This is a genomic window from Undibacterium sp. TC9W, assembly GCF_049339865.1.
Taxonomy (GTDB): Bacteria; Pseudomonadota; Gammaproteobacteria; order Burkholderiales; family Burkholderiaceae_D; genus Undibacterium.
Window position 1 is genome coordinate 1 of record NZ_JBMPPJ010000011.1, and the last position, 209,443, is coordinate 209,443.

The 209,443-nt window shown below is 50.9% G+C and carries 189 protein-coding genes, 1 other RNA gene and 2 pseudogenes; 132 read left to right on the forward strand and 60 right to left on the reverse strand.

The window, feature by feature from the left end; all coding sequences use genetic code 11:
• Window positions 1-592: 592 nt before the first annotated feature.
• The 7 genes and pseudogenes from ACO0LN_RS16485 to ACO0LN_RS16515 form a co-directional block, all read left to right on the forward strand.
• Window positions 593-1,828 (forward strand): RtcB family protein, encoded by a 1,236-nt coding sequence (locus ACO0LN_RS16485; RefSeq protein WP_422975637.1) that lies wholly within the window; start codon window positions 593-595, stop codon window positions 1,826-1,828.
• 70 nt (window positions 1,829-1,898) lie between these two features.
• Window positions 1,899-2,930 (forward strand): RNA 3'-terminal phosphate cyclase, encoded by a 1,032-nt coding sequence (rtcA, locus tag ACO0LN_RS16490; RefSeq protein WP_422975639.1) that lies wholly within the window; start codon window positions 1,899-1,901, stop codon window positions 2,928-2,930.
• A 14-nt stretch (window positions 2,931-2,944) separates the two neighbouring features.
• Window positions 2,945-3,397: a DIP1984 family protein gene (locus ACO0LN_RS16495; protein ID WP_422975641.1), complete on the forward strand. Its 453-nt coding sequence runs from the start codon at window positions 2,945-2,947 to the stop codon at window positions 3,395-3,397.
• A 259-nt stretch (window positions 3,398-3,656) separates the two neighbouring features.
• A complete protein-coding gene (locus ACO0LN_RS16500; RefSeq protein WP_422975643.1) occupies window positions 3,657-4,061 on the forward strand; it encodes a hypothetical protein in 405 nt (134 codons plus the stop codon).
• Window positions 4,062-4,607: 546 nt separating this feature from the next.
• A complete protein-coding gene (locus tag ACO0LN_RS16505; protein WP_422975645.1) occupies window positions 4,608-5,816 on the forward strand; it encodes an RtcB family protein in 1,209 nt (402 codons plus the stop codon).
• 10 nt (window positions 5,817-5,826) lie between these two features.
• The gene (locus ACO0LN_RS16510; RefSeq protein WP_422949585.1) at window positions 5,827-5,994 is read left to right on the forward strand and encodes a hypothetical protein; all 168 of its coding nucleotides are present in this window, start codon (window positions 5,827-5,829) and stop codon (window positions 5,992-5,994) included.
• A gap of 235 nt (window positions 5,995-6,229) precedes the next feature.
• Window positions 6,230-6,748, forward strand: a pseudogene (locus ACO0LN_RS16515) (DUF1624 domain-containing protein); the annotation flags it as partial.
• 548 nt (window positions 6,749-7,296) lie between these two features.
• On the opposite strand, the gene ACO0LN_RS16520 reads toward ACO0LN_RS16515, so the two are convergent.
• Window positions 7,297-8,484, reverse strand: a complete 1,188-nt coding sequence (locus ACO0LN_RS16520) for an MFS transporter (protein WP_422975647.1) — start codon at window positions 8,482-8,484, stop codon at window positions 7,297-7,299.
• 129 nt (window positions 8,485-8,613) lie between these two features.
• Window positions 8,614-10,311, reverse strand: a complete 1,698-nt coding sequence (locus tag ACO0LN_RS16525; protein ID WP_422975649.1) for a thiamine pyrophosphate-binding protein — start codon at window positions 10,309-10,311, stop codon at window positions 8,614-8,616.
• Window positions 10,312-10,433: 122 nt separating this feature from the next.
• On the opposite strand from ACO0LN_RS16525, the gene rnpB reads away from it, so the two are divergent.
• The 18 genes from rnpB (at window position 10,434) to ACO0LN_RS16615 (ending at window position 32,827) form a co-directional block, all read left to right on the forward strand.
• Window positions 10,434-10,784: RNase P RNA component class A (gene rnpB / locus ACO0LN_RS16530), an RNA gene on the forward strand.
• Window positions 10,785-10,975: 191 nt separating this feature from the next.
• Window positions 10,976-14,143, forward strand: a complete 3,168-nt coding sequence (locus tag ACO0LN_RS16535; protein ID WP_422975651.1) for a bifunctional diguanylate cyclase/phosphodiesterase — start codon at window positions 10,976-10,978, stop codon at window positions 14,141-14,143.
• 537 nt (window positions 14,144-14,680) lie between these two features.
• The gene (gene mraZ, locus ACO0LN_RS16540; protein WP_162039857.1) at window positions 14,681-15,109 is read left to right on the forward strand and encodes a division/cell wall cluster transcriptional repressor MraZ; all 429 of its coding nucleotides are present in this window, start codon (window positions 14,681-14,683) and stop codon (window positions 15,107-15,109) included.
• Between the two features lie 9 nt (window positions 15,110-15,118).
• Window positions 15,119-16,078, forward strand: a complete 960-nt coding sequence (rsmH, locus tag ACO0LN_RS16545) for a 16S rRNA (cytosine(1402)-N(4))-methyltransferase RsmH (RefSeq protein ID WP_422975653.1) — start codon at window positions 15,119-15,121, stop codon at window positions 16,076-16,078.
• Window positions 16,075-16,350, forward strand: a complete 276-nt coding sequence (gene ftsL, locus ACO0LN_RS16550) for a cell division protein FtsL (protein ID WP_422975655.1) — start codon at window positions 16,075-16,077, stop codon at window positions 16,348-16,350. Before rsmH ends, ftsL begins: the two co-directional genes overlap by 4 nt.
• Window positions 16,347-18,110, forward strand: coding sequence for a peptidoglycan D,D-transpeptidase FtsI family protein (locus tag ACO0LN_RS16555; protein ID WP_422975657.1), 1,764 nt, complete (start codon window positions 16,347-16,349; stop codon window positions 18,108-18,110). The genes ftsL and ACO0LN_RS16555 overlap by 4 nt, the downstream gene beginning before the upstream one ends.
• A 17-nt stretch (window positions 18,111-18,127) precedes the next feature.
• Window positions 18,128-19,654 (forward strand): UDP-N-acetylmuramoyl-L-alanyl-D-glutamate--2,6-diaminopimelate ligase, encoded by a 1,527-nt coding sequence (locus ACO0LN_RS16560; protein ID WP_422975659.1) that lies wholly within the window; start codon window positions 18,128-18,130, stop codon window positions 19,652-19,654.
• On the forward strand, window positions 19,654-21,072 hold the full coding sequence (locus ACO0LN_RS16565; RefSeq protein WP_422975661.1) for a UDP-N-acetylmuramoyl-tripeptide--D-alanyl-D-alanine ligase: 1,419 nt from the start codon (window positions 19,654-19,656) through the stop codon (window positions 21,070-21,072). The genes ACO0LN_RS16560 and ACO0LN_RS16565 overlap by 1 nt, the downstream gene beginning before the upstream one ends.
• A gap of 1 nt (window position 21,073) precedes the next feature.
• A complete protein-coding gene (gene mraY / locus ACO0LN_RS16570) occupies window positions 21,074-22,243 on the forward strand; it encodes a phospho-N-acetylmuramoyl-pentapeptide-transferase (RefSeq protein WP_422949576.1) in 1,170 nt (389 codons plus the stop codon).
• A gap of 33 nt (window positions 22,244-22,276) precedes the next feature.
• Window positions 22,277-23,782 (forward strand): UDP-N-acetylmuramoyl-L-alanine--D-glutamate ligase, encoded by a 1,506-nt coding sequence (gene murD, locus ACO0LN_RS16575; protein ID WP_422975663.1) that lies wholly within the window; start codon window positions 22,277-22,279, stop codon window positions 23,780-23,782.
• Window positions 23,782-24,999 carry a putative lipid II flippase FtsW gene (gene ftsW / locus ACO0LN_RS16580; RefSeq protein WP_422975665.1) on the forward strand — a complete coding sequence of 406 codons (1,218 nt, stop codon included), beginning with the start codon at window positions 23,782-23,784 and terminating at the stop codon, window positions 24,997-24,999. Before murD ends, ftsW begins: the two co-directional genes overlap by 1 nt.
• Entirely contained in the window at window positions 24,996-26,087 is a 1,092-nt protein-coding gene (murG, locus tag ACO0LN_RS16585) for an undecaprenyldiphospho-muramoylpentapeptide beta-N-acetylglucosaminyltransferase (RefSeq protein ID WP_422975667.1), read from the forward strand. The genes ftsW and murG overlap by 4 nt, the downstream gene beginning before the upstream one ends.
• Window positions 26,084-27,469 (forward strand): UDP-N-acetylmuramate--L-alanine ligase, encoded by a 1,386-nt coding sequence (gene murC, locus ACO0LN_RS16590; protein ID WP_422975669.1) that lies wholly within the window; start codon window positions 26,084-26,086, stop codon window positions 27,467-27,469. The genes murG and murC overlap by 4 nt, the downstream gene beginning before the upstream one ends.
• A 27-nt stretch (window positions 27,470-27,496) precedes the next feature.
• Window positions 27,497-28,459 carry a D-alanine--D-alanine ligase gene (locus ACO0LN_RS16595; protein WP_422975671.1) on the forward strand — a complete coding sequence of 321 codons (963 nt, stop codon included), beginning with the start codon at window positions 27,497-27,499 and terminating at the stop codon, window positions 28,457-28,459.
• Window positions 28,460-28,476: 17 nt separating this feature from the next.
• On the forward strand, window positions 28,477-29,268 hold the full coding sequence (locus ACO0LN_RS16600) for a cell division protein FtsQ/DivIB (protein ID WP_422975673.1): 792 nt from the start codon (window positions 28,477-28,479) through the stop codon (window positions 29,266-29,268).
• Complete coding sequence (gene ftsA, locus ACO0LN_RS16605; protein ID WP_110255262.1) at window positions 29,265-30,497, forward strand: cell division protein FtsA; 1,233 nt, start codon at window positions 29,265-29,267, stop codon at window positions 30,495-30,497. The genes ACO0LN_RS16600 and ftsA overlap by 4 nt, the downstream gene beginning before the upstream one ends.
• Before the next feature lie 124 nt (window positions 30,498-30,621).
• Entirely contained in the window at window positions 30,622-31,821 is a 1,200-nt protein-coding gene (gene ftsZ / locus ACO0LN_RS16610) for a cell division protein FtsZ (protein WP_422975675.1), read from the forward strand.
• Window positions 31,822-32,320: 499 nt separating this feature from the next.
• Complete coding sequence (locus ACO0LN_RS16615; RefSeq protein ID WP_110255260.1) at window positions 32,321-32,827, forward strand: peroxiredoxin; 507 nt, start codon at window positions 32,321-32,323, stop codon at window positions 32,825-32,827.
• 74 nt (window positions 32,828-32,901) lie between these two features.
• On the opposite strand, the gene ACO0LN_RS16620 is transcribed toward ACO0LN_RS16615, so the two are convergent.
• Window positions 32,902-33,393, reverse strand: a complete 492-nt coding sequence (locus ACO0LN_RS16620) for a GNAT family N-acetyltransferase (protein ID WP_422975677.1) — start codon at window positions 33,391-33,393, stop codon at window positions 32,902-32,904.
• 70 nt (window positions 33,394-33,463) lie between these two features.
• On the opposite strand from ACO0LN_RS16620, the gene lpxC reads away from it, so the two are divergent.
• Window positions 33,464-34,399 (forward strand): UDP-3-O-acyl-N-acetylglucosamine deacetylase, encoded by a 936-nt coding sequence (gene lpxC / locus ACO0LN_RS16625; RefSeq protein WP_422975679.1) that lies wholly within the window; start codon window positions 33,464-33,466, stop codon window positions 34,397-34,399.
• A 35-nt stretch (window positions 34,400-34,434) separates the two neighbouring features.
• On the opposite strand, the gene ACO0LN_RS16630 is transcribed toward lpxC, so the two are convergent.
• A complete protein-coding gene (locus tag ACO0LN_RS16630; protein ID WP_422975681.1) occupies window positions 34,435-34,938 on the reverse strand; it encodes a DciA family protein in 504 nt (167 codons plus the stop codon).
• Window positions 34,939-35,020: 82 nt separating this feature from the next.
• Between ACO0LN_RS16630 and ACO0LN_RS16635 the strand changes: the two genes are divergently transcribed.
• From ACO0LN_RS16635 to ACO0LN_RS16660, 6 genes are all read left to right on the forward strand, one after another.
• Window positions 35,021-35,971 (forward strand): M23 family metallopeptidase, encoded by a 951-nt coding sequence (locus ACO0LN_RS16635; protein WP_422975683.1) that lies wholly within the window; start codon window positions 35,021-35,023, stop codon window positions 35,969-35,971.
• A 232-nt stretch (window positions 35,972-36,203) separates the two neighbouring features.
• On the forward strand, window positions 36,204-38,963 hold the full coding sequence (gene secA, locus ACO0LN_RS16640; RefSeq protein ID WP_422975685.1) for a preprotein translocase subunit SecA: 2,760 nt from the start codon (window positions 36,204-36,206) through the stop codon (window positions 38,961-38,963).
• A gap of 197 nt (window positions 38,964-39,160) precedes the next feature.
• Window positions 39,161-40,342: an acyl-CoA dehydrogenase family protein gene (locus ACO0LN_RS16645; RefSeq protein WP_422975687.1), complete on the forward strand. Its 1,182-nt coding sequence runs from the start codon at window positions 39,161-39,163 to the stop codon at window positions 40,340-40,342.
• Window positions 40,343-40,468: 126 nt separating this feature from the next.
• Complete coding sequence (gene argJ, locus ACO0LN_RS16650) at window positions 40,469-41,707, forward strand: bifunctional glutamate N-acetyltransferase/amino-acid acetyltransferase ArgJ (RefSeq protein ID WP_162057688.1); 1,239 nt, start codon at window positions 40,469-40,471, stop codon at window positions 41,705-41,707.
• Between the two features lie 12 nt (window positions 41,708-41,719).
• Window positions 41,720-42,589 (forward strand): ATP-binding protein, encoded by an 870-nt coding sequence (locus ACO0LN_RS16655; protein ID WP_422975690.1) that lies wholly within the window; start codon window positions 41,720-41,722, stop codon window positions 42,587-42,589.
• A gap of 1 nt (window position 42,590) precedes the next feature.
• Window positions 42,591-43,007 carry an NUDIX domain-containing protein gene (locus ACO0LN_RS16660; protein ID WP_422975692.1) on the forward strand — a complete coding sequence of 139 codons (417 nt, stop codon included), beginning with the start codon at window positions 42,591-42,593 and terminating at the stop codon, window positions 43,005-43,007.
• Between the two features lie 21 nt (window positions 43,008-43,028).
• On the opposite strand, the gene ACO0LN_RS16665 is transcribed toward ACO0LN_RS16660, so the two are convergent.
• Genes ACO0LN_RS16665 through ACO0LN_RS16680 form a run of 4 tightly spaced genes read right to left on the reverse strand, consistent with a single transcriptional unit; the run spans window position 43,029 to window position 47,621 of the window.
• Window positions 43,029-43,655, reverse strand: a complete 627-nt coding sequence (locus ACO0LN_RS16665) for a hypothetical protein (protein WP_422975694.1) — start codon at window positions 43,653-43,655, stop codon at window positions 43,029-43,031.
• Window positions 43,655-45,247: a substrate-binding domain-containing protein gene (locus ACO0LN_RS16670; RefSeq protein ID WP_422975696.1), complete on the reverse strand. Its 1,593-nt coding sequence runs from the start codon at window positions 45,245-45,247 to the stop codon at window positions 43,655-43,657. The genes ACO0LN_RS16665 and ACO0LN_RS16670 overlap by 1 nt, the downstream gene beginning before the upstream one ends.
• Window positions 45,248-45,265: 18 nt before the next feature.
• Window positions 45,266-46,474, reverse strand: a complete 1,209-nt coding sequence (locus ACO0LN_RS16675; protein ID WP_422975698.1) for a toxic anion resistance protein — start codon at window positions 46,472-46,474, stop codon at window positions 45,266-45,268.
• Window positions 46,475-46,511: 37 nt separating this feature from the next.
• Entirely contained in the window at window positions 46,512-47,621 is a 1,110-nt protein-coding gene (locus tag ACO0LN_RS16680) for a hypothetical protein (RefSeq protein WP_422975700.1), read from the reverse strand.
• Between the two features lie 439 nt (window positions 47,622-48,060).
• Here ACO0LN_RS16680 and alr point away from each other — a divergent pair, with 439 nt between their 5' ends.
• From alr to ACO0LN_RS16700, 4 genes are all read left to right on the forward strand, one after another.
• Window positions 48,061-49,164 (forward strand): alanine racemase, encoded by a 1,104-nt coding sequence (alr, locus tag ACO0LN_RS16685; RefSeq protein WP_422975702.1) that lies wholly within the window; start codon window positions 48,061-48,063, stop codon window positions 49,162-49,164.
• A 71-nt stretch (window positions 49,165-49,235) separates the two neighbouring features.
• Window positions 49,236-50,528: a D-amino acid dehydrogenase gene (locus ACO0LN_RS16690; RefSeq protein ID WP_422975704.1), complete on the forward strand. Its 1,293-nt coding sequence runs from the start codon at window positions 49,236-49,238 to the stop codon at window positions 50,526-50,528.
• Window positions 50,525-51,088, forward strand: coding sequence for a hypothetical protein (locus tag ACO0LN_RS16695; RefSeq protein WP_422975706.1), 564 nt, complete (start codon window positions 50,525-50,527; stop codon window positions 51,086-51,088). The genes ACO0LN_RS16690 and ACO0LN_RS16695 overlap by 4 nt, the downstream gene beginning before the upstream one ends.
• A gap of 55 nt (window positions 51,089-51,143) precedes the next feature.
• Entirely contained in the window at window positions 51,144-52,700 is a 1,557-nt protein-coding gene (locus ACO0LN_RS16700; RefSeq protein WP_422975707.1) for a sigma-54-dependent transcriptional regulator, read from the forward strand.
• Between the two features lie 177 nt (window positions 52,701-52,877).
• Here ACO0LN_RS16700 and ACO0LN_RS16705 read toward each other — a convergent pair whose 3' ends face one another.
• The 7 genes from ACO0LN_RS16705 to ispB form a co-directional block, all read right to left on the reverse strand.
• A complete protein-coding gene (locus ACO0LN_RS16705; RefSeq protein ID WP_162039882.1) occupies window positions 52,878-53,057 on the reverse strand; it encodes a DNA gyrase inhibitor YacG in 180 nt (59 codons plus the stop codon).
• 2 nt (window positions 53,058-53,059) lie between these two features.
• On the reverse strand, window positions 53,060-53,815 hold the full coding sequence (gene zapD, locus ACO0LN_RS16710; RefSeq protein WP_422975709.1) for a cell division protein ZapD: 756 nt from the start codon (window positions 53,813-53,815) through the stop codon (window positions 53,060-53,062).
• A gap of 167 nt (window positions 53,816-53,982) precedes the next feature.
• Complete coding sequence (gene coaE, locus ACO0LN_RS16715; RefSeq protein WP_422975711.1) at window positions 53,983-54,615, reverse strand: dephospho-CoA kinase; 633 nt, start codon at window positions 54,613-54,615, stop codon at window positions 53,983-53,985.
• Window positions 54,615-55,439: a prepilin peptidase gene (locus ACO0LN_RS16720; protein ID WP_422975713.1), complete on the reverse strand. Its 825-nt coding sequence runs from the start codon at window positions 55,437-55,439 to the stop codon at window positions 54,615-54,617. The genes coaE and ACO0LN_RS16720 overlap by 1 nt, the downstream gene beginning before the upstream one ends.
• Window positions 55,440-55,474: 35 nt before the next feature.
• A complete protein-coding gene (locus tag ACO0LN_RS16725) occupies window positions 55,475-56,710 on the reverse strand; it encodes a type II secretion system F family protein (RefSeq protein ID WP_422949548.1) in 1,236 nt (411 codons plus the stop codon).
• A gap of 15 nt (window positions 56,711-56,725) precedes the next feature.
• The gene (gene pilB / locus ACO0LN_RS16730; protein WP_422975715.1) at window positions 56,726-58,456 is read right to left on the reverse strand and encodes a type IV-A pilus assembly ATPase PilB; all 1,731 of its coding nucleotides are present in this window, start codon (window positions 58,454-58,456) and stop codon (window positions 56,726-56,728) included.
• Window positions 58,457-58,780: 324 nt separating this feature from the next.
• Window positions 58,781-59,761 (reverse strand): octaprenyl diphosphate synthase, encoded by a 981-nt coding sequence (gene ispB, locus ACO0LN_RS16735; protein ID WP_422975717.1) that lies wholly within the window; start codon window positions 59,759-59,761, stop codon window positions 58,781-58,783.
• Window positions 59,762-60,024: 263 nt separating this feature from the next.
• On the opposite strand from ispB, the gene rplU reads away from it, so the two are divergent.
• The 4 genes from rplU (at window position 60,025) to proB (ending at window position 63,472) form a co-directional block, all read left to right on the forward strand.
• Window positions 60,025-60,336: a 50S ribosomal protein L21 gene (rplU, locus tag ACO0LN_RS16740; RefSeq protein WP_110255243.1), complete on the forward strand. Its 312-nt coding sequence runs from the start codon at window positions 60,025-60,027 to the stop codon at window positions 60,334-60,336.
• 46 nt (window positions 60,337-60,382) lie between these two features.
• Window positions 60,383-60,649 carry a 50S ribosomal protein L27 gene (gene rpmA / locus ACO0LN_RS16745; RefSeq protein ID WP_422949546.1) on the forward strand — a complete coding sequence of 89 codons (267 nt, stop codon included), beginning with the start codon at window positions 60,383-60,385 and terminating at the stop codon, window positions 60,647-60,649.
• A gap of 286 nt (window positions 60,650-60,935) precedes the next feature.
• Window positions 60,936-62,048 (forward strand): GTPase ObgE, encoded by a 1,113-nt coding sequence (gene obgE / locus ACO0LN_RS16750; RefSeq protein WP_110255241.1) that lies wholly within the window; start codon window positions 60,936-60,938, stop codon window positions 62,046-62,048.
• A gap of 305 nt (window positions 62,049-62,353) precedes the next feature.
• Window positions 62,354-63,472 carry a glutamate 5-kinase gene (gene proB / locus ACO0LN_RS16755; RefSeq protein ID WP_422949545.1) on the forward strand — a complete coding sequence of 373 codons (1,119 nt, stop codon included), beginning with the start codon at window positions 62,354-62,356 and terminating at the stop codon, window positions 63,470-63,472.
• 84 nt (window positions 63,473-63,556) lie between these two features.
• On the opposite strand, the gene ACO0LN_RS16760 is transcribed toward proB, so the two are convergent.
• Together ACO0LN_RS16760 and ACO0LN_RS16765 are read right to left on the reverse strand one after the other, a co-directional pair.
• Entirely contained in the window at window positions 63,557-64,072 is a 516-nt protein-coding gene (locus ACO0LN_RS16760) for a CNP1-like family protein (RefSeq protein WP_422975719.1), read from the reverse strand.
• A 3-nt stretch (window positions 64,073-64,075) separates the two neighbouring features.
• Window positions 64,076-64,666, reverse strand: a complete 591-nt coding sequence (locus ACO0LN_RS16765) for an RNA pyrophosphohydrolase (RefSeq protein ID WP_422975721.1) — start codon at window positions 64,664-64,666, stop codon at window positions 64,076-64,078.
• A gap of 224 nt (window positions 64,667-64,890) precedes the next feature.
• Here ACO0LN_RS16765 and ACO0LN_RS16770 point away from each other — a divergent pair, with 224 nt between their 5' ends.
• From ACO0LN_RS16770 to ACO0LN_RS16785, 4 genes are all read left to right on the forward strand, one after another.
• Window positions 64,891-66,627 carry a proline--tRNA ligase gene (locus tag ACO0LN_RS16770; protein ID WP_422975723.1) on the forward strand — a complete coding sequence of 579 codons (1,737 nt, stop codon included), beginning with the start codon at window positions 64,891-64,893 and terminating at the stop codon, window positions 66,625-66,627.
• 203 nt (window positions 66,628-66,830) lie between these two features.
• Entirely contained in the window at window positions 66,831-67,349 is a 519-nt protein-coding gene (locus ACO0LN_RS16775; protein ID WP_162061754.1) for a lytic transglycosylase domain-containing protein, read from the forward strand.
• Between the two features lie 152 nt (window positions 67,350-67,501).
• The gene (locus ACO0LN_RS16780) at window positions 67,502-68,197 is read left to right on the forward strand and encodes a hypothetical protein (protein WP_422975726.1); all 696 of its coding nucleotides are present in this window, start codon (window positions 67,502-67,504) and stop codon (window positions 68,195-68,197) included.
• Window positions 68,198-68,212: 15 nt separating this feature from the next.
• Window positions 68,213-68,881 (forward strand): hypothetical protein, encoded by a 669-nt coding sequence (locus ACO0LN_RS16785; protein WP_422975728.1) that lies wholly within the window; start codon window positions 68,213-68,215, stop codon window positions 68,879-68,881.
• Between the two features lie 113 nt (window positions 68,882-68,994).
• On the opposite strand, the gene ACO0LN_RS16790 is transcribed toward ACO0LN_RS16785, so the two are convergent.
• The 3 genes from ACO0LN_RS16790 to ffh all read right to left on the reverse strand — a co-directional run bounded on the left by ACO0LN_RS16790 (window position 68,995) and on the right by ffh (window position 72,220).
• Complete coding sequence (locus ACO0LN_RS16790) at window positions 68,995-69,786, reverse strand: PDZ domain-containing protein (protein ID WP_422975730.1); 792 nt, start codon at window positions 69,784-69,786, stop codon at window positions 68,995-68,997.
• Between the two features lie 390 nt (window positions 69,787-70,176).
• Window positions 70,177-70,593: an SWIB/MDM2 domain-containing protein gene (locus ACO0LN_RS16795; protein ID WP_422975732.1), complete on the reverse strand. Its 417-nt coding sequence runs from the start codon at window positions 70,591-70,593 to the stop codon at window positions 70,177-70,179.
• A 259-nt stretch (window positions 70,594-70,852) separates the two neighbouring features.
• Entirely contained in the window at window positions 70,853-72,220 is a 1,368-nt protein-coding gene (gene ffh / locus ACO0LN_RS16800; protein WP_162057706.1) for a signal recognition particle protein, read from the reverse strand.
• A gap of 425 nt (window positions 72,221-72,645) precedes the next feature.
• Between ffh and ACO0LN_RS16805 the strand changes: the two genes are divergently transcribed.
• From ACO0LN_RS16805 to ACO0LN_RS16865, 13 genes are all read left to right on the forward strand, one after another.
• On the forward strand, window positions 72,646-73,794 hold the full coding sequence (locus ACO0LN_RS16805) for an ABC transporter substrate-binding protein (protein WP_422975734.1): 1,149 nt from the start codon (window positions 72,646-72,648) through the stop codon (window positions 73,792-73,794).
• A gap of 184 nt (window positions 73,795-73,978) precedes the next feature.
• Window positions 73,979-74,950, forward strand: a complete 972-nt coding sequence (locus ACO0LN_RS16810; RefSeq protein WP_422975736.1) for an ABC transporter substrate-binding protein — start codon at window positions 73,979-73,981, stop codon at window positions 74,948-74,950.
• A 78-nt stretch (window positions 74,951-75,028) separates the two neighbouring features.
• On the forward strand, window positions 75,029-75,847 hold the full coding sequence (locus tag ACO0LN_RS16815; protein ID WP_422975738.1) for an ABC transporter permease: 819 nt from the start codon (window positions 75,029-75,031) through the stop codon (window positions 75,845-75,847).
• 1 nt (window position 75,848) lies between these two features.
• A complete protein-coding gene (locus ACO0LN_RS16820; RefSeq protein ID WP_422975740.1) occupies window positions 75,849-76,646 on the forward strand; it encodes an ABC transporter ATP-binding protein in 798 nt (265 codons plus the stop codon).
• Window positions 76,647-76,704: 58 nt separating this feature from the next.
• Window positions 76,705-77,163 carry a cache domain-containing protein gene (locus ACO0LN_RS16825; RefSeq protein WP_422975742.1) on the forward strand — a complete coding sequence of 153 codons (459 nt, stop codon included), beginning with the start codon at window positions 76,705-76,707 and terminating at the stop codon, window positions 77,161-77,163.
• Between the two features lie 6 nt (window positions 77,164-77,169).
• Complete coding sequence (locus ACO0LN_RS16830; protein WP_422975743.1) at window positions 77,170-78,999, forward strand: sensor histidine kinase; 1,830 nt, start codon at window positions 77,170-77,172, stop codon at window positions 78,997-78,999.
• Window positions 79,000-79,044: 45 nt separating this feature from the next.
• The gene (locus tag ACO0LN_RS16835; protein ID WP_422975745.1) at window positions 79,045-80,403 is read left to right on the forward strand and encodes a sigma-54-dependent transcriptional regulator; all 1,359 of its coding nucleotides are present in this window, start codon (window positions 79,045-79,047) and stop codon (window positions 80,401-80,403) included.
• Window positions 80,404-80,472: 69 nt separating this feature from the next.
• Window positions 80,473-81,282 carry a cytochrome C assembly family protein gene (locus ACO0LN_RS16840; RefSeq protein ID WP_422975747.1) on the forward strand — a complete coding sequence of 270 codons (810 nt, stop codon included), beginning with the start codon at window positions 80,473-80,475 and terminating at the stop codon, window positions 81,280-81,282.
• Window positions 81,279-81,530: a PP0621 family protein gene (locus tag ACO0LN_RS16845; RefSeq protein ID WP_422975749.1), complete on the forward strand. Its 252-nt coding sequence runs from the start codon at window positions 81,279-81,281 to the stop codon at window positions 81,528-81,530. Before ACO0LN_RS16840 ends, ACO0LN_RS16845 begins: the two co-directional genes overlap by 4 nt.
• Window positions 81,527-83,317, forward strand: coding sequence for a sensor histidine kinase (locus tag ACO0LN_RS16850; protein WP_422975751.1), 1,791 nt, complete (start codon window positions 81,527-81,529; stop codon window positions 83,315-83,317). Before ACO0LN_RS16845 ends, ACO0LN_RS16850 begins: the two co-directional genes overlap by 4 nt.
• Window positions 83,314-84,768 carry a sigma-54-dependent transcriptional regulator gene (locus tag ACO0LN_RS16855; RefSeq protein ID WP_422975753.1) on the forward strand — a complete coding sequence of 485 codons (1,455 nt, stop codon included), beginning with the start codon at window positions 83,314-83,316 and terminating at the stop codon, window positions 84,766-84,768. The genes ACO0LN_RS16850 and ACO0LN_RS16855 overlap by 4 nt, the downstream gene beginning before the upstream one ends.
• Window positions 84,769-85,435: 667 nt before the next feature.
• Window positions 85,436-88,291 carry a ribonucleoside-diphosphate reductase subunit alpha gene (locus ACO0LN_RS16860; protein ID WP_422975932.1) on the forward strand — a complete coding sequence of 952 codons (2,856 nt, stop codon included), beginning with the start codon at window positions 85,436-85,438 and terminating at the stop codon, window positions 88,289-88,291.
• A 90-nt stretch (window positions 88,292-88,381) separates the two neighbouring features.
• Window positions 88,382-89,551, forward strand: a complete 1,170-nt coding sequence (locus ACO0LN_RS16865; RefSeq protein WP_422975755.1) for a ribonucleotide-diphosphate reductase subunit beta — start codon at window positions 88,382-88,384, stop codon at window positions 89,549-89,551.
• A gap of 533 nt (window positions 89,552-90,084) precedes the next feature.
• On the opposite strand, the gene ACO0LN_RS16870 is transcribed toward ACO0LN_RS16865, so the two are convergent.
• On the reverse strand, window positions 90,085-90,882 hold the full coding sequence (locus ACO0LN_RS16870; RefSeq protein WP_422975757.1) for a hypothetical protein: 798 nt from the start codon (window positions 90,880-90,882) through the stop codon (window positions 90,085-90,087).
• A gap of 294 nt (window positions 90,883-91,176) precedes the next feature.
• On the opposite strand from ACO0LN_RS16870, the gene ACO0LN_RS16875 reads away from it, so the two are divergent.
• Window positions 91,177-91,701: a YggT family protein gene (locus tag ACO0LN_RS16875; protein ID WP_422949523.1), complete on the forward strand. Its 525-nt coding sequence runs from the start codon at window positions 91,177-91,179 to the stop codon at window positions 91,699-91,701.
• 158 nt (window positions 91,702-91,859) lie between these two features.
• On the opposite strand, the gene ACO0LN_RS16880 is transcribed toward ACO0LN_RS16875, so the two are convergent.
• Entirely contained in the window at window positions 91,860-92,870 is a 1,011-nt protein-coding gene (locus tag ACO0LN_RS16880; protein WP_422975759.1) for a LacI family DNA-binding transcriptional regulator, read from the reverse strand.
• 124 nt (window positions 92,871-92,994) lie between these two features.
• On the opposite strand from ACO0LN_RS16880, the gene ACO0LN_RS16885 reads away from it, so the two are divergent.
• Window positions 92,995-94,272: an amidohydrolase family protein gene (locus tag ACO0LN_RS16885; protein ID WP_422975761.1), complete on the forward strand. Its 1,278-nt coding sequence runs from the start codon at window positions 92,995-92,997 to the stop codon at window positions 94,270-94,272.
• A 93-nt stretch (window positions 94,273-94,365) separates the two neighbouring features.
• Window positions 94,366-95,117, forward strand: a protein-coding gene (locus ACO0LN_RS16890) for an IS5 family transposase (RefSeq protein ID WP_422975763.1) whose coding sequence is annotated in 2 segments (ribosomal slippage) — window positions 94,366-94,696 and window positions 94,696-95,117 — 753 coding nt in all. Because the reading frame shifts where the segments join, the coding sequence is not laid out codon by codon here.
• Window positions 95,118-95,210: 93 nt separating this feature from the next.
• Here ACO0LN_RS16890 and hemL read toward each other — a convergent pair.
• Complete coding sequence (hemL, locus tag ACO0LN_RS16895) at window positions 95,211-96,491, reverse strand: glutamate-1-semialdehyde 2,1-aminomutase (protein WP_422975765.1); 1,281 nt, start codon at window positions 96,489-96,491, stop codon at window positions 95,211-95,213.
• A 126-nt stretch (window positions 96,492-96,617) separates the two neighbouring features.
• The gene (gene thiD / locus ACO0LN_RS16900) at window positions 96,618-97,451 is read right to left on the reverse strand and encodes a bifunctional hydroxymethylpyrimidine kinase/phosphomethylpyrimidine kinase (RefSeq protein WP_422975767.1); all 834 of its coding nucleotides are present in this window, start codon (window positions 97,449-97,451) and stop codon (window positions 96,618-96,620) included.
• Between the two features lie 168 nt (window positions 97,452-97,619).
• Here thiD and ACO0LN_RS16905 point away from each other — a divergent pair, with 168 nt between their 5' ends.
• From ACO0LN_RS16905 to ACO0LN_RS16930, 6 genes are all read left to right on the forward strand, one after another.
• Window positions 97,620-97,772: a rubredoxin gene (locus tag ACO0LN_RS16905; RefSeq protein WP_110255217.1), complete on the forward strand. Its 153-nt coding sequence runs from the start codon at window positions 97,620-97,622 to the stop codon at window positions 97,770-97,772.
• 116 nt (window positions 97,773-97,888) lie between these two features.
• Window positions 97,889-98,281 carry a response regulator gene (locus tag ACO0LN_RS16910; protein WP_422975769.1) on the forward strand — a complete coding sequence of 131 codons (393 nt, stop codon included), beginning with the start codon at window positions 97,889-97,891 and terminating at the stop codon, window positions 98,279-98,281.
• Window positions 98,282-98,320: 39 nt separating this feature from the next.
• A complete protein-coding gene (locus ACO0LN_RS16915) occupies window positions 98,321-98,686 on the forward strand; it encodes a response regulator transcription factor (RefSeq protein WP_162039914.1) in 366 nt (121 codons plus the stop codon).
• Between the two features lie 65 nt (window positions 98,687-98,751).
• Window positions 98,752-99,336, forward strand: coding sequence for a chemotaxis protein CheW (locus ACO0LN_RS16920; RefSeq protein ID WP_422949518.1), 585 nt, complete (start codon window positions 98,752-98,754; stop codon window positions 99,334-99,336).
• Window positions 99,337-99,394: 58 nt separating this feature from the next.
• On the forward strand, window positions 99,395-101,731 hold the full coding sequence (locus ACO0LN_RS16925) for a methyl-accepting chemotaxis protein (RefSeq protein ID WP_422975771.1): 2,337 nt from the start codon (window positions 99,395-99,397) through the stop codon (window positions 101,729-101,731).
• A gap of 261 nt (window positions 101,732-101,992) precedes the next feature.
• A complete protein-coding gene (locus ACO0LN_RS16930) occupies window positions 101,993-108,946 on the forward strand; it encodes an Hpt domain-containing protein (protein ID WP_422975773.1) in 6,954 nt (2,317 codons plus the stop codon).
• A 546-nt stretch (window positions 108,947-109,492) separates the two neighbouring features.
• Here the strand turns inward: ACO0LN_RS16930 and ACO0LN_RS16935 are convergent.
• Window positions 109,493-110,992 (reverse strand): cryptochrome/photolyase family protein, encoded by a 1,500-nt coding sequence (locus tag ACO0LN_RS16935; RefSeq protein WP_422975775.1) that lies wholly within the window; start codon window positions 110,990-110,992, stop codon window positions 109,493-109,495.
• Between the two features lie 147 nt (window positions 110,993-111,139).
• Between ACO0LN_RS16935 and ACO0LN_RS16940 the strand changes: the two genes are divergently transcribed.
• The 7 genes from ACO0LN_RS16940 (at window position 111,140) to ACO0LN_RS16970 (ending at window position 116,165) form a co-directional block, all read left to right on the forward strand.
• Window positions 111,140-111,757: a YqgE/AlgH family protein gene (locus ACO0LN_RS16940; RefSeq protein ID WP_422975934.1), complete on the forward strand. Its 618-nt coding sequence runs from the start codon at window positions 111,140-111,142 to the stop codon at window positions 111,755-111,757.
• Window positions 111,757-112,152: a Holliday junction resolvase RuvX gene (gene ruvX / locus ACO0LN_RS16945; RefSeq protein ID WP_162057723.1), complete on the forward strand. Its 396-nt coding sequence runs from the start codon at window positions 111,757-111,759 to the stop codon at window positions 112,150-112,152. The genes ACO0LN_RS16940 and ruvX overlap by 1 nt, the downstream gene beginning before the upstream one ends.
• Window positions 112,149-112,670 carry a bifunctional pyr operon transcriptional regulator/uracil phosphoribosyltransferase PyrR gene (pyrR, locus tag ACO0LN_RS16950; RefSeq protein WP_422975777.1) on the forward strand — a complete coding sequence of 174 codons (522 nt, stop codon included), beginning with the start codon at window positions 112,149-112,151 and terminating at the stop codon, window positions 112,668-112,670. Before ruvX ends, pyrR begins: the two co-directional genes overlap by 4 nt.
• Window positions 112,663-113,634: an aspartate carbamoyltransferase catalytic subunit gene (locus tag ACO0LN_RS16955; protein WP_422949513.1), complete on the forward strand. Its 972-nt coding sequence runs from the start codon at window positions 112,663-112,665 to the stop codon at window positions 113,632-113,634. The genes pyrR and ACO0LN_RS16955 overlap by 8 nt, the downstream gene beginning before the upstream one ends.
• A 7-nt stretch (window positions 113,635-113,641) precedes the next feature.
• Window positions 113,642-114,928 (forward strand): dihydroorotase, encoded by a 1,287-nt coding sequence (locus ACO0LN_RS16960; RefSeq protein ID WP_422975779.1) that lies wholly within the window; start codon window positions 113,642-113,644, stop codon window positions 114,926-114,928.
• Between the two features lie 8 nt (window positions 114,929-114,936).
• Complete coding sequence (locus tag ACO0LN_RS16965; RefSeq protein ID WP_422975781.1) at window positions 114,937-115,257, forward strand: 1-deoxy-D-xylulose-5-phosphate synthase; 321 nt, start codon at window positions 114,937-114,939, stop codon at window positions 115,255-115,257.
• A gap of 167 nt (window positions 115,258-115,424) precedes the next feature.
• Window positions 115,425-116,165, forward strand: coding sequence for a lysophospholipid acyltransferase family protein (locus ACO0LN_RS16970; RefSeq protein ID WP_422975783.1), 741 nt, complete (start codon window positions 115,425-115,427; stop codon window positions 116,163-116,165).
• A gap of 381 nt (window positions 116,166-116,546) precedes the next feature.
• On the opposite strand, the gene ACO0LN_RS16975 is transcribed toward ACO0LN_RS16970, so the two are convergent.
• The 4 genes from ACO0LN_RS16975 to ACO0LN_RS16990 form a co-directional block, all read right to left on the reverse strand.
• Window positions 116,547-117,371 (reverse strand): symmetrical bis(5'-nucleosyl)-tetraphosphatase, encoded by an 825-nt coding sequence (locus ACO0LN_RS16975; RefSeq protein WP_422975785.1) that lies wholly within the window; start codon window positions 117,369-117,371, stop codon window positions 116,547-116,549.
• A 7-nt stretch (window positions 117,372-117,378) separates the two neighbouring features.
• On the reverse strand, window positions 117,379-118,485 hold the full coding sequence (hemH, locus tag ACO0LN_RS16980) for a ferrochelatase (protein ID WP_422975787.1): 1,107 nt from the start codon (window positions 118,483-118,485) through the stop codon (window positions 117,379-117,381).
• Window positions 118,486-118,499: 14 nt separating this feature from the next.
• Window positions 118,500-120,146 carry a DNA repair protein RecN gene (gene recN, locus ACO0LN_RS16985; RefSeq protein WP_422975789.1) on the reverse strand — a complete coding sequence of 549 codons (1,647 nt, stop codon included), beginning with the start codon at window positions 120,144-120,146 and terminating at the stop codon, window positions 118,500-118,502.
• Window positions 120,147-120,267: 121 nt separating this feature from the next.
• Window positions 120,268-121,161: an NAD kinase gene (locus ACO0LN_RS16990; RefSeq protein WP_422975791.1), complete on the reverse strand. Its 894-nt coding sequence runs from the start codon at window positions 121,159-121,161 to the stop codon at window positions 120,268-120,270.
• A gap of 75 nt (window positions 121,162-121,236) precedes the next feature.
• Here ACO0LN_RS16990 and ACO0LN_RS16995 point away from each other — a divergent pair, with 75 nt between their 5' ends.
• From ACO0LN_RS16995 to ACO0LN_RS17005, 3 genes are read left to right on the forward strand one after another with little or no spacing between them, the layout of a single operon-like run.
• Window positions 121,237-121,923, forward strand: a complete 687-nt coding sequence (locus tag ACO0LN_RS16995; protein WP_422975793.1) for an HAD family hydrolase — start codon at window positions 121,237-121,239, stop codon at window positions 121,921-121,923.
• 44 nt (window positions 121,924-121,967) lie between these two features.
• The gene (hrcA, locus tag ACO0LN_RS17000) at window positions 121,968-122,999 is read left to right on the forward strand and encodes a heat-inducible transcriptional repressor HrcA (RefSeq protein ID WP_422975795.1); all 1,032 of its coding nucleotides are present in this window, start codon (window positions 121,968-121,970) and stop codon (window positions 122,997-122,999) included.
• Between the two features lie 57 nt (window positions 123,000-123,056).
• Complete coding sequence (locus tag ACO0LN_RS17005; protein ID WP_422975797.1) at window positions 123,057-123,440, forward strand: response regulator; 384 nt, start codon at window positions 123,057-123,059, stop codon at window positions 123,438-123,440.
• Window positions 123,441-123,507: 67 nt separating this feature from the next.
• Here ACO0LN_RS17005 and fur read toward each other — a convergent pair whose 3' ends face one another.
• Window positions 123,508-123,936 carry a ferric iron uptake transcriptional regulator gene (gene fur / locus ACO0LN_RS17010; protein WP_422975799.1) on the reverse strand — a complete coding sequence of 143 codons (429 nt, stop codon included), beginning with the start codon at window positions 123,934-123,936 and terminating at the stop codon, window positions 123,508-123,510.
• Between the two features lie 111 nt (window positions 123,937-124,047).
• Here fur and ACO0LN_RS17015 point away from each other — a divergent pair, with 111 nt between their 5' ends.
• The 16 genes from ACO0LN_RS17015 to ACO0LN_RS17090 all read left to right on the forward strand — a co-directional run bounded on the left by ACO0LN_RS17015 (window position 124,048) and on the right by ACO0LN_RS17090 (window position 142,041).
• Complete coding sequence (locus tag ACO0LN_RS17015; RefSeq protein ID WP_174244980.1) at window positions 124,048-124,578, forward strand: outer membrane protein assembly factor BamE; 531 nt, start codon at window positions 124,048-124,050, stop codon at window positions 124,576-124,578.
• Between the two features lie 6 nt (window positions 124,579-124,584).
• Window positions 124,585-125,391: a 4-hydroxy-tetrahydrodipicolinate reductase gene (gene dapB / locus ACO0LN_RS17020; RefSeq protein WP_422975802.1), complete on the forward strand. Its 807-nt coding sequence runs from the start codon at window positions 124,585-124,587 to the stop codon at window positions 125,389-125,391.
• 30 nt (window positions 125,392-125,421) lie between these two features.
• On the forward strand, window positions 125,422-126,078 hold the full coding sequence (locus ACO0LN_RS17025; protein WP_422975804.1) for a MotA/TolQ/ExbB proton channel family protein: 657 nt from the start codon (window positions 125,422-125,424) through the stop codon (window positions 126,076-126,078).
• Window positions 126,079-126,113: 35 nt separating this feature from the next.
• Window positions 126,114-126,557 (forward strand): ExbD/TolR family protein, encoded by a 444-nt coding sequence (locus ACO0LN_RS17030; RefSeq protein ID WP_422975806.1) that lies wholly within the window; start codon window positions 126,114-126,116, stop codon window positions 126,555-126,557.
• 148 nt (window positions 126,558-126,705) lie between these two features.
• Window positions 126,706-129,333: a leucine--tRNA ligase gene (gene leuS, locus ACO0LN_RS17035; RefSeq protein WP_422975808.1), complete on the forward strand. Its 2,628-nt coding sequence runs from the start codon at window positions 126,706-126,708 to the stop codon at window positions 129,331-129,333.
• Between the two features lie 36 nt (window positions 129,334-129,369).
• Window positions 129,370-129,879 (forward strand): LPS assembly lipoprotein LptE, encoded by a 510-nt coding sequence (lptE, locus tag ACO0LN_RS17040; protein WP_162039934.1) that lies wholly within the window; start codon window positions 129,370-129,372, stop codon window positions 129,877-129,879.
• 1 nt (window position 129,880) lies between these two features.
• Window positions 129,881-130,900, forward strand: a complete 1,020-nt coding sequence (holA, locus tag ACO0LN_RS17045) for a DNA polymerase III subunit delta (RefSeq protein ID WP_422975810.1) — start codon at window positions 129,881-129,883, stop codon at window positions 130,898-130,900.
• 129 nt (window positions 130,901-131,029) lie between these two features.
• On the forward strand, window positions 131,030-132,295 hold the full coding sequence (locus ACO0LN_RS17050; protein ID WP_422975936.1) for a glutamate-5-semialdehyde dehydrogenase: 1,266 nt from the start codon (window positions 131,030-131,032) through the stop codon (window positions 132,293-132,295).
• Window positions 132,296-132,308: 13 nt separating this feature from the next.
• Entirely contained in the window at window positions 132,309-132,740 is a 432-nt protein-coding gene (locus ACO0LN_RS17055) for a CopD family protein (RefSeq protein ID WP_422975812.1), read from the forward strand.
• 107 nt (window positions 132,741-132,847) lie between these two features.
• Window positions 132,848-134,062 carry a THUMP domain-containing class I SAM-dependent RNA methyltransferase gene (locus tag ACO0LN_RS17060; protein WP_232063234.1) on the forward strand — a complete coding sequence of 405 codons (1,215 nt, stop codon included), beginning with the start codon at window positions 132,848-132,850 and terminating at the stop codon, window positions 134,060-134,062.
• A gap of 111 nt (window positions 134,063-134,173) precedes the next feature.
• Entirely contained in the window at window positions 134,174-135,655 is a 1,482-nt protein-coding gene (locus tag ACO0LN_RS17065) for an NAD-dependent succinate-semialdehyde dehydrogenase (protein WP_422975814.1), read from the forward strand.
• Between the two features lie 133 nt (window positions 135,656-135,788).
• On the forward strand, window positions 135,789-137,024 hold the full coding sequence (locus tag ACO0LN_RS17070; protein WP_422975816.1) for a multidrug effflux MFS transporter: 1,236 nt from the start codon (window positions 135,789-135,791) through the stop codon (window positions 137,022-137,024).
• A gap of 422 nt (window positions 137,025-137,446) precedes the next feature.
• On the forward strand, window positions 137,447-138,523 hold the full coding sequence (locus ACO0LN_RS17075) for a porin (protein ID WP_422949490.1): 1,077 nt from the start codon (window positions 137,447-137,449) through the stop codon (window positions 138,521-138,523).
• A gap of 1,225 nt (window positions 138,524-139,748) precedes the next feature.
• Entirely contained in the window at window positions 139,749-140,189 is a 441-nt protein-coding gene (locus tag ACO0LN_RS17080; protein ID WP_422975818.1) for a hypothetical protein, read from the forward strand.
• 110 nt (window positions 140,190-140,299) lie between these two features.
• Window positions 140,300-141,265 carry a homoserine kinase gene (locus ACO0LN_RS17085; protein ID WP_422975820.1) on the forward strand — a complete coding sequence of 322 codons (966 nt, stop codon included), beginning with the start codon at window positions 140,300-140,302 and terminating at the stop codon, window positions 141,263-141,265.
• Window positions 141,262-142,041 carry a BPSS1780 family membrane protein gene (locus ACO0LN_RS17090; protein WP_422975822.1) on the forward strand — a complete coding sequence of 260 codons (780 nt, stop codon included), beginning with the start codon at window positions 141,262-141,264 and terminating at the stop codon, window positions 142,039-142,041. The genes ACO0LN_RS17085 and ACO0LN_RS17090 overlap by 4 nt, the downstream gene beginning before the upstream one ends.
• On the opposite strand, the gene ACO0LN_RS17095 is transcribed toward ACO0LN_RS17090, so the two are convergent.
• A complete protein-coding gene (locus tag ACO0LN_RS17095; protein WP_422975824.1) occupies window positions 142,026-142,481 on the reverse strand; it encodes an OsmC family protein in 456 nt (151 codons plus the stop codon). The two genes, ACO0LN_RS17090 and ACO0LN_RS17095, sit on opposite strands and share 16 nt — an antisense overlap.
• Before the next feature lie 441 nt (window positions 142,482-142,922).
• On the opposite strand from ACO0LN_RS17095, the gene rplM reads away from it, so the two are divergent.
• The 11 genes from rplM (at window position 142,923) to ACO0LN_RS17150 (ending at window position 151,848) form a co-directional block, all read left to right on the forward strand.
• Window positions 142,923-143,351, forward strand: a complete 429-nt coding sequence (rplM, locus tag ACO0LN_RS17100; RefSeq protein WP_110255178.1) for a 50S ribosomal protein L13 — start codon at window positions 142,923-142,925, stop codon at window positions 143,349-143,351.
• A 9-nt stretch (window positions 143,352-143,360) separates the two neighbouring features.
• A complete protein-coding gene (gene rpsI, locus ACO0LN_RS17105; RefSeq protein ID WP_110255177.1) occupies window positions 143,361-143,753 on the forward strand; it encodes a 30S ribosomal protein S9 in 393 nt (130 codons plus the stop codon).
• 168 nt (window positions 143,754-143,921) lie between these two features.
• Window positions 143,922-144,959 (forward strand): N-acetyl-gamma-glutamyl-phosphate reductase, encoded by a 1,038-nt coding sequence (gene argC, locus ACO0LN_RS17110; protein ID WP_422975826.1) that lies wholly within the window; start codon window positions 143,922-143,924, stop codon window positions 144,957-144,959.
• A 10-nt stretch (window positions 144,960-144,969) separates the two neighbouring features.
• Complete coding sequence (locus ACO0LN_RS17115; RefSeq protein WP_422975828.1) at window positions 144,970-145,695, forward strand: DUF6776 family protein; 726 nt, start codon at window positions 144,970-144,972, stop codon at window positions 145,693-145,695.
• A gap of 99 nt (window positions 145,696-145,794) precedes the next feature.
• Window positions 145,795-146,184 (forward strand): bactofilin family protein, encoded by a 390-nt coding sequence (locus ACO0LN_RS17120; protein ID WP_422975830.1) that lies wholly within the window; start codon window positions 145,795-145,797, stop codon window positions 146,182-146,184.
• A gap of 48 nt (window positions 146,185-146,232) precedes the next feature.
• Window positions 146,233-146,583, forward strand: coding sequence for an iron-sulfur cluster insertion protein ErpA (gene erpA, locus ACO0LN_RS17125; protein ID WP_110255173.1), 351 nt, complete (start codon window positions 146,233-146,235; stop codon window positions 146,581-146,583).
• 181 nt (window positions 146,584-146,764) lie between these two features.
• Window positions 146,765-147,253 (forward strand): ankyrin repeat domain-containing protein, encoded by a 489-nt coding sequence (locus tag ACO0LN_RS17130; RefSeq protein WP_422975832.1) that lies wholly within the window; start codon window positions 146,765-146,767, stop codon window positions 147,251-147,253.
• A gap of 179 nt (window positions 147,254-147,432) precedes the next feature.
• Complete coding sequence (locus tag ACO0LN_RS17135) at window positions 147,433-148,911, forward strand: FAD-linked oxidase C-terminal domain-containing protein (protein WP_422975834.1); 1,479 nt, start codon at window positions 147,433-147,435, stop codon at window positions 148,909-148,911.
• A gap of 31 nt (window positions 148,912-148,942) precedes the next feature.
• Window positions 148,943-150,007: a glycolate oxidase subunit GlcE gene (glcE, locus tag ACO0LN_RS17140; RefSeq protein WP_422975836.1), complete on the forward strand. Its 1,065-nt coding sequence runs from the start codon at window positions 148,943-148,945 to the stop codon at window positions 150,005-150,007.
• Between the two features lie 2 nt (window positions 150,008-150,009).
• A complete protein-coding gene (glcF, locus tag ACO0LN_RS17145; protein WP_422975838.1) occupies window positions 150,010-151,308 on the forward strand; it encodes a glycolate oxidase subunit GlcF in 1,299 nt (432 codons plus the stop codon).
• A gap of 3 nt (window positions 151,309-151,311) precedes the next feature.
• The gene (locus tag ACO0LN_RS17150) at window positions 151,312-151,848 is read left to right on the forward strand and encodes a DUF2867 domain-containing protein (RefSeq protein ID WP_422975840.1); all 537 of its coding nucleotides are present in this window, start codon (window positions 151,312-151,314) and stop codon (window positions 151,846-151,848) included.
• Window positions 151,849-151,876: 28 nt separating this feature from the next.
• Here the strand turns inward: ACO0LN_RS17150 and ACO0LN_RS17155 are convergent, their stop codons facing one another.
• Genes ACO0LN_RS17155 through ACO0LN_RS17165 form a run of 3 tightly spaced genes read right to left on the reverse strand, consistent with a single transcriptional unit; the run spans window position 151,877 to window position 154,555 of the window.
• Window positions 151,877-152,359, reverse strand: coding sequence for a glutathione peroxidase (locus tag ACO0LN_RS17155; protein WP_162039951.1), 483 nt, complete (start codon window positions 152,357-152,359; stop codon window positions 151,877-151,879).
• On the reverse strand, window positions 152,356-153,492 hold the full coding sequence (locus ACO0LN_RS17160; RefSeq protein WP_422975842.1) for a PilT/PilU family type 4a pilus ATPase: 1,137 nt from the start codon (window positions 153,490-153,492) through the stop codon (window positions 152,356-152,358). The genes ACO0LN_RS17155 and ACO0LN_RS17160 overlap by 4 nt, the downstream gene beginning before the upstream one ends.
• A 19-nt stretch (window positions 153,493-153,511) precedes the next feature.
• Window positions 153,512-154,555, reverse strand: coding sequence for a type IV pilus twitching motility protein PilT (locus tag ACO0LN_RS17165; protein WP_422975844.1), 1,044 nt, complete (start codon window positions 154,553-154,555; stop codon window positions 153,512-153,514).
• A 133-nt stretch (window positions 154,556-154,688) separates the two neighbouring features.
• Here ACO0LN_RS17165 and ACO0LN_RS17170 point away from each other — a divergent pair, with 133 nt between their 5' ends.
• Both ACO0LN_RS17170 and proC read left to right on the forward strand, forming a co-directional pair.
• Entirely contained in the window at window positions 154,689-155,393 is a 705-nt protein-coding gene (locus ACO0LN_RS17170) for a YggS family pyridoxal phosphate-dependent enzyme (RefSeq protein WP_422975846.1), read from the forward strand.
• 1 nt (window position 155,394) lies between these two features.
• Window positions 155,395-156,207 (forward strand): pyrroline-5-carboxylate reductase, encoded by an 813-nt coding sequence (gene proC / locus ACO0LN_RS17175; RefSeq protein ID WP_422975848.1) that lies wholly within the window; start codon window positions 155,395-155,397, stop codon window positions 156,205-156,207.
• Between the two features lie 25 nt (window positions 156,208-156,232).
• On the opposite strand, the gene ACO0LN_RS17180 is transcribed toward proC, so the two are convergent.
• The 4 genes from ACO0LN_RS17180 to ubiA form a co-directional block, all read right to left on the reverse strand.
• On the reverse strand, window positions 156,233-156,565 hold the full coding sequence (locus ACO0LN_RS17180; protein WP_422975850.1) for a YqjK family protein: 333 nt from the start codon (window positions 156,563-156,565) through the stop codon (window positions 156,233-156,235).
• A gap of 3 nt (window positions 156,566-156,568) precedes the next feature.
• Window positions 156,569-156,958 (reverse strand): phage holin family protein, encoded by a 390-nt coding sequence (locus ACO0LN_RS17185; protein ID WP_422975852.1) that lies wholly within the window; start codon window positions 156,956-156,958, stop codon window positions 156,569-156,571.
• Between the two features lie 15 nt (window positions 156,959-156,973).
• Window positions 156,974-157,285 carry a DUF883 family protein gene (locus ACO0LN_RS17190; RefSeq protein ID WP_162039958.1) on the reverse strand — a complete coding sequence of 104 codons (312 nt, stop codon included), beginning with the start codon at window positions 157,283-157,285 and terminating at the stop codon, window positions 156,974-156,976.
• Between the two features lie 129 nt (window positions 157,286-157,414).
• On the reverse strand, window positions 157,415-158,269 hold the full coding sequence (gene ubiA / locus ACO0LN_RS17195; protein WP_422975937.1) for a 4-hydroxybenzoate octaprenyltransferase: 855 nt from the start codon (window positions 158,267-158,269) through the stop codon (window positions 157,415-157,417).
• A gap of 212 nt (window positions 158,270-158,481) precedes the next feature.
• Here ubiA and ugpB point away from each other — a divergent pair, with 212 nt between their 5' ends.
• The 4 genes from ugpB (at window position 158,482) to ACO0LN_RS17215 (ending at window position 162,858) form a co-directional block, all read left to right on the forward strand.
• The gene (gene ugpB, locus ACO0LN_RS17200) at window positions 158,482-159,795 is read left to right on the forward strand and encodes a sn-glycerol-3-phosphate ABC transporter substrate-binding protein UgpB (protein WP_422975854.1); all 1,314 of its coding nucleotides are present in this window, start codon (window positions 158,482-158,484) and stop codon (window positions 159,793-159,795) included.
• A gap of 249 nt (window positions 159,796-160,044) precedes the next feature.
• Complete coding sequence (gene ugpA / locus ACO0LN_RS17205) at window positions 160,045-160,926, forward strand: sn-glycerol-3-phosphate ABC transporter permease UgpA (RefSeq protein WP_422975856.1); 882 nt, start codon at window positions 160,045-160,047, stop codon at window positions 160,924-160,926.
• A gap of 2 nt (window positions 160,927-160,928) precedes the next feature.
• Window positions 160,929-161,780, forward strand: coding sequence for a sn-glycerol-3-phosphate ABC transporter permease UgpE (gene ugpE, locus ACO0LN_RS17210; protein WP_422975858.1), 852 nt, complete (start codon window positions 160,929-160,931; stop codon window positions 161,778-161,780).
• 1 nt (window position 161,781) lies between these two features.
• Window positions 161,782-162,858 carry a sn-glycerol-3-phosphate import ATP-binding protein UgpC gene (locus tag ACO0LN_RS17215; protein ID WP_422975860.1) on the forward strand — a complete coding sequence of 359 codons (1,077 nt, stop codon included), beginning with the start codon at window positions 161,782-161,784 and terminating at the stop codon, window positions 162,856-162,858.
• A 45-nt stretch (window positions 162,859-162,903) separates the two neighbouring features.
• Here ACO0LN_RS17215 and ACO0LN_RS17220 read toward each other — a convergent pair whose 3' ends face one another.
• Window positions 162,904-163,128: a hypothetical protein gene (locus ACO0LN_RS17220; protein ID WP_422975862.1), complete on the reverse strand. Its 225-nt coding sequence runs from the start codon at window positions 163,126-163,128 to the stop codon at window positions 162,904-162,906.
• 240 nt (window positions 163,129-163,368) lie between these two features.
• Here ACO0LN_RS17220 and ACO0LN_RS17225 point away from each other — a divergent pair, with 240 nt between their 5' ends.
• On the forward strand, window positions 163,369-164,166 hold the full coding sequence (locus ACO0LN_RS17225; RefSeq protein ID WP_422975864.1) for a helix-turn-helix domain-containing protein: 798 nt from the start codon (window positions 163,369-163,371) through the stop codon (window positions 164,164-164,166).
• Here the strand turns inward: ACO0LN_RS17225 and ACO0LN_RS17230 are convergent.
• The 7 genes from ACO0LN_RS17230 to recG form a co-directional block, all read right to left on the reverse strand.
• Entirely contained in the window at window positions 164,139-166,394 is a 2,256-nt protein-coding gene (locus ACO0LN_RS17230; RefSeq protein ID WP_422975866.1) for a patatin-like phospholipase family protein, read from the reverse strand. The two genes, ACO0LN_RS17225 and ACO0LN_RS17230, sit on opposite strands and share 28 nt — an antisense overlap.
• A 179-nt stretch (window positions 166,395-166,573) precedes the next feature.
• A complete protein-coding gene (gene rimJ / locus ACO0LN_RS17235) occupies window positions 166,574-167,122 on the reverse strand; it encodes a ribosomal protein S5-alanine N-acetyltransferase (RefSeq protein WP_422975868.1) in 549 nt (182 codons plus the stop codon).
• 15 nt (window positions 167,123-167,137) lie between these two features.
• Window positions 167,138-168,082 (reverse strand): hydrogen peroxide-inducible genes activator, encoded by a 945-nt coding sequence (locus ACO0LN_RS17240; RefSeq protein WP_422949460.1) that lies wholly within the window; start codon window positions 168,080-168,082, stop codon window positions 167,138-167,140.
• A 378-nt stretch (window positions 168,083-168,460) separates the two neighbouring features.
• Window positions 168,461-169,372 (reverse strand): SDR family NAD(P)-dependent oxidoreductase, encoded by a 912-nt coding sequence (locus ACO0LN_RS17245; protein WP_422975869.1) that lies wholly within the window; start codon window positions 169,370-169,372, stop codon window positions 168,461-168,463.
• A gap of 65 nt (window positions 169,373-169,437) precedes the next feature.
• The gene (locus ACO0LN_RS17250; RefSeq protein ID WP_422975871.1) at window positions 169,438-169,926 is read right to left on the reverse strand and encodes a GNAT family N-acetyltransferase; all 489 of its coding nucleotides are present in this window, start codon (window positions 169,924-169,926) and stop codon (window positions 169,438-169,440) included.
• 6 nt (window positions 169,927-169,932) lie between these two features.
• Window positions 169,933-170,415 carry a GNAT family N-acetyltransferase gene (locus tag ACO0LN_RS17255; RefSeq protein ID WP_422975873.1) on the reverse strand — a complete coding sequence of 161 codons (483 nt, stop codon included), beginning with the start codon at window positions 170,413-170,415 and terminating at the stop codon, window positions 169,933-169,935.
• Between the two features lie 6 nt (window positions 170,416-170,421).
• On the reverse strand, window positions 170,422-172,578 hold the full coding sequence (gene recG, locus ACO0LN_RS17260) for an ATP-dependent DNA helicase RecG (RefSeq protein WP_422975875.1): 2,157 nt from the start codon (window positions 172,576-172,578) through the stop codon (window positions 170,422-170,424).
• A 195-nt stretch (window positions 172,579-172,773) separates the two neighbouring features.
• Between recG and queA the strand changes: the two genes are divergently transcribed.
• The 9 genes from queA to ACO0LN_RS17305 all read left to right on the forward strand — a co-directional run bounded on the left by queA (window position 172,774) and on the right by ACO0LN_RS17305 (window position 186,799).
• The gene (queA, locus tag ACO0LN_RS17265) at window positions 172,774-173,823 is read left to right on the forward strand and encodes a tRNA preQ1(34) S-adenosylmethionine ribosyltransferase-isomerase QueA (protein WP_422975877.1); all 1,050 of its coding nucleotides are present in this window, start codon (window positions 172,774-172,776) and stop codon (window positions 173,821-173,823) included.
• Window positions 173,816-174,949 carry a tRNA guanosine(34) transglycosylase Tgt gene (gene tgt / locus ACO0LN_RS17270; protein WP_162039972.1) on the forward strand — a complete coding sequence of 378 codons (1,134 nt, stop codon included), beginning with the start codon at window positions 173,816-173,818 and terminating at the stop codon, window positions 174,947-174,949. The genes queA and tgt overlap by 8 nt, the downstream gene beginning before the upstream one ends.
• A gap of 318 nt (window positions 174,950-175,267) precedes the next feature.
• Window positions 175,268-176,791 (forward strand): flavin monoamine oxidase family protein, encoded by a 1,524-nt coding sequence (locus ACO0LN_RS17275; protein WP_422975879.1) that lies wholly within the window; start codon window positions 175,268-175,270, stop codon window positions 176,789-176,791.
• A gap of 219 nt (window positions 176,792-177,010) precedes the next feature.
• Window positions 177,011-178,486: a YdgA family protein gene (locus ACO0LN_RS17280; RefSeq protein WP_422975881.1), complete on the forward strand. Its 1,476-nt coding sequence runs from the start codon at window positions 177,011-177,013 to the stop codon at window positions 178,484-178,486.
• A gap of 276 nt (window positions 178,487-178,762) precedes the next feature.
• Window positions 178,763-179,089: a preprotein translocase subunit YajC gene (yajC, locus tag ACO0LN_RS17285; protein WP_422949452.1), complete on the forward strand. Its 327-nt coding sequence runs from the start codon at window positions 178,763-178,765 to the stop codon at window positions 179,087-179,089.
• A 79-nt stretch (window positions 179,090-179,168) separates the two neighbouring features.
• The gene (gene secD / locus ACO0LN_RS17290; RefSeq protein ID WP_422975883.1) at window positions 179,169-181,046 is read left to right on the forward strand and encodes a protein translocase subunit SecD; all 1,878 of its coding nucleotides are present in this window, start codon (window positions 179,169-179,171) and stop codon (window positions 181,044-181,046) included.
• Window positions 181,047-181,079: 33 nt separating this feature from the next.
• A complete protein-coding gene (gene secF / locus ACO0LN_RS17295) occupies window positions 181,080-182,102 on the forward strand; it encodes a protein translocase subunit SecF (RefSeq protein ID WP_422975885.1) in 1,023 nt (340 codons plus the stop codon).
• A gap of 252 nt (window positions 182,103-182,354) precedes the next feature.
• Entirely contained in the window at window positions 182,355-183,707 is a 1,353-nt protein-coding gene (locus tag ACO0LN_RS17300) for an efflux RND transporter periplasmic adaptor subunit (RefSeq protein ID WP_422975887.1), read from the forward strand.
• Window positions 183,704-186,799: an efflux RND transporter permease subunit gene (locus ACO0LN_RS17305; RefSeq protein WP_422975889.1), complete on the forward strand. Its 3,096-nt coding sequence runs from the start codon at window positions 183,704-183,706 to the stop codon at window positions 186,797-186,799. The genes ACO0LN_RS17300 and ACO0LN_RS17305 overlap by 4 nt, the downstream gene beginning before the upstream one ends.
• A gap of 73 nt (window positions 186,800-186,872) precedes the next feature.
• Here the strand turns inward: ACO0LN_RS17305 and ACO0LN_RS17310 are convergent, their stop codons facing one another.
• The 4 genes from ACO0LN_RS17310 to ACO0LN_RS17325 all read right to left on the reverse strand — a co-directional run bounded on the left by ACO0LN_RS17310 (window position 186,873) and on the right by ACO0LN_RS17325 (window position 189,166).
• Window positions 186,873-187,265, reverse strand: coding sequence for a MarR family winged helix-turn-helix transcriptional regulator (locus ACO0LN_RS17310; protein ID WP_422975891.1), 393 nt, complete (start codon window positions 187,263-187,265; stop codon window positions 186,873-186,875).
• 116 nt (window positions 187,266-187,381) lie between these two features.
• Window positions 187,382-187,948, reverse strand: a complete 567-nt coding sequence (locus ACO0LN_RS17315; protein ID WP_422975893.1) for a YceI family protein — start codon at window positions 187,946-187,948, stop codon at window positions 187,382-187,384.
• Between the two features lie 59 nt (window positions 187,949-188,007).
• On the reverse strand, window positions 188,008-188,574 hold the full coding sequence (locus tag ACO0LN_RS17320; protein ID WP_422975895.1) for a YceI family protein: 567 nt from the start codon (window positions 188,572-188,574) through the stop codon (window positions 188,008-188,010).
• 55 nt (window positions 188,575-188,629) lie between these two features.
• Complete coding sequence (locus tag ACO0LN_RS17325; RefSeq protein ID WP_162039983.1) at window positions 188,630-189,166, reverse strand: cytochrome b; 537 nt, start codon at window positions 189,164-189,166, stop codon at window positions 188,630-188,632.
• Window positions 189,167-189,419: 253 nt separating this feature from the next.
• Between ACO0LN_RS17325 and ACO0LN_RS17330 the strand changes: the two genes are divergently transcribed.
• Window positions 189,420-190,625 (forward strand): sterol desaturase family protein, encoded by a 1,206-nt coding sequence (locus ACO0LN_RS17330; protein WP_162057782.1) that lies wholly within the window; start codon window positions 189,420-189,422, stop codon window positions 190,623-190,625.
• 163 nt (window positions 190,626-190,788) lie between these two features.
• On the opposite strand, the gene purB is transcribed toward ACO0LN_RS17330, so the two are convergent.
• Complete coding sequence (gene purB / locus ACO0LN_RS17335) at window positions 190,789-192,156, reverse strand: adenylosuccinate lyase (protein WP_422975898.1); 1,368 nt, start codon at window positions 192,154-192,156, stop codon at window positions 190,789-190,791.
• Between the two features lie 264 nt (window positions 192,157-192,420).
• Here purB and ACO0LN_RS17340 point away from each other — a divergent pair, with 264 nt between their 5' ends.
• The gene (locus ACO0LN_RS17340; RefSeq protein WP_422975900.1) at window positions 192,421-193,029 is read left to right on the forward strand and encodes a glutathione S-transferase; all 609 of its coding nucleotides are present in this window, start codon (window positions 192,421-192,423) and stop codon (window positions 193,027-193,029) included.
• An 87-nt stretch (window positions 193,030-193,116) separates the two neighbouring features.
• Here ACO0LN_RS17340 and bfr read toward each other — a convergent pair whose 3' ends face one another.
• Window positions 193,117-193,593 carry a bacterioferritin gene (gene bfr, locus ACO0LN_RS17345; RefSeq protein WP_422949440.1) on the reverse strand — a complete coding sequence of 159 codons (477 nt, stop codon included), beginning with the start codon at window positions 193,591-193,593 and terminating at the stop codon, window positions 193,117-193,119.
• Between the two features lie 322 nt (window positions 193,594-193,915).
• On the opposite strand from bfr, the gene ACO0LN_RS17350 reads away from it, so the two are divergent.
• From ACO0LN_RS17350 to ACO0LN_RS17370, 5 genes are all read left to right on the forward strand, one after another.
• Window positions 193,916-194,155, forward strand: coding sequence for a hypothetical protein (locus ACO0LN_RS17350; RefSeq protein WP_422975902.1), 240 nt, complete (start codon window positions 193,916-193,918; stop codon window positions 194,153-194,155).
• A 68-nt stretch (window positions 194,156-194,223) separates the two neighbouring features.
• On the forward strand, window positions 194,224-194,565 hold the full coding sequence (locus ACO0LN_RS17355) for a DUF4124 domain-containing protein (RefSeq protein WP_422975904.1): 342 nt from the start codon (window positions 194,224-194,226) through the stop codon (window positions 194,563-194,565).
• A 261-nt stretch (window positions 194,566-194,826) separates the two neighbouring features.
• Window positions 194,827-195,543: a hypothetical protein gene (locus ACO0LN_RS17360; protein ID WP_422975906.1), complete on the forward strand. Its 717-nt coding sequence runs from the start codon at window positions 194,827-194,829 to the stop codon at window positions 195,541-195,543.
• A gap of 12 nt (window positions 195,544-195,555) precedes the next feature.
• A complete protein-coding gene (locus ACO0LN_RS17365) occupies window positions 195,556-196,797 on the forward strand; it encodes a hypothetical protein (protein WP_422975908.1) in 1,242 nt (413 codons plus the stop codon).
• A gap of 318 nt (window positions 196,798-197,115) precedes the next feature.
• Entirely contained in the window at window positions 197,116-197,628 is a 513-nt protein-coding gene (locus tag ACO0LN_RS17370) for a hypothetical protein (RefSeq protein ID WP_422975910.1), read from the forward strand.
• A gap of 402 nt (window positions 197,629-198,030) precedes the next feature.
• On the opposite strand, the gene ACO0LN_RS17375 is transcribed toward ACO0LN_RS17370, so the two are convergent.
• The 7 genes from ACO0LN_RS17375 to asd form a co-directional block, all read right to left on the reverse strand.
• On the reverse strand, window positions 198,031-198,741 hold the full coding sequence (locus ACO0LN_RS17375; protein WP_422975912.1) for an alpha/beta fold hydrolase: 711 nt from the start codon (window positions 198,739-198,741) through the stop codon (window positions 198,031-198,033).
• Window positions 198,742-198,946: 205 nt separating this feature from the next.
• A complete protein-coding gene (locus ACO0LN_RS17380; protein WP_422975914.1) occupies window positions 198,947-199,468 on the reverse strand; it encodes a hypothetical protein in 522 nt (173 codons plus the stop codon).
• Between the two features lie 412 nt (window positions 199,469-199,880).
• A complete protein-coding gene (locus tag ACO0LN_RS17385; RefSeq protein WP_422975916.1) occupies window positions 199,881-200,558 on the reverse strand; it encodes an energy transducer TonB in 678 nt (225 codons plus the stop codon).
• An 8-nt stretch (window positions 200,559-200,566) separates the two neighbouring features.
• Window positions 200,567-200,806 (reverse strand): (2Fe-2S)-binding protein, encoded by a 240-nt coding sequence (locus tag ACO0LN_RS17390; protein ID WP_422975918.1) that lies wholly within the window; start codon window positions 200,804-200,806, stop codon window positions 200,567-200,569.
• A gap of 4 nt (window positions 200,807-200,810) precedes the next feature.
• Complete coding sequence (locus ACO0LN_RS17395; RefSeq protein ID WP_422975920.1) at window positions 200,811-201,170, reverse strand: hypothetical protein; 360 nt, start codon at window positions 201,168-201,170, stop codon at window positions 200,811-200,813.
• Window positions 201,171-201,197: 27 nt separating this feature from the next.
• Window positions 201,198-201,407 carry a hemin uptake protein HemP gene (hemP, locus tag ACO0LN_RS17400; protein ID WP_422975922.1) on the reverse strand — a complete coding sequence of 70 codons (210 nt, stop codon included), beginning with the start codon at window positions 201,405-201,407 and terminating at the stop codon, window positions 201,198-201,200.
• Window positions 201,408-201,728: 321 nt separating this feature from the next.
• Complete coding sequence (asd, locus tag ACO0LN_RS17405; RefSeq protein WP_422975924.1) at window positions 201,729-202,580, reverse strand: archaetidylserine decarboxylase; 852 nt, start codon at window positions 202,578-202,580, stop codon at window positions 201,729-201,731.
• A 177-nt stretch (window positions 202,581-202,757) separates the two neighbouring features.
• Here asd and ACO0LN_RS17410 point away from each other — a divergent pair, with 177 nt between their 5' ends.
• The 4 genes from ACO0LN_RS17410 to ACO0LN_RS17425 all read left to right on the forward strand — a co-directional run bounded on the left by ACO0LN_RS17410 (window position 202,758) and on the right by ACO0LN_RS17425 (window position 207,338).
• Window positions 202,758-204,062 carry an HD-GYP domain-containing protein gene (locus ACO0LN_RS17410; protein ID WP_422975926.1) on the forward strand — a complete coding sequence of 435 codons (1,305 nt, stop codon included), beginning with the start codon at window positions 202,758-202,760 and terminating at the stop codon, window positions 204,060-204,062.
• Between the two features lie 20 nt (window positions 204,063-204,082).
• Complete coding sequence (locus ACO0LN_RS17415) at window positions 204,083-205,990, forward strand: PAS domain-containing sensor histidine kinase (RefSeq protein WP_422975928.1); 1,908 nt, start codon at window positions 204,083-204,085, stop codon at window positions 205,988-205,990.
• A gap of 196 nt (window positions 205,991-206,186) precedes the next feature.
• Window positions 206,187-206,735, forward strand: coding sequence for a peroxiredoxin (locus ACO0LN_RS17420; RefSeq protein WP_110255121.1), 549 nt, complete (start codon window positions 206,187-206,189; stop codon window positions 206,733-206,735).
• Window positions 206,736-206,813: 78 nt separating this feature from the next.
• Window positions 206,814-207,338, forward strand: coding sequence for a carboxymuconolactone decarboxylase family protein (locus ACO0LN_RS17425; RefSeq protein WP_422975930.1), 525 nt, complete (start codon window positions 206,814-206,816; stop codon window positions 207,336-207,338).
• 411 nt (window positions 207,339-207,749) lie between these two features.
• Here ACO0LN_RS17425 and ACO0LN_RS17430 read toward each other — a convergent pair whose 3' ends face one another.
• The gene (locus ACO0LN_RS17430) at window positions 207,750-208,391 is read right to left on the reverse strand and encodes a hypothetical protein (RefSeq protein ID WP_422975940.1); all 642 of its coding nucleotides are present in this window, start codon (window positions 208,389-208,391) and stop codon (window positions 207,750-207,752) included.
• Between ACO0LN_RS17430 and ACO0LN_RS17435 the strand changes: the two genes are divergently transcribed.
• Window positions 208,285-208,533, forward strand: a complete 249-nt coding sequence (locus ACO0LN_RS17435) for a PsiF family protein (RefSeq protein WP_422975939.1) — start codon at window positions 208,285-208,287, stop codon at window positions 208,531-208,533. The genes ACO0LN_RS17430 and ACO0LN_RS17435 overlap by 107 nt on opposite strands.
• 684 nt (window positions 208,534-209,217) lie before the next feature.
• Window positions 209,218-209,443: pseudogene (locus ACO0LN_RS17440) on the forward strand (hypothetical protein); the annotation flags it as partial.

The following is a 209,443-nucleotide window of genomic DNA, read 5'->3' on the forward strand; positions in this document are numbered from 1 at the left end:
GACCGATTACATTCAACCTTGAATTACGTCAGTCCAATGCAGTTTGAAAGAAATTGGCTAGCCAGTCAGTCCCGGCAGGCAGCATAATGTGCCCGGCTAAGGGATACGTTAGTTAGGGGCAAGCTCAGAGTCTCCCGGCCGTCGGTTTCACAAACCCTTGTCGCCGCAAGTAATAGGAAGTAATAGGAAATGAAAGAGTTTGTGCAGTAAGTAAAAGTTTAGGCGAATGCTGGTGAAATTACATCACTTTTAATGAGGCTGTCGCGGGTTCGAAGCCCGTCACGAAATCTCGGTTTCGTGTAGCTCAGTTGGTAGAGCACCTGTGGGTGACCACATAAATTTCACCGAATATTGTCGCCACCCCAAAATGGCAGCTTGTAAAGTAAGAGAAGCAAAGCAACGGTTAATTGTCGTTTAGCTGTTGCAGTAAAAAAGTTTAGGCGAATGCTGATGAAACTACATCGCTACGAACGAAGAGGTCGTGGGTTCGATTCCCGCCATGGCGTAATCTGGCGCCGTGTAGCTCAGTGGTAGAGCGCTTGTTTCATCACCCCCTTGTCGCCACCAAAGATTTAATAATAAAGAGAAAAATATGAAGCACGAAGATTATGATGTAATGCAGTACAAAGATGGTCGTCCTATCAAAATGTGGACCAAAGGTGTTCCTGTTGAAGAAGAAGCCAAGCAGCAATTGGCGAATACCTCCCGTTTGCCTTTCATCTACAAACATATTGCCGTGATGCCAGACGTGCATCTGGGTAAAGGTTCCACTATCGGTAGCGTGATACCTACCCTGGGTGCGGTGATCCCGGCGGCTGTAGGTGTGGATATCGGTTGCGGGATGATGGCCGCCAAGACCACCCTGTTCGCCCATGATCTGCCAGATAAACTGGGCCCTTTGCGCACTGCCATAGAAAAAGCCATACCACATGGTATGTCGCCTAAGACCCGTAGCTTCAAAGGCCGTGATAAGGGTTCATGGGAATCGCCACCAAGCGCTGTGGATAATGCCTGGGCAGAATTGAAAGATGGTTTTGATGAAATCTGTTTGAAAACCCCGCGTTTGAGAAACACCAATAACTATCGTCACCTGGGGACTTTGGGTAGCGGTAATCACTTTGTTGAAGTGTGCCTGGATGAAGCCAATGCCGTATGGTTCATGTTGCATTCTGGTTCACGTGGTGTAGGTAATGCGATTGGTAGCCATTTCATTGAACTGGCCAAGCAGGATATGCGTACCCATTTCATTAACTTGCCTGATCAGGATCTGGCTTATTTGCCAGAAGGTAACCAGCATTACAAGGACTACATTGAGGCAGTAGGTTGGGCGCAGAAATTTGCGCGTATGAACCGTGAAGTGATGATGTTGAACTTGATTGCTGCTGTGCGTACCGTGATCAGCAAACCGTTTGAGACGCATGTAGAAGCGGTAAACTGCCACCATAACTATGTGCAGAAAGAGCATCACTTTGGTAAAGATGTATTGGTTACCCGTAAAGGTGCAGTATCTGCACGTGCTGGTGAATTGGGGATTATCCCTGGTTCCATGGGAGCGAAAAGCTTCATCGTGCGTGGTAAAGGAAATGAAGAAAGCTTCAATAGCTGCAGCCACGGCGCAGGCCGTACCATGAGCCGTACCGCAGCCAAGAAACTATATACCGTTGCCGATCAGATCGCCGCAACCGAGGGTGTGGAATGCCGTAAAGATGCCAACGTGATTGATGAAATCCCTATGGCATATAAAGACATCGACGCCGTGATGCTTGCCCAAAGCGCTTTGGTCGATGTGGTGCATGTATTGAAGCAGGTTGTGTGCGTTAAGGGTTGATTTTTAAATTCAAGACCTCTCAACACAGAGGTCTTGAACTTCCCTTTGACTAGAATTGAAAATAAAAATAATGAATAAGAAAATGATAGAGCTGGATGGCTCTCTGGGTGAGGGGGGTGGGCAGATATTGCGTACGTCTTTGAGTCTGTCCATGATTACCGGGCAACCGTTTCGCATCATCAATATCCGCGCCGGTCGTGCCAAGCCGGGTTTGCTGCGCCAGCATCTGGTGGCAGTGCAATCAGCTGCGGCTGTCAGCGGTGCGCAGGTGACCGGCGCAGAACTCGGTTCAACCACGCTGGAATTCATTCCATCGGGTATCTATGGCGGTACTTACCAGTTCGCCATTGGCAGTGCCGGTAGTTGCACCCTGGTGTTGCAGACCTTGATACCCGCTTTGCTGTATGCCGATAAACCATCGACCATCAAAATCACTGGTGGTACACATAATGACATGGCACCACCTGCACAATTCTTGCAAAAGGCTTATGGCCGGGTATTGCAGCAAATGGGTGCAGATGTCAGCTTTGAATTGAAGCGTTATGGTTTTGTGCCTGCAGGTGGTGGCGAAATCATCGCCCAGGTACAGCCATGCAAGCAGTTGAAACAACTGGACTTGCTGGAACGTGGCGAAAGAATCAAAGGCTACGCCGAAAGCTTTGTTGCTGGTGTACCTGTCGATGTCGCCAAACGTGAGCTGGAATGCGTAGGTGCAGGCATGGGCTGGACTGCTGATCAGTTGCTGGTGCGCGGTCTCAGCAATGACCAGGGGCCAGGCAATGTACTGCTGATTACGCTGGAACATGAACAGATCACTGAAGTGTTTTGTGGTTTTGGTGAAAAAGCCGTCAAGGCAGAAAATGTCGCCAAGCGTACCGTGCAGGAATTGCGTGAGTATGTCGCATCGGGCGCTGCCTTGGGTGAGCATCTTGCAGACCAGGTTATGTTGCCCTTTGCACTGGCCGGTGGTGGCAGTTTTACGTGCAGTGTTGTATCGCAACATGCCAAAACCAATGCGGACGTGATTGCCAGGTTTTTGCCTGTCAGCACAGAATTCAAACCACAGGATAAAAGCTTTATCTGCACGATGAAGCACAATTAAAAAAGGAGAGCGAGATGAAACTTGCAGAAGCCTTGTTATTGCGAGGCGATTTACAGAAAAAGCTGGCATCCATGCGTGAACGCATAGTGCGTAATGGCTTGGTACAGGAAGGCAATACGCCGCAGGAAGATCCTGAAGCCTTATTGCTGGAAGCCTATGCCGTGACCACAGAACCGGAAAAACTGGTACTGGCGATTAATGCAGCGAACATGGGCAACAAACTGCCAGATGGCCGTAGCCTGACAGCCGCCATCGCCGAGCGTGATAGCTTGATACAACGCTATGCCTTGTTGCAGGCTGCCATAGGATCGACGCATAAAGAACCTGATCGCTATAGCGCGCGTGAAATTAAATGGGTGTCTGTATTCGATGTGAAGAAATTGCAGAAGCAGTCAGAAGACCTGGCCAAGAAATTGCGCGAATTGAATGCGAAGATTCAGGAAAGTAACTGGCAGGTAGTGTTGTAGCTGAGGTTGTAAAGTTTTCGGAACATAGGGTGAGCTTGGAACCCCGGCCCGATGACAGGGGGTGGAAAATATACTGGGATCGCTAACCGAGCGCGATGGGCAGCGCCAACAAATGACAACTCAGCCCATCATATCGCACTGTTGAAATTGCATACTGCAAACTTAACCACCACACGCTGGCTATGTTCCATTTTATTTTTTATATTTACGATGCCTTGAATCGAGCGTCAAAAATACTTGTACGTATATTTCTCTCAACATGAAAATAACTGTCGAACCAAAATCTGAATCGTATTCAGGAAAAGTGTTCACTGGCGTTAGTGAGTTATCGCTCGGCGCTACTGGTCTTCGTATTGTTGTTGCTGCTACTGATGAGACTAGTAAGAGGCGTACCTTGATAGAAATTCATTTTGAGGAGGCAAGAGGTTTTCGAGTTCTTGACGAAGGCGATCTTATTCCTTATTGGCAAAGTAAAGTATTTGAGCCCGGATACTGCCTGTTTGAAATCAAGTCTGGTGGTTGGCTAGAACAAGAACGGCAATTTCCAGGGATGTTGGCAATTACAGAAGCGGTAGGCGATTTCAGGGAATGGTTTATTTGCACTGAATACAATTGCGTTAATGTTCTAGCTGTGAATCTACCATTGATCAGAGAATTTGCTTGATGCGATGCACGTCTGATACTTATCCCTAATCCCTGATAGCCAAGCTTTTGCTGAACTGAGTGTCAATTTTTTTTGAATTCTATTGACACAGTAATTTAATCTCGTGCAGAATCGAGTCTCTTCGATATGCAGCAATTTAGAAATCCGCCGCAATTCGATTTTTCAGATTTTTTCATTAACACCCAATTCAAGAAAGGAACGGCCATGCCACGGAATACGGCTAACAAGAACAATAAACACTTTTAGCCCCGTGCACGACGCTCGGGGTTAAGGCAAATCGCCAACCCGAGCCGGTCGTTTTTTTGAAAACCCCGGTGAGGAAACTCGTCGGGGTTTTTTACTTTTCAAAACGCTGATTTTTTGTTGGAACGCCAGAACTTGCATTGCCTTGCGCGGTGCGAGCAGTGATGGTGTTCGCTCAAAAAAATACGCAGGCTTATTGACGAAGAAAAGCAGCCAGATATGTCTCATATCAGCAGCAGGATTTGCTGACTCGGTGTGAACAACTGGCTGAGAAAACACCGGCATCACAAGAAGGAAAATTGTATGCCTATAGCTAAGAGTTTGCACAAGGCCAGAGTGCCTGTGCATATATTTACCGACGATGTTGATCACACTGCGATACAGCAGTTGCTCAATATCGCTAATTTAAACATCGTCCATCCTCACGTAGCCGCCATGCCTGATGTGCATGCAGGTGTGGGTGCTACGGTAGGTAGTGTGATACCTACCCGCTCAGCCATCATCCCTGGTGCTGTGGGTGTGGACATAGGTTGTGGCATGAATGCCGTGCGCACGACTTTGACTGCCAGCCAGTTGCCTGACAATCTGGCTAAGCTGCGCAGTGCCCTGGAAGCCGAGATACCTGTCGGTTTTCGCCAGCATGCGTGGAACCGGATGCGCGGGTCTGCCCTGGTCAGGGTCGGCAAGCCTCTGAACGACAGGCTGGACAAGATCGTTGCCAAGCACAAGAGCATCATGCGCATGCTGCCCAAGTTTTATCAGACCTGGATATGCCAGTTGGGTACCCTGGGTGGTGGCAATCACTTCATTGAAGTGTGTATCGATGAGGAACAGCGCGTCTGGATCATGTTGCATTCCGGTTCACGCGGCGTGGGCAGTGTCATAGGCAAGCACTTTATCTGGGCCGCCAGAAAAGAAATGTGGCGGCACCAGATACATTTGCCGGACAAGGACTTGTCTTATTTTACTGAAGGCTCGGAATTGTTTGATGACTATGTCGAAGCGGTGCAGTGGGCGCAGGACTATGCGCTGGCTAATCGTAGCGAAATGATGCGCAGGGCACTGGCTGTACTGGAAAAAGAAGTGACCAGCTTCAGGCTTGATGGTGAAGCAATCAATTGCCATCACAATTATGTGTCGCAAGAAACCCATGGTAATGAAAACCTCTTCATTACCCGCAAGGGAGCAATTTCTGCCCGCATGGGTGAAATGGGGATTATTCCTGGCAGTATGGGGGCACGTAGTTATATCGTCAGGGGCAAGGGTAATCCTGAATCATTCTGCTCCTGCTCGCATGGGGCGGGGCGCAGGATGAGCCGGGGTGAGGCGAGGGAGACGTATGATGCTGATGATCTCGCAGCCCAGACTCAGGGTATAGAATGTCGCAAGGACAAGGGCGTCGTCGATGAAATTCCGGCAGCGTATAAGGACATCGATGCAGTCATGGCGCATCAGCATGATCTGGTTGAAGTTGTGCATACCTTGCGCCAGGTCGTTTGTATAAAAGGATAGAGGCTAAGAGATGAAAATCACGGTCAAATTACCCAAACCGCGTAACCCGTTGGCAGTGCTGGTCAAACAGCGCAATGCCGGTGTCCATGGCGCACTCAATCCCAAGCGCACTGAACGCCGGCAAGAGAAGCAGCGTTTGCAGCAACTCAAGGGCGGGCGATTGAAGGACGAAGAGTAAGCACTTTAGTTGTTTTAACTGGTTTGATTTATTTAAATCAGGGCGCTCATTTGGCAACAAATGGGCGCTTTTTTTATTTCTCTGGCTTGAAATACTTTGCTGCCAGCAGCGAGTGCTGGATAGAATTGCTGCATTAAAATAAAAACTGCGCCTGGTCGCAGACGGGGGATACGTCATGATGCGGCAAAACCGGCTACAAGCCATAGACCTTTTGCGTGGCCTGGTCATCGTGCTGATGGCACTTGATCATACCCGCGACTTTTTTGCGGTTACTCCCTTTGACCCGCTGGATTTGGAAAGAGGTTCTGCGGGCTGGTTCTGGACGCGCTGGATTACGCATTTATGCGCGCCCATCTTTGTGACCTTGGCAGGCATGTCGGCCTTCTTGCGGGCGCAGCAGCGTGATAAAAAAGATATGACGCGCTATCTGCTAAGCCGTGGTGCCTTGCTGGTTTTGCTGGAATGCACCTGGGTCAGCTTCAGTTGGCAATTTGATTTCAATGTGTTCATCTTGCAGGTAATCTGGGCGATAGGCGTGGGGATGATGGCGCTGAGTTTGCTGATCTGGTTGCCACGCTGGGCGATTGCCCTGGTTGCTGCGGTATTGATATTGCCGCATAACCTGCTCGACGGCATGCATGCCAAAGGCAGCCACGTTTTGTTCATGGCCTGGCACCAGGGTGGCTTTTATCCCCTGACTGATAAACTGGGTATCGTCTTTGCCTACCCGCTCATGCCCTGGATAGGTTTAATGGCTGCCGGTTATGCGTTGGGACCGGTGATGTCGTGGGAGGCTGACAAGCGCCAGCGTTTCCTGTTCGCAGCGGCGGCAATGCTGTTAGTGAGTTTCTTGATCTTGCGCAGTGGTAATTATTATGGCGACCCTGACTTCTGGTCTGCACAAGGCAAGGGCTGGTTTTATGACTTCATGTCTTTCATGAAGGTACATAAATATCCACCTTCCCTGCTTTACCTGTGCATCACCCTTAGCATTGGCCTGGGCACCTTGGCCTTGATGGATAAATACGTGCAAAAACCTTTGCCACTGTTGATGTTGTTTGGCAAGACACCCATGTTTTTTTATCTGGTGCACATCGCACTCATCCATGCGCTGGGCTGGATTTATATGCAGCTACGATATGGGCAGATAGTGGATTTTCGCAAGCCTGAGGCGACACCGGAATATGAAGCATCGCTGCTGGTCTGTTATCTGGCGTGGTTGTTTGCCTTGGCCCTTATGTGGGGGCTGACCAAATTATGGTTGGCGCGCAAATCGAGGGTAGAACCTAAGTCGAGCCTTATCTAAGGGGTCACTTTTTGTTCACGAGTCGCTGTATGCAACATGAGTCCAAGTAGGCTGATAAAGGCAAAAATGGCACCGGCATAAAAGGTAAAAGCAGATCCAAATTCCTGCCACAGCAAACCTGCGACAACACTGGCCAGCAGCAGGCTGACACCACTGGCCAGATTGAAAAAACCAAAAGCAGTGCCGCGTAAATCAGCCGGGGCACTGGCGGCCACCATGCTGGACAATAAGCCCTGGGTCATGCCCATGTGTATGCCCCATAAGGCGATACCTGTTGCCAGCCCATACCAGTGCTGGCTATAGCCGAGTACTACATCCGACGCCACCAGCACCAGCAAGCCCCAGGCCAGCAATTGAGGGTGAGACACCCGGTCAGACAGTTTGCCAAAAGGATAGGCTGTTGCCGCATACACCAGGTTCATGGCGACCATGATGAGGGGTACATAAGCCACGGGTATCTGCATTTGCTGGGCGCGCAGTATCAAAAACGCTTCGCTGAAGCGGGCCAGGGTAAATATGCTGCCCAGTGCCACCACCCACCAGTAAGCAGCGCCCATACGTCGCAGATTGTGCATGCTGACGGGGTTGCCTGGTCTCTGTGCAATTTTGTTGTCCGGTTCTTTTACGCCGACGAAAAGCAAGGCCATTGCAGCCAGTCCGGGAATGACGGCCAGCCAGAATATGCGCCGGTAGTCATTCATCCATAGCAGCATCAGTGCAGTCGCCAGCAAGGGGCCGACCACGGCACCTATGGTATCGAGCGATTGTCGCAAACCGAAAGCCGCACCGCGTATTTCTGCCGGGGTGATGTCGGTGATCAGGGCGTCACGCGGTGCGCCGCGTATGCCTTTACCTATCCTGTCCATCATGCGGGCTGTCAGCAGCATGCCCATGCCCTGGGCAATGGCAAACAGGGGTTTTGTAAAGGCACTCATACCATAGCCAAACACGGCCAGGGCCTTGCGCTTACCCAGGCGGTCACTCAGTGCACCTGAAAACACCTTGACGATAAGAGTGGTTGATTCGGCGATGCCATCGATCAGGCCAACGGCAAACACGCTGATGCCCAGCGTGCCGACCATGAACATGGGTAGCAGGCTATGTATCATTTCAGAGGAAATGTCCATGAGCATGCTGACAAAGCCGAGTACCCAGATACTTTTAGGCAGTGAAGGTTTGCTCATGTAGGCAGCTTCCCGTAGAGGTAATAATGGGAGTGTGCCTTAATTTGTGGATAGTGGGAATGCTGTCTTGATTGTTGCAGCGCAAACCGGCTTCGGGAAAGCCGAAGCCGGTTTAATGAAGCTCAAGCCTTATTTACCTGCATCCTGTGCTGCCTTGCGCAGGGTTTCCAGCGTTGCACCTGGCGTGATCAGGTTGCCGTCATAACGCAGTTCTATCAGGGCTGGCAGATTATGCTGGAGGCTGTGTGCCAATGCTCTTTCCAGTGCGGGGGCAAATTCTGCCGTAGTGTTGACAACTTCACCACTGCCACCAAAGGCGCGGGCCAGTGCAGCAAAATCAGGATTGTGTAATTCTGTGCCAGAGACGCGCGCCGGGAATTCTCTTTCCTGATGCATGCGTATCGTGCCATACATGCCATTATTGAAGACGATGATGACCACGCCTGCCTTGTATTGCACCGCAGTTGCCAGTTCCTGGCCATTCATCAGGTATTCACCATCGCCGGCAAAGGTGATGACAGTGCGTTGCGGGTCTATGATCTTGGCAGCAATGCCAGACGGTACGCTATAGCCCATGGCACCAGAGGTCGGCGCCAGTTGCGTGCGCATGCCACCGTAAGGGAAGTAGCGGTGTGCCCAGGTCGCGTAATTGCCTGCGCCATTGGTGATGATAGTGTCTTTGGGAGCCAGGCGTTTGATGTCCTGCACTACTTGCCATAGGTTCAGTGGAGCGTTTTCTTTGGCAAAAATCGCTGGTTCGGTTTGCCAGGCCAGCAAGTCGGCCTTTGCTTCGTTGACTGTTGCCTTCCATTTGGTGGCGGCATCCAGGCCTTCCATCTCGGCCAGTGCTTCGGCAATTTCCTTCATGCCGCTATTGATCATCAGGTCAGCCTGATAGACGCGGCCCAGTTCCAGTGCGTCGCTGTGGATGTGTACCAATTTTTGTTTTGGCACGGGTGCTTCCAGCACGCTATAACTACTGGTGGTCATTTCACCCAGGCGCGGGCCTATCGCGATGATCAGGTCGGCATCTTTGAGTCTTTGCGCCAGCTTGGGGTTGATGCCTATGCCCACATCGCCTATATAGTTCGGATGGGCATTGTCCATCAAGTCCTGGAAGCGGAAGGCGCAAGCCACCGGCAGGTGGTTACTGGTGGCGAATTCGCTGATGTGCTGGCAGGCTGCCTGGTCCCAGCCGCTGCCACCCAGCAACAGCACAGGGCGTTGCGATACAGTTAGCATATTACGTAGTTGCGCCAGTTGCTGTGGTGAGGCGGATGCCTGCACTGGTGTGTAATGGCGGGTATCGGCGACTTCCGCCACCTGGGCCAGCATGTCTTCTGGCAATGCCAGCACGACCGGGCCGGGGCGGCCACTGGTGGCGACCTGGAAGGCGCGGGCGATGTACTCAGGCACACGGTCAGCGCGGTCTATCTGGGCTACCCATTTCGCCATTTGTCCAAACATGCGGCGGTAATCTATCTCCTGGAAAGCTTCACGCTCGACAAAATCATTGCCTACCTGGCCTATGAACAAGATCATCGGTGTTGAATCCTGGTAAGCCGTATGTACACCGATGGAGGCGTTGGTCGCACCCGGCCCGCGGGTGACAAAGCAAATACCGGGTTTGCCGGTCATCTTGCCATAGGCGTCCGCCATGAAGGCCGCGCCGCCTTCCTGGCGGTTGATAATGAAGCGAATGGGGCTGTCATGCAGGGCGTCCAGTACCGGCAAATAACTTTCGCCAGGTACACCAAAGATGGTATCGACACCGTGGACTTGCAGGGCATCCACAATCAACTGGCCGCCAGAACGTGATTTCAGCATGATAGACAATGATAAAAAGTAAAAGCAGTACGCTACCAGAAAGCCTGCTTAATTTGCATCGTATTTGAGCCTTGTGCACGGAATTATCATTGAGCGGGGTGAGATAAGGTAGAATAGCGGCCGAAGCAGGCCAGACAATCGCTGGTTGCCTTGAGCAATCGAGGTGACGGGAGGAAGGTCCGGACTCCATAGAGCAGGGTGACGGCTAACGGCCGTACGTTGAAAGCCAGGGCGCAAGTTTTGGTATAAGACGAGGAATAGGGCCACAGAGACGAGCGTATTAAGTTACGGTGAAACGCGGTAACCTCCACCCGGAGCAATTTCAAATAGGCACGCGTTGATGTGGCTCGCGGAGCGTGCGGGTAGAAAGCTTGAGCGGCGGAGCAATCCGTCGCCTAGAGGAATGATTGTCATAGCAGATGGTAGCAATGCCTATGCCGTAACAAAATCCGGCCTATCGGCCTGCTTCAATTTATTGTTTATCTTGTATTTCCCAGCGGGCAGGTATCTCGCCACCGCACAACACGCCGCAGTCTGTTCAAGATTGTCGCCATCAAGCATCATTCCTTGCAAGCAAGTCCTTGTTCTCAAAATAGCAGTGGTACACTGGTGCAATAAGTTCTACTAGTTCTACTGACGCTGTATCTACAAAATTGCAAAACGCATGGAGACTGGCGGTCTAAAGAAAGAACGCGATGTGCCCATACTGGCATTCGCCATTTGCATCTGCCTGATTGCCGTCGCAATCATGGGGCAGAGCTGGTGGTCTATAGCCCAGGATAAGGCGCTGACCATCAATGCTGCACAGGAACATAATTTCCTTGCAGTGCGCATGCTTGAAGAGCATGTCAGCGAAGTCATGCGGGGTGCTGTTAGAGTGACGACGGTCGCCAGTGAAGAAATCCTCTCAGAAACCAGGGTATCGATAAACGAATCCCGGCAGCTACAGCAGATCCTGGCCATGCAGAGGCAGGAATCTGAATCCATCCATGCACTTTCCGTATTTGATGCACAGGGAATATGGCTGGCGTCCAGCCAGATGGGGGCTGCTGCACCGGAAAAAGTCGAAGAGCAGCGCCATATAAAATTTTTGCTTGAGCATCCCGAAGAGAGCAAGGTAGTACTGGGCGACGCTTATCAGTTGCCGCAGAGCGGTCAGTGGATTCTGCCTCTTATTAAGAACTTCTTTGACAAGAGCGGCAAGCGCGCCGGTTTGATACAGGCTGACATTCAGTTGCGCTATCTCTATGATTTTTATGAACGCATCGCCCTGGGCAGTGGTGCCAGCATTGTTCTCTACGATGAGTCTGGCAGAAAACTGGCCGCCGCCGGACTCAAAGACCGTGATTACTCCAGGCCGGCGCTGAAGAATTTTATCCGCGACAAGTCGTCAGAAGGCGCCTTGCGGGATGTTGATGAAGAAGGCAAGGCCTGGCTCATCAGTTATAGAAAGATCAGCGATCTTCCTTTGATACTGGTGTATGCGCGCGAAAGCAGCGTCATCCTGACTGACTGGAATGCCAGAGTTACACAAAAGATCATGGTAACAGCGGTGACGGCGGGTTTCATTTTTCTGCTGGCATTGCTGCTGCTGTGGCAGATACGCCATTTGCGCGACTCCAGAAACCGTCTGGAGGCTAGTGAGAGCCGTTATCGGTTGATTTATCAGGGCGCACAGGATGCCATCCTGCTCATCAGCCGTGACTATATCTATGTTGATTGCAATCCGGCTGCCGTTGCCTTCTTTGGCGTCAATACCGAGGAAGAGGTCATAGGGCGCAAGGTTGGCAGTTTTTCACCCAGCGTCCAGTCCGTTGCCGGGTATGCGACTCAGGATAAGGATGTGCTGGTCGCCACTCTGATAGACCAGGCTTTTAAAGGCGAGCCGCAGCGCTTTGAGTGGGTGACCGTCAGGAATGATCAGATACAGCACACAGAAATTTCCTTGAGCCGGGTTGAAGTTGATGGCGAAATGCTCTTGTTTTGCGTGGAGCGCGATATCAATGCGCGCAAATACAGCGAGTTATTGATCGCCGGACAAAACCGCCTGCTGAAACTCATTGGCGGCGAAGAAGAGCTGACGTCGATACTCGAAGCAGTCAGCCAGTTTGTTGAAAAACTCTGTCCTCACTGGCGTTGCGGCATACAATTGCTGTCTGACGACAGACGTAGCTTTGCCCATGCGACCGGCAGCCGGTTTCCTGAAGTATTGCTGGCACAGATACCTGGCATGACACTAAGCCATGGCAGCGGTATCTGGTCTGAAAGCGTATTGACCAGCGAAGCTGTCTGGCTGCGTGAGTTTTTGCAGGCACCTGCCATGCAGTTCGTCAATGCTGTGGAAACCCTGGTTGAATTTTCTTCTTGTGCTGCCTGGCCCATCTTTGGCAAGAATGGTCAGCTGCTCGGCAGTTTCAGCCTGTTCTCATATAGCCGTGAACCCCTGAGTGAAAAAGACCTGGGCCTGGTGAGGGTGACAGTGGATATTGCCGGTATTGCCATAGAAGGCCGCCGTTCAGAAAAGAAAATCATGCAGCTCGCCCATTATGATGAGCTGACGGGTTTGCCTAACCGCTTCCTGTACAATCAGCACTTGGCCCGTTCACTGGCGATTGCCGAGCGTAACCGCAGCCAACTGGCAGTCTTATTCCTTGACCTGGACCGTTTTAAAAACATCAATGACACTTTTGGTCATGATGAAGGTGACAATGTATTGCGTACCATCGCGCACAGCTTCCGGCAATGCCTGCGTGAATCCGACATCATTGCCCGCATAGGCGGGGATGAATTCATTCTCCTGATCGATCAGTTCAGCGAGGCGCGTGACCTTGGTGATGTGGCTGACAAGCTCTTGTATGCTGCTGCCCAGCCTTTCGAGATAGATGGGCAGGAATGCCAGCTCAGCGCCAGCATAGGCATAGCGACCTTCCCAACTGACGGCAGGGATGCCCAGACCCTGCTCAAAAATGCCGACATTGCCATGTACAAGGCAAAAAACAAGGGCAAGGACAATTACCAGTTCTATGCCTCAGAAATGAATACCCATACCGTGGAGAGGCTGGCCTTTGAGGCGCGCTTGCGCAAGGCGCTGGAAAGGCGTGAGTTTGTCGTCTATTACCAGCCCAAGCTCGATGTTAAGACCGAGCGCATCGTCGGTGCCGAAGCACTGGTGCGCTGGAACCATCCAGAGCGTGGAGTATTGTCTCCCGTCGAGTTCATCAGCCTGGCGGAAGAGGCTGGCCTGATCTCCCGTCTTGGCATGCTGGTACTGGATATTGCCTGCCGCGATATTTTAAGTTTCCGCAACGTAGATAAGGATTTTGGCCGGGTAGCCATCAACCTGTCTGGCGCACAGTTCAACGATGCCCACATGCTGGAAGAAGTCAAAAGCGTGGTCGATTTCTGGCGCGTGCCTTCCAACTCCATTGAGTTTGAAATTACAGAAAGCATGGTCATGCATAACCGTGAGCAGGCCATCCTGCTCATGGATGGCCTCAAGGACGCCGGTTTTACATTGTCCATAGACGATTTTGGCACGGGTTACTCGTCCCTTGCTTACCTCAAACGCTTCCCGGTTGATAGCGTCAAGGTCGATCGCTCCTTCATCAAGGACATCCCTGATGACCCGAACGACACCGCCATCGTGCTGGCCATCGTCGCCATGGCCCATACCCTGGGCATCAAGGTCATCGCCGAGGGCGTAGATTCAGCCATACAGCTGGAAACCTTGCGTGACTGCAAATGTGATGAATTCCAGGGTTTCTATTTCAGCAAGGCCGTGCCGGACAAGGAATTTTTGCAATTATTGCAGCGTCAAAGAAGGGAAACTTAATAGCTATATATCGTCATGCCACCAACCCCGCATGCAGGGCAGAATTAACTCACTAATTCACCTGCTTTTTGCTTGAAAACCTGCCCATGCAGGGTAGTTTTCAGAGATAATCTGCCCCCTTGTATATCTTCCCCGGTTCATCAACGTTTATAAATTGTCACTTCAGCGGCTAAAAAGCGGCGATCTCCTCTTTCCTGCAGGCATTTTCCTTTAGTCTTCCATCCCAAAACGCAACAGTCAGGGATAAACACATGGTTATATGTAAGGCGCTACTTTCACTATGCAGTGTAAGTACCTAATTTATCAGGATAAATTGTAAAGACTCGTCTGGGCTTCACCTCAACTGTTGACGCTAAGTCATTGACTTCATTAGAAATTTTCCCAATTTACCCCTCAAATCCGCTTGACCACGCTCATGTCATCCTCTAAAGTGGGCAATAGTGTGAAAAAGTGTAATTTTGTGGCATAGAATTCCTAATTTCGCTTACATTCCATGCGTGGCCAGACATACAGATTTTCAGGAAAAAGGTAGATAGCGTGTTTCAGGGGGCGTCCTCACTCAATCTCGATGCAAAAGGCAGGATGTCTATCCCCGCCCGGCACCGTGACGCGCTCAATGTTCAATGCGAAGGCCGGATTACCCTGACCCGTCACCCGGATGGTTGTCTCCTGCTCTTCCCGCGTCCTACCTGGGAATCTCACCGTGAACAAATCGCTGCCTGGCCCATACAAGCACGCGACTGGAAACGTATTTTTCTTGGCAATGCCTTTGATGTCGATATGGATGGTGCTGGCCGCATCCTGGTTGCTCCTGAGCTGCGTAGTGCCGTAGGCATGCAGCGCGATGTCATGCTGCTCGGCATGGGCAGCCATTTTGAGATCTGGGATGCTGCCAAGCTGGCAGAAAACGAAGCGAAAGCCATTGCTGGCGGCGCTCCTGATGTATTAAACAATTTTTCTTTCTGATCGCGGGCAATGAGTATTCAGCAAGCGGCAGATTTTACGCACCAGACAGTGCTGTTGCATGAGGCTGTAGATGCGCTCGGCATCGCAGGCGAACGTACCAGTGGGATTTATGTCGATGGCACCTTTGGCCGAGGCGGGCATAGCCGCCTGCTCTTGTCGCAACTGGGCAGCAATGGCCGCCTGATTGCTTTTGACAAAGATACCCAGGCGATTGCCAGTGCAAAAGAAATTCAGGACCCACGTTTCCATATCGTGCATGACAGTTTTGCAGCCATTGCTGAAGCCTTGCCGGAGCTTGGCGTCAGCAAGGTCGATGGCATTCTGATGGACTTGGGCATCTCATCGCCGCAAGTAGATGATGCCAGCCGGGGTTTCAGCTTCAGGTCAGATGGTCCGCTTGACATGCGTATGGATACCACACGTGGCATTTCCGCAGCCGAATGGCTGGCGACTGCCGAAGAGCAACAAATTACGGAGGTTATAAAAAATTATGGGGAAGAACGGTTTGCTTTTCAGATTGCAAAGGCGATTGTTGCTCGCAGGAAGACAGACGCCATTCGTGGAACACGACAGCTCGCAGAAATCGTCGCACACGCCGTCAAAACTCGCGAGAAGGGTAAAGACCCGGCAACTCGCACCTTTCAGGCTATACGGATTTTCATCAATAAGGAGCTTGAAGATCTCGAAATAGGCCTGGCTGCAGCGTATGAGGCATTGGCGCCGTATGGCCGCATGTCGGTGATCAGTTTTCACTCCCTCGAAGACCGTATCGTGAAGCAGTTTTTTGCTTCCAAGGTCAAGGTAGAGCAGCCTGACCGTCGCCTGCCCATACGCCATATCGATTTGCCAAAACCGCAAATGCGCCTGTTGAACCGTATCAAGCCTTCCGAAGCTGAGGTCAGCGCCAATCCACGTGCGCGTTCGGCAATTTTGCGGGTGGCGGAGCGTTTGCCTGAGGGGGATGCATGAGCACCCGCCTCAATATTGTGCTGGCAGCGGCCTTGATTGCCTGCGCCTTGTCGCTGATTAACTCCCAGTACCAGGCACGCCGGCTGTTTATCGAGCTGGAGCGCGAACAAAGTTTAAGCAAGCAATATGAATTGCAATGGACGCAACTGAAACTTGATCAATCCACTTTTGGCAAACACGCCCGCATAGAAACAACTGCGGTCCGTGAGTTGGATATGGTGGCGGTCACACCTGAACGCACGCAGTACCTTAAAGCAGTGGAGGCAAAATGAGCAGACCAGCAAGTACAGCACGTACCGCCGCTGCACGCGGCGTCGCTTTTTCTTCCAGTCCTGTGCTGGATGTGAAGCTCCCTGCCTGGCGCTCACGTTTTGTGCTATTCCTGTTGTTCGCTGCTTTTATTGCACTGGTGGCCAAAGCCCTGTATCTGCAAGGGTTTACCAATGATTTCCTGAAGCAGCAAGGTGCCAATCGCTACGCCCGCACACTGGAACTACCGGCGACCCGCGGCAAAATCACTGACCGCAACGGGCAAGTACTGGCTTCGTCCGTACCTGTCAAAGCCATCTGGGCTATTCCTGATGATGTGCTGGAAGCTCCTAAAGAAAAAATACAGCAACTGGCCAAATTGCTCGACATGACTGAAGCAGAATTGCGCAAGAAGCTCGATTCTGACCGTCAGTTTGTTTATCTGAAGCGCCAGGTCGAGCCTGCCATCTCAGACAAGATAGTGGCTCTGGCCATACCCGGCATAGAAACCCGCAAAGAATACAAACGCTTTTATCCAGAAGGCGAAGTCATGGCCCATGTGGTTGGCTTCACCAATGTTGAGGATATAGGACAAGAAGGTATAGAGCTGGCATCGGAAAAGAACCTGGCGGGCAAGACCGGGAGTCGCCGTGTCATCAAAGACAGACTGGGCCATATCGTTGAAGACATACAAGCCGTGCGCGAACCGCATGATGGCAAGGATTTGACGCTGTCCATCGACAGCAAGATTCAATACATTGCGTTTACGCATTTGAAAGAAGCACTGGAAAAACACAAGGCCAAGGCCGGCGGTGCGGTAGTGCTTGATGTACAAACCGGCGAAGTGCTGGCACTGGTGAACTTGCCTACTTACAACCCGAATGATCGTTCTGCGCTGACTGGTGCGCAATTACGCAACCGTGTCATGACCGATACTTTTGAGCCAGGTTCGACCATGAAGCCTGTGACCGTCGCCCTGGCGCTGGAAACTGGCCGGGTCACGCCAGATACCGTATTTCAGACGGCACCTGGTGTCATGGCTATCGGCCCTGCACTGATACACGATGCGCATAAACAGGGCTCTCTCACAGTTGCGCAAGTCATACAAAAATCTTCGAATATAGGCACGGCGAAAATGGCCTTGCAAATGCGGCCGCAAGAGATGTGGGAAATGTTCACTACCCTGGGCTTTGGCCAGCAACCCAAATTCGGTTTCCCAGGTGCAGTTGCCGGGCGTTTGCGTAATTACAAAAACTGGCGTCCTATTGAGCAAGCCACCATGAGCTATGGCCATGGTATTTCGGTATCGCTGATACAGATGGCACGTTCCTATATGATTTTTGCCAGGGATGGCGACATGATCCCGCTGACTTTCCAAAAGTCGGATGAAATGCCGCATGGTTCACGCGTGATTTCTGAAAAAACGTCAAAACAAGTACGCCAGATGATGGAAACGGTGACCGAGCCTGGTGGTACTGCTCCACAAGCGCGTATTGCTGGTTACCGTGTCGCAGGCAAAACAGGTACTGCCCACAAGCTTGAGGGTGGCCGTTACGTGAATAAATATCTGCTTGATTTCATTGGTTTTGCGCCCGTTTCAAATCCGCGTGTGATTGTTGCGGTAATGGTAGATGAACCAACTGCTGGCGGGCACTTTGCGGGCCCTGTCGCCGCACCGGTGTTTGCAGCGATTATGTCGAATGTCTTGCGTTCACTGAATGTGCAGCCAGACTCTTCCGTCACCAGCATTATTCCTGAAGAAGGTGTGCAGGAAAGCATGTAATGACACAGAAAAATACAATGATAATAGCAATACTGGACTGGCTGAAGCAGCATGCGCCAAATGCGCAACTGCATTCAGATTCCCGCTCCATACAATCAGGAGATGTCTTCTTCGCCTTGCGCACCCATCTTACTGATGGACGTGCGCATATTGCCCATGCAATTGCCAATGGCGCAGTTGCAGTGGTGTATGAAGCAAATGAATTTAGCTGGGATGATGCTCTCAATGCTTCCAATGCACTCAAAGTCCCGCATCTGTCGGTAGATAACTTGCAGGACGTAGCTGGTCATGTCGCCCATGCCTGGTATGGCCAGCCAGATAATGGCTGGTTCAATGTCGCTGTCACTGGCACCAATGGCAAGACTTCATGTACACAATGGATAGCCAAAGCGCTTTCACTGAGCGGTACACCTGCGGCTGTTATCGGCACCTTGGGTATTGGTCAATACCGCAATGGCATGCTGGGGCCACTGGCAGAAACTGGTTACACCACACCTGACGCCATAAGTTTGCAGCAAAAACTTGCAGACTTGCAGCGCGATGGTGCGCAGGCACTTGCTATAGAAGCTTCTTCCATAGGCCTTGACCAGGGTCGTTTGAACGGCCTGCATTTTGATGTCGCCGTGCTGACCAATCTGACGCGTGATCATCTTGATTATCATGGTGATATGCAAGGCTATGCCGCTGCAAAAACAAAGCTGTTTGACTGGCAAGGCCTGGGTAGCGCTGTCATCAACCTGGATGATGCTTATGGCCTGGAACTGGTCAAGCATCTGCAAGCCAATCAGCCGGGTACCAAACTGCTCGGCTATAGCCTGGAAAAAGAACTCGCGCCAGGCATAGATGCCCTGGTCGCCAGCAATCTGAAAACCAGCCATGCAGGCACGAGCTTCCATCTTGAATCTCCGTTTGGTGCAGCACAGGTCAAGACCCAGCTCATCGGCAAATTCAATGTCAGCAATATCCTGGCGGTACTCGCCGTGTTGCTGAGCAAGGGCATCGCCCTGAACAAGGCCGTGGGCATCATAGAAAAACTGACACCTGTTCCTGGCCGCATGCAATTGCTGGGCACGGCTGGGCATGTCATGGTCGTCATTGATTATGCGCACACGCCGGATGCACTCGAAAAAACCCTGGAAGCCTTGCAGCAGGTTGCGCAAGAAAGAGCCGGGGCTTTGTGGTGTGTGTTTGGTTGCGGCGGTGACCGTGATCCGGGCAAGCGGCCGCAGATGGGCAAGATTGCTGAGCTGGCGCAACATGTTGTCGTCACCAGTGACAATCCGCGCAGTGAAAATCCATCGCAGATCATAGAAGACATCCTCAAAGGCATGACCGGTACGCCGCAAGTCATCGAAGACCGCGCCAATGCGATTCTGTATGCGATCAAGCATGCAGATCATCATGATGTGGTTTTGCTGGCGGGCAAAGGACATGAAACTTATCAGGACATCAATGGCAAGAAATGGCCATTCTCCGATGAAGAGCATGCCGCACTCTCACTTGCTACTGTCGCAACCAGCGGTAATACGAAGAGGGGAAGCTGATGGAATTCACTCTTCAGGAATTACAGGCTGCCATGCCTGCGGCGAAACTGACTGGTGATGCCGGTGTCGTCACCCGCATCACCGGCCTGACTACTGACAGCCGCAAAGTTGGCGCTGGCGATTTGTTCGTCGCCTTGCGTGGTGAAAACTTTGATGCCCATGATTTTTTGCCGCAAGTTGCGGCTGCCGGCGCAGCAGCAGTGATTGCCGAACGTCTGCCAACAGATTTCGGTCTGCCAGCCTTGCAGGTAGCAGACAGCAAACTCGCCCTGGTAAAAGTAGGGCGCTTCTGGCGTCAAAAATTTGAGCTGCCCGTCATTGGCGTGACAGGCAGCAACGGCAAGACTACCGTCAAGGAAATGATTTCTTCTATCCTGGCGGCAGCCTTTGGTGCAGATGGCCGTCTGGCGACTGCAGGTAATTTGAATAATGAAATTGGCGTGCCCCTGACCATCATGCAATTGCATGCGGGGCATAAGGCAGCCGTCATAGAAATGGGCATGAACCATCCTGGTGAAATCGTCTTGCTCGCATCTGCCGCCATGCCCACCGTGGCACTGGTCAACAATGCCCAGCGCGAACACCAGGAATTCATGCAAAACGTAGAAGCAGTAGCGCGGGAAAACGGTGTGGCGATACAGTGCCTGCCAGATGATGGCGTGGCCGTATTTCCTGCCAATGATACTTATACGAGCTTATGGCAATCCTTTGCGTCTGAACGCGGTCAACGTAAAACCCTGACTTTTGGTTTGACAGTAGATGCTGATGTGCACGCCACTTATCTGCCCAGCGTGTTTGGCAGCGACCTGCAAATCAACCTGGCTGACCAGATATTGTCAGTACGCCTGAATGCAGCTGGCCAACACAATGTCTTGAATGCGCTTGCCGCAGCGGCTTGCTGCCATGCGGCTGGCGTCAGCAAAGAAGCCATCGTTGCTGGTCTCGAAAATTTCTCACCAGTCAATGGCCGCCTGCAACGCAAGCAAGCACATTGCGGTGCAACCGTGATTGATGACAGCTATAACGCCAACCCTGATTCTGTACGTGCTGCGATCGATGTGCTGGCACAAATCGGTGGTGACACTGCGCTGGTACTCGGTGATATGGGCGAGGTTGGTGAAAACGGCGCGCAATTCCATCATGAAATTGGTGAGTATGCGCAGCAGCGTGGCATCAAAAAACTGTTCTTGCTGGGTGAACTGGTTGCCCATGCAGCACAGGGCTATGGTGCGGGTGCCCAGCATTTTGCCAGCGTAGAAAACCTGTGCCAGAACCTTGATGCGCAAACTGAGGCTGACACGATAGTGCTGGTCAAGGGCTCCCGTTTCATGAAAATGGAAAGAGTCGTCGCCTATTTGCTGGCAGCAGACGATAAAGAAAAAAATACATTACAACAAAAAATAATAGGGAATCACTAGTATGTTGCTCTGGTTGGCTGAATTATTAAAGCAGGATATAGGCTGGCTGCGCGTCTTTGGGTTTATTACCTTCCGCGCAGTTTTTGCCACGATGACGGCCATCTCCATCGGTATTTTTGCTGGTCCAGCGGTTATCCGTATGCTGACCAGGCTCAAGGTAGGCCAGGCCGTGCGCAGCTATGGCATGGAAACACATCTCGTTAAATCTGGCACACCGACCATGGGTGGTGTACTGGTTTTGATCTCCATTGGTATTTCCACTTTGTTGTGGGGTGATTTGAGTAACCGTTTTATCTGGGTGGTGATGATCGTCACTCTTGGGTATGGCGCAGTCGGCTGGGTTGATGATTACCGCAAGGTGGTGCATAAAGACCCTGAAGGCATGCGATCGAGGGAAAAGTATTTCTGGCAATCGCTGATTGGTTTGATCGCTGCTTTTTATCTGGCATTTTCGGTATCGGCACCAAGCAACTCCAAAGTACTGGAATTGTTTATCGCCTGGGTACAGTCCGGTTTTAATATGGATTTACCACCGAAAGCAGATTTGATCGTGCCTTTCTTTAAGACTGTCAGCTATCCCCTGGGCGTCTGGGGTTTTATTGCGTTAACCTACTGCGTTATCGTTGGTACCAGCAATGCCGTGAATTTTACTGACGGTCTCGATGGCCTGGCTATCATGCCTACCATCATGGTTGGTTCAGCCCTGGGCTTGTTTGCTTACCTGACGGGTAATGTGGGTTACTCCAAATATCTGTTGATACCGCATATACCTGGCGCTGGTGAATTACTGATTTTCTGTGGTGCGATGGCCGGGGCTGGCCTGGCTTTTCTCTGGTTCAATGCCCACCCTGCTCAAGTCTTCATGGGTGACGTCGGTGCACTCGCTTTGGGTGGTGCGCTGGGTACGGTGGCTGTCATCGTCAGGCAAGAAATTGTGTTGTTCATCATGGGCGGTATTTTTGTAGCAGAGACTTTGTCCGTCATGCTGCAAGTCAGTTACTTCAAATACACCAAAAGAAAATATGGCGAAGGTCGCCGCCTGTTGTTGATGGCACCTCTGCATCACCATTTTGAGAAAAAAGGCTGGAAAGAAACCCAGGTTGTCGTGCGTTTCTGGATCATCACCATGTTGCTGGTGCTGATAGGTTTGTCTTCACTGAAGTTACGTTAAATAAGTTACGTTAAAAAGATAGATATAGAGTTTATGGATTTTTCAGGTAAACATGTACTGGTTCTGGGCCTGGGTGAAACCGGGCTGGCGATGGCGCAATGGCTGTTGCGCGCCGGTGCACGCCTGCGTGTTGCCGATACACGTGAAGTACCGGACAGGTTGCCGCAATTGCAGGCACTGTCAGATCAGGTGGAATTTATTGGCGGTGCTTTCACCCCAGCCTTGCTGGATGATGTTGAGTTGATGGCAGTCAGTCCTGGCTTGTCGCCTCTGCGTGAATTGCAGGAATTGTTACCAGTAGCTGCCGAAAAAAATATCCCTGTCTGGGGCGAGATAGAATTATTTGCACAAGCTCTGCTAGCTTTGAATGCTGAGCGCGAATATCAACCCAAAGTCATCGCCATCACTGGTACGAACGGGAAAACCACGGTCACCAGCCTGGTTGGTTTGCTGGTAGAACGCGCCGGTTTGACAGTTAAAGTTGCAGGCAATATCAGCCCGGCTGTACTTGATGTGCTGCGTGAATGTCTGGAGCAAGACAGCCTGCCTCAAGTCTGGGTGCTGGAATTGTCCAGCTTCCAATTGCATACCACGCATAGCCTGCAAGCAGATGTGGCAACGGTCTTGAATATCACCCAGGATCATCTGGACTGGCATGGCAGTCTGCAGGCTTATTGCGCTGACAAGGCAAAGATTTTTGGCGAACAGACTTTGCAGGTTTTGAACCGTGATGATGCACTTGTCATGTCCATGGCCAAGCCGCATGGCAATGCGGTCAGCTTTGGTGTCGATGCACCCAAACACCTGGCGGACATGGGTTTGCTTAATGAGCATGGCATGGGCTGGCTGGCGGTAGCAAATCCGGCAGAAGACGCACCTGTTGTCACGAATAGCCGCCGCAAGAAAAAAGAAGTGGAAGAAATGCCTGTCATCGTCAGCCGTCTGATGCCGACAGATGCCCTGCAAATCCGTGGTCAGCATAATGCTGCAAATGCCCTGGCCGCCCTGGCTTTGTGTCGTGGCATAGGTTTGTCATTTGCACCCCTGCTGCATGGTTTGCGTGATTACAAAGGTGAGCCGCACAGGGTAGAGCAGGTTGCCAGTATAGCGGGTGTCGACTATATCGATGACAGCAAAGGCACCAATGTAGGTGCCACAGTCGCAGCATTGAAGGGACTGGGCCAACAATCTGACGCATTGCACAAGCGGATTATTTTGATTGCTGGTGGCGAAGGCAAGGGGCAGGATTTCTCTCCGTTGGCTGATCCGGTGGAACGTTATACCAAAGCCGTCATCCTGATAGGCAAAGCCAAAGAAGAATTGCAGCAGGCACTGGCAGTGACGGCTGTGCCGCTGCACGATGTGGCCACATTGGAAATGGCAGTGCAGGCCGCTGCTGAACTGGCTGCAGATGGCGATATCGTTTTACTGTCACCAGCCTGCGCCAGCCTCGATATGTTCCGCAATTATGCCCATCGCGCTGCAGTGTTTGTCGATGCGGTGCGTGAAATCGCACTGGCGCGCGGGGAGGTCTGCTGATGCGTCAGCTTTTGCTCCCATTGCAAAGATGGTCCCCGTTTGGCGCAGCGCCAGCGAGTACCAATCTGGTCAGCAGGTCCAAGATGATGGACTATGACCAGCCTTTGGTGTGGGTGACAATTATCCTGATGCTGTTTGGCATGGTGATGGTGTATTCGGCGTCTATCTCTTTGCCTGATTCACCCAAGTATGCCAATTACAAGAATTCGCATTTCCTCGTACGTCAGGCGATCTTTGTCGTGGTGGCCTTGATTGCTGGTGCGTTGGTGTTTCGGGTACCGATTGTGGTTTGGCAAAAATATGCTCCTTACCTGTTTGTAGCAACCCTGGTTTTATTGGTGGCTGTGTTGATACCTGGCTTGGGTAAGGGCGTGAATGGTGCCAAGCGCTGGCTGTCTTTTAAAGTATTGAATTTGCAGCCATCCGAATTAATGAAATTGTTCATGGTCTTGTATGCCGCTGACTACACCGTGCGCAAACAGGAATACATGCACAAACTGACCAAGGGTTTTGTGCCCATGCTGGCGGCGGTTGGTATAGTGGGTTTGCTGTTATTGCTGGAACCTGATCTGGGTGCTTTTGGCGTCATCGTTTGTATCGCCATGGGCATCCTGTTTTTGGGTGGTATCAATGGCGTCTGGTTTGGTGGCATTGCTGCAACACTGATTGGTATCTTCACCTCGGTGATTTTGCTGTCGCCATGGCGGCGTGAACGTATTTTTGCCTACCTTAGCCCATTTGACGAAGATCATGCACTGGGCAAGGCCTACCAGCTGACACATTCGCTGATCGCTTTTGGCCGTGGTGAATTGTTTGGAGTAGGCCTCGGTGCCAGCGTACAAAAACTGCATTACCTGCCAGAAGCACACACAGATTTTTTGCTGGCTGTCATCGGAGAAGAGCTGGGATTCGTTGGTGTCATGGCGGTGGTGCTTTTATTTTACTGGTTGTTGAAACGCGCTTTTGAAATTGGCAGGCAAGCGATAGCGCTGGATCAAACCTTTGCCGGTTTGCTGGCCAAGGGCATAGGTATCTGGATAGGTGTGCAGGCGTTTATTAATATGGGGGTTAACCTGGGCTTGTTGCCTACCAAGGGTTTGACCCTGCCTTTGATGAGTTACGGTGGTTCTGGTGTCATGATTAATTGTGTAGGTCTGGCGATATTGTTGCGTGTCGATTATGAAAACCGCGTATTGATGCGTGGAGGCCGCGCATGAGTCAGGCCATACAAAAAATGCCAAAAAAATTGCTGATCATGGCAGCCGGCACAGGTGGGCATATCTTCCCTGGTCTGGCGATAGCCGACATCATGCGCGAACGCGGCTGGCAAGTCAGCTGGCTGGGCACGCAGATAGGCATGGAAGGGCAGATCGTACCCAAGCACAATATCGCCATGGACAATATTGATTTCTCTGGCTTGCGTGGCAAGGGTTTATCGCATACGGTCAGCGGTGCTTTCAAGCTGGTCAAGAGTTTCTTTAGCTGCTTCAGCATCATCGGTCGCCGTCAGCCAGATGTGGTCCTGGGAATGGGGGGTTATGTGACTGTGCCCGGTGGCATCATGGCTGCCTTGCGCGGCAAGCCTGTCGTGCTGATGAATGCTGACGCTGCCTTGCTGTTGTCGAACAAAGCCTTGCGTCCTTTCGCCAGTAAATTATTGTTTGGCCTGCCGTCGGCAACGGTGACTGCGGATAGCAAAACGACTGTCATCGGCAACCCGATACGCAAAGAAATTTGCGAATTACGAGCACCAGCGATACGTTATGCAAACCGGACCGGCCCTTTGCGCATACTGGTGGTGGGTGGCAGCCTGGGTGCCAAAGTATTGAATGATGCGGTGCCGCAGGCGGTGGCCTTGTTGCCAGAAGCCCAGCGCCCAATGATTACGCATCAGTCTGGCAAACAGCACATAGATGCCTTGCGCCAGAGTTATGCACAAGCAGGCGTGCAGGCTGAAGTGCTGGATTTTATTGACGACATGCCGCGCCGTTATGCCGAGGCTGATCTGGTGATTTGCCGTGCCGGTGCTATTACCGTGTCAGAACTGACTGCGGCAGGTGTGGCCAGCATACTCGTGCCTTTCATGGCGTCGAGTACTTCACACCAAAAAGAAAACGCCATCTGGATGGCAGGGCAAACAGCCGCCATCCATTTGCCACAAACTGAATTAAGTCCAGCCTTGCTGGCAGAGAAATTAAAAGTACTGGACAGAGCGCAATGCCTGGCGATGGCTGAAACAGCCTACGCCCTGGGGCAGCGTGAAGCCAGTGCCAACATCGCCCATATTCTGGAAGCATTAGCATGAAACACAAAGTCAAACACATTCATTTCGTCGGCATAGGCGGCTCGGGCATGAGCGGTATCGCCGAAGTCTTGTTGAATCTCGGCTACACCATTTCCGGTTCCGACCTCGGTAGCAATGCGGCATCAAAACGCCTGGCGCAACTCGGTGCCACTGTCATGCTGGGTCATGCAGCAGAAAATATTGTCGGCGCAGATGCCGTTGTGACATCGACCGCAGTCAAGGGTGATAACCCTGAAGTTATCGCCGCCCGCGCCAAACATATTCCCATCGTGCCACGCGCAATGATGCTGGCAGAACTCATGCGTTTGAAAAGTGGGATCGCTATTGCCGGTACCCATGGCAAGACTACCACCACCAGCCTGGTTGCCAGTGTATTGGCGCAAGGTGGTCTGGACCCGACTTTTGTGATCGGCGGCTTGCTCAATAGCGCCGGTGCCAATGCCAAACTGGGCAGTGGGGATTTCATCGTGGCAGAAGCAGATGAATCTGATGCTTCTTTCCTCAATCTTTTGCCAGTGATTGAAGTAATCACCAATATCGATGCCGACCATATGGAAACCTATGGACATGACTTCGCCCGCCTGAAACAGGCCTTCATCGAATTCACCCAGCGCCTGCCATTCTATGGTGTGGCAGTCTTGTGCCTGGATGATGCAAATGTACGTGAAATTATGCCTTTCGTCTCCAAACCCATCGTCACCTATGGTTTCCATGCAGATGCCGATGTACGTGCAGTCGATGCCACCGCCGCCAATGGCAAGATGCATTTCACGGTAGTGCAAGATGGCTATGAGAATATGCAGGTTAGCCTGAACCAGCCTGGCATGCACAATGTACAAAATGCTTGCGCCGCGATAGCGATTGCGCGTGAAGTCGGTGTCAGCGATGAGGCAACGCAAAAAGCTCTCTCCGAATTCAATGGTGTAGGCCGCCGCTTTACCCGCTATGGCGAAGTCGCCCTGGCCAATGGCGGCACTTTTGCTCTGGTGGATGACTATGGTCATCATCCAGTGGAAATGGCGGCGACTTTGGCGGCAGCTCGTGGGGCTTATCCAGGCCGCAGGCTGGTGCTGGCTTTCCAGCCGCATCGTTATACCCGTACCCGCGATCTGTTTGAAGATTTCGTCCGTGTGATTTCTGATGCTGACGCAGTGGTACTGGCAGAAGTCTATGCCGCTGGCGAAGCACCGATACTGGCGGCAGATGGCCGCTCCCTGTCGCGCGCCCTGCGCGTCATGGGCAAGGTAGAGCCGGTATTTGTAGAAGATATTTTGGAAATGCCCGACAGTATTTTGCGGGTATTGAAAGACGGCGATGTAGTCATCGTCATGGGGGCAGGTTCCATCAATGCTGTGCCGGCAAAACTGGCGCAGTCAGTGTAAATGTAGAAAACAAGTGATCAGATCATCATGAGCGAATTGAATTTGAAATCTCTGGGCAAAGTAGGCGTGCTGTTTGGCGGGCGTTCGGCTGAACGTGAAGTCTCCCTGATGTCCGGTACCGGCGTATTGCAAGCCTTGAAAAGCAAAGGCATAGATGCCCATGGCTTTGACACTGCAGAACGCAGCATCGCCGAACTGGTCGCAGAAAAATTTGACCGCGTTTTCATTGCCCTGCATGGCCGCTATGGTGAAGACGGCAGCCTGCAAGGTGTGCTGGAGCAATTGAATATTCCTTACACAGGCAGTGGCGTCATGGCATCGGCAATCGCCATGGACAAGATTTTTACCAAGCGCATCTGGCAAACCTATGGCCTGAGCACCCCTGCTTATGCGGTATTGACAGGCCAGACTGAATTGCGCCGTGTGCCGGATGAACTGGGTTTGCCACTCATCATCAAGCCGCCACATGAGGGTTCTACAATAGGTATTACCAAGGTCGTTGGTTATTCGGATATGCAGGAAGCTTATGCCCTGGCCGCTCAGTTTGATGAAGTCGTGCTGGCAGAAGAATTTGTCGAAGGCCGTGAACTGACAGTGGCGATACTCGGCAAGGGCGATCAGGCCTATGCCTTGCCGATTACTGAAATCGTGGCACCTGATGGTAACTACGATTACCAGAACAAGTATTTTACTGACGACACGCAATACATTTGCCCGGCAGTGCTGGAACAGGATTTGACGGATGCCATCCGCAAAATGGCTGTTGATGCCTACCGCGCACTTGATTGCGAAGGCTGGGCCAGGGTTGATGTCTTGTTACGCAAGTCAGATAACAAACCGTTCTTGCTGGAGATTAATACTTCTCCAGGCATGACCGGGCATTCGCTGGTACCCATGGCAGCCAAGGCAGTAGGCATCAGTTATGAAGACTTATGTGTGGAAATTTTGAAGACAGCGAGCTTGAAAATTAAATCTGAACAAAAAAAGTAAACGAGTAAGAGTAAAAAATGTGGCATGACAGCAAGCTGATGAACAATACCGCGAATGCCCTGTTTGGGCTGGTGCTGTTCATCCTGGTGTTGTCCGGTGTATGGTGGGTAATACAAAGGCCGTTTTTTACTTTGCGTGTAATCCGGGTCGAAGCCAGTAGCACAACAGACGGTATGGGTTTGCGACATGTGAACTCACTCACGATCAGGAATACAGCTTTACCCAAGATCAGGGGTAATTTTTTTACTGCAAATCTGGATGCGGTAAGAACAGCTTTTGAAGCAGTGCCCTGGGTGCGCAAGGCCAGCGTACAAAGAGAATGGCCGAACAAACTCATCGTCACACTGGAAGAACATGTGGCGCTGGGTACCTGGGGTGAAACCGGGCAATTGATTTCTGCCAAGGGCGATGTGTTCACCGCCAACCTGGCAGAGGCCGAGGATGATGCAGATCTGGTCGCCCTGAATGGACCGGATGGTAGTGAAAAAGAAGTGTTGGCGCAGTATGTGGAATTTAAAAACTGGTTTGCCAAGATCAGTCTGGCACCGGATGAAGTGAATTACTCCAGTCGTTATGCCTGGAGTCTGAAGTTGAATAATGGTATGCAGGTGCAGTTGGGCCGGGTGCAGGATGCAACAACGCTTAAGAGCAGGGTGGATAAACTGATGACAGTCTATCCGCAATTGCTGGCCAGTTTGCAGGACAGTATTGAAAGTGTGGACATGCGTTATCCGAATGGCCTGGCGCTCAAATCGAGTCACAGTAATCTCGGATCAAAAAAGCAAACAAAAGCAAGTGGAAAGACATGACAAAAGACGCTAAAAATCTGATCGTTGGTCTCGATATCGGCACCTCAAAAATTGTGGCGGTCGTGGCGGAAGTCATGCCTGACGGCAGGCATGAAGTCATAGGCTTGGGCCAGCATGAATCCAAGGGGCTGAAAAAAGGCGTTGTCGTCAATATTGAGGCGACCGTCGAATCCATACAGCGCGCTTTGGAAGAAGCCGAGTTGATGGCAGACTGCAAGATACGCAATGTATATACCGGTATTGCCGGCAGCCATATCCGCAGCTTTAATTCAAGCGGCATGGTGGCGATCAAGGATAAAGAAGTCACCGCAGCTGACGTTTCGCGCGTGATAGAAACTGCCAAGGCCGTCAATATTCCGACGGACCAGCAATTGCTGCATACCTTGCCGCAAGAATTTATCGTTGATAGCCAGGACGATGTGCGCGAACCGATAGGTATGAGCGGCATACGTCTCGAAGTCAAAGTGCATATCGTCACAGGTGCTGTGTCTGCCGTTCAGAACATCGTCAAGTGTGTGCGCCGTTGCGGCCTCGAAGTATCTGACCTGATCCTGCAACCCATGGCGTCGGCAGAAGCCGTGCTGACCAAGGATGAAAAAGAACTGGGCGTGGTACTCATTGATATCGGTGGTGGCACAACTGACGTTGCGGTATTCAGCGAAGGTGCAATACGCCATACCGCTGTGATACCGATAGCCGGCGACCAGATCACCAATGATATCGCGATGGCCTTGCGTACGCCGACCTCAGAAGCAGAAGAAATCAAGGTGCGTTTTGGTGTCGCAAAGCAGGTATTGGCTGACCCTTCAGATACGCTGGAAGTGCCTGGTCTGGGTGACCGTGGCCCGCGTTCTTTATCACGCCAGGCTTTGGCGGCAGTGATAGAGCCGCGCGTAGAAGAATTGTTTGCGCTGGTGCACCAGGTGGTGCGCGAATCCGGCTATGAAGATGTGCTGTCGTCCGGCATCGTTTTGACAGGCGGTTCTGCCGCCATGCCGGGCATGGTCGAGATGGCAGAAGACATCTTTTTGAAGCCGACCAGATTAGGTATGCCGGCGTACAGCGGGCAGTTGGCAGATGTCGTGCGCAGCCTGCGTTATGCCACAGTTTTGGGGTTGTTGTTGGAAGCGAAGAAGCAGTATTTGCGCGGTCATCTGGTCACTCGGCAAGAAGGTTCAGCCAAAGCGGTCTGGCAACGCATGAAAGAGTGGTTTTTAGGGAATTTTTAGCTTGTATTTTGTATCTAATTTAGTGTAGTCATTTTATAATAGTTCGATATACAGTTATTAGTCGCTAGTCGTCACATTCCGGTGATGCCTAGCGACTGATAACTGCCTACCTGGAGGAGTCATGATGGAGTTCGATATGGTTGATAACGCCACACAAGGCACCGTAATCAAGGTTGTCGGCGTAGGTGGCGCAGGCGGCAATGCGGTTCAGCACATGATCAACAAAGGCGTGTCCGGCGTTGAGTTCATAGCAGCAAACACAGATGCGCAAGCACTGTTGCAGTCTAAAGCAAACAATGTGATACAGATCGGCGAGACTGGTCTGGGCGCAGGCATGAAACCGGAAGTCGGCCGCAAGCTGGCAGAAGATTCCCGTGCCCGCATCGAAGACGCATTGCGCGGCGCGCACATGGTATTTATCGCTGCAGGTATGGGTGGCGGTACTGGTACTGGTGCTGCTCCCGTAGTTGCGCAAGTCGCCAAAGAACTGGGTGCACTGACCGTGGCCGTAGTATCGAAGCCATTTTCATACGAAGGTCAGAAATGCATGGACATCGCCGACGAAGGTCTGGAAGCCTTGTCCCAGCACGTCGATTCTCTGATCATCATTCTCAACGAAAAACTCGAAGAGATTTATGAAGACGACAGCATGATCGAATGGCTGCAACATGCAGATGATGTCTTGAACAATGCCGTCGCCGGTATTGCCGAGATCATCAATGTGCCTGGCCATATCAACGTCGATTTCAATGACGTGAAAACCATCATGGGCGAACAAGGCAAGGCCATGATGGGTACGGCAACAGCTTCTGGTGTTGATCGCGCACGCATCGCCGCTGAGCAGGCTGTGGCATCTCCACTGCTGGATGGCATTGATTTGTCCGGCGCCCGCGGTGTGTTGGTGAACGTTACAGCCAGCCGTGGTCTCAAAGGTAAAGAGATCAAAGAAGTCATGTCCACTGTGCGCGCTTTTGCTGCACCGGACGCATCGATTGCCCAGGGTATCGCTTACGACGACAACATGGGTGACGATATCCGTGTAACGGTAGTTGCAACTGGCCTGGGCCGTGGCAAGAAAAATATTCAGCTGGTGCAGACACCTATGCTGCGTACAGGTACGCACAATGAAACAGTGATGGCCAGTCCGGTCATGACATCTACCACTATCAGCACTGGTTCTGTAACAGGTTCCGCAGGTTTTGATGGTCTGAGCAAACCTGCAGTATGGCGCCGTGAGTCTGCGTCAGAAACAGTACGTGCCCTAGAAAAAAATGGCATGGAAACTTACGATATCCCAGCTTTCCTGCGCAAACAGGCTGACTGATTTATCTGGTTTTTCTACAGAACGCCAGCTTTGAAAGAGGCTGGCGTTTTTATTTGGTAGATCGAAAAGCCAGACCAAAAAGCTCACCACAAAGACACAGAGGGAGGAAAGTCTGCTTGCAAGCAGACTTCGTTCCGCAGGCGCGCGGCAAGCCGCACGAATTCCCTGCTACACCACAGAGAAAGACAATAGGAAAGCGTCATATTTTAGATTGCTTTCGATAGGAGTGCATCGTAACTCTTTCATAAAACTAATCAGTTAATAGTTACTGGACAATGCAAAGGAGTTTTTGAATTCTCCTGTTTTTCCTCTGTGTCTCTGTGCCCCCCGTGTTGAGAGGTCTTAAGCCTAACACTTTTAACTTCTGCAAGAAAATTTTAGCTCAGGCATACTTGCGTCCTTCACTGTCGGTGTTGATATGGCCCAAACTTCCTGCTTTTGGCGGAGGCGGCATGCAGCAAGGCAATGAATATCCGAATACTTATCTAGGGAGCATAAAATGACAATCAAGATTGGCGATACCCTGCCTGAAGGCAGCCTGGCAGAATTTATTGAAGTGGAATCAGAAGGATGTTCACTCGGACCAAATACCTTCAAAGTTGCAGACCTGACTAAAGGTAAAACCATTGCGATTTTTGGCTTGCCTGGCGCATATACGCCAACTTGCTCGGCCAAGCATGTGCCTGGCTATGTTGCACTGGCCGCAGATTTGAAAGCCAAGGGCGTTGATGAAATCTGGTGTATCTCCGTCAATGACGCATTCGTCATGGGCGCATGGGGTCGCGATCAAAAATCTACAGGCATCGTCCGCATGATGGCTGACGGCAATGCAGATTTCAGCAAAGCGCTGGGCCTGGATGCAGATTTCAGCAAATTTGGCATGGGCACACGCTCCCAGCGTTATTCTCTGCTGGCTGTCGATGGTGTCGTCAAGCAACTGAATATCGAAGAAGGCGGCAAGTTTGAAGTGTCGAACGCAGAAACACTGTTGGCACAATTAGGCTAATCAGGTTTTCTGACTCGCATAAAAAATGGCGCCCGGTTCAAAAACTGGGCGCCATTTTTTTCTATACGATATTTTTATTCAAGCGACTTGCTCATGATGTGTGACTGCACGCCATAACCCAGAGCTGCATAAAAATCCATGGCATTGCGGTTGAAGTCAAAGACTTCCAGCCTGATTTCTACTGCATCATGCTCGCGCGCCCAGCTAGTTGCGCCATCCATCAATAATTTCCCTATTCCCAGTTTCTCATGTGAGTCAGAAACCACTATCGTGCCTATGCGGCAGATGCGGCGACGGTACAAGAAGGGAATCGTGGTGTTTTCATGCCAGCTCATCGTGATGAAGCCCAGGACTTGTTCACCAGCACAGGCCAGTAGGGCACAACCGGTAGGGTTTTCAAACGTGCTATGCCAGAACTGACGGTCAAGTTCGCGATTTGTTTTTTGCACGAAAACCTTGGGGGCAGCGGCGTGGTGCTGAGCATTGATCTGGTCGCTGAGCTCGCACATGGCATCGAGATCCGTGGGCAAGGCACGACGAATTTGAATTGTTGTTTTTATATTCATTTTTAAGAAGAGTAGCGGGTAATTTCCGTGCGTCCGCATGGGAAATTGCCTGAAACGCTATAATAGCGCGATGTTAAAGCAAAGAACCATCAAACAAGTCGTGAAAACCGTTGGTGTCGGTCTGCATTCCGGTACCAAGGTTGAACTCGTCATGCGCCCGGCTCCAGTCGATACCGGCATTATTTTCACGCGCACAGATTTGAATCCACCAGTGGTCTTGCCTGCCCAGGCGCTGGCTGTTGGCGATACCCGCATGGCATCGACCTTATCGAATGAGCATGGTAAGGTGTCAACGGTGGAACATTTGCTGTCTGCCTGCGCTGGCCTGGGTATTGATAATCTGTACATCGATGTCAGCGCAGAAGAAATCCCCATCATGGATGGTTCGGCTTCATCTTTCGTCTATTTATTGCAGCAGGCTGGCATGCAGGAGCAAGACGCGGCCAAGAAATTTATCCGTGTTTTGAAACCAGTAGAAATCCGCGAAGGTACTGGCAAATCTGAAAAGTGGGCGAGGCTGGAACCTTACAATGGTTTCAAGCTGCATTTCTTTATTGAGTTCAATCACCCGGCAGTCGATGGCACGGTGCAAACTGCCGTCGTTGATTTTGCCAGTGCCACCTTTGTGCAGGATGTTGCCAGGGCACGGACTTTCGGTTTCATGCAGGATGTGGAAATGCTCAGGGGCATAGGCCTGGCACGCGGCGGCTCCATGGAAAACGCGATTGTCATGGACGAATACCGCATTCTGAATTCAGATGGCCTGCGCTTTGATGATGAATTTGTCCGTCATAAAATCCTCGATGCCATAGGTGATTTATACCTGATCGGCCATCCCTTCCTGGCCAGTTACACGGCGCACAAGTCTGGTCATGGCTTGAATAATCAGTTACTGCGCGCCTTGCTGGCGCAGCCTGATGCCTATGAAATCGTCAGTTTTGATGATCTGGGCACGGCACCTCCAACTTATGCCACACAAGTAGATAGGGAGTGGGCGCTCGCTTAAAGCTTCGGCTTTGAGTTCATTGGCAGCCGCTGTAATCAGCTTCCAGAGCGGTGACGCTGTATCAGGCGGCTCAGCGCTGCCCGCAAATCTGCATTTTGCGGCGTGTCTTCGAGCGCATGTTCCAACTGTCCAAATGCCTGTAAAGCCTTGCCTGAAAATGCTATTTGCTTAACAGCAACAGGTTTCTCGACGACGCGCCTGACTTGTACTTTGATCCGGATTGCGTTAATCTGCCATCCCCGTTCTTGCAAAAATGCTTGCAGTTTCGGACATTGCTGTTTCAATTTGGTCGCCAGTGCGGCATTCGGCGCTGATAGCGTCAACTGTCCTTCCGTTACTTGCATGACTTCACAAGAGGCAAATATCGGCGGCAGTATCAGTCCACAGTCTTTTTGCAGCTTCAGATTGCGCTGCACTGTGGGCAGTAGTTGTGAGATTTTCTCGTTGCTGCGCAAAAAGTCAGCGGCTTCGCTGGCACCAGGCACTTTGCGACCGCGTTTAATGTTAATCGGATAGGTAGGGCGTGAGAATGTTGACATGCGCACTACCTTACCACAAACAGGGCAGGCCAGCTCTCACAAGGAGCGCCAGGCCGCCTTTCGTTTTCAGAGGAGCATATTGATGCAAATCATTTTGATGCACTCCCGTTTTACCCAGGCAAAGTCAGTGACTTTGTCTTCCCGTCACGTCATCCTTGCTACTTTTGCATTTCTGTTGGTTATCACTTGTTGCGCTGCCCTGATGGCGGCCCTGACCTTGAAGCTGGCCAGTGCTGACTTGCCAGTCTTGCGCGACCTGGTTCCGGTCGCTGCTACAAGTGATACTGGCAATAAAGATAAGTTTATGAAAGAAAACCTCGCTGCGATGGCGGCCAAGCTCGGTGAAATGCAGGCGCAACTGATACGTCTCGATGCGCTCGGTGAGCGGGTGCAGGGTCTGGCTGGTGTCAAACCAGAAGAGTTTAATTTCAAGGAGCTGCCAGGTCGCGGTGGCCCTGAAGTCTCTACCCAACCTGCTCAGGAATTGAACCTGGCTGAATTTCAGGCAGCACTGGCAGCGATGTCAGTAGATATCGAGCACCGTTCAGATTATATGAATGTGGTGGAAACCAAGCTTATGGGCTTCAAGGTGCAATCCAAGCTCTTGCCCACCATACAACCCGTTAATGTTGCTTATAATGCATCTGGTTTTGGCTGGAGGCTTGACCCTTTTTCTGGCCGCAGCGCATTTCATGAGGGCATAGATTTTTCTGGCCCGACTGGCACCCACATCGTTGCAGCGGCCGGCGGCGTAGTGGTAGCGGCAGAATATCATCCACAATTTGGCAATATGGTGGAAATTGATCATGGTGGCGAGATCATGACCCGGTATGCCCATTCTTCCAAAATTCATGTCAAGTTGGGCGATATCGTCAAGCGTGGCCAACACATTGCGGACATTGGTTCAACTGGCCGCTCAACCGGTGCGCATTTGCATTTTGAGGTGCATGTCAAAGGCGTGCCACAAAATCCCCATAAATTCTTGTCTGCTGGGGCTAATCAGGCCAATCTTGCTGCCGTGAATCAGAAATAACTTGAGTTTGCCGATTCAGTCACCAATTGCAATCCCATGTCTGGGAATTGTTTGCCGGATGCGCGCCCAATAGTTGCTAAATAATCTATTTTGTTGCCTGAAAGGCAGTGAAATTGAGCAATTACTGGTGAATCGGGTGTCACATGGTAAAATCACAGGTTATCCTAATGTTGTTGTCAAATTAAGCACTATTTCAACAATTTTTTTAAGAATTTAACTTTCCGTTCATAGCATGTCATTCCTGACCAAGATATTCGGCAGCCGCAATCAGCGGCTTTTGAAGCAATACCAAAAGACGGTGCGTGAGATCAACGCATTGGAACCCAAGCTGGAAGCCTTGTCAGACGAGGCTTTGCAAGCCAAGACTGCGGAGTTCAAAGCACGTGTTGCGAACGGAGAGACACTTGATGCCATCCTCCCTGAAGCTTTCGCGGTCTGCCGCGAGGCCAGCAAACGCGTCCTGAAAATGCGTCATTTTGACGTGCAGATGATAGGCGGCATGGTTTTGCACTACGGCAAAATCGCTGAAATGGGCACGGGTGAGGGCAAAACCCTGATGGCGACTCTGCCAATCTACCTGAATGCCTTGTCAGGCAAGGGTGTGCACGTTGTGACCGTCAATGATTACCTGGCGCAGCGCGATGCCGAATGGATGGGGCAATTGTATGGCTGGCTGGGCCTGACTACCGGTATCAATCTGTCGCAGCTTGATCACGACGCCAAGCAGACAGCTTATGGCTCTGACATCACTTATGGCACAAATAACGAATATGGCTTCGATTACCTGCGCGATAACATGGTCTATGATGTAAAAGACCGTGTGCAGCGCAGCCTGAATTTTGCAGTCGTCGATGAAGTCGATTCCATCCTCATTGATGAAGCCCGTACGCCTTTGATCATTTCTGGTCAGGCTGAAAATCATACCGAGCTGTACTACAAGATCAATGAAGTACCCAAGCTGCTGACCCTGCAAGTCGGTGAAGAAACACCGGATGGCAAAGGCAAGATAGAAGTGCCAGGTGACTACACCAAGGACGAAAAAGCCCATCAGGTCTTGCTGACTGAAGCTGGTCATGACAAGGTAGAGCGCATCCTCACGCAAATGGGTTTGCTGCCTGAAGGCGCATCTGTATATGATGCTGCCAACATCACCCTGATCCACCATTTGTATGCCGCCTTGCGCGCACATGCCCTGTATTTCAAGGATCAGCACTATGTAGTGCAGAACGATGAAATCGTCATCGTCGATGAATTCACTGGCCGTATGATGACAGGCCGCCGCTGGTCTGATGGCTTGCACCAGGCAGTGGAAGCCAAAGAAGGTGTACGCATCCAGAACGAAAACCAGACACTGGCATCGATCACTTTCCAGAATTACTTCCGTATGTACACCAAACTGTCAGGCATGACAGGTACGGCAGATACAGAGGCTTATGAATTCCAGGAAATCTACGGTCTCGAAACCGTGGTTATTCCACCTAACCGTCCTTCGCAACGCAAGGACAGGCAAGACCAGGTCTATAAGTCTGCGCAAGAAAAATACAATGCCATGCTGGTCGATATCCAGGATTGCTATGAGCGTGGCCAACCAGTGCTGGTAGGTACGACTTCGATTGAAAATTCTGAACTTCTGTCTGGCATACTGGAAAAAGCAGGCTTGCCACACAATGTACTGAACGCCAAGCAGCATGCCCGTGAAGCGGAAATCATTGCTCAGGCCGGTCGTCCAAAAGCCATCACCATCGCTACCAATATGGCGGGCCGTGGTACGGATATCGTGCTCGGTGGTAATGTCGCCAAGCAAGTGCAAATGATAGAAGCGAATGCAACTTTGTCTGATGCAGACAAAGAGACGCAATCGCAAAAGCTGCGTGACGAATGGCAGTCCCTGCATGAGACTGTAGTCAATGCTGGCGGCTTGCACATCGTTGGTACTGAGCGTCATGAATCACGCCGCGTGGATAATCAATTGCGCGGCCGTTCTGGCCGTCAGGGCGATCCGGGTTCTTCCCGTTTCTATCTGTCGCTTGACGATACGCTGTTGCGTATTTTTGCCGGTGACCGCGTCCGTGCGATCATGGACAGGCTGAAAATGCCGGAAGGCGAGCCTATCGAAGCGGGTATCGTTTCCCGTTCCATAGAATCGGCGCAGCGCAAGGTTGAAGCACGTAACTTTGATATCCGCAAACAATTGCTGGAATACGATGACGTCGCCAATGATCAGCGTAAAGTCATTTACCAGCAGCGTAATGAGTTGTTGGAAGCGCAGGACATGGCAGAGCTGATTTCTTCGCTGCGTCATGGTATGTTTGAAGACATTGTACGTGAATTTGTACCGGCAGAATCAGTCGAAGAACAGTGGAATATCCCTGGCCTCGAAGCAGTCTTGCGTGATGAATGGGCACTTGATCTGCCGCTGTCGCAAATGCTCAAGGACGATGCCAATATCACGGATGAAGATATTCTGGAGCGCGTGCAAAAAGCTGCCAATGATGTCTATGAAGCCAAGATATCCATCGTCGGCAAAGAATCTTTTGCTGGTTTCGAGCGCAATGTCATGCTGCAAAGCATAGATACGCACTGGCGTGAACATCTGGCTGCACTCGATCATTTGCGTCAGGGTATCCATCTGCGCGGCTATGCACAGAAAAATCCTAAACAGGAATACAAGCGTGAAGCTTTTGAACTGTTTGGACAGATGCTGGAAGCCATCAAAAACGAAGTGGTCAGGACCGTGGTCACTGTACGCATACAATCCCGTGAAGAGATTGATGCTGCAGAAGAAAGACTGGCACAGTCACAGATCGAAAACGTCCATTACCAGCACGCTGATTTTGATGCAGATGCAACGCCTGAAGAAATGCTGGCCCCGGTTGCTGATTTTGGTACGGACCAGCCAGAAATCAATTACGCCCTGAAAGTAGGCCGTAACGACCCTTGCCCTTGCGGCAGCGGTAAGAAGTTCAAGCAGTGTCATGGCAAGCTTGCCTGATCATTGAGTAGTACAAAAACAAAAGGCGACCACTGGTCGCCTTTTGTTTTTTCGTCGTCCAGTGTCAATTTAGCGAATCCTGATGCCCTCACTTGACGCAAGCAAATCCCGGAGTTAAAGTGAACGAGCGTGCTTATTTGAGCATTCATTCTATATTCTGGCATCTCAACTTGTGATGACCAGACCTGAGGGGGCTTATGGACTTGAACTTTAACGATGCAGAGCTAGGTTTTCGTCAACTGGTCCGTCATTTCCTGCAAACTTCATTACCTCAGGCCATCAGCCATAAAGTGCATCATGGCATAGCACTCGAAAAAAGCGATTACCAGCACTGGCAGAAGATATTGCACGCCCAGGGCTGGGGCGCCTCATCCTGGCCTGCTGCTCATGGCGGCACGGGCTGGTCTGCCGTGCAGCGCTATATATTTGAAGAAGAATGCGCCGCTGCCGGTGCGCCACGGCTGCCGCCATTTGGCATCAAGATGGTGGCACCCGTCATCATGGAATTTGGCTCACCCGAGCAACAGCAGAGATTTCTGCCGAAGATTCTCTCCGCCGATGAATGGTGGTGCCAAGGCTATTCAGAGCCGGGCTCCGGCTCAGACCTCGCTTCCGTCAAGGCCACGGCTGATCGCAGGCGTGATCGCGAAGGCGAATACTATGTCGTCAATGGTCAAAAGACCTGGACCACGCTGGCGCACTATGCCGACTGGATATTTTGCCTGGTCCGTACAGACCGCGAAGCCAAGGCCCAGCGCGGTATTTCATTTTTGCTCATCGACATGAAATCCCCTGGCGTCACTGTCAGGCCCATCATCACTATGGACGGCGCACATGAAGTCAATGAAGTCTGGTTTGATGATGTCAAAGTACCAGCCGCTAACCTGGTGGGTGAAGAAAACAAGGGCTGGACTTATGCCAAGTTTTTGCTGGGGCATGAGCGTACCAATATCGCGGGTATAGGCATTGCCAAACGCGAGCTTGCCAGGCTGAAAAGAGTAGCCGCACGTGAATTCAAGAATGGTAAGCCGCTCATGGAAGATGCTGCCTTTGCTACACGCGTAGCGCAGGTAGAGATAGATTTGATGGCGCTGGAAATGACCAATCTGCGCGTCCTGTCAGCAGAAGAGCAAAGCCATGCGCCAGGGCCGGAAGCATCGATACTGAAAATCAAAGGCACAGAAATCCAGCAGGCAATCACAGAATTGCTGGTGCAGGCAGTAGGTGAGCAGGCCTTGCCCTTGCGTGATCGCCAGGACACCAGCGAGCTGGCCAGCCCACTCGCCATCAATTACCTGAATATGCGCAAGCTCTCCATCTATGGTGGTTCAAATGAAATACAAAAAAATATCATTGCACAAATGATCATGGGGCTTTGACCGCAGTCCGTGACATTAATGTGACGGACTTGGCTGTAGCGCGTGAAATTTCCTCAGCGCAAACATGCTTCGCAGTGCAACAAAATGCCCTACAATGTCGGCTTGATTTCAACGCAAGGAAAAACCATGGCCGTTAATTCCCCCATCCCTGTGGCTGCAGATTTGAAACCAGTAGCCGGCATACGCCTGGGTTATGCCGAGGCTGGCATACGCAAGCCCAATCGCAAAGACGTACTTGTCATGGAACTGGCCCCTACGGCGACCGTCTCCGGCGTATTTACGACCAACCGCTTTTGTGCGGCACCTGTGCAAGTCTGCAAAGCCCATCTGGAAGGCCTGCACATGGCATCCAGTCCTATCCGCGCGCTGGTAGTAAACACTGGCAATGCCAATGCTGGTACCGGTGATGCTGGTCTGGCAGCGGCGAATGCGACTTGCTCTGCCCTGGCAGAATTGCTGGGTTGTGAGGCTTCTCAAATCCTGCCATTTTCTACTGGCGTGATCCTTGAGCAATTGCCGGTCGATAGGCTGGTCGCCGGTTTACCTGCAGCCATAGCAAACCTGACAGCGGATAACTGGTTCAATGCCGCTACCGCCATCATGACTACCGATACCCAGCCCAAGGCGGCATCGGCAACTGTGGAAATCAACGGTAAAACCGTGACCATGACAGGCATCAGCAAAGGCGCGGGCATGATCAAGCCAAATATGGCGACCATGCTGGGCTATCTGGCGATAGATGCCAAGGTTGCCCAAAATGTGCTTGATCACATGGTCAAGCAGGCTGCTGACAAGTCGTTCAATTGCATCACCATCGATGGCGACACTTCCACCAATGATTCCTTCATGCTCATCGCTACCGGTGCTGGTGAAGTAGAAGTCAATGATGTAGAGACACCAGAATATGTAGCACTTGCAGAAGCCGTGACTGCGCTGTCGCAAAAACTTGCCCACATGATTATCCGTGATGGCGAAGGCGCGACCAAGTTCATGACGATTGCAGTCGAAGAAGGCCGTGATGTAGAAGAATGCCGCAAGATCGCTTACTCCATCGCCCATTCTCCATTGGTCAAAACCGCTTTCTTTGCCTCTGACCCTAACCTGGGCCGTATCCTGGCAGCCATCGGTTATGCCGGTGTGAACGACCTGGATGTAGGCAAGCTGAACCTGTACCTCGATGATGTCTGGGTCGCCAAGAATGGTGGTCGTAATCCTGAGTACCGTGAAGAAGATGGACAGCGCATCATGAAGCAGAGCGAAATCACCATACGCGTCAAACTCGCGCGTGGCGATGCGGCAGCGACAGTCTGGACTTGCGACTTGTCGCATGACTATGTCTCTATCAACGCTGACTATCGCTCCTGATCTGGACAGACAATGACGCAGCTTGATCAATTTCTCTTGCGTGCTGAGCATTTGCTGAGCAGGCTGGAAAACATATTGCCAGCCAGCACACCAGCACCTGACTGGGATCTGGGCTTTGCCTATCGTTGGCGCAAACGCGGCGGCCAGGGTTATTTACAAGTCGTGCGTCATGCCTCGACCATAGCGCTGGATGACTTGCGCAACGTCGCGGCACAAAAAGCCCAGATAGAACAAAACACCAGGCAATTTGTTCACGGCAAACCAGCCAATAATGTCTTGCTGACCGGTGCTCGCGGCACGGGTAAATCATCCTTGATCAAGGCATGCCTGAATCAGTTCTCTGGCCAGGGTTTGCGCCTCATTGAAGTCGATAAGGCTGACCTGGCTGACCTGCCGGATATCGTTGATCTGATCGCTGAGCGCCCAGAGCGTTTCATCGTCTTTTGTGATGACCTGTCCTTTGAAGAAGGCGAGGCTGGTTACAAGGCCTTGAAGGTGGCGCTGGATGGCAGTATTTCTGCCCAGTCTGATAATGTGCTGATCTACGCTACTTCAAACCGCCGCCATCTCTTGCCTGAGAAAATGTCAGACAATGCCAGCTATAAATATAGCGACGATGGTGACTTGCATCCGGGTGAAACGGTAGAAGAAAAAATCTCCTTGTCCGAACGCTTTGGCCTCTGGGTATCTTTCTATCCTTTCAAACAGGATGATTACCTCGATATTGTCGCCTATTGGCTGGGCAGCATGGGCTGTACCTCTACTCAGATAGAAGAAGCACGTGGCGATGCCCTGCGCTGGGCTTTGCAACGCGGTTCGCGTTCTGGCCGCGTGGCCTGGCAATTTGCCCGCGACTATGCGGGCAAGCTGGCGGAGTCTTGAGATGACAGCAAAACCTGTGGATGTCGCTGTCGGCATCCTGATGAAAGCCAATGGAGATGTCTTGTTGGGGCAACGTCCCGCTGGCAAGCCGTATGAAGGCTATTGGGAGTTCCCGGGTGGTAAGGTTGAGCCCGATGAATCCATACTCGATGCACTCAAGCGCGAATTTGTCGAAGAGCTGGGCATACAAGTGTTGACTGCTGAACCCTGGTGCGGCGTTGAGCATATCTACCCACATGCCCATGTCAGGCTGCATTTCTATATCAGCCGTGAATGGCAGGGCGAGCCGCAAAGCCTCGAAGGGCAAGCCTTTGCCTGGCAGGGCAGCGTAGGGCTCTCGCCTTTATTGCCTGCCACCATACCCCTGCTGGAATGGCTGGATGCCTTGCGGCACGAAGAACAGAGCCTGGCAGGCTGATCTAGCCATATGCGGTGAACTTCATTGTATGAAGCTCACCGTATGAAATTTTTCTTTTAAAAACTCCCCATTGATGACCAGGGAATCAGCATCGTTCTTATAGATATCGGTGGCGATTTTGCCGAGCTGGGTTTCTAGCAGATGCAATTGTTCCAGCAGCAGCTGTTTGCAGGTCTTGCCGTTTTCTATGACGTGCATGGTGGCAAAGGCGGTCGGCAGGTGCAGGTAATTCTTGATGGTTTGTGGCAGATCGCGGTTGACTGCGTTGATCAGCAGGCTCACATAATTCATCGCCACTTCACCGGAAAAAATCTTGGGTGCCAGGTCTTGCAAGATACTCTGTATCCTGTGCAGACCATCGACGGCCTCATGCGGCAGGCGTGATTTTGATTCGCGTATCAGCGCATCGACGCTGTCTGTCAGGCTGCTTTGCGAGCTTTCGCTCTGCAGTTGCAATTCCAGTTCCTTGTCTGCCGGTATGGCTAGCCAGGCAACGGCATACAGGGCTGCGACGATGGGGAACCACCAGTCTGCGATGATGCCGGTAAAAAACATGCCCAACCCTAGCAGGGCCAGGCAGCAGCCAAGTAGATTCTGTGTACTGTACAGGAACAACAGCGCGCGCATTTTGAACGTCAAGGGCTGCATTATTGGTATCCGCGGATTTCTTTGAAGATGGATTGCAAACTCGCCTTGCGGCTGTCAAACATCCTGCCGCCAGACAAGTCCGAGAGTTTTTTCAATTCATCTGGCGCTGCTTCACCAAATAGCACGGTGAAAATCTTGATGCCTTTTTGATTGTCCGGCAGGGCCTTATACCAGCCTTCAAACTCATTGTAGTTGATGCCATTATTGTTGATGCCATCCGTCATGACGATGATGGAGTAAAAACGTGCAGGGTCGGCACGCTTGCGCTCCACCGCCTTGGCATAAGCTTCTCTCGTCGCAGAAAAAATGGCGGTACCGCCATTGGCGCGCAGGCCTTGCACATGTGAAGACAGGGCGGACAGTGTCGCCTGATTATCTTTTTCTGCATTACCCATCTCGAACAATTCTGCATTGCCTACCTCATTGCTGAAAGGCAGTATCAGTATGCGTTCACGGTTGCGGAAGCGGGCAAAGCGGCCGCTGATGCTGGCGTCTGCACCCGAGAGACCCTGCATGGCAGTTTTCAAATCCGTGATGCGTGCGCCCTGCATGGAGCCGCTGGTATCGAGCACAAAGGTACTGTCAGTTGGCAGGCGCAGGTGATTGTCGAACGCACTCAATATCGCATCGACGACGTTTAATTTGGCCGGGAAAGAAAGTTCAACCAGAGCCTGTTTGGGAAGATCATTGACCACCACATCGGGGTTGACTGGCCGCCGCAGGGTGGCGCTGTACATGGCTTGCTGAAATTCTTGGCCACGCAGGTAAGCGACCACCTTGTCATAGGCTTCGCGTTTGGCAGGGTTGATCAGCATGATGGGATAATCTGCCGTAACGATGCCATCCTGGGGATAAACCAGCACCAGCTTTTCTTTCAGCGCCGCATTGCGGTTCATGCTCTGTAATGTCGAAGCATAATTGATGATGCCATCGACCTTGTCCTGTTCGCGTACATAGGCCTCTGCCAGCCAGCCCGAGCTGCCTGCAGTCAAGCGCTGTGCCTGGAAAAAAGCCGTCAGGCTTTTGGCATTGATGTCCTTTTCTTCAAGTGCGTCACCCTGACCAGACAAGGCTGCTGCCAGGCCCAGCAAGCCTGAGAAACCGGTATTCGATGAGGAAGGGCTGGTCATGCCAAACGTGAACTTGCCTTTTTTTGCCGCTTCGGCAATGTCCTTCCAGGTGACGGCGGGGTTGTCTTTCCAGCCCAGGGCGGTGGCCTTGCTGTCTTTTAAACCCAGTACGACCGGCGTCAGCATGGTTCTTTCCGACGCCAATATGCGTGACTTGGCAGCGGGCAAGAGCATCGCGTACTTGTTGCTGGCCAGCCAGGCCAGATCCACCTGCTCACCTGACTGCAATTTCTCAACTGCTTCCAGAGTACCGGCATATTGCAGGCGCAAGCTGATACCTGTTGCCTTGGTGATGGCGGGCAGCAGCGGCTCTATGTCCTTGAGTTCGGACCCTGCCATCACGGTCAGGCTGCTGGCGGGGGGGCTGTCTGCCGGTGCCGACGCCGCTTTATTACTCTTGCCGTCTTTGCAGGCTGCCAGGCCCAGCGTCACGGCCAGCAACAGGCTGATGAGTTTATACATGGATTTCATCGCTGATCTCTAGAGTTTGACAGGGCCATCTGGTGCTGCCAATGCTGCGGACGCCATGGCGCTACGCGCCTGCTCCGCGCGGGTTCTGTCCATGTACTGTTCAGTGCGGCCGATCTGCTCTTTGAGCATGGTGTTATTCTTGCCCATGCTGTCTATTGCCTGCGAACGGAAATTATCCATCGCATCCATGGCCTTGAAGGTGTTGTCGAACATCTCCTGGATTTTCTGTATGCCTATCAGAGGATTGGCGGCAAATTCGCCGGTCTTTTCCACATGCCTGCCCAACTGTCTTGAGGTCTCGGTGACCAGATCGCCTATGGTGTCGCTGACGCCGGTCAGCATTTCCATGACCTGCATCTGGTTGCCGGTGGCGCGTGCTACCGTCTGTGCTGTTGCCATGGCGGACATGCCAGTTGTGGCAACGCGGTTGCAGCCGTTGACCATCTCGCGTGCTGTTTTCTTCAGCAAATCCATGGACAGGTAGCCGTTGACGTTGACCGCCATCTGCGTTTGCATATCCTGCAGGTTCTGGCGCGCGTAAAACAGCACTTCCTGTTCCAGAGCCTTTGCCCGCAGGGGATCACTCGCCTTGATTGTCTCTACATGGTTGGCGACGTGTTTGTCGAGCTGTTCGGCAAAATAGATTGCGCCCTTGAGTTTTTGCATGGCTTCCCAGAGCTTGGTTTTGACGAGTTCAATTTCCGTGGCATCACGCTGCATGTCATCACGCGCGGCATAGATCTGCGTCATCAGGGTTTGCAATTGTGACCCGGCGGTCTGGAACTTGCGGAAGTAAGCTTGCAGCTTGTTACCGAAGGGGATGATGCCGAGTATCTTGTTTTGCGTCAGCAAATCGCCTTGCTTGCCAGGATTTAAGTCATCGAGCATGACGCGCATGTCTTGCAGGGATTTGAAGGCGGCAGAATCTTCTATGCCAACAAAATTGCGGTCCATGAAGCGGCCTGTCATCAGTGCCGATGCATTCGAAATTTCTTCCCTGCCCAGGCGGAATGCAGAATCCAGTTTGCCTTGAAAGCCGCTGCTTTGTACGTCTTCTTTCAGGATGCTGTCTATATAGGCATTCACCTGCACATCGATTTTCTCTTGTACTTCGGCCTTCAGCGGCACCATGTCCGGTGCTTTTTTTTCTGCCACCGGTGTCAATACTTCTGGCGGTGTGAGGATCAGGGTAGTTTCTTGTGTGGTGGTATCAGTCATTTGAATGTCCTGTTTAATGTAGCTTGCCAAGAGAGGCTCATTGCTGAAATTTCTTTTCTATGTTCTGGATCATGCGCTCCAGGATTTCGAAGCTGGGCGGATCAATGACATCCACCAGCGAGTTCGGTGCCTGCAGGTTTTTACTCTTCAGGAACGCGGCAAAATGCTCGGGCGTGGCGGTGCGATAGCCGTATTCAGCTGCCAGTTTCTGTAATTCAGGATCGGTGGCCAGGACTTCACCAAGGCGGCGGCCATTTTCATTGAAGGGCACGACGATGTGCTTGGTATAGATAGTGGGCTGAGGGTAGAGCAAGACCATGTCGGCATTCGGTTTTGGCCGCTTGGACTGGTACTCAAGGAACTGGCTTTCATAAATCATTACCAGTGGCGCCTTGCCCATGCCCATGGTGGTGTAATCCTCAAAGGGCCCGGCGCTGCTGGCTTCCTGCAAGCCCTGGCGCAGGAACAACGATGATACGAAGGGCAGGACTTTATTGAGCTGTTCATTGTCATCAACGACGTTATTGTCATTGCTGACATAGCTTGCCAGCGATAGATACATGGCGGCGGAATTGGATTTCCTGACGTCGGTGGAACTGATCAAAATGCTTTTGCCAGTGGCATAGGCGGTATTGTCCTTGAGCTCGCGCCAGCGTGTGCCTTTCTCGCTCAGGCTCAGCAGTTTTTTCATATCAACGATGTAGTAGGCATCATTGATCTTCTTGACTATGCCTTCTTTCTCCAGCGTCGGTAGCAATTGCACCCAGGAGGCGATTGCCATCGGTGTAAAGAAGGTGGGGTAAACCTGTTTGGCCTTGGCCTTGTTTTGCAGGGCCAGGGCGGCGGGTGCGCCGGCAGGGAAGGCAAAATCATAGGTATTGAAGTCACGGGAGATGATTTCGCGCGAGCCCGTCTTTTCGACTTTGACGCGCAAGCCTTTGCTGGCGAGAACAGCAATGACCCGGGGGTCAGAAAAATACGATTCCTTTTCTGAACCTATCATGCCCTTGACTTCAACGACCGCTGCCGAAACCTGTCTGGCAGCTTCGAGTGCATGATTTTTCTGGTAAGACGTGTATGTTGCAGCACCTATTCCTATTAATAAAACCACCGCAAGGGCAGGACCAAGTATTCGTTTAATTTCCATTGGGCAATATTCCCGGCATGTTAATTCATGACACGAATGATTATGCGCATGCATTTATGACAGTTTCGTGACAGTCATATGACATCATAGGAAAAGCAATAAGCTTATTTTTGAATTTCAACTGTTTTCTTTTGCGTAGTTTCCACAATTGCCTACCGATCTGGAGGCGGGAATCATGCGTTTCTATTTCTTAAATGATTTAGTGTATTTAATTCCTTACAGTGTATTCAAATCAATACAATGTGTCGTTTTATGTACATTACCGAGGCTGACCTCTACACTGATTGATGACAGAAATTCATTGTGTATTGAATTCAATACAGTTTTGAATATATTTACCGATTGCCGTTTGTAAGTTGTTGAATTTATTCAATAAATTTTTTTGGCACAAGGATTGCTTCTACAAATCACGTTAGCTTACGTGATGGAGTGGTGAAATATGATGCAAGTAGCTGGAAAAGCAGGCGCAGTACTTCGTATTGATCTGAGGGCAGTACGGGATAACTATCGCCTTTTGCAAGGCATGCTGGGGTCAGGGCAGTGTGGGGCTGCGGTGAAAGCCGATGCCTATGGTCTGGGTGTGGTACCCGTTGCCAGAGCCTTGCTGCAAGAATCTTGCAGGCATTTCTTTGTGGCACATCTGGAAGAGGCAATTTTCTTGCGGCCACACCTGCCGGCAGAGGCAGAAATCTATGTCATGCATGGTTCGCCGGTAGGCTATGAAGCAGAATTCCTCGAAAATAATTGCATACCAGTATTAAATAGTGTCAGTCAGATAATATCCTGGCAGCAACTTGCGGCGAAAATACAACGTACTCTGCCAGCCATCGTGCAATTTGATACCGGTATGGCACGCATGGGGCTGTCCGAGGCTGAAGTAAATCAATTGTTTGCAAAGCCTGAGTTGCTTGACGGCATACAGGTGCAATATCTGATGAGCCACCTGGCCAGCGCCGAAGACCAGTCCAATCCCGCCAATCAGCAGCAACTGGCTGCTTTCAATGCGCTGCGGGCGCGTATGCCAGGTTGCAAGGCCAGCCTGGCCAATTCTTCAGGCATTTTTTTAGGAAAGGACTTTCATTTTGACCTGGCCCGCCCGGGTGCTGCCTTGTATGGCGTGGCACCTGTTGCAGGTCAGGCTAATCCCCTTAAGCCGGTCGCTTATTTGCAGGGCCGGATTATTCAGACACGTGAAATACCCGCCGGTACTGGTGTTGGTTATGGTGCCACCTGGCGCAGCAAGGAAACCAGTCGTATCGCCACTGTGGCGGTCGGTTATGCCGATGGCTGGTTGCGTAGCCTCAGTAACCGCGGGATTGCCCATATCGCCGGATACGCCGTCCCCATGGTTGGCAATGTGTCCATGGACACCATTACTCTGGATGTGACTGCGGTACCTGCAGAGCATTTGCAGCCCGGTGCTCTGGTAGATCTTATTTCTGCTCAGAACACAGTAGATCAGGTCGCTGCCAGGGCGGGTTCCATAGGCTATGAGGTGCTGACCAGCCTGGGCGCGCGCTATGAGCGCAGTTACAGCGACTGAAGCAGACCTGAAGCGCAGCGGCACGGACCAACGGAATAAATCGACAATTAAAGTATAAGCGGGAGAAAAAAATGAAAGTAGTGATCTTGGGTGCGGGTGTTATCGGTACAGCGTCAGCCTATTATCTGGCCAAAGCAGGTCATGAGGTGACTGTCATAGAACGTCAGCCATCAGCAGGCCTGGAAACCAGTTATGCCAATGCAGGCGAAGTTTCTCCAGGTTATTCAGCGCCATGGGCAGGCCCTGGCGTTCCTTTGAAAGCGATCAAATGGCTGATGATGCAGCATAGCCCGCTGGCGATACGCCCCAGCTTTGACCCGACCATGTGGCGCTGGGTTACGCAGATGCTGATGAACTGCACCAGCAAACGCTATGAAATCAATAAAGGCCGCATGTTGCGCATGGCTGAATACAGCCGAGATGTCTTGCAACAATTGCGCAGCGATACAGGTATCAGCTATGACGAACGTACCCAGGGTACGCTGCAACTGTTCCGCAACCAGCAACAACTGGACGGTGCAGAGGCCGATATCGCCATCCTCAAACGTTACGATGTGCCTTACGAAAAACTGGACAAGGCCGGTTGCCTGAAAGTGGAACCCGCACTGGTCAATGTGCAGGATAAATTTGTCGGTGCCTTGCGCCTGCCAGGTGATGAAACCGGAGACTGCTTCAAGTTTACCCAGAGCCTGTCCACATTCGCGCAAGAACTGGGTGTCCAGTTCAAGTACGGCGTCAGCATACAAAGACTGGTCAAGAGCGGCGATACGATCACTTCTGTCATCACCTCGGAAGGTGAGATCAAGGCAGACTGTTTCGTATTGGCACTTGGCAGTTATTCCCCGATTCTCTTGAAAGAATTGGGCATCAAGATTCCTGTTTACCCTATCAAGGGCTATTCAATTACCGTTCCGATTACCGACGCACAAAAAGCGCCGGAATCGACGGTCATGGATGAGACCTATAAAGTCGCAATTACCCGCCTGGGCGACCGCATACGTGTCGGTGGTACTGCCGAAATCACCGGCTATAACCTCGACCTGCGTGCAGACCGCCGTGCCACCCTGGAGCATTCAGTGACTGATCTGTTCCCTGGTGGTGGCGACGTCAGCAAAGCTGAATTCTGGACTGGCCTGCGTCCCATGACGCCGGACGGCACCCCTGTCATTGGTCCTACGCCTTACCGCAACCTGTACCTGAACACCGGTCATGGCACGCTGGGCTGGACCATGGCTTGCGGTTCTGGTCAGTTCATTGCTGACGTGGTTTCTGGCAAGCGCCCGGCTATTTCTACTGAAGGTTTATTCATGGACCGTTACGGCAGCGTCAACAGTCCAATTTTTATACACAAGGAGTTGGCATGAATGCAATTGAAGAATTACTGTCATCAACCCAGGTCTTTTCTGATGCCAATCTGAATGCGCGGTTTTTTACCGCCATAGAGTTGCTGGCACAAATCATGATGGTCATGCCGCGCACCGCGAATATCACTGCGCTGGCACAGGCAACAGGCAAGACCCCGCGCCTGATACGCTCGATACTCGCAGTGCTGAGCAAAGATGCCCTGGTCAGCCGTGACAGCAAGGAAAAGGATGCCTGGCATTGTCGTGACTGCAATGGCATCATCACCCTGGCAGATGTTTACCGCAGCTTCGTCAATGCAGAAGAACGCGCTGCCTCCAAGGCAATTGAAAAAGCCGTTCATGAAGAAGAGGCAGAAGTGCCACAGGAAAGACGCACTACCCGTACTTCCAGCCAGCAAAGTGTCGATCTGCTGATGATGCAAGTTAAAATGACGCTCAATCGTGCAGTCTTGCAGCAACTGGAGCAATTTGACCTGGGCCGTTTGCGTGGCCTGGCATCGAATAGCGCTTTCCGCCGCCAGCATGCCCGTCCACGTGGTTATATCCCGGAACCGTATTAATCCGCACATTAATCATACTTGATCAGACTTTCATCGTTTCATCATAAAGCAACGCATGCGCATCAATATCCAGTTCAAGGACAGAGTAGGTATTGCCCACGAAATACTGGCGGTATTGGCGCGTCGCGGGCTCAATGTGGTGGCGGTTGAAGTTGATCCACCAAACATCTATATCGATAGCCCTGAACTGCTGGAATTCATGCTCCCCTCATTGCAGGCTGATTGCCAGTCTGTGCGTGGGGTAGGTGAAATCAAGGTGCTGGATGTCTTGCCAGGCATACGCAGGCGTCTCAATCTCGACACAATGATGGCCGTCATGGAAGACCCGGTGCTGGCGATTGATGCCAGCGGCCATATCGTGATTGCGAATGTCGCTGCTGCCACGGCAACCCGCATGAGTGAAGCCAGCCTGTGCCAGCGCAGCCTGAACCAGGTGCTTGACGATGCCGGCATACAGGAAGAACTGGTCAATTGCGGCTTCCGCCTGCCCAGCCGTGAAGTCAGCCTGAATGGCGAGCCTTATTTCATGGATGTGACACCGGTATCCGAGCCACAGGGCGTCGATATTACCCATGGACGCTCTGTAGGTGCCGTGCTGACCTTTCACGCACCTACCCGCATAGGTGGTCGCCTGCATGCCCTGCAGCATTCTGAAGGCAGTGGCTTTCATTTCATCATTGGTGAATCTGAACAGATAAGCAGCCTGAAAACCAAGGCAGCACGGGTAGCGGTGGTTGATGCCCCTTTACTGATCACGGGCGAAACCGGTACCGGCAAAGAATTGCTGGCCCAGGCTTGCCACGGTGTCAGTGGCCGCAGCAATGCGGCTTTCCTGGAATTGAACTGCGCAGCCTTGCCAGAAAGCCTGGCAGAGAGCGAGTTGTTTGGCTATATGTCCGGCGCCTTCACCGGTGCCCAGCGTGGCGGCAAACCTGGCCTGTTTGAAATGGCTGACGGTGGCACGGTCTTTCTCGATGAGATAGGCGAGATGTCGCTGTACCTGCAGGCCAAGCTGCTGCGTTTTCTGAATGATGGCAAATTCCGCCGCATAGGCAGTGATAAAGAGGTCAAGGTGAATGTGCGCATCATCAGCGCCACTCACAGGAACTTGCGCAAGATGGTGCAGGAAGGCAGTTTCCGTGAAGACCTGTTTTACCGACTGAATGTCTTGCACCTGGAAATGCCAGCCCTGCGCGAGCGCCCTGACGATATCCTGCCATTGGCCAGGCATTTCATAGAACGTGCCTGCACTCAGGCGCAAAAACCGGTATGCCGTTTGAATTCATCAGCCTGTGCAGCCCTGGTGTCGAATCATTGGCCAGGCAATGTCAGGCAATTGCAGAATGTCGTGTTCCGCGCGATTACCATGTCAGACCAGAGGGTACTGGAGGCTGCTGATCTTGATTGGGCCGAAGGCAGTATCACGGCAGAAGTGGTGAAGAGCGATGCTACCGAGAGCTGGGAGTTGTCGGTGAATGCCTTTGAGCGCAGTTTGCTGGAAAACCTGTATCCGCAATATCCATCCAGCCGCAAGCTGGCGACACGCCTGGAGACTTCACATTCCATGATTGCTACCAAGCTGCGTAAATACGGTATCCCGCAAAAACGCTAAGCACATGTTTATGATCTTAAGCGCTAACGCAACTGGAGTTAATGCGGGGCCTCATGCGCTGCTCAAAATGCTCATGTACTGGACTACATTCCGCTTTTTGCGCTGCGTTTTAATATTACCCTGACCCCGCTGACGCTCGCTACAGATCGTAAACACGTTCTAAGTCAGTGACTTGGCTTATTCAGCCAGTTCTTCCGGGTCTTCAGGTAAATTGACTGCAGGTATCGTGTATTTCTCTTCAGCCCAGGCACCCAGGTCTATTTGCTTGCAGCGTTCAGAGCAAAAAGGACGCCAGCGGTTCGCTTCTTTCCATTCCACCTTGGTTTTGCAGGTGGGACAATCAACAAAAGTAGCCATGTTCAGAAATTACAGAGAGTCAGGTCAAACGGAATATCGTTTTCATAAGCCTTGGGCTTCATGTCGCCATCCTGGGACATAAAACGTATCCACAACATATATTTATTCGCAGAGATTTCAGGTATGGCACCAAGTTCCTGCAGGACATTGACGCGCAATAACTGATAAACCTTGCCTTGCAGCATCTGTTGGTAGCTGCCAGCCTGGGCGATGACTTTGGATGTAGAGCCAGATTCGCGCAACAGGCGCAAGACCACATTGATGGCATCAAACAGCGGGGCGATAGGGGCAAACCAGGCACTGATGTCGGCAAAGCGTTTTTCTGCCGTATTTTTTTGCCAGGCATGGTAGCTGGGCAAGTCAAATTCACAGGCGCCGCCAGGGATGATGGTGCGGCCACGTATGCTCATCAGCCATTCATTGTCGCGTATGTTCTGGCCGGTCTTGCCTGTACTGGCAACCAGGGCACTGCTGGCGCGATCGACGTCATCCAAAACTTTGTCCAGCATTTCCGCCTGTACATTGGGATTGGATTTGAAACTGATGAGTGTGTGTCTTTGTCTTTCGAGTTCTTGCAAGAGATCGGATTTGAGGTCGGCGCGACCAGCGACTTCCAACATTTCAAAAATGGTGGCAAGGGCAACGTGATGCTGCATGGGGTCAGACTGATGCAAGAAAAACGTGAATTTTTCGTATAAGTCTTCCAGCCGCAATAACGTGCGAATACGCTCGTTAAAAGGGTATTCGTAAACAATCAAAATAGTTTCCCTGTCAAAATTTGGTGCTCATCAAAGCTGCACATGATTCTGAACCATACTGTGTGAAATTACAAACATCGCGTGCAGATTTCCGTTATTTTTTTTGTAGGAAAATGTTGCATGTGCTTTCAATATCCTCTCGCTGATACTGGCGTTTGCGTGCAGGCTTAGTCTCTAATGCTTTTTTTTGCCAGTCTTAGATACAGCTCATGCAAGTGCAAAACTTCTTCGCTTATATTTTTAAGGTCGCCATTGTTGACGATGACATCATCAGCGGCAGCTAGCCTGGCTTGCCTGCTGGCCTGGTTGCGCATGATGGCCTCTACCTGTTCACGACTTAACTGGTTGCGTGACATGACGCGTTTGATTTGTGTCTCTTCATCGCAATCAACGACCAGGATGCGATCTACGCGCTGTTTCCAGTTGCCTGACTCTACCAGCAGCGGTACGACGAAAATACGGTAGTCACCTGTGGCTTCGTTTGCTGCACGTTCTGTTTCTGTACGTATAAGCGGATGCAATATGGCTTCGAGCTTTAGTTTTTGCGCCGTATCGGCAAACACCAGTTGCCGTATGGCTGCCCGGTCCATCGCTCCATCTGCGGCGATAAATGCATCACCAAATTGTGTGCGTATGGCAGGAATGGCCAGACCACCCGGCACCGTCAACTGATGGGCGATCAGATCGGTATCGATCAGCGCTGCGCCCAGTTCACCCAGCATATTGGCAATTGTGGTTTTTCCGCTGCCTATACCGCCTGTCAGGCCTAATGAAAAAACAGGCGCATGATTGCCAGCCATCACAAGGTGCTCAGATAAAAATCGACAATTTGCCGGCCCCAGATCAGTGCTATCAGACCGGCACCAGTCAGGTAAGGGCCAAAGGGAATTTCTGTTTCCCAGCCAAATTTCTTGGAGATAATTTGTCCTATACCGATGACAGAGCCGACCAGGGTCGATAATAAAACAATAACTGGCAACATGCTCCAGCCCATCCAGGCACCAAAGGCTGCCAGTAGCTTGAGATCGCCGTAGCCAAAGCCGGGTCTGCCACGCAGTTTTTCATAAATCCAGTTGATTAACCATAGCGACATGTAGCCAATGGCGGCGCCCACTACTGCGTCTTTCAACGTAGCGAAACCGCCGTAGGCATTCAACAGCAGGCCTAGCCACATCAGGCTCAGGGTCAGGTCATCCAGCAGCAATTTATGGTCTATGTCGATGAAGGTCATGGCAATCAGAAACCAGACAAAGATCACCGCACTCATGCCCATCACACCGCTGCCAAAATGCCAGATCATGCCAGCAGTGAGCAGGCCCGTCAGTGCTTCTATCAGGGGATAGCGTATGGAAATTTTGGCTTTGCAGCCTGTGCATTTGCCACCAATGACGAGGTAGCTGATGATGGGTATATTTTCCAGTTCCGTGATCTTGTGCCCGCAATGCGGGCAGGCAGAGCGAGGCAGCATCAGGTCAAACCTGTCCTGGTGCGGCAATGGCTCCTGCCTTTGCTCTGCGACAAAATTATCCACTTCACGCAGATACATTTTAGGCAGGCGATAAATCACCACATTCAGGAAACTTCCTATCAGTAGTCCCAATAGCCCGAAGGCTATTGTGGACAATCCATGCTGCGGACCTGCAAATAAAAACGTCTCAATCATCCTGCGACCGAACCCATTTTGAAGATAGGCAAGTACATGGCAACCACCAGGCCACCAATGACCACACCCAGAATCACCATGATGATAGGTTCCATCAGGCTCGACAGGGCAGCAACGGCCTCATCGACTTCATCTTCATAAAAGTCGGCAACCTTGCCCAGCATCTGGTCCAACGCACCGGATTCCTCACCAATCGCCACCATTTGCGTGACCATGGGAGGGAAGACATTGGCATTCTGCATGGCGACAGTCAGGCTTGTACCAGTACTGACCTCAGTCTGGATTTTGATGGTTGCATCCAGATACACCGCATTACCGGCTGCACCGCCAACGGAATCCAGGGATTCAACCAAAGGCACACCAGCGGCAAACATGGTGGCCAGCGTGCGTGTCCAGCGAGCGATAGTTGCTTTTTTGATTACATCACCAAAAATCGGTGCCTGCAATAACGCTCTGTCCATGAATTGTTGCATCTTCAATGAGCGACGCCATGTCTGCATGAAGAAGTAAATGCCGCCAAACAAGCCACCAAAGATGATGTACCAATATTTGACGAAATTGTCCGAGATGTTCATGACGATCAGTGTCGGTGCTGGCAACTCGGCACCAAAGCTACTGAAGGCCTGTTTAAACGCCGGAACCACCCAGATCATGATAACTGCGGTCACGATAAAAGCGATACCCAGAATGGCGATAGGGTAAGTCAGCGCTGATTTGATCTTGCCCTTGATGGCCATGGTTTTTTCTTTGTACAACGCAAGGCGGGTCAGCAAGTCTTCCAGAATACCGGCTTGCTCACCTGCACCCACCAGATTGCAAAACAAGGGATCAAAATACAGGGGGAACTTGCGGAAAGCCGCGTTCAGACTGGTCCCGGTTTCTACGTCACCACGGATATCCTGCAATAATTTGGACACGGAGGGGTTGCTATGGCCTTTGGACACAATATCAAAGGACTGCAACAGCGGTACACCTGCCTTCATCATCGTTGCCAACTGGCGGGTAAACAGAGTAATGTCTTTATCAGTAATCGCCTTGCCGGAGGTATAACTCTTCTTTTTTAACTTGGTAACAAGGATGCCTTGCCTGCGCAGGGTGGCATTCACAATGGCTTCACCGCCAGCGCGCGTTTCACCCCTGACGACCTTGCCAAATTTGTCCTTGCCTTCCCAGGCGTACAACTGCTCCTTGGGTTGCCCTGCTTTTGCTGATTTTGCCAGATTGGTTGCCATATTAATTTTCTCTTATTATTCGTTGGTACATCCGAGGACTTCCTCGAGGCTGGTCAGTCCCTGTCTGACTTTCATCAATCCGGATTGCCGTAAATTTCTGATGCCTTCACGCTGCGCCTGCTCTTCAATATCCAGGGCACCAGCACTGGCAAGTATCAAGCGTTCTATTGGTTCGGAAATAGGCATCAACTGGTAGATACCGACCCGGCCTTTATAGCCGCCGCCATTGCAGCGTTCGCAGCCCACCGGACCATAAGGTTTCCAGGTGCCATCAAGATCATCATCCTTGAAGCCAGCTGCCAGCAAGACTTCATCGAGAATCTCAACTGGTTTCTTGCAAGTGCAAAGACGGCGTGCCAGCCTTTGTGCCGTGATTAGAATGACAGAGGATGCGATATTGAACGGCGCCACACCCATATTCATCAGGCGGGTCAGGGTGGCAGGTGCATCATTGGTATGCAGGGTAGAGAACACCATATGGCCCGTTTGTGCAGCCTTGATGGCGATATCAGCGGTTTCCAGGTCACGGATCTCACCCACCATGATGACGTCAGGATCCTGACGCAGGAAAGACTTCAGCGCCACCGCAAAAGTCAGGCCAGCTTTGTCGTTGACATTGACCTGATTTACGCCAGGCAAGTTAATCTCGGCCGGATCTTCGGCAGTCGAGATATTGATGCCAGGTTTGTTAATGACGTTAAGGCAGGTGTACAGAGATACGGTTTTACCAGAACCGGTAGGGCCGGTCACCAGCACCATGCCGTACGGGCGTTGTATCGCCTCCATCAGGATAGCTTTGTGGTCTGGGTCGTAACCCAGCGCATCAATACCCATTTGAGCTTGCGAACCGTCCAGGATACGCATTACGATCTTTTCGCCAAACAGGGTGGGCAATGTGCTCACACGGAAGTCGATCGCCTTGTTGGCGTTCAATTGCAATTTCATACGACCATCTTGCGGAACACGCTTTTCCGAGATGTCGAGTTTGGAGATAACCTTGATACGGGAAGACAACTTGTCTTTGATTGCCAGCGGCGGCTGGGCAATTTCCCTGAGCTCACCATCCACGCGGAAGCGTATGCGGTAGAACTTTTCGAAGGGTTCAAAATGCAAATCGGATGCACCTAGATTAATCGCATCAATCAGCATTTTTTGCAGAAATTTAACGACAGGCGCATCATCAATTTCAGTAGCCTGTGCTTCAGCCGCCGCACCTGCGCCGAGATCATCTTCCTTGAATTCCAGCTCAAATTCATCGCCTCCGATTTCATTGAGGCTCTGCTCTGAAGACTTGCCCAGCTTATCCAGCAATTTAACCAGGGCATCGTGCTGTACGATGATGATGTCTATACCCAGACCGGTCTGAAACTTGACCTGATCGAGGGCAGAGTTATTGGTTGGATCAGAGATCGCCAGGGATACTTTATTGCCTTTTTTGGCAATAGCAATCAGGCGCTGAGATTGCATGAGTTTTTGATCAACCAGCTTTTCCGGGATCTGCGACTCATTGATCAGTGATAAATCCAGCAAGGGATAGCCAAAGGCATCCGAACAGAAGGTCGCCAGGTCGCGTGCGCTAACGGTGCCGCTCTGCGTCAGGGCATCAATAAAGCCGGTTTTGTCTGTCTGTGCTTTTTTACTGACAGTTTCAACCTGGGCGGCAGTCAATAAATTGGCCTGCGTCAACGCTCTCGCCAAGCCAGAGCTTGGCATCTGGGATGCTGAATTTGGTAAGACTGCGGACATAGGATCTTTTGAGTAAAATTTGCCAATACAATCAGTTGCCTTAGGATAATGCAACTAAGCCTGTTATTTGTAAAGTCGTTCCCCAGTGTGCAGGCCGGGAAATGGGCAAAAAATGCAGCACTGTTACAACTGCATCGAGTTTTAAATCTATTTGCTAATGACGACAAAGATCTACAGCTTCTTTACTCTGTATAGAATGTTTTCCGGTAAATTGCCACGCTGAATTTACCAGTCTTTTGTTTCCGCGGTGCCGCATGGATTTTAAGCAGGGATGTGACCCTGCTTAATTTTGTAACAATCTGTTAAATCCACGAATTTGTCGATTTAATGATTCCTTCCGACGGCGAAGGCGCAAAGCTTGATCATGGCCTGTTTATATTGATTGTCTGGCCAGGCCGAAATGGCTTTTGCGGCACGCTCAGCAGCTTTCACAGCTTCATTTTGCGTATATGCGAGAGCACCTGATTGCGTAATGGCAGCCAGTATCGCATCAAATTTCGATTCGTCACCATTTTCTATGCAAGCGCGTACCAGTTCGCGCTCTTCTGATGTACCGTTTTTCATCAGGTAGATCAAAGGCAGAGTAGGCTTGCCTTCGCGCAAGTCATCACCAACGTTTTTGCCTATGTCCTCGGCATTGCCAGAATAATCAAGAACGTCATCAATCAGTTGGAAGGCGGTTCCCAAAGACCGTCCATATTCGCCTGCGGCTCCGATTTCCGTCTGATTGGCACCCGCAATGAGGGCACCAATTTCTGCTGCTGCCTCAAACAGTTTGGCAGTTTTTGAGCGTATCACCTGCAGGTAGCGTTCTTCAGTCACGTCTGGGTCATGCATATTAAGCAACTGCAGAACTTCGCCCTCGGCGATGACATTCGTCGCGTCAGCCAGGATTTGCATGATTTGCATGCTGTTGATGGACACCATCATCTGAAAGGCACGTGAATACAAAAAGTCACCTACCAATACCGAGGCAGCATTGCCAAACAGGGCATTGGCCGTCTTGCGGCCACGGCGCATGGAGGACTCATCTACCACGTCATCATGCAACAGGGTGGCTGTGTGTATGAACTCAACAATGGCGGCCAGCTCATGATGATGCTTGCCTTGATATTGAAAGGCATTGGCCACCAGCAAGACCAGTACCGGGCGTATGCGTTTGCCACCGGCGCTGATAATGTATTCGGCGATCTGGTTGACCAGGGCAACTTCAGAATGCAATTTGTTGCGGATTACCTGATTCACTTCGTCCATATCGACGGCGATCAGTTCAGTGATGGGGTTTTGGTTATTTGTGGCAGACAAGGGAGAACCTGCTTAAGAATCCGGGATGACCGCGATTATACGATGCAGTGCTGGTATTTGCTTGAATTGCACCAGTTCTCTTGCACTTCATACAGGTATTGCAAGTCAATTGCCTGTTTACTATGAGTGTGCTGAAAAAATATGCAAATAGTCTTTGACGCGTTGAACAGGATTATGTACAATTTGGGGTTTTCCCGACTTCCCGGATGTATTTTTGTCTGGCGGGGGAGAAAATTCTTAATTTTTATTTGATGAGGTTTCACATGTACGCGGTCATAAAAACCGGTGGCAAACAATATAAAGTTGTCGCTGGTGAAAAACTTAAAGTAGAACAGATACCTGCAGACATTGGCTCCGAAATCACCATTGATCAAGTGCTCGCATTGGGCGCTGGCGAGACCATTAAATTTGGTGCTCCATTGGTCGCAGGTGCTACGGTGCTGGCTAAGGTTATAGATCACGGTCGTCACGACAAAGTGCGCATTTTCAAAATGCGTCGTCGTAAGCACTATCAGAAACGTCAAGGCCATCGCCAAAACTACACTGAATTGCAAATCGTTTCTATCAACGGCTAATCTGTAGATCAGCAATCAATCTACCTGTATAAGGAGCTAATTAAAAATGGCACACAAAAAAGGCGGCGGCACCACGCGCAACGGTCGTGACTCAGAATCAAAACGCCTTGGCGTTAAAGTTTACGGCGGCCAAACCATCAATGCTGGCGGCATCATCATTCGTCAACGCGGTACACGCGTGCACGCTGGTGAAAACGTTGGTATGGGCAAAGATCACACTTTGTTCGCTCTGGTCAACGGCAAAGTACAATTCGCAATCAAAGGTGCAGCACGTCACCAGTTCGCAATTGTTGTTGCAGACGCAGCAGCGTAATGCTTTGAAGTAATTCAAAGCAGGGCGCAAGCCAGTATGATAAAAAGGCTCTGCCATCGGTAGGGCCTTTTTAGTTGGATCAGTCTCCGGTCCAGCTCATTGCGGCAATCTCTTACCGCAAGTTCACCTCTCCGTAAGATCACGCTCGCGCTTAAGATCGAAAACAGGTTCTAAGCACTCTGCACAGGCAGTTTGAAGTTAGCCCTTTTAATTTGAAGAAATCCTGTATAAATTTATTGTTCCATCAGGTTACAAAAATTTATACAAGCTTTTTTAGGTGGTAAAAATGAAATTTATTGATGAAGCCCGTATCGAAGTAATCGCCGGCGATGGTGGCAATGGTGTGGCATCCTTTTGCCGAGAAAAATTCCGTCCATTTGGCGGTCCTGACGGTGGTGATGGTGGCCGTGGCGGCAGTATCTGGGCCGTAGCTGACCGTAATATCAACACCCTGGTTGATTATCGCTATTCCAAATTGCATAAAGCCAAAGACGGTGAAAATGGCCGTGGTGCAGACTGTTATGGCAAAGGCGCTGACGATATCCGCCTGCGCATGCCGGTTGGCACGCAAATTTGCGACAGAAATACCGATGAAGTCATCGCTGATCTGACTGAACATGGTCAGGAAGTTGAACTCGTCAAAGGCGGCGAGGGCGGCTGGGGTAATATCCACTTCAAGACTTCGACCAACCGTGCGCCACGTCAGCGCTCTGATGGTAAAGAAGGCGAACGTCGTGAATTGCGCCTGGAATTGAAAGTACTGGCTGACGTAGGTCTCCTGGGGTTGCCAAATGCCGGTAAATCGACTTTCATTACTGCGGTATCGAATGCGCGCCCGAAAATTGCTGATTATCCTTTCACGACCTTGCATCCTAACCTGGGTATGGTCCGTGTCAGCCATGAAAAAAGCTTCGTCATCGCCGACATTCCTGGCCTGATCGAAGGCGCTGCTGATGGCGCAGGTCTGGGCATCCAGTTCTTGAAGCATTTGCAACGCACTGGCTTGCTCTTGCATATTGTTGATCTGGCACCGTTTGATGAAGCCGTCGATCCTGTCAAAGAAGCCAAGGCCCTGATCAAGGAATTGCGTAAATACGACGAAAGCCTGTATGAGAAGCCACGCTGGCTGGTACTCAACAAGCTCGACGTGCTGACTGAAGATGAACGCAAGAAAAAGGTCAAAGACTTTATCAAGCGTTTCGCCTGGAAAGGTCCGGTCTTTGAAATCTCCGCCCTGAACCGCGAAGGTTGTGAAGAGCTGGTGACCGAGATTTATAAATATCTGGAAGAAAAGCGTACGCATGAACAGCGTTCGCAAGAAACCACGATGAAAGAAGAAGCGCAGGGTATCTTGTCCATTGACCCAGATGATCCGCGTTTTAAAGTAATCGAAGACTAAAAGAAAACCTGGTGAAAACCAGGTTTTTTTACGCCTGCCACCAACGACCCATTCCAACTACGCATTAATTGATCGTCAGTTGTTGTTCATCAAGCGCGCCATCTCTTCTGATGCATGGAAGATGAATGATTATTTTGATATTGAAATAATTTCTTTTTAATAATGAAAATCTCATAAAAAGTAGAATATTGCTTTTAAATATGAATTAAATTTAGATTGCATCGATAGTATCCATATAAAGTATAATTTTGATTTGTTTGCCGCTTTCGTGTGGCAACGTCGCCAAATCATATTCGTACTTATTTATGCAATCTGTCATTCAGCAAGCAAAGCGCCTGATCATCAAAGTAGGTTCGTCTCTGGTCACTAATGATGGCAAGGGCCTGGACAAGCAAGCCATCGCCAGATGGGCTGCCCAGATCGCTGGCCTGCGTGCCATGGGCAAGGAAGTGGTGCTGGTCAGTTCAGGTGCTATTGCCGAAGGGCGGCAACGCCTGGGTTTTGAAAAGCGGCCAACTGCCATTCATGAATTGCAGGCTTGTGCTGCGGTAGGCCAGATGGGCCTGGCGCAAATTTACGAAAGCAGTTTTCGTGAGCACCAGCTAGGCACCGCACAAATCTTATTGACGCATGCCGACCTGGCCGACCGTGAACGCTACCTGAATGCGCGTTCCACCCTGTTTACTTTGCTGCGTCTGGGCATAGTCCCCATCATCAATGAAAATGACACGGTGGTCACTGATGAAATCAAGTTTGGTGACAATGACACCCTGGGTGCGCTGGTTGCCAATTTGATTGAAGCTGATGCTTTGATCATCCTGACTGACCAAAAAGGCCTGTATACCGCTGACCCGCGCAAAGACCCGGATGCCACTTTCGTTCATGAAGCCAGGGCAGGTGACCTGGCGCTGGAAGCGATGGCGGGCGGTGCGGGTTCCAGCCTCGGCAGTGGCGGCATGCTGACCAAGATACTGGCAGCAAAGCGTGGTGCCCGCTCAGGTGCACATACTGTCATCGCCTGGGGGCGTGAAGACAATGTTTTACTGCGCCTGGCGCAAGGTGAAGCCATAGGGACACAACTGATTTCGCAAATGGCTCCGGTGGCCGCACGCAAGCAATGGATGATGGATCATTTGCAGACACTGGGCCAGGTTGTACTGGATGCCGGTGCAGTGCAAAAACTGACGCGTGAAGGCAAGTCCTTGTTGCCGATAGGGGTGCTGGATGTGCGCGGTGAATTCAGTCGTGGTGCAGTAGTTACCCTTTGCGATGAAGCGGGTACTTCAGTGGCCAGGGGCTTGATTAACTATTCAAGCGCGGATGCACGGCGCATCAAACGCCATGCCTCTTCTGAAATTGCATCCATACTTGGTTTTGTCGAGGAGTCCGAGCTGATACACCGTGACAACCTGGTTTTGTTGTAAATCGAATATAAAACGGGTAAAAAAATGGGGCTGGATCTGAATTGATCCAGCCCCATTTTTTGTATGTCTTGCTAAGGAATCAGCCTAGTAATACGAGGTTCTCTTGCCACGCAGCTTGTCCAGCAAGACACTGGCTTTGCCTGCGATGGTTTTACCTTCGCAAAAATATTCTGAGAACAAAGTGGCGTGCTGTTTGTTGGCACCGGTGTTCGTGATGGTGTCCCATTGATTGCGGCGGGAACGTGACCATGTGCCATCGGGGCGGCCAAACGCATACAGCTTGACTTCATACGTCTGGCAGCGCAGGCCTTCATAACTGATGTTTTTTGCGCCGCCAGAACTGGTGGCAACCAGGCTGTAGCGGATGGTGCCATCTGCTGCTACGGTCAGTGATTTGGTATCAATCGCGAAAGACTGGCTCGGGCTCTTGTAAAAATTCAAGAGATTTTCAGCTTTCGGTGCCTCTGGCAATTGCAGGGCGACTTCGCGCCACTCCTTGTCTTCTTCCTCTTCATCTGCAGCAAAAGCCTGGCTGACAGGCAGCAAGGCCAGACCGATGATGGCAAGATGGGGGAGGTAGCGTAGTTTGTTATTCAACATAAATTATTTAGACTCTTCCGGCTCGGTTTTCTTGCAATCCTGATTTTTTTCCGCCTGCTGCATTTGTTGCGACTGTTGCTGATTGCGCAAATAACGGTTGCGGTTGGAATTGGGGTGGTCGGTACGGTGCACATAGCGTGACAATTCCTGCAGGGCCAGTTGATACACGCCGCGCTTGAATTCAATCACCACATCCAGTGGTACCCAGTAGTCATGCCAGCGCCAGGCATCAAATTCAGGATGGGTGCTGGCCCGCAGATTGACATCGCAATCACGACCTATCATGCGCAACAAAAACCAGATCTGTTTTTGCCCGCGATAATGCCCGCGGATTTCACGCTTGATAAAATGATCCGGCACTTCATAGCGCAGCCAGTCACGGGTACGCCCTATGACTTTGACATGCTCAGGCAGCAAGCCGGTTTCTTCTTCGAGTTCCCGATACATTGCCTGTTCCGGGGACTCACCATATTTAATGCCACCCTGGGGGAATTGCCAGGAATGCTCGCGCACCCGTTTTCCCCACCAGACTTCATTGTTGGCGTTTAGCAAAATTATGCCAACGTTAGGGCGAAAGCCTTCACGATCCAGCATGTTCAACCTCAAAACTTTCTGTGGCTAAACGGCTTGCTCCTGCAATAGATAGTGTAGAGAGCGTTTGTTTCGTCGCAAAATACCGCGTTTTTCGACGGACAGCCCCCTGGGAGGCGAACAAATCGCAGTTTCCTTCATCAAATGTGCAAAGAGTGGGCGCATTAGCCAGCTAATCCTTTAAAATTGAGTTGATTATAACCCTCCATTTAAAAAGAATCACTGTCATGCGTGCTACACGATTTTTTATTTCCACACTGAAAGAAGCTCCTGCCGATGCCGAGATCGTCAGCCATAAACTGATGATGCGTGCGGGCATGATTAAACGCCTCGGTTCCGGCATCTATAACTACATGCCCATGGGCTTGCGCATTATCCGCAAAGTAGAGAATATTGTTCGTGAAGAAATGAATCGCGCCGGTGCGATCGAGATGCTGATGCCAGTAGTGCAACCTGCAGAACTTTGGCAAGAAACTGGCCGCTGGGACAAGATGGGCCCGGAACTCATGCGCGTCAAAGACCGCCATGGCCGAGATTACATCATCCAGCCGACTTCTGAAGAAGCGATCACTGACGTCATACGCACAGAAATCCGCTCTTACCGTCAATTGCCTGTGAACTTTTATCACATCCAGACCAAGTTCCGTGACGAGCGCCGCCCACGTTTCGGCCTCATGCGTGGCCGTGAATTCACCATGAAAGACGCCTATTCCTTTGACCGCGATGTCGAAGGCATGCAAAAGTCTTATGAAATCATGTACGACGCCTACACCCGTATTTTCCAGCGCTTTGGCCTGGAGTTCCGTGCGGTAGCTGCTGATAATGGTGCGATAGGTGGTTCTGGCTCTCATGAATTCCACGTCATTGCCGACACTGGTGAAGACGCGCTGGTGTATTGCCCGACATCTGACTACGCCGCCAATATGGAAGCGGCAGAAGCCTTGCCTACGCAAACCAGCCGCCCAGCCGCCGCTAGTGCGCTGACCAAGACTGCCACGCCTGGTAAAGCCAAGTGTGAAGATGTCGCGCAATTGCTCAATATTCCGCTGGAAGCTACGGTCAAGTCCATCGTGCTCGCAGTTGATGCTGAAAAAGACAGTGGCAAGCCAGCGCAAATCTGGTTGTTGCTGTTGCGTGGCGATCATGAACTCAATGAAGTCAAGGCAGGCAAGATCGCCGGCCTGGCGAATTACCGCTTTGCGACTGAGGCTGAAATTGTCGAGCATTTCGGCACCAAGCCAGGCTACCTCGGTCCTATCGGTACAAAAAAACCAGTCAATATTGTTGCTGACAGGACCGTCGCCAACATGGCCGACTTTGTCTGTGGCGCGAATGAAGCTGACTTCCATTTCACCGGTGCCAACTGGGGCCGTGATTTGCCTGAGCCAGCAGTTGCTGATTTGCGCAATGTCGTCGCTGGCGATCCATCACCGGATGGCAAGGGTGTACTCGCCATACAGCGCGGTATCGAAGTAGGCCACGTATTCCAGCTCGGCACCCGCTATTCCGACGACATGAAAGCCAGCTTTCTTGACGTGAATGGCAAGCCGCAATTGCTGCAAATGGGATGCTACGGCATAGGCATCACCCGCATCCTGGGTGCAGCCATAGAGCAGAATTTTGATGACAAGGGCATCATCTGGCCAACGGCGATTGCACCGTTTGAAGTCGTCATCTGCCCTATGGGCATGGACCGCAGTGAAGCCGTCAGGACTGAGGCTGAATCGCTGTACGAGGCTTTGATGGCGGCGGGTGTCGATGTGATACTGGATGACCGTGGCGAACGTCCTGGTGCCATGTTTGCTGACTGGGAACTGATAGGCGTGCCGCACCGCATCGTTATCGGTGACCGTGGTCTCAAAGAAGGCAAGCTTGAATATCTGGGCCGTCGCGATACTGAAGCCAGCAATGTGCCTGTGGCCGAGATGCTGACCTTCATCCAGGCCAAAATGGCAGATAAATAAGCCGCAGGATGAAGTATTTTTTCTTGCGCTTTTGCGTCTGGTGCAAAGGAAGAGTGAGCGGTAGCAGCAAGTTTGATCTGCAAGCCAAGCAAGTCACACGGGTCATATGTGAAGGATGGCGAAAATCAATCCTTCAGACGGCGATCTGCCTGTTGGTTGTTTCTGTTTTACCGGCGCAAGCCGGTAATCAAAAAGAAGAAGCCATGGCCGACTCTGTACGTCTTGCACTGGCCAAAGCTGTGTCTGACTCCACGCCACCTAAGCCCACGTTTGCCAATATCGAAGAACGTATCAAATACCTCAACTGGCAAGGCGAGATGGCTACCCGCCTGAAGCGCCGCATACCTGATTTGCAGACCCGCAAGGAATTGCTGGATGCCATCTGGTATGAATCAAAGCGTGCGGGTCTGGATGTTGCCATGGTCATGGGTTTGATACAGGTAGAATCCGCCTTCCGCAAGTATGCGACTTCCGTGGTTGGTGCGCGCGGCTATATGCAGGTCATGCCTTTCTGGTCGCGCGTGATTGGCGATGGAGATGCGAAAAAGCTGTTCCAGATGCAAACCAATCTGCGCTACGGCTGCTCGATTTTGCGCCTGTACATCGATATGGAAAAAGGTGATCTTTATCTCGCATTAGGTCGCTACAACGGCAGCCGTGGCCGTCCTGAATATCCCAAGGCAGTGCTATCCAACTGGAAGAACTGGGAATTCACCAGCTGATTCATTTGCTGAGTAAAATCAGCTTCGCTATTGAGGTAGCAATTAGCGCTACCTCTGGTCTTGTAAAATAGTCCTTTGCATAAATGACGGGTCAAGTATGATCGGGCATTCCAGAATGCCCGATCATATTCAGGATTACACCACGAACCGACATGCAGGCACTCTTTTATCATGAAGAATTTGGCAGTACAGACTGGCGCAAGTTATTGCGTTCTCGCTGGCAATTGCTGCTTGCTGTATTGTCGGTTCATCTCTTGTTAATCCTGTTGTGGCCCAGCATCATCAGGCATAAAAATGAAGTCAGTATGCCGCTGGCTTTTGTAGTGCGCATGCTGGAAGCACCTGTACAGCGCAAGCCAGAACAGACGGCGCCTGTGATCAAACCAGCGATATCACCCAGCCAATTGTCTGCGCCAAATAAACCTCGCACTCCGGTGGTGCCAGCCAACCCCGTTACTCCGGTTAATAATGATGTAGGTACAGGCATCACTGTCGCATCTGTCCCTGCAGCGAACACAGAAACCAGCACACCGACTTTCAGTGGCGATAGCCCCGTCGCCATCCAGCGCGATATCAGCAAAATCATCAAGCAGGTAGAGCGCGAAATGCCAAACCGCATCCTGACCGATATCAAGCCAGAAAAATCATCGATGGTACAATTTGGTATCAATGTCGCCGCAGCAGCCCGTCCGCGTGGTACCAGCTATCAGAACATCATCATGTCAGATGGCACCGCCATGACCAAGGTGACGACACCAGGTGGTACGTATTGTGTGATAGGCGCAAAACCAGGGACGGATATCACCAGGGCACCCGGCATACGGACTGTCAGTTGCGGTAGTTATTGAGAAGAGGCCAGGTCCATGCTGACAGTCCCTTATCATTCGTCTGCTCAACGCAGTGAGTGGCAGATACTGCTTGGCATAATTCTGCTGCATGCAGGCTTGTATCTGGTTTGGCCGCAGTTGAAAGCGCTGCATAAAGACCATCTAACGCCGGGAAATAGCGGCAGTCTGATTTTTTTGAAGCAGCCTGAGCAAGTGAAACTGCCAGATACTACACCAGCCAGGCAGGATGTGACCAAGTCATTCCGTCCGGGCAGGACCGTGACAAGCCCACGGCAAGATTATGCTGCCGATGACCGGACAAAGCCTGTCAGCGACCACCCGCTGTCGATCTCGCCAGTCGAAAAAGAGCTTGCAAGTCCTGAAGCTGACAGGTCTGTTGTTGGCAAGTCGCTTAACCGTGATACGCGGGAGATTATCAATGGTCTCAAAAAAGATTTTCAATACCGTGACCAGGTCAGTGCCAAACCTGCACCTGCAGCGATGGAGAAATTTGGTGCTGCGGTTAAGGCCTCTTCTACCGTCATGCGTGAAAGCTACAAGCATGAAGTACATATACTAGGTGACGGGCGACCAGTCTCGAAAGTGATTACGCCATTCGGGACTTATTGCATCTTGCACCGCAAACCAGGCGAAATCATTGGTAATGAGCTGCCTACCATACCTGTGACATGTGGAAATTTGTAAACCAGAGGCTGAGTAGCGAGGAGTAGTCTTCTATTTCTGGTGAGATGAAATGACCTCAGACGCCTGTGTACATCTGAGGTATGCATGCAATTTGTGAAGTGCTCCAGCAAGTACTAGGCTGCAATCAAATTGATGTCGATGAGGCGCTCAGTTCCATTTCGTATGATTTTCAGCGTGAACTTGCCTTGAGGTGGGGATGCTGCCTGCAAGAGTTCATAGGCATGTTTGCTGTTGATGACCGTGGCGCCATTGATTTCGATGATGACATCGCCAGGTAAAACATTCGCTATAAAAGCTGGCGATTCTTCGCGTACGATATCAATGATAGCCCCGGTGTTGCGTTCCAGGTTTTTTCTGAGTTCAGGTGTCAAATCCAGTGCGACCACGCCCACACGCGGTTTTCTTGTCGATTTGACGAAATAAACGGCGGCCTGGTTATAGCGTTGCTGCTCTGTCGTAAGAGGTACCACAGTCGTGCCATAAGTAGTGCTGGTACCCGAGTAATTGGCGCTGCCCCCGGTGCCATTGACCGTACCTGATGAATAGGTGGTTTTGTTATTGGGCAAGAAAAGCGGGGTCGTAATCGTTCTTGTACCGGCAAATTTGGACGAGAACAGCACCATGATCGCGCCATTTTGTTGCGCTTGTTGAACCATGCCGCGCTCAGATTCCCTTTCCCCGTTGAAGGAGGACTCACCAACCACGATGTAGCCTTTGGAGCGCGCTATTCTTACGTCTCTTGCCAAATCGTCTGATGCAAAAATCTTGGGGGTATCATTTGGTGACAGTGTTTGTACATCCGGCAGTGTTTTCGCGTCTGCATAAGGTTTATAGAATTTCTGGTAGCCGCTGGCACAGCCGGACAGAATTACAGCAAGGGTGAGAATGAGGATGCGACATTGCATAAGGAGCTCCATTATTATTGAGGACATCTGTCGCTACAACATGCGAGCCGGGTAATGAGCACAGCAGCCTGTAAGACCAGCTCAGGAGCTTGTCTGGTGTTTCAGACCGGAGGCGTTTATCTTTTTTTGTTCGCAAGATGCGCCGCAGAGTAAAAGATTTTATCAATTAACCTTTGAGCTGACCATATGGCATCAACGGATATATAGATGTGTGACTTCAAGGATCAGTCAAGGATCAGATGTAGATGCCACAGATTTCTCAGCCTTGGCATGTACCAGGAATCTGCAAAAACAAAAATGCCCGCGCTATGCGGGCATTTTTGTTTGGGATGGGACTAGCTGCTTCCCTTTAAGTTTCCCAAAGCAACTGCGGAAACCTGTTCCTGAAAATCAGGACAGATGACCGGAAATGAGTTTAGTCATTTCAAACATGGACACTTGTTTTTTGCCATCGAAAACGGCTTTCAACTTGTCATCCGCGTTGATGTTGCGTTTGTTTGCTTCATCTTGCAGTTTGTGTTTCTTGATGTATTCCCATACTTTTTTAGTGACTTCAGTACGAGGAATTGCTGCTGCACCGATGACTGCTGCCAGAACTGGGGAGATAGTCATAGGTTTCATGAACGCTGCATTTGGCTTGCGTGCTGCTGCTGGCTTGGCGGCTGCGGCTTTTTTAGGAGCTGCTGCTTTTGCTGCAGGTTTCGCTGCTGCCTTTGGAGCTGCTGCCTTTGCTGCCGGTTTGGCTGCTGGTTTAGCCGCTGGTTTGGCTGCCGGTTTTGCTGCTGGTTTTTTTGGTGCTGTTGCCATAAATAGCCTCCTTCACAAATTTCGTGGACGGAGCTTTGATCGTTTTGAAAAGCTCCTGCATTGCGTCACTTCACGCATCGCTAATAGTGGTGCGGTTTTTACAGGGATGCAAGTGTTTTTTGCGGGTTTTTAGTGAAAAAGTGCAGGAATTTGCCTGTCGTTGGATTTACGCATAAAAAAATGCCGGATTAGCGCCATTTTGGCTGCTATCCGGCATTTTTTCATAGAGGGAAATATGAACAGAAATACTGAGAAAAACTCAGCGTTTACCCGGCATCATTCCCTTCATGCCGCGCAACATCTTCATCATGCCGCCACCACGTAATTTCTTCATCATGGATTGCATTTGCTCAAACTGGGCCAGCATGCGGTTGACTTCCTGTATCTGTACGCCGGCACCTGCGGCGATACGGCGCTTGCGCGAAGCCTTGATCAATTCTGGCTTGGATCTTTCTTGCGGTGTCATGGAATTGATCATGCCTTCCATGCGGCGCACCTGCTTTTCCGCCTGATCCATATTTGCGCCACTGGCCGCCTGCTGCATTTGCGCTGGCAACTTGTCCATCAGGTTGGCCAGGCCGCCCATGTTCTTCATCTGCGAAATCTGCATCTTGAAGTCATTCATGTCGAACTTGCCGCCATCCTTTATCTTGTGCGCCAGGTCCTGTGCGGCTGCCACGTCCATGCCTTTTTGGGCCGATTCCACCAACGCCAGGATGTCACCCATGCCCAGGATACGGTTGGCCATGCGGGTGGCATCGAAAGATTCCAGGCCATCGAGTTTTTCAGCAACACCAACGAATTTGATTGGTTTACCAGTGATATGACGTACTGACAGCGCAGCACCGCCACGTGCGTCACCATCAAGCTTGGTCAGTACCACACCTGTCAAAGGCAGGGCGTCATTAAAGGCTTTGGCAGTATTGACGGCATCCTGACCCAGCATGGCATCGACCACGAACAGGGTTTCTATCGGTTTGACGGCAGCATGGACGGCAGCAATCTCCTGCATCATCGCTTCATCTATACCCAGGCGACCGGCAGTATCGATGATCAGCACATCGTGATAATGCTTCTTGGCGTAATCCAGTGCAGCCAGGGCGATATCCACTGGCTTGTCAGTAGGCAGGGAGGGGAAAAAGTCTGCGCCAACCTGCGCTGTCACCGTCTGCAACTGCCCTATCGCGGCAGGACGGTACACGTCGGCAGAAACGGTTAATACCTTTTTCTTTTTTTGCTCTTTCAGATATTTGGCCAGCTTACCGACCGTCGTGGTTTTACCGGCGCCCTGTAAACCTGCCATCAGGATGATTGCCGGTGGCTGGCAGTTAAAACTTAGTTGGGATGCTTCTTCACCCAGGTCGGCACCCATCAGGGCTGCCAGTTCTTTTTGTACCACGCCAACCAGGGCCTGACCTGGTGTCAGGGAAGAAATGACTTCTTCTCCCATGGCTTTTTCTTTGACGCGGGCGATCAGTTCACGTACTGCGGGCAGGGCAACGTCTGCCTCCAGCAAGGCCATGCGCACTTCACGCAACATGTCGGCGGTATTGGATTCAGTCAGACGGGCTTCGCCGCGCATGGTCTTGACGACTTTGGCTAGGCGCTGGGTAAGATTATCGAGCATGTTGGCTTAGGGGGATATTAAGAAAATTTCAATAGGGCGGTGCTCACTGCTGCCTGCAACAGGTGGTAGCAGCAGTTCAGTGGCAACAACAGCAGACATTTTACCTGAAGCCGTGACAGAGTCTGGCATTTCGCCTGTTTCAAGCTGATGTACAGAGGAGATGTGGTCAAAATTCCGAAAATCCAGAATTATTTCAAATGTCTGTGCGGATTTTCAGACGCATGAGGGATACTACTGATATATTTTACTCAAAAAATCAGTTAAAACCGGGGTGCGGGCTTTCATTCGTGCTTGGTATGAAGTCTGCTAATAAGAGTGCTATCCCAGAGCTTGTTACAAAATCAAGATGGCTGCACATTCCTTGCAATGTCAGCCATGTTTTGTCGCCAGTTCAAAAATAGACGCTCAATAATCTGGAGACAATCATGAGACGACTTCATCGTGCCTGGCGCCTGCCACGCATACTTACCCTGTGCACCCTGATTGCTTCGTCCGGCTACAGCCTGGCAGAGGAAGGTGTCACTGACAGTAGCATATTAATAGGACAAACCGTAGGCCTGACCGGACAGATTGCCGGGCCTGTCAAAGAAATGAATGCTGGTGCTGCCGCTTATTTCAACCAGATCAACAAGAATGGCGGCGTGCATGGCCGCAAGATAGAGCTGCACATTGTCGATGACAAGTTTGATCCCGTGATTGCCGCTGCCAATGCCGAGACACTGATCAAGAAAGACCATGTCTTTGCCTTGTTCCAGTCGCGCGGCACGCCGCATACCCAGGCTATCCTTCCTATACTGGCGTCCAGCAAGGTGCCGCTGGTGGCACCGAGTACCGGTGCGGCAGTGTTCCATAATCCGGTTAACCGCTATGTATTCAATGTCAGGGCCAGGTATCAGGATGAAGTAAAAAAGGCTGTTGAGCAGTTTTCTACCATAGGCCTCAAAGATATCGCCATCGTGCATGTCGATGATACTTTCGGTGGCGATGGGCTGATCGGTTTTACCAATGCGATGGACAGCTTCAAACTCAAGCCATCCCTGATCAGTAAATATGACAGGGCAAAACCTGACGTACCCAAGGCAATTGATGAAGTAACCAAGTCTACCGCCAAGGCAGTGATCATCGTCGGTTCTGCCACTACCGTGGCAGAACTGATCCGTGGTTTGCGTGCCAAAGGCAGCACCGTACAAATCATGACACTGTCAAATAATGCTTCGCAGTCCTTCATTGATTCCCTCGGGCCGGTGGCAACTGGCGTGATGGTGTCACAGATTATGCCTGCTCCCCATCTGGTATCTTCTACTCTGGGGCAAGAATTCAAGACCATTGCCAAAGACAATGGTGTGGCACCATCTTATGCAGCGATGGAAGGTTTCGTTTCTGCCAAATTGCTGGTGGAGGGCTTGAAGCGGGCAGGCAAGGGCCTGACGCGAGAAGGCCTGATACGCGCGCTGGAGTCCATGCACAAGGTCGATCTGGGCGGTGTCACCGTGACTTACAGTGATCGCGACCATAGCGGCAGTGAGTTTGTTGATCTGACGATGATAGGGCGGGATGGCAAGTTCTTGCGCTAATGTATACCTCAGTGCGAAAACACGGAATGCGTAGCAGTGATAATCCGGGTTTTCGCATCGCGTTTGCATAAACTCACATGAAAACTTGAATGAAATCAGTTGTTTACTAAAATTCTCGTGCTGGCACAATATCTGCTAATCAGTACGCGTAGGAAAAAATCAAATCAAAACCCAGGAGACAAAGATGTTCAAAAAGATTTTGCTTGCCAGCCTTATTACTTCCGGATTGTTTGCCAGTGTTGCCCAGGCTCAGGAGGTTGTCAGGCTGGGTAACCTCAAATTCGCTCATTACGGCGCAGTTTCCTATATCAAGGAAATCGCTCCCAAATGCGGCATCAAGGTAGAAGAGCGCGTATTCGCCAAAGGCCTTGATGCCATGCAGGCCGTGATTGCCGGCGAGCTGGATGTAGGAGCAGTCTCTTCAGAGGCAACCATATCAGCCCGTGCCAGTGGTGCACCGATATACCTGGTCGCCGGTTTTGCCAAAGGCGGCGCCCGCCTGGTAGGGCGTGCTGATCTGGGCATGAAGACCGTCAAGGATTTAAAAGGCAAGAAAGTTGGTGTGACCCGTGGTGGTATCCAGGATATCTTGCTGGCAGCCGAGCTGTCACAACACGGCCTGACTTATTCCGATCAACCAGGCAAGGATGTGCAAATCATTTACCTCGGTTTCCCTGACCTGAACCAGGCTCTGCTGGGTAAAAATATCGACGCGATCATGCAGTCCGAGCCTTATTCTTCCCAGGCTATCAACAAGGGTTTTGGCAATGAAATCATCAAGCCTTACGATACCCCGATAGGCGAACCAGTCCGTACCATGGTCATGACCGAGAAGTTCTATAAAGAGCGTCGCCCGGTTGCTGAAAAATTCATGCGCTGTTTTGTTGAGGCGACCAAGACCTTTATCGACAATAAAGAGCTGGCTGAAAAATATGTACGTGAAAACATGTTCAAAGGTCAAATCAGTCACGAAGACTTTGTCAATGCCATCGAAAACTCACCTTATTCGTATGACATAACACCAGAGCATATACAGATCACCACCGATCTGATGCAAAAATATGGCGTAGGCAGAATGGCCAAACCACCTGTTGCCAAGGATTGGGTGAAAACTGATCTGCTGGATCAGGCCAAAAAGTCTTTGAGTATCAAGTAAGTCCCTGCGACATCAGTGATCGTGGCAATGCCTGACAGCATCTGCCACGACACAATCAAATATTTCTAAGGAAGAGCAATGAAAAAGAATTGGCGTATATTTGGCGCAGGACTGATTGTGCCCATTGTATTAATACTTGTCTGGCATACCTTCACGGTCCGGGGCTGGGTCAACCCGCAGATGCTGCCAGCACCACTGGATGTATTAAAGAAGTGGATAGAGTATGGCAGCCCGAGAGAAGCATTTAACCCGGCAGTAGAGAGTTGGCTATCCTGGATATTTTCAGGCGAGATGGTACGCGATATCATGGGCAGTATGTATCGTGTGTTCGCTGGCTTTTTGATTGGCACGATGCTGGCCCTGCCATTAGGTTTGATCATGGGTACCAATCAACGGATTTTTGTCTTGTTGAATCCTTTGGTTCAATTGCATCGCCCCATTCCACCGATTGCGTTTACTCCTCTGGCTATTTTGTGGTTCGGTTTGGGTGACGCTCCTGCGATTTTCCTGATTTCGATAGGCGCATTTTTCCCTGTGCTCATGAATACCATCGCTGGCGTGCATCATGTCGATAGCATTTATATCCGCGCTGCGCGCAATCTAGGGGCAAATCAGTTCACCATGTTTTTGCGCGTCATTTTGCCTGCTGCCGTGCCTTACATTTTATCTGGCGTGAGAATTGGTATAGGTAGCGCCTTCATTTGCGTGATCATCGCTGAAATGCTCGCTGTGAATAATGGTATAGGTTTCCGGATTCAGGAAGCGCGTGAATACTTCTGGACCGATAAAATTATTGCAGGCATGTACACCATCGGTTTCCTGGGTCTGGCAATTGATATTGCAATGAATAAACTAAATAATTACTTGCTGCGTTGGCATCGTGGATTGGAGAGCTGAGATGAATAAGACACATATAAAAATCCAGGGCGTGAATAAGATTTTCAAGACTGTGGATAAAGAAGTTGTCGCACTCAAGAATATTGAGCTGGATATTCCGGAAGGACAATTCGTTTGTTTACTGGGACCTTCAGGCTGCGGGAAATCTACCCTGCTCAATGCTGTGGCTGGTTTTTCACTGCCAACTTCAGGCACGATTACCGCCAATAACATCGTCGTCAATGCCCCAGGTCCAGACCGTGGCATGGTGTTCCAGGAATATGCATTGTTCCCCTGGATGACGGTGGAGCAGAACATCGCCTTTGGCCTGGAAATCAAGGGCATGGCCAAGGCAGAAATTCAGCAGCGTGTTGCCAGCCTGCTGGCTATGCTGGGTCTGAGTGATTTCAAGGCACGCTTTCCCAAGGATTTGTCTGGCGGTATGCGTCAGCGCGTTGCAATTGCCCGTGTATTGGCGCTGGATTCGCCTATCATGTTAATGGATGAACCCTTCGGTGCGCTGGATGCCCTGACACGCCGTAACTTGCAGGATGAGTTGCTGCGCATCTGGTCAGAACTGAAGAAAACCATCATCTTTGTTACCCATAGTATAGAAGAGGCAATTTACCTGGCTGACCGTATCATCGTCATGACTTACCGGCCAGGTACGGTGAAAAAAGACCTGATCGTTGAGCTGCCACGTTCGCGCGACCCTTCTGATCCTGGCTTCAATGCCTTGAAGCGTGAACTTGGTCAACTGGTTATGGAAGAGCAGCAAAGACATCACAATGATGAATTGAAGATGGCGGCAGTGGATTGAGCAGTAAATAGAAACTAGTAGCCTGGACGCGCCCATAAAAATCATAAGGAGAGACATCATGCTGAAATTCGTACGAATGGTAGTAGCGGGATTGGTTTTCTTGTTGGGCGCGTCCAGTCATGCGCAAAATGCCCATGGCACGGCGCCTGAGGCAGTCGCCATGGTGCAAAAAGTCATTGCCAGTATCAAGGCGAACGGTAAGGAAAAGACTTTTGCTGACGTCAATAATTTGCAGGGGCCTTTCCGTGACCGCGACCTGTATGTCACCATCAATGATATGAATGGCAAGAATCTGGCGCACGGTGCAAATGCCAAGATGCAGGGCAAGGACTTGATGGATTTAAAAGATGCCGATGGCAAGCTGTTTGTACGCGAACGTATGGAGCTCGCCAAAACCAAGGGTAAGGGTTGGCAAGACTATAAGTTTGTCAATCCTGTCTCGAAACAGATAGAACAAAAATCCATGTACTTTGAAAAGTATGAAGACATCGTTATCAACTGTGGTATCTATAAGTAAGCGCTTGTGACAGCGTCGCCTGTTGACAGTGCCCGTCACCGGCGCCTGATCTTTATTTGCGTGGTGGTGGTATGCATTGCGCTGGTGGTCGCCAGTTATTTTGTGGCGGCCAGCATTGCCAGGGACAATAGTCGTCAGGCCGGTGACAGGCAGTTGCAGATCATTGCGCTGGATATAGAATCTGTACTTGAGCGTTACGAAACCCTGCCTTTTGCGATTTCATACCTGCCCATGACGGCAGAGGCTTTGTTGCACAAGGAAGATGGCAAGCTGACGCAGGCCCTGAACCTGAGTTTGCAAGAACTGGCAGAGCAAGCCAAAGTCGCTGCCATCTACCTCATGGATGTGCAGGGTAATACCATCGCCGCCAGTAACTGGAATACTGAACAAACCTATCTGGGCCAGAACTTTGCTTTCAGGCCCTATTTTTCTGAAGCCTTAAAACAGGTCAAGCCCGGACATTTTTATGCGATAGGCAATACCACCAATATCCCTGGCTATTTTATTTCCCAGCCCGTGTATCCACCCGGCAGCAAACGTGGCAGCCAGGCACCGATAGGCGTGATCGCCGTCAAGATTATCCTCAACGAATTTGAGCAAGCCTGGGGCAGTAGTGAAGAACCCATCGCACTCAGCGACAGACATGGCGTCGTGTTTTTAAGTAACCGCGCCTCCTGGAAATACCATAGCCTTCAAAACCTGTCGCCTGTTGTGCAGCAGGATTTAAAGGCGACTTTGCAATACGGTGGCAAGCACATAGAATCCATTGCCCAATTGCCGCTGAAAGACAAGAAAGGCTATGACGACTATCTGCAAAGACCGATAGGCCGTTTGAACTGGCAGTTGATGTTATTCCCTGATCAGGGGAAAGCGGTGCGGGCGGGTTTGCAATCTGCGCTGGTGGTGGCTTTGATACTAGGCATAGCGCTGGCCTTTGCTGCCGTGTTTGACCAGCGCCGCCGCAGGTTGGAAGAAGGCCGCCTGGCGCAACGTGCCCTGAAGAAGGCAGCAGATGAACTGGAACTGCATATCGCCGAGCGCACCCGGCAATTGACGCAGGCGAATGCAGAGCTTGAAAGCCGCTACCTGACACTCAAGCAGACTGAAAACCTGCTGCGCTCTACCCAGAATGAAATGGTGCAGGCTGGCAAACTGGCCATGCTGGGCCAGATGGCTACCGGCATCACCCATGAATTGAATCAGCCACTGACCGCCATACGCGCCTTTGCCGATAACGCCATCACCTTCATGAACCGTGGTAAGGCTGAGCAGGTTTTGGCAAATCTGGAGCATATCAGCCACGCCAGTGAGCGCATGGGCAGCATCATTGCCCAGCTCAAGGGTTTTGCCCGGAAGAGCCCTAACGCGATTGCCGAAGTCGATGTGCAGACAGCCATTCAGTCCGCGGTCAGTTTGTTGCGCAGCGAAACTGACAGGCGTGGCGTCAAATTAAGTGTGCATGTAGATGAGCCCGCCCGGGTGCTGGGTGATACCGTCAGGATAGAACAGGTTTTGATCAACCTGATACGCAATGCACTGGATGCGGTAGAAAACAGCCCAGTCAGGGAAGTAGATGTCAGGCTTAGTAGCGAACAGGGCATGGCCAGAATCACGATAGCAGACACAGGTACGGGCATACCCGAGCATGTGGCCGGCCATTTGTTTGAACCATTTTTTACGACAAAGGAAATTGGCCAGGGATTGGGCCTGGGGCTGGCGATTTCCTCTTCCATCGTGCAGGCCATGAATGGCAGCCTGGTAGCAGATAACCGCCCGGAAGGTGGCGCTGAATTTACAGTCTGTATCCCGCTGGCTGATCAGGCGAGTACAAGTTAGTACAGACTGATCGCGCATGACTGTATATATAGTTAAGGAAACAGTATGACTCAAATGCTCGCTATATTAATAGAGGATGAGCAGGCAGTGCGCCTGGCAACGACCCAGACGCTGGAGCTCGGTGGTTTTGAAGTGCAGGCCTGCGCCAGTGCAGAACTGGCCGATGCTTATATCAAGGCAGGCTATGCCGGCATTATCGTCACTGATGTACGCTTGCCGGGCAAGTCTGGCCTGGACGTATTGGAAAAAGTGCGCGGCATTGATGCCGAGCTGCCTGTCATTATTATTACTGGTCATGGCGACGTCAGCATGGCGGTAGAAGCCATGCGCCATGGTGCTTACGATTTTCTGGAAAAACCTTTCGCGGCTGAACGCCTGCTTGACGCCTGCCTGCGCGCCCAAGAAAAGCGGCGGCTGGTCATGGAAAACCGCAAGCTCAAATTATCCTGGCTCAATCATGCGGCCACACCAGACCTGATAGGCCAAAGTCCGCAGATAGAAAAAGTCAGGAAATTCATACAAAGCATAGGCCCGACACAGGTTGATGTCTTGATCAATGGTGCGACCGGTTCCGGCAAGGAAGTGGTGGCGCGGCAATTGCATCTGGCCAGTGGCTGCAAGGGCGAATTTGTCGCCATCAATTGCGGTGCCTTGCCAGAGTCTGTTTTCGAAAGCGAGATTTTCGGTCATGAAGCTGGGGCTTTCACCAGTGCGCAGAAACGCCGCATAGGCAAGCTGGAATATGCACAGGGTGGTACGGTATTTCTTGATGAAATTGAAAGTATGCCGCTGAACCTGCAAATCAAATTGCTCAGGGTTTTGCAAGAGCGCAGTCTCGAAAGACTGGGTGGCAATCAATTGATCGCGCTGGATTGCCGCATCATAGCCGCCACCAAAATGGATTTGCTCAAGCTCAGCGCACAAGGACAATTCCGCGAAGACTTGTACTACCGCCTCAGCGTCGTCACCATGCATTTGCCCAGGCTGAATGAAAGGCGCGAAGATATTCCTTTGCTGTTATCGTATTTTGTACAGCGGGCAGCGTTGCGTTATCAAAAGCAAGCGCCGCTGTTATCTCCTATTCACATGCAGCAATGGATGCAGGCAGACTGGCAGGGCAATGTACGTGAGTTGCGCAATTTCGCCGATCAACTGGTACTGGGAGTGGCTGAATTTGCGGATCTGCCCGCTCCTCATACCGGACAAGTCCAGGCGATGGCTGCTTACAGCCTGCCTGAAAAACTGGATGTGTATGAAGCCAGCCTGATACAGGTTGCACTGGAAAAGAGCGCCAATAATGTAGCAGCCGCTGCCGAAGCGCTGGGCATACCCAAGAAAACCCTGTACGACAAGATGAAAAAATATCAAAAAACCTTGTCATCAATCAATCCGCTGGCAAGTTAGGGCGCACTTGTGGAAACTGCTGAACATGCATAATCCGACTTTTCATGCGACATGGTGTAAACTTGTCCCATGCAAATCTATCTATCATTCCTTGCCGCTGCTTTATATATATCGAGCATAGTCTTGCCAGGACGCTGGCTGACGCTGTCAAATGCCGTCAGTGCCCTGGCCTGGCTGACACATGGCATGGCTTTGTGGCTGACAATCTTCCCTGATCACGCACTCAGGGTGGGCTTTGCTGTGATGTTATCTGCAGCTCTGTGGGTATCTGTGTTTGTCTGCTGGCTGGAAAACCGCAACTCTTCCCTCGATGGCCTGCGTCTGTTACTGATGCCTAATGCCGCCGTGATGGCAGTCTTGCCCAGTTTTTTTCCGGGCAGCTTGATTGCGCTGGCGGGCAAGACTGCCATGTTCCCCTGGCATGTGGTGGTTGCCATGCTGGCCTATAGCACACTGACGATCGCGGCTTTTCATGCTGTCGTCATGACAGTGCAAGACAAGCATCTGCATCAATTACGCAGGGTGAAAAAGGTGGAATGGCTCAATACTCTGATAGACAGGCTGCCTGCCTTGCTGACCATGGAAAAAATACTGTTCCGTTTTGTCCTGCTTGGTTTTGTTTTATTGACACTGACTGTCTTTTCAGGCGTGATATTTTCAGAGCAGGTGCTGGGTGTTGCTTTTAAATGGGATCACAAAACCTTGCTGTCTCTGCTGTCCTGGTTACTGTTCGCGATTTTGCTGACCGGGCGCTACTGGCGTGGCTGGCGCGGTAAAACAGTATTAAGTTTCACTCTTTCAGGATTCATCACCTTGTTGCTGGCTTATGTAGGCAGCCGTTTTGTGCTGGAAGTCTTGTTGCACAGGAGTCTGTCATGAGGTTGCTGTTCTGGCTGGGCTTGGTGATACTGGTTATCCTGGCTTTGAAGAAGAAAGCGCAGCCTCCAGCTACCAGGTCTGGTAATCCAGAGCGCCCCCTGAACCCGGAAAATGCCGGTTCACAGAATGCCGCATCTGCTGAAAACATGGTCTGCTGCGCACATTGCCAGATCTATTTGCCCGCATCAGAGGCAGTGCAGCGCGCCGGTCAGGTTTACTGCAGTCAAGAACATGCTGACCTTGCATGAGCCTGCCAGCCGCCAGGACATCCATGTCTGAAACCTACCAGGAAGTGTCTGAACCGTCACACTCATTCTGGCGCTCACTGCAAACGCTGAACGCCTCGCGTATCGTGGTGGCGGCGAGCTTGCTGATCTTGCTGAGTTTGCGCAGTGGTAAAGACATCTGGACCAGTGAACATTTGTTTGGACGTGATATTGGCCTGGCGTATTTGTCAGTGGCTATTGGCTTTGTGGTGCTCAAGCAATTGTACCCACGCCGTTTCATGTGGCAACTGACGACTCAGATACTGCTGGACATCATCATCATCTCCACCATGTATCTGGCGAGTGGTGGTAGCAAGAGCGGCCTGGGCATTTTATTTTTGTTCCCGCTGGCAGGTGCAGCGATACTGAGCCCGCTACTCTGGTCTTTCTTTTTTACGTCCATCGTCGTCCTGTTTTTATTGGGAGAGAGTGTTTATCATTATCTGCAACAGATAGATGGGGCTCCCTTTTCACAATCAGGTTTATATGGCGCCGCCTATTTTGCGGTGGTGTCTGTCGTCAACCGGTTAGCACACAATCTTATCAACCAGGAACAACTGGCAGTACAACGTGGTAACGCACTCGCCATACAACAGGCCATCAATCAACTGGTGATTGCCGACATGGGCGACGGCATCCTGGTGCTGGACCAGAATGGTTGCATGTTTGAGATCAATCCCGCAGCGGCGCGCATGCTGGGAGGCAATCTCAGCAAAGAAATGATAGGCACAGAATTGGGGAGCATAGCTGCTTTGCGCCCGATTGTTGAAGTATTGAGCAATATGCAGGCGCGCCCCAGCTTGCCTGACCGCCGCAAGGAAGAAGAAATTTCCTTCGTGTCGATACGCTGTTATCTCGACGACCCCAAACCTGAACTGGGTGAAATGGCAGCCGATACCGCCACCAGGGAACGCAATGAACGAGAACGCCCGCATTTCATCACGCACTTGAAATTGCGTTTTGTTTCTATCAAGGGTGTTAATGCTGGTGGCTTGAAAGAGCGCAATGGCAGCTATACCATCGTCTTCATGCAAGATGTGTCAGATATAGAAAATCAGGCGCAGCAACTCAAACTGGCATCCATGGGCCGCCTGACGGCCAGCATTGCCCACGAAGTGCGTAATCCGCTGTCGTCAATTTCTTATGCTGCCTCCTTATTGAATGAGGACATGTGTCACCCTGGCCAGGAAAATAAACAGGCACAACGCTTGCTGAAGATTGTTGATGACAATGTGTCACGCCTGAACCAGCTCATAGAAGATATCCTGAAGCTTTCTCGCAAGGCGCAATCGGATGTGGAACCTTATCTGGTGATGGACCAGATTGAAGAAATGGTCAGGGATTTTATAGAAACACGTAACTTGCCGGTTGATTTTATTGCAGTATTGAAAAATGAAAACTTCCTCGTCAACTTTGATCCCAGTCATTTGCGCGAAGTGGTGTTGAATCTTTTGTCGAATGCCATACGCTATGCCAGTGGGCAAACAGCCAGTATCAAACTGTTTGCCTATATTAATAGTAGCGGGCGGCAAGAGTTGCATATACAAGATGATGGACCAGCGATTCCGTATGAGGTCAGGTCGCATTTGTTTGAGCCGTTTTACACTACTTCACGTATGGGCACTGGCCTGGGCTTGTATATGGCAAGGGAGTTGTGTTTGAATAACCATGCCTTGCTCGATTATGAATACAGGGTTGAAGAAACCGAAGAAGGCAAGACCGAGCCCAGCGGGCGTTTTGTAATTAATTTCTCTGGATATAGTGCATGAGTATGATTGAAGCTGCGGCCTGTCCCCGCATCCTGGTAGTGGATGATGAGGCGCATCTGCGCGAACTGCTGGAGATTACCCTCATCAAAATGGGGCTGGATGTCGATAGCGCAGAAACCCTGGCACTGGCCCGCGCCCATCTGAGCAAGCGTAGCTATGCACTGGTACTGACCGATATGCGTCTGCCGGACGGCTCGGGTATGGAGCTGGTACAGGAAGTCAGTGCACTATATAAAAATACGCCTATCGCCGTGATTACCGCTTTTGGTAGCGCCGACAATGCCGTGGTTGCCTTGAAGGCCGGTGCTTTCGACTATGTCTCCAAGCCAGTGGCGCTTGACCAGTTGCGCAAACTGGTCAGGTCGGCCCTGCAAACCAATGAGGTTCAAAAAGTACAACTGGCGACGCCGGAAAAACTGAACGTTCCCGCCAGTTCTTTCATGATAGGCCAGTCACAAGGCATGCAAGAGGTCAGGGCACAGATCAGTCGTCTGGCACGAAGCATGGCACCGGTTATTATTACCGGCGAATCGGGTAGCGGCAAGGAGTTGGCGGCGCGCGAAATACACACTAGCAGTGCCAGGGCCGATAAACCTTTTATCGCCGTCAATTGCGGGGCAATCCCCGAGACCTTGATGGAAGCTGAATTCTTTGGTTACAGAAAAGGTGCATTTACCGGTGCGGCTGATGACAGGGAAGGTTTTTTTCAGGCTGCCAACGGCGGCACCCTGATGCTTGATGAAGTAGCCGACCTGCCTTTGCCCATGCAAGTCAAGTTGCTGCGTGCCATACAGGAACGACGGGTACGCAAGGTAGGTGCGACCGTGGAAGAGGCGGTCGATGTGCGCATCATCAGTGCGACCCATCAGAACCTGGCGATCTGTGTAGAAGAAGGGCGCTTCCGGCAAGACTTGTATTACCGCCTGAATGTCATTGAATTGCACTTGCCACCCCTGCGCGAAAGACTGGAGGATATTGTCGAGCTGTCGCGCAATATCCTCAAAAAACTGACCGGCAACGATGTTGATATGTCAGTAGAGGCAATTGATGCATTGATCAGTTATGACTTTCCCGGCAATGTGCGTGAGCTGGAAAACATACTGGAACGTGCAGTCGCTTTTGCCAATGATGGCTGCATAGAGGTCAGCGACCTGGCCTTGCGCGGAACCAGGAAGTTGCCTGAGCTGCCGGTAGTGCAACCGGTACCTACTGCCGTTATCAGTAATCAAGGTCAGGCTGTTATGGATACACCTCCTGTTATAGTGCAGGATGTATTCGCCGCCCCGGGCTTGCCTTGTTCGCTGCCTGACTATCTTGAAAGCGTGGAGCGCGAAATGATACGCCGTGCCCTGCACCAGACCCGCAACAACCGGACCCAGGCGGCAGAATTGCTGGGCGTCAGCTTCCGGCAACTGCGCTACCAGATACAAAAATTGAAGATACAGGAATAAATGATTTAGTTCCCTTTTTAACGACCCAGGCCGACAGTGTCTGGGTTTTTGCCTGCTTGCGGCCTGTCCGTCTTAGCCCCAAGACCACAATCATCCTCGCTTCATTGATCTCACTGCCGACACTTTCTTATTTCCTTTTTGGATGCGTTTGTCATGTAACTGCAAGACCTTGCGCCTAGCATGATTTGTCACGTTAGTGGCCGCTCTCGGCTGGACTTACGCATTTCTGTGCTTTGCGAAAGTCAACACCCCGTACACATATTTACAGAAAAAATAATTCAATTAATTAAATAAAAAGCGGTTGCATATCGCCTGTTGGGGCACTAGAATTAGGGCAAATAAAAATTAGCGTACTAGATGTAGTGGTTTTCAGAATTTGTTTGTTTTCTTGCCTTGCTTCAATTTCCCTCATGTTTTGCAATTGAATTTGTGTCTGATGTAAACAAAATAAACCGGATTTGGCGAATTTTCGCCGCATCCGGCTGTAAGCCTTGCTGCACCTTACTTGCTTAACTGCCTAGTCGCTTCACTGTTTAACCCCCATGCCCGGCAAAGTCGTCGCACCTCAACTTTGCTGGCAAAAAATAACACCGCATCCGGAGGATCAATGCACTCTTCTATTGAAACATCTACCACGTCCAAGCCAGAACTTGGGTCGGTTTTGAATATGGCAACAACACCTGTCACTAACAGCCACAGCAACTATAGCGAATACCGCATCATTCGCCGTAATGGTTCAGTGGTTGGTTTCGAACCGTCCAAAATCGCCATCGCCATGACCAAGGCGTTTCTGGCAGTGAATGGTGGACATGGTGCAGAATCTGCCCGGGTACGTGAACTGGTAGAGCAACTGACAGCCAGCGTGGTGGCAGCCTTGCTGCGCCGCCAGCCTGCCGGTGGTACTTTTCATATAGAAGATGTGCAAGACCAGGTTGAGTTGGCGCTGATGCGCTCAGGCGAACATGATGTCGCCCGTTCATATGTTTTGTACCGCGCCAAACGCATGGAAGAACGCCGCCGCGTCAATGATGCGCCTGGCCATGCAGAAGCCGCTGTGCCGCAATTGCACGTCATTGTTGACGGCCAGTCCCGTCCACTGGACGTGGCAGAAGTACGCAAGATGATTGCCGCTGCCTGCCTGGGTCTCGACAAGCTGGCTGATCCCGATGCGATTCTGGCAGAGACCTTGAAAAACCTGTACGACGGCGTACCGGTAGAAGAATTGTATAAATCCGCCATCCTGGCTGCCCGCGCGCTAATGGAAAAAGAGCCGGCCTACAGCCAGGTCACGGCTCGTTTGCTGCTGCATACAGTCCGCAAAGAGGTGTTTGGCAAAGAAGTGGCGCAACAGGATGCCGCAGCAGAATACCTTGATTATTTCCCTAGATTTATCAAGAAGGGCATAGAAGCCGATTTGCTGGATGCCAAACTGGGTCAGTTTGATTTGAAGAAACTGGCAAATGCCCTGGTTGCTGACCGCGATCTGCAATTTGGTTATATTGGTCTGCAAACTTTGTATGACCGTTACTTCCTGCATGTACGCGGTACCCGCATAGAAATGCCTCAGGCTTTCTACATGCGTGTAGCGATGGGCTTGTCCCTGAATGAAATCGACCGCGAAACCCGCGCCATAGAATTTTACAATCTGCTGTCCAGCTTTGACTTCATGAGCTCGACACCTACCTTGTTCAATTCCGGCACACAACGCTCACAACTGTCTTCCTGCTACCTGACCACAGTTGCCGATGACCTCGATGGCATCTACGAAGCCATCAAGGAAAATGCTTTGCTGGCAAAATACGCCGGTGGCCTGGGCAATGACTGGACACCAGTACGCTCACTCGGCGCGCATATTAAAGGCACCAATGGTAAATCTCAGGGTGTTGTGCCTTTCCTCAAAGTTGTCAATGACACGGCAGTCGCTGTTAACCAGGGCGGTAAGCGCAAAGGCGCGGTGTGCGCCTACCTGGAAACCTGGCACATGGACATCGAAGAATTCCTCGACCTGCGCAAAAACACAGGCGATGATCGCCGCCGTACGCATGACATGAATACCTCGAACTGGATTCCTGACCTGTTCATGAAGCGTGTCATGGAAAAAGGCGACTGGACTTTGTTCTCCCCATCCGATGTGCCTGACCTGCATGACAAATTTGGTAAGGCTTTCGAACAGGCTTATGTCGCTTATGAAGCAAAAGCAGCCAAGGGCGAACTGACTCTGTCCAAAAAAATCCCGGCGCTGGACTTGTGGCGCAAGATGCTGTCCATGCTGTTTGAAACTGGCCATCCATGGATCACTTTTAAAGATCCTTGCAATATCCGTTCGCCACAACAGCACGTCGGCGTGGTCCATAGCTCCAATTTGTGCACAGAAATCACCCTGAACACCAACGACAGTGAGATCGCGGTATGTAATCTGGGTTCGGTCAACATGCCTGCCCACATGAAAGACGGTAAGCTGGATCACATTAAATTACAAAAAACTGTGCGTACAGCGATGCGTATGCTGGATAACGTCATCGACATCAACTACTATGCAGTGAAGAAGGCGCGCGATTCCAATCTGCGTCACCGTCCTGTCGGTATGGGTATCATGGGTTTCCAGGATTGCCTGCACATGATGCGCATCCCTTATGCATCGATGGATGCTGTACAGTTCGCTGATACTTCCATGGAAGCCGTCTGCTATTACGCTTATTGGGCATCGACAGAACTGGCTGAAGAGCGTGGCCGTTACAGTTCTTACCCTGGCTCTTTGTGGGACCGTGGCATCCTGCCGCAAGATTCCCTGAAGATGCTGGCCGAAGAACGCGGCGGTTATCTGGAAGCTGACTTCTCGGAAACCATGGACTGGTACCCATTGCGTGACCGCATCAAGAAATTTGGCATGCGCAATTCCAATTGCGTGGCGATTGCGCCGACTGCAACAATTTCTAACATTATTGGTGTGGCCGCCTGTATCGAGCCGACTTACCAGAACCTGTATGTGAAGTCGAATCTGTCCGGTGAATTTACCGAGATCAATGAACACCTGGTGCGCGATCTGAAAGAGCGCGGCATGTGGGACGAAGTCATGATCTCTGACCTGAAATACTTTGACGGCAGTCTGGCCCGTATCGACCGCATCCCGGAAGATCTGCGTGCCCTTTATGCAACTGCATTTGAAATCAGCCCATCCTGGCTGGTCGAGGCAGCTGCGCGTCGTCAAAAATGGATAGATCAGGCGCAGTCCCTGAACATCTATATGGCAGGCGCATCAGGCAAGAAACTGGATGAGACTTACAAGCTGGCCTGGTTGCGTGGTTTGAAAACCACTTACTACCTGCGTACCATAGGTGCAACGCATACTGAAAAATCCACCAGCAAAACCGGTGCATTGAATGCGGTAGGTGTCGATGGTAATGGTGGTACTTATGGTGCAGCAGCAACTGGCAGCAGCGCAGCAGCTCAGGAAACTGATGGCCCGGCCTGCATGTTGCGTCCTGGTGACGCCGGTTTCGAAGAATGCGAAGCCTGCCAATAAGTGTCAAAAAGTAAGTGTCAAAAATTGCGGGAAGAAGCGTTGCTTCTTCCCTCTGAAGAATAAGCTGTTACAAAAGTAAGGAAATAAATAATGTTATCTTGGGATGATGAAGTCAAGCCGGCAGCTCCGGCACCACGTCAGGTCACTGGCCAGGATTTGCAGCCTCGCCTGCAGACTCAGGATATTGCCCTCAATCCTGCGCTGGTCAGCAAGCCAGTGCCAGTCGCCGCAGAAGATGTGGCCCGCCGCGTGAACGCTGCCGACAAGCGCATCATCAATGGTACTACCGACGTCAATCAACTGGTTCCCTTCAAATACAAATGGGCCTGGGATAAATATCTGGCAGGTTGCGCCAATCACTGGATGCCACAAGAGATCAATATGCAACGTGATATTGAACTCTGGAAAGACCCAAATGGTCTGACAGAAGATGAGCGCCGTTTAGTAAAACGTAATCTTGGTTTCTTTGTGACTGCCGATTCTCTGGCTGCCAACAATATCGTACTCGGCACCTACCGCCATATCACGGCACCGGAATGCCGCCAGTACTTGTTGCGTCAGGCATTTGAAGAAGCTATTCATACCCACGCTTATCAATACATCGTTGAATCGCTGGGTCTGGATGAGGCAGAAATTTTCAATGCCTATAATGAAGTTGATTCTATCCGCGACAAGGATCAGTTCCTGATTCCTTTCATCGACGTGTTAACCGATCCTGCATTCAAGACTGGCACCACCGAGGCAGATCAGACTTTGCTGAAGTCCCTGATCGTTTTTGCCTGCCTGATGGAAGGCCTGTTTTTCTATGTCGGCTTCACACAAATTCTGGCGCTTGGCCGTCAAAATAAAATGATGGGTGCGGCAGAACAATATCAATACATCTTGCGCGATGAATCGATGCACTGCAATTTTGGGATCGATTTAATCAATACAATTAAGATGGAAAATCCGCATTTGTGGACGCCAGCATTTCGCGATGAAATTAAATCGTTGTTTTTGCGTGCTGTGGAGTTGGAATATCGTTACGCAGAGGATACAATGCCGCGTGGAGTGCTCGGTTTGAATGCGCCAATGTTCAAAGGTTATTTACGGTTCATTGCAAATCGCCGCGCACAACAAATTGGTCTCGAAACGCTGTTCCCTCAGGAAGAAAATCCTTTCCCTTGGATGAGTGAAATGATAGACCTGAAAAAAGAGCGCAACTTTTTCGAGACACGTGTGATTGAGTATCAAACTGGTGGAGCCCTCAACTGGGAATAAGCGCTGAAGACAGCGACCACCAAAATCCGGATCAGGGATTTCTGATCAAGTAGTGCGAGCAGGTTGATTGAAGTTTTTAATGTGATGTTGAATTTGGGCTTGCAAGACCCCAGATAGAAAAGGCAGCCACAAGAATTCATCAAATCAGGAAACGCCGCAAGCTGTCAGTATCCCCCGGGATTGCTCATGATTTGCACAAGATGTAAAACGCGAGAGGCCTCACCAAACTGAATGGACAGTCATAGACAACATTGTTTTGAACTGTTAGTGCCGCAATACCTGGCTACACTGGGTATTGTGGCTATTGGTTTTTGTATTTCGCAAAAGAATACCGGCGTCTGCAATTAATGCAGGCGTTTTTGGGTTTGCCGCCAGGCGAGGAGCCGGCATTAAGCAGCATTAAGCAAACCAGGATGGCTGAAGTGCCCCATCAATAGAGGGGATGGAGCAGTTCGGCCGGTGCAGAATTCATTAGCGCAAACAGCGATCATGTTTGTGCCGATGAATAATCCGCTTGAATGGATCGAGCGGATTTAATTTTTATCTGATTTTTTCCATCTCAATCGAAGGAGAAACAAAATGGCAACAGCACCACAACCGTCCCCGGACGAACCAGCAGCAGCAAAGAAACCTGCTGCAAAAAAAGCCGCAGCTAAAACAGCAAAACCAGCTGCAAAAAAAGTAGCCGCCAAGCCAGCAGCTAAAGCTGCAGCAAAACCGGCAGCAAAGGCAGCAGCCAAGCCAGCAGCTAAAGCGACTAAGGCAGCAGCCAAGCCAGCAGCTAAAGCGACTAAGGCAGCAGCCAAGCCAGCAGCTAAAGCGACTAAGGCAGCAGCTAAGCCAGCAGCAAAAGCGACTAAGGCAGCAGCTAAGCCAGCCGCTAAAGCGACTAAGGCAGCAGCTAAACCAGCCGCTAAAGCGACTAAGGCAGCAGCTAAGCCAGCCGCTAAAGCGACTAAGGCAGCAGTTAAACCAGCAGCTAAAGCGACTAAGGCAGCAGCCAAGCCAGCCGCTAAAGCGACTAAGGCAGCAGCTAAACCAGCCGCTAAAGCGACTAAGGCAGCAGCCAAGCCAGCCGCTAAAGCGACTAAGGCAGCAGCTAAGCCAGCCGCTAAAGCGACTAAGGCAGCAGCTAAACCAGCAGCGAAAAAAGCAGCAGCTAAGCCAGCAGCAAAAGCCACTAAGGCAGCAGCTAAGCCAGTAGCGAAAAAAGCAGCAGCTAAGCCAGCAGCAAAAGCGACTAAGGCAGCAGCTAAACCAGCGGCTAAAGCAACTAAGGCAGCGGCTAAGCCAGCAGCAAAAGCTACCAAGGCAGCAGCCAAGCCAGCCAAGGCAGCGGCTAAACCAGCAGCAAAAGCTGCTGCCAAGCCAGCCAAAGCAGCGAAGCCAGCAGCAGCGAAGCCAGCAGCAAAAAAAGCGGCGGCTAAGCCAGCCGCTAAAAAGGCCGCTCCAGCAAAACCAGCGACACCTGATGCAAAAACAGTTGTAAGTCCAAATGCAGCATGGCCTTTCCCAACTGGTAATCGCCCAGCATAATCTTTGATATGCTTGGTGGCCTGGTTTTATTCAGGCACAATACCCACTGTCTGATTCGTCATGCAGTGGGTTTTTTTTAAGGGTGTGCCGTGTTACTGAATAATTTAATTTATGTCATCAAAGCCGTCACAGGGGTATTTGCCGGCTTTTTGTTACTGCGTTTCTGGATGCAGGCACAACGCATACGGCCGCCAGCATCAATGGCGCAAGCCATTTTTAAATTGACTGACTGGCTGGTACATCCTATCCGCCGTGTTATTCCCGGTTTTGCTGGTTATGACTGGGCGACACTGATAGGTGCCTTGCTGGTTGCCCTGGCGACAGCGGGTTTTATCGTCTGGCTGGTGCTGCCTGTATTCATGGTTGAGCAGGTTTTCATCATGGCAGGCATCATGATGGCGCAATGGATCATTTACGAGATCATGGCCTTGCTGCTGCTGGAGGTATTGTTTAGCTGGGTCAACCCAAGCGCGCCTTTCGCGCCTTTTGTGCGAGCCTTGAACGAGCCCTTTCTGAAACCAGTGAGGAAACTCATCCCTGCCATCGGCGGCCTGGATTTTTCCCCTATGATTATTTTGATCTTGTTGCAGGTCTTGATTAACTCTATCTCCTGAGTCTGGAAAAATAAATTCCAAGGATGAAGTTCTAAAAAACAGCTATCAGTAACCAGGTTTAAAAAACCTGGTTACTGAACCTTGATTTTAGGTACCTTGTTTAGACGCCTAATTTCAGACACTTATTTGGATACTTATTGGGATATTTATTTAGATACTCACTCAGCGCTGGATACGCTGGCAGTGGATTGCCGTATCACCAGTTGCGACTTCAGCATTTCCCGCCTTAATGGTGCCTCAGGATCAACAATGCGGTTGACCAGTATCTGTGCCGTTAGATTACCTATGGCCTGCTTGGGCTGGGCTATCGTCGTCAATGGCGGGGTACTGAACGAGGCCAGGGCAATATCATCGTAACCGATGACGGACAAGGCTTCCGGTATCTTGATGCCAGCCTCATTGGCTGCCCTGATGCCACCTATCGCCATCAAATCATTACTCGCAAAAATGGCTGTGGGCCGCTGTGGCAGCGCCAGCAATTGCTGGAAAGCGTTAAAGCCACCCTGACTGGTAAAGTCGGCATGCAGCAGATATGCGCTATTGAATTCCAGCCCTGCTTCCTGTAGGGCGCGGCGGTAGCCAGTGACGCGGTCACCACTGGGTAACAGGATGTCGGGTCCGGCAACGCAGGCAATACGCTTGTGACCAAGTCCTATCAGATAACGGGTTGCTTCATAGCCACCCTGTTCATGGTCAGCTTCGATAAAGTCAGCTACCACGCCCGACACTTCGCGATCTACCAGCACCTTGGGTATGCCTTCGTCGGCCAGCAATTGCGTCAGCTCTTCATCTGAACCGGAGGACACCAGGATCAGGCCATCGATACGTTTTTCCATCAGCACGCGGATATAGGCCGCCTGCTTCTTTGGATCATCGTAGGAATTGCACAGGATAATGTTATAGCCCAGCTTGAATGAAGCATCTTCTATCCCCTGTATGATTTCGGCAAAATAGGGATTGGAATTATTCGGTATCATCATACCCAGGGTGTGGGTGCGGTCGTTCTTGAGGCTGCGGGCAACAGCGCTGGGGATGTAGCGCAATTCCTGTATCACGGCCAGTACACGTTCGCGTGCATCTTCACTGACGACACGGGTATTATTGATGACGTGAGAAACCGTGGTCGTTGAAACCCGGGCTTTCTCTGCGACTTGCTTCATTGTTGCCATAAGATTCCTGCCTTTCTGTGCCAAGATTATGACGCAGGATGAGGCTCATGGCGCATATTTTCTGTAATAACTATGTACTAATCTATTTGCTAATCGATGTACTAATAATAGAGAGAGATTTCTGATGAACGATCTTGTCATACGCAATGCCAGTTTGCCAGATGGTCGCAAGGGTATCGATATTGCCATTCAGGACGGCCGTATCACAGCCGTTGATGTGGCTTTGCCTGTCAGTGCGGCAGAAAAAATCAATGCCAACGGTAACCTGGTGACACCGCCATTCGTCGATGCCCACTTCCATATGGATGCTGTGCTCAGCTACGGTTTGCCACGGGTTAACCAGTCCGGCACTTTGCTCGAAGGCATAGCCTTATGGGGTGAACTGAAACCCATGCTGACACAAGAAGCGCTGGTCGAGCGCGCCATGCGTTATTGCGACTGGGCGGTGGGGCGGGGTTTGCTGGCAGTGCGCTCGCATGTTGATATCTGCGATGACCGTTTGCTGGCAGTCGAAGCCTTGCTGGAAGTGAAACGCCGCGTTGCCCCTTATCTGGATTTGCAACTGGTGGCCTTTCCACAAGATGGTATCTTGCGTAGCGCAACCGCCATGGATAATCTCAAGCGTTCCATTGCCATGGGTGTCGATGTGGTCGGCGGCATACCGCATTTTGAACGTACCATGGCTGACGGTGCAGAGTCGGTACGACTGCTGTGTGAATTCGCCGCCGACAAAGGCCTGCGCGTGGATATGCATTGCGATGAGTCGGATGATCCTTTGTCGCGCCATATAGAAACCCTGGCTTATCACACGCACAGGCTGGGCATGCAGGGACGTGTAGCCGGTTCGCACCTAACCTCCATGCACTCCATGGACAATTACTATGTCAGCAAATTATTGCCATTGATACGCGAAGCCGGCGTGGCTGCCATCGCCAATCCTCTGATTAATATCACCTTGCAGGGCCGCCACGATACTTATCCCAAGCGCCGCGGCATGACTCGCGTGCCCGAGATGCTGGCGGCAGGCATAGAAGTCGCTTTCGGCCATGACTGCGTGATGGACCCCTGGTACAGCCTGGGTTCTGGTGACATGCTCGAAGTAGCGCAAATGGGCCTGCATGTGGCGCAGATGACAGGGCAGGATGCGATGCGCCAGTGCTTCCAGGCAGTGACCGCCGCGCCCGCACGCATATTGGGCCTGGAAGGATATGGTCTGGAAGTTGGCTGCAATGCCGATCTGGTAATACTCGATGCCAGCGACCCTGTAGAAGCAATACGCTTGCGCGCCACCCGCACCCATGTGCTGCGCCGCGGCAAAATCATTAGCCAGACGCCAGTGCCACATGCGAATTTGAATTTGCCAGGACGGCCAGGGCAGGTGGATTTCAGGTCGAAGAACTGAAGCTACTAGGGTGTGTTGACATATCTACTTTACATGAGGGCTGTTAACTTTTCCGAAAATGTGTTTACATCCTTGAATTTGGGCGAATCAAGGATGTCGAAAATGTTGTTGCGTGACGATCAATGGGCAAGAATAGAGAGGCTGTTGCCTGGACGAACAGGAGGCGGAGGCAGGTCTGGTGGAAATGACAGGCTGTTTATTGAAGCAGTGTTGTGGATAGCCCGCACAGGTAGTCCGTGGCGAGATTTGCCGGTTGAGTTTGGCTACTGGAACACGGTCTATACGCGCTTTGCGCGGTGGTCTGAGCGAGATAGTTGGCAAAGTATTTTTTCTGTGTTGCGAGAAGAAGCTGATTTTGAAGAGGTGTACCTTGATAGCACAGTGGTGAGAGCACACCAACACGCAGCGGGCGCTGCCAAAAAAAAGGAGAGCAAGCTCTTGGCCGTTCTCGATGGGGATTGACTACTAAAATTCATGTATGTGTGGAAGGCTTGGGGCAAGCAGCCCGTTTCCTGCTTACTCGGGGGCATTGTCATGATGTGACGCAAGCAGAGGCATTACTCAAAGACCTACAGCCAGGAGCAGTACTGGCAGACAAAGCTTATGATGCCAATGCTTTGATTGCGCGCATTCAAGAGAGAAATGCTAAGGTTGTGATCCCGTCAAAATCGAACCGGAAAGAGCCAAGAGAAATTGATGCATTTCAGTATCGCAACCGCAATGTAATCGAACGTTTTTTTGCGAGAATCAAACAATTCAGACGAATTGCAACACGCTATGACAAGTTGGCTTCTCGCTTCGCCTCATTCTTCGCTATTGTTGCTTCTTTTGAATGGCTAAAATGATATGTCAACACGCCCTAGTATAGAGCGCTAAAGCAAAGACATGAGCAGAGGTTAGGGCAGCGTGCCATGACACGCTGCTTCATTCTATATTGATCAGAGCTGTGCAAAAGCCTTTTCCGCTGCAGCAATTGTATCGGCAATGATGGCATCATCATGTTGCGCAGAAACAAAGCCCGCTTCAAAAGCAGATGGCGCCAGATAAACGCCCTGGTCCAGCATCAGGTGGAAGAAGTGGTTGAATCTTTCCTTGTCGCTGGCCATCATGGCGGCATAAGAACCTGGTACTTCATTTGCAAAATACAGGCCAAACATGCCACCAACGGCATCTGCGCAGAAGGTGACGCCAGCAGCTTTGGCAGCAGCACTCAGGCCATCCACCAGCTTGCGGGTTTGCGCTGTCAGGTTTTCATAGAAGCCTGCCTGCTGGATAATTTTCAGGGTAGTCATGCCCGCTGCCACCGCAACAGGGTTGCCTGACAAAGTGCCAGCCTGATACACGCCACCCAAAGGTGCCATGTGACCCATCAACTCAGCGCGGCCACCAAAGGCGGCGACCGGCAAACCACCACCGATTACCTTGCCCAGGCAAGTCAGGTCTGCCTGTACGCCATACAATGCCTGCGCACCATGCAGGCCTACACGGAAGCCGCACATCACTTCATCAAAAATCAAAACGCTGCCATGTGCAGTACACAGCTTGCGCATGGTGTCGATGAATTCTTGCGTGGCGCGTATCAGGTTCATGTTGCCGGCGACTGGTTCAACGATGATACATGCGATCTGGTCGCCGATGGACTTGAACACTTCTTCCAGTTGTTCGCAATTATTGTAGTCAAGCACCAGGGTATGTTTGCTGAAGTCTTCAGGCACACCAGCAGAAGTCGGGTTGCCAAATGTCAGCAAGCCACTGCCAGCCTTGACCAGTAAGGAGTCGGCATGACCGTGGTAGCAGCCTTCAAATTTGATGATCTTGTCGCGCTTGGTGGCGCCACGAGCCAGGCGCAGGGCGCTCATGGTGGCTTCGGTGCCGCTGGATACCAGACGCACTTGTTCTATGCTGGGCACGAGTTTGCAGATTTCTTCTGCCATCTCGACTTCACCTTCGGTCGGTGCACCAAAGCTCAGGCCGCGGGCGGCAGCTTCCTGTACTGCGCTGATGACTTCTGGATGGGCATGGCCAACGATGGCCGGGCCCCATGAACCTATGTAATCGATATAGCGCTTGTCTTCTGCATCCCAAAAATAAGGGCCGGCTGCGCGCGTGATAAAACGCGGCGTGCCGCCGACGGAACGAAAAGCCCGTACAGGGGAATTGACGCCACCAGGCGTGGTCTTTTGGGCGCGGGCAAACAGGATGTCGTTTTTGTCGGTCATGATGGAGCTTCAATAAGTAATGATGCAAAGAGGATGTCTGTAAATAAAGACGTATATATTAGTGAGTGCAGTATTGGCTGGCGAATATTGCTTGATGATGACTGGTCGATGATTTCCGGCTGAAGATCAGCTGGCTTCCCTGGCCCAGAAATAACGGTCTGGTATCAACCTGCCCATGCCCAGCCTTTGTGCATGGCTTAATGCAGCGTGGGTAAACTCCTGCGCTTCCAATACAGCTTCCGGGATTTCCAGTCCATTCGCCAGCAGGGCGGCAATCGCCGCAGACAATGTGGAACCTGCGCCTGCATGTGAGCCCGGCAAGCGCTGCCAGCTGTCGCGCCTGACGACGCCGGATTCATTATATAAAGTGTTAACCACCTCACCAGTTTCACCCGCTGTGCCCGTGACTAATATATACTCGCAGCCGGATTCGATCAGCGTCATGGTGTCGGCTGCCTGGTCTTCGGTTTCTGCCACAGCGTCGCCCTCGGTGTTTTCTTTCCAGGTTTCTGCCAGGCGCGATAACTCCACGGCAGAGATCATCAGCAGGCTGGCTTGTGGAATTAATAATTCACGGATTGCCAAAACCAGGTCTTCTGCCTCTGGCCCTTGTTCTGTCAGGGCAGCATTGAAGGGGTCAAGTACCAGCGGCAGTTCAGGATAGTCAGAAACGATCTCGGCGATGACGGTGACATTCTCGACGCTGCCTGCCTGACCGACTTTAAAAGCCAGTACGGGCATGTCTTCGAGCACGGTACGTGCCTGTTCATCGACTAAATCTCCATCAAGTGGATGTAAATCATCGATTTGCGATGTATCACCAGTTAAAATGGCGGTGATGACAGGCAGTCCATGGCAGCCCATGGCTGCAAACGATGCCAGATCGGCATGGATACCGGTGGCGGCAACAGGATCTGATGCGCCAAAGCTAAGTATTAGTGGAGAAATTTGGTTTTGCACGTTGGGTAGATTAATATAGCTGACTTCGTGAGGACTTATTTACTCGCGCAAATGCCATTAGTAACACATTGCAAACAGAATATTTGCAGCAGTTTCAATATTTTACTTGATTGAAGGGTTTTAGTCGTGACTGATACGGTAACGGAAAAGGGTGGTTTCAAGGCTTGGATGTGCTTGATTTGCGGTTGGGTATATGATGAAGAGCAAGGCTCCCCTGAAGACGGAATTCCGGCTGGTACCAAATGGGAAGACGTACCCATGAATTGGACCTGTCCCGAGTGCGGCGCGCGTAAAGAAGACTTCGAAATGGTGGCAATCTGATCGATTTGTCGATTTTGATGTTGCTTAATATGTTTATTCAAGGAAAAAAAGCGCAAATGTGCGATTTTTTGTTACAGTGATATGTAACCTTAATACTGCCGGGAAGAGATGATTTTATGTCAACGTTGACAGGCAACGAGAACTTGAAAATCATGGTGATTGACGATAGCAGCACCATACGCCGTTCGGCCGAGATTTTCCTTGGTCAGGCCGGATACAAAATAGTATTGGCAGAAGATGGCTTTGATGCACTTGCCAAGATTAACGATTCTCATCCAGACCTGATTTTTTGCGATATCCTCATGCCCAGGCTGGATGGATATCAAACTTGCGCTTTGATTAAAAAAAGCGCGAAATTCCGGGATACACCGGTAATCATGTTGTCTTCTAAGGACGGTTTATTTGACCGTGCCCGTGGCGCAATGGTCGGCTCTGATGAGTATCTGACCAAGCCTTTTACAAAGGACAGTCTGCTGAAAACGGTAAAGAATTACACTTCAGTGACATAGATTTATATAGTTAAGTTAGTTAATGTGAGGTAAAACAAGATGGCCATTCAAAAAATTCTGGTAGTAGATGATTCTCCAACAGAACGCTATTTCCTGACCGATGTATTGGTGAAAAATGGTTTTTCAGTATCAACAGCTGAAAACGGCGAAGAAGCCCTGACAAAAATCAAGGCAGACAAACCACAGCTGATCTTGATGGACGTGGTCATGCCTGGGCAAAATGGTTTCCAGATTACCCGTGCGATCGCCAAAGATCCTGATACGCAAGATGTTCCTGTGATTATTTGCACCAGCAAAAATCAGGAAACTGACCGTATCTGGGGCTTGCGTCAAGGTGCCCGTGATTACCTGGTGAAGCCTATTGACCCGGCAGAATTGCTGGCGAAAATTTCAGCCCTCGGTTAATCCGTATAGACAAGTATTAAAGTATTAATTCTTGCATCAACAATAAGATATCTTCGGATTGCCTCATGAATCAGACTGTGCGTGAAACTGCTGCAGCAAATCTGGACGTTGTCAAACCTGAAAAGGGCGTGCGACGTACCCGTTTGCGTGAATTTCAGGCGCAGCTGGTTGAACGCATGCAAGCTGCCCAGCGTGGCGGCTATACGAAACTCAGCCAGCTGGGCATTATGATAGGACAGCGACGTTATCTCCTGGATTTGCGAGAATCCGGAGAGATCGTCACTGCTGGCACCCTGACGCGGGTGCCTTTGACACGCGACTGGTATATAGGGCTATCCAATATCCGTGGTAATTTGACTGGCGTCGTCGATTTGCCGCGTTTTCAGGGCATGGATAATACCAAACTTGATACCCAGTGCCGGATTGTTGCCTTTGCTCCCGGCATGGCATTCAACAGCGGTTTGCTGGTATCCCAGGTTCTGGGTTTGCGTACGGTTTCAGAAATGGAAGAAATCCCTTTTGAAGACAATCAGTTTGAAAGCAAGGCCTGGTTGAGGAAAAAGTACAGGGATAAGGATGGCAACATCTGGTTTGAGCTTAGTCTGGCCACATTGGTACAAGACCAGGATTTTTTGCAAATAGGTATTTAAGTCGGTATGTGCACTGTAGCAATACCGACAGCTTTTCAATCGTTTAGGAGACTTAGTAATGGCATTTAATCTACCGTTCTTGTCCAAAGATAAAGAAAATCCGGAAATTGACGGAGCAGAAGTTGCGGCAAGGTCGTTCGGGAATGCTGATTCGATTGAAGTTGAAGAAGCAAGCAACGTCAAAATGCTGACTCCAGAGCAGGAGGCAGCCTCTGCCACGCCTGCGGTGGCAGAAACTGCTACTAAAGTAGAGTCGTATGGCGACGCCACCTTTATCGGTGACCCTCAGGAAAAAGGCAGTGGCATGCGTCTGCCTATTATCGGCGGCATGTCAGTTCGTCGTCAGACCAACTTCTTGCTCTACACCATGGGATTCTTCCTGTTGGTGGGCGGTGTTTCGGTATATCTGAACTCTGAGCAATCAACGCTGCTCTCCACACAGGCACAGATCGCCGGTGAGGCGCTGATGCATTCGCAGCGTATTGGTAAAGCGGCACCAAATGCGATTCAGGGTAACGTCGAGGCGTTTAAACAGCTCAAAGACAGCCGTGGCGAATTGAATGCCGATCTGAGCGTTCTGCTGAGTGGTGGTCCATACCAGGGCCGTTCAGTCAAACGTGCTGACTCTTCGCTGGAACCTGTTGTCAAAGAAGCGCAAAAAGCCTGGAATAACTCCAACAAGGCTGCGGAAACGATATTGAACCGTCAAAAAGAATTGACGGGTTTCGGTCAGACTCTGCAAAAAATGAATGCCCTGTCCCCAATCCTGCTGGAATTGACGGAACAAATCTCTACCCTGAAAGTACAGGGCGGTGGTTCAGCGCGTGAAATTAATGCTGCCGGTCAGCTGGTCATGTTGACCCAGCGTCTGGGTCGTAGTGCGAATGAATTTCTGACTTCCGAGGGTGTTAATCCTGAAACGGCGTTCTTGCTGGGTAAGGATACCAATACTTTCCGTGATCTGGTCGATGGCTTCCTCAAAGGTAGTGATGTATTGCGCCTGACAGCTACCAAGGATGCAGATACACGCGACAAACTCACTGAACTGCAAAAAACCTTCTCTGAATACCAGGTATGGGTTTCCAGCATTCTGGGTAATCTGCAAAACTTTATCGCTGCAAAACAATCTGAACAGCTGGTGTTTAACGAGAACGAAGATCTCAAAAACAAACTGTCCAAATTGCAGAAAACTTACACGGCTGAGCAGGATGGTACCAGTATTTACTTCTATGCCATGCTGGGTTCCGCCTTCTTCGCGTTGCTGGCTGCGGTAGGCGTGGGTTTCGTTCAGTTGCAGGAAAGCCGTAACCGCGCTAAAGAAGCGAATGATCGTCGTCTTGAAGCTGCGGCACAAATGATGCAAGCGCAGAAACAGGAAGAAGAAGCGAAAGCAGCGAACGATCAGAATCAGGCTGCGATTTTGCGACTGATGAATGAATTGCAAGAGGTTGCGGATGGTGACTTGACTGTGCAAGCGACGGTTTCTGAAGATATCACGGGCGCGATTGCCGACTCGGTTAACTACACGGTGGAAGAGTTGCGCGGTCTGGTAGGTCGTGTTACGGCAACTGCAGAACAGGTTACTTCAGCATCAACACAAGCGCAGAATATTTCCAGCGATTTGTTGACAGCGTCTGAACAACAGTCCCGCGAGATTTCTGATGCTGGTCAGGTGGTTCTGACGATGGCGGCTGAGATTACTGACGTTTCCCGCTCTGCGAATGAATCAGCACTGGTTGCGCGTCAGTCGGTTGCTGCGGCGGAGCAAGGTGCCCATGCGGTGGAAAACGCCATCAAGGGTATGAACGAGATTCGCGAACAAATCCAGGAAACTTCCAAACGTATTAAACGTCTGGGTGAATCTTCACAAGAGATTGGTGAGATCACTGAACTGATTTCCGACATTACCGAACAAACCAACGTACTGGCGCTGAATGCGGCGATTCAGGCGGCGTCAGCCGGTGAAGCAGGTCGAGGCTTCTCGGTGGTTGCGGAAGAGGTTCAGCGTCTGGCGGAACGTTCAGCTGAAGCGACCAAGCAGATTGGTGCGCTGGTTCGTACGATTCAAACGGATACCCATGACGCGGTTGCCGCGATGGAAAAATCCACTCAGGGTGTGGTTGAGGGAGCGAAACTGTCAGATGCGGCCGGTACGGCGCTGTCTGAAATCCGTAGCGTTTCGAACCGTCTCGCGGAACTGATTCAAGGTATCTCGCTGGCGACGGAACAACAAGCTACCTCAGCTAACGGCGTTGCACAAAATATTCAACACATTTTGACCATCACCGAGCAAACGCAGCATGGTACGCAGCAAACTGCGGTTTCCATTAAGGAATTGTCCATGCTTGCGGAAGAACTCAAGAACTCTGTGTCACGGTTCCGGGTTGCTGCCTGATTTTCACGCCCCGGTTGTGAGAGTGGACCTTAAAAGTGAAAAACGAAGTGTCTGCCAATTGCGCGCCGACCAGGGTGGCGTTGCACATACTCGCGGTAGCCAGGCTATCGCTGAGTATGGTTGGAAGTCTGGCCTGACCCTGGTTTGCCGGGCGCCTATCCTTCACTCGAGTTTTCACTGTTACAGTCCACTAGCTGCAACCCTATCATATTTGCACGGCGATGGACCGCGGTCCATTGCCCTTGAGTTTGCGGAGTACGCATGACATCCGATTTTTCAAAATCGCCAGATCTTCCACAGGAGCAGTTCGACATCGGGCCGCTATCCTGGGTGATGGGAGAAGTGCGGGAAGCAATCACGAATGCTGGCAAGATGCTGACGGAAGCACTTGGCCAGGACACTGAAACCCGCCCTACCTCCTTATTGCATGCAAAAAGCTATCTGCACCAGGCCCATGGTGCCTTGCAGATAGTTGATATCGATGGTGTATCCATCGTTACAGAAACCATAGAAGAATTACTCGAACGCCTGCAAGGCGGCCAGCTTGAGATGACTCAGGCAAATGTTGAAGTCATCGTCGATGCCTTCCATGCGGTCTTGCGCTATCTGGAAGATTTGCTGTCTGGTTCACTGCACCAGCCTGTTCGCCTGTTCCCGTACTACCGCGCCCTGCTCGAACTCAAGGGTGCCGAGAGAATACATCCGGCTGACTTGTTTTTCCCATCCCTGTCCGCCAAAGAACAGATACCTGAACTGGCTGTCAGCAGCAAGGCTGTGGCGATCAGTTATACCGGCTTGCGCCAGCGTTTTGAAAAGCTTTTGCTGACCGTATTGACTAGTAAAGACAAGGAACAACAACGCGCTGCCACGCAATCCATGCATGACATGATTGCGGAAATCGAAAATGGCCAGACCAACTCGCAAGCCAAGGCTTTCTGGGTCGTCATGCGCGCTTTTGTTGAAGCTGTAGGTCATGGTGCTATCGACAACCAGCAATATGTCAAACAGATATTTGGCCGCATCAATCTGCAAATCCGTCGCCTGGTAGAAGGTGTCAGCACCATCCCTGAGCGCCTGTTGCGCGATGCCCTGTTTTTCCTGGCCCAGGTTGAAAACCCTTCTCCTTTTGTCACCCGGGTACGCAAGGCTTACCAGCTTGATGACAAAGTGCCAGTCGATTACGACAAAAAGAATTATGGTCAGATCACGGCAGGTGCACTGACAGCGGCAAAAGAACAATTGTCAGCAGTCAAAAACCTGTGGGGCAGGATAGCCAATGGCGAAACTGGCCTGGCAGAAAAATTCTCCCAAAAAATGACCGACCTGGCCGATACTGGTGCAGGTCTGAATGCGCCAGCACTGGCAAAACTCTTGCGTGAACTGAACGGCATTGCCCGCAGTGTCGCGCATTCGCCAGATGGCAGCAAGCTTGGCATAGAACTGGCCACCAGCCTGCTGTTTGTTGAACATGCACTTGATCACGTCACACGCCTGCCAGCCAATTTTGCTGAGCGCGCTGAAGAAATCACGACCCGTTTGCTGTCTGTAGTTTCCGGTGAAACACCACAAACCCAGGCCAGCTGGATGGGGGAGATTTCCCGCGAAGCGCAACAACGTCAGACCATGGGTGTGCTGGTTGCTGAAATGCAGTCCAGCCTGCGTCATATAGAAAAAGTGCTGGATGAGTATTTCCGCAATCCTGCTGACAAAGAAACGCTGAAACCCATTGACGGCAATCTGCACCAGATCGGTGGCGCTCTGGCCATGCTGGATCAGGACGACGCTATGGCTGCAGTTGAGCATACACGTCAGATGATCAGCAGCTTCAAAGAAGAAGATGCGATTGATCCGGTTGCGCAAGCTGCCGCCCATGAAAATGTGGCGCAAAACATAGGTGCATTGTCTTTCTTTATTGAAACTTTGCATTCTCAGCCTGAAACCGCGAAAAAGAAATTCAGCTTCGACAAAGAAGCCGGCCTGTTCCGTTCCAATTTGCTGGAAGCCCAGGCAAGCAAGGAATTGCTGCCTAGCGCAGACATCCATTTGCCTGGCGATGAAGCGCATGGCCAGGAACCTAAAGTCGCCATCTTGCAAACAGCCGAGCAGGAGCTGGCACAGCAGCAACAAGAATCTGCCCGTCTGGCAGCATCTCTGGCAGCTGCGCCAGAAGACGCACGCCTTCAGGCACAACTGAAGAGTTCGCTGGAGTCCGAGCGTTCCGTGGCTATCTTGCTGGACGATACTGCGGCTTCAGAACGTGCGAAGTCGGCCATTGCCCTGCTGGCCGCAACCGATGCCACAAGTGGCTCGGGTGCCTTGCAGGAAATAGTGACAACACCGCCAGTTGAAACCGCCGTTGCTGCCGCACCGGCTCAGGATATTCCTGAAGGTGATGATGCGATTGATGCTGAATTGCTGGAAATCTTCCTCATGGAAGCCGATGAGGTGCTGGAGTATGTCCAGACTACCTTGCCGCTGTCGAGAAAAGATACCAACAACCAGGAATACCTGACCAGCTTGCGCCGTTCCTTCCATACCCTCAAAGGCAGTGGCCGCATGGTTGGCCTGATGGTATTTGGCGAAGCAGCGTGGAGCATAGAACAGGTCATGAACCTGTGGCTGTCTGACTCACGTAGTGGCGATGACAACCTATACGCCCTGCTGGACCGCACTGCGCGTGAAATGGTTGAGTGGGTGGGTGAACTGAAACAAAACGGTGTCTCTGCACGCACCGGTAAAGCTATTATCGCTGCCGCTGAACGTGTCAAGGCAGGCGAGGATTATCAGGATATTCCTGAGGTGGTCGCCGCACCGGTTGCTGAGCCAGAACCAGTCGTCGCTACTCCAGTTGTTGAAGAAATTCAGCCTGCTGCGCTGCCTGAAGTTACCGAAATTACCGAAATTACCGAAGCTGCCGAGATCGCAGAAACTGAATTCGCGGCTTCACCTGCCGTGGAAGAAGTGGCCGCTGCGCCAGCAACCCAGCCTTCAACTTTCGAGCTTGATGCATTTGAATTCACGCCGGTAGAACTGGTCGATGCTGAACCGACTGCGGCAGAAGTGCCATCGGTGCCTTCAGTACCAGAGTTCACTGTAGCAACTGAACATGCTGAGCATCCAGCTCTTGTCGAGATTAATGCGACAGAGACTCCAGCATTCACCAGCTCGCCTGAACTGACGCTGGATACACCTGTACAAGTTCAGGAAGCAGGTTTGCCAGAAGATATACTGCCTCTCGACCGTGCACTGGAAGTGGCAGTCGCGGCAGAAGATATGCCGGTTCCAGATGTTGAAGAACTGGTGGCAGAATTGCCACTGGAAGCTGTACCGGAAGAAATTCTGGTGGCCGAGGTAGCAGAGCCGGCTGCGGAACATGTAGGGGAGCACATAAGCGATCACGTAATTGATCACGTAACGCCGGCAGAAGACACTCCTCTTGAATTGTTGTCTGAAACCGTGGCAGATGTGCCTTCACTGGAATTGTCAGAAGCCATAGCAATAGCAGCGAGCGACTTGCCAGTTGCAGCTATGTCTGTGCCAGAACCAGAACTCCTGGAGCTGGCAGATTCTGTCACCGCATCTGCTGAGAGCCTTTTGCCTGAACTGAGCATTGCCAGCGATGAGCCTGAAGCAGAAGCCATCAAAGAACCTGAAGTTGCCCCTGTCGCCCAGGTCGCTGAAATTGCTACGGCAAAAATCATCGACTTCCCTGATCTGTCTGTGCCCGCGCCTAGTGTGGATGACAATATCAAGCGCATTGGCGATATAGAAATCAGCCTGCCATTGTATTCCATCTACATGGCAGAGACAGATGAAATCGTCCGTTTCCTGGTGCAAGACTTTGCTGAGTGGAGACATGAGCCGCATCGTCATGTTTCTACACATGCGATCCATGCAAGCCATTCTCTGGCAGGCAGCTCCGCAACCGTCGGTCTCAAACCTTTGCAAGAACTGGCGCATAGCCTGGAATTTGTCTTGCAAAGACTGGAACGTCATCCTGTCGTATTGCTGGAATCAGAATACGACGTGCTGGACCGTTCGCTGGACTCTGCCAAACGTATGCTGCAAAAGTTTGCCTTGTCAGAAATGGCAGCATCCGCACCAGAAGAAATACGTCAGCTTGAACATTTGTTGCAAGTCGTCATCGAGCGTTCCAACGCAGGTGCAGATGAAGAATTCATCACTTCCACCAATGAAAAACTCGATCCTATATCTCTGTCAGAAGAGTTGCCATCGGTTGATCTGGCTGCTACAGAATTGTTGACGACAGAGGCGCCTGATACGCTTGATGCGCCTGAAGAAATTACCGCAGACATACCAGTCGTTACCGAAACACTGGCTGAGCCAGAGTTCAACCTGGATCAAGCAGAAGTGCTGGAAGCCTTGCCTGTCCTTGACGAAGAATTGTCAGAGGAGTTGACTGCAGAAGAGCTGGCTGTTGAAACTCCGCTGGAAGCAGAAATTGTCATCGCCGCGGCCTTGCCAGAGCCAGAAGCACCGGCAGAAACCATTACTGACCGCATTGGCTCTATCATGCTTGACGCCATGGATGACATCCATCCGGTGGAAACGCATGCAGAGCTTGCTCCTGTCATTGAGCCCGATTCTGTCGTTGAACCTGCTGTCGTTGAGCTTGCACCTGTAGCAGTGCCTGAGCCTGTTGCCGAGCCAGAAGTAGTCGAAGCAGTAGCTATCCCGGCAGCATCGCCAACACTGGCAACACCGGCAAGCTTTACGCCGGCTGTTCAGGCTGCGCCTGAATATGTTGCTCCGGCCAGTGACGGTACTGTACAGATCCGTGACGATCTGGATATGGACTTGTTGCCTGTCTTCATAGAAGAGGGTAATGACTTGCTGCCTATGGTTGGTCAGTTGCTGCGCACCTGGCAAGAAAAGCCGGACGACATGGCAGCCCCACAAGCCATCGCCCGTATCATGCATACCATCAAAGGTAGTGCACGTATGGCGGGTGCCATGGGCCTGGGTCAGCACATCCATGACATGGAATCACGCATCGAGACACTGATGCATGGTGGTAGTGCTGTGCGCGTCTCCCTGCTGGATGATTTGCTGGCACGTCATGACCACAGCATGCACATGTTTGACCGTCTGTTGCATCCGGAAGCACATGCAACACCAGTACAAACTGATGCACCTCTGACTGCCGCTCAGGAACTGGATCAGTTCCAGGAGCAAATGGCCGCGACCAATACTGATGCGCCAGTAGTCATCAATGAACTGGTCAACCTGACGCCTGTCGTGCCGCTCATGACCCGCGCCATACCGGCCAGGGAAGCGACAGCACCGGTTGCCGTGGCAGCCAATACGCCAGCGACACTGGTGCGTGTGCGTGCCGATATTCTTGACCGTCTGGTTAACCAGGCCGGTGAAGTTTCCATCTCGCGTTCACGTCTGGAAAATGAAGTCAGCACCTTGCGCTCGTCCCTCAGCGAGTTGACAGAGAACGTCAACCGTCTGCGTGACCAGTTGCGTGAAGTTGAAATCCAGGCAGAAACCCAGATCACTTCACGCATGGCACTCTCTGGTGACCGTGAATTTGATCCGCTTGAGTTTGACCGCTTCACCCGCTTGCAAGAACTGACACGCATGATGGCCGAAAGCGTCAGCGACGTGGCCACAGTACAAACCAACTTGACCCGTACCATCGACGGCGCATCGAATGACTTGCTGGTACAGGCGCGTTTGACACGTGACCTGCAACAGGATTTGATGCGCGTGCGTATGATTCCTTTCGCCAGTATTTCCGAGCGTCTGTATCGCGTGACCCGTCAGACTTCCAAAGAAGTCGATAAACGCGTCAATCTGGATATCCGCGGTGCAACGGTAGAGATGGATAGGGGCGTTCTGGAAAAAATGGCCGGTCCTTTCGAGCACTTGCTGCGTAATGCGATTGTCCACGGTATCGAAAGCCGCGAACAAAGGCGTAACAATGGCAAAGAAGAAACCGGTGAATTGCTGATTGAAATCCGTCAGGAAGGTAATGAAGTTGTGATCCGCTTCAGCGATGACGGCCAGGGCCTGAACCTGACCCGCATCCGCGAAAAAGCGCTGTCCGTTGGTCTGATTACCAATGAAGATAATCCTGGCGAGCTCGAAACAGCCAACATGATTTTCGAACCCGGTTTCTCGACAGCGACAGAAATCACTGAACTTGCCGGTCGTGGCGTTGGTATGGACGTGGTCCGTTCCGAAGCTGCATCGTTGGGTGGTCGTGTTGAAGTAACTACCAATGAAGGCAAAGGCGCTGAATTCACGATTCGCCTGCCGTTGACACTGGCTGTGACGCAGGTAGTATTGCTGAGTTCTGGTGGCCGTACCTTCGCCGTACCTTCCGTTCTGGTCGAGCAAGTGCAGCAACTGAAATCGAATGCCCTGGCCAATGCCTATAACGATGGCGCAGTCATGTGGCAAGGTCAGCGCGTGACCTTGTACTACCTGTCCTCCATGCTGGGTCAGGACGATGCTACACCGATGACACAGCAATACAGCCCGCTGCTGATCATGAAGAGCGGTGGCGAGCGTGTTGCGATTCACGTCGATGACGTTCTGGGTAACCGCGAGGTGGTTGTTAAAAACATCGGCCCGCAACTGGCACGTATGACAGGTATCGCCGGCGCGACTGTACTCGGTTCCGGTGAAATCGTTCTGATCCTGAACCCGGTACCGCTGGCACAACGCATGGAGCATGAACATGCACGTCTGCAACAACTGGGTACAGAAGCCACACCTGAAATGGGCGCGGTTGCCAACCTGCATACAGCAACCGAAGTGGCAGTCGCCAAGGCCGAACCTGTACAGGGCTTGCGGACCCAGCATACCGTCATGGTCGTTGATGATTCCCTGACCGTACGCCGCGTGACCCAGCGTTTGCTGACACGTGAGGGTTATCAGGTCATCCTGGCAAAAGACGGTATTGATGCGCTGGAGCAGTTGCAGTCAGTCACACCAGACGTGATGCTGGTTGATATCGAAATGCCACGCATGGATGGTTTCGATCTGACACGCAACGTCCGCAGCGATTCACGTACCAGCCATATCCCTATCATCATGATTACTTCGCGTACTGCGGATAAACATCGTAACTATGCAAAAGAACTCGGTGTGAATGAGTACTTTGGTAAGCCGTATCGTGAGGATGATTTATTGGGGGCGATTATGGGCTTCCTGGGTAAAGATGCTGCGGTGATAGTGTAATTAGGCTGTAGATTTCAGATAGTCAAAAAAGCAGAGAGTGATCTCTGTTTTTTTGTTTTTGGTATTGGTTTTTTGCCGTTGTCATTTATGGCGATTGAATTGCCGTGCACTAAAAGTCGTCATTCCACCGGGCTGGCGCTCCAGCGACGTTCATTGCACACTGTACGGGATTTTCTGCCACAGATTTTTAATGCAGACATGTATTGAATTACGATTGCAGGCCGGTGGTAGACCGGCAGCTACTTACCTTTTTGCTTCGCCAAAAAGGTAAGCCAAAAAAGCGACCCAGGCGTAGCCGCCCCCTAAAGGGGGTTCCCATTTATGCAGTACAAAAAATGGGAAGATCCGAAACTCGCTACGCTCAGACAGCGGCTCTTCTCAATCCATTTTCTGTACAGCACAAATGGCGTCTACACATGGGAACTGCAAAAGTCAAAAGCAACTTCAAAATCAACAACAACAGCAACGTCAAAACCAACGTCAAAACCAACGTCAAAACCACATCAACACATTGCTATCAGCGCCGGTTAATCAAGCCTTCAAGCGTCACTCATCCTCACCATGCGTAGCCACCTTCTTCACCACCGCATACCGCGTCAAAGTCTGCTTGCGCGCGACATCATGTTCAACCAGCGGAAACGGATAATCCTTGCCTATCTTGACCCCAGCCTGCTCCAGTAACAGCGGTGCAGCCTTCCACGGCGCGTGGATGCTGCGCTTGTCCAGTTTCGCCAGTTGCGGCAGGTAGCGTTTGATGAACTTGCCTTCAGCGTCGAATTTTTCTGACTGGGTGATGGGATTGAAGATGCGGAAGTAAGGTTGGGCGTCGCAGCCGGAGGAGGATGCCCATTGCCAGCCGCCGTTGTTGGCGGAGAGGTCGAAGTCGTTCAGGTGTTCGGCGAAATAGGCTTCGCCGCGGCGCCAGTCTATGCCTAGGTCTTTGATGAGGAAGCAGGCGGTGACCATGCGCAGGCGGTTGTGCATGTAGCCGGTCTGGTTTAGTTGCAGCATGGCGGCATCGACCAGGGGGTAGCCGGTGCGGCCTTCACACCAGGCGGCGAAGTTGGCGTCCGCTTGTGGGCCGGTTTCCCATTGTATTGCGTCATAGTCTGGTTTGAAGGAGCGGCTTGCCACATGCGGGTGGTGATGCAAGATCATGAAATAAAAGTCGCGCCAGACCAGTTCAGACAACCAGATTTCTGCACCGCGATTGGCAGAGATGCGCATTTGCCGTACGGCTTCCTGCACCAGTTGACGTATCGATATCGTGCCAAAGCGCAAATGGACTGACAGATAAGACGGCCCCTTGATTGCCGGAAAATCACGCGACTGGTCATATAGCTTCATACGGCCCACAAAATCTTCCAGCAAAGCCTTTGCACCCGACATGCCTGCGGCAACAGGCATGCGGCGCTCAGCTGCCAATGCAAAGCCCATTTCGGCCAGCGTCGGTATGGTTTGCGCTGAGATGCTGCTTAGCTTGTGCGCATATTTTTCTATAGGGTAAGAGCGCGAATAAAAGTCGCTTCCTTCTGCATGGAATTTTTTCAGCCAGGCATTTTTGTAGGGAGTGAAAACAGAGAAGGACGCATTCGCCAGCGACAAGACTTCGGCCTTTTCAAAAATAACCTGATCTTTAAAACTCAGAAATGCACAATTTCGTTTTGATAATTTTTGCCTGACAGACTCATCACGGGTCGCAGCCTGTGGTTCGTAATCATGATTGGCGAACACGGCATCCACACCAAGCTCGGCCACCAGTTGAGGTATAGCTGTTTCTGCATGGGCATAACGCACCAGCAAGCCACTGCCCATCTGCTGTAATTCTTGATCCAGTTCAAGAATACTTTCATGAATAAAGGCAACGCGCCTGTCATTTTCTGGCAAATTGTCTAATATTGTTTTATCGAAGATAAAAGCGCAGCAGACCTCATCACTTTGCCGCAGGGCATGGTAGAGGGCAGCATGGTCAAAATTACGCAGGTCGCGGCGGAACCAGACCAGCGAACGAGGGTAATGGGCTTTATGGGCTTTGTTTTCTTGCATGATCTGTCGGATAGTGTGGTCAAAACGCAGTGTGGCACCTTAGCACACATCGAAAATGCACGCTAAAAATGCTAAAATGTGACTATGGCGAAGCAAACAAAATCACTACATACCAATCTGCACGACGATGCAACACAGTCGGCCCCGATGACTTCCAGACATAAATTTCATGTGAAAAGCGAAGACGATAACAATTTGGAATTGAATCTAACCAATCATTTCCTGATTGCAATGCCATCCATGATGGACCCCGTCTTTGGAGGCACGGTGATTTATCTATGCGAGCACAGCCCGCGCGGTGCCATGGGCATGGTCATCAACCGCCCCATAGAACTGACCGTGGCTGGCCTGTTTGATCGCATAGACCTGAAGCTGGAAATCATCCCCGACTCCCACCCCATAGGCAAACGCCCTGTCATCTTTGGCGGGCCGGTACAAGATGACCGTGGCTTTGTCTTGCATACACCGGTCGGTGCTTATTCATCTTCATTAAAAGTAACTGATGAGATAGCCTTCACTACCTCACGCGATGTGCTGGAAGCCGTGGCAGCCGGTGACGGGCCTGAACAAGTCCTGATCAGCGTTGGTTATGCAGGATGGGGGGCTGGCCAGCTGGAGCAGGAGATACTGGCCAATGGCTGGCTGACAGTCGCTGCTGATGCACGCATCCTGTTCGATTTACCGCTGGAAGAACGTTTTGCCGCCGCCATTAAATTGCTGGGGATAGACCCATTGATGCTGGCAGCCGAAGCGGGGCATGCCTGATGGCTGCAAGCGAAGGTACGGTACTCGCCTTTGATTTTGGTTTAAAGCGCATAGGCGTTGCCGTTGGCAATACCTTTTTACGCCAGGCTGAAGCACTCAGCATCATCCACGCTCCTACCAATGACGGCAAATTTGCCGACATCACCAAGCTCATAGAAAAATGGCAGCCTGTGCTGTGCGTGGTAGGTTTGCCCATGCACCCCGATGGTGCCGATAACGAAATGACACAGCGCTGCAAGCGCTTTGCGAATCAGCTTAATGGCCGCTTCAACCTGCCTGCCGTGCTGGTCGATGAACGCTATTCTTCTGCCGTACTCTCAGGCTCGCGTGGCGAGTTCATCGACGACGATGCGGCTGCCCTTATTCTGCAACAATATTTTGATGAAACGCCATGACTACCACGACGATTAATGCTGCCCAGCTTGATGCAGAAACCCTGTATCAGCAGCTACTGGAGCAAATCAGGCCACATGCGCTGGCACAAGACAAATTGGCCATCGTTGGCATTTACTCCGGCGGTGCCTGGATAGCCGAGCGCCTGGTGCAAGACCTGGGCTTAACGAATAAAGCAGGTCGTATTGATGTATCTTTTTACCGCGACGACTATGCCGCCAAAGGCCTGCATGCCGAAGTCAAACCTACGCAAATTCCTTTCGATGTCGATGGTGCACAAATCATCCTGGTAGATGATGTCTTGTACACAGGCCGCACCACCCGCGCCGCCATCAATGAATTGTTTGATTATGGCCGTCCGGCCCGCATCATGCTGGCTACCCTGGTAGATCGCGGTGGCCGCGAATTGCCGGTGGCTGCTGATTTTGTAGCCCATACCGCCTCATTTGAACCCGCCATCTCTGTCAATCTGCAACGTGCAGATGATGGCACTTTCAGCATCTCTGTCGATCATGCATAATCCCCAGCTCAATAAACACGGTGAACTCCAGCATTTGCTGACGATAGACGGCTTGCCGAAAGCCATCGTCAACCATATTCTCGATACCGCATCTTCCTTCGTCAGCGTCAGCGACAGGGAAGTTAAAAAAGTGCCGCTGATGCGTGGCAAAAGTGTCTTCAATCTGTTCTTTGAAAACTCTACCCGCACGCGTACCACCTTTGAGATTGCCTCCAAGCGCTTGTCGGCAGATGTCATCAATCTCAATATCGCCGCTTCCAGTACCAGCAAGGGTGAATCCCTGCTCGACACCATCGACAATCTGGCAGCCATGCATGCCGACATGTTTGTCGTGCGTCATGCCACTTCAGGCGCACCTTTCCTGATCGCCAAGCATCTGAACGACACCAAACAACATCATGTGCATGTGGTAAATGCCGGTGATGGTCGCCATGCTCACCCCACCCAGGGTTTGCTGGACATGTACACCATACGCCACTACAAAAAAGACTTCACCAACCTGACAGTCGCCATTGTCGGTGACGTCTTGCACAGCCGCGTCGCCCGTTCCGATATCCATGCATTGACCATGCTGGGTGTGCCGGAAGTACGCGTGATAGGCCCACGTACTCTGCTGCCAGGTGGCCTGGAGCAAATGGGTGTAAGGGTATTCAACAACATGGATGAAGGTCTCAAAGGCGTCGATGTCATCATCATGTTGCGCTTGCAAAATGAACGCATGAGCGGTGCCTTGCTGCCTTCAGCGCAAGAATATTTCAAGAGTTATGGACTGACGCCGGAACGTCTGGCGCTGGCAAAACCAGACGCCATCGTCATGCATCCTGGCCCCATGAATCGTGGTGTGGAAATTGATTCTGCCGTGGCCGATGGCCCGCAGGCAGTGATACTGCCACAAGTGACTTTTGGTATCGCCGTGCGCATGGCGGTCATGAGCATCGTTGCAGGCAACAGCGGCGGGGTGTGAGGAGAATATGAAGATACATATCAAAAATGGCCGCGTGATTGATCCGGCAAGTGCTACCGATGCAGTACAGGACGTGTTTATCGCTGCAGGCAAGATCGTCGCTATAGGTCAGGCACCTGCCGACTTCGTTGCCAATAAAACTGTTGATGCAACAGGTTTGATCGTTGCCCCTGGTCTGGTCGATCTGAGTGCCCGCCTGCGTGAGCCTGGTTTTGAATACAAGGCCACGCTGGAATCTGAATTACAAGCTGCCATGCGTGGTGGCGTCACCAGCCTGGTGTGCCCGCCAGATACTGACCCTGTGCTTGATGAATCTGGCCTGGTAGAAATGCTCAAGCAAAGAGCGCGCATGCAAAACAAGGCCCACGTTTATCCGCTGGGTGCATTGACCGTCGGTTTGAAAGGTGAATCTTTGACCGAGATGGCTGAGCTGACTCAGGCTGGCTGCATAGGTTTTTCACAGGCAGAAGAAACCATTGCCAATACCAATACCCTGCAAAGAGCTTTGGATTACGCCGCCACCTTTGGCTTTACCGTCTGGTTGCGTCCGCAAGATGCCTACATTGGCAAAGGTGGTGTCGCCCACAGCGGCCCATTGGCTTCACGTCTGGGTTTGTCTGGCGTACCTGTCATGGCAGAGACGATTGCCTTGCATACCCTGTTTGAACTCATGCGTGCTACTGGTGCGAAAGTACATCTGTGTCGCATCTCTTCTGCCGCTGGTCTTGAGTTGATACGCAAGGCCAAGAAAGAGGGCTTGCCGCTGACCTGTGACGTTGGTGCTCACCATGTGCATCTGACGGACGCCGATATCGGTTTCTTTGATTCCAACGCCCGCCTGACCCCGCCTTTACGCAGCCAGCGTGACCGCGATGCCATTTCTGCGGCATTGAAAGACGGCACCATCGATGCGATATGCTCAGACCATACACCGGTCGATGATGATGAAAAATTGCTGCCCTTTGCTGAGGCCTCACCCGGTGCCACCGGCCTGGAATTATTGTTGTCACTGGCACTGAAATGGGCAGAAGACAGCCGTGGTGACGTTAGCCTGACTTTGGCCCTGTCCAAGATTAGTCAGCATGCAGCAAAAGTGGCAGGTGTGCCAGCCGGGCACATCGCCGTAGGCCAGACAGCCGACATCTGCATCTTTGATCCTGTCACACGCTGGAAGGTAGAAGCCAAAGCCCTCGCCAGTCAGGGCAAGCACACGCCTTTCCTGGGTTATGAATTGCCAGGCGTGGTCAAGGCCACGATAGTGTCAGGGCATATTGCCTTTGATACCTTGCATTAACATCGCAGATGAAAAGTAATCAACTTACCCGTGGCGAACAAAGACGCGTCATGTATGTGGAAAATAAAAACGGCTTGATCAATGGCGTTGCTGCGCGCATAGGGTGGGTTGAGTTTTCCAAAACAGGGCGAACAGTTTACTACCGTGGAAAATCCTTGCAGGCATGTACCGGAGGTGGAGTATCCGGTAATTTTTTTGACGCCGATACCCATGAAGAGTATTGGATTTCAGGTGTCAAAAAACGCGGCTCCAATGTGCATTATGCAGAGTCAGTGAGTGTCTTGATTGATGAAGATGCCAAAGAGGAAGTGGCAAGACTGCGTGCCTGAAGCAGGCTGAGGTCGTGATCCAAACTGCTCAGTGTGAAATTCGTTTGATTGAGTGGGAAGAGTGGGATGAGTGGGAGTACAGGCAGGTATAGCCTTACTCCAGCTTTTGTTTATTCAGCTTGGCTATTTTTAATTGTTACTCTACGTGAGTATTTTTGTGAGTCAGTATGATCGTTTGGCATTTTTTCCGGATATTTCTCCATCTCACGGCAGGTCTGCTGACTTGTGCCGTGATCTTTCCGTTTTCTTCTGATGCCAGGCGAGATGAGCTGGTTCGTCACTGGTCGGTCAAATTGCTGGCCATCTGTACTGTGGATGTTGCTTTTAAGGATAAAAGCGAGGGGGCTGTGAATCCGTCTGCGATGATAGTCTCCAACCATGTGTCATGGCTGGATATTTTTGTCATCAATACCCTGCATCCTTGCCACTTTGTCGCCAAGTCAGACATCCGCAACTGGCCTTTGCTGGGCTGGTTATGTGAAAAGGCCGGTACAATTTTTCTGGTACGCGGCAGGCAGCGCGATGTGCGCCGTATCTATGAGGGCCTGGTACATCAGATAGAAGCAGGCAAGCGCATTGCGTTTTTCCCTGAGGGTACAACAGCAGCGCAAGGCAATTTGCTGTCTTTTCACGCCAACCTGTTTGAAGCGGCAATAGAAGCACATGTACCTGTGCAACCCTTTGTTGTGCGCTATCTTGATGCGCAGGGGCAGCTTCACCCTGCCGCTGATTTTATTGGTGACATGACTTTTGCAGAAAGCATGCGCATCATCCTGCTGGCACCGCGCATGACGGCAGAACTGGTACGCTTGCCTGCGATTCCTACCGAAGGTGCGCACCGCAGGGAAGTGGCGCAAGTGGCGCGTGCAGCGGTGATGAAAGAATTAGGGCTGAGTGACGAAATTTGATTTACTTTAATTTGGATCGATAGCCTTACTCATCCGTATTCTTGAAGCGTATCATTACCAAAACATACAAGGGTATAGCGATCAGCGATAAGGATTGAGCCCAGAAATTTTTGTCGTCCTTTTCTACGCATAGAATAGAAATATTTGAACACAGAAATGTAAAAGAAAATACTCCGGCAACTGCGAGAATAAAAGCCAATAAAATGGAAGTTAACCCGAAAAAAAATACAAGACCGTAGCCGCTACCATCTTTGGTCGCACGGCCAATAAATATTGAAATTACCAATCCCAATAAGATCAATATACCTTCGTACCAAAATATGCTCATATTAAATTTAATCAGGTCGAGCTAACTATTTAAAAAAAGCACCTATGGTACTTTTATCCCGGCTTTTGCTGCTGCGGACAATCTATCTGTACGACTTGCCTGTCTTCCAGCGCAACGGCAGTCAGTTTACCACCCCAGACGCAGCCGGTATCAAGGCTGATCAGATTGTCACGCAAGATCAGGCCCAGGGTGGACCAGTGACCAAATACCAGCGTGGTTTTTTCACTGGCACGTGACAGATCAAACCAGGGGGCAAAGCCTTGCGGTGCGCTTTCCAGACCATCCTTGCTGTCAAAGTCCATGACGCCATCTGCACTGCAAAAACGCATGCGTGTCAGTGCGTTGATGATGCAGCGTAATCTGTCATAGCCTTCCAGATCATCCTGCCATTGTGCCGGGGTATTGCCATACATATTGCGTAATAAATCCAGCCAGTGTTTACCGCGTAGCTGTGTTTCAACTTCATGCGCCAGTTTCATGGTTTGCTTTGCTGACCATTGTGGGAAGATGCCTGCATGTATCAATAAGTGCTGGTGCTGTGAAATCGCCATGGGCCGGTGTCTTAACCAGTCGAGCAATTCTTCACGGTCTGGTGCTTGCAGGATGTCGTCGAGGGTATCGCTGCGACTTGCTTTGCGTATGCCATTGGCGACAGCCAGCAAATGCAGGTCATGGTTGCCGAGTACGGATTCTGCCCGGCCAGCGATTTGCAAATCGCGTATCAGGCGCAGGCTGGCCAGCGATTTGGGACCACGGTTAACGAGGTCACCTGCAAACAAATATTGCGCATCTGGTTCGGTCTGCTCTATTTTTTTGAGCAGGCTTTGCAACTGGTCGGCACAGCCTTGGATATCGCCGATAAAATAAGTTATTGCCATTGCTGCCTCAGGGTTCTCCACCGAGGCGTTTCGCTTCTGCGCGGCTGATCAGGGCTTGTTGCTTTTGTTGTTCACGCACGCTGGCGGTGATCATGGTAGGCCAGCCTATCAGATGTTGCTCTGCAATTTCAGCCAGGCCGCGCATCCACGCCGGTGATTCATTCAGGCAGGGGATGTAATTGAATTCCTTGCCACCTGCTTTCAGAAAATCGGTCTTCACTTCCATGGCGATTTCTTCCAGAGTTTCCAGGCAGTCAGCGATAAAGCCGGGGCAAATCACGTCTATGCGTTTAACGCCCTCCTTGGCCAGCTTTGCCACGGTGGGTGCCGTGTAAGGTTGCAGCCATTCTGCACGGCCCAGGCGTGACTGGAAGGTGACTACGTAATCATCCTTGCCCAGCCCCAGTTTTTCTGCGAGCAGCCTTGCGGTTTTATAACATTCGCAATGGTAGGCATCGCCACGCAATAAAAAGGCTTTGGGCAAACCATGGAAACTCATGACCAGTTTGTCCGGGCGACCATGGCTTTGCCAGTGATCCATGACCGACACGCGCAAAGCCTGTATATAACCATCATGGTCATGATAATTCTTGACGAAGCGCAGTTCAGGCATGTTCCTGACTTGCTGGTAATGCTGAACGACAGCGTCAAAATTGGAAGCAGTCGTCGTGGCAGAATATTGTGGATAGGCTGGCAGTATCAATATGCGTTCACAACCGTCTGCTTTTAATTTTTGCAAGACTTCCGGTATGGAGGGCGAGCCATACCGCATGGCATAGGCAACTTGCACTTCATGCCCACGTTCACCCAGATAGCCTTTCAATAACGCTGCCTGTTTTTGCGTATGTATTTTCAATGGTGAACCATCCTTGGTCCAGATCGAGGCGTATTTCTTTGCTGACTGACCAGAACGAAAGGGCAGGATAATCCCATGCAAGATCATCCACCAGATCGGGCGCGGCACTTCAACCACGCGCCTGTCCCATAAAAATTGTTTGAGATAACGGCGAACTGCCGATGTCGTCGGTGCATCTGGTGTGCCCAGGTTGATCAGCACCACGGCTGTCTTGGCGATTTTGCCGTGTGAATATTCAGGTTCTTTAAGGAAGCGCATGATGTATTTTTTTCTTAAGATGCCAATAATTCTCTGGCGTGTTTGCGCGTAGTCGCCGTAATTTCTATGCCGCCCAGCATTCGGGCGATTTCTTCCACTCTTTGTTTATTATCGAGTGCTTCTATCTGTGAAACGGTTTTGCCATTCTGGTTGGCCTTGCTGACCTGGAAATGCTGGTTAGCCTGGCTGGCCACTTGTGGCAAGTGCGTAACGCACAAGACTTGCCGGTCCTGGCCCAGGCGTTTCAATAAACGCCCAACCACTTCAGCCACGCCACCGCCTATACCACTATCCACCTCATCAAATATGAGGGTGGGGGTGGCTGTAGCGCAAGAAGTGATGACAGAAATTGCCAGCGATATACGCGCGAGTTCACCACCAGATGCCACCTTGGCCAGCGGCCTTGCCTGCACACCGGCATGGCCTGCGACCAAAAATTCCACCTGTTCCAGTCCATAGGCGGCAGGTTCCACAGGATTGAGTGCAACAGAGAAACTACCGCCACCCATGCTCAGGTCTTGCATTGCGGTAGTGACTGCTGTGCCCAGATCCTTGGCGACTTTTTGTCTGGTTTTGCTGAGTTTTTGCGCCGTTTGCAGGTATGCCAGTCTGGCTTTTTCTTCCTGCGCTTTCAGGGCATCCATATCAGTCGCATTTGACAACTGTGCCAACTGGGCTGACAGCGTGGCAAACTCCTCATGCAGCTTTTCTGGTGCAACGTGAAAGCGCCGTGCCGTGGTGTGGATTGCTTCTACGCGGTTTTCCACTACGCGCAGGCGGGCTGGGTCTAGCTCGGTGCGACTCAGGTAAACATTGAGCGCATAAGTGGTTTCCTGCAAATTGATGCAGGCAGATTCCAGCGCGTCGGTGACTGGCTTGAGCGCCGCATCATAATCAAGCAGCTTCAACAGTTTTTGCTGGATGGTCGTCAGTTGCGACAGGACCGGATGTTCGGATTCAGAAATCAATGCCGCCGCCTCTTGCCCACCTTCCATCAGGCTAGCAGCGTGGGCCAGGCGGCTATGTTCCTGGCTGATGCTTTCCCATTCACCAGGTTTGATTTGCAATTTATCGAGTTCGCCAACCTGCCATTCCAGACGCTCGCGTTCTTGCAGGACGCTCTTGGCATTGGTTTCAAATTCTTCGCGTTGCTTGCTGATATTGCGCCAGGCACGGTAGCGCAAACCAACTTCACTGACATGCGCTTGCAAGCCGCCTTGCATGTCCAGCAAATCGCGCTGTGCCTCGGTTTTCAACAAGGATTGGTGCGCATGCTGGCCATGGATATCCACGAGCATATCGCCAATTTCGCGTAATTGACCAGCCGTCGCGGTAATGCCGTTGATCCACGCTTTTGAACGGCCCGCATTATCGATGGTACGGCGCAAGATCAGTGGCTGATCCTGGTCAAAGAATTCATGTTCTTTGAGCCAGGCGGCGAGTGTTTCATTCACGGCAAATTCTGCACTGATATCCGTTTTGCTGGCAGATTCGCGCACCATGCTGGCGTCGCCACGGCCACCGAGGGCCAGGGTCAGAGCATCGATCAGAATGGACTTACCCGCACCGGTTTCACCGGTCAGCACACTGAAGCCTGAAGAAAATTCCAGCTCCAGCGTATCAACAATGACAAAATCTCGTATGGCAAGCGTGCGCAACATAATGGGCAGACATGAAGGAGTTTGTTAAGAAAATGGTGCCGGAAAGTACCAGCCAGCATAGCGAAATCGCTATTCTAGCAACAGCCTGTGACTTCTGTGTTCGTAAGAGTGGGCGAAAAAATTAATTCAGTGCACCCTCTACCGATGGATATTCATTCCAGTGCAGTTTCTCGCGCAAGGTGTTGTAATAATTCCAGCCGGGAGGATGCAGGAAGGTCACCGTATGGGCAGAACGGTTGACGATAATCCTGTCCTGATGCTGCAGGCTGGCAAAATTTTGCATATCAAAATTCAGGCTGATATCGCGCCCGGCCACTATGGTGATGACGATTTCGCTACTGTCTGGCAAGACAATGGGCCGGTTCGACAAGGCATGCGGCGCAATCGGCACCATTGCAATGCCTGACAGGCTGGGGTGTAGCAGCGGGCCACCGGCAGAAAGGGCATAGGCAGTGGAGCCTGTCGGCGTCGAGACGATGAGACCGTCCGAGCGCTGGTTGTACATGAAGTGTCCATCTACCTCTACCCGCAATTCCACCATCCCTGAGCCTGCACCGCGCGAGACCACGATATCATTGAAAGCCACGCCACTGAAAATCTGGTTGCCATCGCGGGTCACGATGGCCTGCAACAGGCTGCGGCGCTCAGACACATATTTGCCATCCAGCATTTCGGTGATGACAGGGATCATACGGTCAAGCGCAATATCGGTGATGAAACCCAGCCTGCCCTGGTTGATACCAATCAGAGGAATATTGTAGGGTGCCAGTTGCCGTGCTATGCCCAGCATGGTGCCATCGCCACCCACTACGATGGCGACATCGGCCAGCTTGCCTATCTCAGGCACAGGCATGCTGCTGAATTCGCTCAACTGCAGGTATTGCGCTGTTTCTGCCTCTATGACGACGCGGTGTCCCGCACTCGCGAGAAAATTGGCCAGTTCTTTAATCGAGTCAGCAATGCCTGTCGCATTCGATTTTCCAACAAGTGCAATGGTTTTGGCCTGTATTGTCATAAACAAAGGTAGGGTGACATGATGCCTGAGATTAGAACATAATTAGGGCATCTATGAATGGAATGAGTGCTCTTTATGGCAATTAAAGCAGTTTTGCTGGACCTCGATGATACTTTGTGGCCGGTTGCACCGGTTATTCGTCATGCTGAATCAGCCTTGCAGCAATGGTTGCATGAATATGCGCCCGTGGTTGCGCAAAATTACAATGTAGAAAAATTGCGTGAACGCAGGAATGTGCTGGTAGCCAGTGACCAGCGTTTTCAATATGATTTATGGGCCTTGCGCCATACCTTGCTGAAACAGGTGTTTGATGAACATGGGGTCGCTGCCGAAAAAGCCGATCAGGCCATGGCCGTTTTTGCCGACGCCCGTAACAAAGTCGATTTGTACAGCGATGTCAAACCCGCCTTGCAGGCTTTGCATGAAAAACTGCTCCTGGGCACTGTCTCGAATGGTTTTGCCGATTTGCAGGCGATAGGCCTGGCGCATCATTTCAAGGTGTCTATCGCTGCCTATCGTTTTGGCTGTGCCAAACCTGATTCAAGGATATTTCTGGCCGCTTGCCAGGCGTTGGGCCTGAAACCTGGAGAAGTATTATATGTAGGCGATGATTTATTGCTGGATGTGCAAGGTGCGCAACAGGCAGGATTAAAAGGCGGCTGGATGAACCGTCAGGGTTTAAAAATTGAAGATGAGCGCCATCTGCATATCAAGCCGGATGCAGAATTTGCCAATCTGCATGACCTGACTCTATGGCTATGAATTTTTCTATGTTCATGTCAGTCATGAACGCATAAAATGAAACCATGCAACTAGATATCCGCGCACAAACTTTATTAAAAGCCCTGGTCGAGCGTTATATCGCTGATGGCCAGCCTGTAGGTTCCCGCGCCTTGTCCAAAATATCCGGCCTGGAATTATCCCCGGCGACGATACGTAACGTCATGGCCGACCTGGAAGAAATGGGCTTTGTAGCAAGCCCGCATACTTCTGCTGGCCGTATCCCTACCCCCAGAGGCTACCGGGTTTTTGTCGATAAATTGCTTACTGTGCAAGATATCAATGCTACGGGCATGGATACACGCCTGCAATCCAGCTTGCAATCGAATATGAACGCGCAGTCGCCGCAAAAGCTGATTACCAATGCGGCACAAATCTTGTCGTCTCTGTCACAATTTGCCGGTGTCGTCATGACACCACGTACAGAGTCGATTTTTCAGCAGGTTGAATTTTTGCGTTTGTCTGAAAAACGCATCTTGCTTGTGGTCGTCACACCGGGTGGAGAAGTCCATAACCGCCTTTTGTTGACGGATGTCGATTACACACCGACACAATTGGTGCAGGCCGCCAATTACCTGAACCAGAATTTTGGCGGTTTGAGTTTTACCGATGCGCGTTCCCGCATCAATAATGAGTTGCGGCAACTGCAGAATGATATGACCAGGCTTATGCAGGCCGCTGTTGAAGCAGGTAGTAATGCCATGGATGAAGATAATGACGAAGTTGTTATCTCTGGTGAGCGCAATCTGCTGAATGTGCAAGACCTGTCATCAAATATGGGCTCATTGCGCAAGCTGTTCGATATGTTCGAGCAAAAAAACAGCCTCATGCAATTACTCGATGTATCCAGCAAGGCAACTGGTGTGCAGATATTTATCGGCGGCGAATCACAACTTGTACCCATGGAAGAAATGAGTATTGTCACAGCGCCCTATGGGGTGAACGGCAAGATCGTGGGTACCCTGGGTGTGATAGGGCCCACACGCATGGCGTATGAAAGAGTGATACCGATCGTGGACATTACGTCAAAATTATTATCTAATGCCTTAAGTCAATAATACAGGGTAGGAACTGGCGGAGCAGGCAGGCACACATTCATCCGGAGCAGGGTTGCTATGGAAAAGAAAAACGCAAAGATTTTGTTGATTGATGACAATGATGTAACCCGCGAGGTGCTCAGGGTCATCCTGAGGAGCGAGGGGTATCATGTTGTTGGTGAAGCAACTGACGGCGGCAGTGGTTTGGAACTTGCATTGAAGTTGAAGCCAGATTTAATCTTGCTGGATATCGTCATGCCCAAGATCAGTGGCACTGAAATTTTGCCACGTATCAGGGAACTGCTGCCAGAGGCAAGGGTGCTCATGGTGACAGCCAATAAGGATCAGGATACGATTACCGAGGTGGTTAAAACTGGCATACACGGCTATATCCTTAAGCCATTCAATGCACAGAAGATCATAAACACAGTGGAAGCAGTGGTAGCAAAGATCAATAGGTAGGCAGTACGGCGCACGGTGCAGGTAGGCCCGTGCGCTTGCAAGGGGGATCTGGGACTATTTCCCTGGGTTAAGCCTTGTGTTCACAATTGGGCTTGGTGCAGTTGCCATAAATCGCCAAGGCATGCTCGGCAATCTTGAAACCACGCTCCAGAGCGACAGTTTGCTGGCGTTGCTCTATCTCTTGGTCAAAAAATTCTTCCACTCGGCCACAATCGAGGCAAACGAGATGGTCATGGTGTGAGCCCTCGTTCAATTCGAAAATGGCTTTACCAGTCTCAAAATGATTACGGTTTAACAGGCCAGCCTGTTCAAACTGGGTCAGTACGCGGTATACAGTTGCTAAACCGACATCCATATTTTCGTTCAGCAGGATCTTATATACATCTTCTGCTGTCAGATGACGAACCGGGCTGTTCTGGAAGATCTCCAGGATTTTCAGTCGGGGCAGGGTGGCTTTCAGACCGCTAGCTTTGAGGTTGGAGGTGCTGTTTGTCATGTTTTCGATCAAAAAATTGCTATCTGCTTTATGATATCGGGTTTTAGGGCTTGTTGCTCAATTAAGAGGTTATCTATGCAACTGTTGTTTTCAGGTTTAACGCGGAATAAGATGAGCCGTGTAGCGGGTCTGGTAGTGCTGGCTTCTTTGACAGCATGTTCATCACCTATTCCCCTGCTGTCATCGGCTGACAGAACTTCAGTATATGCAACATCTGGCACCCCTAGTGATGCAAATGGTGCACAAGTGGTGGAGCCCACCGGTTTTGGCAAGGTGCTGGCCTTTATTTCACCTTACCGCGTTCCCATACAGCAAGGTAACTTCGTTTCCCAGGAAATGGTGGCACAGTTAAAAGAAGGTATGACACGTGAGCAAGTGCGTTTTATCCTTGGTACAGCCTTGCTGACCGATATGTTCCATGAAGACCGCTGGGATTACCCTTTCCGCCTTACCAAGCCAAATGGTGAACGTATCACCAGCCGCGTGTCGGTGTTTTTCAAGGATGGCACGGTAGCAAAATTTGAAGGCGGCAATTTGCCGACTGAAAAAGAATACCTGGCACGTATTACAGAATCCGCTTTGGGCCTGAACCGCGTGCAATCGGTGATAGAGACCGATGCGCCGAAGAAAAAAGAGAAATAAGCTGTTATGACTGCACTCAAAATTGCCGTGGCCGGGGCTTCTGGCCGTATGGGGAAAATGCTGGTCGAAGCAATCAGTAATGCCGGTGATATGGTCCTGGTTGGCGCGCTGGACGTGCCTGCTTCACCAGCCCTGGGTACGGATGCTGCGGCCAGTCTGGGCAAGCCTTGCGGCGTGAACATTACTGCTGACCTGGCAACTGGCCTCGCAAATGCCGACTACCTGATCGATTTCACCCGCCCTGAAGGTACGCTCAAGCATCTTGAATATTGCGCTGCTCACGGCGTCAAGATGATTATCGGCACCACGGGTTTTGATGATGCTGGCAAGGCAGCGATTGCCGCTGCCGCAGAGAAAACCGCGATCATGTTTGCGCCGAACATGAGTGTAGGCGTAAACGTCACCATGAAGTTGCTGGAAATGGCAGCCAAGAGCTTCGCCGAAGGTTATGACATCGAGATCGTTGAGGCACATCACCGCTTCAAGGTCGATGCCCCTTCAGGCACTGCCCTCAAGATGGGCGAAGTCATCGCCGATGCGCTGGGCCGTGACCTCAATGAAGTGGGCGTGTTTGCCCGTGAAGGTGTGACGGGTGAGCGCGACCCGTCTTCCATCGGTTTTGCTACTATCCGTGGCGGCGACATCGTTGGTGATCATACGGTCTTGTTCGCCGGCATAGGCGAGCGTGTCGAAATCAGCCACAAGTCTTCCAGTCGTGTGACTTATGCCCATGGCAGCTTGCGTGCAGCCCGTTTCTTGCAAGGCAAATCTACAGGCCTGTATGATATGTACGATGTCCTGGGTTTTCGTTAATCAGTCTGTAATAGTACGTGTGACCTCTACATGAATTCTGCAATCGCACATTATTGGGAACAGGCTGACGCACTGGGTCATCTGGTCGGTTGGTTATTATTGTTGATGTCGGTACTGAGTTGGACATTGATACTGATGAAGGGCTGGAGTTTCTGGCGTATCCGTAAAGCAGCCCCAGGCTTGCGCGCCTTCTGGCGTGCGCCCAGCCTGGCCGATGCCTTGTCGTCGCTGCGCCAAACTGATCAGTCCAAAATATTCATCACCCTGGCAGATGCTGCGCATGCCGCCAGTGACACGGCCCAACGCAGCGCCACCTTGTCTGCCAATGCCGGTCTTGGCGAAATACTGACGCGCAGCCTGCGCCAGGAGTTGCAAGGCCTGACAGTCAAACTGGAAACCGGTTTGAGCTTTCTCGCCTCAGTCGGCGCAACGGCACCTTTTGTTGGTTTGCTGGGTACAGTCTGGGGTATTTATCGCGCCTTGACGGCCATCTCATCCAACGGTGTGGTGCAAATCGACCAGTTGGCAGGGCCAGTAGGCGAAGCCCTGATCATGACAGCGTTGGGTTTGCTGGTAGCGATACCTGCCGTGCTGGCTTATAACGCCTTTAATCGCATTAACCGCATTACCCTGGCTGAGCTGGATGGATTTGCATTTGACTTGCATGCCCACATGAACAAGTCTTGAATTAAAAACAAAAAAACCGTCCCCAAAATTAAAAGATGACATTCGGTCAATTTCATACGCCGCGCGAACCCTCATCCCGTCCCCTGACTTCCATGGCGGACATCAATGTCACGCCCATGGTCGATGTGATGCTGGTTTTGCTGGTCATCTTTATCATCGCTGCCCCTTTCATGACGCATGCGATCAAATTGGATTTGCCGCAGGCACAATCGGCCCCGGTGGCTGAGCAGGCAGAGTCCGTACGTATTTCCTTTGATGCTGACGGCATCCTTTACTGGGATAAGCAGGTACTGGCCATGGCTGACCTGGAATCCAGGCTGGCCCTGCTGGCGAAAAAGAACAAGCAGACAGAAATCCAGTTGCGGGCTGATAAGGCTACCCGCTATGAAATTATCGCCCAGGTTATGGCGGCAGCCCAGACGCAAGGGTTGGCCAGGATTTCTTTTGTGACCGACAGCAAACAAGCCAAAAAACCGTAATTGTCACGGTTCAGTCATTACAAGACTGCGCTACACCCTGTAAAACGGCTCCAAGAACCTTTGCCCGTCAGGCTTTCCTCAATAATGTGCCTGAACCAGTTATAATCAAAGGTTCTGAGTCATTTCCGCATCTACTTCTGCTTACGCCATGCAAGAAAAATACACGCCCTCTGACGTCGAACAATCGGCGCAATCCCATTGGAAAAAGATCGATGCCTATACGGCAGTAGAAAACAATCCACGTTTCCCTAAAGGCAAGTATTACGCTTGCTCCATGCTGCCTTACCCTTCCGGCAAGCTGCACATGGGCCACGTGCGCAATTACACGATCAACGACATGCTGGCACGCCAGTTGCGTATGAAGGGCTATAACGTCCTTATGCCTATGGGTTGGGATGCTTTTGGCCTGCCAGCAGAAAATGCTGCGATTGCCTACAAAAAATCGCCAGCAGAATGGACTTACGCAAATATTGAAGACATGAAGTCACAAATGCAGCCCCTGGGCCTGGCATTTGACTGGACGCGTGAAGTCGCAACTTGTGACCCTGACTACTATCGCTGGAACCAGTGGCTGTTCCTGAAGATGCTGGAAAAAGGCGTTGCCTACAAAAAAACCCAGGTTGTGAACTGGGACCCTATCGATCAAACCGTACTGGCGAATGAGCAGGTCATCGATGGCCGTGGCTGGCGCTCTGGCGCCCTGGTAGAGAAGCGCGAAATTCCTGGCTACTACTTCGGCATTACTCAGTACGCAGATGAGTTGCTGAACAGTATCGACAATCTCGATGGCTGGCCTGAGCAAGTGCGCACCATGCAGCGCAACTGGATAGGCAAGAGCGAAGGCGTGCGCTTTGCTTTCCCGCACGAGATCAAGGATGAAACCGGCGCACTGGTACAAGACGGCAAGATGTATGTATTTACTACCCGCGCTGACACCATCATGGGCGTGACTTTCTGTGCAGTAGCGGCAGAGCATCCTATCGCCACGCTGGCAGCAAAGAACAATGCCGCACTGGCAGCCTTCATTGAAGTCTGTAAAGCTGGTGGCACGACAGAAGCCGAAATGGCGACCAAGGAAAAAGAGGGCATGCCTACTGGCCTCTTCGTCACTCACCCTCTGACTGGCGAGCAGGTCGAAGTCTGGGTCGGCAACTATGTTCTGATGACGTATGGTGATGGCGCTGTCATGGGCGTGCCTGCCCATGATGAACGCGATTTCGCGTTCGCGAAAAAATACAATATCGCCATCAAGCAGGTAGTGGCGATTGAAGGTGAGACTTTCACGACGGATGCCTGGGCAGAGTCCTATGGTGACAAGCAACGGGGAGTCACCGTTAATTCTGGCAAATATGACGGCCTGAGTTTCAAGGCAACTGTTGATGCCGTGGCCGCGGACCTGATTGCCAAAGAGCTCGGCGAAAAGAAAACCACCTGGCGCTTGCGTGACTGGGGTATTTCCCGTCAACGTTACTGGGGCACACCTATCCCTATCATCCACTGCGACAGTTGTGGTGACGTGCCTGTGCCGTATGAAGATTTGCCAGTCGTCCTGCCTACCGACTGTATCCCTGACGGTTCTGGCAATCCATTGAAACACCGTGAAGATTTCCTGAATGTGCCTTGCCCTAAATGCGGCAGCCCGGCACACCGTGAAACTGACACCATGGACACCTTTGTTGATTCCAGCTGGTATTTCATGCGTTATACCTGCCCTGATGCGACCACCATGGTTGATGGCCGTAATGATTACTGGATGGCGATGGACCAGTACATAGGCGGTGTCGAACATGCGGTTCTGCATTTGCTGTACGCACGCTTCTGGACCAAGGCCATGCGTGACCTGGGCTTGGTCAGTATCGACGAGCCTTTCAAGAACCTTTTCACGCAGGGCATGTTGCTCAACGAGTCTTATTATCGTGAAGATGCCAGCGGCAAGAAAATCTGGTTCTATCCGAATGAAATTGAAGTCCAGCATGATGACAAGGGGCGTCCAATCGCCGCCGTGTTGAAATCAGACGGACAGCCTGTGCAAATGGGCGGCATCGAAAAGATGTCCAAGTCCAAGAACAATGTGGTGGAACCGAAAGACATTATCGAGCAGTTCGGTGCTGATACAGCACGTCTGTTCACCATGTTCGCTGGCCCTCCGGATCAAAGTGCGGGATGGAGTAATAGCGGTGTAGAAGGTGCCTCACGCTACCTGCGTCGTCTGTGGGCTTCTGCATTGAAACTGTCTGGCACGATTGCCTCTGGCGCTGCTGCACCTGCTTCGTATGCAAATGACGTCAAGGCCCTGCGCCGTGAAGTGCATCTGACGCTGAAGCAGATCGATGCCGATTATGAGCGCCTGCAATACAACACGGTGGTCTCTGGTGCGATGAAGTTGCTCAACACCATAGAGTCCTTCAAGTCAGAAGCCGAAGGCAGTGCTGCAGCCTTGCGCGAAGCCTTCAGCATCTTGCTGCGTGGTCTGTATCCGGTATGCCCGCATATTACCCACGTATTGTGGCAAGAACTGGGTCTGGCGACAGAACTCGGTGAAATCATTGATGCACCGTGGCCACTGGTCGATGATGCTGCATTGGTGCAGGATGAAATCGAGCTCATGGTGCAGGTCAATGGCAAACTGCGCGGCAGCATCAAGGTTGCCAAGGATGCCGACAAAACCACCATAGAAGCAACTGCTCTGGCCAATGAAAGCGTACAGAAGTTCATGGAAGGCGCGGCCAAGAAAATCATCATCGTGCCTGGCAAGCTGGTGAATATCGTCGCCTGATTGTTTAACAGATATACCAGTAACAGGGAAAACCGCATGCAAGCAAACTATGTAAAGCGTCTGCAATGGCTGGCAGCCATCATGTCCATCATGCTGTTGTCGGCCTGCGGTTTCGCCCTGCGCGGCCCGGTTGCCTTGCCGTTTAAAAGTATTTATATCGGCATGCCAGAAAGCTCGGCCCTGGGTGGGGAATTGCGCCGCCATATCCGTGCCAATGGCCAGACCCAGATCATGTCTGAGGCCAAGGACGCGCAAGTGGTACTCGAAGTATTGAGTGAAACTCGCGAAAAACAAATCCTGTCGCTGAATAGCCAGGGTCGCGTGCGTGAATATAATCTGATTTATAACTTCCGTTTCCGTGTCCGCAATAATGTAGGCAAGGAATATCTGGAACCGGTAGATCTGCAGTTGAAGCGCAATATCACCTTTAATGAATCGCAAGTGCTGGCGAAAGAGGCAGAAGAAGTCTTGCTGTACCGTGATATGCAAAGTGACCTGGTGCAGCAAATCATGCGCAGGCTGGCCGTTGTAAAGATGGACGACTGATATGCAATTACGCTTCGATGCCCTTGATGGCCATCTGGCGAAAACACTGGCGCCACTATATGTGATCACCAGTGATGAGCATTTGCTGGCGCTGGAAGCCGCAGACAAGATACGTCGTGCCGCAAAATCGCAAGGTTTTTACGAGCGCGAAATCCTGACGGTGGAACGCAGTTTCAAATGGGGTGCCTTGCTGGCCGCGAATCAGTCGCAATCCCTGTTTGGTGATAAAAAACTCATCGACTTGCGCATCCCTACCGGCAAGCCTGGTAAAGATGGTGGCCAGGCTCTGCAGGATTATGTGACCAATTTATCGCCTGATAACCTGACCCTGATCACCTTGCCCAAGCTGGACTGGGCCACGCAAAAAGCCGCCTGGGTAGGCAGCTTGCAGCAAGCCGCGGTATATATCGACATCCCGCTGGTAGAGCGCAATCAATTGCCAGGCTGGATCAGCATGCGTCTGTCCTTGCAACAGCAAAGTGCAGACCGGCAAAGCCTGGATTTCATTGCTGACAGGGTAGAGGGCAACTTGCTGGCAGCCCATCAGGAAATCCAGAAGCTGGCCTTGCTGCACCCGGCAGGCAAACTGAGTTTTGAACAAATCCATGATGCCGTGCTCAATGTAGCGCGCTATGATGTCTTCAAACTCAATGAAGCCATGCTGGCCGGTGACGTTGCCAGACTGGTGCGTATGTTGAACGGCTTGAAAGGTGAGGGCGAAGCCCTGCCCCTGGTCTTGTGGGCCATGGCAGAAGAAATACGCACCTTGCTGAAACTGAAGTCTGGCATGGCACAGGGCAGACCCTTGTCAGCCTTGCTGAAAGAATACCGCATCTGGGGCCCGCGAGAAAAACTCATGGACCCTGCCTTGCGCCGCGTCAGCCTGGTAAATTTGCGGGCCGCACTGCAAGAGGCATCGCAGGTCGATAAGATGGTAAAAGGTTTACGAGCGAAGGCATTTGCAGGAGACCCCTGGGATGCCTTGTTACAATTGGGTTTGAGAGTGGCCAGGACAGCATAAAAGCTGTTCAACAGATAATCTGGCCTGCACCCGATTAAGCGGTTTATCAAACCGGAAATTGAATTCCCTCGCCACCTTGCTGGTGGCTGATCAACGACTATGAGGACCAGACGTTCTCTGAATGACGATATGGATATCAAGCACTACATGAATGACCTCGGCATCCGTGCCCGCGCAGCATCGCGCGCCATGGCCAAAGCCGACACCGCCGCCAAGAACAAGGTCCTGTCCCTGATCGCTGCCGCCATCAGGCGCGAGTCTGCAGCCTTGCGCGCCGCCAATGAACTTGACCTGGCCGCAGCCAAAGCAGCAGGCATGGAAGCAGCCATGCTTGACAGGTTGACCCTGTCTGACAAGGCGATTGCCACCATGGCCGAAGGCCTGGAGCAGATCGTCAGCCTGGCTGACCCTATAGGCGAAATCTCGAACATGAAATACCGCCCCACCGGCATACAGGTAGGGCAGATGCGTGTACCGCTGGGCGTCATCGGTATCATTTATGAGGCACGCCCGAATGTGACGGTGGATGCGGCTGGACTGTGTATCAAGAGCGGTAATGCCACCATTTTGCGTGGTGGCTCAGAAGCCATCCACTGCAATCAGGCCCTGGCGAAACTGGTCAAGGAAGGTCTGGCTGGCGCCGGTTTGCCTGCCGACGCAGTACAGATCGTCGAGACCACAAACCGCGCCGCTGTTGGTGAACTGATCACCATGCCGCAGTATGTTGATGTCATCGTCCCGCGTGGCGGCAAGGGCTTGATCGCACGCTTGATGCAAGAAGCCACCGTGCCCATGATCAAACATCTTGATGGTATCTGCCATGTGTATATTGATGACAAGGCTGACCTCAAAAAAGCCGTGGATGTCGCATTCAATGCCAAGTGCCACCGCTATGGTACCTGCAACACCATGGAAACCTTGCTGGTCGCGCAAGGCATTGCCTCGCAAGCCTTGCCAGCACTGGCTGAGCTGTATGCAGGCAAGCAGGTTGAATTGCGTGGCGACGATGCCGCCGCTGCAATACTGGCAGGCTACCCGCATCTGGTAAAAGCAACAGAAGAAGACTGGAGCACTGAATACCTGGCCCCAGTCCTGGCAGTGAAAGTAGTGGCTGACCTGGATGAAGCCATCACGCACATCAATGATTATTCATCCAAACATACAGAATCCATCATCACAGAAGACTATAGCCGCGCCCTGCGCTTCTTGCGCGAAGTTGATTCCGCATCGGTGATGGTAAATGCCTCCACCCGTTTTGCTGACGGTTTTGAATATGGCCTGGGCGCTGAGATTGGTATCTCGAATGACAAGCTGCATGCACGTGGCCCGGTAGGACTGGAAGGGCTGACTTCGATGAAGTATGTGGTCTTTGGACATGGCGAAGTGCGCCAATAAAAGAAAGAGCAATATGGGTTTTTATCCTTGGGTTAAAGTTTTCCACATTCTGTTCGTCACATCCTGGTTCGCCGGCCTGTTTTATATGCCACGTATCCTGGTCAACCTGGCGATGGAAAATCACTCACCCACGACAGAGCGCCTGTTGCTGATGGCGCGCAAGTTGTATCGTTTCATGACGATCCTGGCGGTACTGGCACTGATCTTCGGCCTGTGGTTGTGGCTAGGCTATGGCATATGGAAGGGCCCGGGTAATGGCTGGCTGCATGCCAAGCTGACTTTGGTGATCTTGCTGATAGGCTATCACCACGCCTGTGGCAGCTTGTTGAAAAAGTTTGAGAAGGGCGTTAACAAGCGCAGCCATGTCTGGTTCCGCTGGTTTAATGAAGTGCCGGTGATTTTGTTGCTGGTGATATTGATTTTGGTAGTCGTCAAACCTTTTTAGGTTTGACGAGGTTTTCAAGTACGGTTGACCTGGAGTGCAGAACTCCAGGCCAACAATTGGCGGTGAATATTCACCATCGTTTTTTTTAACGGATAAAGGGTACTCCTATGACGCGTTATTCTTATTTTTGCCCATGCCCACGTGGCCTGGAAATAGCCCTGGCTGAAGAGCTCGGAGAAATTGCAGCCCTGGATAAAACCATGACTGTCCATAATCAGGTGCCGGGCGGTGTGCATTGCTCAGGCAGCCTGCATGATGGCTGGCGTATCAACCTGCATTCACGCATAGCCTCGCGCGTGTTGATGCGTATGGCGCATTCTGGCTATACCAATGAAAATGATATTTACGACCTGGTGCTGGCCCAGCCCTGGGAAGACTGGTTTGGCTATCACCATACCATCCGTGTTGATGTCACGGCAGTCAAATCACCTTTGAAGAGCCTGGACTTTGCCACGCTCAAAATCAAGGATGCGATCTGCGACCGTTTCCGCGACCAATTCACCCAGCGCCCCTCAGTCAATACCAAGAACCCTGACATGCGCATCGTGGGTTTCATGGATGCACGCAATTTTACGGTGTATCTGGATATCTCTGGCGAACCTTTGTTCAAGCGCGGCTGGCGCCTGGAAACCGGTGACGCGCCCTTGCGTGAAAACCTGGCAGCAGGCTTGCTGCGCACCGCAGGCTGGAAACCTGGCACACCTTTGTTTGATCCCATGTGCGGTTCTGGCACCATCCTCATCGAAGCTGCACAAATCCTGGCGGGCATACCACCAGGCCTGAAGCGTGAATTCGCTTTCGAGAAAATGCATCAGTTCGATGCTGATGCATGGGCACAGATCAAGGCCAGCGCCAAGCCACATCCTTTACCTGCAGAGCCAACGATTTTTGGCAGTGACATTTCTGGCGACATGATCGTCATGACGCGCAATAACCTGAACAAGGCGGGCATACGTTTTGACGTGCCACTGAAGCAGATAGAAGCGCAGGAAATCAAGGCACCAACGACAGAGCCAGGCATCCTGCTGACCAACCCGCCTTACGGTGAACGTATCGGTGTGCGCGGTGACAGCACGATGGAAGAAGATGATATGGCCAAAGACTTCTTCAGCGCCTTCAGTACCACGCTGAAGCAGCGCTTTGCTGGCTGGAGTGTGTTCCTGTTCACGGCGGATCTGGGCTTGCCCAAGATGTTGCGTTTGAAAGAGTCACGCAAGACCCCATTCTTCAATGGCGCACTGGAATGCCGTTTGTTCCGCTTTGACATGGTGGCAGGTTTTAACCGCAGGGAAGAAGCCAAACCAAAAGATATAGCTGAATAATTTTCATGCTATGGCAATAAGCCACTGAAAAAGCGGCCAGGTCTCAGCAGACCTGGCCGTTTTGCTTTAGGCTTGAGGCTTCACTTCAAGATTTTGCAAGGAGATGTAGTCATGGCACTGGAATCAACCGCCAAACAACTGAATTTGAAAGACCCGTCCTTATTACGCAACCAGGCCTACATCAATGGCGAGTGGGTCACAGGCACAGCCAGTTTTGAAGTGAATAATCCTTCCACGCTGGCAATACTGGGTACAGTCCCTAATCTGGACGCCAGCCATACCGAGGCTGCCATCAAGGCCGCGCAAGTGGCCTTCCCGCTCTGGGCCGCAAAAACCGGCAAAGAACGCGCGACGCTCATGCGCAAATGGTTTGACCTTATGATAGAGAATGCCGACGACCTGGCTGCCATCATGACGGCAGAGCAGGGCAAGCCCCTGGCCGAAGCCAAGGGTGAAGTCATCTACGGTGCCAGTTTCATAGAATGGTTTGCCGAAGAAGCCAAGCGCGTATCTGGTGATGTCATGGCATCAACCTGGAGTGACAAGCGCATGGTGGTCTTGAAGCAGCCTATCGGTGTCTGTGCTTCCATCACGCCATGGAATTTTCCTATCGCCATGATCACCCGCAAGGTGGCACCAGCGGTTGCTGCTGGTTGCTCCATCGTCATCAAGCCTGCCGAGCAAACTCCCTTGTCGGCGCTGGCCATGGCAGAACTGGCGCACAGAGCTGGCATACCGGCAGGCATCATCAATATCGTCACTGCTGACTCTGAGCAATCCATTGCTGTCGGCAAGGTCTTGTGCGACAGCCCTGTGGTCAGGCATTTGTCCTTCACTGGTTCAACACCAGTAGGCCGCATCCTCATGCGCCAATCGGCCCAGACAGTCAAAAAGCTGGCGCTGGAACTGGGCGGCCATGCTCCGTTCATCGTGTTTGAAGATGCTGACCTGGATGCTGCCGTCGAAGGTGCGCTGCAATCAAAATTCCGTAATTCCGGCCAGACCTGCGTCTGTACCAACCGTTTTTATGCGCATGAATCAATTTACGACGCCTTTGTTGAAAAATTGTCAGCAGGTGCTAAAAAGATCAAGGTCGGCGATGGTTTTGCCACTGGCATCAACCAGGGGCCGATGATCGATGCGCAGGCAGTCGCCAAGGTAGAAGAGCATGTGGCCGATGCCCTCAAGCAAGGTGCAAGCTTACAGGCTGGCGGCAAATTGCTGAAAGCTGGCAAACTTTTTTATGAACCAACCGTGCTGTCGAATGTCACATCTGGCATGTTGATCATGAATGAAGAAACCTTTGGCCCGGTGGCCGCAGTCGTCAAGTTCAAGACTGAAGAAGAAGCCATTGCCGCCGCGAATAACACTGACTTTGGCCTGGCATCCTACTTTTATTCACGCGACATAGGCCGTGTCTGGCGGGTTGCTGAAAAACTCGAATACGGCATGGTGGGTATCAACACTGGCCTGATCTCTAATGAAGTAGCACCGTTTGGCGGCGTCAAGCAATCCGGCCTGGGGCGAGAAGGCTCCAAATACGGCATGGATGAATATCTGGAAATGAAGTACCTTTGTATGGGTGGCATCTGAATTTCATTTTGAACTTCAGCATGAACTGCGGCGTGAACTTCAGCCTGGTATTGGCTGCAGTCCCTTAGCCCCCAATTTGTAGTCCCATGCCTGATAGCTGCTACTGCTATCAGGCGCAACACTGAATTTGCCCATGTCCTCTGCAACCAAGATCAGCAATGCTGGCCTGGCGACCTTACTGGCTGCCCTGGCCATGCTTGGTCCGTTCTCGATTGATACATACCTTCCTGCCTTCCCCAATATCCAGTCCACCCTGCATGCGAGTGCGCTGGAAGTGCAGCAAACGCTGACGGCCTATATGCTGTCCTTTGCCGTCATGACCTTATGGCATGGTGCTTTGTCGGACGCATTTGGCAGGCGTAATGTAATTCTGGTGGCGCTGGCGGTGTTTGCCGTTGCCAGCTTTGGTTGTGCTTCTGTGCATAGCATTCATTACCTGTGGGGCTTCCGTATCCTGCAAGGCGTGTCTGCCGGGGCTGGCATGGTGGTGGGGCGTGCCATTATCCGCGACTTGTATGCTGGTGCACCGGCAGAACGCTTGCTGTCGCTGGTGACCATGATATTCTCTATTGCCCCGGCGATTGCCCCCATCCTGGGTGGGTGGATAGTACGTTTCGAGAGCTGGCGGGCGATTTTTCTTTTGTTGTTTGGCTATACCGTGGTCCTGTGGTGGGCTTGCTATAAGCATCTGCCTGAATCCCTCCCCATGGACAAGCGCCAGCCTTTTAGCGCAGAATTTTTATGGGTCAGTTATAAAAAAGTATTCAAATCACCGTTATTCCATTTAAAGGCTGGCACCATCGCCTTTAATTTTGCGGGTCTGTTCCTGTACGTTTCCGCAGCCCCTGCTTTTATTACCCAGCATTTGCATCTCGGGCCAGATCAGTTTGGCTGGCAATTCGTGCCTTCAGTTGGGGGTATCTTTTTAGGTGCCCTTGCCGCCAATCGCCTGGCGGGCAAAATGACAGTCTGGAAACAGGTCAGCATAGGCTTTTGCTTTTTGATAGGCGCATCCCTGTTCAACGTGGTGTTTCATTATTTTTCGCCGCCGATTTTATTGTGGTCAGTAACACCCTTGTTCTTTTATACCTTTGGCATGTCACTGGTCGCACCAGGGGCAACCTTGCTGGTATTGGATTTGTTTCCTAACATAAGAGGCATCGTCGCCTCGTGCCAGTCGGCAACCGTCACCATGCTGGGCGCTGTCATTGCCGGCATGGTCGCGCCAGCCCTTGATCATTCTGTGCTGACCCTGGCGCTGGGGCAGTTTGCCTGTGCCGTCATAGGTGCCACCATGTGGTACACCGGGCGTGCTTACTGGCGTGCCATGACCGCGCAAAAACAGAATGCCTGGGAAACTGTGGAATAAGTATTTTCACTAATTGTTCTAATGAAATATTTCATTTTGTCAATAAGAAGATATTTCATTTATAATAATACATAAATAAATTTCAAGTCAGTTACTTGAAATGCTAGTTACTGGCCTTATATGATTGGTGCTTTGCAGCAATGAGGCGAAATCGAGTGTCGTCAGCAGGTTTCCTTGATTTTGTGTACTATTCGTTCCGCATATGCAAATAAGATTTCCATCGTGTTCTTTTAAGCTGAACTTTATTAGAGTGTAGCTTTCTAAACACATTGAATTCATCAAGTTGTCACTTTTCGCAGGTATCGTGCCGCTTGTCATTGGATCTCTTACCGATTCAAGGCTGTAAAACACCTGTAATTCTGTTTTTACCGTGCTTGATATAAATTGGTGAAAACTTAACATTCATTTTTGGATACTAGATAATGAAAAAATCATTCCTCGCACTTGCTCTGATGAGTGCTTTCTCCGGTGCAGCGTTTGCTCAATCTTCCGTTACTATCTACGGTATCGTTGACGCTGGCTTCCAAAGTCTGGATAACGGCACACCTGCTGGCCGTTTCAACAAACTCCAGAGTGGTCAGGAAAACGGTTCCCGTCTGGGCTTCAAAGGTACTGAAGACCTCGGTGGCGGCTTGAAAGCCAACTTCGTTCTGGAAATGGGTCTGAACGTTGATGACGGTAGCTCTGCTCAAGGCCGTACATTTGGCCGTCGTTCTACAGTTGGCCTGTCTGGCGATTTCGGTACAGTAGATCTGGGCCGCGACAAGACTCCAACTTTCAAATTCTTTGACAACTTTGATCCGTTTGCATCTGGCTACATCAACAGCGGCAATGGTCTGTCCAATTTGTACTTCATCGGTGGCACAGCGACTGTAGCAGGCGCGAATGCTAACTCCGGTGGCCGTGCAAGTAATGCCATCTACTACTACACACCAGGCAACCTGAACGGTTTCTCTGCTGTTGGTCAATACGGTTTCGGCGAAGCCGCTGGCGATAACTCTGCTGGCCGTACTCTGGGTCTGAACCTGCGTTACAACGCTGATGGCTTGGATGTTGGTTACTCTTTCGTTAAAGATAATGGCCAAGCTGCTGCTAACGGTCCTATCAATGCACGTAAAGGTAACACTCTGGCTGTTGCTTATGATTTCGGCGTAGCTAAACCAGTCTTTATCTATCAAAAAGTGAGTGATGACGCTGTTTTGGCAGTTGATCAAAAGATCTTCTCCCTGGGCGTAACAGTTCCGTTTGATCCAACAAACAAAATTTTGGCTACTTTCACCAAAATCAAAGACTCTACTCCAGTTGCAGCTAACTCCGCTGCTACAGTTGGCGATGCTAAGCAATTCGCAATCGGCTACCAGTACACATTCTCCAAGCGTACTGACCTGTATGCTGCTTTCGCAAGCACAACACAAGATGCCAATTCCCAAAAAGTGGGCGCAGCAGTTAAAGGCGCTGACGTAAAAGAATTGACATTCGGTGTACGTCACCAGTTCTAATTCTGCTGAAGGGCTAGTCCCTTCATGCGTTTAAAAAGAGAAGAGTGTCCTGTATTGGACACTCTTTTTTTTTGAAATGATCGCGCAATGTAATTCCAGCGCATGCTTACTAGAACTCATTTCATAAATAGTGTTGATGGCGAACAAGACAATTTGGGATGCAGTGCAACTTGCGCAACGCTGCAATGCGCTCAAATCGCCAGCACACGTATGAGGCAAACGCATCTCATGCATATTTATGAAATGAGTTCTAATCTCGATACGCTGGTGCGGCATATTGCATTCGCTTAAGAATATTGCTATTTGAATGACGATATCAGGCACTATTTCCTGCAAGTGAAATTCCGTGCCAGATCCGGTTGTGCCTCAAAAAATCTTCTTTCTTTGTAACTCCATAGATAGACTTTCCCCTTCTCTTCATAAATGGCGTTGCCAAAAAAATTACGATCACTGTAAAAGCTTGAGCGCCAGAAAGAACCATAGTCCACGCAATCCGGAGTGTGTTCAATGAGTTGCTGGTGAATCAAGATGTTCTTGTACGTGTTTGCGCTAGGGATAAGCGCTATAAGAAAAACGAAGTTAGCAATGAGCGGTGACATCCCGTGAATTTTTTTGGACAAATAACGCATGCTAAGAATCGTGATTAACCCGGCACATATGAAGGAAAAAATAATGGGCGGGAATAGAAACGGCAAAAACTGCACATACATGAGAATAAAAAACGGAAGCGCAAGAGGACAAAGAAAATCAAAATTGAATAATGATAAGAATGCCCAAAAAATATAGGTTTGTAGAAAGATGCGATTTTTGGGTGCGAAATGTGGCATGTTATTTTTGTTGAGATTCCGGGAATGGAAAGTTAATAAGTTATTCGCTTGAAAAAAATGCTGTCGTTGAAGCGTAATGATCATGAGAATTGAAATAATAGCATCACATTTGCTCTGCCTGAGACCTTCTCCTGGCCAATTTTGTTATTCTTATTCGAAAGGCAAATGACCCTTATCCATTTTTTAGCAGCCATTTCGAGACGGTATAAATACTGAGCAAAAAAACAAACCGTACATAAACGGTGAAATTCCAGTAATGCGAATATGAAGACTCTCGTCCTTGGCTGTTAAATTACGGATGAGGTATCAATGCGAATGCGCACAACAAGCCGGATATTCCTGACAGTGCAGTCTGGGCTTTGTTACAATGGCTTTATCACACGTTTCCGGGCTTCATCATGAAAATCACGAAAAAATCCGCCGTATTACTGACCTTTATGCTGGCTTGTACTGCAGGGCAGGCCGTTTTCGCACAAGCGCCTTCCAAGGCCGATGTCCCACCTCCGCCAAAAATGGAAAAACTGGAAGAAATCCCCGATCCCAAAGGCGTATCGGTGAGCAAGCCAGAACCCAGGACCAAAGTGACAGAAAAGCGTGTCATTGGCGGCAAGGGTACAGAAGTACAAGTGAAGTCCGGCAAAAGCAATTACACAGTCAAAACCGATACTGACGTAGGCAACGCGCCTAAAGGCACGGTGCAGGGCGATGCCAATCGTGCAGCCCAATGGACCATACTTGAATTTGGCGGCAAGAAAGAAGTGAAAGAGGGTAATCCTCCTGATGTTCTGCCACCTGCTTCAAAATCTGCTGCCCCTGCCAGTTCTGCCATCGCAAAGTAAGTGCTTACAAGGTAGTCGCCAGGCATGCACTGAGCAAACCGGGCTGTCGCTAAGCATTGACGGTAAATATTCGCAGTAAGCATTCACTTAGTTCTCATTTTTTTATTGATATGGCAGTTTTTACACCGGTAACCCTGGACGATCTTGGCCCCTGGATGCAGCAATTTCCACTGGGTAAGGCCCTTAGCATCAAAGGTATCGCTTCAGGCATAGAAAATAGCAATTTTTTCATCAATACCGAAGCAGGTGAATTTGTCCTGACGATTTTTGAAAACCTGAGCTTTGAGCAATTGCCGTTTTACCTGAAGCTCATGCGCCATCTGGCAGACCATGGCGTACTGGTGCCTGCGCCTATTGCCAATGATCAGGGTGAGTTAGTGGTCGCTCTGCATGGCAAGCCTGCTGCGATTGTCAGCAAGCTTGAAGGCAGCTCACAAATGGACCCGCAGGCCGTGCACTGTGCCGAGGTCGGCACCATGCTGGCACGCATGCATGTGACGGGCAAGGATTTCAGCATACAGCAACCCAATCTGCGTTCGCTGGACTGGTGGCACGAGACCACGCCCAAGGTTTTACCTTTCCTGTCGGATGAATTGCAGCATCTGTTGCGGGCCGAAGTGCATTTTCAGGATGCTTTCGACAGCACACCAATTTACCGCGCCTTGCCGCGTGGCCCTGTGCACGCCGACCTGTTTCGCAATAATGTGATGTTCGACGGCGAGCGCCTGACCGGTTTCTTTGACTTTTATTTCGCTGGTTGCGATACCTGGATTTTTGATGTTGCCGTAACCGTCAATGACTGGTGCATCGATGTTGCCACTGGCGTGCTGGATGAGGCACGTGTACTGGCCTTGCTGAACGCCTATCATGCAGTGCGCCCTTTCACGAAAGAAGAGGGCATTGCCTGGCAACCCATGTTGCGCGCAGCGGCTTTGCGTTTCTGGTTGTCGCGCCTGTATGACTTCTACCAACCCAGGGATGCAGAAATGTTGACTCCGCATGATCCTACACATTTTGAGCGTATTTTGCGCCTGCGTGAATCGGGGCGTGTCCCGGCATTGCCTGTCAATACATGAAAACAATAGATGCAAGGTCAGGCTGGACCTGGGTGACCCGGGGTTTTGCGTTATTCCGTCAACGGCCCGCAGAGTTGATCAGCTTGTTTTTCTTATGGATGATGCTGACTCAATTGCTGAAGTTCATCCCTGTAGCAGGGCAATTCCTGAGCCTGTTTTTGTTCCCGGTATTTTCAGTCGGGCTTATGCAAGCCTGTTTGCTGGTCGAAAACGAGCAGAGAATAACGCCCAGCTTGCTTTTTATGGGTTTTAAATCCCAGCACAGGCTTGCTTTGCTGGGATCGGGTGTCTTCCGTATATTGGCCATATTTGTAACGGGCTTACTTTCTGATGCACTGGCTGACGGAGATATTGAGGCCTTTGTAAAAATTATGCAAACTGCCGGGCCTATGGATGCGAATGCACTGCAGCAAGCTTTTCCATTCAAGGGTATTTTCTTTTCGGTCCTGCTATACATTCCATTTGCGATGGCATTTTGGTACAGCGTCCCATTGATGGTATGGCAGCGAATGTCGCTGATGAAATCCATGTTCTATAGCTTCTTCGCCGTGCTGCATTCCTGGAAGGCGTTCATTGTCTATGTCCTTGGCTTGTATGGCGTGATGATACTGGTCAGCCCGTTTGCACTCATTTTTGCAGGAATAGATATTTATGTTGCAGCACTTATGCTTGCAGCATTGTCATTTCTTATTTTTGTTATCGCTTATTGCTCTTCTTATCCGACTTACACTGATGTTTTTGGCAAGCCGGATGCAGGAGATCAGCCCGCTGCCTGATGTTCTGAAGGCAGATCCAGGTCTTCGATGATCTCAAAGCTATGCGTCATTTCCGCTGTCTTTTCCAGCATGATTGATGCAGAGCAGTATTTTTCATGTGACAGCTTGATCGCGCGTTCAACCAGGCTGGCTTTCAACTGGCGGCCACGCACGACGAAGTGAAAATTGATCTTGGTGAATACCTTGGGTTCAGTATCAGCACGTTCGGCTGTCAGCTTGACGTCACAGCCACGGATATCCTGCTTACCCTTGCGCAAAATCAGCACCACATCATAAGCCGAGCAGCCACCCGTTCCCAGCAAGACCATCTCCATAGGGCGGGGCGCAAGATTGCGGCCGCCGCCATCTGGTGCGCCATCCATTAATACAGCATGACCGGAGCCGGTTTCTGCCAGAAAAGACATGCCGGACGACCCTGTCCAGCGTACTGTTGCTTCCATTCTTTACTCCCCAATGAATTAGAAAATACCGTCCTCAGATTGTAGCCTATTGCTCAAAATCGTGAACTTTTGCGAAAAAAACTGTGAATTACCTTGCACTGCACAATTTCTTATCCTATTATTGACTCATCGGTTAGTTAATAGCAAGTCTGGCAACTAACCCTGCAATTGTCTCCTCCACCTACTCCTTTGGTGGATTCAACCCGAAGCCAGTCTTCGGGTTTTTTTTTGTCTGTGTTTCTGCAAAATTCCCACATACTTGCTGCCAAGCCTGCACAAAAATTAAACAGTCCTTGCACTAAGTCTTTGAAAATACTATAATTTCCGACTCCCTGATCGCCCAAGGGAGAAGTGATAAGGACGAGTCTGCTGAAATGAATGGCAGAACCACCAAAAACACAGAATATTTGAGGGCGTTTTTAACTTTTATTAGGATTCAACATGAAAACCTTTTCCGCTAAGGGCCATGAGGTTCAGCGCGACTGGTTCGTGATTGACGCGACAGATAAAGTACTCGGACGTGTTGCCAGCGAAGTGGCACTCCGTTTACGCGGCAAACATAAACCAGAATTTACACCACACGTAGACACAGGCGATTTTATCGTTGTTGTTAATGCAGGCAAACTGCGCGTGACTGGTACTAAAGCTCTGAACAAAACATACTACCGTCACACTGGTTATCCAGGCGGTATCTATGAAACAAATTTCCAGAAAATGCAAGAGCGTTTTCCAGGTCGTGCACTCGAGAAAGCTGTCAAAGGCATGTTGCCTAAAGGCCCACTCGGCTATGCAATGATCAAGAAGCTGAAAGTCTATGCAGATGCAACACATCCGCATGCAGCTCAGCAACCACAAGTACTCGACATCTAAGGATTAGCCATGATCGGTAATTACAACTACGGAACTGGCCGTCGCAAGAGCGCAGTTGCTCGCGTATTCCTGAAATCCGGCAGCGGCAAGATCGTTGTCAACGGCAAACCAGCAAACGAGTATTTCTCTCGTGAGACTGGCCTGATGGTCATCCGCCAACCTCTGGAACTGACTAATAATCTCGAAACATTCGACATTATGGTTAACGTTCACGGCGGCGGCGAATCCGGCCAATCCGGTGCTGTTCGTCACGGTATCACTCGTGCCCTGATCGACTATGATGCTGCTTTGAAACCTGAATTGTCCAAAGCTGGCTTCGTTACTCGTGATGCTCGCGAAGTTGAACGTAAAAAAGTTGGTCTGCGCAAAGCACGTCGCGCAAAACAATTCTCCAAGCGTTAATTTTTTATCGCTGGAAGCAATTACTACAATTGCTGCAATTGTTACAAGAGAAAGCCGCCTGCAAGGGCGGCTTTTTTGCTTTGGAGCATGTAACGAGTTTTTTCAGTCGCAGCGGCATGGACTCTTATGCTGCTAGAATAGCGTCAAAATTTCTTGCAAGGAAAGCATATGATTAAAATTGGCATCGTAGGTGGCACGGGTTATACCGGGGTAGAATTACTGCGCATATTGGCCACCCATCCTGAAGCGCACATCACGGCAATCACTTCCCGCAAGGAAGATGGCTTGCCGGTTTCTGACATGTATCCTTCCTTGCGTGGCCGCGTCGATATCGCTTTTTCTGCGCCTGACAAAGCCAACCTCAAAGAATGCGACGTCGTCTTCTTTGCTACCCCGCATGGCGTCGCCATGGCACAGGCACCTGAACTGCTGGCCGCCGGCGTCAAGGTCATCGACCTGGCAGCCGACTTCCGCATGAAGAATGTGGCAGAATTTGAAAAATGGTATGCCATCCCGCACACCTGTACCGATGTACTGGAAGAAGCCGTATACGGCCTGCCAGAGCTGAACCGTGCCGCCATCAAGACCGCCAGGGTAGTTGGCAACCCAGGTTGCTATCCAACCACCATGCAATTGGGTTTTGCACCGCTGCTGAAGGCGGGCATCATTGATGCAGGCAACCTCATCGCTGACTGCAAATCCGGCGTATCCGGTGCAGGCCGCAAGGCTGAACTGGGTCTCTTGTTCTCTGAGACCAGTGACAGCTTCAAAGCCTATGCTGTATCCGGCCACAGGCATACTCCTGAGACGGTAGAGCAATTGCAGCGCATCAGCAAAGACCAGATCGGCCTGTTGTTCACGCCGCACCTGGTACCGATGATACGTGGCATGCATTCCACCCTGTATGCGCGCCTGACTACAGAAATCAGCAACGAAGATCTGCAAGCCCTGTTTGAAAATGCCTACAAGGATGAAGTTTTTGTTGATGTCTTGCCATTTGGCTCGCATCCAGAGGCACGTTCCACCCGCGCTTCCAACATGTTGCGTCTGGCTTTGCACAGGCCAAACAATGGCAATACGGTCGTCATACTGGTTGTGCAGGATAATCTGGTCAAAGGCGCATCTGGCCAGGCAGTGCAATGTATGAATCTGATGTTTGGCCTGGAAGAAACGACCGGGTTGATGCACGTGCCAGTGCTGCCGTAATCGCGCGGTCATGGCAAAGTCACGTCTGACTCCCAAGCGCTTCCTGGCGCCAAAAATGACGATTACGCATGAACGTCCATGGTCATCAAAAATGGCCATGGCTGGCATCGTCATTGCTGTTGCTGCCGGCATCGCTTGGTGGACTTATGATCTGGGCAAGAATTTTGCTCTTGGTTCCAGGATCAGTGCTGACCAAGTCGAAGAACTCAAAGAAAAAATCAAGGAATTGACTGCCGAGCGCGACAAGTTGTCACTGGCAGCCAATACCATAGAGAGCACGGTCAACATCGACAAATCTACCCAGAAGCAATTGACCGACCAGGTCAAGGCTTTGACGACAGAAAACCTCAAGCTCAAGGACGACCTGGCTTTTTTTGAGAGCCTGACGCCTTCTGCAGTCGGTGCGGAAGGTATCTCGCTACAGAATTTCAAGGTGGAAATACTTAGCCCAGGCCAGTTGCGCTTCAGGGCGCTGGTCATGCAAGGCGGTAAAAGTGGCCGTGATTTCACCGGGGAAATGCAATTCAGCCTAAACTTGGTGCAAGCCGGTAAACCTGCTACGATGCTGTTTCCCGATCCTAAATCGGGCGATGCCGGTAAGCTGAAGTTGTCATTCCGGCATTATCAAAGACTGGAAGGTACTATTACCTTGCCAGAAGGAGCTACGGTTAGAGGTGTGCAGGCCAAAGTATTATCGAATGGCCAGATCCGGGCTCAGCAAATGGTCAATTTATAGTGGTCAATCCCTAAACCAGGCAAAGAAACGCTGCGCTTGCTAAAATAGCATTTCTGATATGCTGCGGCTTCTGGCTTATTTCCTCATGAAGGAACACCAATGTTTAATCGAAAAACCAAAAACACCATAGACAGCCTGATCGGTGCAACCACCGTCATCCAGGGCGATTTGCATTTCAAAGGCGGTTTGCGCATTGATGGACATATCCGCGGCAACGTGGTTGCTGATCTGGAATCATCGAGCATGCTGGTTATTTCTGAGCAAGCCAAAATTGATGGTGAAGTCCGCGCCGCCCACATAGTTGTTAATGGCGTCATCAATGGTCCGGTATTTTCTTCAGAATTGCTTGAATTACAGCCAAAAGCACAAATATCTGGTGATGTGCACTACAAAACACTGGAAATGCTGAGCGGCGCTGTAGTTTCTGGCAAGCTTAGCCATGACCAGCCGCATGAACCTGTCTTGAAACTCGCAGCGAACAATGCATAGATTTCTGTGCGGGTCTATAATGATGGTAAATAGTCTGAAGGAGTAATTATGAACGCTGTTGCCGAAATGCCCGCACCCATTGTTTTCACTGAAAGCGCCGCTGCCAAAGTAGCCCAGCTGATTGAAGAAGAGGGTAACCCTGACCTGAAACTGCGCGTCTTCGTACAAGGCGGTGGTTGCTCAGGTTTCCAGTATGGTTTCACATTTGATGAAATCACTAATGAAGATGATACGACCATGACCAAGAATGGCGTCCATTTGCTGATCGATTCCATGAGCTACCAGTATCTGGTTGGCGCAGAAATCGATTACAAGGATGACCTCGAAGGCGCACAGTTTGTCATCAAGAACCCGAATGCAACAACCACTTGTGGTTGCGGGTCTTCATTCTCAGCATAATCCTCGTTGATTTGCCTGAAAAAGGACGCTTAGGCGTCCTTTTGTTTTTTGCGTGCCTGATTGGTGCTAAAGGTAGAATTAATTGTTACAGTTTACAGAGTCTTGATAAATTGCTTATCAAATGATTTCCTGTAAGATTCGGCCCTCTGGCATTTTAATTAATTTGGCAAGGTGGTTCGACATGAAAAATAAACTGGCATTGATCCTGGTATCCATTTCACTCACTATGACAATGACCGTACATGCAGGTGAAGGCGAGTTGAGCAAATCAGAACGCCGCCAGTACAATGCCATGCTCAAGGCGATTGATGGTAATGACGCCGCTGCCGTAGAAAAGCTCATCAAGGACAAGATCAAGCTGGACTTGCAGGAAGACAGCCGTGCCGCCCCCACCTTCATGACGCAAGCAGCATTGAAGGGTAACAATGACATCATCCTGGCTTTGCTTAAAGCTGGCGCCAGCATAGAATCTACCAATGGCGATGGACATACACCTGTATTTTGCGCCGTGATGTCAGACAAGCTGGAAACAGTCCAGCTTTTGATCAGTAAAAAAGCTGACGTGAATGCCACTGCACCCAATGGTGATACGCCTTTGTCATGGGCCAAGGGTGTAGCCAGGCCGAACAAGAAAATGATAGACATCCTGGTCAAGGCTGGCGCTAAGTAAATAATTTTCTTGCTGACAGGGCTGGTAATTTCTCGCTCTGTAAAGCAGTCTCCTTGGCAGGCATGTTGCATGCAGCACTTCTGGAAGAAGCAATGAAAAGTATTTGCGGCAATTTCTGAGAACAATTCATCACAAGAGCATTAAAGCTGATTACACTCCTTGAATAAACAGGAGCCAGCATGGAAGCATCCCTAGCCATATCTTCACGCCAGCAAGACCTTGTGCGCGCACTGCGTCAGCAATTGCCTGCGCATTGCATTTTGTATGATGAAGAAGATACCCGTCCTTATGAATGCGACGGTCTGGCTGCCTACCGCCAGTTGCCGATGGTGGTGACCCTGCCAGAGAATGAAAGCCAGGTCATCAGCATTATCAATATCTGCCGTGAAAAGCAGATTGCCATCGTGCCGCGTGGTGCAGGAACTGGCTTGTCCGGTGGTGCCATGCCGATTGCCGATGGCCTGGTACTGTCAACCGCCAAGCTCAATAAGATCATCAAGGTCGATGCTTATGCCCGCACTGCCGTGGTACAGCCAGGCGTGCGTAACCTGGCGATTTCTGAAGCGGTATCTGCACATGGCTTGTATTACGCACCCGACCCATCTTCACAAATCGCCTGCACCATAGGCGGCAATGTGGCAGAAAATTCTGGTGGTGTACATTGCCTCAAATATGGCCTTACCGTACACAATGTAATGGCCGTGCGCGCCATCACCATGGAAGGCGAAGTCATGGAGCTGGGCGGCGGCGCACTGGATGCACCTGGCCTGGATTTGTTGGCAGTATTCATCGGTTCTGAAGGCATGCTGGGCATCGTTACTGAAGTGACCGTCAAACTCATTCCTAAACCGCAAACGGCACGCGTCATCATGGCCTCGTTTGATGATGTCGTCAAAGGCGGCAATGCCGTGGCCAGTGTCATCGCGGCAGGCATCATTCCTGCCGGGCTGGAGATGATGGACAAGACCTCTTCGCGCATGGTCGAACCCTTTGTGCAGGCAGGCTATGACACCGATGCCGAGGCGATTTTGCTCTGCGAATCAGACGGAACTATAGAAGAAGTCGAAGAAGAAATCGCCCGTATGAGCGCCGTGCTGGAGCAGGCAGGCGCTACCGCACTGGCAGTATCCACAACCGAAGCAGAACGCCTGCGTTTCTGGTCTGGCCGCAAGAATGCTTTCCCCGCTGCGGGTCGTATCTCCCCCGATTATTACTGCATGGATGGCACGATACCGCGCAAGCATCTGGCGCAAGTCCTGATCGGCATCACTGCAATGGAAGAGAAATATGGCCTGCGTTGCGCCAATGTTTTCCATGCCGGTGATGGCAATTTGCACCCGCTGATTTTATTTGATGCAAACAAAGAAGGTGAGTTTCACCGGGCAGAGGAATTTGGTGCTGAGATACTGGAGTTATGCGTCAAGGTCGGTGGCACGATTACCGGTGAACATGGCGTGGGCATAGAAAAAATCAATTCCATGTGCGTACAGTTTTCCAGCGAAGAGATCACTGCCTTCCTCGCCCTGAAGCGGGCATTTGATCCTGCGGCCTTGCTGAATCCGGATAAAGCCATACCTACCTTGCACCGCTGCGCTGAATACGGCCGCATGCATGTGAAAAGAGGCGTAGTGAAGTTCCCTGATTTGCCGCGTTTTTAAAGACAGAGGCTAGACTTAATTGGACGATGGCATGCAAACGACCTTAGATAATTTTCGTGATCGCATATTGGCTGCAAGCGCCAGTGCCACAGCGCTGCAGATACAGGGCGGTGGCAGCAAGCACTGGTATGGGCAGGAAGTGCAGGGTGAGGTACTGGATACCCGCGCCTACAGCGGCATCCTGGCGTATGACCCGACAGAACTGGTGCTGACAGCCCGCAGCGGTACGCCACTGACAGAAATAGAAACCGCCCTGGCAGCACAAAACCAGATGCTGGCATTCGAGCCACCGCAATTTGGTGCTACCGCCACCATAGGCGGTGTCGTCGCAGCAGGCTTGTCTGGCCCACGGCGGCCTGCCGTCGGTGCTGTGCGTGATTTTGTGCTGGGCGCCAGCCTCATGAATGGCCAAGGGCAAATACTGGAATTTGGTGGTCAGGTCATGAAGAATGTCGCAGGCTATGATGTCTCTCGCTTGCTCACTGGTTCCATGGGTTGCCTGGGTTTGCTGCTGGATATTTCCGTCAAGGTCCTGCCTCGTCCCTTTGCAGAAACCACCCTGGTGTTTGCCTTGTCAGAAGCAGATGCGCTGACGCGTTTGAATCAGTGGGCAGGCCAGGCCTTGCCTATCTCAGCCAGTTGCTGGCATGTAGGCCGATTGATGCTGCGCCTGTCAGGTGCTGAGGCCGCAGTGCGCGCCGCCAAGGCCAGGCTGGGTGGTGAAGAAATGCAGGATGCTACGGTTTTCTGGACGGCTTTGCGTGAACAGACCCTGGATTTTTTTCAGCAGGAAGAAGAACACGGTCTGTGGCGCTTATCACTGCCATCTATCAGCCCGGCCCTGAAGCTGACTGGTAAATCTATGATCGAATGGGGCGGGGCGCAGCGCTGGCTTTACAGCACAGAAAAACCAGAACTGATACGCTTGGCGGCATTGGCTGCCGGTGGCCACGCGAGTTTGTTCCGTGGTGGCGACAAGAGCATAGGCGCGTTCGCCCCCTTGTCTGCGCCCTTGGAAAAAATACACAGACGCCTGAAGAATACTTTTGACCCTGCCGGTATATTCAACCCCGGTCGCATGTATAAAGGCTGGTAAAAATGCAAACCAATCTCGCTGATTTCATCAAAGACACACGCGAAGGCAAAGAGGCCGAAGATATCTTGCGCAAGTGTGTGCACTGCGGATTTTGTACAGCCACTTGCCCGACTTATCAATTACTCGGCGATGAGCTTGATGGCCCGCGTGGCCGCATCTACCTCATCAAGCAGGTACTGGAAGGCAAACCTGCTACAGTCAAAACCCAGCAACACCTGGACCGCTGCCTGACATGCCGCAATTGCGAAACCACCTGCCCATCCGGTGTGCAATATGGTCGCCTGGTGGATATAGGCCGTCAGGTAGTCGAAAAACAGGTAGGCCGTCCGCTGTTCCAAAAACTGAATCGCGCCGCTCTCAAAGCCGTGCTGCCACGCAAATGGATATTCAATCCAGCGATGAAGCTGGGGCAAAGCCTGCGCGCAGTCTTGCCCAAGGCCTTGCAAAATAAAGTGCCGGTCGCGCAAGATGCAGGCCTATGGCCGCAAACTGAACACGCCCGCAAGATGCTCTTGCTCGACGGTTGCGTGCAGCCCGCGATGTCACCAAATATCAATGCCGCTACTGCCAGGGTTTTGGATACCATGGGTGTGCAATTGCAGATTGCACCCAAGGCAGGTTGTTGCGGGGCCATACGCTATCACCTGAATGAGCATGAAGATGGCCTCAATGATATGCGTCAGAATATCGATGCCTGGTGGCCCTATGTAGAGGCCGGTGCAGAAGCCATCGTCATGACCGCCTCCGGCTGCGGTGCCACGGTAAAAGAGTATGGGCATTTGCTGGCACATGATGAGGCCTATGCAGGCAAGGCTGGAAAAATATCCATGCTGACCCGTGACCTTAGTGAAATTTTGCCAGAATTCCAGCCGCAATTGGTGCAGCGCCTGCAAGGCAATATCAACACACGCAGCAAGCGCATCGCCTGGCACCCGCCTTGCACGCTGCAACATGGTCAGCAAATACGCGGCAAGGTTGAGGGCCTGTTGACAGCGATAGGTGTCGATGTGAAGCTGTGTGCCGACAGTCATCTATGCTGCGGTTCAGCCGGTACTTATTCTGTCCTGCAACCCAAGCTCTCGTATCAATTGCGGGATAATAAGCTACGCAATCTGGAGGCGACAGATGCAGAGATGATCTTGTCGGCGAATATAGGATGCCTCACGCATTTGCAATCAGGCACAGAATTGCCGGTGCAACACTGGATAGAACTCATAGACAGGGCCTTGCAGGACTCTGCGATAAGTCAGGATTTACCTGAAGCTGTCAGTGCGCCATCCGCTGTAAATAAACCCGAGTGACACATGCCCGGCCAGCGCACACTCCTCAGCGAATGCGGGCATCCAGAGCAAAGTGTGCTGATGCCCGAGCTAGTGCATGCAGCCTATTATCGCGATTCGTACAGGGTTGAGCTTGGTCGTAGCGAACTGACAGTCAGTGATGCATTTCATGCGATATTCATGCACAGGCCAGCATGGATGAAGTTAATCATGCTCAGCCGTAATTACCTGGTGTCCCTATTTGGCATTGCCGTGCCAGACAACGCAGAGATTATGCATCCACGCATGAGATCAGATTACAAGGTAGGTGAAAAAATAGGCGCATGGCCTATTTTTTATTTGAGTTCAGAAGAACTGGTTGCCGGACGCGACAATCGCCATCTGGATTTCCGGCTTTCGATTATGCGTGTAGAACAAGGGCAGACCGTCGCTATTGTCATATCAACGGTCTGCATCACTCACAACTGGTTTGGGCGAGTCTATATGCAACTGATACGCCCTTTTCATCGCTGGGGCTTAAAACTGCTGATACGCCAGGCAATACTGGCGGGGCGCCTGTGACTTCAGAGTTTATCTCGCGATACCTGCGTCACTCCGCCAGCAGCTTTTCTATATCATCGAGCAAATCTTTAGGCGCAGTCTGTGGCGCATAGCGTTTGAATACCGTGCCATCTTTCTTGACCAGGAACTTGGTGAAGTTCCATTTGATGGATTGGCTACCCAATAAGCCAGGAGCCTGGCTTTTGAGGTGCTGGAACAAAGGGTGAGCCTTGTCGCCATTGACATCAATCTTGTCGAAAAGCGGGAAAGTCACACCATAATTCTTTTCGCAAAAGGAACCAATTTCACCAGCCGACCCTGGTTCCTGATGACCAAACTGGTTACAGGGGAAGCCCAGTACTTCAACACCCTTGTCCTTGAATTGCTGGTAGATCGCTTCCAGTCCCTTGTACTGTGGCGTGAAGCCGCAATTGCTGGCCGTATTCACGATCAGCAATACCTTGCCTGCATATTGTTTCAGATCGACGGGCGTGCCTTGCAGGCTATTTGCTTGAAAATCGAGCGTACTCATACTATGCCCAGATGTTTGGTGCCTGCACTAAGGTCACGGTCTTTGGCGTCTTTGCCCTTCAACATGATGGCCAGACGCAGTTCATTGACAGAGTCGGCATTGCGCAGTGCATCTTCATACGTGATCTGGTCTGCTTCATGCAAATCAAACAAAGATTGATCGAAGGTCTGCATGCCCAGCTCACGGGACTTCTTCATGATCTCTTTGATTTCATGTACCGCACCTTTGAAGATCAGGTCAGACACCAGCGGTGTATTGAGCATGATCTCTACAGCAGCAGCACGACCCTTGCGACCCTTTAGTGGTACCAGGCGCTGAGAAATAACGGCTTTCAAGTTCAGTGACAAATCCATCAGCAATTGCTGGCGACGTTCTTCCGGGAAGAAGTTGATGATACGGTCCAGCGCCTGGTTGGAACTATTCGCATGCAGGGTGGCCAGGCAAAGATGGCCGGTTTCTGCAAAGGCAACAGCAAAGTCCATGGTTTCGCGGTCACGGATCTCACCGATCTGGATAACATCTGGTGCCTGGCGCAGGGAATTTTTCAGCGCTGCACCCCAGTCTTCAGTATCAATACCAATCTCACGCTGGGTGATGATGCAATTCATGTGCGGGTGCACATATTCTATCGGGTCTTCAATCGTAATGATGTGACCGTAGCTATTTGCATTTCTGTAACCCAGCATGGCCGCCAGCGAGGTGGATTTACCCGAGCCGGTAGCTCCCACCATGATGACCAGGCCGCGCTTGGTCATGGCGATTTCTTTGAGATTTTCCGGCAAACCCAGGTCTTCGAGTTTAGGAATGGCCGTGGTAATCGTCCGCAATACCAGACCTACGCGGCCTTGCTGCATGAAGGCCGAGACGCGGAAACGCCCCAGTCCTGCCGGGCTGATCGCGAAATTACATTCCTTGGTCGATTCAAATTCTGATGACTGCTTGTCGTTCATGATAGAACGGGCCAGATCGACAGTGTGTGCTGGGGACAGCGGCTGATTCGACACTGGCGTTACCCGCCCGTCTATCTTGAAGGCTGGCGGGAAGTCTGCAGTAATAAACAAGTCTGAACCGTTTTTGCTGAGCATGAGTCTCAGCAAATCATTCATGAATTTGGTGGCCTGATCGCGTTCCATGTTCTTATCCTTTGATCTCTTAGCCTGGGAAGTTGTCTGGTGTTTTGGCTGCACCACGTGCAGTCGCCACCGAGATGACATTGCGGCGCACCAGATCGGTCAGATTTTGATCCAGCGTCTGCATGCCCAGGTTACTACCGGTTTGTATTGATGAATACATCTGCGCAATCTTGGCTTCGCGGATCAGGTTGCGTATCGCCGGGGTGCCGAGCATGATTTCATGCGCCGCCACACGGCCAGAACCATCCTTGGTTTTCAGCAGGGTTTGCGAGATAACCGCTTGCAGGGATTCTGACAACATCGAACGCACCATCTCTTTTTCTTCCGCCGGGAATACGTCGACAATACGATCGATAGTTTTGGCGGCAGATGATGTATGCAGGGTACCAAACACCAAGTGACCCGTTTCAGCAGCAGTCAGTGCCAGGCGTATGGTTTCCAGATCACGCAACTCACCGACCAGGATGGCATCAGGATCTTCACGCAGGGCAGAGCGCAGCGCGTTGTTGAAAGACATCGTATGCGGGCCGACTTCACGCTGATTGATCAGGCATTTTTTGGATTCATGCACAAATTCTATCGGGTCTTCGACCGTCAGGATGTGACCATATTCATGCTCATTCAGGTGGTTCACCATCGCCGCCAGGGTCGTTGATTTACCTGAACCGGTAGGCCCGGTCACCAGCACCAGACCACGTGGCTTCAAGGCCAGGTCAGCAAAAATCTTGGGCGTATTCAACTGTTCCAGCGACAAAATCTTGGATGGAATGGTACGCATAACCGCAGCCGCGCCGCGTTCCTGGTTAAAGGCATTCACACGGAAACGTGCCAGACCCGGGATGGAAAAGGAAAAATCGCACTCCAGCGTGTCTTCATAGGCTTTGCGTTGCGAGTCATTCATGATGTCATAGATCAGCTCATGGACGTCTTTATGCTCCAGTGGCGGCAAATTAATGCGCCTGACATCACCATGTACCCGTATCATGGGCGGCAAGCCGGAGGATAGGTGTAAATCGGAGGCATTGTTCTTGACGGAGAACGCCAGCAGTTCTGAAATGTCCATTTATAATTCCGGTAATGAAATCGTTGCTGATTGTAGGTAAGCTGCTCTAAAGCAAGATATCGCAATATTAAGCTGTGGATGGGAGTTTTACCAGAAGTCCACAACGAATTAGATAGATTTTTGGTTACTGATTATGTCCTCAATTTCTGACAACTTGCAAGCCGTAAGTGCTGATATTCGCGCTGCTGCGCTTGCCAGCGGGCGCGATCCGCAACAACTACGGCTGTTGGCCGTGTCCAAGACCTTTCCTGCTGATGCCGTCATAGACGCCGCCGAGGCTGGCCAGCACTGTTTTGGTGAAAATTATCTGCAAGAAGCTTTGGAGAAAATGCAGGAAGTACAGGCAAAAAAGCCGCAACTTCAGCTCGAATGGCATTTTATCGGCCCGATACAAAGCAATAAGACACGTCCTATTGCTGAGCATTTTGCCTGGGTGCATTCAGTCGATAGGGAAAAAATCGCCCAACGTCTGTCGGAACAAAGGCCGTCAGGCATGCCAGCCCTCAATATTTGTCTGCAAGTTAATATTAGTGGCGAAGCAAGTAAAAGCGGTGTCTTGCCTGAAGAAGCTGTGGCGTTGGCACAAAAAATTGTGCTGCTGCCAGGTTTGCACTTGCGTGGCCTCATGGCCGTGCCTGAAGCCAGTGATGACGAACAGGTGCAAAGACAGGCATTTCGCCAGTTGAAGCAGTTGAGCGATAGCATACAAGCCGCAGGCATTGCCCTGGATACCCTGTCCATGGGCATGAGTAGCGACATGCATGCAGCAATCGCAGAGGGAAGCACCATGCTGAGGATAGGAACAGCTATTTTTGGAAAACGGAATTATGCAAAATAAAATGAAAATCGCCTTCATAGGCGGCGGTAACATGGCAAATGCTTTGATAGGCGGCTTGCTCAAGAATTTGACGACGGCTGAATATATCCATGTAATAGATCTCAATCAGTCTTCCCTCGATAAATTGAGCAGCGACTTTGGTGTCAGCACAGCACTGGCCGCTGATCCCAGGCTGGCGCAAATGGATGCGATCATCCTGGCCGTCAAACCACAGCAATTGCGTGAAGTCATACAGGGGCTGGCCCCATACCTGGGTCAGCAATTGCTAATTTCTATTGCAGCCGGCATACGTGCAACGGATATGGCGCGCTGGCTGGGTGGCTATGAAAAAATTGTGCGTACCATGCCCAATACCCCGGCACTCATAGGGCAGGGCATGACAGGTCTGTTTGCACTGGCTGCTGTCAGTGCAGAGCAAAAACAAATGGCCGAACACATTATGCAGGCAGTGGGTGCAACAACCTGGCTGGACGATGAAAGCTTGCTGGACGCCGTCACGGCAGTATCCGGCAGTGGCCCGGCTTATGTATTTTATTTTATTGAAGCCATGCAGCAGGCCGCAACGGAGCTGGGCCTGAGTCCTGAGCAGGGCCTGCAACTGGCAATGACGACTTTTAGCGGCGCAGCGCAACTTGCCTTGCAGGCGACAGAGCCAGTCAGTGTTTTACGTGAACGTGTTACATCTAAAGGCGGCACCACTTACGCCGCTTTGACCAGTATGGAAAACGCTGGCATCAAACAGGCTATCGTCAATGCCGTCAAGGCAGCCGCAGCCAGAGGGAAAGAATTGGGAGATGAGTTCGGACTAGTGTAGAGCCAAACAAAAGAAAGGCGCAATACTATGATTTGCCCGAATGACTGACATCTGAGCGTACGCGTTGCAGTATATTTGCTACGCTGCGCCAGGTTTCCCAGCCAAGTATCGCTGATCTGGCAAAAGAAAATATACGTCTGGGTTTGAGTATAAAAATAGCCGCAACAGCTATGCCACCCAGCAATGGACGATGGCGGACGATTTCCCCCGCCTTGCCGAGCAAACTCGTGGCAACGCCTGTCATTCCCACGGATTCTTTTAACTCCTGGCAATGTATGCTCATCAGGCCACGTTCTGCCTGTATCTTCAACAACAATGCCTGACGCCGTAAGGCCAGTCTTTCCTGACGGTTACCCATGGTCTAGCCCTGTTCCTTTTGATTCACATCACTGCGATTGAAGACAGAAGCGTCTTTTTTCAATTCAGCCAGACTATGGAATAGCAAACCGGGTTTGTTGCGGAATTGATTGCGCACCCTTAAACCTATACCAGCTGTCAGCACACCAAATACGGTGATTAAAACCAGCAATACCGTATAACGGTAAGGTGTATCCCAAAACACTGCTACCACAGTCAGTATTGTCAGCACAATGGTAAGGCAGGCAAAAAACAGCGCCAGCAATGACCAAATCAGGCTGGAAGAAAAATGTGCAAATTCTTCTTCCAGCTCAACAGCAGCCAGTTCCAGGCGGGTACGCACCATACTGCTCAGTGTCGCAGCAAGTTGTCCCAGTGAATCGCTGATAGCCATTGATTTTTGCTGCGCTTATCGGCTACGGCCAATCAGCAAGCCAACCAGCAAGCCGACACCAGCGGCAATACCTGCAGACTGCCATGGGTTTTCCTTGACATAGACGTCGGTGGCCTTGGCAGCCTCTTTTGTGCGTGTCACGACGATATCTTCGATACGCTCAACTTCTGCCTTGGCATTTCTCAGGGTTTTTTCAAATTTGGCCTTGGCAGACTTGAAGCCTTCGCTGCCTTGTTGCTCGGTATTTTTCAACAGTTCTTCTGCATCGCGTATAACCAGATGCAAGTCATTCATCAATTGTTCTTTATGTTCATCTACTGTGCTCATGATTCATCCCTTCTGGTTGGTCAAATAATTTACAGCTTATAGTAATAATGTATGGCTACTTTGCGTTAATGCAAGATGTAGCAAGATGTAATTTAATACCACGAATTAAGAAATTGGCAATCTGTCAGCTTACTTTACTGCATAGTCAATGGCAATACCAGCAAAGATTGCTGCGCCCAGCCAGTTGTTATTGATAAAAGCCGCAAAGCAGGCCATGCGTTCACGCTCACGTATCAGGGTGTAGTGGTAGAGCGAAAATCCGACGGCGACCCCCATGCCTGCCAGGAACCAGGTACGCAGGCCAAATTGCCAGCCGACCAGTGCGATCAGCATGAAGCTTAGGGCATAGCACAGCATGACGGCAAACACATCGTAGCTGCCAAAGGTAATGGCAGAGGTCTTGATGCCTATCTTCAAGTCATCATCCCTGTCCACCATCGCATACTCGGTGTCATAGGCAACCGCCCAGAATACATTCGCCAATAACAGTATCCAGGCTGCCACAGGCAAGGTATTTTGCACGGCAGCAAAGGCCATGGGGATGCCAAAGCCAAAGGCGATGCCCAGATAAGCCTGGGGAATAGCAAAGAAGCGCTTGAAATAAGGGTAGCTGCCTGCCACCACTACCGCCACGACAGACAATTGTTTGGTCAGTGTATTAAGGGGCAGGATCAGGCAAAAAGAAATCAGCGTCAGTACGACGGCAACACCAACGGCTTCTTTGCCGGATATCTTGCCACTGGTCAGTGGCCGGTCTGCCGTGCGTTTGACATGGCGGTCAAAGTCACGGTCAGCATAATCATTGATGGCGCAACCGGCAGAACGCATCAGTGCCGTGCCCAGACTGAAAATCACGACCAGATGCCAGTCCGGCTTGCCCTCCGAAGCTATCCACAGCGCCGCCAGCGTAGGCCAGAGTAATAAGAGTATGCCTATAGGCTTGTGCAGCCTGACCAGTTTGATGTACCAGCCCAGGCGAGTCAGCAGGAAATTCATGATTCAGCTTTGTTGTTGCGCATGGCAGAATTATAAGTGTTATCTATACACGGAGTAGTGCAGAGTGATATCTTAATGAATTGCTACACTCAGTGCCTGCCTGAAAGCCTGGGTACATCAGGTCACTCATGTTACTCAATAAGCGTCATGATTTTGCAACAATCGCACATAATTATTATTAGAAGTTTTTGGGACTATCTATGAAATTGCAAACCAAACTGGCCTGGGCCAGTGCTGCTGTATTGATGAGCCTGGCCGGCTCTGCCCATGCAGTGACGGAAATAAGCTGGTGGCACTCGATGACCGGCGCCCTGGGCGACCGCGTTACCGCTCTGGCAGAGCAATTCAATAAAAGCCAGAATGAATACAGAGTCACTGCTGTCTATAAAGGCAGTTACGACGAAGCGCTGGCTGCGGGTATTGCTGCCTTCCGCGCTGGTAATGCCCCGCATATCTTGCAAGTGTTTGAAGTCGGCACTGCGACCATGATGTATGCCAAGGGTGCCGTCAAGCCGGTATCTGAAGTCATGAAAGTCGCAGGTGAGAAATTTGATGCCTCTGGCTATGTGCCGGCTGTGGCGGGTTATTACACTTCACCCAAAGGGGAAATGTTATCTTTCCCCTTCAACAGTTCAACCACGGTGTTTTACTATAACAAGGACATGTTCGCCAAAGCAGGCATGGACCCCAACAAGGCGCCATCAACCTGGCAAGAAGTCGTTGCCGCCGCTGCCCGCCTCAAAGCCAGCGGCGAAAAATGTGCCTACACCACAGGCTGGCAAACCTGGGTGCATCTGGAAAGTTTTTCAGCCTGGCACAATGTGGAGTTCGCTTCCAAAGGCAATGGTTTTGGTGGTCTCGATGCGCGCCTGACATTTAATAGTCCGCTGCATGTGCGTCATATAGAAAACCTGGAAAACTGGGCCAAGCAAGGTTACTTCACCTATGCCGGTCGCAAAAATGAGCCGGAAGCGAAATTCTATTCCGGTGAATGCGGCATGCTGACGTCGTCAAGTTCTGCCTATGGCAATGTCGCCAAGAATGCCAAGTTCAAATTTGCCGTTGCACCATTGCCTTACTATTCTGACGTCAAAGGCGCACCGCAAAACACCATCATCGGCGGTGCTTCGTTGTGGAGCATGAATGGCAAAAAGACAGAAGAATACAAGGGCGTCGCCAAGTTTTATAAATTCCTCTCTCAGCCTGAAGTGCAAGCCAAATGGCATCAGGAAACTGGCTACCTGCCTATCACCAATGCCGCCTATGAGATGACCAAAAAGTCTGGCTTCTATGAAAAAACACCAGGCCCGGGCGTCGCCGTACAACAGATGATCGTCAAGACCACAGACAAATCCCGTGGCATACGCCTGGGCAGTTTTGTCCAGATACGCACCATCATGGATGAAGAGCTGGAGGCTGTCTGGAGCGGCAAAAAATCCGCCAAGGCCGCACTGGATAATGCCGTTTTGCGTGGCAATGAGTTGCTGGATCGTTTCGAGAAAGCGAATAAGTAAAAATCTTAGGACCTCTCAACACAGAGGCACGGAGACACAGAGGGGCACAGAGAAAGTCAAAAGCTTAATTTTGAGGCTTACTTCTCTTGGGCTTACACAGATTTCCTCTTGATTTTCTCTGTGGTGCAGCAGGGGCTTCATGTGGCATGCCACATGCCTGCGTAACGAGCAGCTCTTGCAAGAGCTGCTTCCCTCCTCTGTGCCTCTGTGTTGAGCCTTTTGGTCTGTCTCTAAACAATCGAGGTTTTTTTGGAAAAGCGTGCGCGGTTTCGTTCGGCCTGGTTGCCTTATCTGCTGCTCTTGCCGCAGTTGCTGGTAACTGTGCTGTTTTTTTTCTGGCCTGCAGTGCAGGCCCTGTATCAATCCGTTCTATTGCAGGACGCCTTTGGCATATCTACCCAGTTTGTCTGGTTTGATAATTTCAAGACCCTGTTTGCTGATGAGACTTATCTGGCGGCATTCAAGACTACGGCGCTGTTTTCCAGCCTGGTGGCTGTGCTTGGCCTGAGCCTGTCTTTGTTGCTGGCGGTTTTTGCTGACAGGGTAGTCCGTGGCAGCTCCATCTATAAGACCATGTTGATCTGGCCATATGCAGTGTCACCGGTTGTCGTCGGCGTGCTGTGGATGTTCTTGCTCAACCCTACACTGGGTATCGTTGCCCATGGCATGCGTCATTTTGGCATTGAGTGGAATAATCTCTTGAATGGCCGTCACGCCATGATATTGATCGTCCTGGCGGCGGTGTGGAAGCAGATCAGCTATAACTTTTTATTCTTCCTCGCGGGTTTGCAGTCTATACCCAAGTCGCTGATAGAGGCTGCAGCGATCGATGGTGCCGGGCCGTGGAAGCGCTTCTTCACAATTGTCTTTCCGCTGCTCACACCAACTACCTTCTTCTTGTTGGTCGTGAATATCGTCTATGCGTTTTTTGATACCTTTGCAATCGTTGAGGCGACCACTCAGGGCGGTCCTGGCAAGGATACCGAGATATTGGTGTTCAAAGTTTTCAATGATGGTTTCAAGGGTGGCGATCTTGGCAGTGCCGCCGCGCAGTCCGTCATATTGATGAGCATCGTCATCGTCCTGACTGTGCTGCAGTTCAAATACATAGAAAAGAAAGTGCAGTATTAAGCATGATAGAACGCCGGCCTTTTCTGGGCATGTTCAGCCACTTTATCCTGATACTCGGTGTCAGCCTGGTGGCTTTTCCCATCTATGTTGCGTTTGTCGCCGCTACCCAGACGGCAGAACAATCTGCACTGGCACCGATGTCTCTGATACCTGGTGACCAGCTCTGGGTCAATCTGCAGGCAGTGCTGGGCACGGGCACATCAGGCAATGTCGCCAGTAGCCCGGTGGGGCGCATGATGTGGGTCAGCCTCGTGTCGGCTCTGATGATCGCTATCGGCAAGATTTCAATTTCCATGTTGTCTGCTTTTGCGCTGGTGTATTTCCGCTTTCCTGGCCGCACACTGTTTTTTTGGATGATTTTTGTGACCCTGATGCTGCCAGTTGAAGTGCGAATCAACCCGACTTATAAAGTGGTGTCTGACCTGTCCATGCTCAACAGTTACGCCGGGTTGACGGTGCCGCTGATTGCCTCGGCGACAGCGACATTCTTGTTCCGGCAATTCTTTTTAACCGTACCCGACGAACTGGCGGAAGCAGCGCGCATAGACGGTGCAGGCCCTTTGCGCTTTTTCAAGGATATTCTGTGGCCGCTGTCGCGCACCAACGTGATTGCCCTGTTCGTCATCATGTTCATCTATGGCTGGAACCAATACCTCTGGCCCTTGCTGGTATCGACAGAGCAAAATATGTACCCCATAGGTGTAGGCATCAAGCGCATGATTGCTGGCGGTGACGCCGCAGTCGAATGGAATATGGTAATGGCGACCCTGCTGCTGGCAATGTTACCGCCGGGGCTGGTGGTGGTCATCATACAAAAATGGTTTGTTAAGGGTTTGGTAGATTCCGAAAAATAGCATGGCACAACTACATTTTAAAAACGTCACCAAAACTTACGGCAAGGGCGATAAGGCCGTTGCGGTCATCCATGGTATTTCCATGGATATCAATCATGGCGAATTCATCGTGATGGTTGGCCCTTCTGGCTGCGGCAAATCGACTTTGCTGCGCATGGTCGCGGGGCTGGAAGAAATTACTTCTGGCGATATCATCATTGGCGACAGGGTTGTCAATAATCTGGAACCAAAGGACAGGGATATCGCCATGGTGTTCCAGAACTATGCGCTGTACCCGCACATGAGCGTCTATCAGAATATGGCCTATGGTTTGAAGATACGCGGTTTTTCCAAAGCTGATATTGAAACCCGGGTACAAAAAGCGGCGCAGATACTGGAACTGGGCGCACTGCTGGACAGGACCCCGCGCCAACTCTCTGGCGGCCAGCGCCAGCGCGTCGCCATGGGGCGTGCCATTGTCAGGGAACCGGCAGTATTTTTGTTTGATGAACCGCTGTCAAACCTGGATGCCAAATTGCGGGTGCAAATGCGCCTGGAAATCCAGCGCCTGCACAAGGCACTGGGTACCACCAGCCTGTATGTCACCCATGATCAGGTCGAGGCCATGACACTGGGCCAGCGCATGATAGTCATGAATGGTGGCGTGGCAGAACAGATAGGTACGCCGGCAGAAGTATATGCAACGCCGGCCACGACTTTCGTCGCCAGTTTCATCGGTTCGCCGCCCATGAATCTCCTGCGTGGCAAAGTCTCAGAAAATGGCAGACAGATGCAGATAGGTCAGGCACTGGTGTCACTGCCGCTGGTACAAAGCGAAGCAGAACGCGTCGCCAACCGTGAACTGATATTGGGTGTACGTCCAGAACATTTGTTCATAGGCATGCCAGGTCTGCCACTGGATGTACAACTGGTAGAGTCGCTGGGGGCAGATTTGCTGGTGCATGGTCTATGTGGTGGTGAACCCATGGTCATACGCACGCCAGCAGGCACGGTAGTAGAGGCAGGTCAGCGTACGACAGTAGGTTTTGCTGCCGATGTAGTGCATTGGTTTGATCCTGTTACCACCAAACGCATTTGAGCGTTTGAAACGGAGAGCAAACCAATTTCAGGATCAGACAGTCAATCACACAATCAGCGCAGCTTTGCGCTTTTGATTTTGCTGCTGTTTTAAAAAATCCGAACGTACACTGGCGCGGCTGGGTGCGCCGGTAAGCGTATTAGCTTTGCTGATGGCCGGCGTCTGTTGCTCGCTTTTTTGCCCGCAAATATAACCCAGCCCAAACACTGCGAATGTCAGCAGTGCGGCTATTGCATACCGGCGTACAGTTTCACGTCTGCTGCTGTTCATACTGGCATCACTTCCTGTTTGCATTCCTGACCCCTTTGGACTGAAGCTTGAATATTTGCATGACAGCGGGTTTCAATCTTGAGACGCTTGCTATTGAACTTCATGCCGCTTTTGCAGGTCGAAGTGTCGCAATAATTAAAAAAACGTACCAGAAAATTGCTGAAGGAATAGTTAATTAATCTGTTTGGTACTGAATTGCGGTACTATTTGCGAAATTTTACATTTAGCCAGGAAGCCTTCATGAGTTCTCCCGAATTGGTCTTGAAAGTCTTGCGCTCAGAATTGCGGGCCGCAGGCGTGACTTACAAAATGCTGGCAGACCGTATAGGCATGAGTGAGTCCAGCATGAAGCGCATGTTCGGACAAAAGGACATGAGCCTGTCGCGCCTGGCTGAAATCTGCAAGGCCTCAGGCATTGCCATGGAAGATGTCTTGCGCCAGGCCGCCGATGTCACGCCGCATGCCGATACCTTGAGCCTGACGCAAGAACAATCGCTGATGGCCGACCCCAAATTATTGCTGGTAGCGATTTGTTGCCTCGGGCATTGGACGCTGGAACAAATCATAGAAACCTATCATTTGTCAGAGGCTGAATGTGTCCTGCACCTGATCGCACTCGATAAACTTGAAGTCATAGAATTGCGGCCCCTTAACCGGTATCGCCTGAAAGTGTCGCCAGCTTTCCACTGGCGTCCTGACGGGCCAGTGCAACAGTATTTCCGCGATGTTGTCGTTGGTGATTATTTTGATGGCAGCTTTGCCGGACAGGGCGAGACCTTGCTCTTTGTACCAGCCCGGGTGTCATCGCATAGCGCGATGGAGATGGTGCAAAAGATACAGCAACTCGCTGCCGAGCTGGCACGTCTGCATCAGGACGACCGCCGCCTGAGACCAGAAGAGCGCGATGGCTTTACCTTGCTGGTGGGCTTCCGTTCCTGGGAATTCTCTGCCTTTACGGCACTGCGCCGTCCTGAGACTACAGCGCCAGTCAAAGGACTGACGCATCAGATTCACCAGATAGGCCCGAGGAAAAGGTAAAGAGAAGAGCCGTTGCCGCGCGTTGCCCCGGCACCAAAGAACAGCGGACCAAAACGCGTTTCAACAGAGACAAAGGCGCTGGCTGCCTGCTTGAGGGAACTAAGGCGCAGTGCCTGGCCATTGCCATAAGAATTGCCCGCTTCCAGCGAGAACCCTGTCCGTATCGCACCGCCTATGGTGGTTGGCAAAGAACCGATTTTACGCGCTATGACGAAGCGGCCAAAAGCTGTAGCGTCACCAGCAAGTGAGTTGTTCGCCGTGCCTGACAGACGCAAAAAACCGCCGAGCGGGTTTGGTGCGCCACCACGCTCTGAACGGCTCCATTCTCCATATAAATGCCCGGCCCAATCCCCAAGCCGGAAGGCTGACAAAGCATCGATTTGCGATTGTGCCTGTGAACGCTCACCGGGATTTTGCGCAGGTGTTTGTTCCCAGGAGGAGGTGACCAGATAACCCCGGCTGGGGTTGGCCAGCGAATCCAGGGTATCCAGACGGAAGCGCAAGAAGCGCGTGGTGCTGTAATAGCGCAGGCTGTCCTGATTGGCAACGGCGGGCAATAAAATATCGACTTTGCCAAAACCACGGCTGACCCCCGCTTCTATGGTGCCCCAGTTATCCAGTTGTCGTCCAAAAACCAGGGTGCCCTGGGTGCCACGCACGCCTACGCGCAAGGCCTTGCGCCCCTCTTGATACAAATCCAGGCTGCTGCCATTGTATTCAAGCGAAGGGGCCACATACCAGGGTGAGCCAGAAGCCAGCGGTTGCCAGAACTGCGAGCCCAACTGGCGCTGGCTGCCTATGCGGGCAAAGGTGCGTAATTCTGCACCATAACTATTGAGTGAGGATGCGATATGCAAGACGCTCAGGCCAAAGCGGTTTTCATCGGCAAAATCACTGGTTAGCTCAAGACCTACCCGCAAGCGGTTTCGGCTGGAATTGGATTCTGATGGCTTGATCAGCACATTGCGTTTACCATCTTCATCGCTGATGACAGTTTCTATATTGTCGATATCACCGCGCCCGTACAGCTTGCCCGAGGCTTGCCTGATCTGCTCTTGCGACAAGACCTGACCCTCTTTCAAACCCGTTTGCGCGATCAAGGCCTGCGGGTTGATATAGCGCGGACCTTCGACCTCTATCTTTGCGAGTGGCAGTTTATCGGCAGTATTTCTGGCAGTTTGCCCCGCGTTAGAGCGCTGGTATTCAAAGACGGCATATTGCTCATCCGGCACGCGTAAGGCGCTCAACTGTGTGGCCATTTTATTGGTGGCGATTTCACCTGCCTTGATGGTCTGCTGATACAGTCCAAAATCAAGAAAGCTGGTGCCTGATAATTCCGGTGCAATCAGCACATCGGATTTGCGCAAGTCCTTGATAGAGCGCTGCACGTTTTGCTCAGTCAGGATTTGCAGCATCTGCTTGGTGACATCTATTGCGCTGTTAAGCTCATGCTCCTTCGCCAGTGGCGTGCCCACATTCACGGCAATGATGATATCCGCCCCCATGGCGCGTGCCAGTTCCACTGGCAAGTTGCTGACCAGGCCACCATCAACAACCAGCTTCTGCTTGATACGCACAGGTGCAAACACACCCGGCAGGGCCAGCGAGGCACGCATGGTCATCAGCAGGGGGGTGTCATTCAATTCCACCATCTCGCCAGTCAGCAAATCAGAGGCAACAGACAGAAAGGGCAGGGCCAGCTGGTTGACTGGCTGGTCACGCATGCCTTCAGGCATCAGGCGTGTCAGGGCATTTTCCAGGGCGGCATTGCCGGCAGCTGCCGGGGGCAAAAATACGCCAGACTTGGTCACCGCAAATTCTATGCGCGAAGGCAGCATCAAGTCTTCTTCCTTGCGGCGGAAATCCAGGTCATAGCGGGCAGGACGGTCAGCCAGCACGCTGTCCCAGTCGGTTTCCTTGACGATTTGTTCCAGCTCATCGGCTGAGCGCCCGGCAGCATACGCACCACCAACGACCGCACCTATGCTTGTGCCAACCACCATATCCACAGGCACACGCATTTTGCGCAAGGCACGCAAGACGCCGATATGGGCAAAGCCGCGCGCACCGCCACCGGACAGCACCAGGGCGACTTTGGGACGCGTCGTTTGTATATTGGCCGCAGGGCTGGCGTTTGGAACTTCGCCAGTGACTTGCGCCTGGCTGTCAAAGGTAAACATGCTGGCTGCCAGGCAGGCAATGGCCAACAGGACTCGGGACAATGACATGAACTGAAGCTTTCTGTAGAAATGTGGTGTGCGGGTCTGCTGTTACAGACCGCAATCACCAGCGCGTTTCGCAAAAGACCGCAGTATATACTTATCGCCTTGCCCGATGATGGGCAGCTTGTTAATTCAGAGTTTTTGGCTTGATTGTCTGGCTTGGTTATCCAGCTTAGTTATGTAACTTAGTTATTTAAATTAACCAGGGCAGTCAAAATATGGTCGCGCCAGACACCATTGATTTTCAGATAAGACTTGGCATAGCCTTCTTTTTCAAAGCCCAGACGCTCCAGCAAAGCACCGCTACGCTGGTTTTCCGGCACATAGTTGGCCATAACGCGATGCAGTCCCTGTTCATGAAACATGTGGGCAATACCAGCTTGCACCGCTTCTTGCATAAGACCCTGACCTTGCTGCTGTTCGGCAATGGCATAGCCCATGTGGCAAGCCTGGAATGCACCGCGGACGATATTGCTGAAATTGCAAATGCCTATCATGGTCTGGTCCTGGCACACTGCAAAATGCATGGCCAGGCCAGCTTCTATCAGGCGCGAACTAGCAAGCAGTCTTTCTTCGCATTTCTCCAGCGAGAAAAATTCTTCATCACGGGCAGGTTCCCAGGGGGCTAGGTGGCTACGGTTGAGCAGCAGGTATTGCTGCATCATGGGTGCATGTTCGGGCATCAATACCCGCAATTGCAGGCGCGTGGTCGCTATCGCTTCTTTGTTCATCATGCAGGGGAAATAAGATTATTGAGTGCTCGCCGCTTCATCAAGCATGGTGACGCCGGGCAAATCACAAGCCATGACAGCCTTGCATATCGCTTCAATTGCCGCCTGGCGGGTAAAACTCTTGCGCCAGGCAATCACGACGCGGCGGTCGGGTGCGGGTGCAGTGAAAGGCAGGTAACGCAGCATGCCATCTTTGGCATCCATGTCAGGTACCGACGCCATCGGCAATACCGTAATACCTATGCCGGACGCCACCATGTGACGTATGGTTTCCAGTGAAGAACCTTCAAAGGTCCTGGCAATGCCGTCTCCAGTTGTTGAGAAGCGCGACATCTCAGGGCAAACTTCCAGCACCTGATCGCGGAAGCAATGGCCATTACCCAGCAAGAGCATGGTTTCTGACTTCAGTTCTTCTGCTGAAACTTCCTTGCGCTCTGCCCATGCATGGGTACGCGGCATGGCGACGACAAAGGGCTCGTCATACAGCGGCTGTATCATCATGCCCTGATCAGGCAGGGGCAGGGCCATGATGGCGGCATCAAGCTCACCCTGGCGCAATAACTCCATCAGTTTCACGGTGAAATTCTCTTGTAGCACCAAAGGCATCTGCGGCACCTGCTGTATCATGGTTTTCACCAGCGTAGGCAGCAGGTAAGGGCCTATCGTATAAATGACGCCGAGGCGGAAAGGTCCAGCCAGCGGGTCTTTGTTTTGCTTAGCGATTTCCTTGATGGCAGCGGTCTGTTCCAGCACACGTTCAGCCTGGGCAACAATCTGTGCACCCAGCGGGGTGGTTGATACCTCAGTGCCGCCACGCTCAAAAATAGTGACGCCCAGTTCATCTTCGAGCTTTTTGATGGCGACAGACAGCGTAGGCTGGGCGACAAAACAGGCTTCTGCCGCATGGCCAAAATGTTTTTGCCGGGCTACGGCAACAATATATTTTAATTCTGTGAGTGTCATGCCGTTAGTTTGGCACAGACTGAGAGCAGCGTCAGCAAGTGCTTTGTACAGGGAGCAAATTTTTTCCTGAATTTAACAATGACAGGGGGAGTATTTTTTAACAATCATACCGTATATACGATATCCGCCTGTTTTGGCACATACCCTGCCGGAAATTAAATTGTAGATGCGATGCTGGCTGTTTGCCGGATGATTGATCTGGCGCAGTGTCTTGAGCCTGATTGGTGGTAGATGGCTATCTAGGAGCGGCTTGAGCCGCGAACTCTCAACATAATGAGAATGCCCGGCATGGCAAGAGGTGTTCGCGACTAAAGTCGCTCCTACAGGATGAATAAAGCAGTTACTGACACGACACTGAGTTTCTTTAGTGAAGCAGTATCAGCCTTTGGCCTGACTCATGGCCTTGGTTAACTCCAGATGACCTTGCGCCGCACCGCTTTCAGGCACAGCCTCACCATCACGCTGGCGCACTTCCGCCAGACGTGCAGCCAGTTGCTCAGGTGCATCGTCACCACGACCTACCCAGACACCTTGTGTCAGCGTGATATTCGCGGCTTCAAAACTGCCTGCGCCTGCGCACAGGATGGCGCGGGAGGGGGCTTGCTCAGACGCCAGCACCAGCATAGCAGGTACCACATCTGATGGTTGCAGGGCCGCCAGAAATTCTGCCGGGAACAGGCTCTCAGTCATGCGGGTTGCCGCAGTTGGCGCCAGGCTATTCACACGGATATCATACTTGGCACCTTCCAGCGCCAGCGTTTGCATCAAACCAACCAGGGCCAGCTTGGCCGCACCATAATTTGACTGGCCAAAATTGCCATACAGGCCGGAAGAAGAAGTTGTCATCACGATACGGCCATATTTCTGTTCTGTCATGACGGCCCAGACAGCCTTGCAGCAATGCACCGCACCCATCAGATGCACATCCAGCACCAGTTTAAAGTCGGCGATATCCATCTTGGCAAAACTCTTGTCGCGCAAGATACCGGCATTGTTGACCAGGATATCAATCCGTCCCCATTGCGCCATGGTCTCTGCCACCATTGCTTGTACGGCTTCAAAATCGGTGACCGATGCGCCATTGGCTATCGCTTCACCACCAGCCGCACGGATTTCTTCAACCACTGCCAGCGCTGCGGCAGATGAACCGCCGGAACCATCACGCGCACCACCCAGATCATTGACGACCACTTTGGCACCACGCGCAGCCAGCGCCAGCGCATGTTCACGTCCCAAACCACCACCTGCACCTGTTACGATGGCAACACGGCCTTTAAAGTCTATTGTCATTTTTTCTCCTGATTTAATTTGTGGACTTGCCTGGCTAGACACAGGCTGCTGAGTGTATTCCAGCTTCAGGAATTGATCAAAATCTTTTCCATGACATGCGAATCTAAATTAAAGATTGACTTCTTCTTTTCCAGAACTCTAAAGCCATTACGCTTATAAAAAGCCAGTCCACTCTTAGTGCTATTCAGTCTTAATTTTTCCAAATGCAGATTCTTTGCACGCTCTTCCATCGTTGTCAACATTGCCTTGCCAATGCCCGAATACAGCGCTTCTTTCAACACATAGCAAAGGGAAATATATCCTTTGTCATCCATCATGGAAAAACCAAGAATTTGAGTGCCTGATGGCGCGTCTGACTCTGCCACTAATGAATAAGAGTCCTCCGCATTGATCCATGCCACCAGATTTGGCACAGTTTTATTTTTAAGCCATTTTTCCAGAGTCAGAGCGTCATTTTGGTGGTCTGAAATGCAACACTTGGTGATGGACAGGTGCAACACCTCGCACACTTGGCTGGCATCATTCTCATGCGCCTCACGAATGGAACTGATCATGCCAATCTACTTTAACTTCTTTTGCATGATGATCGCACCACCAAATTCCGGGTTCAGCTCATACGGCGCAAAGCCTTCTGCACGATACAGATTTTGTGCCCGGGTATTGCCCTCCAATACTTCCAGCGTCATTTTGCAATAACCCAATTGTTCAGAGAGGGCAGTCAGGTGCTGCATCATTTTATTGCCTATGCCCTGGCCACGAAAATCAGGGTGCACGGCAAAGTCGTGGATGTTCAACAGTGACTTGCAGGCAAAGGTAGAAAAGCCTTCTATGCAAATCGCAAATCCGGCAGCCTGATCATTCACATAAGCGAGTATGGCGCGCACGGTATTGCGTTTTTTGAGCTCGCTAATGAGATTGGCTTGTGCATAATCAGATAAGGCTTCGCCACCACCCATAGGGTCCAGCGCATACATATTGAGCATGCTGACCAGGTCTTTGGCATGTTGCGGGTTGTGGACATCAACATTAAGGATATTCAGCATAGGTTTTTATACTCGTAAAAATTCTTCTTTATATCCCAGCCAGCGCTCCAGATGAGCAGCAACGGTGACAGGGTCATTTTTTAATAATTCATCGGCCAGATTGCGTGCTTTATCGACCAGCCATTGATCGGTTTCCAGATTGGCAAAGCGTAACATGGCTTCGCCTGATTGGCGCGCGCCGAGGAACTCACCGGGGCCGCGCAATTCCAGATCCTTGCGGGCAATTTCAAAACCATCATTACTCTCGCGCATGGTGGCCAGTCTTTGTTTGGCTGTGCCACCCAAAGGACCTTGATAGAGCAACAGGCAAACGCTGGCCGCTGCACCACGGCCTACACGGCCACGTAACTGATGCAATTGCGACAGGCCAAAACGCTCTGAATGTTCGATGACCATCAGGCTGGCATTTGGCACATCAACGCCAACTTCAATCACGGTGGTAGCCACCAACACCTGGCTGTCATTGCGGATGAAGGCTTCCATCGTGGCCTGTTTTTCTGCCGGTTTCAGGCGGCCATGAACCAGGCCTACCTTCAGTTCTGGCAGGGCTTCAGCAAGCATGGTGTGCGTGTCAGTTGCGGTTTGCAATTGCAGGGTTTCTGATTCTTCTATCAGTGGGCATACCCAATAAACTTGTTTGCCTTCCTGCCCTGCAGCCTGCACGCGGGCAATGACTTCGTCACGGCGATTCTGGTCGATAACGCGAGTGACGATAGGTGTGCGGCCTGGTGGCAATTCATCAATGATGGACACTTCAAGATCAGCGTAGTACGTCATCGCCAGGGTGCGGGGGATAGGCGTGGCCGACATCATCAGTTGATGTGGCACCTTGCCCGCCTCGGTCTTGTTGGCCAGGTTCAGGCGCTGGCTGACACCAAAGCGGTGTTGTTCATCAACGATGACCAGGCCCAGCTTCTTGAATTGCACACTGTCTTGTATCAGGGCGTGGGTGCCTATCACCAGTTGTGCCTCGCCAGAAGTGATGAGTGCATTGGCCGCATCTTTTTCTTTTTTCTTCAGGCTGCCAGTCAGCCAGGCGGTTTTAACACCGAGGGGTTCCAGCCAGGCAGCGATTTTCCTGAAATGCTGTTCGGCCAGAATTTCTGTCGGTGCCATCAGCGCTGCCTGAAAACCATTGTCTATGGCTTGCGCAGCCGCCAGTGCTGCAACGATGGTTTTGCCACTGCCTACGTCGCCCTGTAACAGGCGCTGCATGGGGAAGGCTTCACGCAAGTCATCGCGTATCTCGGCCAGCACTTTTTCTTGTGCCCTGGTCAGGGAAAACGGCAGGTTCAGCAGGAAAGCATTACTGAGTTCGCCCACTAATGGCAGGGCATTTGCGCCTTTGCTACGGCGGGTGATTTGTGCGCGCTTTAGTGATAATTGCTGGGCCAGCAGTTCGTCGAATTTCATGCGTTCCCAGGCCGGGTGTTCGCGCTCTATCAGACTATGCTGGTCTACATCTGGCGGTGGATTATGCAGGGTGCGTATGCTGCTTTCAAAATCCTGCAAATGTAGGGCAGCCAGCCGCGCAGGCGACAAGGTGTCACGCCAGTTGACGCGTGTCATTGCATTGGCAATGGCCTTGCGCAATAAAGCTTGTGGCACGCCTTCGCCAGATGGATAAACTGGCGTCAGCGCAGTAGGCAAAGGTGCGCCTTCATTAACGATCTTGTAGTGCGGATGCACCATCTCCGCGCCAAAGAAACCATGGCGTAATTCACCACGTGCCCGCACCCGTACGCCAACCGCCATTTGCTTGGTCTGGTTGCCATAAAAATTCAGGAAGCGTAGTACGACCTGGCCACTATCGTCGGCAATTGTCACGACCAGCTGACGGCGCGGGCGATACTGGATATCGCATTCTGTGACCACGCCTTCAACCTGCACACTGCTTCCACCCCGGAAAGAGGCATCCCGCATGCTGACGATTTCAGTTTCATCTTCATAGCGCATGGGCAGGTGCAAGACAAAATCCATGTCCTTGCGCAGGCCCAGTTTGGCAAGTTTTTCACTGGCCTTGGCTGCAGTGTTAGGAGGAATTTTGGTTTTTTTTACGGTTTTTTTGGGACTGGACTCAGGCAAGGCAGTGATGCCAGCGATAGCTGGATCAGCTTGTGTATTTTTTAACTCTGCACTTGCACTTTGGTCTTCAGCGGCCATGGGGTGTAAAATGGTGGGTTTTGCTGTTAGCTTACTTTTTTCAGGAAATTCACAAAACCTTGGGTTTTAGGCTGTTTGTCTGTGATCTTACCCGGGTTTGCTACGATAGTGTGCATTCTACTGGTATTTTATACAGTGTAAAGTAGCTTTATGTCTGTTTTTCCTGTTTTACCCCCGTTTTTGTAGAATTTTTGCATGTCTTACTCCTTAAGTGATTTTGATTTTGAATTGCCTGAAGCCCTGATCGCGCAAACACCTTTGCCCGACCGCACCGCTTCACGCCTCTTGCATGTTGATGGCGATACGCTGGTCGATAGGCATTTTGCTGACATCATCAACCAGCTCAATGCTGGTGATTTGCTGGTCTTTAATGATACCCGTGTCTTGAAAGCACGTTTCTTTGGCGTCAAGGAAAGCGGCGGCAAGATACAGATGCTGGTGGAGCGTGTGCTGTCGAATAATGATAAGGAGCGCAGTGTGCTGGCGCAAATGCGCGCTTCCAAGTCGCCGCTGCCGGGCAGTAAAATCCGCCTGGCAGACAGCTTTGATGTCGTCGTCGGTGAGCGCGTCGGTGAATTTTTTACCCTGTATTTCCCGTCTGATATTTTCACTCTGCTGGAGACATTCGGTCGCCTGCCTTTGCCGCCGTATATAGAACATGATGCTGACGACTTTGACGAGCAGCGTTACCAGACTGTGTATAACCGCGTACCTGGTGCAGTAGCCGCGCCAACTGCTGGCCTGCATTTTGACGAAGCGCTGTTACAGCGTTGCCAGGATAAGGGCATCAAACTCGCTTATGTAACCCTGCATGTTGGCGCAGGTACTTTCCAGCCTGTGCGCACAGAAAACCTGGCAGATCACCAGATGCACAGTGAATGGTATACCGTGCCCGACGAGACCGTGGCAGCTGTACAGGCCACCAAAGCCGCGGGCGACAAAGTGGTGGCTGTAGGCACCACCAGCATGCGCGCACTCGAATCGGCTTCACAAACCGGTGCCTTGCAGGCAGGCAGTGATGACACCCGCCTGTTCATCACGCCCGGTTATGTATTCAAAACCGTGGACAGGCTTATCACCAATTTCCACTTACCAAAATCCACTTTGATGATGCTGGTATCGGCATTTGCCGGGTATGATCGCGTCCGCGCTGCTTATGCTCACGCTATCGCTCAACAATATCGTTTTTTCAGCTATGGCGATGCCATGCTGCTGACCAATTCCTCCGGGGAAGACCATGCTTGAATTTACACTGATCAAAAAAGATAAAACTACTGCCGCGCGTCGTGGCCGTGTCAAAGTCAACCATGGTGAAATCGAAACGCCTATCTTCATGCCGGTGGGTACTTATGGCTCGGTCAAGGCGATGTCGCCGCTGGAATTGAAAGAGATAGATGCCCACATCATTCTTGGTAATACTTTCCACCTGTGGCTGCGTCCTGGCACGGAGGTACTGAACAAATTTGGCGGCCTGCATGGTTTCATGGGCTGGGATAAACCTATCCTGACTGACTCAGGCGGCTTCCAGGTATTTTCGCTGGGTGCGATGCGCAAGATCACGGAAGAGGGCGTCAAGTTTTCTTCTCCTATCAGTGGTGAGCGCCTGTTTTTGTCTCCAGAAATTTCCATGCAAATCCAGCGTTCGTTGAACTCTGATATCGTCATGCAATTCGATGAATGCACGCCTTATGAAATCGATGGCAGGCCAGCAACGACAGAAGAAGCAGGTAAATCCATGCGCATGTCTTTACGCTGGGCCAAGCGTTCCATTGATGAATTCAATCAGGGTGAAAACCCGAATGCCTTGTTCGGCATCGTCCAGGGTGGTATGTTTGAACACCTGCGCGATGAATCCCTGGCTGGCTTGAATGAACTGAATTTCCACGGTATCGCCATCGGTGGCCTGTCGGTGGGTGAGCCCAAGGAAGACATGATGCGGGTACTCGCGCACGTCGGCCCCAAGCTGCCAGAAAACAAACCGCATTACCTGATGGGTGTGGGTACGCCGGAAGACCTGGTAGCAGGTGTCGCCAATGGCATAGACATGTTTGACTGCGTCATGCCTACCCGCAATGCGCGCAATGGCTGGATCTTTACCCGCTTTGGCGATATCAAGATCAAGAATGCCCGTTACAAGGAAGAAAAAGAACCACTGGATGCAACTTGCGAATGCTATGCCTGCAAGAATTTCTCGCGCGCTTACCTGCATCATTTGCACCGCACCGGTGAAATCCTGGGCGCACGTTTGAACACCATCCACAATCTGCATTACTACCTGGATTTGATGAAAAACATCCGTAAAGCATTGGATGATGAACGCTTCCCCGAGTTTGTACAGCAATTCCACGCAGATCGCGCGCGCGGCGTTTGAGCTAGTGTAGGACATACGCAACGCCCCAAAGCGTTGCAGCGCCAGTAGTTGGTAAAATCGGTACTAAAGTACTGCCTTCGTCGCTACGGTGTTTTGGGGTTTCGGACATCATGTTGCCCGCCAACGTAACGAATCTCTCTTTCAAGGGAGATTTCCTAAAGGCGATAGCCTTGTTGGGACAATTTTGCGTAAGTCCTAATGTCTTATTTAATACGGTAAATAATGACGGACTGATCAGTAATACGAATTATATTCAGGCCGCTTGCAGGCAAAATGACGCTCTCGTCCGAGTGGACAAATGAATACTAGAGGTCTGATATGAATTATCATCCCGTCATTATTGCCGGCGGCGGCATTTCTGGTCTGTATTGCGCTTGGCGCCTGGCCTTGTCCGGGCAAAAAGTCGTGGTGCTGGAAGCCTCATCTGACCGCTGGGGTGGCCGCATAGAAACTGAAGACCTGGATGGCTTCATTGCTGAATGGGGGCCCATGCGTTTCGAGCCCACCCTGCAACCACGCTTCGATAAATTGTGCCGTGACCTGGGCGTCAAGCTGACCGAGTTCAGTGGCCCTGAAGGTGAGGAAGTCAACGCGCCTACCTATGATTTGCCTGCCGAGGAAATGGGACTCAATTCCCTGCAATTGCTCAAGCGCGGCATCATGCTGATCTTGGGGCAAGACCCACAAGACCAGGCCTGGATAGATGCCCAGACTGAAGCTGATTACCAGCGCATGCGCAAACATGCGCAACTCAATGGTCAGCCACTGTGGAGCATGGGTTTCTGGAATGCCATGTCGGCCGAAGGTGCGCTCAGCCATCTGGCACTGACCAAGTTGCGCGATACCGGCACCTTCTATCACATGATCCCGGAAAATCTGAATGCGATAGAGTGGATCATCTGGTGGCTGCGCGCTCTGAAAACCGTAGGTCAGCAACTGGCCAGTGTAGATGGCGGCACGGCAAAACTGACAGAGAGCCTGATGGCCAAATTGCGTGGCCTTAGCAATGTCACCCTGGCCGGCGGCCATATGCTGACCAGCTTCAAGCAAATCGCCATGGGCCAGCCCAGGCTGGAACTGGATGTGCATACCAAGAATGGCAATATACAGTTGCAGACCGACAGGCTGATTCTGGCTTTGCCGAGGATGCCGCTGGTGAAGCTGGCATCCTGCCTCCCTGAACATGTCTCTTCCCAGCTTGATGCGATGAATGGTTTCCCCATGTTGAAACTGTTCTTCGTGACAGATTCACCCTGGTGGGATTACTCACAGCGCCCGCAACAATATGCGAGTTGCCTGCCTACCCGTGAAATCCATTATTTCCGCCGCCCGCAAGGCCAGGACAAGGATGGTCATGGCATGGTCTTGCTGTACATGGACCGCCCATCGACAGAATTCTGGAAACACTACGTCATGGAAGCCGACAAGCATGACCGCGCCGAGATAGACCAGAACGTCAAGATCGTCGATGCGTTCTCGCTTTTCGTCGCGCGTGATGTGAAACGTCTCGTCGATATCAAGCGCTCAGGCCTGAAACTGACTGACCAGGCCCAGCACATGTTTGAAGAAAAATCTCTGGAAGATACCCGCGACTTTATCAAGAATTCCATCGTTACCTATGGCATACGCGACTGGGCGAGAGCTCCTTATGGCGCGGCCAATCATGGCTGGCAACCGGGCGTGCGTTCCTGGAAAGTCATGGATGTGTTCAAGGCCTTTGACTTTGGCAGCGGTGCCAAGAATATCCATATCGTTGGCGAGGCATATTCTGATTACCAGGGCTTTGTTGAAGGTGCTTTGAATACCTCGGAACTGGCGCTGGCGACTATACGTTCCAACTAACGCAGGCAAAACCAGCAGCAGGCCAAATCATCAGGCAAGGCAGCAACGCAAGTTTGCTGCCTTTTTTATTATGCATTTTTAGTGCAAGAAATATTGCCACATACCAAAGTATTGAAGCCAAATGCAAGAATGACAATCCAGGGGAAGCTTGTTACACTTTGCGCAGGTCATAATGACCCTGGCCATATGGCAAGCAAGTTGTTCACACGGAGGAAGTTTGTGAGTAAAAGTACGAAACTGATTGCAGTAGTCGCGGTTCTGGCAGTGGCATATCCTGCTGCCGCCTGGTACACCGGAAAAAGTGTAGAAGCCAAGCTGACAGAATCCAGCCAGAATCAGGCTAAATCTTCTCCCTATGTCAAAGTCATCAAGCAAGATTATCAGCGCTGTATCTTTTCTTCTACCCAGGATACGACGCTGGAGCTGACTTTCCCTGGCATGAAAAAACCGGATTTTCCCATGCCGGGCGCTGACACCGGTGCTGATACAAATGCTGCGGAGCAGCCAGCTGCCGATAATCCTGCAACGGCAGCTAGCCCTGCCGCAGAACCTGCAGTGGCAGAGAAGGCATCTAAACCGCTGCAAATACATTTCATTAACCATATCCAGCATGGCCCGCTGCCTGCATTCCGTGGTTATGGTGCCGCCCTGATCAAGACTGAACTGGTGCTGGATGCAGAAAGCAAGGCCCAGCTTGCCAAGCTGTTTGGTACCGCCAACCCGATAGACATCACCTCTCGCCTGAATTATGGTGGCAGTGGCCGTGTCAGTATTTCCAGCCCGGCATTCAATACTGTCATGGAAAAAGACAAGGAAAAAGTCAACTGGCAGGGCTTGAGTCTGGAAGTTGGCTTTGAAAAAGATTACAAGGCATTTAATGTCGTCATGAGTGCCCCTGGTTTGACCGTCGATGGGCTGGAAGGTCAGTCATTCAAACTGGGAGCGGTCAGCCTCAAAGGTGAAGTAACGCAGGCTTATCCAGGTACCCGACTTTATTTGGGCAAGACTGAAACCACTGTTGCCAATATCAGCTATACCGATAAAGTCGAAGCCAAGAAAAGTTTTACCCTGGATCAGTTCAAGCTCGGCACTGAAGCCACTATGAAAGATGAGCTCATGGACTTTGTCGCCAGGATAGGCGCTGCCAAACTCAGCTTTGATAATCAAGAGTTTACGGACTTCCATTACGACTATGGGGTAAAGCGCATTCATGGCCCATCCCTGGCAAAGATTTCTGTTGCCTATACCGATGTGATGAGCGCGCCTGGTGATCCTGACAAAAGAGCTGCCCTGAAAGCCGTGTGGGATGAGGTTGCGGCTATTGTTTTGCAAAAAGAACCAGAGCTGGCGCTGGAGCGCCTGAGCGTCATGACGGTGGATGGCGAGGCAAAACTCTCGGGTTCTGCCAAGCTGGTAGGTGCAACAGCGGCAGATGCAGCCAACCCTATGTTGCTGCTGCCAAAATTGCAAAGCAACCTGGATGTGACTTTGACAGAAGCGCTGGTCGCCAAACTTGGCGGGGCGAGCCAAAAAGATCCGGAAGCCCAAAAAGCTGCCCAGGCTGCCATGGCCCAACAAATTCAGGCTTTCGAAGGCCAGGGTTTTATCACCCGCAGCGGCAAACTGCTGAGTTCCAAAATCGAATGGAAGCAGGGTGCTTTGACCATCAACGGCAAACCATTTAGCAAGCAATAAGTATTGCTGTTGTAAAACTTACATTTATTCGCTCAAAGGCAGGCAATTATCCGGGTGCCCCGATGATTGCCTGCCTTTTTTTGCGCGGCTTTCTTTACAGATATCCCGACAATTTCCAGCATTTCGCATGGGCGATGCTAAAATACGCCGCTTTGCCGATTGAAAAATAGGCATTTGGTGCTATATACCAGGAATTGAGCAATAATTGCGGCAATTTATATCCGGGTTTTAGCCAGGAAATTAGAATTTCATTATTAAAATGACAGGAGTCTGAACGTGTTTATTTCCAATGCTTACGCACAAGCAGCCGCTGGCGGCGATCTCCAGAGCAATCTGCTGACTATGTGGCCTTTGCTCCTGATGGTAGCAGTAATGTATTTCCTGATGATACGCCCTCAGATGAAGCGTCAGAAAGAGCAAAGGGCAATGATGGACGCCCTGGCAAAAAATGATGAAGTAGTCACCGCAGGCGGTATCCTGGGTAAAGTGACCAAGGTAACTGATGCTTACATCACGATAGAAATTGCCAATGGCACAGAAGTCGTCGTGCAAAAGATGTCCATCACCATGATGCTGCCCAAGGGTACGATTAAAGCGATTTAATCAGAAAAACACGGCAACGCAGTCCAAAAGTAAACTGGGCTGCGTTGTGCTTTTTTAGCTTCCAATTATTTTCCCCATTATGAATCGCTATCCACTCTGGAAGTACATACTGATTCTGATCGCCCTGCTGTTCGGTGCTTTGTATACTGCGCCAAATTTCTTTGGCGAATCACCTGCAGTGCAAGTCAGTAGCGGTAAAGCCACCGTCAAAGTCGAATCTGACATGGCTGGCCGTGTAGAAAAAGCGCTGGAACAGGCTGGCCTGAAAAGCAAGGATATCTCCTATGAATATAACGGTGTGCAAGGCACAGTCCGCGCCCGTTTTGAAGATACGGATACTCAGTTCAAGGCCAAGGCAGCTCTCGAAAAAGCCCTGAACGCTGATCCCGCTGATCCTACTTATACGCTGGCCTTCAACCTTTTGGCGAATACGCCAAAGTGGTTGCAAAACATGCATGCACTGCCTATGTTCCTGGGCCTGGATTTGCGTGGTGGTGTGCATTTCCTCATGCAGGTCGATACCAAGGCTGTCATGAACAAACGCATGCAAAGCCTGGTCTCCAGCGTGCGTAGCAATTTGCGTGAAAAAGAAGTGCGCCATGCGGGCTTGAACCGTGAAGGTGACCTGATCAAGGTCAAGTTCCGTGATGCAGAAGAACGTACCAAGGCCAAGAATGTCTTGCTGTCACAGATGACAGATGTCGATTTGCTCGACACCGCCGGTGGTGATGGCGCCGACTTTGGCTTGCAGGTAAGTTTGAAGCCCAAAGCACTGAAAGATGTAGTCTCGGAAGGTATCAAACAAAATATTACCGCCTTGTCCAAGCGCGTCAATGAGCTGGGTGTTGCTGAACCTATCATTCAGCAACAGGGGGCTGACCGTATTGTTGTTCAATTGCCGGGCGTACAGGACGTCGCGCGCGCCAAGGATATTATCAACCGCCTCGCAACATTGGAAGTCCGTTTGCTGGATGAAAGTGTCATTGGTGCAGTTGATGCCAATACTGCTGTTCCTTATGGCTCAGAAAAATTCATCTCCAACCGTGGAGAGTACCTGATACTCACCAAAGACCCTGTCATTACTGGTGACGACATTACCAATGCCACCTCCACTTTTGACCAGCACCAGCAGCCTGCTGTCAGCGTTGATTTGAATGGTGACGGCGGCAAACGCATGGGCAATGCGACCAGCTCCCGCATAGGCAAGCGCATGGCGATCGTCCTGTTTGAAAAAGGCAAGGGCGAAGTGTTGATCGCACCAACCATCAATGATGAATTGCGCAATCGTTTCATCATCACTGGCATGGGTACATCATCCGCTGCTGGTGACCTGGCTTTGTTGTTGCGCGCGGGTTCTCTGGCCGCGCCTATGGAAATCATAGAAGAACGCACGATAGGCCCACAACTGGGTGTGGAAAATATCAAGCAGGGTCGCAATTCGACACTGTATGGTTTTATCGCAATCTCCGTTTTCATGATTGCCTACTACCTGATGTTTGGCTTCTTCAGCGTGCTGGCACTGTCTTTCAACGTACTCTTGCTCGTGGCGATTTTGTCACTGATGCAGGCAACGCTGACCTTGCCGGGTATTGCCGCGATTGCATTGGCGCTGGGTATGGCGATTGACGCCAACGTGCTGATCAATGAACGCATACGCGAAGAACTGCGCGCAGGCAAGACACCGCAAAAAGCCATAGAAGAAGGTTTTGACCACGCGTGGGCCACGATTCTTGATTCCAACGTGACTACCCTCATCGTTGGCCTGGCCCTGCTGGTATTTGGTTCTGGTGCGATTCGCGGTTTTGCTGTAGTTCACTGTCTGGGTATTCTGACTTCGATATTCTCGTCCGTATTCGTCTCACGCGGCGTTGTGAACTTCTGGTACGGAAGAAAGAAAAAACTGGCGTCCATTTCTATTGGAACGATCTGGAAACCAACAGACAACGCTGGCAAGTAAGTAGCCAGACTATCAAGAACACAGGAATTCATCATGGAATTATTCCGTATTAAAAAAGACATTCCTTTCATGCGCCATGCGCTGATATTCAATGTCATTTCTGCACTGACTTTTGTCGCAGCCGTGTTTTTCCTGCTGCACAAGGGCCTGCAATTCTCGGTTGAGTTTACCGGTGGTACGGTCATGGAAGTGACCTACCCCAAGGCGGCCAATGTCGATGCCATACGCCACAAGGTAGAAGAGCTGGGTTTCAAGGATTCACCAGTACAAACCTTTGGTAAGGCGCAAGACGTGGTGATACGTTTGCCGGAAACAAAAAAGGATGCCAAGGTCAGTGTTGCTGATACCGTGTTTGAGGCACTTTGCAAAATTGAAAATGGCAACCTTAGTAAAGTTCCAGCCAGTGCAGCGAATGGTGCGACCACAGAAAAACTCGCTTGTCAGGATGCTGCCAAAACCGAATTGGTCAAGCTGCAAAGGGTAGAGCTCGTTGGTGCCCAGGTCGGTGATGAGCTGGCGCATGATGGTTTGATGGCATTATTGTTCGTGATACTGGGCGTCATGCTGTATCTGGCAATACGATTTGAATGGAAGTTTGCGGTGGCTGCTATTGTCGCCAACCTGCATGACGTTATCATCATCCTGGGTTTCTTTGCCTTCTTTGAATGGGAGTTCAACTTGTCGGTACTGGCAGCAGTACTGGCGGTGCTGGGTTACTCGGTGAATGAGTCTGTGGTTATTTTTGACCGTATCCGTGAAAATTTCCGCAAGCAGCGCAAGATGTCTGTGACCGAGGTTATCGACAACGCGATTACCAGCACAATCTCACGCACCATCATTACTCACGGTTGTACCCAGATGATGGTGTTGTCGATGTTGCTGATCGGTGGCCCGACTTTACATTATTTTGCAGTTGCTCTGACGATAGGTATTTGCTTTGGTATTTACTCTTCCGTATTCGTTGCAGCAGCGATTGCGATGTGGCTGGGTGTCAAGCGTGAAGACCTGATCAAGCCAGTCAAAGAAAAAGACGATACGGATGGTGCAGTGGTATAAAGGTGCTAAGTGTGGTGTTTGAACAGATTGTTTAAAACCTAGCAATTGTGTCTCTTCCATGTAACGGAAGGTATCTAAAATGAAAGCCAGCCTGTGTGCTGGCTTTTTCTTTGTTAGCATTTCGGTTCTGAACTTTTTAAGGTCGGTTTGTGTCTGAGGAGAAATTGCAAATTGACGTAAGAAGTCAACACTTCGTAAAGAAACGCATGGAAAAGCTTATTGGTAGCGATTCCTGCACTGGATAAAAATAATATGAGCAAATTCAAAACCCTGATCATCGTTGCAGCTCTGGCAGCCGCCTCGGGCGCGGCTTACACTTATTACAAGTCATCTGACAAGGCTGCGGGTGAGGGGGCTACGGCAAAGGCGGGCGGTAGTGGCCCTGCCGGCGCCGGTGCCGCGCAAAACCGTCCAGTTACTGTCTCCACCATCATTGCACAAAAGCGTGACTATGATGTCAGGATTACTGCCAATGGCGTGGTCACTGCATTAAACACCGTCGATATCCGCCCGCAAGTCAGCAGCACTATCGCCAAGGTACATATCAAGGAAGGGCAGTTCGTCAAAGCTGGTGATGTCTTGTTCACTCTGGATAGCCGTGTCGATGAAGTCAACCTGGCAAAAGCCCAGGCACAACTCGACAAAGACCTGGCGTCGCTGGCCGACTATCAGCGCCAGCTTGTGCGCAACAAGGATCTGGTCAGCAAGAAATTTGTTGCCCAAAGTGTTGCCGACACTAGCCAGACCCAGGTCGATGCCCAACAAGCCGTGATTGCTTCTGACAAGGCTGCAGTGAATGCCGCCCGCGTTGCGCTCAGCTATAACCGCATAGTGGCACCTTCGGCTGGCCGGACTGGCATCATCAGCGTGTTCCCCGGTTCCCTGGTACAGCCTGCGACTGCAACGCCGCTGGTCAGCATTACCCAGATGGACCCGGTGACGATTGCTTTCCCGCTGCCACAACGCAATCTGCCAGATGCGCTGGAAAGCCTGAGGCGCAGCGACAGTTATGTCATGGCCAATTTGCCAGACACGACGGTCAAATTCAAAGGCAAATTACAGTTCGTCGATAATGCCGTGGATGCTGCGTCTGGCACGATCAAGGTCAAGGCAGTATTTGACAACAAGGAACTGAAACTCTGGCCTGGTGCCTATGCCAATCTGGAGCTCAGCGTACAGACTCTCAAAGATGTCGTCGTGGTGCCGCAGGATGCTGTCATCGTTGGTCCCCGTGGAAGCTCTGTATATATCGTTGATGCCGAAGGTAAGGCCATCATGAAGCCTGTGGTCGTGACCAACAGTTTCGGTAATGATGCTGTTGTTACTGGCATAGAGGCAGGTTCCAAAGTCGTATTGGATGGCAAACAAAACCTGCGTCCGGGCGCCAGCATCAAGGAACGTAATGGCGATGGTAAAGAAGGCAAGGGTGACAAAGCAGGCAAGGGTGCCAAGGGTGCAGGCAAGGCTGAGTCTGCTGCCGGGGCATCTGCCGGTACTTCCGCTGGTGCTTCTTCCTCCAGCGCTTCATCTGCAACGGCTGCATCTACAAACACTGCGCCTGCTGCATCCACAGCACCAGCAGCCTCAGCCGCGAGCGCATCATGAATTTGTCTGAATTATTCATACGCCGTCCGGTCATGACGGTATTGCTGAACCTGTCCATCGTCGTGGCAGGTGTCCTAGCCTACCGTTACATCCCTATCGCGGCTTTGCCCAGTTATAACACGCCGGTCATCAGCGTGAATGCCAACTTGCCTGGTGCCAGTCCTGAGACCATGGCAACCTCAGTGGCGTTACCGCTTGAAAAGCAGTTTGCTACCATACCCGGCCTGTCTATCATTAGTTCCAGCAACACTCTCGGCTCTACCTCGTTGACGCTGGAATTTGACCAGAACCGCAATGTTGATGCCGCCGCTGTGGATGTGCAGGCGGCATTGTTGCGTGCGCAGCGCTCTTTGCCAGTCGATATGACATCACCACCATCGTATCGCAAGGTCAATCCTGCTGATGCGCCTGTGTTGTTCATTGCCCTGACATCGCCATCGCTGAGTCTTGCTGAACTGACCAGCTATGCAGAGCATTTGATCTCACCCAGTTTATCGACGCTCGAAGGTGTGGCCCAGGTAAATATTTTTGGTATCAAGCGTTATGCCGTGCGCATACGCGTCATGCCAGATGCCTTGCAGGCACGCAACCTGACACTCGATGAATTGTCAGCGTCCATCCGTACCTCGAATGCAAACACGCCAGTCGGTACGCTGGATGGCGACAAGCAAACACTGACACTGCTGGCCAATAAGCAAATGCAGAGTGCTGCAGAATTTGCCAATCTGGTGGTCAGCAATAAAGGCGGGCAAGTTGTGCGCCTGCGTGAAGTTGCCACGGTTGAAGATAGCTACGAGCAAGTCAAAACCAACGCCAATTTTAATGGCGAAAGTTCGATTACCCTGGCAATACAAAGGCAGACTGATGCCAACACCGTCAAGGTGGTCGATTCCATCAAGGCGGCCTTGCCTGGCTTCAAAGCGCAATTGCCAGCTTCCGTCAAAATGAATCTGGTGAATGACAGGTCCATTTCCATCCGGGATGCTTTGCATGACGTGAACCTGACCTTATTGCTGACGATATTCCTGGTGGTGATAGTCATTTTCCTGTTCTTGCGCCGCATGGTCGCAACCATCATTCCGACTCTGTCTTTGCCTGTGTCCCTGGTTGGTTCTATTGCTCTTTTATGGGGCTTTGGTTATACGCTGGACAATGTCTCGCTGCTGGGGCTGACACTGGCTGTGGGCCTGGTGGTCGATGATGCCATCGTCATGCTGGAAAATATCATGCGCCACGTTGAGAATGGCGAACCACCTTTCAAGGCCGCATTGCAGGGTTCGCGTGAAGTGGGGTTCACCATCATTTCGATTTCGACTTCGCTGGTCGCGGTATTCATTCCCATCTTCTTCATGCCTGGCGTCATTGGTCAGCTATTCCATGAGTTTGCCGTCATCGTCAGTCTGGCCATCGTCGCCTCAGCATTCGTTTCTTTGACGCTGGTGCCCATGCTGGCCAGCCGTTTTCTGAAAAGTGAGCATGAACTGAAAGAACCGCCAAAGGCAGTGGCTGCGATGTTGCATGTATTTGAAAGCAGTTTCGATGCGTCCTTGCGTGCTTATACCCGTGGTTTGGACCTGGCATTGCGCCACCGCAAACTGGTGCTGCTGATCGCTCTGGCAACCTTTGCTGCCACGGCCTATCTGTTCAATGTCATCCCCAAGGGTTTCTTCCCCCAGGAAGATATAGGGCAGATCAATGTCTCGACCGAGGCGGCAGAAGAAACTTCTTTCCCAGCCATGGTCAGCTTGCAGGACAGGGTCGCCAAGATCATACGCGATGATCCTAATGTGGCTACTGCAACTTCTTTCAATGGTGGCAGTGGTTCGCAAAATACAGGTCGCATGTTCGTCAACCTGAAGCCACGTGGTGAACGCAAGCCGATGAAGGATGTTGTTGATGGTTTGCGCAAGAAACTCAATGAAGTTCCTGGTATTGCTGTTTTCCTGCGCCCTACCCAAAACTTGCAATTGGGTGGCCGCCCCAGCAAGAGCCAGTACCAATACATTTTGCAAAGTGTGGAAGCTGGTTCACTCAGCGAATGGGCCATCAAGCTGCAAGAAAAACTGCGTACTGACCCCGGTTTCAAGGATGTCACCACAGACTCGCAATTGAAGGGTTTGCAGGCCAGTATCAATATTGACCGTGACCGCGCTAATGCCCTGGGCGTGTCCATGGATAGCATACGTTCAGCTCTGTACAGCGCCTTTGGCGAACGTCAGATATCGACGATGTACACCAATGTTGATAGCTATCAGGTCATCATGGAAGTGGCGCCAGATGCGAAGAAAGATGAAAGCGCCATCAATGGCATTTATGTACGCGGTAATACCGGTACTTTGGTACCGCTCTCCAGTATTGCTACCGTCAAACGCACGGTAGGGCCGACCGCCATCAATCACGTAGGGCAATTGCAGGCGGTGACGGTATCTTTCAACCTGGCACCCGGCACAGCCCTGGGTGAGGCGACTAACCGCATAGAAAAATACCGCGATGAAATCAAATTGCCTTCTTCCATTATCACTACCTATGGTGGCGATGCAGCGGTGTTCAAGGATTCTCAATCTGGCCAGGTGATCCTCATCGTTGCCGCCTTGCTGGTGATCTATGTCTTGCTTGGTGTATTGTACGAAAGTTATATACACCCCATCACCATCCTCGCTGGCTTGCCTTCTGCCGCTGTCGGTGCTTTGCTGACCCTGCAGATGTTTGGCGAAGACCTGACCCTGATTGCCACCATCGGTATCTTGCTGCTGATCGGTATCGTCAAGAAGAATGCGATCATGATGATCGACTTTGCGCTTGATGCGCAAAGACATCACAATATGACGCCGCCAGAGGCGATACGTGAAGCCTGCATACAACGCTTCCGTCCCATCATGATGACCACACTCGCTGCGCTGGTTGGTGCCTTGCCGATTGCCCTGGGACTGGGTGCGGGTGCTGAATTGCGCCAGCCTCTGGGTCTGGCAGTGGTGGGTGGCCTGATCTTCTCGCAGGCAATTACCCTGTTCATTACACCCGTTATTTATCTGGCGCTGGACCGTTTCAGTGGTAGCGGGCCCATCGTTGGTGATGCCTTGCCGGTGAAATAATTGCTGGATTCTGTCCGCAGGCAATCAGCTTGCGGATAGGCAGTGATACGTGAACTGATTTTCTGGCGATTGCTTAATTGCAATCGTCTTCCTGCAAATGCTGCCTTAGCTTGAGCAAGCTTCTTTCCAGATTCAGGTAGTCATCTTCGGTATAAGTCTTGAAGCGCTGCTTGCCGGATTGTACGACCTGGGGGAAGATATTATCAAAGGTGGTTTCACCCACAGGTGTCAGTTTAACGAACAACTGGCGGCGGTCATCATTGCCGCGTTCACGTTGTACCAAACCCTTTTGTTCCAGTCTGTCAAGCACACCAGTGAGTGTGCCCTTGGTGATCAGGGTTTTTTCACCGAGCTCTTTGCAGGTCATACCTGGCGTATTGCCCAGAGTCGCGATGATATCGAATTGCGAATGCGTAAAACCAAGCTTGCGCACATTCCTGGCAGAAGCCTGTTCAAATAATTGCATGCACTCCGACAGTAATCGTATGCTGCGCAGGTAACGTTCGCCCATAAGATAGTTTGTGAGGATTATGGTGTGATGCGCCGAATGCATCACACCAGGGACTGCAACTAATTCAATAATTAATCAGCCTTGATTGCTTCAACCTGGATAGCCAGTTTTACCTCTGGTGCAAAACGTGGTGTGCCATAATTCAAACCGAAATCTGTACGTTTGAATTCTGCTGTGGCATCCGCGCCGCAAGCTTCTTTCTTGAACATAGGATGTTCGATACATTTGAATTTATTGATCGTCAGCGTCACTGGTTTGGTCACGCCCAGCATAGTCAATTCACCGATAACAGCAACTGGTGTGTCGCCATTAAATTTGATGGATGTACCTTTGTAAGTCGCTGTAGGGAATTGCGCCACATTGAACATGTCCTTACCTTTTGCATGTTCATTCATTTTTTCATGGCCAAAGTCCAGAGAGCTAGCATCGATAGTGATATCGACAGTACCGGTTTTCGCAGCACGGTCCAGCACGATTTTGCCTGAAGTTTTATTGAATTTGCCGCGCCATACAGAGATGCCCATGTGGTCAGCTTCAAAGCTAGGATAAGTATGGTTAGGTTCGATGTTGTATGTTTGTGCAAATGCAGGTGCAGTGCTGATCAACAAAGCGGCAGCGATAAGTTTAGCAATTTTCATTTATGACTCCTGGATGGCGAAAATTTGTTTGATTAAAAAATAAGGTTTGGTACTCGGTATTACGGGTTTGTTACTACGTGAAACTTGATCTGTACTTCATCGGCGACCATGCCGGTATCTTTCCATTCACCTTCACCGATATTGAAGGTGAGGCGTTTGATAGGCAGGCTGCCGTCAAACACCTGGCTGTTGCCTTCTTTCTTGACGCTTAAAGGGAAGCTGACATCCACGGTTTTACCCTTGATGCTGAGCTTGCCGGTGACATCAAGCTTGCCTGCCGTACCTGCCTTCATGGATGTAGAGACAAAGCTGGCCTTAGGGAAGGCGGCAGCGTTGAACCATTCCTTCTTCAAGACTTCTTTATTGTATTCAGCGTCACCAAGGTCAAAGCTGGCAACATCAATATCTACTGTTGCTTTGGATGCTTCAGGTTTGGCGCTGTCGTAATCAATGTTGGCCGCAATTTTTTTGAATTTGGCATCAACGGGTACATTCATTTGCTTGAACACAATGTTGACCGTGCTTTTTGCCGCATCAACCTTCAGGGCGGCGGCAATGGCCGGGCTGGCGATCAGCAAGGCGACAGCAGCAGAAATAGCGATTTTTTTCGTGGAATAGGTGGACATACTTGTACCTGCTTAAAAATAAGAAGAATTAACTAAAAGGATTAGCCCGGAAAAATTAAAAACGAGGACGCATGCGATTCAAGAGCCCGTCTTTATCGTAGAAATGGTGCTTGAGCGCCGCCGCGACATGCAGTAAGACCAGAACGAACATGACATTGTTTAAAATTTCATGCAATTCTTTTAAAGTCCCCTTGATTTCCGGGTTGGGAGCTATTAATACTGGTAACTCGAATAATCCCAGATAGACTACCGGATAGCCCGCTGCCAGGGTGTAAAAATAACCAGACAAGGGCACAGCGAACATCAGTACATACAGCAGGATATGAGTCGCATTCGCCAGCTGGGTCTGGACTTTGCCCATATTCTCAGGGTAAGGCGGTGCCTTGCTCATGAGCCTGGAAATGAGACGTATGGCAACAAAAGCAAGTACCGTTACACCCAGCCATTTATGGTAGGAGAAATATTGCAACTTGGTCGGGCTGATCCTCATATCAACCATGATATTGCCGAGGATAAAGGCAATGATGATTAGAATGGCAATCAGCCAGTGCAACGCTATGCTGAAATTGGAATATCTTTGAGTGGCTGCCATACTTGCTCCTCTGATGAAAGAGATAATTAGTTCGAAGTAGAACTAATATAGCGCAAAAAAAGAAAGTCTGCTGAGAGTCGCCCAATTTTTAAGCGAATATTATGTAAGCAGCTGCTACATTTTGTTTTTGAAACTGAGTCTTCCGGCTATACTTTGCCTGGAATCTCCGCGCAATTTGCCATAAAAAGGTTTTTCCCCTGCCATTAAGGCATTCATTTATCATTGGCTTACTTGCCAATTCATCATATCAATAATGAAACCAGAAATTCCAGAAAAATCCCTAGGTAAACTATTAGTCGATCCTGCCAAAACCGTACTTGGCAACGTAGCAGGTGCCGTCAGTGAAACCACAGGCTTGCTGGACCAGAGCGGGCCATTGAAACCTGGCACAGGTCTGGCTAGTGGTGTACTGGCATTGACGCTGGCATTCCTGTGTTTGCTGGGTGTGATAGCTTTCCACTTCCCGCAGTATCTGACCACGCCTGAATTGCGTAAAAACTATTCCCCGGACGTCATACGCCATATTCTATTTGCAGCGCTGGTGCTCTCTGGCGTGATCAGTTTATTGAATATACTGTTCAACCGCCGTCGCGGCTTGAATGCGGTAGCCGCCGCCCTGGTGATTGCCGCCGTGGCCTACGGTGGATCGCATGTGCCTGTGGCTGATTTTCCTGATCATACGCCGTATATAGGCCTGGACTGGTTTATTCTCGATTTGCTGGGCTCGACCATCATCTTTGTCGTTATAGAAAAAATCTTCCCGCTGTACAAGGGGCAGTTGATTTTCCGTCGTGAGTGGCAAACCGACATGGTGCATTTTGCCGTCAATCACTTCATCGTCGGACTGGCCTTGTTAACTGTCAATTTCGCGATACACCGCTTGTTTGGCTGGATGGCACATGACAGCGTGCGCGACTTTGTGCAGTCTATCTGGTTCTTCCCGCAATTACTGCTGTGTATCCTGACTGCCGACATGGTGCAGTACTGGACCCACCGCGCCTATCATGAGATTCCTTTCCTGTGGCGCTTCCACGCCGTCCATCATTCAGCCAAGACCATGGACTGGCTGGCCGGTTCGCGTCAGCATATCCTGGAGTTGATCTGCACCCGCGTAGGCGTGCTCGGTGCCCTGTACGTGCTGGGTTTTGACAAGACTGTCATGGACGTTTATATCATCGTGGTCGGCTTCCAGGCCGTATTCAACCATGCGAATGTGCATCTGCCATGGGGCCCGGTCAAGTATGTGATCGTCACACCTGATTTTCATCACTGGCACCATTCATCAGATGATGTGGCGATAGACAGGAATTATGCGGCTCACTATGCCTTCCTTGACCACCTGTTTGGTACAGCAATCAAAGGGCAAAAAGGCTTCCCTGAGAAATATGGCGTGCAGGGGGACTACATGCCGGACGGCTTCGTGAAACAACTGATGTTCCCGTTCCGTTCGCAGAAATAAGTTGTGTGAATCAAGACCATTAACCACAGAGGCACCGAGACACAGAGAAAGGCAAGAGAAAAACATGCGAGTTAGCTTTGATATTTTTGGAGCTTTCTTCGATTTTCTCTGTGCTACCTCTGTGTCTTGGTGCCTCTGTGGTGAGCCTTTTGGTCTTTAAACCTTAAATCGCTTTTGCCAGTTTCGCTGCAATACCAGTGTAGTTCGCCGGTGTCATTGCCAGCAGCAAATCTTTGGCGTCGCGCGGGATAGCCAAGCCTTCAACAAACTCTTGCAAGGCGGCTTTGGTGATGCCTTTGCCGCGTGTCAGTTCTTTCAATTGCTCGTAAGCGTTTTCTACTGCATAACGGCGCATCACGGTTTGTACTGGTTCTGCCAATACTTCCCAGGTCGCATCAAGGTCTGCAGCCAGGCGCTCTGGATTGGTTTCCAGCTTGTTCAGTCCGCGCAGGCAACTGTCGTAGGCCAGCAAGGTGTAACCAAATGCCACGCCGATATTGCGCAAGACAGTAGAGTCTGTCAGGTCACGCTGCCAGCGCGACACTGGCAATTTTTCTGACAGATGACGCAGCAGTGAATTAGCCAGACCCAGGTTGCCTTCAGAATTTTCAAAGTCGATAGGATTGACTTTATGCGGCATGGTGGATGAACCGATTTCGCCTGCCTTGGTTTTTTGTTTGAAATAGCCGACAGAAATATAACCCCAGATGTCACGGTTCAGATCCAGCAAGATAGTGTTGGCGCGCGCGAAGGCATCGAACATCTCAGCCATGTAATCATGTGGCTCAATCTGTATCGTGTATGGGTTATAGGTCAAGCCCAGGCGCTGCTCGACAACATTTTTGGAGAAGCTTTCCCAGTCATGCTGCGGGTAGGCAGACAGATGAGCATTGTAGTTGCCCACTGCGCCGTTCATCTTGCCCAGGATTTCTACCTGTTCTATGCGCTTGATGGCGCGCTGCAGACGTGCAACAACGTTGGCCATTTCCTTGCCCAGGGTAGTTGGGCTGGCAGTCTGACCATGTGTGCGGGACAGCATGGGCACTTCAGCATTTGCATGCGCGATTTCTGTCAGTTTGCTGATCAGTTTTTGCAGTGCTGGCAGCATCACCTCATTGCGCGCCGTCTTCAACATCATGCCGTGAGAAGTGTTGTTGATATCTTCAGAGGTGCAGGCAAAGTGGATGAATTCGCTGGCAGCAACCAGCTCAGGCACATCCTTGACTTGCTCTTTGAGCCAATATTCAACCGCCTTGACGTCATGGTTGGTGACGGCTTCGATTTCCTTGATGCGTTGCGCATCTGCTTCAGAAAACCCGGCAACGAGTTTATCGAGCAAGGCATTTGCTGCCGGGGAAAAAGCCTTGATCTCATCGAAACCGGCTTGTGACAAAGCTTGCAGCCAGGACACTTCAACTTTAACGCGATGATGCATGAAGCCAGCTTCAGACAAGGTGGCGCGCAAGGCATCCACTTTGCTTGCATAACGACCGTCGAGTGGAGAGAGAGCAGAGAGTGAGGATAGGGACATGATGGACTATAGAGATGGAATGACAGAAAGCCTTGCGAAAAAAACAACAAAAGTGTAGATTTTGCAAATCACCATGATTTGGCAAAAATTTACAATTGTTGTGCAAATACAGTTTTTTTTGCACCGAATACGCGATTTTACCATTTGAATGCGTTCAAATTATAGAATCGTAGTGATGTTGCTGCTCCGCACGTCTGCCCCCGCAAGCATGGGTTTACAGGCAGGCGATGCTATAATCCGCGCTAAACCTACTACCAGATTCCTATGAAACTTATTGGCTCCACCACTAGTCCTTTTGTCAGAAAAGTCCGCGTTGTCATGGCGGAGAAAAAACTTGATTACGTTTTTGTGCAAGAAAATGTGTGGGCAGCAGACACCACAATACAGCAATCAAATCCCCTAGGAAAAGTACCCTGTCTCTTGATGGAAGACGGTGGTGCCATGTTTGATTCGCGCGTCATTGTCGAATATATAGACACTCTGACACCAGTCGGCAAGCTCATTCCTTCGCAAGGCCGTGAACGTGTGGAAGTTAAATGCTGGGAAGCCCTGGCAGATGGCATCATGGATGCCGCCATTCTGGTTCGTCTGGAAAAGACCTTGCGCCCGGCTGAACAGCAAAGTCAGGAATGGATAGACAGGCAAATGAGCAAGGTGCATGCAGGTCTGAAATCCATGTCCAGTGGCCTCGGTGATACCGCGTTCTGTACCGGCAATCACCTGACCCTCGCTGATATCAGCGTTGCCTGTGCACTGGGCTGGCTGGGCTTCCGCTTCCCGGAAATAGACTGGCGTGGTGACTATCCAAATCTCGCAAAACTGTTCGATAAATTATCGGAACGCGCTTCTTTCAAAGACACTTTGCCACAATAAATACAAAAAGCCGGACTGAAAACTAAAAGGGATGTAGCGCAAGCTCCATCCCTTTCGTATTTTTAGCCAAGCAAAAATTGCTCTGACTTATTCTTCTGTGGACATTTGTGATTGCAAATAATTCTGGATACCGATTTTCTCGATCAATTCCAGCTGCGTTTCCAGCCAGTCTATATGCTCTTCAGTATCTTCCAAAATGACCTGGAACAAATCGCGAGACACATAATCGCCGACTGCTTCACAAGTGGCGACACCTTCCTTGACTGTCTTTTGCGCAGCAACTTCCAGCTTCAAATCGCATCCCAGCATTTCTACCGTTTCTTCACCTATCATCAGCTTGTGCAGGGCTTGCAGATTTGGCAGACCACCCAGCATGAGGATGCGGTCGATGAGCTTGTCAGCATGCTTCATTTCGCCTATGGATTCTTCGTATTCCTTCTTGGCTATTTTTTCAAAACCCCAATGCTTGTACATGCGTGCATGCAAAAAATACTGATTGATCGCACTCAATTCATTGGTGAGTTGTGCATTAAGCAGTTTGATGACTTTCGCGTCGCCTTTCATGGCTTTCCTTCCTGTGGCTATGGATATTGTTGGTGAGGTGTTTGCTGACGAGCTTTATGCTTGCAGGCTTTTATCACATGATAGATCATTCAGTGGCAGTTGCAAAACGAAGATGACCTACATCACTGAATTAGCGTGATTCAATGCTTGAAGAAGACAATTCCTCACTTGATTGAGGTCACGAAGCGCAATTATTCTCATTTAGTTTTCTGATTGCCTGAGAAAAAATCGGTGTACTGGCAGGGGCTTTGGTTCGCTTTCTCTTCCCCATTTTTTTGAAAATCAGCGTTCTGATATTCTCATTTTTGTGGTGGAGCCATCAGTGAATAACATGGAGCTGCTTCGAGTTTCTTTATTTCCTGGATTTTACTACAACGATTATCACAGCATTTTTCCCCATCAGCAAATTGCTCGTAACTACTCTGATATTTCAGGGTATGGAAAGTCAGATATCTGCCAGATGAATAAGCGGATGAGATTGGCAGTTTATAATGTGCGCTTGCAAAGAAGCGCAAGTCCCACCATCAACAACGAAGTAAACTTTGCGCTTGCTCAGAATTAAACAGTGACCGGAAAATGCTTTCCAGATTACGGTTCTGACATTTCTTCAAATTTAAGCTTCTACACGACATGAACTCATTTTCCCGCTTTTTATTTTCTTCAATGCTGCTTATTTCTACCAATGTCTTTGCGGACGTTTATAAATGCGTCGACACAGCGGGCAAGATTTCCTACAGTCAGAATCCCTGTCGTGACGCAAAGAATCTTCAGCAAAAAGTGAATATCAATATAGCTACGCCCGCCGTTTCGCCTGATGCTCAGAAAAATGAACAGAGCCTTGCCAGGAAAAACGAAGAATTCAAACAGAGAAGAGCTCAAAAAAATGATTATGAAAGTTGCCTGGCCAGTAAAGTCAGTCCTGTTTGTATTGGCCCAAACGAAATCGCAACCCGGAGAACTATAGTGCGATAGAGCAGCCATTCTGCGACATTGATGTCCATGATGACTATGGGCGGGTAATTTGTCGCAATATTTTTTGTGTTTTTAAGAGAGTAAGTGGGACTTAACTATTCTCTTATTTCAAATTGCTGCGATGGAATTTGCGATAGTGTTATACTGGCATTGTTAATCTGATAATTTTAAAAATCCGTTCAAATCATTCTGAAAATATTGTGCGCTTATGATTTGAGTGCTCGGAACTCTTCCTTTGCAATAGTCTGAAAGGATCTGATAGTGCAATACAGTGCCATTGCTTCATCATCTTCAAATGCAGAGTCGGCAAAACATCGTCGTATGAACACCATTCGCCTAGTCTTTGCTTCGGCGTTACTTGCCACGCTGACGACTTCATGCGCGCAAAGCCCTGGTGCACTGGCGCAGGGAAAGAGTTCCCCGGGTACTGCCTCTTCCTCAACTTCTATCGCTAACAAGAAATCTATGGAAACCTCTGATCAAAATGCATCTCCAGAAGTGCCGCAAATGACTGCCGAGGAAATCAGTAGGCGCATGCTGGACCTGATGGGCAAGATTAAAACGGCTGAGGATATTTCTGCCAAAAATCTAGAAATCGCGACTGGCCTCAAGGTCTACGTTAATGCTGATAATCCCGGTAAATATGCGACTGGAGCAAAAATTACCGATACCTGGTTCTTTAACATTAAAGTGATATCCGGTAGCAAAGACGGCAAAGCCAGTCGGCTGATATTCTCGTTTGACGACCAAACCCATAGCGGTGCCGATATGACATCGATCTGCAAAGTCGATTTTGACGCCTATAAAAAACGACTGATTGAATTCGGTTTTCAATCAGAGCCTTACTATGGCGAACACAATCGACTCATTTATTGGAATTTCTCGCGCGGTAAAGTCGAATTACAAATTTCCATTCGTGGAGAAAGTGACGAAAATGTGAAACACGATTGTGTCTCCATGATAGTCATTGACGTCTAGAGGGGAAGTCACATGACCGGACCGAATCCCAAATCCAATGCGGCGCCACCGACTGCTGAGCAAAAGCTTGATAAGATCATCAAGGACTTTGGTAATGCCAACAAGACCGCGAACAATAATCCCGGTGATGACTTGGCCAAGCTTCTTGAGGTTTCTCCTGATCTGAAGAAGCGCATTCTTGAATCAGTCGATAAAGGGTATTTAACTAAATTTCAGGCACTTCCTGCCAATTCTGGCACAGGCGGTTCGTATGACCCGAGTGCAAAAGCCATCAATGTACCGATGAATGTACTCCAGAAAGCTAGTACGAGCGAACGCGATAAGGGTGAGCTGATTTTTGTGATGGGTCACGAAATCCAGCATTCATTCAACGCTGCCGCAACCAAAAAGATAACCCAGGATTTCCTTGATGGGACTAAGGTACTGGCAACGAGCAAGGCATCGCCACATGACTATACCAAAGTGACTGATGATTTTATCCAGGCTTCTCGTAAAGACGAGGCCTCTGCGCATATTGGTGGCTTCAATGCGATTGCTTCGCAAGCCAGGAAAGCCAACCCCAAAGCAACGCTTGAAGACATTTACGATACTGCTCCGGGGCGCATGCAGGATTTCATTACTGTGAGTGGCACGCCAGGAAATTATAACTACGCGATGAAGCCGGGCCTGACTGTCGATGCTGACATGAGCATGCCCTATTCAAAGGACAATGTCGCAGCCATGGGCAAGTATTACTTTGATAAATCTGCAAAGGAGTCCAGGCTTGGGTCGAATCACAATCTCGATTACGCCAACTTCTACGGTAGTTGGGCAGTCAATGTTGCTGGTAACAATGAGAAAGCGTATCAGGATTTTTATCACAAAACTGACAAGAAATACACCACCCCGGAAGTGCAGTTCGACATGAAGCGACTGGGCTTGCAACAAGACCTGATCAATCAGAATGTAAAATTTTCAGACAACAAAGCCTTCTCTTATGTCGATACCAGCGATGGCAAGAAGCAGTCTGCAACTTTCGATCCGAACGCGCATCCTGCTCCTCCTGTAAGTCCTGTCACCAGCCATGCATTGGCGAAGGATATCAAACTTGATCTGCCTGACGGAACATCAGTCCCGCTGAACTCGTCGAAGGCCGTGCCCATGTCGCCTGCCAAAAACAGTGCAGACCTGCTCATGGGTGACGACACGCCGTCCAGTCGTTTGCTCAGGAGTGTGCCTGAATCACTTAAAGCTGTTCAACCCAAGCCGGGGTGAGCGCAAGAATTTACATAAAAATGTAACCAGGAATAGGGATGCTTGCAACTGCCCTGAGTTTTATATTTGTATATGCCGGTGTTGATAATTGAAAGGACCTGGTTATGCAACCCAGAGTTTTTGCTTCGTCATCTCTCTCATCTTCAAATGCAGAGCTGGCAACGTATCTCCGCATGAGCACCAGTCGTTTGGTCTTCGCTTTGGTGCTAATTGCCATGCTTTCGACATTTTTGTGCGCAAAGCCGTGGCGCACTGGCAGAAGGAAATAATTCTTCTGCTACCTACTCTTCCTGAACTTCTATCGCAAACAAGAAATTTATGGATACCTCTCATCAAAGCGTATCGCCGGAAGTTCCACAAATGACTGCTGAGGAAATCAACAAGCGTATGCTGGACCTGATAGGCAAGATTAAAACGGTTGAGGATATTTCTGCCAAAAATCTGGAAATCGCGACTGGTCTCAGGGTTTACTTTGATCCTGCAAATTCCAAGGAATATGGAACAGGAGCGAAAATTACTGATACCTGGTTCTTTAATATTACCGTGATCTCCGGCAGCAAAGATGGCGAGCGCAGCCGTTTGCTATTTTCCTTCGACGATCAAACCAATAGCCACGCCGATAAGACCCCGATCTGCAAAATCGATTTTGAAGCTTATGCAAAACGACTGAACGAACTCGGCTTTCAACAGAAGCCTGTTTATGGCGAACACGGTCGTCGCGTTACCTGGATTTTCTCACGTGATGAAATTGTGATTCATATCGACATTCGTGGAGAAAGCAAAGAAAAGCCTGATCACGATTGCGTCTCTACGATTACCATTAGCGCTTAAGGTGGATGACTATCGATTTGCACTGAAAAGTGCCCCATTTTGCTGAATATTCTACATCTATTGTGACCTGCGTTTAGCAAGTAATTCTACCTGTCTTGATGGCAGCCCTAATCAGGAGGTGGAAGGTGGATCAAACTGATAGGGATAACTCAGCAAACAAACGAGCACACGCTCAAGCGAGGGATTCTAAACTCGATTTGATTGAAGGCATAGTACACTGGCGAACTCGTTAAAGAGTGGGCCGTCGTCGACTCTAAAAAACTGCAGACATGTTGATCGGCCACGATACTTCATTAAATTGCATGCACGGGAGCTTACCGGAATCGCTCAGAGCCGGCCAATCCCAACGGGTGAGTGTAGAAATTTTCACGAAAATATGCAACAGGAGTATGCAGCTTGCAACTAAGCTGGGTTTTCCAAGGAATCATCTATCCACTTGATCAAGGCACTATTAACGGCGAAAGGTTGTTCGAGTGTGGACGCATGGCCGCATTGAGGGATGACCGTCAATCGCGCGGCGGGAATAGCTGCTGCGATTTCTGCGGCTAATTCTGGTGGGGTGAGAATATCTGAATCTCCTACGAGAACAAGCGTCGGTACTGAAATAAATGATAGGCAGGAGCGACTATCTATACGCGAGATAATTGCATCAGTCTGCCGCTCAAAAGCATCGATGCCAACTGCCATCGCCATCCGGATATTTATTTCGCGCAAGTTGGCGTCACCCTTATGCGATGGGTGGACAATGGAATTTAAAGCTTCTGATGCGAGCGTAGTAAAGTCACCTTCGCGGAAGTTTGCAACCATGGCTCGACGTTGTTTGATCTGCTCAGCACTATCCGCGCGCGCCGATGTATCTAGAAGCGCAAGCTTGAGTACGCGCTCTGGTGCCTGTCGCATGATCTCAAGGCAAATATAACCACCCATTGAAATGCCGGCGAGTGCAAATTGAGAGGGTGTTGTGGCCAGGATTGTGGACGCCATCTCGGCTATTGATTTTCCCTCCAGCGTCGATGCAATAGTCACGGGACCAAACTGCCACAAAGCAGGTATTTGGAAGGCGAAAGCTTCTGCTGAACAAAGCAATCCGGGTACTAGGACAATAGGCTGCATTTACATATCCAGAAGGATCCAGTTAAATTATTGTAGGATGCAAATTCCGACGTTTGACGCTAATGCTTTGTCAGGAATAAATTTTCCGGGTCGATCATGGCGCGAATTTTCAATACCCGCACAAATGTTCCAGGAAGCCAGAGCACAGTTTGTCATGCCGCTGGTGAGATTGATAACGCAGATAAGGCTAAGTAAGTCCGGCCTGTCATTTATCCGGATAGCCATTGTAAAATTCACTGGCTATTTTCCACTGTTGGTTGATTTTGATAAGCTGAATTACTTTCCATCCCTTTCCCTGATAGTCCTGGTCCCTGCCGGCGCTTTCATAGTCTAGCGAAATTTGGGCTAAACTTCCAAGCTGCTCGATTTTGATGTTAGAAAATCTTTGCTTCAACTTGCTGCCACTTTCAAATACTGATTTTCTGAAATCGGCGTATTTTTGTACGCTTTGCAGATCATATTTTTTGTTGCCGTTGATGTTGTCAGGGATGTACGAAAACGGAATATTCAGGTCCAGAAGCTGTGATTCAAATAAAACCCGGTCACCGTTTGAGAAGGCCTGGACATAATTCGCCAAAATTAGTCGTAACTGTTGATCATCCTGTTTGGCAGGTATATTCCAATCCGGTATTTCTGTATTGGCTGCGGTTACGGCACTTAGGTTCGTGATATTGCCGAGCGCGAGGAAGATCAGGGCAATCAGAGTTTTATTAGACGACAGCTTCATGGTTACTCCTGGTTGGTTGTTTATCGTGGTCAGGGTAATGCATGTCTATTACTGGTGCTATCGAATTTTGCTGATGACAGGTATTAAGCTTACTAATGGCTCACTTAGGTTGGATTAGAGGCTGATGAAGCCCGATTGATAAAGTCTATAAGTGGACGCTTATATTTTCACCTGATTGCATTTTTTTGAAATTCTCCAAGCATGTCGATCAGCCAAGGGCGAGTTCCATGCACTCCGAGAGGACTTATCTTGAGGTCGCACAAACACTGCTGCTTAAGCGGATCAACGGCCTTACCAGCACCGAGTCGGCCATCATCAAGGAAAATAAGGAAAGGCTGAATTTTCCGCAGAAATAAAAAAAAGCCAGATCGCGCAATTGCCGCAATCTGGCTTGTCCCGGGGAGGGGATTTTTTAGCTGCTCAGCGAGAAGCTGATCGTTGCCGTGGCAATCACTGTCAGGGCTTTGCCATCTTCAAAATAAGGTTTAAAAATAGCGCGCAATATGGCGACTTTGGCGGCTTCATCGAGGCGGTTGGAGCCGGATGATTTTTGTACATCGACTTTTTCTGCCTGGCCTTTTTCATTGACCAATATACGCAGGGTCACTTTGCCTTCTTCGCCCATGCGTCTGGACATGGCGGGATAATCTGCCTGTGGTGCGCGCACATATTCAACGGCACTAATCTGTTTTGGCTGTGCCGGAGCGGCTGGTGCCGGGGCCGTTTCCGCTTTTGCTGCAACAGGTGCCGGTTGTGGTGCAGGAGGGGCTGCCTGGGTGGTGATCTGGTGTACATCAGCCGGTATTTCTAGCACTGGAACGATATGCGGGACCACAGGTACGGGTACTTGCACTGTCGTCAGTTTTTTCAGAGGGACTGGCTTGGGTGGTGGTTCTGATTTTACTGCGGGTGGCTCGACAAAGGTCATGACGACTTCTTTGGGCAGTATTTGTACCGCATGCGTCAGCAGACCATGCTGCAGAGCGTAAAACAGGGCCAGGTGCGCTGCGACGATGGCACCAAGCGACAGGATGCGGGATTTGGGGGCAGTAAAGTCTTGTGGGGCTTGTTGTAGAGTAAGTGTGGACATGGTAAACCTCACGCAGTGACGGCGTTGGGCTGGAAGTGCAGTTGTTGGATGAAATTCTGAAAGCCGGATGCATTATTGCTTTTCTCATCGAGGCACTGGCGCATGACTTTGCGTGCGCAACCTGCGCATTTGCCGCAGCAAGTGCCTACATCGAGTTGCTCGCGCAGTTCGGCCATCGTGCTGGCACCCATGGCGACAGCCTGATGAATTTTCTTTTCCGATACATTATTGCAAACACATACAATCATGAAGCTACTCCACTAATGCAGATTTTTTACCGGTGAAGGCCAGTAACCAGCCCAATTTGCGCAATCTGGTTTTTTGCGCTGCCTTCTTTTCTACCAGGCTGGCCCACTGCTCGGATAATTGCTGGCAAGTGGCTTTGAGCACAGGTGCCAAATCCGGCAAATTCGCCAGCGCATTCAAATGTCTTTCTATGACTGATGCCAGCCTGGTGCTGGCTTGTTCAGCCTCTTCCTGGGTCTCACTATTTGCGCTGTTGACTGTGTAATGCGACATCAGATGCAATACTGCAGAAACCAGCAGTTCAGGCTGCTTGGATGTGGCAGTCAAACCCGATAATTCTTCGTTCATCAGCGTTTCACCTGGCATGTCCAGTCTCCAAGAATGTTCAGCGTTTCAGGCTGTCAATATCAGCTTGTTCAGTTGCGTAATGCGCAGCCGGTAAATGCGACCCGCATGATCAATTTCCAATTCACGCTTTTGCTGCATCAAGTCACCGCTCTTGATACGCGGCACTTCTTTTGTCGCCTGATTCGTTGCAACTGGCGTTGTCGCTGCTGTAATAGCTAGATCAGCGTGCTGGTGAATACCGTTAAATGTAGTCATATTTTACCTTGCAAATCTAAACGATAACAATTCTTATTTAGATTATTGAATATTCGAACATGTTTGGCAAGTGTTTTTTGTTGATATTCATCAGTTCAAGGTTTACTTTTGCCTTGCTCATTAAAGTGGCAAACTAAATACGCAGGAGAATTGGCGTGAAAGCAATGCTTTAGGCAAATGTGGACTACTTCTATATATGAGAGAGTTTGAGCTGCTTACCTGGGCATGGTCCGGTATGGATATGCCTGGGTAAGTGTCTGAGGTACTGTGCGGTGGGTTGGCAGTCTTGGGTACTTGGGTGCCGGGTGTATATGGCCTATATTATTTGGCAGGATGTTCAGCCATGGCCTCACCCATGCAGATGCCCTTGGCCGGTGTCCAGGTCGGGTTGAAATCCACCGTGCCTTTCGGGAATAGCATGACGACAGTTGAGCCCAGCAGGAATCTGCCCATTTCATCCCCTTTTTTCAAGATGATTTGCTGGTCATCGTAACGCCATTCGCGCACGGTGGCACTGCGTGGCGGGTTGACGATGCCATGCCAGGTAGTGGCCATGCTGCCAACGATGGTAGCGCCCACCAGTGTCAGCACAAAAGGACCAAAGGCGGATTCAAATACGCATACCACGCGTTCATTGCGGGCAAACAGACCAGGCACACCGCGTGCCGTGGTTGGATTAACCGAGAACAATGCGCCTGGCACATAGATCATGCGCGTCAGACGGCCATCGCAAGGCATATGTATACGATGGTAGTCGCGCGGGCTCAGGTACAGAGTGGCAAAACTGCCATCTTCAAACAGCGATGCCAGCTGGCTGTCGCCACCGACCAGGGCGGTAGTGCTATAGCTATGGCCCTTGGCCTGAAAAATCTGGTCTTTTTGTATAGGCCCGAACTGGCTGATGGCCCCATCTACCGGGCTCAGCAAGTCGCTGCTGGCGAACGGGCGTGCGTCCGCACGTAGCGGGCGGGTAAAAAATTCATTGAAGCTGGCGTAGCTGCTGATGTCTGGATTGGCAGCCTCTTGCATATTCACATTGTATTTGCCGACAAACCAGCGTATCAGGCTGGTGGTGAGCTTGCCTGCCTTGGCATTGGCAACTTTGCCAGCGAATACAGTCAGAGCCTGTTTTGGCATTAAATATTGGGGCAGGACGGCAAGGCGATCGGACACGGCGACTCACTTTTCAAAATGTACAGGAAGGCGATTATAACGTTGAGCGGGCAAAAGCCTGCTGTTTCTGCGCTAATCGCAGACGCATCGTGATAAATTGTTTCTCCTGAGCTAAGGTTTTTGCAAATGAGGGGGGCGTATGCTATCGTCAATAGAAATACTTATTATTGCGTCCCCATGTCTGATGATAGCCAGCTAATTGTGATTGATCAGATCCGGATCGGAATGTTCATCAAGCTCGACCTGAGTTGGTTTCAGCATTCTTTTCCGATGAACTCGTTCAAGATCACCAGTCAACATCAGATTGACGACCTGATCGCGCTCAAGCTCAAGCATGTACGCTATATCCCGTCCAAATCCGATCCTGTCGCTGTCAAGCCGCCCAATACTCCTCAGGCTGTGCCAGCTCAGGTAGCTGATACCGTGCCCAAAAAAGTGTATGCCAGCATCATGGATGCCAAGCGCGCACGTTTTGAAAAACTGCAAAAGCAGCGTGACGAAATTGCCCGCTGCGAAGAAAAATTCGTGCAGGCTGCCAGCGTGGTCAAAAATATCAACCGCCTGATTTTTTCCAGACCAAAGGAAACCATAGTCGAAGCAGGCAAGCTTGTCGATAGCATGTCAGAAGTGCTACTCAGCGGCAACGACACCGTCATGCACCTGATACAGCAGACTGCTGGCAATGAGGAATTGTATTTTCATACATTGAATGTCTCGGTGCTGGCGATGATGCTGGCCAATGAAATGAAATGCAGCGATGAAATGATCAAGGAAATAGGTATTGCCGCGCTGTTCCATGATTTGGGCAAGGTCAATGTGCCTGAGTATATCGTTCACAAGACCGAGCCACTGACAAGGCCTGAGCAAAATTTCTTCGAGTTGCATCCGGTATACGGGCTCGAAGTAGGTAAAAAAGCGGGCTTGTCGCCCGTGGTGCTGGACGTGATTGCCCAGCATCATGAATTCATGGACGGTAGCGGCTATCCACACCAATTGAAAGGTGACGCGATCAGCATGCACACGCGTATTGTGACCATCGCCAATGTGTACGATAATTTGTGTAACCACAATGACCCCAAACAGTCATTGACTCCGCACGAGGCCTTATCGACCATGTATGCGCACAGGCGTTCACAGTTTGATACTGCCATCATGGCTACCCTGGTCAAGAGCCTGGGTGTGTATCCACCAGGTACCCTGGTCAGATTATCTAATGAGGCCGTTGGCCTGGTCATGAATGTGAATGTAGGCAAGCCCTTGCGGCCACGCGTGCTTGTGTATGACGCTGAAATTCCCAAAGAAGATGCCATCATTCTGGATCTCGCAGAAGAAAGTAAGGAATTGTCCATCAATGCCAGCATCAGGCCAGGCTTGTTGCCAAGGGCAATTTTCAATTACCTGAACCCGCGTAAAAGGGTTAATTATTATTTTGACTCGCAATCGAAGAAAACACAGGGCGGCCCTATACCAGGCCAGAATTAGCAGAAATGACCGACGCCGGCATGTCACAGTCAGTAGCCGTTTTGAACCATGGATTACTGCGCCATATCATCAACCATAGTCGCGAAGCGATTCTGGTGGTGGATATGCAGCATATGGTATTGGTCGATGCCAACCAGCTTGCCTGCCTGATGCTGGCCTATACCCGGGATGAATTGCTGGGTTCGCCACTGGCAAATATAGAGTGCTCCTTGCAGGATGTATTCTTTTGGGAGGCCTTGCGGGCAGATGCGCAGGCTGAGGGTAGGGCTGTTGCCGAAAGCGAATGGATCAACCGCCATGGTGTTTCTTTTCCGGTAGAAAAACGCGTCTCGACTTTTGCTGATAGTGGCAAAGAGTTTTTTATCATCCATGCCGAAGACATTACCCACAGGCGCGAATTGGTCGATGGACATGTGCACCTGGTGGCACAATTGCAAAGCTCCCTCGATGCCACCGCTGAGGGTATCTTGTCGATAGACTTGAATGGCAATGTGGTGAACATCAACCAGCGCTTTTCTTCCATGTGGCAATTGAGGGATGAATTGCTGGCGTCGCGTGATGAAGTGCAGATGTTTGCCCATCTCAAGCATGCCTTGCAAGACGCCGACGGTTTTTTTGCCAGCCTCGAAAAAATCAAGGATGACCCCAATCTGGAAACCGAAGATCTGATGACCCTGAAAGACGGGCGTTATTTTATCTGTGTGTCCAAGCCAGAATTCATGCGCGACAGGCGGGTAGGGCGGGTTTTCAGTGTGCGCGATATTACACAGATGAAAGAAGCAGAGTGCAGTCTGGTGGCAGCCAGGGATGCAGCTGAGCGCGCCAGCAAGGAAAAATCACGCATGCTGGAAGCGCTGCTGATCAGTGAGTCACGCCTGCGCCGCCTCGTCAATTCCAGCCTCATCGGCATCATGCAGGGCAACCTCAGTGGCCGGCTTACCGAAGCCAATGATGTCTTGCTACAACTGGCGGGTGTGCAAAGGCGGGAGTTTGTCGAGTCTGGCATGAGCTGGCTGGAAAGAACCACAGAAGAAAGCCACACACTGCACCAGAATGCCATGGCAGAAATACGTCAGCATGGTCAGGCCAGGCCCTATGAAGGTGAACTGATACGCAAGGATGGCCAGCGTATTCCCGTCATGGTGGGGCTGGCGCAACTCGAAGGTTCACTGGAAGAGTGGGTGGGTTTCGTGCTGGACCTGACTGAGCAGCGCAAGGCTGACCGCATCAAGTCTGAATTCATTTCCGTCGTCAGCCATGAATTGCGTACCCCGCTGACGTCAATACGCGGTGCACTGGGTTTACTGGAAAGCGGCGTCGCCGGTGAGCTCACCGCCAAGACCATGCAACTCATCAAGGTCGCGCACAGGAATTGCCAGCGCCTCGGTGTGCTGGTCAATGACATCCTGGACATGGAAAAACTGGCCTCTGGCAAAATGGTCATCAATATAGAGCGCTTCGACCTCGTAGCCGTAACCAGGCAGGCAATAGAAGCCAATGCCGGTTATGCCCAGGCCCTGAATGTACGCTACTGCTTCACTGGTCACCCGGAAAACGCCTGGGCCATGGGCGACAATGTACGCGTCATGCAGGTATTTGCCAATTTGCTGTCGAACGCCGCCAAGTTTTCCCCGAATGGGGCTGAAGTGCAAATCCGCATTACCGACAATGCCGGTATTTATAAGGTCGAGGTTGAAGATCATGGGCAAGGCATACCCGAGACCTTCAGGGATCAGGTGTTCAAGAAATTTGCCCAGGCAGACGGCACCAATACCCGACAGCAAGGCGGTACCGGCCTGGGTTTGAATATCACCAAGACCTTCGTCGAAAAAATGGGTGGTGAAATCGGCTTTGAAACGGACGAGGGCAAGGGCAGCATATTCTGGTTTACGCTGCTTGCCTCCGCTCACCGCCGCCATGACAGATAGTCGCCAGACTTGATATTCTGGTATTACTCCTTATCTCCTCATTGCATAGACTCTGCCTGCTCATCGGTATATTCAGGGCAAGGTTTTAGCTAATTGGGTGGTAGTTAAAATCTATTGGATATTTAAAATCCATAGTGATATGCTTCTTACCGTTGTGGACATATTGTCCACCTTGTTACGTCATCAGGAGAATTTAATGAAAACTGTAGGTCAAAAACTCGACGCATTCAAAGTTCCAGCAGCCAAGCCAGGATTCAATCATCATGAAGAAAACGGCGTCTCCGCATTTGAAGACATTACCGAGGCTTCTTTCCCAGGTAAATGGAAAATCATTTATTTCTACCCAAAAGATTTCACATTTGTATGCCCAACTGAAATCGTTGAATTTGCCAAACTGACTAACGACTTCGCTGACCGCGATGCTATTCTGTTGGGCGGCTCTACCGATAACGAATTCTGCAAACTGGCATGGCGCCGTGAACACAAAGACCTGGACAAACTGAACCACTATGCGTTCGGCGATGCAACAGGCTCTTTGGTTGATATGCTGGGTGTACGTGATGTTAACGCCGGTGTTGCACTGCGCGCCACTTTCATTGTTGATCCTGACAATGTCATTCAACACGTTTCTGTCAACAACCTCAATGTTGGCCGTAACCCGACAGAAATCCTGCGTATTCTGGATGGTCTGCAAACAGACGAACTGTGCCCATGCAACCGTACAGTAGGCGGCGCAACTCTGTAATTCAGAGAGCGCATGCGGTAGATGTAGAATAAACCCGCTACGGCGGGTTTTAAAACCACTTTTTGATAGGTAAATACTATGGAATTCTTGAATTTAATTAAAAGTCGTATCCCTGATTACGCCAAGGATATCCGTCTGAACATCGATGGCACAATTGCTCGCTCCAGCCTCGAAGGCAATGATGCGGTAGGCGTGGCACTGGCGGCAGCTTTTGCTGCAAAAAGCACAGTGATCATTGAAGCCATCAAATCCAGTGGCGCAATCACCCCAGAAGAAATCAATGCAGCGCTGACAGCAGCGGCTTTGATGGGCATGAACAATGTCTGGTACCCATATGTAGAAATGGCAGACGATGCCGACCTGAAAACCCAGGCTGCCCAATTGCGCATGAATGCCTATGCAACCAATGGCGGTGTTGATAAACGCCGTTTCGAGATGTATGCCTTGTCGGCTTCCATCATCGGTAAATGCCATTTCTGTGTGAAATCGCATTTTGAATTGTTGAAGAAAGAAGGCATGTCGACCACGCAGTTGCGCGATGTGGGTCGTATTGCCGCTGTTGTGAATGCAGCTGCGCAGGTTATTTCTGCTGAGGCTGTATAAAGCTTTAAAACGATACCAGGGCGATAGCTGTGCTGTACAGCATCGCTTCTGGCTCGCCCTTTCAATTAAAATTGTGGACATTGGCAAAGATCAGTTTTGTGCCAATAATATCTTGTTTGCTTGCAGACAACGCGCTGGGTTGGTTGGTATGAGGAATGGATTCTGTCACCATAAGGCGATCACAAGATTCATTGCTTCAGAAACGCCCTGGCCTAGCGGACCGGTTCTTCACTACTGCTTGTTCTCGTGCGTGCTCAGGGAGTAGATTACCCTTCAGCGATACGGTTCCAAATCTGGTAGCTTGGTCGACTGATTCCTTCTGAAATAACCGGGGCGTTCTATGTCACGCGGCTTGCTGCCCTTGGAATCGTTGAGGCGCGACTCCTCACTGTATGACTAATTTCACCCTATTCACACCGACCTGAACTCCTTATTCTTTCGATATGGCATATGTTCATTTCGAATTTTTTCTTGCCTACCGTTTTTCAAATTGAATAAGGAAATCAAGATGCCCAAGTCGGTCGCTGTATTTATTATTGCTTTGTCTTTCGCTCCTGCTTTTGCAGGCAACTCGTCAGCACCCGAATCGGCTTCAGCTATGGCTTCACGAAATGCTTCGGCCAAGCCTGCAAAAGTCAAGAAACCTAAAAAGTCAACTGATAGTGCAATGGCCTCTGGGGAAGCTTCCGTGCCCGAGCACAAATGAGCCTGAAGGTGGGCTAGAGATGCCGGATTGAGATATATCTGAACAAGATATATTGGAACAATATATAGAGAAACCAAGCAATAGACTGCAGCACGAGGTGTGGCATTGATTTGACAGGCGTGGAATGTCGGACTGCATAGACTATATGAAACGCAGTAAAAAACCCTTGCTGCGCTAACTTTAATTGAATTTACAGGAAAGAATATGAGAACATTTTTAGTTGCCAGCCTGATTTTGTCATTGAGCGGTGCAGTTTTCGCGGCTGACTCATCCGCCCAGCAAGATAAGGCAAAAGCATGCAAGGCCCAAGCGGCAGGTAAGTCAGGAGACGAATTGAAAACCTTCATGAAGCAATGCATGAGTGCGGGTGTCGATACTGCGGCTGTGAAATCGGAAAGTCAGGACAAGGTAAAAAGCTGTCAAGCTGGGGCAAGCGGCAAAACGGGTGCTGAGCTGAAAGCGTATCTGAAGCAATGTTCTGGTAAATAATAGCTAGTTTTAATCGAGAAAAACGCCATCCTAGCGGTGGTGTTTTTTTTCGACTGTCGGAAATTACTAGAACTCATTTCATAAATAGGGATGAGTGCGAACAAGACGATTTGGGATGCAGTGCAAGGCGTGACGCGCAGCTAAGGCGTCCGCCTTCGCAAGCGGCACAACGCAGCAATGCGCCCAAATCGTTAGTTCCCGAAGGGTTTGCCTCATGACGTGTACCAGATAACATAGAATTTATTTTCGATGATGCAAGCATTAACTGCCGTGTCCGCATTGCCATTTCGCGTTATGAGGAAAACGCACCTCATTCATATTTATGAAATGAGTTCTACTAGTTCATACGTCGAACCTCGAAGTTTTTGGATGAGCTACACGCGTTTGTCAGAGCGCATCAATCATTCGTTTTGTGTTGACCATTGCGGGGGGCGGGCTTTTTCCTGACACTGAAAGATTCACTGGTCTTGTTTAATTAAATGCGTAAATGACTCATTGAGCTATAAGAGGAAAGTGGAAGGAGTATGACTAATTTCACCCTTCCCAGATCGTTGCCAAATATGTATTCTGGTTTTTGCAAATGAGCTGTGACGCGTGCCGCTTACGCGACCATCAATTAACCGACACATGCGCTAACAAACTTCTAACCGAATACGCACTTCAACATACCAACAAAGGTTCCTAATGGCAAACACAGCAGCAGACATCCAAAAGCTTTACATCGCCTACTTCAACCGTCCTGCAGATCCAAATGGTCTGGCTTACTGGATGGCACAAGGCCTGACACTGAACCAAATCGCCGACAGCTTCTCCAAACAAGCAGAATACGCCACCGTATTCGCTGGTAAAACAACAGAAGACACCGTCAACACCATCTACAACAACCTGTTCGGCCACAAAGCTGACGTAG

Coding starts and splice junctions, on each gene's coding strand:
- ACO0LN_RS17425 (WP_422975930.1), top strand. CDS start 206,814: ATGGAATTCTTGAATTTAATTAAAAGTCGTATCCCTGATTACGCCAAG.
- ACO0LN_RS16815 (WP_422975738.1), top strand. CDS start 75,029: ATGAAAAAGAATTGGCGTATATTTGGCGCAGGACTGATTGTGCCCATT.
- ACO0LN_RS16690 (WP_422975704.1), top strand. CDS start 49,236: ATGAAAGTAGTGATCTTGGGTGCGGGTGTTATCGGTACAGCGTCAGCC.
- murD (WP_422975663.1), top strand. CDS start 22,277: ATGGATTTTTCAGGTAAACATGTACTGGTTCTGGGCCTGGGTGAAACC.
- tgt (WP_162039972.1), top strand. CDS start 173,816: ATGCTTGAATTTACACTGATCAAAAAAGATAAAACTACTGCCGCGCGT.
- ACO0LN_RS16995 (WP_422975793.1), top strand. CDS start 121,237: ATGGCAATTAAAGCAGTTTTGCTGGACCTCGATGATACTTTGTGGCCG.
- ACO0LN_RS17355 (WP_422975904.1), top strand. CDS start 194,224: ATGAACTCATTTTCCCGCTTTTTATTTTCTTCAATGCTGCTTATTTCT.
- ACO0LN_RS16965 (WP_422975781.1), top strand. CDS start 114,937: ATGAAAAGTAATCAACTTACCCGTGGCGAACAAAGACGCGTCATGTAT.
- ACO0LN_RS17005 (WP_422975797.1), top strand. CDS start 123,057: ATGGAAAAGAAAAACGCAAAGATTTTGTTGATTGATGACAATGATGTA.
- ACO0LN_RS16975 (WP_422975785.1), bottom strand. CDS start 117,371: ATGGCAATAACTTATTTTATCGGCGATATCCAAGGCTGTGCCGACCAG.
- ACO0LN_RS17030 (WP_422975806.1), top strand. CDS start 126,114: ATGACATTCGGTCAATTTCATACGCCGCGCGAACCCTCATCCCGTCCC.
- ACO0LN_RS17015 (WP_174244980.1), top strand. CDS start 124,048: ATGAGCCGTGTAGCGGGTCTGGTAGTGCTGGCTTCTTTGACAGCATGT.
- fur (WP_422975799.1), bottom strand. CDS start 123,936: ATGACAAACAGCACCTCCAACCTCAAAGCTAGCGGTCTGAAAGCCACC.
- ACO0LN_RS17055 (WP_422975812.1), top strand. CDS start 132,309: ATGGGTTTTTATCCTTGGGTTAAAGTTTTCCACATTCTGTTCGTCACA.
- ACO0LN_RS17415 (WP_422975928.1), top strand. CDS start 204,083: ATGTCACAGTCAGTAGCCGTTTTGAACCATGGATTACTGCGCCATATC.
- ACO0LN_RS17330 (WP_162057782.1), top strand. CDS start 189,420: ATGAAACCAGAAATTCCAGAAAAATCCCTAGGTAAACTATTAGTCGAT.
- hemP (WP_422975922.1), bottom strand. CDS start 201,407: ATGACTACATTTAACGGTATTCACCAGCACGCTGATCTAGCTATTACA.
- ACO0LN_RS16645 (WP_422975687.1), top strand. CDS start 39,161: ATGGACTTGAACTTTAACGATGCAGAGCTAGGTTTTCGTCAACTGGTC.
- ACO0LN_RS17250 (WP_422975871.1), bottom strand. CDS start 169,926: ATGATCAGTTCCATTCGTGAGGCGCATGAGAATGATGCCAGCCAAGTG.
- ACO0LN_RS17170 (WP_422975846.1), top strand. CDS start 154,689: ATGTCCTCAATTTCTGACAACTTGCAAGCCGTAAGTGCTGATATTCGC.
- ftsW (WP_422975665.1), top strand. CDS start 23,782: ATGCGTCAGCTTTTGCTCCCATTGCAAAGATGGTCCCCGTTTGGCGCA.
- ACO0LN_RS16620 (WP_422975677.1), bottom strand. CDS start 33,393: ATGAATATAAAAACAACAATTCAAATTCGTCGTGCCTTGCCCACGGAT.
- argC (WP_422975826.1), top strand. CDS start 143,922: ATGATTAAAATTGGCATCGTAGGTGGCACGGGTTATACCGGGGTAGAA.
- ACO0LN_RS17315 (WP_422975893.1), bottom strand. CDS start 187,948: ATGAAAATTGCTAAACTTATCGCTGCCGCTTTGTTGATCAGCACTGCA.
- holA (WP_422975810.1), top strand. CDS start 129,881: ATGCAATTACGCTTCGATGCCCTTGATGGCCATCTGGCGAAAACACTG.
- ACO0LN_RS16565 (WP_422975661.1), top strand. CDS start 19,654: ATGGAATTCACTCTTCAGGAATTACAGGCTGCCATGCCTGCGGCGAAA.
- erpA (WP_110255173.1), top strand. CDS start 146,233: ATGAACGCTGTTGCCGAAATGCCCGCACCCATTGTTTTCACTGAAAGC.
- pyrR (WP_422975777.1), top strand. CDS start 112,149: ATGACTACCACGACGATTAATGCTGCCCAGCTTGATGCAGAAACCCTG.
- ACO0LN_RS17320 (WP_422975895.1), bottom strand. CDS start 188,574: ATGTCCACCTATTCCACGAAAAAAATCGCTATTTCTGCTGCTGTCGCC.
- ACO0LN_RS17070 (WP_422975816.1), top strand. CDS start 135,789: ATGTCCTCTGCAACCAAGATCAGCAATGCTGGCCTGGCGACCTTACTG.
- ACO0LN_RS16770 (WP_422975723.1), top strand. CDS start 64,891: ATGCGTGCTACACGATTTTTTATTTCCACACTGAAAGAAGCTCCTGCC.
- rpmA (WP_422949546.1), top strand. CDS start 60,383: ATGGCACACAAAAAAGGCGGCGGCACCACGCGCAACGGTCGTGACTCA.
- ACO0LN_RS17160 (WP_422975842.1), bottom strand. CDS start 153,492: ATGGAACGCGATCAGGCCACCAAATTCATGAATGATTTGCTGAGACTC.
- ACO0LN_RS17215 (WP_422975860.1), top strand. CDS start 161,782: ATGGCACAACTACATTTTAAAAACGTCACCAAAACTTACGGCAAGGGC.
- alr (WP_422975702.1), top strand. CDS start 48,061: ATGATGCAAGTAGCTGGAAAAGCAGGCGCAGTACTTCGTATTGATCTG.
- glcF (WP_422975838.1), top strand. CDS start 150,010: ATGCAAACCAATCTCGCTGATTTCATCAAAGACACACGCGAAGGCAAA.
- ACO0LN_RS17380 (WP_422975914.1), bottom strand. CDS start 199,468: ATGAAGCTGTCGTCTAATAAAACTCTGATTGCCCTGATCTTCCTCGCG.
- ACO0LN_RS16525 (WP_422975649.1), bottom strand. CDS start 10,311: ATGCTGAAATCACGTTCTGGCGGCCAGTTGATTGTGGATGCCCTGCAA.
- ACO0LN_RS17255 (WP_422975873.1), bottom strand. CDS start 170,415: ATGCTGAATATCCTTAATGTTGATGTCCACAACCCGCAACATGCCAAA.
- ACO0LN_RS17340 (WP_422975900.1), top strand. CDS start 192,421: ATGAAACTTATTGGCTCCACCACTAGTCCTTTTGTCAGAAAAGTCCGC.
- ACO0LN_RS17090 (WP_422975822.1), top strand. CDS start 141,262: ATGAAAACAATAGATGCAAGGTCAGGCTGGACCTGGGTGACCCGGGGT.
- ACO0LN_RS17365 (WP_422975908.1), top strand. CDS start 195,556: ATGACCGGACCGAATCCCAAATCCAATGCGGCGCCACCGACTGCTGAG.
- ACO0LN_RS17115 (WP_422975828.1), top strand. CDS start 144,970: ATGGCAAAGTCACGTCTGACTCCCAAGCGCTTCCTGGCGCCAAAAATG.
- ACO0LN_RS17385 (WP_422975916.1), bottom strand. CDS start 200,558: ATGTCCACACTTACTCTACAACAAGCCCCACAAGACTTTACTGCCCCC.
- ftsL (WP_422975655.1), top strand. CDS start 16,075: ATGAGCACCCGCCTCAATATTGTGCTGGCAGCGGCCTTGATTGCCTGC.
- ruvX (WP_162057723.1), top strand. CDS start 111,757: ATGGCTGCAAGCGAAGGTACGGTACTCGCCTTTGATTTTGGTTTAAAG.
- ACO0LN_RS16935 (WP_422975775.1), bottom strand. CDS start 110,992: ATGCAAGAAAACAAAGCCCATAAAGCCCATTACCCTCGTTCGCTGGTC.
- ACO0LN_RS17300 (WP_422975887.1), top strand. CDS start 182,355: ATGAGCAAATTCAAAACCCTGATCATCGTTGCAGCTCTGGCAGCCGCC.
- ACO0LN_RS16785 (WP_422975728.1), top strand. CDS start 68,213: ATGCTGACAGTCCCTTATCATTCGTCTGCTCAACGCAGTGAGTGGCAG.
- dapB (WP_422975802.1), top strand. CDS start 124,585: ATGACTGCACTCAAAATTGCCGTGGCCGGGGCTTCTGGCCGTATGGGG.
- ACO0LN_RS17230 (WP_422975866.1), bottom strand. CDS start 166,394: ATGTCATTGTCCCGAGTCCTGTTGGCCATTGCCTGCCTGGCAGCCAGC.
- ACO0LN_RS16810 (WP_422975736.1), top strand. CDS start 73,979: ATGTTCAAAAAGATTTTGCTTGCCAGCCTTATTACTTCCGGATTGTTT.
- proB (WP_422949545.1), top strand. CDS start 62,354: ATGCAATCTGTCATTCAGCAAGCAAAGCGCCTGATCATCAAAGTAGGT.
- ACO0LN_RS16660 (WP_422975692.1), top strand. CDS start 42,591: ATGACAGCAAAACCTGTGGATGTCGCTGTCGGCATCCTGATGAAAGCC.
- ACO0LN_RS17185 (WP_422975852.1), bottom strand. CDS start 156,958: ATGGCTATCAGCGATTCACTGGGACAACTTGCTGCGACACTGAGCAGT.
- ACO0LN_RS17305 (WP_422975889.1), top strand. CDS start 183,704: ATGAATTTGTCTGAATTATTCATACGCCGTCCGGTCATGACGGTATTG.
- ACO0LN_RS17395 (WP_422975920.1), bottom strand. CDS start 201,170: ATGCCAGGTGAAACGCTGATGAACGAAGAATTATCGGGTTTGACTGCC.
- ACO0LN_RS16765 (WP_422975721.1), bottom strand. CDS start 64,666: ATGCTGGATCGTGAAGGCTTTCGCCCTAACGTTGGCATAATTTTGCTA.
- ACO0LN_RS16960 (WP_422975779.1), top strand. CDS start 113,642: ATGAAGATACATATCAAAAATGGCCGCGTGATTGATCCGGCAAGTGCT.
- ACO0LN_RS17135 (WP_422975834.1), top strand. CDS start 147,433: ATGGAAGCATCCCTAGCCATATCTTCACGCCAGCAAGACCTTGTGCGC.
- ACO0LN_RS16990 (WP_422975791.1), bottom strand. CDS start 121,161: ATGACAATACAGGCCAAAACCATTGCACTTGTTGGAAAATCGAATGCG.
- recG (WP_422975875.1), bottom strand. CDS start 172,578: ATGGCCGCTGAAGACCAAAGTGCAAGTGCAGAGTTAAAAAATACACAA.
- rpsI (WP_110255177.1), top strand. CDS start 143,361: ATGATCGGTAATTACAACTACGGAACTGGCCGTCGCAAGAGCGCAGTT.
- ACO0LN_RS16665 (WP_422975694.1), bottom strand. CDS start 43,655: ATGCAGCCCTTGACGTTCAAAATGCGCGCGCTGTTGTTCCTGTACAGT.
- bfr (WP_422949440.1), bottom strand. CDS start 193,593: ATGAAAGGCGACGCGAAAGTCATCAAACTGCTTAATGCACAACTCACC.
- ffh (WP_162057706.1), bottom strand. CDS start 72,220: ATGCTCGATAATCTTACCCAGCGCCTAGCCAAAGTCGTCAAGACCATG.
- ACO0LN_RS17220 (WP_422975862.1), bottom strand. CDS start 163,128: ATGAACAGCAGCAGACGTGAAACTGTACGCCGGTATGCAATAGCCGCA.
- ugpE (WP_422975858.1), top strand. CDS start 160,929: ATGATAGAACGCCGGCCTTTTCTGGGCATGTTCAGCCACTTTATCCTG.
- coaE (WP_422975711.1), bottom strand. CDS start 54,615: ATGGCTGGCAATCATGCGCCTGTTTTTTCATTAGGCCTGACAGGCGGT.
- rimJ (WP_422975868.1), bottom strand. CDS start 167,122: ATGATGAACAAAGAAGCGATAGCGACCACGCGCCTGCAATTGCGGGTA.
- ACO0LN_RS16885 (WP_422975761.1), top strand. CDS start 92,995: ATGAACGATCTTGTCATACGCAATGCCAGTTTGCCAGATGGTCGCAAG.
- ACO0LN_RS17165 (WP_422975844.1), bottom strand. CDS start 154,555: ATGGACATTTCAGAACTGCTGGCGTTCTCCGTCAAGAACAATGCCTCC.
- murG (WP_422975667.1), top strand. CDS start 24,996: ATGAGTCAGGCCATACAAAAAATGCCAAAAAAATTGCTGATCATGGCA.
- ACO0LN_RS17095 (WP_422975824.1), bottom strand. CDS start 142,481: ATGGAAGCAACAGTACGCTGGACAGGGTCGTCCGGCATGTCTTTTCTG.
- ACO0LN_RS16595 (WP_422975671.1), top strand. CDS start 27,497: ATGAGCGAATTGAATTTGAAATCTCTGGGCAAAGTAGGCGTGCTGTTT.
- ACO0LN_RS16940 (WP_422975934.1), top strand. CDS start 111,140: ATGACTTCCAGACATAAATTTCATGTGAAAAGCGAAGACGATAACAAT.
- hemH (WP_422975787.1), bottom strand. CDS start 118,485: ATGCGCTTCCTTAAAGAACCTGAATATTCACACGGCAAAATCGCCAAG.
- ACO0LN_RS17075 (WP_422949490.1), top strand. CDS start 137,447: ATGAAAAAATCATTCCTCGCACTTGCTCTGATGAGTGCTTTCTCCGGT.
- ACO0LN_RS16780 (WP_422975726.1), top strand. CDS start 67,502: ATGCAGGCACTCTTTTATCATGAAGAATTTGGCAGTACAGACTGGCGC.
- ACO0LN_RS16795 (WP_422975732.1), bottom strand. CDS start 70,593: ATGGCAACAGCACCAAAAAAACCAGCAGCAAAACCGGCAGCCAAACCA.
- mraY (WP_422949576.1), top strand. CDS start 21,074: ATGTTGCTCTGGTTGGCTGAATTATTAAAGCAGGATATAGGCTGGCTG.
- ACO0LN_RS16930 (WP_422975773.1), top strand. CDS start 101,993: ATGACATCCGATTTTTCAAAATCGCCAGATCTTCCACAGGAGCAGTTC.
- murC (WP_422975669.1), top strand. CDS start 26,084: ATGAAACACAAAGTCAAACACATTCATTTCGTCGGCATAGGCGGCTCG.
- ACO0LN_RS16560 (WP_422975659.1), top strand. CDS start 18,128: ATGATAATAGCAATACTGGACTGGCTGAAGCAGCATGCGCCAAATGCG.
- ACO0LN_RS16485 (WP_422975637.1), top strand. CDS start 593: ATGAAGCACGAAGATTATGATGTAATGCAGTACAAAGATGGTCGTCCT.
- ACO0LN_RS17065 (WP_422975814.1), top strand. CDS start 134,174: ATGGCACTGGAATCAACCGCCAAACAACTGAATTTGAAAGACCCGTCC.
- secA (WP_422975685.1), top strand. CDS start 36,204: ATGTCATTCCTGACCAAGATATTCGGCAGCCGCAATCAGCGGCTTTTG.
- ACO0LN_RS16915 (WP_162039914.1), top strand. CDS start 98,321: ATGGCCATTCAAAAAATTCTGGTAGTAGATGATTCTCCAACAGAACGC.
- ACO0LN_RS16925 (WP_422975771.1), top strand. CDS start 99,395: ATGGCATTTAATCTACCGTTCTTGTCCAAAGATAAAGAAAATCCGGAA.
- ACO0LN_RS16500 (WP_422975643.1), top strand. CDS start 3,657: ATGAAAATAACTGTCGAACCAAAATCTGAATCGTATTCAGGAAAAGTG.
- ACO0LN_RS16555 (WP_422975657.1), top strand. CDS start 16,347: ATGAGCAGACCAGCAAGTACAGCACGTACCGCCGCTGCACGCGGCGTC.
- ACO0LN_RS17375 (WP_422975912.1), bottom strand. CDS start 198,741: ATGCAGCCTATTGTCCTAGTACCCGGATTGCTTTGTTCAGCAGAAGCT.
- ACO0LN_RS17275 (WP_422975879.1), top strand. CDS start 175,268: ATGAATTATCATCCCGTCATTATTGCCGGCGGCGGCATTTCTGGTCTG.
- ACO0LN_RS16725 (WP_422949548.1), bottom strand. CDS start 56,710: ATGGCAACCAATCTGGCAAAATCAGCAAAAGCAGGGCAACCCAAGGAG.
- lptE (WP_162039934.1), top strand. CDS start 129,370: ATGCAAGCAAACTATGTAAAGCGTCTGCAATGGCTGGCAGCCATCATG.
- ftsA (WP_110255262.1), top strand. CDS start 29,265: ATGACAAAAGACGCTAAAAATCTGATCGTTGGTCTCGATATCGGCACC.
- ACO0LN_RS16705 (WP_162039882.1), bottom strand. CDS start 53,057: ATGGCTACTTTTGTTGATTGTCCCACCTGCAAAACCAAGGTGGAATGG.
- ACO0LN_RS16860 (WP_422975932.1), top strand. CDS start 85,436: ATGGCAACAACACCTGTCACTAACAGCCACAGCAACTATAGCGAATAC.
- ACO0LN_RS16655 (WP_422975690.1), top strand. CDS start 41,720: ATGACGCAGCTTGATCAATTTCTCTTGCGTGCTGAGCATTTGCTGAGC.
- purB (WP_422975898.1), bottom strand. CDS start 192,156: ATGTCCCTATCCTCACTCTCTGCTCTCTCTCCACTCGACGGTCGTTAT.
- ACO0LN_RS17120 (WP_422975830.1), top strand. CDS start 145,795: ATGTTTAATCGAAAAACCAAAAACACCATAGACAGCCTGATCGGTGCA.
- lpxC (WP_422975679.1), top strand. CDS start 33,464: ATGTTAAAGCAAAGAACCATCAAACAAGTCGTGAAAACCGTTGGTGTC.
- ACO0LN_RS17190 (WP_162039958.1), bottom strand. CDS start 157,285: ATGAGCACAGTAGATGAACATAAAGAACAATTGATGAATGACTTGCAT.
- secD (WP_422975883.1), top strand. CDS start 179,169: ATGAATCGCTATCCACTCTGGAAGTACATACTGATTCTGATCGCCCTG.
- hrcA (WP_422975795.1), top strand. CDS start 121,968: ATGCAACTAGATATCCGCGCACAAACTTTATTAAAAGCCCTGGTCGAG.
- ACO0LN_RS16600 (WP_422975673.1), top strand. CDS start 28,477: ATGTGGCATGACAGCAAGCTGATGAACAATACCGCGAATGCCCTGTTT.
- ACO0LN_RS17180 (WP_422975850.1), bottom strand. CDS start 156,565: ATGGGTAACCGTCAGGAAAGACTGGCCTTACGGCGTCAGGCATTGTTG.
- ACO0LN_RS16825 (WP_422975742.1), top strand. CDS start 76,705: ATGCTGAAATTCGTACGAATGGTAGTAGCGGGATTGGTTTTCTTGTTG.
- ACO0LN_RS17245 (WP_422975869.1), bottom strand. CDS start 169,372: ATGACAATAGACTTTAAAGGCCGTGTTGCCATCGTAACAGGTGCAGGT.
- ACO0LN_RS16790 (WP_422975730.1), bottom strand. CDS start 69,786: ATGCAATGTCGCATCCTCATTCTCACCCTTGCTGTAATTCTGTCCGGC.
- ACO0LN_RS17420 (WP_110255121.1), top strand. CDS start 206,187: ATGAAAACTGTAGGTCAAAAACTCGACGCATTCAAAGTTCCAGCAGCC.
- pilB (WP_422975715.1), bottom strand. CDS start 58,456: ATGTCCGCAGTCTTACCAAATTCAGCATCCCAGATGCCAAGCTCTGGC.
- ACO0LN_RS16805 (WP_422975734.1), top strand. CDS start 72,646: ATGAGACGACTTCATCGTGCCTGGCGCCTGCCACGCATACTTACCCTG.
- obgE (WP_110255241.1), top strand. CDS start 60,936: ATGAAATTTATTGATGAAGCCCGTATCGAAGTAATCGCCGGCGATGGT.
- rtcA (WP_422975639.1), top strand. CDS start 1,899: ATGAATAAGAAAATGATAGAGCTGGATGGCTCTCTGGGTGAGGGGGGT.
- ACO0LN_RS17080 (WP_422975818.1), top strand. CDS start 139,749: ATGAAAATCACGAAAAAATCCGCCGTATTACTGACCTTTATGCTGGCT.
- ACO0LN_RS17085 (WP_422975820.1), top strand. CDS start 140,300: ATGGCAGTTTTTACACCGGTAACCCTGGACGATCTTGGCCCCTGGATG.
- ACO0LN_RS17130 (WP_422975832.1), top strand. CDS start 146,765: ATGAAAAATAAACTGGCATTGATCCTGGTATCCATTTCACTCACTATG.
- ACO0LN_RS16775 (WP_162061754.1), top strand. CDS start 66,831: ATGGCCGACTCTGTACGTCTTGCACTGGCCAAAGCTGTGTCTGACTCC.
- ACO0LN_RS16505 (WP_422975645.1), top strand. CDS start 4,608: ATGCCTATAGCTAAGAGTTTGCACAAGGCCAGAGTGCCTGTGCATATA.
- argJ (WP_162057688.1), top strand. CDS start 40,469: ATGGCCGTTAATTCCCCCATCCCTGTGGCTGCAGATTTGAAACCAGTA.
- ACO0LN_RS16865 (WP_422975755.1), top strand. CDS start 88,382: ATGTTATCTTGGGATGATGAAGTCAAGCCGGCAGCTCCGGCACCACGT.
- ACO0LN_RS17410 (WP_422975926.1), top strand. CDS start 202,758: ATGTCTGATGATAGCCAGCTAATTGTGATTGATCAGATCCGGATCGGA.
- ACO0LN_RS17155 (WP_162039951.1), bottom strand. CDS start 152,359: ATGAGTACGCTCGATTTTCAAGCAAATAGCCTGCAAGGCACGCCCGTC.
- ACO0LN_RS16630 (WP_422975681.1), bottom strand. CDS start 34,938: ATGTCAACATTCTCACGCCCTACCTATCCGATTAACATTAAACGCGGT.
- ACO0LN_RS16855 (WP_422975753.1), top strand. CDS start 83,314: ATGAGTATGATTGAAGCTGCGGCCTGTCCCCGCATCCTGGTAGTGGAT.
- rsmH (WP_422975653.1), top strand. CDS start 15,119: ATGAGTATTCAGCAAGCGGCAGATTTTACGCACCAGACAGTGCTGTTG.
- leuS (WP_422975808.1), top strand. CDS start 126,706: ATGCAAGAAAAATACACGCCCTCTGACGTCGAACAATCGGCGCAATCC.
- ACO0LN_RS16970 (WP_422975783.1), top strand. CDS start 115,425: ATGATCGTTTGGCATTTTTTCCGGATATTTCTCCATCTCACGGCAGGT.
- ACO0LN_RS16635 (WP_422975683.1), top strand. CDS start 35,021: ATGCAAATCATTTTGATGCACTCCCGTTTTACCCAGGCAAAGTCAGTG.
- ACO0LN_RS17430 (WP_422975940.1), bottom strand. CDS start 208,391: ATGAAGGTTTTCAATTCGTCTCCTGACTTACCTGCCGCTTGGGCCTTG.
- ACO0LN_RS16535 (WP_422975651.1), top strand. CDS start 10,976: ATGGAGACTGGCGGTCTAAAGAAAGAACGCGATGTGCCCATACTGGCA.
- ACO0LN_RS16510 (WP_422949585.1), top strand. CDS start 5,827: ATGAAAATCACGGTCAAATTACCCAAACCGCGTAACCCGTTGGCAGTG.
- ACO0LN_RS16820 (WP_422975740.1), top strand. CDS start 75,849: ATGAATAAGACACATATAAAAATCCAGGGCGTGAATAAGATTTTCAAG.
- ugpB (WP_422975854.1), top strand. CDS start 158,482: ATGAAATTGCAAACCAAACTGGCCTGGGCCAGTGCTGCTGTATTGATG.
- ACO0LN_RS16700 (WP_422975707.1), top strand. CDS start 51,144: ATGCGCATCAATATCCAGTTCAAGGACAGAGTAGGTATTGCCCACGAA.
- secF (WP_422975885.1), top strand. CDS start 181,080: ATGGAATTATTCCGTATTAAAAAAGACATTCCTTTCATGCGCCATGCG.
- ftsZ (WP_422975675.1), top strand. CDS start 30,622: ATGGAGTTCGATATGGTTGATAACGCCACACAAGGCACCGTAATCAAG.
- ACO0LN_RS16670 (WP_422975696.1), bottom strand. CDS start 45,247: ATGTATAAACTCATCAGCCTGTTGCTGGCCGTGACGCTGGGCCTGGCA.
- ACO0LN_RS16495 (WP_422975641.1), top strand. CDS start 2,945: ATGAAACTTGCAGAAGCCTTGTTATTGCGAGGCGATTTACAGAAAAAG.
- ACO0LN_RS16850 (WP_422975751.1), top strand. CDS start 81,527: ATGAGCCTGCCAGCCGCCAGGACATCCATGTCTGAAACCTACCAGGAA.
- ACO0LN_RS16880 (WP_422975759.1), bottom strand. CDS start 92,870: ATGGCAACAATGAAGCAAGTCGCAGAGAAAGCCCGGGTTTCAACGACC.
- ACO0LN_RS16520 (WP_422975647.1), bottom strand. CDS start 8,484: ATGAGCAAACCTTCACTGCCTAAAAGTATCTGGGTACTCGGCTTTGTC.
- ACO0LN_RS16835 (WP_422975745.1), top strand. CDS start 79,045: ATGACTCAAATGCTCGCTATATTAATAGAGGATGAGCAGGCAGTGCGC.
- ACO0LN_RS17225 (WP_422975864.1), top strand. CDS start 163,369: ATGAGTTCTCCCGAATTGGTCTTGAAAGTCTTGCGCTCAGAATTGCGG.
- ACO0LN_RS16695 (WP_422975706.1), top strand. CDS start 50,525: ATGAATGCAATTGAAGAATTACTGTCATCAACCCAGGTCTTTTCTGAT.
- ACO0LN_RS16680 (WP_422975700.1), bottom strand. CDS start 47,621: ATGGAAATTAAACGAATACTTGGTCCTGCCCTTGCGGTGGTTTTATTA.
- ACO0LN_RS16840 (WP_422975747.1), top strand. CDS start 80,473: ATGCAAATCTATCTATCATTCCTTGCCGCTGCTTTATATATATCGAGC.
- ACO0LN_RS16920 (WP_422949518.1), top strand. CDS start 98,752: ATGAATCAGACTGTGCGTGAAACTGCTGCAGCAAATCTGGACGTTGTC.
- ACO0LN_RS16955 (WP_422949513.1), top strand. CDS start 112,663: ATGCATAATCCCCAGCTCAATAAACACGGTGAACTCCAGCATTTGCTG.
- ACO0LN_RS17310 (WP_422975891.1), bottom strand. CDS start 187,265: ATGCAATTATTTGAACAGGCTTCTGCCAGGAATGTGCGCAAGCTTGGT.
- ACO0LN_RS17060 (WP_232063234.1), top strand. CDS start 132,848: ATGACGCGTTATTCTTATTTTTGCCCATGCCCACGTGGCCTGGAAATA.
- ACO0LN_RS16845 (WP_422975749.1), top strand. CDS start 81,279: ATGAGGTTGCTGTTCTGGCTGGGCTTGGTGATACTGGTTATCCTGGCT.
- recN (WP_422975789.1), bottom strand. CDS start 120,146: ATGTTGCGCACGCTTGCCATACGAGATTTTGTCATTGTTGATACGCTG.
- queA (WP_422975877.1), top strand. CDS start 172,774: ATGTCTTACTCCTTAAGTGATTTTGATTTTGAATTGCCTGAAGCCCTG.
- ACO0LN_RS17370 (WP_422975910.1), top strand. CDS start 197,116: ATGGATACCTCTCATCAAAGCGTATCGCCGGAAGTTCCACAAATGACT.
- hemL (WP_422975765.1), bottom strand. CDS start 96,491: ATGACCGACAAAAACGACATCCTGTTTGCCCGCGCCCAAAAGACCACG.
- ACO0LN_RS16910 (WP_422975769.1), top strand. CDS start 97,889: ATGTCAACGTTGACAGGCAACGAGAACTTGAAAATCATGGTGATTGAC.
- ACO0LN_RS16615 (WP_110255260.1), top strand. CDS start 32,321: ATGACAATCAAGATTGGCGATACCCTGCCTGAAGGCAGCCTGGCAGAA.
- ACO0LN_RS16905 (WP_110255217.1), top strand. CDS start 97,620: ATGTGCTTGATTTGCGGTTGGGTATATGATGAAGAGCAAGGCTCCCCT.
- ACO0LN_RS17325 (WP_162039983.1), bottom strand. CDS start 189,166: ATGGCAGCCACTCAAAGATATTCCAATTTCAGCATAGCGTTGCACTGG.
- glcE (WP_422975836.1), top strand. CDS start 148,943: ATGCAAACGACCTTAGATAATTTTCGTGATCGCATATTGGCTGCAAGC.
- rplU (WP_110255243.1), top strand. CDS start 60,025: ATGTACGCGGTCATAAAAACCGGTGGCAAACAATATAAAGTTGTCGCT.
- ACO0LN_RS17390 (WP_422975918.1), bottom strand. CDS start 200,806: ATGATTGTATGTGTTTGCAATAATGTATCGGAAAAGAAAATTCATCAG.
- ACO0LN_RS17025 (WP_422975804.1), top strand. CDS start 125,422: ATGAATTCTGCAATCGCACATTATTGGGAACAGGCTGACGCACTGGGT.
- ACO0LN_RS17150 (WP_422975840.1), top strand. CDS start 151,312: ATGCCCGGCCAGCGCACACTCCTCAGCGAATGCGGGCATCCAGAGCAA.
- ACO0LN_RS17240 (WP_422949460.1), bottom strand. CDS start 168,082: ATGACACTCACAGAATTAAAATATATTGTTGCCGTAGCCCGGCAAAAA.
- ACO0LN_RS17050 (WP_422975936.1), top strand. CDS start 131,030: ATGGATATCAAGCACTACATGAATGACCTCGGCATCCGTGCCCGCGCA.
- proC (WP_422975848.1), top strand. CDS start 155,395: ATGAAAATCGCCTTCATAGGCGGCGGTAACATGGCAAATGCTTTGATA.
- rplM (WP_110255178.1), top strand. CDS start 142,923: ATGAAAACCTTTTCCGCTAAGGGCCATGAGGTTCAGCGCGACTGGTTC.
- ACO0LN_RS16760 (WP_422975719.1), bottom strand. CDS start 64,072: ATGTTGAATAACAAACTACGCTACCTCCCCCATCTTGCCATCATCGGT.
- ACO0LN_RS16675 (WP_422975698.1), bottom strand. CDS start 46,474: ATGACTGATACCACCACACAAGAAACTACCCTGATCCTCACACCGCCA.